The following is a 230686-nucleotide window of genomic DNA, read 5'->3' as shown; positions in this document are numbered from 1 at the left end:
ACCGTTTCCTACAACGAAGAACTCGGCCTGATCGTCGACCAGAAGTTTTCCAAGATTCCGGTTGGTCAGATCTTCAGTGGCTGGGACGCCAGTGACAAGAACCTGCTGGCCATCACCTTCGACGACGGTCCCGACGAGATCAACACGGGACTCATTCTGGACGTGCTGGCCGAAAAAGGCGTACCGGCGACATTCTTCGTCATTGGCCAGAACGCGCTACAACATCCTGAGGTGTTGAAACGCATGTACGAGGCAGGCCACGACATCGGGAACCACACGTTCTCGCATCCGCGCCTGAGCGACATTGCCGAATGGCAGATGCACTATGAGCTGAACGCGAGCCAGCGCGTTCTGGAGATGATCCTCGGCATCGACACACGACTGTTCCGGCCGCCGTACAACGGTTCCGTTCTTTCTGACCAAGCCGACAATGCCGCAGTCATCGCCGAAGTGTCCCGGCTCGGCTACGCCACGGTCTTGAGCGGCGCTCACGGATGGGATTGGCTCAATCCGAAGCCGGAGTTCATTCACGACGAGATCGTGAAGGGTGTGCTTAGCGGGAACGGACAGATCATCCTGCTTCACGACAAAGGCGAGCGTTCCAATACTCTTGCGGCGCTTCCGCGCATCATCGATACGCTCCGGGCGCACGGTTTCCGTTTCGGAACAATCCACGAGTTGCTTCACAAAGACCGGTCGCAGGTCATGCCGCCGTACGATCCGGCGCGCCTTGCGTCGGAAGGCAAGGCCAACGGCGGATATGGGGGCATCATCGCCTACCAGTCCGTGTCCGCCTGCATCGCTGCCCTCGCGATGCTCATCGTCTTTTTGAACGTCACACGCCTCATCTTCACTGTTGGCGGTACTCTTGTGCACCAGTCGCGCGAGAGAGAGAGAGCCAATCGCAAGTTCTGGCCCAGCTCGGTTGCGGTGATCATACCGGCATTCAACGAAGAGCTGGTCATCTGCAAGACGATCCGCTCGATCCTTGGGTCCAGCCGCTCGGATTTCGAGGTGATCGTCGTCGACGATGGATCAACCGACAATACGGCCGCTGTCGCCGCCGCGGCTTTCGCGAATGATCCGCGCGTCAAGGTCTTCAAGAAGCCGAACGGCGGCAAGGCCGACACCGCCAACTTCGCCCTCGCTCACACGGAGGCCGAAGTCGTCATCGCCATCGATGCCGATGGCGTGCTTGGGCACGATGCCATTGAGCTTATGGTCCGCCACTTCGAAGATCCGCGTGTCGGCGCCGTGGCCGGGACGGCCATCGTCGGGAACAAGGGGACCTGGCTCACTCGTTTCCAAGATCTCGAATACATGGTCGGCCAATATCTCGACCGCAGAGCCCTCACCCTCTTCAATGCAAATTCCGTTGTTCCCGGCGCCATCGGCGCATGGAGGCGCGAAGCGTTGTTGCAGATCGGGGGGTATGCGACCGATACGGTGGCGGAAGATTGCGACGCAACGTTCTCAGTCATCCGCAAGGGATGGCTCGTGCTCTATGAACCCGCCGCCGAGACACGCACCGAAGCGCCCGAGACGCTGCACGGCCTCATGAAGCAGCGCCGCCGCTGGATGTTCGGAATGCTCCAAGTCCTGTGCAAGAACATCGATGCGATACGGGTGGGACCGACCAGCCTCGGCTGGCTCACGATGCCCCATGTGCTGTGCTTCGGATACGTCGTGGCGTTGGTCACGCCGTTGCTGGTTGCGGCTTTCATGATCCAGAGCGGCGTACAGATTCTTCAGTGGAGAGCGAGCACGGATCCAGAATTCAACTATCAGGTTTCCGTGTACCTGAAGTGGTGGATCTTCTTATCCATCGCCGATCTCATCGTGATCTCAGCCGCACTCTACGTGGCTGGCATCAAAGACATCTTGCAGAAGATCCCGTTGATCATTCTGCAGCGAATTATCTACCTCCCCATTTTGTATTGGATCGCATTCGAGACGGTCTTTGCCGCGCTTAAGGGCAAGATCGTGCGCTGGAACAAACTCAACCGTACCGGAACAGTGTCGGTGCAGCAGACAGCGATCGTCACGGGGACAACTTAGAGCGGCGGAGCGAGGAACAATGAAAACTTTGCATGGCTTTGCAGCACTTGGCGCGGGCCTGCTTTTGGGAGCAGGCGCTGCTCTCGGCATTCCAATGTGCGATGTCGCATTCGCGGAAAGCCATCCCGCGTCTGCTTCGCCTCAAAGCGCTGAGGGCACGACGATTGGCATCCGCTACTACATCGGCGATCGTCTCAAGCTGCTCATCTATGAGCGCCTTGACGTGCCTGGAGAACCGGGACGCCCCACCGACGGCCGTCCACATCTTGTCGAACGCGCCGAATTCACCGGGACCTATACGGTCCAGGAGAATGGGGCCATCGTGCTTCCAATGCTGGGTGACGTCGATGTGGACGGGCGCACGCCGAATGAAATCTGCAAAGCCCTCGGCGATGTCTTTTACAAGACGTTCGGCAGATCCGCGCAGGCCAGCGTTCTTCTGGATGAACGCGAACCCGTCTATTTCGTCGGGCAGAGCGTCAGCAGCGGCACGTTGAAGTACACACCCGGCATGACCGTTCTTCATGCGGTGGCCAACGCCGGTCTTTCGGACAACGCGAAAGGCGACGTTTACGTGAGGATGGAGCTCTTGCGGGAGCATGAACGCCAGCAAAAGGCGAGGGGAAAACTGCGTAATCTGCTCGCGCGCGATCTGGTGCTGCGTGCGGAGCTCTCAGGCGGTACGGACGTTAAACCTGACGATCGGCTCACTGTTCTCGTCGGCGCCCAGGATGCCAACTCCGCCATCGAGTCGGAGACGAAGCGGCGGCAGATCATTCTCGAAAGCCGTAAGCCCGTTGTCGATTCCTACTCGGCCGAAGTCGCTATCGCGACGCAAAGGAAAGAAATCCTGCTGTCCAAGCTCCAGATCGCCGATGACAGCGTGAAGAACCGGGAGGAGCGCGACAGCGCCTTGCAGAATCTCAAAACCCGAGGGGACGCAAACCTCTTCCTCACAGCACAGGTCAAAGGCGACCTGGCGGATGTCCGTCTGCGGCGCGCAGAAATCCTCAGCGACATCTCCGCCGTCGAACTCGAGCTGACGCGCGCGCAAAAGGATCTCGCGCGTTCCACTGCTGAGGCCAAGCTGTCTCTCAACCAGGACATTACTTCCATCGAAGACGAGATCATGGAGACGGAAGCTGTCCTTGCCGGAACGCAGCACCTGATCGACGATCTAGACACCGAGAGGTTCCGGCGCGGCACCGCTACCAATGCCCCCACTTTCGAACTCGTGCGCCGTACGAAGCAAGGACCGCTCCGCATCAAAGCTGACGAACTGACCGAGCTGCATCCAGGCGACCTCGTGGAAATCATCAAGCCCGCGGACAGACCGATCTACAGCAGTTCCTACGAAAAGTAGCAGCACGGGGTTCGCTCCTCGCCGTGCGGGATCAAGACAAGGGCCGGGCCGCGGCAACGCCCGGCCCTTGCGAATTTGTATGGCCCTGTCGTGGTATCGACACTTTTCCTTGTGATACAAGTTGAAGTCTGTAGCGCCTGCCACTGATGGGCCGTTGCGTGCCGAGATTGCCGCAACCTGCGCACAGCACCCTCAAACCGCCTGTCACATGGAGTTCGTCCATATGCACAGCCTTGCTACGCCTACGGTCGTGTTCGATCTCGACGGCACATTGGTCCATACCGTGCCGGACATCGCGGCCGCCCTTGACTGTGCGCTTGCCGACTACGGTTGCGGCCCCACGAGCCCGGCCGAAGCCGCGACCATGATGGGCGATGGATTGAGTGAATTTTTCTGGCGCGCCCTTGTTGCAAAGAGGCTCGCTCTACCGGCCATAGAGGCCGATGCCACACGCAAGCGGTTTATTGCGGCATACCGAAAGACACCCGCGCATCTCTCTGAAGTCTATCCGGGCATTCGCGAGCTACTACTCGAACTGCGCGAACGGAGCGTCCTGACCGCCGTCTGCACGAACAAGGTTGAGACGATCGCGCTCGACATCCTGCGGGCGCTCGCTCTCACCGACTTGTTCGACGCCGTGGTTGGCTCGGGAGGCGACAAACCGATGAAGCCCCATCCGGCACCGGTCCAACAGGCCGTTGCGCGGGCGGGCGGGCACATGGAGCGGTCTCTCCTCGTTGGCGATACCGGCGCTGACAATGGGGCTGCGATCGCGGCGGGAATTCCGCTGGTGCTTCTCACCTACGGATACAGTCATTTCCCGATCGGCTCGCTCCGCTACGGCACCGCAGTGGACGACGCGGCGCATCTGCGGGAGCACATCCTTGCCTTTGTGAGCGAGGACACAAGCCTGCCGAAAGCAACGCCGCCCTTCGTCGAGATCGCAGCTCGCGACGAGCCTGACATGCTTCGCGACTACGCGGCCCCATACCGGTTGGCCGCCTAGCGCTCGTCCTCAAGGGGCATGAGGAGCCAAAGGAGGAGGTACGTTAGAATGCCCGGGAAGCCGATCGAAGCAACCGTCGCGATCACATAGAGCAGGCGCGTTCAGTTGTTCTCGCTGTTTTCCAGAGCGTCGTTATCTTCGGGATTCTCCGGCACATCCATCCCACTTTCGCCTGCTGACGCGCCTTCGGATGCGCTCGGGTTGTCCTGGCTGTCGCCTGGATCCGGCACGTTCACATTTCCAGCCGGGTCTGAGGTGGCCGGCTTCTTCAGCGCCTGGCTGTGAGGGGCGCTTTGCGGCAGGGTTTCATCGCTGGACGATTGCGCCATTGCCGGCGCTGACAGGACGACAGCAAGCGCGCTCAAGATCACATATCGCATGGACCTCTCTCCTTCTGTTCTTGTGTCCTAGGAATGAGAGTCCCCCGGGATAGTTCCGGCTGTCCATGGACCCGGGGTATTTGCCCGAACCAAATCTGCCGACTGAGCGTTTCGTCTGCGTTCAGCAGCAGGAGGAAAGGCCCATGCTCATAAAAACGGCCGCTTTGGCTCTCGCCGGCACCCTCATGGTCACCAGCGCGTCTGCCGCCGTCGTCTGCAACAATGAAGGAGACTGCTGGCGCGTAAAGGAAAAATACGAGTACAGACCTGAATTCGGGCTTCGGATCTACGACGACAATTGGAAGTGGGCCGAAGCCGACCGGGACAGGTACCGCTGGCGCGAAGGGCGAGGGCGCGGGTACTGGCGCAACGGGATTTGGATCGAATTCTAGAAGTTAACCGGAGTGCCCCAGCGGTTGCCGGAGCACTCCACCTTCCCGCCCGGTCAGGATGCGACAAAAATTCAAGTTCCTCTGCCCAAACTATAGGCACATGAAGCTTCGGTGACGGGCACTCTGCTCGTCGGTGGCATGACAACAGGCGGGCGCGGCTCGCCTGTTTTTTGCGTGCGGAACGGGAAGAGGAAGCCTGATGCTCGACGAAAAGCTGGAGCCGATATACGCCGAAGTGCTGCGGCGCAATCCGGGAGAGGACGAATTTCACCAAGCGGTTCGCGAGGTGCTCGACAGCCTCGGCGCCGTAGTGGCCAAGCATCCCGAGTATGCCGAAGGCGCCCTCATCGAACGTCTCTGCGAACCCGAGCGTCAGATCATTTTCCGCGTTCCGTGGGTGGACGACAAGAATCGCGTCCAGATCAATCGCGGTTTCCGCGTGCAATTCAATTCGGCGCTCGGCCCCTACAAGGGCGGGCTGCGCTTCCATCCGAGCGTGATGCTGGGAACGATCAAGTTCCTCGGCTTTGAGCAGACTTTCAAGAACGCGCTCACCGGCATGCCCATCGGCGGCGGCAAGGGCGGTTCGGATTTCGATCCCAAAGGCCGCTCGGAAGCGGAGATCATGCGCTTCTGCCAGTCGTTCATGACCGAGCTTGGGCGACATATCGGCGAGCACACGGACGTGCCGGCCGGTGACATTGGCGTCGGCCAGCGCGAACTCGGCTATATGTTCGGCCAGTACAAGCGCATGACCAATCGCTATGAGTCGGGCGTTCTCACGGGCAAGGGTCTGACCTGGGGCGGCTCGCGGGTTCGTACCGAAGCGACCGGCTACGGGGCCGTCTACTTCGTCGAGTGCATGCTCCGCACGCGCGGACAGAGCTTCGACGGCAAGCGTGTCGTCGTGTCAGGCGCCGGCAACGTGGCGATCTACACCATGCAGAAAGTGGCTTCGCTCGGCGGGCGCGTCATCGCCTGCTCCGATTCCGAAGGTTACGTGGTCGAGGAGAGCGGAATCGATCTCGACACCCTGAAGGAGGTCAAGGAGCGTCGGCGCGGACGTGTCTCCGACTACGCTAAGCTGCGCGGCGCAAGCGCCACGTTCATCCCGAACGGCCGCGTTTGGGACGTCCCGGCGGACATCGCAATGCCGTCTGCGACGCAGAACGAGCTAACCGGTCAGGACGCGCAGACCCTGATCAAGAACGGCGTCGTCGCCGTCGGCGAAGGCGCAAACATGCCCTGCACGCCGGAAGCCGTACGCGCATTCCTCGATGCAAAAGTTCTTTTCGGACCGGGCAAAGCGGCCAACGCCGGTGGTGTTGCGACCAGCGCCCTCGAAATGCAGCAGAACGCCTCGCGCGATTCGTGGAGCTTCGAGACCACCGAGAAGCGGTTGTCCGAAATCATGCACGGCATCCATGACCGGTGCGCACGGACGGCCGAAGAGTACGGCGCGCCGGGCAACTACGTTCTGGGCGCGAACATTGCAGGCTTCACGCGCGTTGCGGAAGCCGTGCGTGCACTCGGCGTCATCTGATCTCGAACGGAAACAGAGGCAGCCTTTGAGGCTGCCTCTGTTTCAATCCTTGCCGACGCTGGCACTTATTCGCAGGGCACCGTGACGGTCACGCCGACTGTCGGGATGAACTTCTTGCAGCCAACGCTCGCAGCGACCTTCGGCTCCGTGCTGGCCGCTTGGGACTTTTGCTCCGGTGCGGCCGCCGTCTCTACTTCATCGGCCAGCGAGGCCGTCTCAATCGGCTTGCTCTCCGACTTAGCTTCGACCGGAGCGGTCTTGGCCGTTTCGCGCTTCTTGGCTGCGAACTCGACCGGCTTGACGGTGGGCTCAACCTTGGCAATCGACTGCTTCTTGATCGGGCGGGCCGGAAGCTCCTTGGCCGCGACATAGATGCGCTTTTTCTCAACGCGCTTGGCGGCGAACGATTTGCCGCCCACCGGCGTGTTGACGACCTCGGGGACGTATTCGCACGAGATGCAGGCCTGGGCGGCCGAGCCGAAAACCATGCTGGCGGAAAGAGCGGCTACGGCGACGGTGAGAATGGTCCGGTTCATGTTTGCCTCCCGGCGATGTGAGCATTTGGGCTCGGTGTCTAACCCCTGAGCCGATCATGCGTCCGGACGGCGATCGGCGCTGTTCCGGCCGGAACAGGCCAATTTGCTTAGGGTCCAGGCTCTCAGATGGTATGAGCCAGTGCCAAGGGAAGGCGGGCCTGGACGCCCGCGGTGCCTGCTTCCAGGTCCAGCAGGTGCTCCTTCCTGTCGAGGCCGCCGGCAAAGCCGGTGAGGCCCCCGCTCGCGCCGATGACCCGGTGGCAGGGGGCCACAATGGATATCGGGTTCCGGCCGTTCGCAGCGCCCACCGCGCGCACGGCGTTCGGGCTGCCGATCTGGCAGGCAATCTGCCCATAAGTGCGCGTCTCGCCATAGGGAATGGTGAGGAGCGCGGCCCAAACCTTCTTCTGGAACTCGGTGCCGGCGAAGTCGAGCACGAGGTCGAATGACCTGCGGCGACCGCCAAAGTACTCGCGGAGCTGGCGCTCTGCTTCCAGCAGCACTGGGTGATCTCCGTCCTCGGCCACGAGGCTCACCCGGCCGGGCTTGTCGTTTTCCCAGAGCACAGCTGCGAGGCCGTCATCAGAGGCGACCAGCTTCAGCTCCCCAACCGGGGACTGCATACGCTTGGAAACATAGTCCTTGCGGGTGAAGCGCGGCGTCGGATGCATGAGTGATCCTCCTCGATCCGGTCTAAGTACGTTGCTCCCTGTCTGACAGATCAAAGGTGGCGGACGCACTCCGCTGCTTGCTCTCGAATTCCAGCGCTCAGCTTCGACTGTCCCCCATTTGCAGCGATTCGAGAGCGCGTTGCCGGGCCAAGCCGCGGTCGCGGTCCGGGACGTGGATGAGACCCGCGATCTGCCGCAGCAGCGTGTCTTCGTACGGGTCGAGAACGCCATCGGCGTAGGCCACCTTCCAAAGCATCTCGAGAATCTCGACCCGTTCCTCGCGGCTCAGGCGGCTACAGATCTCGCGGGTAAATGGATAGTATTGCGCGGACTGGCGGACGCGCTGCTCGGCTGCTTCGACCAGGGATCTGACGGCTTGGGGCGCGAGATTGAACTTGCCCGCCAGCAGGCGCTCGATGGTTGCGCGCTCGGCGGCATCAAAATTGTTGTCCATGCGACCCGCCTCGATCAGCAAGGCCGCCACCGCGAATTGGGTGTCGTCGGTCCTTTCGGACGGATGAGGTGTCTCAAGACCCGAGAGGAAGGCAAGCAGGCGGTCGATCATGGTCGTCCTTTGGTATGTTAGTCAGATCCGCGCTCAAACGTAGGTGGCCCGGTCCCGCTCCCCCAACAGATTGACTTTCAAGGGCATCTCGATCATAAGGGCCCAAGCGCAGCGGGCTTTTTGGGTCCGCGGCGTTAAGAGCGCTGCCCGAGGCTCAAGTTGCAATTCAATGCAACCCCTTGAAAGTCCGCGATTTTTCGCGGCGCCACAGGGCGCGAAAGAGACCCAGAGCGCTTAAGCGCGGAAAGAGGCAAGCCCCATGTACGCTGTCATTAAGACGGGCGGCAAGCAGTATCGTGTCGCCAAGGACGACGTCATCACCGTCGAGAAGCTCGACGGAGACGCCGGCGCCAAAATCGAATTCACCGAAGTGCTGCTGATGGGCAGCGGCGGGGACATCAAGGTCGGCAAGTCGCTGCCTTCGGGCGCGAAGGTTACCGCCGAACTCGTCGAGCAGACGCGCGGTCCCAAGCTCATCGCCTTCAAGAAGCGCCGCCGCAAGAACTCGCGCCGCAAGCGTGGTCATCGTCAGGATCTGACGACGGTCCGCATCACGGGCATCACGGGCTAAGCATCAAAGCGAGCGCGTTACGACGCCGCTCCGAGAAGAAGGATTTCCCCTCATGGCACAAAAGAAAGCCGGCGGTTCAACGAAGAACGGCCGCGATTCACATTCGAAGCGCCTCGGCATCAAGCGCTACGGCGGCGAGCACGTCATTCCTGGCAACATCCTTTGCCGCCAACGTGGCACGCAGTGGCATCCGGGCACCAACGTCGGCATGGGCACCGATCACACGATCTTTGCCGTCGTCGAAGGCAAGGTCGAGTTCAACACCAAGGGCAACGGCCGGACCTATATCTCGGTGCGTCCCGACAAGCTGGACGCGGCCGAGTAGCACCTCGCGCGTCAACCAAATTTCGAGGGGGGATGGACGCCATCCCCCCTTTTTCATTCTAACGCGCGATGAACGTCGTAATTTCTCCGACGAGCCGGTATCCACTGGACTGACAACGGGCCTCGGTCCCTCATTCATGCTCACGACGGCAACCTCTCGGACTCTCATGTCAAAGCCGATCAAAACCCGGCGGCTCGTGCTACGCGAGCTCGCAGACAGCGACGTGCCGCAATTGGCCCGCCACGCGGGAGAGTGGGACGTGGCCCGCATGACTGCCCGCATTCCGTTTCCCTACTCCGAAGCGCTCGCGCGCGAATGGATGGAAACGATCGGGCCGGGCGAGTTCGTGCGCGCGGTCACCTTCAAGAGCCAGATTGTCGGCGCCGTTGGCTACGTCCAGAATGACGACGGGTCCGCGGAGATCGGGTACTGGATCGGAAAGCCGTGGTGGGGACTGGGCTTTGCGACGGAAGCCGCCCGCGCGCTCGTGCGCCACTGCTTCACGAGCGCCGGCTTCAAGCGGCTGACATGCTGCCACTTCGAAGACAATCCCGCGTCCGAGCGCGTCATCCGAAAACTCGGATTCAAGCCCAACGGCGTGACGTCGGCCTGGTGCGACGCGCGACAGGCAGAGGTTCCCACGCGCTCTTATGAACTCAATCGCCCGATGGTGGCGATGCTGTGGAGGCTCACGGCATGAAGTTTCTCGATCTCGCGAAGATCTACATCAAGGCCGGCGACGGCGGTGACGGCTGCATCGGCTTCCGCCGAGAAAAGTTCATCGAGTTCGGCGGACCGGATGGCGGCGATGGTGGTAACGGCGGCGACGTCGTGATCCTGTGTGTCGAAAATCTCAATACACTCATCGACTATCGCTACCAGCAGCACTTCAAGGCCGAACGCGGCATCAACGGCGCGGGCAAGAACCGCGCGGGTGCCAACGGAAAGGACTGCATCGTGAAGGTGCCGCCCGGAACCGTGGTTCTCGCTGAAGATCAGGAAACTGTCCTCGCCGAGATGACCGAGGTCGGGCAGCGTTTCGTCGTGGCGCACGGCGGTAACGGCGGCTTCGGCAACGCGCACTTCAAGAGCGCGACGAACCAGGCGCCGCGGCATGCCAATCCGGGGCTGCCAGGCGGCGAGCTGACGATTTGGCTGCGCCTCAAGCTCATCGCCGATGCGGGCCTCGTGGGGCTTCCCAACGCCGGTAAATCGACATTCCTCGCTGCAGTCTCCGCGGCCAAGCCGAAAATCGCCGACTACCCGTTCACGACGCTGCATCCGAACCTCGGCGTGGTCCGCGCGGGCGAGAAAGATTTCGTCCTTGCCGACATTCCGGGCTTGATCGAAGGCGCCCACGAAGGTGCGGGCCTCGGCACGCGCTTCCTCGGTCACGTGGAGCGCACGCAGGTGCTGCTCCATCTGGTCGACGCGACGCAGGAAGACGTCGCCGGCGCCTATCGGACCGTGCGCAAGGAACTCAAGGCCTACGACGGCGACCTCGCCAAGAAGAAAGAGATCGTGGCGCTCTCGAAGATCGATGCGCTCGACGAGGAAACCCTTGCAGCTCGCCTCGCTGACCTGCAGAAGGCCGCACGGAAGAAGCCGCTCGCGCTTTCGGCTGTGTCAGGTTCCGGCGTCAAAGAAGCGCTCTACGCTTTGACGCGCGAGATCACCCGCGCCCACTCGCACGAACTTGAGGCGGCTGAGGCTGAACGCAAGCCTTGGCGCCCCTAGAGCGTAATTGTTCGATTGAATCGAAATCACGCTCCAGGTCTTTGATGAGATCAGTGAATTGCGCTTCGGACTTTTTCTGCGCCGCCGATTCACGTCGCGCCTGATAGGCGGCGCGATGATCGGGGCGACCAGGGCCCGAGCGATCATGGTCGCGCTTAATCCGTGCGCGTCTAAGGGCAACCCCATACGTCTCCGTCCGGGTTTGCAACGGCCTCAAGGCTTTCACACTTCATTGCTAGCGAAACATCTCGGCATCTGTCCGTGCCGAGACTGTGCGTGTTGCGGATACGATCCGCGAGTGGCCGCAAATTTCGGTACAAGCGGAGACAATTCGATAACTCATGCTAGGTAACCTATTGAAGTCGAACTCATCATGATCCACAAATTAACCGTTGCAGAGGGCACCTAAAGCCTGACATCGCTCCGGTTTTCTCGCGCATTCAGGGGGTGCACGGTGCTTTATTGGTCTTCCCATCGCTTGGGGGCGAAAGAAATGTTGTTGCGTCTCGGCTGCGCGTCTCTCGCGCTCGCCATCTTCACTCAATTTACGGCTGGTTCGGCAGAAGCTCAGGTCGAACGGCGGTCACCACAGAAGCCGCGCGTGGCGTCCGAACCGGTAAAGCCTATCGCGACTCAGGGGCCGCTGATGTCGCTCGTGTCGCTCAACCAGCAGCGCATGTACGTCTACGATGCCAACGGCCTAGTCGTGCAGACCCGCGTTTCCTCGGGCCGCACCGGCCATGAGACCCCCAAGGGCATCTACAGCATTCTCGAGAAGAAGATCGACCACACGTCGAATATCTATCTCGACGCCAAAATGCCTCACATGCAGCGCCTCACCATGACGGGCATCGCACTCCATGGCGGCGTTATTCCCGGCTATCCGGCTTCGGGCGGGTGCGTCCGTCTGCCGTACGATTTTGCCCGCCGCTTCTTCGGCATGACGGACATCAACCAGCGTGTCGTCATTGCTCCTGACGTCAATGCTCCAGTTGCTTTCGAGCATTCGCTCCTGTTCAGCGCTCTTCCGTCCGTTACCAGCAAGACCGGCGCGCTCCGCGACCATGCGGACGCAGGCTCACGCGCCGTGAAGGTCGGCGTCGACGTCGCCGAAGCGGTGCTCGGGGTAACCTCAGCGCACGCGGCGACCGAACCGGCTGGCCGCACCCTCGAAAGCGCAGCGGACGCCCGCCGCGCCGAGCGGCAGACGCTTGTCGATGGCATTGCCAAGGCCGGCGATCGCCGCACGGCTGCTGCCGAGGGCGAGAGGTCCGCTCTCAAGGCACTCGGCGATGCGCGCACCGCTGCCAAGGAGGCACGGAACGCCGCCGCCAAGGCTGCCCGAGAGGCGAGCAAGGCCAAGGGCGAGCTCCATTCTCAGGAACGCAAGATCAAGTCGATCGTTGCGCGCATTCCGAAGAACGAATCCAAGATCCGCGCCGACAAGCTCGAAGAGCTGCGCACGCAGGAGGCCGAAGAGCGCGCCCGCATTGCGCCGGCGACCGAGGCGGCCGAGCGCGCTGCCGCGGCGGCCAAGACCGCAGCAAACGACGCCAAGGCGGCGGAAGCGGCCATCACTTCCGCTCAGAATGCCCTGAAGGCTGCCAAGGCCGAAATCAAGGAAGCGGCAAACGCCGAGGCTTCCGCGAAGAAGGCCGTGGCGGCCTTCGACCGGCGGGAAGAAAACCGCGCGCTGCCCGTGTCGGTGTTCGTCAGCTCGCAGACCGGAATGGTGCAAGTGCGCCAGGGCTTCGAGCTCGTAGTGGAAGCACAGGCGACGATTGAGAATCCGGAGGTTCCGCTCGACACGTTCATCTTCTCCGCCGTGGATTGGAAGGACGGCACTAAGACCGCGCTCAGGTGGACCGCAACCGAAGTCAACGAGTATTCGACCGGCCTCCCCGCGTACAACGAGGACACCGGTTCGCGCAAAAAGAAAGCTCCGGAGCAGCCGATCGCGATGCCGGCGCCGACCGACGCTGCCAAAGCCACGCGCACGCTGGATCGCATCAAGCTGTCGCCGGACGTTTCGGCAAAGCTCGCCGAGGTCGTCAAGCCGGGTTCCACTCTGATCGTCTCGAGCTATGACGTCTCAAAGAGCGAGACCAAGTATGCTGGCACGGACTTCATCGTGCAGATGCCGGAAGTCGTCGCGAAGATCACGAAGCCCACGCCGCGTCCGGTGGAAGTGGTCAACGAAAGCAGCGGCGGATGCTTCTTCTTCTGCTCGTCATACTCCAACTCGCAGACGAAGAAGAAGCGGGTCGGCGGCGGTAAGTCCACCGTCTGGTAAGTCGGCAGACTCTCACGTGACAACAAAAGACCCCGGCCAAGCAATTGGCCGGGGTCTTTGCGTTTGATGGAAAAGACGGCTCGGTCAGATGTCCTGGTCCTTGGTGGTCACCTGAAGCGAGCCGAGCACCGTTCCGCTCCACCGTTCAACCTTCTCCGGCAGGAACGTGAAGCTCTGAAGCTTGTAGACAAGCCCGTCCTTCATCACGGTCTGTTCCTTGCCCGGAATGGCCATGGCGGGCAGGTATGGCGCGCAGGACATCTTGGCGATCTGCTTATTGACGGCATTCGCCGCCATGATCTCGGTCTCGCCGCGGGCCTTGAAGTTCAAGAAAGCGATCTGGTCCGCCTCGGCGTTGCAGAAATAGCCGCGCACGCGTTCCGCTTGTTCGCCGCCGGCGGACGCGCCGTGGGCCGCGAAGACCGCGCCGAGCGCAGTCAGAACAGCGATCTTTTTCAGGGAAAAAGCTCGGGAGACGCCGCCATCAGGCATTTGGACCTCCAAGGGTTCGAGACGGAACATCACGCCGCGTCAGCACCGCATGCCCAACCCAAACGTGTCCGTCCCATGCAGGCCGTTCGTTCTTATTGTTCCTGAAGGCTAAGTGAAACTTTGCAACATCACAAGGAATACTTCCGCGTGATCCTCGGGCAATCTATGCAGCAGAGCGACAGAACCGAGAATGGTCGCTACGCCACGTCGGTGGGTCGGCGCAGGCCGCCGAAGATGGCCCCCATTACGAGCCCAGCAACGAAGCCGCCAACGTGCGCCATGTAGGCCACGCCGCCCTGATCGGTTTGAGCCGTGTCCGCGATGGATCCGACACCGCTCACGAGCTGAAGCGCAATCCAAAATCCGAGCACGAGAAACGCCGGCATGGCCACGATTTGGCGGCCGAGAAGCACATCAACGCGCGCCTTCGGAAACATCAGCAAATAGGCGCCGAGTACGCCTGCGATCGCGCCGGACGCGCCGACATTCGGAACAGCCGAGCCGGGGTTGACCCAGTATTGCGCGAATGTCGCGGCAAGTCCTGCAGCAAGATAGAACAGCAGATAACGCACGTGGCCAAGCCGGTCTTCGACATTGTCGCCGAAGATCCAGAGGTAGAGCATGTTGCCGCCGAGATGCAGCCAGCCGCCATGCATGAACATGGCCGACAGGATGGTCACCCAATCGGTGCCGCCATGCTCCGAGAAGCGCGCGGGAATGAAGGCCCAGTCTTGAATGAAGCGATCTCCTGCCTGCAGCTCAAGGAGGAAGACCGCCACGTTGATGGCAATCAGCACATAGGTGACGACGGGTGTGCTGCGCCGCGCGGTATCATCGTCGCCGATCGGGAACATCTGTGCGCCCTCGAGCTTCAGGATCGCCCGACCAACACATCCGCCGGGTGCATCCCTCATACTGGAGCACGATTCACGAAGGGTTTTAAGGTGTGGCAGGATTTCCGCACGCTTCTGCGGCGGGCTAGTGTCCTAGATCCGAAGCCAGCCGGAGTTCATCGCCCGGTTCGGAGCGAACTTCGGACTCATAAGGGACACTAGAATCATAGACTTGCTCGTGTGCTTCCATTCGAGACTTTCGCTCGGCCCCTCGTCGCTGAGGATAGCGAATTTCTCGATCCTCACACGCGCCACAGCTCACGCGCGGGCCAGTTGTACATTCGCCGGCTCGCCGAGGCCTGCCCGAATGGTCTCGATCATCGTCCCGAAATGGCCTGCGTCGAGATACGTGATCTCGGCCGCCGGAAGGACGCGATGAACGGCCTGGATCAAACCTTCACGGCGCGGCTGCGGGATCAGCTCATCGCGCAAGCTCACCACAAACCGGCTTCCCGAAGCGAGATTTTCGAGGTTCTGCACCGTGTGCAGGCCTTCGAGGGCCTGAGTGAAGTCGCTAAGCCTGTACCCTTTGGCTTCGGCGAGCTCTCTCACGTGACGGGACGCGGGGCTCTCCCAGAGAGTCAAATCCCCTCTATCGGCCGAAGAAATGGAGCACAAGCGGGCCCCGATGCGATTGGCGAACGCGGTCGCAACCGCGTTTCCGATGCTCAATCCGACAACGAGAAGCTGTGAGGGCTGCAGACGCGAGCGTTTGAAAACACGCGTCATGTCCTCGATCAAGCGCTCGACTGCTCGTACGCAAACCTCGGGTTCAGAGCTCACGATGGCGCGCGGCATCTCATAGCACGCGAGGAAGTTGCGCGGAACAATGCGCCGTCCCACCGCGAGCTTGTAGGGCATGAGCCAAGGGAGGCAGCAGATCACCGTTCCGTGCGGATCACCGTCGATACGCAAGAACTCGGTGGATGTGTCATCCCCGCCCGAAATGCCCCGAAAGAGATTTGGACCCAATGTATAGAGCATGGCCTCAAGAACGCTGCACCGGCTTCTTGGTTCCGGCTGCTTCAGAGGCCCGTTTACGTCAGGTTTCTGTCACTTCGAGGACGCCCGGCAGAGTCGAGATGCGGCCTATTGTCTTCGCCGAGAGATCGTATTTCCCTTTCGGCAAGATCGGGACTGGGCGCTCGTACTCGGCAAGCTGAAGCTCGATCGTGGCTTCTGCTTTTCCGGGACGCAGAAGCGACTTCAGTTGCTCAAGTGCCGCGGTGTTGCGCCCCAGTGTGTCACCATCGAGAACTATGCGGACGGCGCGCGGAATTTGCTCAACCGCATCGTCGAGCGATTTCACATCCTGGACGCGCATTTTCAGCGCATCGCCATCCCGCTCGCCTTCCACGCTCAGAAGCACGGCGGTACCGGATTCCAGAAGGTTTCGAGCAGCGGCGAGCGTGTCTGAGAAAATGACGGCTTCAAATTGACCGCTCGTGTCGGAGAACATCGCGAACGCGAACTTGTTTCCTTTTTGCGAGCGGCGCTCGCGCGCGGAAATGACGATGCCCGCCAAGCGGCCGGCCGTGACGCCGCGCGCGCTCGCGGTTTCAAAATCGACGTAGCGCGAGACGCCGAGCTTCGCGAGGGCGCGCGCGTATTGATCGAGTGGATGGCCGGAGAGGAAGAACCCGACGGCATCGAATTCCTTCTGCAGCTTCTCCATCGGCGTCCAGGCTTCGGCGGGTTTGAGCTTTAGGACTACGGGCGCAGCGCCGGTCTCCATGCCGCCCAACAAACTCCCTTGCCCGGTCTGCTCGTCGTCGGCCTTCTTGCCGGCTTCCGTCATCATCTGCTCGACGTTGGCGTGAACGAGTCCGCGGTTCTTCTCAAAAACGTCGAAGGCACCGGCGGCAGAGAGCGTTTCAAGCGCGCGTTTGTTCAGCGCCTTGGTATCGATGCGGGACGCGAAGTCGGCGAGCGAGGCGTAGGCGCCCTTCCTGTTGCGGCTCTCAACAATGGTCTCCACGGCAGACGCGCCGATATTCTTGAGCGCGGCGAGCGCGTAGCGGATGGCGCCGTGCTCCTCGCCCTTCTTCGGTGGCTCCGCCGAGAACTCGACGCCGGAATTGTTGACGCACGGCGGCAGCACGCGGATGCCGCTCTTCTTCGCCTCGGCGGCGAACATGGCGAGCTTGTCGGTGTTACCGGCGTCGAGCGTCATGGAGGCCGCCAGGAACTCCTCGCGGAAGTTTGCCTTCATGTAGGCCGTGTGATAGCTCACGAGTGCGTAGGCGGCGGCGTGAGACTTGTTGAAGCCGTAGCCCGCGAATTTATCGACCAGCTCGAAGATGTAGACGGCCTCGTCTTTCTTGACGCCGTTCTTCAGTGCGCCCTCGACGAAGCGCGCCTGCTGCTTGGCCATTTCATTCTTGTCTTTTTTGCCCATGGCGCGGCGCAGAAGGTCGGCTTCTCCGAGCGAGTAGCCTGCCATTACCTGAGCAATCTGCATCACCTGCTCCTGGTAGATGATGACGCCATAGGTCTCTTTCAGGATGCCCTCGAGCAAGGGATTCAGACAGTCGACCGGCTCCTCGCCGTGCTTGCGGTTGATGTAGGTCGGAATGTTGTCCATGGGGCCAGGGCGGTAGAGCGCCACCATGGCGATAATGTCCTCGAAGCGGTCGGGCTTCAGCCGCTTCAAGCTTTCGCGCATGCCCGTACTTTCGAGCTGGAACACGCCGGCGGTGTCGGCCTTTGCGAGCAGCTGGTACGACGGCTTGTCGTCGAACGGAAGCGCTAGCAGGTCGATCTCGATGCCTCGGCCGCGCTTCACGAGTTCGACGGCCTTGGTGAGAACCGTCAACGTTTTGAGGCCGAGGAAGTCGAACTTCACGAGGCCTGCCGCCTCGACCATCTTCCAGTTGAACTGCGTGACGGGCATGTTCGACTTCGGATCGCGGTAGAGTGGCACCAGCTCGTCGAGCGGCCGGTCGCCGATCACCATGCCGGCGGCGTGCGTGGAGGCGTGGCGGTAGAGGCCCTCGAGCTTCTGGGCGATCTCGAGCAGGCGCGCGACCAAGGGATCGTTGTCGCGCTCTTCCTGCAGCTTGGGCTCGCCCTCGATGGCCTCCGGCAACGTGACGGGGTTGGCCGGGTTGTTCGGTACCAGTTTGCAGAGGCGATCGACCTGGCCGTAGGGCATTTGCAGCACACGGCCGACGTCGCGCAGCACCGCGCGCGCCTGCAGCTTGCCGTGCGTGATGATCTGCGCGACGCGGTCCGTGCCGTACTTCTCCTGCACGTAGCGGATCGTGCGATCGCGCCGCTCCTGGCAGAAGTCGATATCGAAGTCCGGCATCGATACGCGTTCGGGGTTCAAGAAGCGCTCGAACAGCAGTCCAAACCGAAGCGGATCGAGATCGGTAATCGTCAACGCCCAGGCGACGAGAGAGCCTGCACCCGAGCCACGGCCCGGTCCTACCGGCACCTCATTGGCCTTCGACCACTTGATGAAGTCGGCCACGATGAGAAAGTAGCCTGGGAACTTCATGCGGGCGATGATGCCGAGCTCGTAGTCGAGGCGCTTCTCGTAGTCCTCCCGCGTGAATCCCTCCGCGAGCTCATTGGCGGCGAGGCGAGCACGAAGCCCTTCTTCCGCCTGACGCTTGAGTTCAGCGGCTTCGGCAGCAAGCTGTTCCTCGTCGCTCATTCCAGCGGCGTCGGCCGCGGAGACGAAGCGTGGCAGGATCGGCTTGCGGCCAAGCGGGCGATAGGCGCAGCGTTGCGCGATCTCGATCGTGCTTTCGAGCGCCTCCGGCAGGTCGGCGAACAGCGTCGCCATTTCATCGGCGGTTTTGAAGTAGTGATCGCGCGAGACGCGGCGGCGATCGTCCTCCGTCACCATACGGCCTTCGGCGATGCAGAGCAGTGCGTCGTGGGCCTCGTAGTCGTCGGGTGTGGCGAAGTACACCTCGTTCGTTGCCACGAGCGGGATGTTCAGCTCGTAGGCGAGCGCGATGAGCTGCGGCTCGATTTCCTCCTCGAACCGCAGGCCGTGGCGCTGCAGCTCGATGTAGAGATTGCCTTCGAAGATGCGATTGAGCCGGACAAGACGCTCGCGTGCGAGATCGATCTGTCCATCGCTCAAAGCGCGACCGATGGGGCCGAGCGGGCCGCCCGTCAAAACAATCAGTCCTTCGCGGTGGGCCTCCAACGCATCGATGCGAACGTGCGTCGGCTCCGTAGGATCGGGCAACAGGAAAGCTTGGCTGCCGAGCTTGATGAGATTGGCATACCCCTCGGGGCTGGCAGCGAGCAGCGCAAGCGGGCCTGCAGGCCGAACAGGGGCGGCATTCTGCGCGGGGCGCAGGAGCGCGCCAGGCCCGGTCGGTGGTGCGGCGTCGCCGAAGTCGATGTCGTAGGTCGCGCCAGCAATCGGCTGGATGCCCGCGCCGGAAAGCTTGTCCGAGAATTCGAGCGCACCGAAGAGGTTGTTCGTGTCCGTCAGCGCAATCGCCGGCATCTCCGCCTTCTCGGCGAGCTTGGCGAGCTTTCCGATCGGCAAGGCCCCCTCGAGCAGTGAATAGGCCGAGTGCACCTTGAGGTGAACGAATTTGGGAAGCGTCGGCGCAGCGGTCATTCGTGTCCTTTAGGGTGCCGTACAATGACGAAAATTCGGGTCGCGTGAACCGGTCTAGCCCGATTCGGAGCCCGGTCCGGGGAAGCCTCCCACGACGAGTTGTATGATCCCCGCCATCCACAGGCGATATATAGGAAACCGTTCCGCAGGACGCGGCTTGCACGGCGGCGGCGGTGCAAGTACGGCTTGGCAGGAATGGCGAACGCAATCACCAACATCTGGCGGCTGTCGCGGGCAGGCATCGTGCTTGCCCAGCATGGCGTGCGCTTCGTGCCGAGGGGGCAGCCGGTGCCGCTGGCACTCAAGCTCGCGCGGCTGGCGACGTTGCCCATTGCTCTCGTGGCGGCCCCCTTCAACGCCGGCAAGCCCAAGGAGCGGCGTATTTCGTCCGCCCTCGCCGCTCTCGGCCCGTCCTACATCAAGCTCGGGCAGTTCCTGGCCACGCGCGGCGACGTGATCGGGCCGGAGCTCGCCGGCGATCTCGGACACCTGCAGGACCGCCTCCCGCCCTTCAGCATGGCGGAAGCCCGCCGCGCCGTCGAGGAAGCCCTTGGCGGCAAACTGGAAGACCATTTTGTGGAGTTTGGCCCGCCCGTGGCGGCGGCCTCCATCGCGCAGGTGCACAAGGCCGTCACGCTCGACAAGGACGGCCAGCGGCGCCAGGTGGCGGTCAAGATCCTGCGGCCGGACGTGGAGAAGCGCTTCAAGCGTGACCTCGACAGCTACTTCTTCGCCGCCCACCTCATCGAGCGCGTGCACGAACCGTCGCGCCGCCTCAAGCCGGTGGCGGTCGTCGAGAACCTCGCGCGCACCACGGAACTCGAGATGGACCTGCGCCTCGAAGGTGCTGCGATCTCCGAAATGGCGGACAACATCGCCCCCGAGGAACGTTTCCTCGTGCCGTCCGTCGACTGGAAGCGCACTGCGAAACGCGTGCTCACCACCGACTGGATCGACGGTATCCCGATCTCCGATCATGTGCGCCTCAAGGCCGAGGGCCACGATCTCAAGGGGCTCGGGCTCGTGGTGCTGCGGAGCTTCCTCACGCATGCGATGCGCGACGGCTTTTTTCATGCCGACATGCATCAGGGCAACCTGTTCGTCGACAAGGCGGGGAATGTCATCGCCGTCGATTTCGGCATCATGGGGCGCCTCGGTCACAAGGAGCGCCGTTTCCTAGCCGAGATTCTCTACGGGCTCATCACGCGCGACTATCAGCGCGCGGCGGAGGTGCATTTCTGGGCCGGGTACGTGCCGCCGCACCATCCGGTCGAGGTGTTTGCGCAGGCCTTGCGCGCCATCGGTGAACCGATCCATGGCCGGACCGCGGACGAGATCTCGATGGCCGATCTCCTGGGCCAGCTCTTTGCCTACACGGAAGTCTTCGACATGGAGACGCGGCCGGAGTTGATCCTGCTTCAAAAGAGCATGGTGATCGTCGAAGGCGTGGCGCGCGGCCTCGACCCTTCGCTCAACATGTGGGTCGCGGCGGAACCTGTCGCGAAAGAATGGGTGGAAGCGAACTACGGCGCACGCGGCGCGCTGCGAAAAGCCGGCGAAGGGGCAACGACGCTTGCACGTATTCTTGCGGAATTGCCGTCCGTGCTGGCGGAAGCGGAGCGCGCGTCCGCGGGCCTCGCCGAGATGGCGCGCAACGGTATTCGGCTCGATCCTGCAACCGTCGAGAACCTGGCTCTAGCCACGAGCCGACGCGATCGCTTCCGGCGTATCGCGACGTGGATCGGCGCGCTGAGCCTCGCCGCGCTTGCCGCGAAGTACGTCGGGCTGATCTGATACAGCAAAAGGCGGCGAGCTGTTGAGCCGCCGCCTTTCTCGAACTCATCGCAACCGGGACTACTTCTCGTCCTTGCAGTCGAAGTCGAGCTTCACCCAGGGCGTGTCCACCTTGCACTTGCCGTCCTTCTTGGTGAAAACGTCACCGAACTCGCTGGCGAGACCTTCGAGGTTCCCGCCCTTCTTCTCGTTCTCGGCGACGTTTTTCTCGTCAGCCGGGGGAGCGGCTTTGTCAGCAGGCGCCTGCTCCGCCGCGCTCTTCGAGCCTTCTGCCGTCGCGGGTGGCGGTGCGGTGTTGGTGCCCGGAGCCGGAGTTGCGGTCGCGGTCTGCTCGGGGGTGCAGCGCGCGAGATCGGCCGGAGCCTTCGTCCAGATCATGGTCTTCGAGAGGAACTTGATCCCCGCATAGCCCATAACCTTCAAGGTCCCGTCGGCGAGGGGGGTGATCTCGACGCTATAGTTCTTCTTCTTTTCGGGGCTGTAGATCCAGGCCCCGTTTCCGCCCCAAACACCGCCCGACGATGCCGCGTCACCGATGATCTGGCGACCGCAACCCTTGGCGTCGTTCGTGTCCTTGACCCAGACGACATGCCCACAAAGCTTGCCTCCGCAATCCTTGATCTCGATTGCGCCGCGGCCCGTGTCGTTCATCCAAACGCCGTAGGGCTCATTGGCCGCGAAGGCGGGCGCGGACACCAGGAGCGTAGCCGCGAGCGCGGCGGAACGAAGAACGTGTCTCTCGATCGGCATAGCTGCCTCCTCATCTTGGTTCGGTTTGAACAGCCGCGTCAGGAAATGCGTTCCCATCGCTTCACGGCTTGAAGCGCGCGGCAAGTCCGGGAACCGGACCCAAGCCATACTTGCTACAACGCCACAATGACGCTGTTCCCCGGGAAACACGGGGAGATAATGTGTTTTTTAGACCGCTTGGGGCGAAATTTCGACCAAAAGGCCGTTATCGAGTACCACAACGCGGTCCATTCGCCGCGCCAATTCCAAGTTGTGCGTCGCGATAAGTGCAGCCACGCCTTCGCTGCGAAAAAGGCTAATCAGCTCGTGAAACACGAGTTCCGACGTGCGTGGATCGAGGTTGCCTGTCGGCTCATCTGCGAGGATCAAGCGGGGACGATTGGCCAGAGCGCGGCAGATTGCCGTACGCTGCTGCTCACCGCCTGAAAGCTGCGCGGGACGATGATCCACACGCTCGGCGAGGCCCAGCGACGACAGCAGCCTGCGCGCGCGGTCCTCGCCTTCCCGGCGCGAGCGGCCGTTGATCATCTGCGGGATGGCCACGTTCTCCAGCGCGGAAAACTCCGGCAGAAGCTGGTGGAACTGGTAGATGAAGCCCATCTCCGAACGACGAATGCGCGTGCGATCATGGTCATCGAGCGTTGCGCAATCGCGCCCCGCGACCACGACGTGGCCGGAGTCGGGCGTTTCGAGAAGACCGGCAATATGGAGCAGAGTCGACTTGCCTGCGCCCGAGGGTCCAACGAGCGCAACGCACTGACCTGGCCAGACGTCGACAGATGCGCCGGCCAAGACTTGAATCTCGCGCGTGCCTTGCCGGAACTTGCGCTGAAGTTCGATCAGGCTGAGGACCGGGACGTGGGCGTTCATATCGTGCACGCTCTCGCTCCCTCACTCGTACCTGAGCGCTTCGACCGGATCCAGGCGCGAAGCGCGCCAGGACGGATAGAGCGTCGCCAACACCGATAGCACGAGAGCCATGGCGACGATGGACCCCGTCTCGATCGGATTGATATCGGCCGGCAGACGCGTGAGGTAATAGACGTTGGGATCGAAGACCTTCGTTCCCGCAACCCAGGCGACGAACTGGCGGATCTCCTCGATGTTGGCGCAGAACACGACGCCAATAACGAGCCCGGCCAGCGTACCCACGACACCGATCGACGCGCCGGTGATCAGGAACACGCGCATGACGGCGCCCTTGCTGGCTCCCATCGTGCGAAGAATGGCGATATCCCGGCCCTTGTCCTTCACCAGCATCATGAGACCGGAGATGATGTTGAGGGCGGCCACCAGAACGATCAACGACAGGATGATGAACATCACGTTGCGCTCGACCTCGAGCACCGTGAAGAAGGTCTCGTTTCGTTGTCGCCAATCCGTCACGTTAATGGTCGGTCCAGCCTCGCCGCGGATACTTGCCGCTGCTTCCTCCACCGCTTCCGGATCGGAGATTACGACCTCGAGGATGTCGACCTCGCCTCCCTTCGAGAAGTAGCGCTGCGCTTCCGAAAGCGGCATGAAGATCATCGTCTTGTCATACTCGGACATGCCGAGCTCAAAGATGGCCGTGATGGGATAGGTCTTCGATCGCGGTGCTGTGCCGAACGGTGTCGAAGCCCCTCGGGGCGAAATGATCGTGAGCGTATCGCCGACATTGATGCGCATCATGTTGGCGAGACGCATGCCGATGGCGAGGCCGCCGGATTGATCAAATCCATCCAAGGTGCCGAAGCGAATATTGCTGGCCACGAGCGGCAGGGACTTGAGATCCGCTTCCTGGATGCCCCGGACGGCCGCGCCAGAGGCTTGAACGGCCGACGAAACCATCGCCTGCCCCTCAATCAGAGGGATGGCCCGCTCGACCCCCTTGGCGCGGTAGACGGCCTTGGTGATGTCCGCGTAGTCGTTGAACGGCGCGCCGATCTTGTAGACGACAATGTGCCCGTTGAGGCCGAGGATCTTGGCGAACAAGTCCTTCCGGAACCCGTTCATGACGGCCATGACGATGATCAGCGTCGCCACGCCGAGCATGATGCCAAGGAACGAGACGGCGGCGATGACGGAGACAAAGCCTTCCTTACGGCGCGCGCGCAGGTACCGTGACGCAAGCAGCCACTCGAAGGGCGAGAAGGGCTTCGTGTCCATCGATGCTGCCATACCGCCCCACCCCTATTCTGCTCTTCAGACCAGCACGCGCTGGTCCATGACTTTGGTGATCGTGCGTTCGAGACCGGCTTCGATGGCGAGCGTATCGCGCTCACCAGTTTTGCGGTCCTTGATCTCGATCTCGCCCGCTTTCACGCCTTTCGGACCGACGATGATCTGATACGGGATGCCGATCAGATCCATGGTCGCGAACTTGGCGCCTGCGCGCTCGTCCGTGTCGTCGTAGAGCACGTCGATGCCGGCCGCTTCCAGTCGCGTCTTCACATCGAGCGCGGCCTTATCGGTGGCTTCGTCGCCCGCCTTCAGATTGATGACGGCAACCTCAAACGGCGCGACAGGAACTGGCCAGACAATACCGGCTTCATCGTGGCTCGCCTCGATGATCGCGCCGACGAGGCGCGAGACTCCGATGCCGTACGATCCCATCTCGAGGATCACTTGCTGGCCGTCCGGTCCCTGAACCTTGCACCCCATGGGCTCGGAATATTTGGTGCCGAAGTAGAAAATGTGACCAACCTCGATGCCACGCGCGGAAACTCGCTTGTCGGCCGGGACTTCCTTTTCGAAACGCGCCTGATCGTGCTTTTCCTCCGTCGCGGCATAGCGCGAGGTCCATTCCTCAAAGATCGGCATGAGATCGCCGAAGAAATCGGTATGGGGACCCGGAATATCACCTTCGATCAGATCCTTATGGCAATAAACCTGGCTCTCGCCGGTCTCGGCCAAGATGATGAACTCGTGCGAGAGATCACCGCCGATCGGTCCGGTGTCGGCCTGCATCGGGACGGAGCGCAGGCCGAGGCGCGCAAAGGTCCGCAGGTAGGCGACGAACATACGCCGATAGGCCGCGCGGGCGTCGTCCTTCGTGAGATCGAAGGAGTACGCATCCTTCATCAGGAACTCGCGTCCGCGCATCACGCCGAAGCGGGGGCGGATCTCGTCGCGGAACTTCCACTGGATGTTGTACAGGTTCCGGGGCAGGTCTTTGTAGCTCTTGATGCTGTCGCGGAAGATCGTGGTGATGACCTCCTCTGCCGTCGGGCCATAGAGTATGTCGCGCTCGTGGCGATCGGTGATGCGCAGCATCTCCTTACCGTAGGCCTCGTAGCGCCCGCTCTCGCGCCAAAGGTCGGCGGATTGGATGGTCGGCATCAGAAGCTCGACCGCACCGGCGCGGTTCTGCTCTTCCCGGACGATCGCTTCGATCTTCTTCAGGACCCGGAGGCCAAGGGGAAGCCAGGAATAGATACCGGCCGCGGACTGGCGGACCATGCCGGCCCGCAGCATCAGCTGATGAGAAACGATCTCGGCTTCCTTGGGCGTTTCGCGGAGGACCGGCAGAAAGAAGCGGGAAAGATGCATGGGCCTGTCTTATGTTGCGGCGCAAACGCGTCCGTGGAGGAAAAACGGGCGCCCGGTCCGGCCGCCGGCGGGGCTTGGGAGGCCCCAGGCGTCAATAGCCAGGATTGAGGTTAAGGGCAATCGAGCATCGGGGCCGTCCCGGAAATCCTGTGACCTGCCAACAAAAACTCATGAGAGCCAACACGCGAGCAAGTCTCTGCATCAGCATTAGGCACCTGCGTTTTTTTCGTCTTGGCCCCGTGACATAGCGCCGCCGTTCAGATATGGTGCGCTCGTTCACGTGACAGGGGCGTAGCCAATGATCCAAGTGGCTCGGGGCCCAGGTCTAGGGAGAAAATGGCCACAGACTCGGTTTCCGGATCTGAGCCTTCAATAGCAGACGGTGCACAAAGCACCGCCACTACGAGCCAAGAATTGGAAAGAGCAAGGCGATCGCCTTGCTCTTTGCATTTTTAGGGCACGCTTCTGGATTTTTGATAGTGCCGACGCCGACGACTGTCAGCGCACAGCAGCCGGCGGCAGGTTCTCAGGCGGGATGTAGAGGCCTAGCCAGTCCCGATCGAGCGCCATCCCGACAAAAGCGAACACCAGAGCAGATACGATTGTATTGATGAACACCGTACGCAGCAGACGGGGCGCAACGGGCGCGCTTGCGGGCGTGCCTTCCACGATCTCACCGGCCTCACCCTGCGTTTTCACGCCGAAGGGAAGCACGGCAAAGAGCGTCATCCACCAGATCATGATGTAAAGCGCAATGCCGAGCGAAAGGCTCATAGCTCGCTCACTCCTGTATTGGGTCGAAGACCTTAGACCTGTTCGAGTTCGGTCAGCGTTCCGCAGAAATCTTTCGGATGCAGGAACAGCACGGGCTTGCCATGGGCGCCGATCTTCGGATTGCCGTCGCCCAACACGCGGGCACCCTGTTCTTTCAGTCTATCACGCGCGGCCAGGATATCTTCGACCTCGTAGCAAACGTGATGGATGCCCCCATCGGGGTTTTTCTCGAGGAACTTGGCGATAGGAGAATTGGCGCCAAGCGGCTCGAGAAATTCGATCTTGGTGTTCGGAAGCGTCACGAACACGACTGTCACGCCATGCTCGGGCTGCGGAAGCGGATCTGTCACGACGGCGCCGAGCGCGTTCTTGTAAACCGCGGTTGCAGCGGCCAAGTCCTTGACCGCAATGGCCACGTGGTTCAGGCGTCCAATCATCGTCTCTGCTTCCCTAGTCTCAAAACCGGCAGGTTTTCCGCGCTCTGGAGCGGGCCTGCTTCAACCCTTTCCTTCGATCACGCTGACCAGCACCTTGACAATGGGCTTCTTGCCCCAGGCGCTGGCCACGCCACCGCGGACCGCTCGGCGAACGGCTTCGCCAACCATGTCGATGTCGCGACGGCGGTCGCGCGGGATACTGCGCAGCGTTCCCTCGACCGCGGAGAGCGCGATCTCGAGCATGGGCTCGCCAGCGTCGTCCGCAGGCGGAATTCCGTCCATGGCGATCTGAGGCTCGCTCATCAACTCGCCGCGGCGGGAAAGAGCCAGAGCGACCACGATAATGCCCGCCATCGCCAGCTTGCGGCGCTCGCGGACCGGCCCCTCACCCGACTGCACGATCAGGCGACCGTCGCGAAACAGGCGGCCCACGGGCGCATCGTCGACGATGCGGACAGCGCCGGGCGACAGCCGCACCATCTCGCCGTTGTAGACCACCTGAACTTCAGGCACGCCGCACTCGCGCGCTAATTCGGCATGCGCTTTCAGATGGCGCGCTTCTCCATGCATCGGCACGGCAATCCGCGGCCGCGTCCATGCATAGAGCTGGCGCAGCTCGTCGCGGCGGGGATGGCCGGTCACGTGCACCAGGGCTTCGCCATCGGTGATGACGTCGACTCCCATGCGCACGAGATTGTTCTGAATCCAGCCTACAGCCTTCTCGTTGCCTGGGATGGTGCGCGAGGAGAAGATCGCCAAGTCGCCTTTGGCGAGAGAGACGTCCGGATGCTCGTTCTCGGCGATGCGCGCCATCGCTGCGCGCGGCTCGCCTTGGCTTCCCGTGCAAAGGCAGACGACGTTCGACCGCTTCAGCTCATCGAACTGCTGCTGGTCTACGTAGCGAAATCCCTCAGGCAGATAGCCGGTATCGATGGCGACCTCGATGACCCGGTGGAGCGCTCGGCCTGCCACGACCAATTCGCGGCCTGCGGCGCGGGCGGCATCGGCGACCGCTTTGACGCGCGCAACGTTGGAGGCAAACGTGGTGACGATGACCCGGTGCGGGGCCTCTTTTACGATCGCCGTCAGCGATTTCGATACGTCGCGCTCAGACGGCGAAAGTCCCTCACGCATGGCGTTCGTGGAATCGCCGATCACCGCGAGAACGCCTTCGTCGCCGAGGGCCCTGAGACGGGCTTCGTCGGGCGCACCGCCGATCGTCGGCGTGCGATCGAGCTTCCAGTCGCCCGTGTGCAGAACGGTTCCTGCCGGCGTGCGAATAGCGAGCGCACTGCTTTCCGGGATCGAATGCGACATCTCGATAAGCTCGACGTCGAACGGACCTGCGTTGAAGCGACCGTTGAGCGGGATCTCGCGGATCGGTATGGCGAGCCTGCTGTTGTATTCGACGAGCTTGGCCTTGAGCATGCCCGCGGTAAACGGCGTCGCGTATACCGGTACGCCGAGGCGCGGCCACATCTCGATCACGGCACCAATGTGATCTTCATGGGCGTGTGTGATGACGATGCCCGCCAGCGTGCTCTTCTCTTCCTCAATGAAGCGAAGATCGGGGAAGATGACGTCGACGCCGGGATCGTCCTCGCCTTCGGGAAAGGTGATGCCGAGGTCCACCATGAGCCAGCGGCGCGCATCGGGTGGACCGTACCCGTAAAGGTACGCATTCATGCCGATTTCGCCCAAGCCGCCCAGGGCTACAAAGACCAGCTCATCCGCGCCGCGAGGCTGGCCACGTTTCGTCCGCTCGTCAGGCATTCGCCGCCTTGTGCCCTTTTTAAATATGTACCGCGAACCCTGAGCCGCGGGCCAGGAAGTGAAACTGCTTGTACGTCAGTTCTGCAAAAATGGCGCTCCGAACAAACGCTGGAGCCGGATACTCTTCAATCGATAGAAACATCTCCAAATGTGAACCGGCGGATCTCGCCTTCCGTCTGAAGAATGAGCGCGCCGTCAGCATCCAACCCTGCAAAGGCGCCAGATACGCGCTCGGAGCCCGCATGGATACTCAACCGTTCCCCTAAAGGATGGGCGCGGTTTAGCCAAGCCTCCCTAACCGCGGCAAAGCCCCTCCCTTCGTCCCAAACCGCCAGCCAATACGCTGTCGCATCGGCCAAGGCGGCGAGAATCGCCTCCGGTTCGGGGGCTTCGCAGCGCGCGGATAGATATGTCGTGGGGCGGTCGGGCACATGCGGCGCGAACGAGACATTCACGCCGATGCCGATCACAGCCGCGAGGCCTCCGGGCTCTCCGGCTTTGGGTATCAGCATGCTGCATTCAACCAAGATGCCGCCGGCCTTGGCCCCCTCGATCATGAGGTCGTTTGGCCATTTGAGACGAAGCCCATTGGGCGTTGCGCCCATCGCGGTGGCTATCGCATCGAACGCAGCGACGCCCGCAACGAGGGCGAGTTGATAGGCCTTCGCCGCAGGCTCGGCGAACGTCAGCAGCAGGCTTGCTTGCAGATTTCCGCGCGCCGACGTCCAGGACCGTCCCGAGCGGCCGCGGCCTGCCGTCTGCTCGTCGGCAACGATCCAAAGCGGCCCACGCTCACCTGCCATCGCGCGGCGCATCGCTTCGGCGTTGGTGGAGTCCACCGTGGGAAGCCGCTCGATCGCATGCATATTCATCGGGCTGACGTTTCTTGTCTCAAATGCAAATGCCGCGTGATTGGGTATTCAAGCCACACACCGGATTATGAGGCAATTCGACCGCACCCGCAGTAATTCAACTTTAAGCAACTGAATCATAGTGTTCTATCTTCCGTACCACCACCTACGCGCATTCGAGCGGCGTTTGACTTGCATTACACTCTACGAGGGCGCGATGGCCGCTGAGGCTCGAACTGAAAATCGGCAACTCACGAACAGAGCCGGAACCATAACGGCCGGTGATCGTGAGTTTACGGTCGTCCTGCGCAACGTCTCCGAAGATGGCGCCTGCGTGCGCCCGGTGGGCACCGGAAGCATTCCGGACCGTTTCCGCCTGGTGGCCCCGATGGAAAAAATCGATGCCGACTGTGTCGTCATCTGGCGACGCGGCCGAGACTGTGGCGTGAAGTTCGAATAACTGAACACACGAACTGCCTGGACAAGTGTTTACACGCGAAAGGCTGCATTAACCTTCAGAGGTGTACAACATTATAGTCAGACGTCCGCTTAATTTTCGATGCGTCCCTTTTTATCCGCTCTATCAGGCCCTTATACTAGGTGACCCATGAGGAACGAAACGCGCGTCGCCAAGAGGCGACGAACCAATTGTGCAGGCATCGTTAGAGCCGGCCAAAAAGAATTCACCGTTCTTCTGCGTGACCTTTCCCCAACCGGCGCTCGGGTGAGGGTCGTCAGCGTCGGCGAGTTACCGGAACGCGTTCAGCTCGTTGCACCGATGGTACGGATCGATAGCCATTGCATCGTGGTCTGGCGTCGCGGAAACGACTACGGCCTTCATTTCCAGGCGCCGCAGCCGCACTGACGTCACAAGGCCCTAAAGCTGTAGCGACTTTGCAGCGGCGGCAGCGGCATCGATCAGCGGCGCGGGGTAGATCGCGTAAAACAGCACAAACAAGCCGGCCGCTATCATCACGAACCGGACGTTCGGCACGGCTGGGACAAAGCGCGGCTTCGCTTCGTCGAAGAACATGACCTTGATGATACGCAGGTAATAGAAGGCGCCGACAACGCTTGACAACACGCCGATAACGGCAAGCCCATAGAGTTCCGCTTTCACGGCTGCGGCGAAGACATAGAACTTGGCAAAGAAGCCGGCGAGCGGCGGTACACCTGCGAGAGAGAAGAACAGCATGGCGAGAATGAATGCCATGGGGAGATTCGTCTCCGCCAATCCAGCCAGCTCGTAGATATCCTCGACCGGGCCGTCCTCGCGGCGCATGGCGAGGATGCAGGCAAACGCGCCGAGGGTCGTGACGAGGTAGATCGCGAGATAGATCAGCAGTCCTTCGATGCCGGCCTCGCTTCCCGCGGCCAATCCCACGAGTGCGAACCCGACGTGGCCGATGGAGGAGTAGGCCATCAGGCGCTTGATGTTGGTCTGGCCAATGGCTGCGAAGGCGCCAAGAAGCATGGAGGCGATGGACAGGAAGATCACGATCTTCTGCCACTGAACGAAGAGACCGCCGAAACCGTCGAACAGCACGCGAGCCAGCAGAGCGAGCGCGGCAAGCTTGGGGGCGGCAGCAAAGAACGCCGTGATAGGCGTCGGCGCACCCTCGTAGACGTCGGGCGTCCACATATGGAAGGGAACCGCCGAGACCTTGAAGGCAAGCCCGACCAGAAGGAATACCAGGCCGGCGATCAGGCCTAGGTTCGTCGCAGCGCCCGTCGCCGATGCTGCCGTTGCGAGACCGGCAAAGGATGTGGTTCCGGCAAATCCATAAAGCAGCGAAGCACCATAGAGCAGCATTCCCGACGACAGTGCGCCGAGCACGAAGTACTTCATGCCGGCCTCACTGGAGCGAACGTCGTCACGGCGCACGGCAGCCAACACGTAGAGCGCTAAGCTTTGAAGCTCCAGACCAAGATAGAGGGCCAGGAGATCGTTGGCCGACACCATCATCATCATGCCGACCGTCGAGAGCAGGATGAGGACCGGAACCTCGAAACGATTGACGCCGGCGCGCCGCATGTCATCCATCGAAAGCAGGATGGCGACGGCCGAACCGGCAAGAATCAGAACCTTCACGAAGCGTGCGAAGGGATCGGAAATGAACGCGTCGTTGAAAATGCGTTCGGTCCCGGTTTGGTTGAGAAGCGCTGCACCGGTGACGAACAGGAGCAGAATTGCAAGCCAACCAGCTCGATCCGCGTTCTGAGCGGAGGCGCCGCCGAAGGCCCCAATCATGAGCAGCCCCATGGCGCCTACCGCAAGCACGATCTCAGGCAGGGCAGCTGCGTAGCTCATGGTCTCGGACATGAGACAGATATCCTCTATTGCGCGATTGCTGCGGCTTGGCTCGCAGCCTCAATCGAGGTCACGAGCGCTTTCACGGACACAGCTGTCACGTCAAGAATGGGGGCCGGGTAGAACCCGAAGAAGATCGTAAGCAAGACGAGCGGAGCCAGGATCGCGATCTCGCGCGGGCTCACGTCGGCCAGGGCCTTGAGCGAGGGTTTTTCCAGCGGACCGAAGACGACGCGGCGATAGAGATAGAGCGCGTAGGCCGCCGACAGGATGACGCCTGTTGTGGCAAAGAATGCCACATAGGTGTTGATCTTAAACGAGGACAGCAGCGTCAGGAACTCGCCGACGAAACCGGACGTACCAGGCAGGCCGACGTTGCCCATGGTGAAGACCATGAAGATCGCGGCGTAGATCGGCATCCGCTCGACGATACCGCCATAGGCCTTGATCTCGCGCGTGTGCAGTCGATCGTAAACGACACCGACGCAGAGGAAGAGGGCCGACGAAATAAGGCCATGCGACAGCATCTGGAAGATCGCCCCGTCGATGCCCTGCTGCGTGAAAGTGAAGATGCCCATGGTCACGAAGCCCATGTGAGCGACGGACGAATAGGCGATCAGCTTCTTCATGTCCTCCTGCACCAGTGCGATCAGGGACGTCGCGACGATGGCGATAACGGAGAGCGCGAAGACCAGCGGAGCGAGGTCGGCACTGGCATCCGGGAACATCGGCAGCGAGAAGCGTAGGAAGCCGTAGCCGCCCATCTTCAAGAGAATGCCAGCCAGAATGACGGAGCCGGCCGTGGGCGCCTCAACATGCGCATCCGGTAGCCACGTGTGCACCGGCCACATCGGCATCTTGACCGCGAACGAGGCGAAGAAGGCGAGCCACAGCCAGAACTGCATGTCGGCTGGGAACTTCGTCTGCATCAACGTCGGGATGTCGGTCGTACCTGCGTGCCAATACATCGCCATCATGGCGAGCAGCATCAGCACGGAGCCCAGGAACGTATAGAGGAAGAACTTAAAGCTTGCATAGACGCGGCGCGGGCCGCCCCAAACACCGATGATGAGGAACATCGGAATGAGGCCACCTTCGAAGAACAGGTAGAAGAGCACGAGATCGAGCGCGCAGAAAACGCCGACCATCAGCGCCTCGAGCACCAGGAATGCAATCATGTACTCCTTGACGCGGTCCTCGATGGCATCCCAGCTCGCCAGGATGCAGAGCGGCATAAGGAATGTGGTCAGGATCACGAACAGCATCGAGATGCCATCGACGCCCATCTTGTACTTGATGGGACCCAGCCAATCGCGCTCTTCGACGAATTGGAAGCCCGGTGTCGCGGGATCGAAATTCATCCAGATCAGGAGCGAGATCACGAAAGTGATCAGCGTCGTCCAGAGTGCCGCGTAGCGAATGTTCTGCACGGCCTCGCGCGGAAGCAATGCGATAAACAGCGCGCCGACGAGCGGCAGGAACGTCACGATCGACAGAATGGGAGCCGACGAGATGTTCATTGTGCGCCCCCGCCACCGGCCAGGATGAAGTATGTCAGGATGGCTGCAACGCCGATCAGCATGGCGAAGGCGTAGTGATACACATAGCCGGTTTGTAGTTTGACGATGCGGCCGGTGCTCCAGAGCACGCTTTTCGCGGTGCCATCGATGGTGCCGTCGATCACCGCACCATCGACGCCCTTCCAGAGGAAGCGGCCGATCGCGAAGGCCGGGCGGACAAAGATGAAGTTGTAGAGTTCATCGAAGTACCACTTATTCAGCAGGAACACGTACACGGGGCGGAAGGCATTCGCCGTCGCGGCGGGCAGACCAGGCATCACGACATAGTAGAGCGTGGCGAGACCGAGACCGGAGAGCATGGCTAGCGTAGGCGCCCATGGCACCCAGCCGGGGATCTCATGCATATGGTGACGGATATCCTTGCCAGGCGCTTCGAACAAGGCCGCTCGCCAGAAGTCGGCATAACCCTCACCGATGAAATAGTAGCTGAAGGCGACACCAGCGAACACGGCGCCGATCGCCAGCAGGATGAGCGGGATCAGCATCACCCAGGGGCTTTCGTGTGCATGATCGTAGGTGTGGTGATCCGCGCGTGTTTGCCCATGGAAGGTCAGAAACATCAGACGCCACGAATAGAACGACGTCATGAAGGCGGCGATGACGAGCCCCCAGAAGGCGAAGTTGCCCGCGGTGTGGCCGGCGTAGGCTGCCTCGATGATCGCGTCCTTGGAATGGAAGCCCGCGAAGCCAGCAAGATGCGGAATGCCGACACCGGTCAGTGCCAGCGTGCCGATCAGCATCATGGCCCATGTGATCGGCATCTTCTTCGCGAGGCCGCCCATGCGGCGCATGTCCTGCTCGTGATGCATACCGTGGATCACGGAACCGGCGCCGAGGAACAGCAGCGCCTTGAAGAAGGCGTGCGTAAAGAGGTGGAAAATGCCGACCGAGTACGCGCCGACACCGCAAGCCACGAACATGTAGCCGAGCTGCGAGCACGTCGAATAGGCGATGACGCGCTTGATATCGTTCTGGACGAGGCCAATGGTGGCGGCAAAGAACGCCGTAATCGTGCCGATCAGTACGACGACCTCGAGCGCGGTGGGTGCCAGCTCGAAAATCGGTGACAAGCGGGCGACCATGAAGACGCCCGCGGTCACCATCGTGGCGGCATGAATGAGTGCCGAGACCGGCGTCGGGCCTTCCATGGCGTCCGGCAACCACGTGTGCAGCAGGAACTGCGCGGACTTGCCCATGGCGCCCATGAACAGCAACAAGGCCAGGAGCGTCAGGACGTCGACCTCGTATCCGAGGAATGAGATCTGCTTGCCGACCAGCCCCGGTGCGGCAGCGAACACCGCATCGAGATTGACCGAGTTCGTCACGGCGAACAGGCCGAAGATGCCGAGCGCAAAGCCGAAGTCGCCGACGCGGTTGACGACAAACGCCTTAATGGCCGCCGCATTGGCCTCGGGCTTTTTGTACCAGAAGCCGATGAGGAGGTAGGAGGCGAGGCCGACGCCCTCCCATCCGAAGAACATCTGGACGAGGTTGTCGCTCGTGACGAGCGCCAGCATGGCGAAGGTGAACAGCGACAGGTATGCGAAGAAGCGCGGGCGGCTGTCATCCTCGTGCATGTAGCCAATCGAATAGAGATGCACGAGGGCGGAGACGGTGTTGACGACGACAAGCATCACGCCGGTCAGCGTATCGATGCGCAGCGCCCACGCCGTATCCAGCTCGCCGGAAGTGATCCAGCGCAGGAGCGGCACCTTCGCAGTCTCGCCGTCGAAGCCGACCTGCACGAAGACGACCCACGACAGGACCGCCGAGATCATCAGCAGAGCCGTGGTGATGATTTCCGATGGGCGCGGCCCCAGCCAGCGGCCAAACAGTCCTGCGATCAGCGCGCCGAGAAGCGGCAGGAGGACGATGAGCGTGTAGATCATGCGCCTCTAGCCCTTCATCATGTTGATGTCCTCAACCGCGATGGAACCGCGGTTGCGGAAGTAGACGACGATGATGGCCAGTCCGATGGCAGCCTCGGCGGCCGCAACGGTGAGAATGAACAGCGCAAAGACCTGACCCACCAAATCGGCGTGGAAGTGCGAGAAGGCAATGAAGTTGATGTTGACGGCGAGCAGCATCAGCTCGACCGACATAAGGATGATGATCACGTTCTTCCGATTGAGGAAGATACCGAACATGCCGAGCGTGAACAGGCACGCCGCGACGGTCAGATAGTGTCCGAGCCCGATCTCCATAGCCTCGTCTTGCCCCTTCTCGTCTCGGTGCCCTAGTGTTTCGCCGGTGCGTCTGGGATCGCGCTGCCGCCGGGCGCGACCTTGACCATTTGCACGGCCGTCGCCGGCCCGCGCGCCACCTGATCGGCTATGGACTGACGCTTGACGCCTTGCTTGTGCCGCAGGGTCAGCACGATGGCGCCGACCATGGCGACCAGAAGCACCAGCCCCGCTCCCTGAAAGTAATAAATGTACTTCGTGTAGAGGATCTGCCCGAGCGCCTCGGTGTTCGTCACTCCCTGCGGCACAGGAGCGGCGACGGTGCCGGGTGCAACGGGCGCAACTCCGCGCACGAGAACCAGCAACACAAGTTCGGCGAGCACCACACCGCCGACGAGAAATCCGACCGGCGCATTCTTGATGAAGCCCGCACGAAGCTCAGCGAAGTCCACGTCGAGCATCATCACGACGAAGAGGAACAGCACGGCCACCGCGCCCACGTAGACGATGACCAACAGCATCGCCAGAAACTCGGCGCCGAGCAGGATGAAAAGACCGGCCGCGTTGAAGAACGTGAGAATAAGGAACAGGACGGCGTGCACCGGGTTCTTGGCGACGATCACCATCGCCCCGGACGCGAGCGCCAGGGTCGCAAAGAGATAAAAGAAGATCGCCGTCAGTGCCATTCCGCCCTCACCCCAATCCTCCGGCTCCGCTTACGCGAAGCGAGAGGCAACCCTTTACCGATACGGCGCGTCGAGCGCGAGGTTCTTCGCGATCTCGCGCTCCCACCGGTCGCCGTTCGCAAGCAGCCGCTCCTTCGAGTAGTAGAGCTCCTCGCGCGTTTCGGTCGCGAACTCAAAATTCGGCCCTTCTACGATGGCGTCGACCGGGCAGGCCTCCTGACAGAGTCCGCAGTAGATGCATTTCACCATGTCGATGTCATAGCGCGTCGTGCGGCGGGTGCCGTCGTTGCGTCGCGGACCGGCCTCGATCGTGATAGCTTGAGCCGGGCAGATCGCCTCGCACAGCTTGCAGGCGATGCAGCGCTCTTCGCCGTTCGGATAGCGACGCAACGCGTGCTCGCCACGGAAGCGAGGCGAGAGGGGGCCTTTCTCGAACGGATAGTTCACCGTCTTCTTCGGCGCGAAGAAGTAGCGCATGGCCAGGAAGAACGCCGTGACGAACTCCGCGAGGAACAGCGATTTCAGCCCTTGGGCCGCCCGCATTGGTGGCTCTCCTATGCCGATTTCATAAACTGCAGCACACCGGCGACGACAACGACCATCATCAGCGACAGCGGCAGAAAGACCTTCCAGCCGAGCCGCATCAGCTGGTCGTAGCGATACCGCGGCACCATAGCCTTTGCCATGGCGAACATGAAGAACATGAACACAACCTTGGCCGCGAACCAGAAAATGCCCGGGATCGCGTTCAGCGGCCAAATGTCGAGCGGCGGCAGCCAGCCGCCGAGGAAGAGAATGGTGGCCATCGCGCACATGGTTGTGATCGCGACGTATTCGCCGAGCATGAACAGCAGGTACGGCGTCGACGAATACTCGACCATGAAGCCGGCGACGAGCTCGCTTTCCGCTTCGACGAGGTCAAATGGCGGGCGGTTCGTCTCGGCCAGCGACGAGATAAAGAACATGACGAACATCGGCAGAAGCGGCAGCCAGTGCCAGTCGAGTGCAGACGACGGCAGACCGAGCCAGGCGCCCACGCCGGTCTTCTGTGCGGTGACCACCGTGCCCAAGTTCAGCGAACCGACCAGCAAGAGCACCGTGATGACGACGAAGCCGAGCGACACCTCATAGGAGATCATCTGCGCCGCCGACCGAAGCGCACCCATGAAGGGATACTTCGAGTTCGATGCCCAGCCGCCCATGATGACGCCATAGACACCGAGCGACGAAATAGCGAGCAGGTAGAGGATGCCGACGTTGAGGTCTGAGATGACCCACGTGCCCCAGCCGTCCTGGCTCATCGGAATGACCGCCCACGCCGCGAGCGCGCAGGTCGCGGTGACGAGCGGGGCCAAGAGGAAGATGCCCTTGTCGGCGCCGGACGGAATCACCGGCTCCTTGAATACGAATTTCAGGAGGTCAGCGAACGACTGAAAGAGGCCGAAGGGCCCAACGACGTTTGGCCCGCGGCGCATCTGAACGGCGGCCCAGACCTTGCGATCCATGAGCAGCAGGAACGCAACGCAGAGCAACAGCCCCACAAGCACGAGCAGCGAGAGGCCCACGGCGATGGCAAGCCAGAGCCCGTAGTCCCAGAGCATTGTGATCGTCTCGCTCGACATCTGGGTTGCGTGCTCCCTATTCCGCCGCAGCCACGCCGGATTTATCGGCGGCTTTCTTGAGTGCGCTCATCTCGGCCATCACGGCGGACGCGCGCGCAATCGGGTTCGTGAGGTAGAAGTCTTTCACAGCGCTGTGGAACGGATCGTCCTTCACGGCGCCCTTTCCGCTGGCCAGCACGGCGATCACGTCGCTCGGGGCTGGCGACACGCGATCGAGGGCCGCGAGCACTGGGGCATGCTGGTACATGCCGGCGCGCAGCACGTTGATCGAGTCGTACGGCAACGTGTGCCCAACAAGGGGTGAGAGTGCGCGAATGATCGTCCAATCCTCACGGGCGTCTCCCGGCGGGAACGCGGCGCGCGCCGTCATCTGGGCGCGACCCTCCGTGTTCACATACGTCGCGCTCTTTTCGGCATAAGCCGCCGCGGGGAAAATTACGTCCGCCCGGTGAGCACCCGCATCGCCGTGGCTGCCCTGGTAGATCACGAACGCTGAACCGAGCCGGGACATGTCGATGTCATCGGCGCCAAGGAGATAGAGCACGTCGAGCGCGCCGCTGCCCGCGGCGGTGACAAACGTATCGACACCCGTCGTTGCGGGCTTCTTCGGCACGAACCCGAGATCCAGAGCGGCAACGCGGGATGCCGCGGTATGGAGCACGTTGAATCCGTTCCAGGCCGGATCCTTGCCTTGGGTTGCCGCAATCACGATGCGCGCCGCTGCCGCCAGAACAGCGCGTCCGTCGTGGCGCGCCATGGCGCCAGAGCCGACGATCACCATCGGGGCCTTGGCTTGCTGTAGTTTTTCAGTGAAGGGGTGGTTGCCGTCGGCCACGTCGCGAAGCGTCTTTCCGCCCGCGCCGAGGTAGTCGTATGCGTAGCCGAGATCCACCTGCTCGCCAATGACGCCGACCGTCAGACCGCCCATGCGCCAGCGCTTGCGGATGCGCGTGTTGAGCACAGCGGCTTCGATGCGCGGATTGGTGCCAATCAGCAGGATCGCATCGGCCTGCTCGATACCTTCAATAGTTGTATTAAAGACGTAGGTCGCGCGGCCCAGATCCGGATCGAGCTTGGCGCCGTCTTCGCGACAATCGACATTCGTCGAGCCGAGGCGGTGGAAGAGATCCTTCAGCGCGAACATTTCCTCGGCGCCCGCCAGCGGCCCGGCGATGGCGGCCATGCGGTCACCCGACGTAGCCTTGAGTTTCTGCGCGACAGTGGCCAGCGCATCGGCCCAGGTCGCCGGCACAAGACGGCCGTCTCTGCGAACGTAGGGCTGATCCAGTCGCTGCGTGCGCAGGCCATCGGCCACGTGCCGCGTCTTGTCCGAGATCCACTCCTCGTTCACGGCATCATTGTTGCGCGGCAGGATGCGCATGACCTCGCGGCCGCGCGCATCGATGCGGATGGCGGAGCCGACGGCGTCCATAACGTCGACGCTCTCGGTCTTGCGCAGCTCCCAAGGGCGCGCGTTGTGCGCCCAGGGCCGATGAGTCAGCGCGCCGACCGGGCAAAGGTCGTTCACGTTGGCGCTCATCTCGGACAGGATGCCACGCTCGAGGTAGGTCGTGATCTCCATGTCCTCGCCGCGGCCGATGGCGCCGAGTTCCGAGACGCCCGCGACCTCGGTCATGAAGCGCACGCAGCGGGTGCAGTGAATGCACCGGTTCATGGAGGTCTTGATCAACGGCCCGAGATACTTGTCCTCGACCGCGCGCTTGTTCTCGGCGAATCGCGAACCGCCGGAGCCGTACGCAATGGCCTGATCCTGCAGGTCGCACTCGCCACCCTGATCGCAGATCGGGCAATCGAGGGGGTGGTTGATGAGCAGGAATTCCATCACGCCCTCGCGCGCCTTCTTTACGGTCGCGCTTTGGGTCGAAATGATCTTCGGGGAATTGTCGCGGTTGGGCGGCAGATCGCTGACGCCCATGGCGCACGACGCGATCGGCTTCGGGCTGCCCTGCACCTCGACGAGGCACATGCGGCAGTTGCCGGCGATCGACAAGCGCTCGTGGTAGCAGAAGCGCGGGATCTCGGCGCCCGCCTGCTCGCAGGCCTGGAGCAGCGTGATGCCCTCCTCGACCTCGATTTCCTTGCCGTCGATAACGAGCTTTCTCGACATGCGCTACTCCGCCGCCTGCTTGTGGGCTGCCTGATAGGCGTCGATGCGGGCCTCGATGACCGGCCGGAAATGGCGGATCAAGCCCTGCACCGGCCAAGCCGCCGCGTCACCCAGCGCGCAGATCGTGTGGCCCTCGATCTGCTTCGACACATCGAACAGCTTGTCGATCTCGCTCTTCTCTGCCTCGCCGCGTGCCATGCGCTCAAGCACGCGCCACATCCAGCCGGTGCCTTCGCGGCACGGCGTGCACTGACCGCAGCTCTCGTGCTTGTAGAAGTAGGCGATGCGCGCGATGGCCTTGACGACGTCCGCCGACTTATCGAGGACAATGATCGCTGCCGTGCCGAGACCGGATTTCAGTTTCGACAAGCTGTCGAAATCCATCGTCAGGCCTTCGCAGAGATCCGCGGGGATCAGCGGCATCGACGATCCGCCCGGGATAACGGCCAAGAGGTTGTTCCAGCTGCCACGCACGCCGCCGCAATGCTCATCGATGAGCTGGCGGAGCGAAATACCCATCTCCTCTTCGACAACGCAGGGCCGGTTCACATGGCCTGAGATCTGGAAGAGCTTTGTGCCGGTGTTATTCGGCAGTCCGAGTGCCGCGAACCAATGGCCGCCGCGCCGCAGGATGTCGGGGACGACCGCGATGCTTTCGACGTTGTTGACCGTCGTCGGCGCGCCATAGAGGCCGACGTTGGCGGGAAATGGGGGCTTGAGGCGCGGCTGGCCCTTGCGGCCTTCGAGGCTTTCAAGAAGAGCCGTTTCCTCGCCACAGATGTAGGCGCCGGCACCATGGGCAATGTAGAGATCGAAGTCCCAGCCGTGGACGTTGTTCTTACCGATGAGCTTGGCGTCGTACGCTTCGTCGATGGCGCGCTGCAGACGCTCGCGCTCGCGGATGAACTCGCCGCGTATATAGATGTAGCTCGTGTGCGCGCGCATGGCGAAGCTGGCCAGCAATGCGCCCTCGATCAGGAGATGGGGATCATTGCGCATGATCTCCCGGTCTTTGCACGATCCCGGCTCGCTCTCGTCGGCGTTGATGACAAGATAAGACGGCCGTGGATCGGCCTTGGGCATAAAGCTCCACTTGAGGCCGGTCGGGAAGCCCGCGCCGCCGCGCCCGCGGAGACCCGACGTCTTGACCTCTGAGATGATCCAGTCGTGGCCCTTGTCGATGAAGAACTTGGTGCCGTCCCAGGATCCGCGCGACATGGCTCCCTTGAGTCCCGAGTCGTGGAACCCATAGAGGTTCTGGAAGATGCGATCCTTGTCCTCGAGTAGCATCGGCGATCTACCCCTTGGATTTGTCGTCAGACTGCGTGGAAGTGGCGGCGCCACCTTCCTGCAGCTCCGGGAAACGGGCTCGCCAGGCACCTCGCTGCGAGCCATCGTAAAGCGTCGGGTCGACCAACGTCGTCGGGCCACCCTCCGGGCAAGACGTCTTGCGACCAATCTGCGAGCCGGCTTTCGGCGCCGCGCCGCGTGCGAAGGCGCCGAGAATCTTGTCGAGCGCTTCCGGCGTCAGGTCTTCATAGGTGTCCTTGAAGATCTGGACCACAGGTGCGTTCGCACAGCAGCCCACACACTCGACTTCCTCCCACGAGAAAGCGCCGTCCTCGGAGAGCTCATGCGGATGCTCGGCGATGCGCCGTTTGCAGACTTCGATCAGTCCCTCGGCGCCGCGCAGCATGCACGGCGTCGTTCCGCACACCTGCACGTGGGCTTTCGAGCCTACCGGTGAAAGCTGGAACATCGTGTAGAAGGTCGCGACCTCGTAGGCCCGGATATAGGCGACACCGAGCATGTCCGCCACGTAGCGCAACGCGGGCTCCGGCAACCAACCGTTGCTCTGCTCTTGCGCGCGCCAAAGCAGCGGAATGATTGCGGACGCTTCCTTGCCTTCCGGATACTTGGCGATGGTTCCCTTGGCCCACGCGAGGTTCTCCGGCGTGAAGGCGAAACCATGCGGTTGATCAGGATGAAGTCGGCGGACGGCCATGCTGGCTCCCCAATACGGATCATCCGCGGGGCAAGAGAAGCAGAGCGGATAAGACCCGGGCCGGCTATGCCCCGATCTTCCGCCACCTCTCCATGCAACTCCCCCGCAGCAGTGTTAACGTTCCACTACGTCTATCGCAGCGCGAAAGCAAGCGCGCACGGCAATGCGCCCACCACGCAGCGTCATGACTTTCGTCTCAGGGAATCGGCTGCCGTCGCACGATCAAAAATGCCGATCTCAGGCGTCAGGGATCGTTTCGCGCTTCGGTTGTCGCTCGTCAGGTGAGCGGAGTGCTGAGCCAGCCCGTGATGAGGAGCACGGTCGCGACGGGCGCCAGGAAGAGCGAGACCTGCGAACCGACGCGCAGAAAGCCGGTCCAGAAGATCGCGAGGAGAATGCCGAACAGCACGATGACCCAGCCGCCCGCGTCGACACCTCGGGTCACGGCGAACCAGATGGCGATGAGCACCGAAAACAGCCCGAGCAGGATCGGCACTGCGGGAAAATCGATCTGAAGCGCGCCCATGGGCCAGGAGCGCTGCCGGGCGATGAAGCCATAGGTCGCAAGCGAAATGCCCCAGCCAAGGGCCGCAACGGCCAACAGAAAAAGATTGTCCATCATGCGGAGCGCCTCCCGGATCAGCCAGCGGATTGTGCCAGTATTTCCGTCTATTCACCAGCATCCGTTGAGAAGCGGGTTTACTCTGCAGCCTTGAGACGCAGCGTTATCCCGCTCAATCGCCTCCGGCGAGACTTGCCACCCCTTCCGCAAGGCGCCATATTCCGGCCGGAGGCTGGCGGCGGACGAGTACGTCGCCAACCGGGTCAGGTCCGGAAGGAAGCAGCCCTAACGACAGGTGCACGGGTCGTTCGTCAGCCTCTCTATATTCGCTCACGCCCCGCAAAGCGGGGCTCCGCGGGGGCGCGGCACCAGCCGCGGGTCGCTTTGCTCCCTTGGCCCTTCGGGCCAAATGGTGATTGCCAGTGGCACCCTGCTCTCCCCGGCCTGATGGGCCGATATTTCGAGCGTGAAGGCGGGGCGGATGGCCAAGAAGAAATCTGACGGCGATGTGACGGCTGGTGGCGAGGCGCAGGCGCCTGCGAAGCCTTATGTCGTGCTGGCGCGGAAATACCGGCCACAGACATTCGACGATCTGATCGGCCAAGAGGCCATGGTGCAGACGCTGCGCAACGCGTTTGCCTCGGGGCGGATCGCCCACGGCTTCATGCTGACCGGCGTGCGCGGCGTCGGCAAGACCACAACGGCGCGCATTCTGGCGCGTGCCCTCAATTACGAAACCGACACGATCTCAGTACCGACCATCGACATGCCGGTGCTCGGCCGGCATTGCCGCGAGATCATGGAGAGCCGGCATCCGGACGTCATCGAGATGGACGCCGCCTCCAATACGGGCGTCGACAACATACGCGAGATCATCGAGAGCGCGCGTTATCGCCCGCTCGCCGCGCGCACCAAGGTCTTCATCATCGACGAGGTCCACATGCTCTCCAAGGGAGCGTTCAACGCACTCCTGAAGACGCTGGAAGAGCCGCCGGGACATGTGAAGTTCATTTTCGCGACGACAGAAGTGCGCAAGGTGCCGGTCACGGTGCTCTCGCGCTGCCAGCGCTTCGACCTCCGGCGTGTGGACGTTCCGCGCCTTGCTCAACATTTGAAGAATATCGTCGCCAAGGAAGGCGCGTCCGCCGAAGATGATGCGCTCACGCTGATCGCTCGCGCCGCTGAGGGGTCTGTCCGCGATGCGCTCTCGGTTCTCGATCAGGCGATCTCGACGTCGTTCGGTCCCAATTCCGACGATGACAGCACAGTTACGGCCGCATCCGTGCGCAGGATGCTCGGCCTCGCAGATCGCGGCCGCATCTTCGACCTTCTCGAAATGCTGCTCGCAGGCGACATCGCGCCGGCGCTGAAGGCGTTCGACGCGCTGTTCCAGGACGGTGCGGACGCTACGCAGGTGCTGCAGGATCTCGCCGAAGCCGTGCACATCACCGCGCGCATCAAGGCCGTGGGACCCGATGCTGCCGGCGACGCGCTCGCGCTTGACGAAAAGCGGCGAGCCGGTGCGCTCGGCGAACGCCTGTCGATGGCGCTGCTCGCACGCCTTTGGCAGATGCTGCTCAAAGGCTTGGAGGAGACCAGCAAAGCGCCGAATCCCGCGGTTGCGGCCGAGATGGTGCTGATCCGGATTGCGCATACGTCCGACCTGCCGCCGCCCGACGAGATCATACGTATGCTTGGCGGCGCGCCTGTGTCGAAACGGTCCGCCAACCGGCCTGCACTTTCCACCGGTGCGGCCGCCGGCGCGACGGCCTCGGCACCGCAGGACGAGCTGGCTGACGATGAAGCCGCCTTGCAACCGCGTGCCGATCATGAATCGGAAAACCCGGCTGATTTCGATTTCCCATCCGATGGCGCGATCGATGATGAGATGGGCGATGACGAGGGTGATGCGGTTGCCGCGCGCGCGCCCGGACAAGGCGCTGCGCTTCGTCCGCTCAACACCTTTGCCGATGTTGTTGCGCTGGTGGGCGAGCGGCGTGATGCCAAGCTCAAAGTCTCGCTTGAGGAGCAGGTCAGCCTCGTGAAGTACGACGGAGCCACAGGCGCCATCGACCTCTACCTCCTGCCGGGCGCGAAGCCGGATCTCGCCAACGACTTGCGCGAAAAGCTCAACAAGTGGACGGGTCGGCGCTGGATGGTGGCACTCTCGAAGACGCCGGGCGAAACGCCCATCGGGCAGGTGCGCCGGGAGCGCGAGGCCCGCGAACTGGCCGCCCTCAAAGCGCATCCGGCCGTAGCCGCCGTGCTGGCAGCGTTCCCCGATGCGGACGTTTCTCATGTGCCGCCCGTTACGCGGGCGCGTGACGACGACAAAGCGGCCGGCTGAGTTCCGGCAGTCGGGCTGTTGGATGGCTTGGCTTCGCGTCTGCCAATCGGGAATTGATCCCAATTTTCTTCACTGCGAATGGACCATCTCCCCGCATTGAATTAGTAATGTTATATTGCTTCGTAAGCCGTCTGTTTGCAGACTTGGCGTTCAGGCTCGGAGAGATCAATTCCAGCGACGACTTCTACTCGATCTCCAACGCCGAATGCGCCGACGGCAAGCACACCGTGATGGTCGAGACCAGCTTCAAGATCACCGACAAGAAAAAGAAGGAGCAGTCGCACCTTCTCCCAAATTAGGACGCGACTGCTGCGCGCATTGCACACTTGGGTCGGGGTCAAACCCGGCCCCTTTTTATGGCCCTGGCGTGATAGGATCTTTCGCCTGCTTTCAATCTCGGCGGAAGGAGGCCACCATGGACGATCCTTTCAAGCTGCAGCGTTTCGTCGACGCACAGTCGCTCGTCTACGAGACGGTGCTGCGGGAGCTTCGCGCCGGCCGAAAGACGACACACTGGATCTGGTTCATCTTTCCGCAGGCGAAGGGGCTTGGCCGGAGCGCCATGTCGGAGCGCTACGCGATCTCGTCACTCGACGAAGCGCGTGCGTATCTGGCGCATCCGGTGCTGGGGCCGCGGCTCAAGGACTGCACGCAGCTCGTGCTGTCTCACAAAGGCATGCCATTGGAAGATATCTTCGGCGCGCTCGACGCGATGAAGTTCCGGTCGTCGATGGAGCTGTTCCACGAAGCCGGCGCTTCGTTTACACCCCTATCTAGCCGTCCCTAGGGGGACTGAGATGACGCAATGCGGGGCCGGGCAAAATGATCTAGGCTTCCATCCAAACTTGGCCGCGGGCAGTCTGTTCACCACACCACCGCCTGTTGCTAGCTGCCGTTGCCTAAGAGCGAGGAGATCCGATGAAAGACCTGATGGGCATGATGAAACAGGTCAAGGACATGCAGGAGCGCATGCAGCGCCTGCAGGAGGAGCTTGGCACGATCGAGGTGGCTGGATCGGCTGGCGGCGGCCTCGTCTCCGTCACGCTGACCGGCAAGGGCGACATGAAACGCGTGCAGATCGATCCCTCGCTGATGAAGCCCGAGGAAGCGGAAATCGTCGAAGACCTGATCGTCGCCGCCACCGCGGACGCCAAGTCGAAGGTCGAGGCGCAGGTGCAGGCCAAGATGGCCGAAGTGACCGGCGGGCTGCCGCTGCCACCCGGTATGAAGCTTTTTTGACGGTACGACGCCTCGCGGCTGAAAAAAACTTCTTCCCGGAGGCCCCCACGGGCCTCCGAACTGTTGAAATCCGCAGGGTTCTGCCCTATTTGCGCACGCTTGCTCAAAGTGCTGTGCACGCGAGCTGTTCTTTCGACCGTGATCGCGTCCGGTCCGGTGATATCTGACGCGCCAATCATCGTTAAGGGAGCATCGCTTTGGACAGCGTTCTCATCATTGGTGCCGGCGCGGCCGGCTCGGTCACCGCCCAGAAGTGCGCGATGAACCGCGACGTCTTCAAGAAGGTCCATCTCGCCTCGCGCCGTCTCGAGAGCTGCGAGAAGGTCGCCAAGCTGTGCAAGACGCCGATCGAGATCAGCCAGGTCAACGCCGACAACGTCGATGAGACGGTGGCGCTCATCGAGCGCGTGAAGCCCGACCTCGTGATCAACATGGCGCTTCCCTACCAGGATCTGCCGATCATGGACGCATGCCTCAAGACCGGCGTGCACTACATGGACACGGCGAACTACGAGCCGCGCGACGTGGCGAAGTTCGAGTACTCCTGGCAGTGGGCCTACCAGGACAAGTATGCCTCCAAGGGCATCATGGCGGTGCTCGGCTGCGGCTTCGATCCCGGTCAGTCGAACATCTACTGCGCCTACGCGCAGGAGCATCTGTTCGACACCATCGACACCATCGACATCATCGACTGCAACGACGGCAGCCACGGCAAGTCGTTTGCGACCAACTTCAATCCGGAGATCAACCTCCGCGAGGTGACGCAGCGCGGCAAATACTGGAAGGACGGCAAGTGGATCGACATCGATCCGCTGACCATCTCGTGCATGATCGACTATCCGGAGGTTGGACCGCGCAAGAGCTACCTCATTTATCACGAGGAGGAGGAAAGCCTTGTCCAGAACATCAAGGGTCTGAAGCAGATCCGCTTCTGGATGACGTTCTCCGACAACTACATCAAGCATCTCGACGTGCTGCAGAGCGTGGGTATGACGCGCATCGACCCCGTCATGTACAAGGGCACGCCCGTGATCCCGATGGAGTTCCTGAAGGAGCTACTGCCGCCGCCGTCGTCGCTCGGCGAGGGCTACACGGGGCGCACGTCCATCGGCTGCATCATCGACGGCACGAAGGACGGCAAGCGCAAGACGGTGCTGATCTATAACGTCTGCGACCATGCCCAGTGCTACAAGGAGACAAAGGCGCAGGCCGTGTCCTACACGACGGGCGTGCCGCCGGTCGTCGGCGCCATGATGATGTTCAAGGGCCACTGGACCGGGAAGGGCGTGTTCAACGTCGAACAGCTCCCCTCGAAGCCGTTCATGGACGAGATCGGCAAACAGGGCCTGCCGTGGCACGTGAAGGACATCACGCCCGCCGACCAGGCCGAGCTGTTCGCGGTCAAGACCTGATCGCGTTTACCAGATCGCATTCGGATGGGCGGCTTCGGCCGCCCATTTTTTTGTTCCCTTTGCTGAGCTTTCCCGCTGAGATGCCCTCGCCGCCGATGCTTGGGTGGCAAGGGGGGGGTGCATGCTGGACTCAGCTGAAACCGAGGTCGCCGGCCATAACACCGGTGCCTCCGTGACGCCGGTGATCGTCACGGTGCACGGGACCAACGATGCGCATCCGGACGATGACGGCCAGCGCTGGTGGCAGCGCGGCTCGAAGTTCACAGAGCGGCTGATCTACGACCTCCTGCAGCGCGGCGTTCCCAACGTGGAGATCGTGCCGCTGCACTGGTCGGGCCAGAACTCCGATTTCGATCGCCTCAAGGGCGCTGCAGATCTTGCGCGCACACTCCGTAGCCTCAACCGGGCGGGCCGGCCACACGCGGTGATCGCCCATAGCCACGGTGGCAACGTCACCGTCGAAGGCCTCGCGCTGGCCGGACGCTCCGCGCATCGCGGCGGCATCATCAGTTTCGGTACGCCCTTCTTCGCGCGGCGGCTGAAGACTGTGCCGAAGCTCATTGCGATCTTCCAGACCGTGCTCGGCCTCGTCATTCCGCCGATCATGCTTTGGTATCTGATGACCGCTCTCTCCTCCGACACCAATAAGAAGATCGAAGCTGCCGTTCTGTTCGGTGGCCTGATGGCGATCGGCCTCTGGTGCCTCGCCAAGGGCGTGCGGAAGCTGGCACGCCGTCATTTCGCGACGCGGCTATTCGCGAAGTCGCTCACGCCATCGCAATGGCTCGTCGTGCACAGTCCGCGCGACGAGGCGATGCAGCTTCTCGAAACGGCGGCTCAGATTTCGCCCCAGTACGTCAAGACGAGCGCGGCGATGCGATCTCTGACGGCGTTTGCGTCCCTCGCGGGCGTCGCCGTCACGACCGGACTGTTCGTCTGGTTCGGCGGCTACTTTCTCAACCCGATCGTCGCGAAAATCTCGGCAGGAGAATTCGGCTTCGGCACCGCCGCCGATCTCACGTTCCTGTTGCTCGTTCCCCTTGTCTACGGCGCGGTGTTCTTCGTCGTCTGGCTGCTCGCGCGCGCGGGAGGCGCTTTCCTCTATGCGAAGATGCTGACGAGCGCGATCCACGGCGGTGTGCTCGGGGCGGCGTTCGGCGGCGATGGTCCTTATAAGCTCGTCGGCATCACGCGCTTGCCACCGTATCTCGTGAAAGCTCGCGAGGAGCGCATCGAAGCCATCGACCTCGGCGGCATCGACGATGCGGCGCTCTTCGTGGCCGCGCAGAGCCTTTACAACAGCGTCGTCGCCAATGACGGACCGGAAGGCGGCATCGCCAATCCTGATGTCATGTGGAAGCGGCTCAGCGATGCGCTCTATCACAACGCGTATATGCGCGACGATGGTGTGATCGGCACCGTCGCCGACCATCTGGTCGGAACGTGGCAGCGGCGCATCCGCTAAACGTCGGAGAACTAGTGGATCGATCCATTGTGATAATTGCGCGCTGGTGGGAATAAAATCGTTGGCCGTCTTGGCCACTCAGCCGTGCATTCGGCGTTGTCAGACCTCAATTGAATCACACGAATCATTGAACGATCCCCGCATAGACACCACACAGCGACGGGGGACAGCCAATGGCTAATCTTTCTCAGAAGCTCGCGGAGATGCATCGCCGCCTGACGGAGAACACGCAGGAAGAGCAGGCGCTCGTGCGCGCGCTCAACGCGGCGCTCAACCATGTCGACGAGAAGCTTCTCGCCGAAATCCGCGCCATCACAGCCCAACACGAAGCGCGCCGCCATGTCATCATGAACGAGTTGCAGCTTCTCGCGGGCCGCCTCTGTGCGTTTCCGGTCTCGTCGGCAGAGCCGATGCATACCATCGAGGATGAGCGCCATCATCAATTGCCGCACACCAACGGCCATACGAACGGCAACGGGCATGCAAACGGTCATACCAACGGCGCCACGCACGCGCCGGGCAACTGGCGCATCGCGGCGCAGAATATTCAGGACGATCTCGACTTCTTCAGCGATCCGCCGCCGGCGAGCCATTAGGCTCCAGGGCTGCCCGGACTAGTGCTTGTGGCGGGCGTCATGCGACATGGCTGCAGCCGGACGGTTCCGGCACGGAATGACGCGCCCCGGCCCAGGCTCTAGCAGTCGTCATCTGACGATGCCATATAGCGCGCTCGGCCCTTCTTCTTCGAGCCTGAGAGCGCGCATGATCCCCAAAATCCCTGCTGACATCCGTACCCCGGCTTACGTGCTCGACGTGGCTGCGCTCAAGCGCAACCTCGGGACGGCCGCGCGTATCAAGCAGGAGGCGGGCGTCAAAGTGCTTCTGGCGACGAAGGCCTGGGCCATGCCGGCGGCCTTCCCGATCCTGCGTGAGGTGCTCGACGGGACGACGGCCAGCGGCGAGTACGAGGCCCGCATGGGGCGCGAGGAGTTCGGCAAGGAGGTGCACGTCTACGCACCGGCGTACGGCCCGGGTGAAGTCGAACGGCTGACGGCGATCGCCGACCACATCTATTTCAACTCACCGGAGCAGATTGCGCTCGGATTGCCGCTTGCGAAAGCAGCGGGCCGCGAGGTCGGCGTTCGCATCAACCCTGGCTATTCGAACGCCACGCTCGGCGGCGCGCTGTACGATCCGTGCGCGCCCTGCTCGCGCTTCGGCACGACAGTCGAGGAGATCGACCAGCTTCCGTGGGGCGAGATCGACATCTTCCATGCCCACGCGCTGTGCGAATCTCTCGCTGATGGGTCGGTAGGACTGATCGAGCACGTGGCGAAGAATTTCGCGCCGTACCTGCGCCGCGTGAAGGCGGTGAATTTCGGCGGCGGGCACTTCGTCAACAAGCCCGGCTACGACGTTGCGAAACTGATCGCGGCGCTCAAGGCGTTTCGTGCGGAGTTCGGCATCGAAGTCTATCTCGAGCCCGGCGCGGGCCTTGTGGTGGACACGGGCTATCTCGTCTCCACGGTGATCGGGCTGCATCGCAACGTGAAGGACATCGCCATTCTCGATGCCTCGGCTTCCACCCACATGCCGGACGTGCTCGAGGTGCCCTACACGCCGCCCGTTCTCGGTGCGCAGGAGGCAGGCGCGCTCCCACACTCCTACATCCTGGGCGGCAAGACCTGCATGACCGGCGACATCATCGGCGAGTATTCGTTCGCCGAGCCCCTGGGCGTCGGATCTCGCGTCGTGTTCGGAGACATGATGCAGTACTCGTTCGTGAAGAACACGACCTTCAACGGCACGCCGCTGCCGGATCTCGCCATTCTGCATGAGGATGGCCGCTACGAGGTCGTGCGCTCGTTCGGCTACGAGGAGTTCCGGCGCAGGCTGGGCTGAAAGAGACGCCCAGCCGAACCCGGCTGGGCGCCAACTCTGATATCATTCATGTCGTGAAGTTCAGGCTGCGTCCGGGAGGACGCCAGCCTCAATATTTGTACGCGCCAGCTCCGACCAGTAGGTCACCGACCCGCACGACGTACGACTTCTTTTCGTGGATCTGGTTGTCTGCCGGGCTCTTGAACTTGTAATCCACCCAGCCATCCTTGTTGATCGCAACGATCTCCTTGACGTAGAGCTTGCCGCTGGGATCAGGCGTGTTCAGATCGTTCTTCCCGATCAACTCCGGCCTTGCGCCACTGGCCTTCCACGTTCCGGTCTTGTCGAAAACGAACACGTAGAGATCTCCGCTGCGCCAGTCGCCGCCACCGTTGAAAGCCGCGATCGCTTTGTCAGGGCCTTCCTTTTTAAGGAAGTCCGCAGCTTTGATCGCCATGGCCTGGGCGTCTTCCTTCGAGGCGTGCTTTAGTTCGGCAAATAGAGGGGTGCTGGCCAGGGCCATTGCCGGCACAACCAGCATCAGAATCAGCAACGTTTTTATGTTTTTCATTGCATCCTCCAGTCCTCCCTCTCCGTTCGTCCCCTCGCCACTATACTACCGTGCCGCTCTCGCTCCGCCTGGCGGGCGGGGCTGTTACCTTGGGAACATCAAATTTTTCTCGGGCACGCGATGACCGCGTTTCCCGAACGGGGTTGCGGAGCGCAGGGGCGTATCCGCGCGAAGATCATGGGTGAAATCACGTGAGCAAGTCAGTAGGGACTCCGAAGTCGTTTGCGGCGCGCGGCGTCGCAATCGCGGTCGCGGCTTTGGCCGCAGGCTATTGTTACCAGACCTTTTTCGCCGATAGTGCCCCGGCATTCGCCGGACCGGCCGCGGCCGCAGGCGAGCTCGACACGAGCCAGCTGCCGCGCATTGCGGGCGCCAAGGAGACCTACGCCAGCGCGCTGACTACCATTTTCGTGTCTCCCGATAGCGTGGCGAAAACCACCGACTCTACCGTCGCCGGCCTCACCGAAGCGGAGTGGAAGCGCTATGAGGCCCCGTTCTCGAGCAAGGCCGACAATCCGAACGTCGTGATCCTGACCTTCAAGAAGGGCGCTCAAGGGCTGAACGTCTTGATTACGCTTGCACCGGCCCAGGACAACAAGACAAGCGTCAGTTATACCGCCATCAACTTCGCAAACGATCTGCCGTTGCCCAAGGATGCATCCGACGTCCTGTTCGATCCGGATCGCCCCTATCTCTCGTCGTTGACGACCGAGTCCGTCGACGCCTCGATGGTCTTCTTCAATGCGGAGATGATCCAGAGAGGCTGGTCCCCGTGGTCGGTCAAGGACGCTACCAGAAAGCCCGGCGGCGCCGCACAGAGCACCGATAACGGTCTGTTTTCCTATTTCGTACGTGATGGACACAAGCCGTTGATCGTCCTGGTCCAGCGCCAGAAAGACGGCCGGACGACTGCGAAGATCGAACCCGTTCCAGAGAGCCTGCTGACAGCCAAGCCGGACCAGAAAGAAGAGAAGGTTGAGACTGCGCCGGCACAACCCAGCGCAGCGGCCAAGGAGATGCACGAGGCCTTCGACCAGCTCACAAACGACATCATGAAGCAGGCGCATGACGCGACCGCCGAGACCATTGCCGGGATCACGGCGAAACAAGCCCCGGCGACACCGGCGCAGCCCGAAGCGCCACTCCGCGCGTTGCGCGACACGTCCGCACCCATTCCGCTCCCCGAGGCTGCCGACAGCATCGAGATCGACGCGGCGAGCGGCAACGTCGACTTCACGTCAACATCCAGCGTGAGAGCCTTGGCAAGCTTCTATCGCGCCGAGATGAAGGCAGCCGGCTGGAAAGAGCAGCCGACGGTCATCGACAAGGACACAATGGCGGCGTTGCGCTTTGCGAAGGGCGGCAAGGACGTATCGATTACGCTCATGAAGATGGGTAACAAGGCGAAGGTAAGCGCGACGGGCTCTGGCCTCGTGTCCGCCGACGCCGAGCCAGAATCCGCGCCGCTGCCAGATGCGCCGTCGACTTCGCAGGTAACCGAGAAAGAACTCGCGATTCAGGAAATCGCCGGCCTGCTGGTGCCCACACCGAACACGCTCAACGGCAGCGAAAAGTCTCTGTACCGGGTCCAGGTCAATGCCCGTGTGCCGGCCAGCGTGGCCGCCGTCCTGGCTTTCTATCGCCGGGAGCTTGGCAAGCGCGATGGCTGGAAGGAGGCAGAAGGCGCGATCGTCGAGACGAGACGCGCCGTCGTGACCTACAGCACGAGCGATGGGCCGGCCATTCTCACGCTTTCGTCCGACAAGGGCGACACGGTCGTGGCGCTACTGGTGCGCAAGCAGGCGGAAGCGTCGAAGGCCGGTATGCTGCCGAAGCCGGGGCACGTGAAGCTGCTGTTCGGAAATGTGCTCGACGGCGAGGCTTCCGTTACCATCGACAAGAAGACGGTCAAGATCAGAGGCGGTCTCGGCGCGAAGAAGCCAGACGGCCCGACGATCGAGATCTCGCCGGGTAAGCACACGTTCTCATTCAAACTTCCGGGCCGGGACGTTCAGACCGATGAGGTCGAGGTCGCGGACGGAGACATTTGGGGTCTCATGGTCGGCCCGGGCGGCGTACTCGCGCTGCAAATGTACTGATCGCGAAAACGAAAAGGCGCCTGGCAGCGATGCCGGGCGCCGCTCAAATTTTTGGTCTCAGACGGTGGCTCAACGTTGGGCGCGGCAGGATTGCAAACAGCGGGTGAGCTGGGCGCCGCAGCTCGGACTGTCTTTGGTGGCCCGGCGGCACGAATTCTCCTGAGCGTAGCAGCGCGACGCACAGTCATTGGCCGAAGAGGCGATGGGAAAGATGGCGGCTGAAATCGCGGCAAGGCACAGAGCGGCGGTCGCGTATCGCATAGTTCGTTTCACGAAATCGACGTCCTCTGCTCGGGGTTCTGGCCGGATTATCGCGCAGAGGTCCGTGAAACGTGGTCGCCGCGCGGTGGTATGGTTTACGATGCGCACGATGAACGTCACCTGAACCGGCCGTCAAGGCTCCGTTACGGCCCGGCAGCCGCTTTGAGCGATCGCTCCAGGTCTTTGATGAGACCAATGATTCACGCTTCGGACTTTCCCTGCGCTGCCGATTCACTCCGCGCTAGAACGCGAACTCCTCGAAGATGTGGTCGATACATCCGTTCCAGCGCCCTTCGTAGCGCTCGATCAGTTCGTCGGCCACGGTACGCCCCGACCCGACGAGGCGCTCGAGCGGGGCCAGATAGATCGTTTCGTCCTGGCTTTTGGCGTTGATCTGCCGGCGGTTTCTAAGGCCGAGGCGCGAGATGCGAAGCGCCGAGAGAGCAAGCTCCTGCACGGTGGAATCACGGAACCGGGCCGATAGGGCCTCGCGCGGAACCACTTCGCGCAACTGCTGGCGCTCCTCGGCGGTCCACGTTTTTACAAGATCCCATGCCGCGTCGAGTGCGACCTCGTCGTAGAGCAGTCCGACCCAGAACGCGGAGAGTGCACAGATGCGCGGCCAGCGGCCGCCGTCGGCCCCGCGCATTTCCAGGAAGCGCTTGAGACGCACCTCCGGGAAGAGGGTCGTCAGGTGATCCGACCAATCGTCAAGCGTGGGGAGTTCGCCAGGGAGCGCTGCGAGCTTGCCGTTCATGAAATCGCGGAACGACGCTCCGGCGACGTCGATGTAGCGGCCGGAGCGGTAGACGAAATACATGGGTACATCGAGCGCGTAGTCGACATAACGCTCGTAGCCCATGCCCTCCTCGAAGACGAAGGGCAGCATTCCCGTGCGGCGCGGATCGGTTTCGCGCCAGACTTCGCTGCGCAACGACTTCATCCCGTTGATGTGGCCTTCGGTGAACGGAGAGGACGCAAACATGGCCGTCGCTATGGGCTGCAGCGCAAGGCTCACGCGCAGTTTCTTGACCATGTCCGCTTCGTTGGCGAAGTCGAGGTTCACCTGGATGGTCGCCGTGCGATACATCATGTCGAGGCCGCGTTTGCCGACCGTCGGCATGTAGCGCGTCATGACTTTGTAGCGCTGTTTCGGCATGTGAGGCGTCTCGGCCAGCGTCCACTTGGGCGAGAAGCCCACGCCGAGGAATCCGATGCCGAGATCCTCGCCGACGTCGAGCACCTCGTTCAGATGCTCCTGCGTCTCGTCGGCCGTCTCATGCAGGGTTCGGAGAGGAGCGCCGGACAACTCGAACTGGCCGCCGGGCTCAAGGCTGATTGTTCCCCCCGGCTGACCATCCGGACGCTTGAGAGCGATAATATTGTCGCCCTCCATGATGGGTTCCCAATCATAGCGGGCCATCATGTGCTCCATGATAGCCCGAATGCCGCGATCACCCTCGTAGGGAACCGGCTTCAGGGACTCTGTGTAGAAAACGAACTTTTCGTGCTCTGTGCCGATGCGCCAGTCTGGCTTGGGCTTTTCGCCAGCCGCAATCCAGCCGACGAGATCGTCGCGGGAACGCGCGAGAGGGCTCGGGGTCCCATCCTGACGGGTCGACATATGTGGGGCCTCTGGCGGTGGCGCGGTTCGGTGGGTGTTATGGCGAGCCCCACCCCACTAAACAAGGGGTTGGGGGCGGCCAAAGGAAAGGTTACTGCCCTTCCACCGAAGCTCCGGATGGCATCCCGCCCATGGGGAGGCACGGCATGACGCGGCGCAGGTCGTCTGGAATGGTCTCCGAATTTACGCAGGCCTCGAGGCGGCGGATCATCACCGAGTTATGGTTATCGCGCAGGCAGTCCACGAACGATTGCACGCCAAAGCTCGTGCACCTCTGGAGCTCCGCCATGACGAATTCGGGTGTGTCGGTGTTCGGGCGTGGACGGTTCAGGTCCAGCTCCGGCTCGATATAGATGCTCGGATTGTTGCGCCGGTCCCAGCCGCCCCGATCGGGCCGCTGGCTGGGCCGATCACCCGCCAGCAGGGGATCGGCTCCCCCTGCGGCAATCGCAACTACCAGCATCATCAGCGCCTTGGCTTGCATAGCCATCCGCGACCGCTCCAAATCGACGCCATGACACCCGCCGCGCGACGGCGCGCGGAAACGCAGCCCCCATCCGCAGGGCTCGCGTCAGCCCCCAATGATAGGAAGGAGCCGTAAACGAATCGCTTCCCGGTGCGTAAAAAGTGTGCAGACCGGCGGGACTGGCCCGCCGCCACAGCCGATCCTGAGGACGTCGGGCATGAAAAACGAAGCTCTTCTCGCTGGCGGTATTATCGTCGCGGTCATCGTCGCCGCATCCCTGACGCTCGATGGCGAAACAGTTCCGAACAAGAAGCTCCCTGGCGGCTCGGAAGCGTGCACCTATCATGCCGGCCCCATGGACGGCGACCTGATCGCCGAGGGCGGGGACGCCGGACGCCGTATCCTGCGCGCCATCCTGGCGCTCGATCACAAGTGCGAGTTCGTCACGCTGGCATTACCTGACGGTACTCGCCAAGTCATGAAGCTCGGCAAAGCCGGCCGCAAGCCCGGCGAAAAGGGCCCGTCAAGCATCACGGTATTCTAGCGCGTCAGGACTTTTGAGCCGGCTCGGCAGCGAGAATTTCGGACGCCTTTGCGCAGTCCGCCTCCATCTGCTGCACGAGTTCCTCTGCGCTATGAAATTTGCGGTCGTCGCGCACTTTGTCGATAAAGCTGACCTCGATCTCGCGCCCGTAAATCTTCTCGTCGAAGTCGAACAGGAAAACTTCGAGCACAGGCATGCCATCGTCAAAGGTGGGGCGCGTGCCGAGGTAGGCTGCGCCGTCGAGCGAACGGCCATCGAGTTTCACGCGCACGGCGAAGATCCCGTGACCGAGTGCAGTTCCTTTCGGAAGGGCGACATTTGCGGTCGGAAAACCGAGGCCGGTTCCGCGCTGTGCACCGCCAATAACCGGGCCTTTCACGCGCCACGGACGCCCCAGCGCCTCGGCCGCACCTTTTACGTCGCCCTCCGCCAGCAGCAAGCGAATGGCTGTTGACGAGAATGGCTCTCCACGGTCGGCCACTGGTTCCACAACGGTTACTCCGAAACCCAATGTTTTTCCTGCTGTCCGCAACGTTTCTGCCGACCCGGAGCGGTTGCGGCCGAAGAAGAAATGATAACCGACCACGACATGCGATACCGCAAGCGCACCAACCAGCACGCGAGCAATGAACTCATCCGCAGCAAGAGCTGCGAGCCTGCCGTCGAACGGTAGGACTACCGCCACATCGAGGCCAAGCTGATCAAATACGGCAAGCTTCTCTTCGAGCGACGTTAGCCGAAAGTGCGGCGCCGCCGGATTGAAGAACTCGCGCGGATGGGGCTCGAAAAGCAGTACGCCCCCGGGCCGATCAACGCGCCGTGCTTCTTCGATGGCGCGCTGCACCAGGATTTGGTGGCCGCGATGCACGCCATCGAAATTGCCGAGCGCAAGGACTGCCCCTTTGGCCTCGGGCGGCACCGCTTCAAAGCCGTGAACGACAAGCATGCTCCGATCCTTCGTGCACGGCGGGGCGACAATGGTGCTGGGGTCACGCCGGGCGGCTAGGCACCATCAGCAAGGCTTCGCCTGTCAACACGGGTTTGCCGTTCACAGTGCACACGGTCTCGAATTTCGCGCGCTTCTTTTCCGGAAAGAGCTCGATCAGCTTCACCGTCGTGACAACGGTATCACCGATTTTCACCGGAGCTTTGAAGTTGAGCGTTTGCGAAATGTAGATCGCCCCCGGTCCCGGCAGCTTCATGCCGAAAACGGCCGAGATGTAACCGGCGGACTGTATGCCGTGGGCGATGCGCTCCTTGAACATCGTTGACGCTGCGTACTCCGCGTCAAGATGTACAGGGTTCCGGTCACCAGAGATGTCAGCGAAGGCAATGATGTCCGCCTCGCTCACCTTACTCGTAAGTGATGCTTCCTGGCCGACCGCGAGATCCTCAAAGTAGGTGATCTTGGGAGTTGTCATTGTGCTTTATCCTGCCGGCGACCTTGTTTCAGGCCCCTGGTCTAGCGGCCAGCCCGCCGACACGCAACACGCAGGCGGCTTGGCCGATCTTAGCCCTCCCGACACGCAGGTGTTGCAGCAGGGCGACGGATCGCGCTATAAGGCGGTATCCCAACATTTTCCATTACTATTGGCTTTTGCGGTCCCTGCCCCGCGAAAGCCCGGAGAAGAGCCTATGAGCGACCGCAAACCCCTGATGCCGAAGGCCACAGCCGTGTGGCTGGTCGAGAACACTTCGCTTTCGTTCGAGCAGATCGCGGAGTTCTGCGGGTTGCATGTGCTCGAAGTGAAAGGCATCGCCGACGGCGACGTCGCTCAGGGCATCAAGGGCCTCGACCCGGTGACCTCCAACCAGCTCACGCGCGACGAGATCGAGGCGGCAGAAAAGAATCCGGGCCGCCAACTGCACATTGCCGAGCCTAAAGTCGTGATGCCGGAAGCGGCCGCCAAGCGCGGTCCGCGCTACACCCCGGTGTCTCGCCGCCACGACCGTCCGAATGCGGTCCTTTGGCTGCTGCGCAATCATCCCGAGCTCAAGACCAGCCAGATCATGCGCCTCGTGGGCACGACCAAGCCCACCATCGCGCAGATCAAGGACCGCACGCACTGGAACTCTCCCAATCTCGTACCGCAAGATCCGGTCACGTTGGGCCTCTGCTCGCAGACGGATCTCGACAACGAAGTGAAGAAGGCCGCGCGGCGTATGGAGCGCGAGCGTCGCGAAGCTCAGAAGGAAGCCATCAAAGCCGGCACTTTGCTCCCGACCGAGGAGACGACCGCTCCGGCCTCGGAGGAATCGGAGGAGGAAGGCTTCCGCCCCACTGCGGAGATCGTGCAGCCCAAGGGCGCCCTCGAAGACCGCGAAGAGACGCCCGCCGAAGAAGAGGCGCGTGTGTTCGCCAAGCTCAAGGAGCTCAAGAGCGAGCCATCGGACGACAAAGGGGACGAGGAGGGCTCGTAACGCCCTTCGCTCCTCCCGCGTCGGGCTGACACGTCAGCTCAGTCCGGCCCACCATGACAGAAGCGTATCCGTGACGAGCGCGAGGAAAATCGCCGCGCCCACATCGCGGTTGGCGCGGAAGCGGCGCAGGCAGTTCTTCGGATCGGACGTGTCGAGCGTCGAGACCTGCCAAGCCATCTGAAGGCCGACCAGCGCGCAGCCGAAGAAAAACACGAGATGCGTGCCAGCGAGGAAGCCGGCCGCGATCCACAGTAGCAGCGCGCCGACGTAGAAGCTGCCGACCCAGAACCGCGTGTCCTCCCCGAACGAGAGCGCCGTCGATTTCAATCCGAGCATCAGGTCGTCCTCGGTGTCCTGATGGGCGTAGATCGTGTCGTAGCCAATGGTCCAGAGAACCGAACCGGCGTACAGCAACAGTGCCGGCAGGGCGAGCGAGCCCGTCACGGCCGCCCAACCCATCAACGCACCCCAGTTGAACGCTAGGCCGAGAACAGCCTGCGGCCAATAGGTGTAGCGTTTCATGAAGGGATAGACGGCGACCAGCGCCAGCGACGCGATCCCGAGGACGATCGTGAAAAAATTGAACCAGATCAGCACCAGGAAACCGACCATTGCGAGCGCAACCGCAAAGATGAGCGCGGCTTCCGGCGAGACCTGCCCGGACGGAATGGGGCGGCTCGCGGTCCGCTGCACCCGGGCGTCGTATTCGCGGTCGACGTAATCGTTGTAAGCACAGCCCGCGCCGCGCATGACGATGGCGCCGATTGCAAACAGCGTGAGCATCCAGACGTTTGGATAGGGCCGGCCGACCGATACTTCGGCCAGCGTCAGCGACCACCAGCACGGAAACAGCAACAGCCAGGTGCCAATCGGTCGGTCGATGCGGGCGAGCCGAAGATAGGGGCGCCACGCGGCTGGAGCATAGGTGTCGACCCAGTTGCCCGTCGGAGCGTCCGCCACGGCCTTAGCGCGCTCCCCCTGCGGGGGGTCCGTGTCCGGGCTCGCTGCCGTTGCCGTCATTCTCGATGTGTCCTCGCCTTCCATGATGCAGCGGACGTTAGCGGCGGCGACCCCATCCGGCAACACGAGGCAGTGCCGCGCCCCGGCCCCGAGGTTGGATTGGCCATGATGTTCGGATATGCAAGCGGACATTTAGGGCAAGGGCGCGACCATGGCGGTCCACGATTTCACTTCGCAACGGCTGTTCGTCGATCACCCCCTCGGCCAAGGGACGCGCATTTCCTGTACTCCGGAACAGGCAAGCTATCTCAGGAGTGTGCTGCGCCTCTCCGCCGGCGACGAGATCCTGATTTTCAATGGCCGTGACGGAGAGTGGCGAGCCCGGCTTTCGGAAGTCGGCAAACGGGGCGCCGCGCTGGATGCCGAGAGCCTCGTCCGCGCACAGACGGGGGGACCCGACCTCACCTACATCTTCGCACCGCTGAAGCGCGCGCGGCTTGACTACATGGTGCAGAAGGCGACCGAAATGGGCGTTTCGCGTCTCACGCCGGTCCTCACACGCCATACGATTGCCGAGCGCGTGAATCTCGAGCGGATGCGCGCCAATGCGATAGAGGCCGCTGAACAATGCGGCATTCTCCGCGTTCCCGAAGTTGCCGAGCCGATCAAGCTGGCGTCGCTTCTGCAAAACTGGGATACCTCGCGGGTGCTCATCTTTTGCGACGAGGCCGCCGAAGTTGCGAACCCGCTTTCGGCGCTCGCTAAACTTCGGCCTGGGCCGCTTGCGGTTCTTATCGGTCCGGAGGGCGGATTTTCGCCCGATGAGCGCGAGATGATCCGGGCACTGCCGCACGCGACGGCCCTGTCGCTCGGACCGCGCATCATGCGCGCCGACACGGCGGCCATCGCCGCGCTGGCTCTCGTCAACGCGGCGCTCGGCGACTGGCGCTAGACAAAACAAACGGAGGTTCGCTCGTGCTGACGCTTTATCACAACCCGCATTCGCGTTCGGCCACTGTGCACTACATGCTGCACGAGCTCGGTGAACCGTTCGAGATCGTTCCCATCGACCTCAAGGCGGGCGAGCACAAGACGCCCGAGTTTCTAAAGATCAATCCGATGGGAAAACTGCCGGTGCTCCGCGATGGAGACACCATTGTCGCGGAAACTCCAGCGATCCTTCTCTACTTGGCCGACAAGTACCCGAAGGCCGGACTGGCGCCGGCCATCGACGATCCCGACCGGGGCGCATTTCTGAGGTGGCTGTTCTTCTACGGGAGCTGCTTCGAACCAGCGCTTGCAGACATGTTCATGAAGCGGGAGTCGCCGCCCTCGACGGTGGGATGGGGCAAACCCGAGGACGTGCTCGATACGCTTTCGGCCGGACTTAAGCCAGGACCGTGGCTTCTCGGGGAGCGCTTCTCGGCCGCCGACGTGATGGTCGGCTCCGGCGTCGCATTCATGCTTGGGTTCAAGGTCCTGCCCGAACGCCCGGAGTACGTGGACTACGCGGCAAGGCTCGAAGCCCGTCCGGCCCGGAAAGCCGCCAAGGCGGCGGATGCGGCGCGGATGGCGGGCTGACGCCCGTCGCGCGCTGGCGTGCCGCCTTTGCGTCCGGGCCTTCATGTTGCTAGAACCCCAGCAAATCAGCGGACGAGCAGACGATAGATCGCAAAGGGCAACGGCGTGACGGACACACGTGCGAAGGGCGGAGACGAGGCGAAAGGCCAAGCTGGCGCCGAAGGGCGGGACTGGAGCCAGACGCTCAACCTACCGCAGACGGATTTTCCGATGCGCGCCGGGCTGCCCGATCTCGAGCCCAAGATCCTCAAGCGCTGGCAGGAGCGTAATCTTTATCAGGAGCTGCGCGAGGCCTCGAAGGGGCGCCCCAAGTTTGTGCTGCACGACGGCCCGCCCTACGCCAACGGCCACATCCACATCGGACATGCGCTGAACAAGATCCTCAAGGATCTCGTGGTGAAGTCGCAGCAGATGCTGGGTTTCGACTCCAACTACGTGCCGGGCTGGGACTGCCACGGGTTGCCGATCGAATGGAAGATCGAGGAGGCCTACCGCGCCAAGGGTAAGGAGAAGCCGAACTTCTCCGATCCGGCTGCGATCAACGCGTTCCGGGACGAGTGCCGCAAGTTCGCCGAGAAGTGGGTCGACGTGCAGCGCGAGGAGTTCAAGCGCCTCGGCGTGATCGGCGACTGGGACCACCCCTACCTCACGATGAGCTACGCAGCGGAAGCAACCATCGCGCGCGAGCTGATGAAGTTCGCCGCCAACGGCCTGCTCTATCGCGGCTCGAAGCCGGTGATGTGGAGCGTTGTCGAGAAGACGGCGCTCGCCGAAGCCGAGGTCGAGTATCAGGACTATCAGTCGGACGCGGTGTGGGTGAAGTTTCCGATCAAGGCCTTCCTATCTCCGGTAATGAAGCTTGAGCCGTCTCAGGACACGCCAACGGTCTCCGCAGAGTTGGCGCAGTTGATGAAGGCATCGGTTGTCATATGGACGACGACTCCGTGGACGCTGCCAGGCAACCGCGCGATCAGCTTCTCGTCCAAGATTGACTACGGTCTTTACGAGGTCACGGCTGCTCCTGAGCAGAATTGGGCGAAGGTCGGCGACAAGTACATTCTTGCCGACAAGCTTGCGGCGGATGTCATGAAGTCCGCGAAGGTGGAGGCGTTTGAGCGTCGCTGCTCGGTTACCGCTGACGATCTCAGCCTCAGCTTTGCAAGGCATCCCCTCGCCTCGCTCGGCTACAAATTTGACGTTCCCCTGCTCGACGGCGATCACGTTACCGACGACACGGGCACGGGCTTCGTGCACACGGCGCCGAGCCACGGCGCGGACGACTACAACATCTGGATCGCGAACCAGAAGGCGTTGCGCGATCGCGGCATCGACACGACGATCCCGACCACCGTCGATGCGGACGGCGTTTACACCAAGGAAGCGCCGGGCTTCACGGGCAAGCGCGTGCTCAAGGAGAACGGCGACAAGGGCGACGCCAACGACGCCGTGATCAAGGCACTGGCGGAAGCGGGCAACATCATCGCGCGCGGACGCCTCAAGCATCAGTATCCGCATTCGTGGCGCTCGAAGAAGCCGATCATCTTCCGCAACACGCCGCAGTGGTTCATTGCGATGGACAAGGGCTTTGACGACGACAACCGCACGCTGCGGCAGGTCGCGCTCGCCGAGATCCAAGCGACGGAGTGGGTGCCGGAAGCTGGCGAGAACCGCATCACCGGCATGATCGACAACCGCCCGGACTGGGTGGTGTCGCGTCAGCGCGCGTGGGGCGTTCCGATCACCGTCTTCGTTGCAAAGCGCGACCACGGGAGCTTTATCGAAGGCGACATCCTGCGCGACGAAGAGGTCAACGCCGCCATCGCGGACGCATTCGCCAAGGAAGGTGCGGATGCCTGGTTCGCGGCCGGCGCGGCCGAGCGTTTCCTCGCGCCGAAATACGACCCGGCGGACTGGGAGCAGGTGCGCGACGTTCTCGACGTGTGGTTCGACTCCGGCTCGACGCACGCCTTCGTGCTCGACGATCCGGACCAGTTCCCCGGGCTCGTCGGCATCAACCGCGTGCGAGACGGCGGCCCAGATCGCGTGATGTATCTCGAAGGCTCGGACCAGCATCGCGGCTGGTTCCACTCGTCGCTGCTCGAGAGCTGCGGCACGCGCGGCCGCGCACCCTACGACGTGGTGCTGACGCACGGCTTCATCCTCGACGAGAAGGGCGAGGACAAGATGTCGAAGTCGAAGGGCAACGTCCTCTCTCCCCAAGACGTGATGAAAACGTCGGGCGCGGACATTCTGCGCCTCTGGGTCGCCTCGGCCGACACGACGAACGACATCCGCTTCGGCCCCGCGATCGTGCAGTCCGGCGCGGAAGCCTATCGCAAGCTGCGCAACACACTGCGCTGGATGCTCGGCGCGCTGCATTACTACTCACCCGAGTTGCGGGTGGCGCGTGCGGATCTGCCGGAGCTCGAGCGCCTCATGCTGCATCAGCTCGTGCAGCTCGATGCGGAGGTTCGCGCCGCCTATGCCGCCTACGACTATCGGGGCGTCGTCGCCGCGCTGTCGCCGTTCATGAACACAGAGCTCTCCGCGTTCTACTTCGATATCCGCAAGGACACGCTCTACTGCGAGAGCTATTCCAGCGTGAAGCGGCGCGCTTCGCTCACCGTGATCGACCAGATCTTCGGCTGCGTGACGTCGTGGCTGGCGCCGATCCTGTCGTTCACGGCGGAAGAAGCGTGGATCCATCGCTACGGGGCCGAGCGTAGCGTGCATCTCGAAACGTTCCCGACGGTGCCTGAGGCTTGGCGCGACGATGCGCTGGCCGAAAAGTGGGAGCGCGTACGCGACGTGCGCCGCGTCGTGACCGGCGCTCTCGAAATCGAACGCGCGGCGAAGCGCATCGGCTCGAGTCTCGAAGCGGCGCCCGAGATTTTCGTGACGGATGCGGCCACGCTGGAAGCGATCCAGGGCATCGATCTCGCCGAAATCTCGATCACCAGTGCGGCGACGTTCCATAGCAAGGTCCCGCCCGCCAGTGCGTTCACGCTGCCGGACGTGCCGGGGGTTGGCGTGGTGGTTAATCGCGCCGAAGGCCAAAAGTGCGCACGCTCATGGCGGATCACGACGGATGTCGGCTCGGACCCGGACTATCCGGATCTCTCCGCGCGCGACGCGGCTGCCGTACGTGAACTCGACGCCAGGGCAAGCGCATGACGGTCGAGCAAGCCCAGACGTCGAGCTGGATTTGGGGCCCCTATTCCGCCCTTGCGCTTAAGGTGGCGGCGGCGACCTTTGTGATCGATCAAGTCCACAAGTGGTGGATGCTGCTCGGCTATCGAATCGCCGAGAAAGGGCGGGTCACGATCACCCCCTTCTTCGACCTTGTTTTCGTTAAGAATACCGGCATCAGCTACTCGCTGTTCGACGGGTCAACCTACACGTGGCAGCTTGTTCTAGCTTTGTTTTCCGTGGTCGCGTCCACGGCGCTCTGGGCGTGGCTGGCGGCTGCCGGAACGGGCCGTATCATGGCCTGGGCGCTTGGCCTGATCATCGGCGGGGCTCTGGCCAACGGCCTCGACAGGATCCTGATCGGCGGGGTTGCAGACTTCTTCTCTCTGCACGCGTTCGGGTTTTACTGGTACGTGTTCAACATCGCCGATGTGGCCATTGTTGCCGGGGTAGCGGCCCTCCTGTATGACTCGTTTGCAGGGAGTCGCAAAGACGCCGCAAAGCCGATGTAGCTCCGTACCTTAAGGTGCGAGACTCGATCGGAAAAACAGGGGGCGGGCGATTTTGACAATGTCCAAATGCTTGACCAGCCGTGCGTTCCTCGGGCGTGTGCTCGCTGTTCCGTTTGCGCTCGCTATTGCCGGCTGCTCTGCGGATGATGTCGAGCTCAACGGCAAGATTTTCGATGTCGTCGGCCTCAATGGTCAAAAGTCCAGTGGCGGCGATCCCAAAATAGCGGCGCGTGCGCCGCTCGTCATGCCGCCCAACACGGAGCGTATTCCGGAACCCGGCGCGCCACCCGAGAGCCAGGTCGCCACCTCCGAGATCGCGTCGCTCCAGGATCCCGACAAGATCAAGAAGACCTCGCGCGCGGAGCTCGAACGCCAGCAGGCCGAGTACTGCAAGAAGAACTACGAGCTCGCACAGGCCCACGGCGACCAGAATGCCGATCAAGCCGCCGGTCCTTTGGGTCCGTGCCGCGCGTCCGTCCTGACCGCCATTCAGCAGTGGAACAAGGGCGACGACGCGGACCAGGGCGAAGACCAGTGAGCTGCGGGACTGAGCTCCGCACGCGTTTTTGGATCGGTCGCGTTTATTTAGACATTACAATTTCTTATACGGCTCATCGCAGCCCAAAATCACCGCGACATGAACTCGTTGTCATTTGACAACAGTCCCCCGAATGCCGAGATCTGCTGCATTCGTTTTTTGCGTTGCCGGTCGGCGCCGGACAGCTAGCGTCCCCCGCGCGATCTCTCGCCACCGAGGATCATATGATGAATTCACCGGGCGTTCTGCGCCTTCTCACCTGGATCGGCTCGATCATGCTCGCTATCGCACCGTCACAGCTTCACGCTCAACCCCGCACCTCTGAATTCACCCTCGACAACGGCCTGCAGGTCGTCGTCATTCCCGACCACCGCGCGCCGGTCGTCACGCACATGATCTGGTACAAGGTCGGCGCGGCAGACGAGCCCAAGGGCGTCTCTGGCATCGCGCACTTCCTCGAACACCTGATGTTCAAGTCGACGGACAAGATTCCGCTCGGCGAGTTCTCGAAGATCGTTGCGCGCCTCGGCGGCCAGGACAACGCGTTCACCGGCCACGACGTGACGAGCTATTTCCAGCGCATCTCCAAGGACCGTCTGGAGACGGTCATGGACATGGAAGCGGACCGCATGGTCAACCTGCGCCTGACCGAGAAGGAGGTGCTGACCGAGCGTGACGTCATCCTCGAGGAGCGCCGCTCGCGCATCGAGAACAACCCGGCCGCGATCATGGACGAGCAGATGAACGCGGCCCTCTACTACTCGCATCCCTACGGCATCCCGGTCATCGGCTGGGAACATGAGATGGCGAAGCTTTCTCCGCACGACGCGCTCACCTTCTACAAGCACTTCTATGCGCCGAACAACGCCGTGCTCGTGGTGGCCGGCGACGTGACCGCCGATGAGGTCAAGGCGCTTGCCGAGAAAACCTACGGTAAGATCCCACGCAATCCGACGGTGGGCGCAACGCGCGAGCGTCCGACGGATCCGCCGCAGCGGGCTGCACGCCGCGTTGAGTATTCCGATCCGCGCGCAGGCAAGGCCTCGTTCCACCGCGACTACGTCGTGCCGAGCTACATGACCGCAAAGCCGGGTGAAGCCGAAGCGCTCGATCTTCTCATGAAGATCGCCGCCGATGGCCCGACGAGCCGCGTCTACAAGCGCCTCGTCGTCGAGGACAAGATCGCCTCGTCGGCCGGCGGCAGCTATTCGGGCTCGGGTCTCGACTACGGCACGATCAGCCTCTACGCCATTGCCGCGGGGGGCAGCGACGACCTTCCGAAGGTTGAAGCCGCCATCGACAAGGTGCTGGCTGAGATCCGTGAGAACGGCGTGACCGAGGCTGAGCTCAATCGCGCCCGCTCGAGCTATATCGCCGACTACATCTACGAGAACGACGACCAGGCTTCTCTGGCTCGCCGCTACGGCTGGGGCCTCGCGCTTGGCCGTACCGTGCAGCAGATCGAGGGCTGGCCGGACGCGCTCAAGAAGGTGACGGTTGACGACATCAAGCGGGCAGCGAACGCCTATCTCGATCTCAAGCGGTCGGTGACGGGTTATCTCACGCCGTCCGAAGGGCCCACCCACGCCGAGCAGCCAGCGCCCAAGAGCCGCTCATAACGTTTGTTTGTTGTGCTTCCCGACAGAAGCACCCGTCGCAAGGACCGCTCAATGGATATGTTCCGCCGCTCGATCGCACGTGTCGCCCGTATCGACATGGCGATGTCGCTGACTGTCCTCGTGCTTGCTCTCGTCGTCTCCTTTGCCAGGCCCGCACACGCCATGAAAATCGAAGAAGTTAAAAGCCCCGGCGGCATCAAAGCCTGGCTGGTGGAAGCCCACGAGAATCCGCTGCTCGCACTCAAGTTCTCGTTCGAGGGTGGCAACTCCCAGGATCCGGAGGGCAAGGACGGTGTCGCGAACTTCCTCTCCGCGATGCTCGATGAAGGTGCGGGCGACATCCAATCGAGCGATTTCCAGGAGCAGATGGAAACCCTCGCGATGCGCATGCGCTTCGAGGACAGCCGAGATGCGTTCTACGGCAACTTCGAGACGCTGACCGAGAACCGGGATGAATCGGTCAAGCTGCTCAAGCTCGCGCTGACGAAGCCGCGCTTCGATCAGGACGCGGTGGAGCGCATCCGCGGCCAGCTTCTCGCCAACCTCGTCTACTCCGATCGCGATCCCGAGAAGGTTGCGGCCAGGGAATGGTTCGCAACCGCGTTCCAGGGACATTCCTACGCGCGGCCGTCGCAGGGCACGGAAGCGTCCGTCAGCACGATCACGCGCGACGACCTCGAAGCCTTCCGCAAGCGCAACTTCGCGCGCAGCAATCTCAAGGTGGTCGCCGTCGGCGACATCACGCCGGAGCAGCTCGGGAAGCTTCTCGACGAGGTCTTCGGCGATCTCCCCGAGAAGGCCGATCTTGCTCCGGTGCCGCAGACGAAGCCTATTGCGGGCGGCAAGGAGAAGTGGATCACGATGGAAGTTCCGCAATCCGTGGCGATGTTCGGCCTGCCGGCCATGCAGCGCAAGGATCCGGACTTCATGACCGCATTCGTGCTGAACCAGCTGATCGGCGGCGGCGGCTTCGCCTCGCGGCTGATGGAAGAGGTGCGTGAGAAGCGTGGCCTCGCCTACTCGGTGTACAGCTACATCCAGCCGTTCAAGCACACGTCGATTTTCTCCGGTGGTGTTGCCACGCGGGCCGACGCCATCACGCAGTCGATCGATCTCATCCGCAAGGAGCTGAAGCAGGTTGCCGACGAAGGGCCGACGCCGGAGGAGTGGGAGAACGCGAAGAAGTATCTGATCGGCTCCTACGCGTTGCGCTTCGATACCAACTCCAAGATCGCGAGCCAGCTCCTGGGCCTCCTGGAAGACGATTTCGGCCCGGATTACATCGACAAGCGCAACAAGATGATCGAGGCGCTGACAATCGAGGACGCGAAGCGCGTCGCCAAGCGGCTGCTCGATACTAACGACCTCATCGTCACTATCGTCGGCCAGCCGGCGACGGCCACTGCCGACAAAAAGGGCTGATTCCGCCTTCCGGAAGTCACCTCTCCCCGTCATGAACGGGGAGAGGACATCGGCCTTGGCGGATGCGACGAAAACGGCTACGCCTCCCGCGGAACTCCCTTCCCTTCAGCCGGTTATGCGGGTTGCCATGAACAAGCCCCTCCCTGCCTCCTCTACCGCTCCCTATCGCCAGTCGATCGCCGGATGCCTTTCGGGTGCCATCGGCGCGCACGGTCTCACCGAGGGTGAGCTCGGCCGCTGGCTCGAAAAGCTCGGGCCGGCCCTGCACGATCTCAAGGCGGACTACGCCAGCGGACGGCTGCCGCTGCTGAAAATTTCGGAAGAGACGGCGGACCTCGATGCGGCCGAGGCGGCTTTGAACAAGCTGTCGGACGGAGCCGAGACGATCGTCTTCTTCGGCACGGGTGGTTCTGGTCTCGGCGGCCAGACGCTGGCCCAGCTCGGCGGCTGGGGGCTTCCTGGCGTCGCGTGCTGCTCAGAGCCCAAGCGCGTCAGGCCCCGCACGCGCTTCTACGACAATCTCGATTCGGTGACGCTTTCTGCCGGTCTGAACCGGCTCAATCTCGAAAAGGCGCGCTTTGTCGTCACGTCGAAATCGGGCGGCACGACCGAAACGCTGGCGCAGCTTCTGATCACCCTGACCGCCGTTAAAGAGGCAGGGCTCGAAAAGCGCATTCCCGACATGTTCCTCGGCATCACCGAGCCGGACAAGCCGGGCAAAACCAATGGCCTTCGTGCCCTGCTTGGCAGCCTCGGCATCCCGATGCTGGAGCATCACATAGGGATCGGCGGGCGCTTCTCTTGCTTGACGAACGTGGGCCTGATGCCGGCGATGGCGCGCGGGCTCGATGCGCGCAAGATCCGCGCGGGCGCGCGCGAAGTGATCGACAACCTCGTGTCTTGCTCGTTCCCCGCTGCGTTCGCTCCGGCGATCGGTGCGGCGACGGCCATTGGCCTCTCCAAGGAGCGCGGCATCCGCACGCTCGTGCTGATGCCCTACAACGACCGTCTGGGACGCTTCTCGGACTGGTACGTGCAGCTGTGGGCCGAAAGCCTCGGCAAGGGCGGTGAAGGAACCACGCCCGTGCCCGCCATCGGTCCGGTCGATCAGCACAGTCAGCTTCAGCTCTTCATGGATGGGCCGCGCGAGATCGCTGTCACGGTCGTGCGGGTCGCGAGCGCAGGGCAAGGCCCGAAACTCGACGCCGAAATGGCGAAGCTCGCGGGTCAGAGCTTCCTCGGGGGCAAAACAATCGGAGACGTCGTGGATGCCCAGGCGCACGCGATCGCCGAAGCCCTGACGCAGGCCGGGCGGCCCGTGCGCACCTTCGATCTCGACACGCTCGACGAGCGCTCGATGGGCGCGCTGCTCATGCACTTCATGGTCGAGACGATCCTGGCCGGACGGTTATTGAACCTGGATCCGTTCGATCAGCCAGCCGTCGAGTTGGCCAAGACGCTGACGCGGGAACGTCTCGCGCGTTAGATCCAATCTATTGGATGCGGCGCTCGACGGAGAGGCGGATGAGATCTGCGGTCCGCTCGACGCCGAGTTTTTCCTTCAACCGGCTGCAGGAATTCGCGACGGTCTTGTAGGCGATGCCGAACGTGCTCGCGATTTCCGCCAGGCTCTTGCCCTCGCCCAGAAGGCGCAAGATCTCGATCTCTCGGTTCGACAGCTTCTGCAGCGGGTCTTCCGAGAAAGACGAGCTGAATACCAGATCGCTCGCCATGGTGCGATCGAGGTAACGGTCGCCCGACGCGATCTTCTTGACCGCCGTCACCAGCTCTCCAGCGTCAGCGCTTTTGCTCACATATCCCGCCGCACCAGCCTTGAGCGCGCGCATCGCATAGCTCGGCTCAGAGTGCATCGTGAACATGACGATGCGCGATGCACCGTTCTCGGCCTTGAGGCGGCGCAGCAGCTCGAGCCCGCTCGATCCGTCGAGATTAATATCCAAGACAGTGACGTCAGGGTTAACCGAACGCGACAGGGTCATCGCATCCTGGGCCGTGGCGGCTTCGTGAATCTCAGCGCCGGAGATGGTCGCGAGCAGGCGGCGGACGCCTTCGCGGACAATGGCGTGATCATCGACGACCAGGATTTTCATGTGCACTCGCCTCCTTGCGCCTCATAAAGGTAGCATCCGAAATTCCCGGGAAACAGGCGGGACTATTTCCCGATATTGGTCAGCATGGTTTCCAAGGTCAATTGCGGCGGTTCTCGATGGAGAAGCGAATGAGGTCGGATGTGCGCGGCAGATCGAGCTTTTCTTTGATGCGGCCGCAGGAGTTCGCAACGGTCTTGTAGGCAATGCCGATGGCATCCGCGATGCCTTGCAGGCTTTTGCCTTCCCCGAGCATACGCAGAATCTCGATCTCGCGGTTCGTGAGCTTGCGCAACGGATCCTCGGCGCGAACGCTGCTCATGACCAATTCGCCAGCCATAGTGCTGTCGAGATAGCGCTCTCCTTCGAAAACGCGCAGAACGGCCGTCGTCAGTTCGTCGGCGCCGGCGCTCTTGCAGACATAGCCGTAGGCGCCCGCCTTGAGAGCGCGGTTGGCATAGATCGGCTCGCCATGCATGCTGAACATCAACACGCGCGCGGACGGACTCTCGATGCGGAACCGGCGAAGCAGCTCAAGTCCACTCGCCCCTTCGAGATTGATGTCGAGAACGACCACGTCCGGATTTTCCTTGCGCGCAATCGCAAGCGCCTCGTGGGCCGTCGCAGCCTCGAATAGAACGGCATTCGGCAGCGTCGACAGAAGGCGCTGAACCCCCTGCCGCACAACTGCGTGATCATCGACGACGAGTACCTTCATACGTTGTCCCCTGGATCGGCCGACCCGTCGAAAGCGGCATAACTTTCACGGATCGGGAGCCGGACGTCCACAACAACTCCGGCGCGATCTTTCCTGTTCTGAATATCAAGCGTTCCACCCAATGCGGTGACGCGCTCCCGCATGGCGATGAGACCAAAGCCGCTCGACAGACTCGCAGGCTTCAGCCCGCCGCCATCGTCTCGAACGAGGACGCGAACATTGTCGTCAGCGTCGCGCGTGACCTCGACATCGATTTCGGTCGGCTTGGCGTGCTTGAACGCATTGGCGATGGCCTCGCGCACGATGCCATGAATGACGGTATCGAGCTTCTGGCCGCATCCGCGGTCGGTCACGTCGACGTTGAAGGTAACGTCGGGATTGCGGAACTGCCACGAAACCACAAGCGTCTCGATGGCGTTGGCGAGGCCGAGTTCGAGATGCACGGCAGGGCGAAGGCGGTTAAGGATCGACTTCACATGCTTCTTCATGTGCGCGACGGCTTCACGGATGGCGTCGGCGCGCGCGGCGAGGGCCGCGGGATCGGGGACGTCTCTGTCGGCCATCTGCCGTATGCTCGACGCATCGACATCGGCGGCGAACAGGAACGGACTGACCTCGTCGTGCAGGTCGCGGGCGAGATCCGCTCGCTCTTCCTCCTGGACCGTCACGAGTTGCTCGTTGAGCTGCTGGTTGCGCTTTTCCATCAGACCGAGGCGGTCTGCCATCTCGTTGAAGCCCGTGCAGAGCTTCGCGAGTTCAGTCGGCCCGCTCTCCGCCACGCGAACGGAGTAGTCGCCGCCGCCAAGCTGTTCGAAGGCCTTGGAGAGATTGGGTAGCGGCTCAAGCGCACGGCCGACCGTAATGTAGACAAGCGTCGCGACGAGCGCGCAGAAGACGGTCAGCATGGCCAGCTTCAGCAAGAAATCGTCCCAGACTTCGCCAACCTCGCCCCGCTGCTCGGATTCGAGCTCGAATGTGCCGAAGTTCGCCAACCCATCCGGCAAGGGAATGCGGATGACTTCGGCCGGTCGTGCCATCAAGGCGTAAAACCATTCCGGCAACTCTTCGGCAGGCGCCACGAAACTCGATACGCGCGCGCCGATCGGCTCGGGCTCGACGAACGTCGCCCTCACGTGGCGGTTGCCATCGAAGACGCGCACGAGACGCACGAGCTGGAGACGCGGATCCTCGTCGTGGGCGATCTCCTGGATCACCTTGCGTACCGTCTTCTCTGCAATGGAGAGCGCGGCGCCGACCTCGGTCTCGACTTTGTTTGCCGCCTGCCAATAGGTGAGCACAACGCTGAAAATCAGCGTCAGCGCCAGCACAACCGAAATATTGCGAATAAGGGTGGCGCTCAGGGACTCAGACTTGCTGGGTCCGAAAGGACTGACGAGGCCAATGTATCTGCGCAACGACATTCTCTATTCCGGTCCCCTTCTCGAGGCATGCGGCGGCACGGCAATAAAGACCCGGTTGAGCTGGGAAAGAAGGGGTGGGGCGGACATGGAAACTTTCGATGTTACAAGGTAACATCTCCTATGTTATAAAATGTCGCATCGTGCAAGGGCCAGCCAGCATATTCCGCGGGCTCGGTAAGCAAGTCCGCTGGCCCATGCCCCTTTGCCGCCCCTCGGGTCGTGAACACCCCCGATGTGAAGGGGCGGTACCACCCATTTCCGCATCCGCTATCGCGAGCGCGTGAAGCTGGCCTTGGTGCGTTTGCTCACGAAAAAACCCCAAGGCTTGGCCTGGGGTTTCGCAATGTGCTTCCAGCGCGCCGCGACTGCCACGATCCGTCCGTGGGAACCCGTGCGCCGGGATTAGATCTACCGGCGGGATCGGACGGCTTTGCACTGCCCCGGGGCCATCTGCTGGTTTTCGTCGGTGTTGGGTAGTTGCCGAGTGGGGTCCCTCGCCGGAAGGGAGCGTTTGTCCGCTCCTCCCTATCTTCGAGCCTGGTCTTGATCCTCTGACGGCCGGGATGCGCCCATGGGCGAAATCCGATGCTCAGCGTCCTGCAGCTTCTCCAGGCAAACCACAATTTCTCGCGGCAGGTCGCTCTCATCAAGCTGGTAAGTACGCTTCAAATGCGTACCGAAGGACCTCACGATTTCTGCTCCAAACTCTCTCTCCATTGTTCTCTCCTTTGGGCGCCTACTCCTTTCGCACGCCTCTAATTTCCAACTTGCCGGCTGCAGGACAGTTCCTTGGAAGACATTGCAAATTGGTGCTTCCCTCATTCGCTCAACGCTGCCTCTCCTGTTTCGTAAAGGGCGATGCGCAGCGAACGGTTCCGTGACGGTCGTACTAAAATCGACAATGGCGAACGCGAGGAACTCGCGTCGCCCGGGGGCATTGCCTCGATATGGACCTCCAGAAGAAGAGGATCGCCGCGAGAGCGATCCTCGTTCGCGGGATATGCTGTAGGAGGCCAACGCCAAACGAAAAGGATCGAAAGTTAAACTCTCGATCCTTCACATAAGCGGCTTGCGATTGTGCGTTACCGCGCAGAGCCATCAGATGGCGCTTTCGTCGCAGGGCCGCTCTTGTTGCCTGGCATACCTTCCACGCCGCTCGAGTCCTGGCTCGGGGTGGTGGTGGCGCCGCCTTCACCCGTCGACATACCTTCGGTCGATGCGCCGCCCGGCGCGCGTGTTGCAGGTCCTGTGCGCGTATCGGGAGCGCCCTGAACACCCGGGCCAGAGTTCGGCTTGGCGGGGTCCGCCACGGCGTTTTGGTTGTCAAGCTTACCGGGCGCCTGCGCCATCACCGACACAGAGCCGATGGCACCGACAGATGTCGCGAGGACCATGATCATCATCTGCTTCTTCATTGTCATTTTTTCTTCTCCAGGTGGTCGCGGTAAACATCCTCCCCTGCGGCCATAACCTTTGCACGCGCCTCAAGTTCCCGGGCTTTCGGCCGCAGTGCAGTTTCGCTGCCATGCGCACTTGCAGCTACGCAAAGCTTTCAAGTGAAACAAAAAGCGGCTGGCGGCGGTTTATGAAGCAATCGGCAACAACCGGATCACAATACGGAGGACACCCATGGCTCGAGCCACCGCACACCCCGATCATCGCCTGATTTCCAGCGAGGACGTCCACGGCACGGACGTCATCGGCGCCGACGACGAGGTCATTGGCGAGATCGACCACCTTCTGATCGAAAAGACGACAGGTCGCGTTGCTTATGCCGTGATGAGTTTTGGCGGCATCCTGGGGCTTGCGCATAGCCACTATCCGATCCCATGGACGGCCCTGAAATACGACACGCAGGTCGCTGGATACCGAACCGGCATTACCGAGTCCCAGCTGCGCAATGCTCCCGAATTCAGCGACGACTCGTGGACCGATCGCGCGTGGGAGACACGGACGCACGAGCACTATGGCGCGCCGACCTATTGGGCCCACTAACGCCCGCCGGAACCCTTCCAGCCAATCAGCGTTCAACATCTGTGGAGGCTCGTGTGGATCCCGTTCCGCGCGAGCCTCTCGCACATTCGAGTTTTTCGTGGGGCGCCGCCGCGTGGACTAGAGCAAGCGATCATGATGTCCGAATGGGTTTTCATTCGCCGTGTGCTCACCGTGTTTGCCATTGGCGCGCTCGCTCTCGCGCTGTGGGCTCTTTCCGAACTTCTGTTGCTTATCTTCGCCTCTGTGCTCTTTGCCGTTGCCTTTCGCGCAATGAGCGCGCCCCTCGTCCAGACGACCGGCATGAGCAGGCCGTGGGCGCTGGTCATTGTTGTCTTGGCCATCGTCCTCCTACTTTCGGGACTCGTTCTGCAGTTCGGAACCAGCCTGGCAAACCAGACAGCTTATCTCGTGCAGACTGCACCTGCCGCCTTTGCCCGGCTGGCGCAGCAATTCCAGCTCGACTCGCTCTCGAAGAATTTCGGCGGGTCCATGCTCGGCGCGGTTGCATCGGGGGCTATGTCGATTGGCTCGAGCGTTGTCGCGGCTGTAACCGGATTTGCGCTCTCTGTCGTCGGCGGCCTCTACCTCGCGGCCTCGCCCGACATCTACCGGCGCGGACTGATCACGCTCTTCCCTGAGCGTTGGCACACCATCGTGACATCCACCGTGGACGACAGCGGATTCGCGCTTTCGCGATGGCTCAAGGCCCAACTCATCGCCATGGCCATCGTCGGAACGTTGACCGGCATCGGCATGGGGCTCGTCGGCGTACCTTCGCCGCTCGCCTTGGGACTGATCGCGGGTGTGCTGGAGTTCATTCCGATCGTGGGACCGATCCTCGGCGCCATCCCCGCGTTGCTTCTCGCCTCAGGGCAAGGGCTGGATGTTACGCTCTGGGCGCTGGCGGTCGCTATCATCGTCCAGCAGCTCGAGAACAACGTCATCATGCCGTTTGTCGTCGGTCGCGTCGTGGAGATGCCTGCGGCCGTGGGGCTCTTTGCCACCGTCGCGATGGGACTGCTATTCGGGCCGCTCGGCTTCGTGCTGGGTTATCCGCTCGCCATTGTCGGGGACGTTGCCGTGCGGCGGCTTTACGTCCGCGAGGCGCTTGGCAAGGCCGTCGAGATTCCGGCCGAACGGGAGCGTAAGGCCAACGTCGAATAAACTTGGAACTTCGAACTATCAGCGGGCGTCGTAGGAATCCCGCATCTCAGTGGGAGGCTCTACGTGCAAACGCTGCCAATCGTCCTTGCGATGCTCGCCGGGTTCATGCTCTCGGCCTGCGGAGACGACTCCTCTCTGCCGGAGTCCGCGACCATAGGACCGAACCCCACCTTGCCCGAACCCAAAGCGCAAACCATTCCGACCGTAAAAGTTGCGAAGGCGATTGGCTGGCCTGAAGGCGGCAAGCCGACGGCGGGGCAAGGACTCGCTGTTGGTGCCCTTGCAGGCGGGCTCGATCATCCGCGCTGGATCTATGTTCTTCCCAACGGAGACGTCCTCGTTGCGGAAACCAACAAGCCCGAGGGCAGCGGCGGGAAGTCAGGCGTGGCCGGCTGGGTCATGGGCAAGGTCATGACGTACGCCGGAGCGGGCGTATCGAGCGCAGACCGCATCACGCTGCTTCGCGACGACAACGGCGACGGAGTCGCAGAGACGCGCACCGTATTTCTTTCGGGCCTGCACTCGCCGTTCGGAATGGCGCTCATTGGACAAGACTTCTACGTCGCCAATGCGGACGCGATCGTGCGCTTCCCCTACAAAGAGGGCGAGACCGAGATCAAAGAGGCAGGCGTGAAAGTCGCCGCTCTTCCGGGCCTGCCGTTCAATCACCACTGGACCAAGAACATCATCGCTTCACAGGACGGTACAAAGCTGTTCGCCACCGTCGGCTCGAACAGCAATGTTGCCGAGAACGGCATGGAGGCGGAGAAAAACCGCGCTGCGATCCTTGAGGTCGATCTCAAGAGCGGAAGCACTCGAGTGTTCGCCTCCGGCTTGCGCAATCCCAACGGCATGGGGTGGGAGCCCTCGACGGGCGAACTATGGACTGTCGTCAACGAGCGCGACGAGATCGGCAACGACCTCCTACCGGATTTTCTGACGTCCGTTGCGGACGGCGGCTTCTACGGTTGGCCTTACAGCTACTTCGGCCAGCATGTCGACGAGCGCGTTAAGCCACCGAATCCGGAGCTCGTCGCAAAAGCGATCGTACCCGACTACGCACTCGGCGCACACACGGCCTCGCTCGGTCTGACATTCTCAGGCGGCACGCTGCTGCCGGAACGGCAGAGAAACGGCGTGTTCATCGGACAGCATGGTTCGTGGAACCGCGAGCCTCCGAGCGGCTACAAAGTGATCTTTATCCCTTTCAAAAACGGCAAACCCGCGGGCGAGCCTGAGGACATCCTGACAGGTTTCCTGAACGACAAGGGCGAGGCCCTCGGGCGCCCTGTCGGCGTTGCGATCGACAAGGCGGGTGCGCTGCTCGTCGCGGACGACGTGGGCAACATCGTCTGGCGGGTGATGCCTGCCACGCCTGCAAGCGCGGACAAACCCTAGCCCGATCACGTCCTCTCGTTTGAAACCCACCATCTTCTCCGCCGTACATCCCATGTGCGCGCACGGCAACTCGCTCGTCCTACAGATTGGAGAAGACAATGACGAAGCCCCTCCTCGTGGCAGTATTGCTGGCCGCATCCTCCTCGATCGCGCTGGCTCAGGCCCCCGTGCCTCAAGATGGAAGCCTGACCGGGAAAGCCATGCATGATCTCCCCGGCCATACCAACAACGGCAAGACCGCCAATCCAACGGCCAAGCCCGACGACAGCAGCCTCACCGCGAAGGCGATGAAGGATGCGCCGGGCGTTACCGGCGGTGGCTCGACCTCCATGCCGACGGCGAAAGCCGATGACGGCAGCCTCACCGGCAAGGCGATGAAGGATTTGCCCGGCAACAAGTAGGGCCGAGCATCCCGCCTCACACAGGCAGCAGCCTCGGAGGCAAGCCCTCTGGGGCTTTCGTCATTGTCCGGCCGAAATGATCTGTCAGTCCTCAACGCATCGCTGGGGAATCCGCACATGGACGCAGCAACGCTTTTCATGGTTCTGCAAATCAATGGAAAGGACCGTGAGGAACACCCGCGCCAGTTTCCGGACGTTGCGGCCTGCGAATCCTACGTTTGGGATCTCAAAGAGAAGCTCGCGCGTATGCCCTTCCCGAGCTCGATCAAAAGCTACGAGTGCATGCGCTGGTATGCTGTCAGCAAATAGTGACCGTGGATGGCGGCCGAAGCGGCATTGGCAGGCGTGAGAACAAGAAAGGTTTGTCAGCGGTGACAATGCCGAGACTCGGAAACGAGCCGGGGACTGGAGCGGGCGAAGGGAATCGAACCCTCGACATTCAGCTTGGGAAGCTGACGTTCTACCTCTGAACTACACCCGCATTCCGCATCGTTATCAATGCGTTGACCGACAAATGCCGCCAGTCTCGATGGCGGCTCGGCCTGGCCATCTTGTAGAGGGTTTGCCCGTTCTTGTGAAGCGGGCGATACCGCCCATATAGCGCTGCGGCACCCGCAACCGCTTCAACCTTCACTGAATTATTGCAATGGCACGTTCTAAGGGGCATGACCGCTCCTCGGAAAAAAAACCGCGCGCGAAGGATACGAGCTTCATGACCGACACGACGACCGTCGTCCCTGCCGAGTGGGCGCCCCAGGCCGCGATCTGGACGGCGTGGCCCGCCGATGCTTCCGAGTGGAACGACGACCTCGCCGCGCCACGCCGCGACGTGGCCGCGCTCGTCAAGGTGCTAGCGGAGAGCAACGCGGTGCGGCTGCTCGTCAACGGCGAGGAAGCAGCGTCGACGGCCTTGGCTGCGGTCGGCACCGAGGTGGAGCTGGTCTCGGCCAAGTACGGCGACATCTGGCTGCGCGACACGGGACCGATCTTCGCGCATGCGGGCAACGATCGCGTGGCGCTGCGCTTCCAGACCAACAGCTGGGGCGGCAAGTACGACCTGCCGGACGACCTTACAGTCGGAGATACCGTAGCCGAGATGGCGGGCACGCCGATCCGCCGCTTCGACTTCGTGCTCGAAGGCGGCGCGGTGGACCACGATGGCGAAGGGACCGTGCTCGCCACCAAGCAGACGCTTCTCAATCCGAACCGCAACGGCTGGACCGCCGAGCAGGCGGAAGCCGCGCTGCGCGACGCGTTCGGCACCAAGAAGCTGATCTGGGTCGACGAGGGCCTCATCGGCGACCACACGGACGGGCACATCGACAACATCGCCCGCTTCGTCGCGCCGGGCCGCGTCGTGTGTCAGGCGGCCGCCGGTCCCGACGATCCAAACGCCACCATTCTCGACGCGATCGCCGCCCGGCTTTCCGAGGCGACGGACGCGGCCGGCCGCAAGCTCGACGTCATCCGCATTCCGGGTGTGGGCCTTTACCGCAATGCCCTTGGCGAGGTCTCGCCTGCCTCGCATATGAACTTCATCATCGCCAACGGCGTCGTGGTGGTGCCAGTCTATGGCACGCCGACGCAGGATGCGGCGCTCAAGGCCTTGCAAGCCGTGTTTCCCGATCGCAAAGTCGTCGGTGTTTCCTCGCGCGGCCTGCTCGGCTGCGGCGAAGCCGGCGGCGGCTCCTTCCACTGCATCACCCAGCAGGAACCTCTCTAATGAAGCATCGCAGCATCACGGTCGCGAGCATCCAGACGTCCTACGGCGACGATATGGCGGCGAACATCGCGAAGACGGAACGCTTCGTGCGCGAGGCTGCCCAGCGCGGCGCCGACGTTGTGCTGCCGAGCGAGCTGTTCCAGGGCATCTACTTCTGCACTAAGCAGGATCCGAAGTGGTTCGAGACCGCGTTTCCGGTCGACGAGCATCCGTGCGTTCTCGCGTTGAAGAAGCTCGCCGGTGAACTGGGCGTCGTCATCCCGATCTCGTTCTTCGAGAAGGATGGGCCGCGCTATTACAACAGCGTCGCGATCGCGGATGCGGATGGCGCGATCCTCGGCGTCTACCGCAAGAGCCACATCCCGGATGGGCCCGGCTACCAGGAGAAGTACTACTTTCGGCCCGGCGACACCGGCTTCAAGACGTGGAAGACAAAGCGCGGGCATATCGGCGTCGGTATCTGCTGGGACCAGTGGTATCCGGAGACGGCGCGCGCCATGGCGGTGGAAGGCGCCGAGGTGCTGTTCTATCCGACGGCCATCGGATCGGAACCGTATGACTCGTCGCTCGACACGCATCTGCAGTGGCAGCGCGCCATGCAAGGGCACGCGGTTTCAAACGCCGTGCCGATCGTGGCGGCGAACCGCATCGGTATCGAGGACAATGAGGGCGTGAAGCAGAAGTTCTATGGGCATTCGTTCATCGCCGATCATCGCGGCGAACTGGTCGAGCGCCTCGGCGCAATGGACGAAGGCGTGCTCGTGCACACGTTCGACCTGACGCTGATCGAGAGCTATCGCGCTGACTGGGGCTTCTTCCGCGACCGGCGCACGGACCTCTACGCGCAGAGCATCATCTAGGTCAGGCTGATCTGGCCTTTGGTGTCGAGCGAACTGGCTGAAGGCCTCACAGCCAGCCCGCCCTCCTAATCTTGAACCGTATCTTCCCTCTTGCCGTCCCTGCGCAAAGACGGCTCGACGTGCGCTCGTTTCTTTTTATTCAGCCGGTGCAACGGGAGCCGCGGCTGGCTCTGCTGCTCCATTCAGTGCGGCGATCGCCTCGGGTGCGACCTCAGTTTCCGACTTTTCTTCTTCGGCTGCGGCTTCTGCTTCCACTGTCTCCTCAGCGTTCTCAGCCTCGGGTTCGGCGGCGGGCGCCTCGTCCGGAGCAGCTTCCGCAACCGTTTCCGGCGCGGCCTCTACAGCGGCAGGAGCTTCTTCAGCAGGTGCCTCGGCGGCGGCTTCGGCAGGTGCGGCTTCAGCCGGCGTTTCCGCAGCAGGTTCCACCGTTGCTTCAGCTGCGGCTTCAGCAGCAGGGGCTTCCTCAGCCGCTGCAGCTTCTGCCTCTGCAGGAGCAGCTTCGACAGCTGGTTCCTCCGCGGCAGCTTCAGCGACGGCTTCCTCAGGTGCCGCTTCGACCGGAGCCTCAACGGCAGGGGCTTCCTCAGCCGGTGCGGCTTCCGCGGGAGCGTCGGCAGCGGCAGGCGCCGCCTCAGACGTGGTCTCAGCAGCGACTTCCGCAGCCGGGGCCTCCTCGGAGGCTTCCGCGGCGGCCTCGACGGCAGCAGCGGGTGCTTCCGCTCCTTCGCTTGCCTCAACCGGTGCAGCGGCTGCCTCCTCGGGGGCGGCTTCCGCAGCAGGTTCTTCCGCAACGACAGGCGCTTCCGCCGCCGCTTCGGCGACTTCGGCTTCTGCTTCTGCGGCCGGTTCAGCAGCGACCTCTTCGGCCGCGGCTTCGGCAGGCGCTTCGGGTTCCGGAGCTAGGACCGGCTCGGCGAGTGCCGTGCCGCATGCCGCGATCGCGTCGCGAGGCGCTTCCGCCTCGGGCGCGATCTCGACCACCGGAGCAACCTCGACGGCTGCTGCGGCGGTCGGAGCGGCCGGCGCTCCTTCTATAAACTCACTCATTTGCCTTGCGAGATGAACGATCGTGTCGGCTTTGCAGCCGAGCTCCATCGCCATCCGCAAGCAGGCAAATCTCTGCTCTTGGAGGTTCATGAGAACTCCATTTTTTGTGGTTTGGGATGTCAGTGGCGTTGTTTGGTGCGATGCAAACAACGCTAGCATCATACTGCTTCGTTTATCTTGAGGCTACACTTGAAAGACTTTGGAACAACAATATTTCAAAGTAAAATCATTGAACTAACGGAGTCTCCAATTCAGCAACTTCGCGCTCGCGTTAAGCCGTTTCGATAAACGAACTTCTGAGGTTCGGACTCTTTTCGATCCGCCTAACGTGTGCACACGCGCTGCAATGAGGCGTGAGTTTCCCCGCTTCTTGAGAGAGAGATCGGCAGCGCGTTGGGCAGAGCTTCCTGCATCGCTTGCCTCATCGTCCCGGATCTCACGGCGCCTCACAAAAGTGTCAGCCCCTATGGGGTTTTGCGGCCTTCTCCGGGCTCTCGTCCGCGTGTCAGAACGTCCGCATCCGCCAATGCGAACTGGAGATGCTCATGACCTGTCGGATGCTTGTTCTCGCCGCCGCTCTCATCGGAGCGACCACGCCGCTTGCCGCTAAGACGCTCGCCTACGAGGACAACAAGCTCAACTTCAAAACGTGCACCGGAGAAAACGTGTCAGCACGGTGGGTCGGCGCCAACCTCTCGCTCAGCCAGCCCGGCAAATCGCCGGGCGATCCGTCGGCGACGGTCGCGTTCCTGACGTGGGACGGCGATTGCGCCACGTTCGAGTGGGACGGCAACACCGGCACGCTGGTCATCAAACAAGGCGGCGCGGCCAAGCCGGGCGATATTGTGCATTTCGTGGCCTGGGACGGCGCCCGCTGGTCGGCTGCGCGGACGGGCGCAGGCTTCTATCTGGCGCGCATTGCCGACAAGGACGACGCCGCCCCCAAGGCGCGCATGAAGGCCGCCGGCGACTGGCTCGCCAAGAACAACAAGCTCGGCGTGCCGGCGGCGGATACCTTGGCCAAAAGCCTCTCCGAGGCTGGCGGAGGCTGAAATTCCGAGGGCTAGACCCTCGTAAACCGCGCCAATCGGTATCTCGCCGAAGGCGGCCGGGCTGTGGTAGGGAAGCGCACCTCAATCCCGTCAGCGCGAACCCCATCCCTCTGCCCGCATGTCCCAGCCTATTGCCACTGCCGCCGCACCCTCTCTTGCTCGTCCCGAATGGGCGCGGGCCCGAAGGATCGTGGTCAAGATCGGATCGGCGCTACTGACCGACCGGGACACTGGCCAGCTCAAGCGGGACTGGCTGGCGTCGCTCATGGACGACGTGACGGAGCTTGTCCGGCAGGGCCGCGACGTGGTGCTCGTCTCGTCCGGCTCGATCGCGCTCGGGCGGCATAAGCTTGGCCTGCCGAAAGGCGCGCTCGAACTCGAGCAATCGCAGGCCGCCGCCGCCGTGGGGCAGATCAGCCTGGCGCACGCCTACCAGGAGCTGGCTGCCCAGTCGGGGCTCACGGTCGCGCAGATCCTACTTACGCTCGGCGACACCGAGCAGCGCCGCCGTTACCTCAACGCCTGGCACACCATCGAGACGCTCCTCGCCCTCAAGGCCATTCCCGTCGTCAACGAGAACGACACGGTGGCAACGGCCGAGATCAAGTATGGCGACAACGACCGGCTGTCGGCCCGCGTCGCGGGCATGGTGTCGGCCGACTGCCTCGTGCTGCTTTCGGATATCGACGGGCTTTACACGGCGCCGCCGAACGAGAATCCGAACGCCCAGCACATTCCGCTCGTGACCGAGATCACCTCCGAGATCGAGGCGATGGCCGGCGACGCCGGGACGGAGCTGTCCAAGGGCGGAATGAAGACCAAGATCGAGGCCGGGCGTATCGCGCTCGGCGCCGGGACGAACATGGTCATCACCACCGGCAAGGTGCTGCACCCGCTGCGCGCCATCTCACAAGGATGCAAGGTGACTTGGTTCCTCGCGAAGCAGGACCCGGTTACAGCCAAAAAGCGCTGGATCTCGGGTCAGCTCGAGTCGCGCGGCACGCTGCACGTCGACGAGGGCGCGGAGAAGGCACTCGTTGCGGGCAAGAGTCTGCTCGTTGCCGGTGTGACGCACGTCGAGGGCGAATTCGAGCGCGGCGACGCCGTAATCATCCGCGCGCCGGACGGACGTGAACTGGGACGGGGGCTTTCTGCGTATGCGAAGGGTGACGCGGCCCGTATCCTGGGGCGGAAGTCCTCCGAGATCGCCGAAATCCTGGGATTCGAGGGCGGTCCAGAGCTGATCCACCGCGACGACATGGCGCTTCACCGCAAATAGCGGATTGACCGAAGACATTCAGGCTCCGAAGTACAGAACGATGCAGAAAGCAACCGACAGCGACACTCTTGGCACCCTGATGCGCGGCATCGGCGTGGCGGCCCGCGATGCGGCCCGCCAGCTCGCGCTCGCCCCACGTGTAGCCAAGGACAAGGCGCTGACCGTTGCGGCGGGGGCGCTTCGGCGCGACACGCTGAAGATCCTGGACGCCAACGCGAAGGACGTTGCGGCCGCGAAGGCTGCCGGACGGATCGAGTCCTACGTCGACCGGCTGGTGCTGAACGAGACGCGCGTCGCGGGCATCGCCAAAGGTCTCGAAGACATCGCAGCGCTCGCCGATCCGGTCGGCGCCGTGCTTGCCGACTGGACACGCCCGAACGGGCTCAACATCCAGCGCGTGCGCGTACCGATCGGCGTGATCGGCATCATCTATGAGAGCCGGCCGAACGTGACGGCCGACGCGGGGGCGCTGAGCCTCAAGTCGGGCAATGCGGCGATCCTGCGCGGTGGTTCAGACAGCCATCTTTCGAGCCTCGCCATTCATCGCTGCCTCGTCGAGGGCTTGACCGCCGCCGGGCTGCCTGCAGCTGCGATCCAATACGTGGAGACGACGGACCGCGACGCCGTCGGCCACATGCTGCAGGGTCTCGGGGGCGCAATCGACGTCATTGTTCCGCGCGGCGGCAAGGGCCTCGTGCAGCGTGTGCAGGATGAGGCGCGCGTACCGGTGTTCGCGCACTTGGAAGGCATCTGCCACACCTACGTGGATGCGAAAGCAGATCTCGACATGGCTCGATCGGTTGTGGTCAACGCGAAGATGCGGCGGACCGGCGTCTGCGGCGCGACGGAGTGCCTACTCGTCGACAAGACGGCACCGTCTTCCTACTTGCCGACACTCGTGAAAGCTCTGCTCGATGCGGGTGCGGAAGTGCGCGGCGATGCCGACACCCAAGCGGCGGACGCGCGTGTGAAAGCTGCCGAACCGAGCGACTATGGCCACGAATTTCTCGACGCCGTCATTGCGGTCAAGACCGTGGACGGCGTCAGCGAGGCGATCGCGCACATCGCGAAATACGGCTCGCAGCACACGGACGCGATCATCACGTCGGACGAGGCCACCGCGCAGCGCTTCCTCAACGAAGTCGACAGCGCCATCGTGCTCTGGAACGCATCGACACAGTTTGCAGACGGCGGCGAGTTCGGCTTCGGCGCGGAAATCGGCATTGCCACGGGCAAGCTGCATGCGCGCGGCCCCGTAGGCGTCGAGCAGCTCACGAGCTTCAAGTACGTGGGACGTGGAACCGGCCAGATCCGCCCGGTGTAGTTTTCACGCGCTGGCGAGTGACACGAAGCCGTTCTTGGCGAGCACGCTGTCGAGCGTCTTCTCGAGTACGTCGAGCTTGAAGGGCTTCACCAGATAGCCGGTCGCACCTGCGGCCTTCGCAGCGAGAATGTTCTCAGGCTTGGATTCGGCGGTGACAAGAACGAACGGCGTCTCGTGCGTTTCCGGTTCGGAACGCACGATCTTCAAGAGATCGAATCCGCTCATGCCGTCCATATTCCAATCCGACAGAATGAGATCGTAGCGCTTCTGTCGGATCTTCTCGATTGCTTGCAGGCCGTTCGCGGCTTCGTCGACACGCGCGTACCCGAGCTGAACCATCAGTCGCCGGATGATCTTGAGCATCACCTGCCGATCCTCAACGATCAGCACCTCAAGATCCTGGCGTGCCCTCATGACCCGTCCCGCTCCCGGAACCGGTTGCCGCCGCGAGGCGGGTCCGGCTCAACGCTATTGTCCCCGCACCAACAATTCGCCGAGAGCGGTTACCAAATCGTTGCCTAGCTCGACCGCTCGGACGCTGCAGCCTCTGCCGCGATGTCCGACGCGTGTCGAAGCTCCGCATATTCGAGTGCTGCGTTGTCGACGTACGCGCGCTCGCTCTGAGACGGCGCATATGACGGCCCCAGCGCCTGCAATGCAGACGGGCCGTCACTGGAGTGGAAGAAGCCGTTCAACACAACGCCCTTCTCCCGGTAGACCGGATCCCGCAGCAATAGCCCGTGCAGATCCTTCAAGTTGTAGTGCGGTACGGATGCCATCAGGTGATGCGGTAGATGGTAGTCCATGCCCCATGGAAAGATCGCGTAGCGTACGATCGGGCCCGTGAGGAAAACGCGCGTGTTTGTATAGCGCCCGCGATCTGCGTTGCCATGCTGCACCCACTGGCGCAGCATCATGAAGAGCGGGAACGAGGTGAAAAGCGGAATGACCCAATAGAGCGTGTACCACCGCCACGCGGGTGCCGTGTCCGTGACCGTGAGCGCCGTGAGGGTTCCGTAAAGGATCGCAAAATAGATCACGCGGCTCAGCATGGTCGTGCGATGCGAGATGACGGGCGCAAGGCGCGTTTGGCTGAAGGCTTTCTCCGGTGTCAGTAGCAGACAAGTGATCGCCACAACTGTGGACACGATCAAGATCCACACGCCGATGGTGGGATTTCCGAACCGGATCGTCTCTGCCGTCGCGATCGGGGCAGCGACCGCATAGAGAATGCCGACGCGTAACGGCCATTTCGAGCTTTGGTCGTCGGGATCGATGTAGGCGTGTCCGTCGAAGCCGACAGCCGAGTACTTGGCGCGAAACAACGTGAAGCGCAGCAGCCTGAGGGGCGAGAGGCGCTTGAGAAATCCCCAAACCAGCTCGATCGAAGGCACCGGGAAATCCAGCCAGTGCCCGCTCTCCTTGAGCTGGGCGATGTCGGGGTCGCGCTTCGGATCGTTGACGAACTGGTGGTGCGCCAGGTGGTGGATGCGGAACTGGTAGGTCGATGTGTAGATCGGGAACGCTGCCAGCCAATCCGATGCCAGCTCGTTGAGCTTGCGGTTTTTGAACAGCAGGAAGTGCGTACCCTCATGGATCGCGCCGCCAAACTGGTGTTGGGCGGCGCCCAGGATCAGGACGGCAATGATGTTGACGGAAGCAATCCAGCCAAAACCGAAGCCGTTTGCCGTGAGCCAATCGTTGGCGGCAATCGCCCCGGCGATAACGGCCACGATGAGCGCGTAGATCTGGACGAAATAGACCCAGTTCGTCGCGTTGTCCCGGGCCTTCAGGGCTCGAACGGCCTCCGCATCCAGTACGCCCGGCTGGGTGTCAGCCTCGATGCTTTTTGGAAGCGGCGCTGTGGGCTCGGACACAAAGTTCACCCGTCACCTCCACACGCGACCGAGAAAAATGCCCGGCAATCAGCGAATCCTCGATAAATACTGACGTTTTGTTACCTAGGTAGCAAGAAATTCTCATGCTAGGCGTTAGGTTGCAGTGCCGCACGGGATGCCGCAGGGCCGATTTTGCGCAAGCCGGATAGAGTTTTCGCCAGGAGGCGCCAGGGCCTGCCTGCCAAGGAGCTGATTGTGACGACACTGGACAATGGTGATCCCACCCTCGCGACCGCTCCAGCGGCGGCGCCAAGCGTTGCGTCCAACAGCAACCTGCCGTATCGCCTGCGGCGCTTGTTGCGCTACACGGGCGTGAACCTCGTAACCGTCACTCTCGACTACGCGATTTTCCTTTCACTTACCCATGTTTACGATGTGCCTATCACGGCGAGTATTATCGCCTACGCCATCGCGCTCACGCTTAACTATGATCTCTCGAAGCGGTTCGTGTTCGGCGCGGACGGCAGCCACAAGAGCGAGAAGAGGCTGTTTACGGAATTCCTGGTAACAGGACTCCTTGGCCTCGTGCTCACCGCGGTCGGGACAGGCGTCGGCATTCACGCATTCGGCTTCTCGCCGGCCCTTTCCAAAACGATCGCCGTGCTGATCTGCTTTGTCGTGCTCTATATGATCCGGAGCCGTCTGATCTTCACTCGGATAGAATAGGGCCGCTTGGCGGAGGCGGTCTCGCCGGTGCGGTCAGGCCCGCCACCTGAACGCATTCGATTTGGAATCTATGTCCGTACGTCTCCTCTCCAAAAGCTTCGGATCCTTGGCCGTCCGCGTGCCTGCGGCTGCACCCGGCCAGCGGATCGGCTTGCTCGGTGGATCCTTCAATCCACCGCATCGGGCACACGTGGCGATTTCCGAAGCTGTGATGAAGCGCCTCGGCCTGGACGAGGTGTGGTGGCTGGTGTCTCCCGGCAACCCACTAAAAAATCACGATGATCTCGCTCCACTGTCAGAGCGGCTCGAAGCTTGCCGTCGGCTGGCAAGTCGTCCGCGGATCAAGGTCACCGCGCTCGAGGCCGATCTCAAGAGCGCCTCCACAATCGTGACGCTCTCGTTTCTCAAGCGCCGCTTTCCGCGCGTGCATTTCGTATGGCTGATGGGAGGCGACAATCTCGCTGGCTTCCACCGCTGGGGCGAATGGCGGCGGATTGCGCAGCTAATGCCCTTCGTCGTCGCGGATCGACCGCAATGGCGGCTCAAGGCGCTTGCGTCTCCGGCTGCGCGCGCGCTCGCCAAGTACCGGATTGGTGACCAGTTTGCCCATGGGCTGGCCAACCGTACGCCTCCGGCATGGTTGTATCTCACGCTCCGACTCTCGCCAGAGTCGTCCACCGAAATCCGGGCCAACCGTCGCGGGGCCCGCATCACACGCGAGAAACCTTGAGAAGGTCGCCCCGGTTTGCCGTCTGAGCGATGCCCAACCTCCGTACTGGTGCGACAATCTGGTTACCCCCCTATTGCTGGCGCCCCTGCCTCTCGCTATCTTCCCGTTGCCGACGGCGTAATGAGGCGTCGCGGTGGTGGGACTACCGGCCAAGATGTGACGCGGGTCGGCCGGAGCGTTCAACGCACTCCACCTCAAGCCAAACGGCCAAATGACAGGGATGGCCTTCTGGTGCACGAACGGAAAGGAAATTCACCAAAAGATGCGAACCGCCATTGAGGGTGCCCGCAAGGGTGCGCCTCCCGCCGAGGTCGCGCCACAGCGCGCAAGCTCGGAACCGCTGCTCGCCGAGGTCGTGCGTTGGCTCGATGATGCCAAAGCCGAGAAGGTCGTTACGATCGACCTCAAAGGGAAATCGTCGCTTGGCGATTTCATGGTGATTGCCACCGGGCGGTCTGACCGCCACGTCGGCGCAATCGCCGAACAGCTCCGTAAGCATCTTAAGGAGAATGGAGTCGCCAACGTCCGTGTCGAGGGTCTTGAGACCTGCGACTGGGCATTGATCGACGCCGGAGACATTCTCGTTCACGTCTTCCGTGCCGAGGTTCGGGATTTCTACAATCTCGAGAAAATGTGGTCGGCTGCCCGCCCCGGCGAGCAGACGTCTCACTAGGAGCCTACCGCGGCGGACATCCGGCTCCGTCGCGGGCGTCTTGAGACGCAGCGCCGAGTGTATGCGCTGAAGGGCGCTCCCACGTTGTACGGAGCGGGGATTGATGCGTCTTTCGATTGTCGCTGTGGGCCGTCTGAAGGACGGCCCAGAACGTGAGCTCTATCTCAAATACGCAAAGCGAATTGACGATGCCGGGCGCAGCGTGGCCATTGGCCCCCTTACGCTGTCCGAAATCCCTGAAGCACGGCAGGTAAGCGCCAGCCAGCGGCGTGCCGATGAAGCCGGACGCCTGCTGCAGAACGCAGCGGGTGCCGACAGTTTGATCCTGCTCGAGGTCGGAGGAAAAGCCTTCACCAGCGAAGCATTCGCGCGCTGGCTGGGCACCCGGCGCGATGACGGGCAGCGTCATCTGGCCTTCCTGATCGGTGGCCCCGACGGCCATGGCGATAGCGCGCTCGAACGCGCGACGCTTAAGTTCTCCCTCGGTCCTCTGACATTGCCTCACGGACTTGCGCGCATCGTGCTTGCGGAGCAGCTCTACCGTGCGGCGACCATTCTTTCAGGCCACCCCTATCATCGTGCCTGAGGGGTTTTCCCCGTCAAAATCCTGAACCAGAACTCATCTAGTGTCCCGCGATCCTTCGGCCCCACCTGCCTTTTCCAGAAGGCCGAACAGCGATTAACCAAGGTGCCGGTACTGGACCCCAGGGGGTTCAGGCCCTATCAATCCCAATGGCCATCGAGACCGCCGCGCGCCGTCGGACTTGATTTGGCCGCGACGGGGCAATGGGGATCGGACCGGACGTAGTTTTCACACTCTCCGCCTTTAGCTGGCGGGGCGATGTATTAGAGCGTTTTCGATGGGAGGGATAAGATGGCGGATGTCGCGATGCCCGCGCCAGGATTGTCCTCAGCGACCGCTGCGCCAGCCACGACGCTTGCGGTTACGGCCAACGATCTGGTCCAGCCCGATACGATCCGCCCGCGCGAGCGCTTCATTCCTGTTACCAGTTACGCCCTGATCGACCGGCTCACGTCGACCCAAGCGTGGGCTCCTGGGCAGGCGCGCAAAGCGCGTCGGTTCTTCCGCTATCTCGAATACTGGCGGCGCCAGCAGCACAGCGTCGCACTGAGCACGCTCCTGCAATCGTACGAGAGCTTCAGTCCGGACAGCGACCTGCTCATCACGCGCACGTTCACCGCCGAAGAACGCGCGACGATGCAAAAGCGTGTCGTGCGCGAGATCGAAGCAATCCTCAAGCAGGCGAACTATGTGCGGATCGATCCGACCGACGTCGAGATGATCCTCACGGAAGAGTCCCACTACGGCTTGGACTTGCAGGTCGACTTCACCGCGTTCGAGGAAATCCTCATCTACTATCGCGGCGCATCGAACCGCCGGGATCAACGCCGCAGCCTGCGCAAGTTCATGCGCAGAGAGGAATTCGATGTTCCGATTTTCCAACGGCTGTTTCTGCTCTTCAAGCTGAAGCCGTTCGAGACGCGCGTGCTCGAGATCATGAAGGATCAACGGCTTCCGCGGCGGGAAGCGGAGAAGATCGTCAAGAATCTTCGGTCGATGATCCCGGCCGTGGTCGACGAGAACAACATCTATCTCAAGCTGTTCAAGAACATTCCGCGCAGCGACGTGGAGATGGTGTTCCCGAACACGCGCGTGAAATTCCGCCTTCTCGACAAGCTGCGGCTCGGCATCACGGGCAGCGCCGGACTCGGTATGGGTGCTTTCGGAGCAGCCGGCAAAATCGCCGTTGCCGCGACGAACCCGCTCATGGCCGCCGGCGCCGTACTCGGACTTGGCGGCGTCGCGTTCCGGCAGGCGGTGAACTTCCTCAACCAAAAGCAGCGCTACATGGTCGTGATGGCGCAGAACCTTTACTTTCACGCTATGGCGGACAATCGGGGCGTGCTGATCAAGCTGGCCGATCGCGCAGCCGAGGAAGACGTGAAGGAAGAGATGCTGCTCTACAGCGTGCTGGCGAAGGAAACCGCCAAGCACTCGGACTTGCCCGCCATCGATGCAGCCATCGAGCAGTATCTCCAGGCGAGCTTTGGCATCTCCGTAGATTTCGATCTCGAGGACGCGCTACAGCGCCTGCTCAAGGACGGGATCGTGACGGAGGAGCCGGACGGCACGCTGCGGACGCTCAGCCCGGAAGCGGCGGCTCGCCATCTCGACGCGCAGTGGGACATCTTCCTCGACAATCTGCCCGATCCGGAAGGTGAAGAGGGCCAGGAAGGCCAGGAAATGGAGCGGATCTTGCCGAAATCGGAGGATATGCCGCCGTCTGCTCCGATGTCCGATCTGCTATCCTGACGTCAGAGCCGCGATCGGCTATATGGAGCCGCGCCTTGGCGCAGGCCTCCAACTGTCGGCGGCCTGATCTTTCAAGATTCCAGGACTTCATGACCCCTCACAAGCTGACCGCCCAGGTGGACAACCGTGCGCACGCCATGCGGATCGCAGGCGCCCTGCAGGACCTTCTCGATCCGCCACCGGACGCACTGACCGTGTTCGAGGACAAAACGGACGATCTCAACACGCCGATTATCTGGCGCATCGAAGCCTACTTTTCAGAACCGCGCGAACCGCAGGCGCTCACGAGCGAGATCGAGGCGCTGACCGGCGAACCTGCTCCGGCCTTCCAATCGGCCGACATTCCGGATCTCAATTGGGTCGCACTCTCGCAGGCTGCTCTGCCGCCAGTCCGCGCCAACAAGTTCACGGTGCACGGAAGCCATGACCGGGATCGCGTGCCACAGGGTCCGAATGCAATCCTGATCGAGGCCGGTGAAGCCTTCGGAACGGCGCATCACGCGACGACCTATGGCTGCCTACTCGCTATCGACCGGCTGTCGGAGACGGGCCGCTTCCGGCGTATTCTCGATCTCGGCTGCGGCTCGGGCATTCTCGCCATCGCCGCGGCACGAAGCTGGCCCCGCGCACGCATCCAGGGCGTCGATATCGACGCCCAGTCCGTAATCGTGGCGCGCGAGAACGCGGCCGTGAATCGCGTCGGAACGCAGATCGACTTCATCTGCGGCCCTGGTGTCTCGTCACCTGAGATCCGCAATGCCGCGCCGTTCGACCTCATCATTGCGAACATTCTGGCGGGTCCGCTCATCACGCTGGCGCCGGATCTCCGCCGTTGCTCGGAAACCGGCACCACGGTCATCCTATCGGGGATCCTCAATCGGGAGGCGCCGCGCGTGCTGGCCGCCTATCACGCGCAAGGCTTCGCGCTTCTCTCTCACCGCCGCTACGATGGCTGGTCCACGCTGACTCTCGTCAAGCGCGGCTGAACCTAGGGTCGTTCGGGTTTTGGTTGAATCGCGAACCGACCCTAGTTGTTTGTCGTGCTTCCTTCGCACCTTTCCGGAAGCACTCTGGAGGACCTCATGTTTCAGACATTCTCTGCGCCTTCGGATAGCGACGCGATCCCGCAAAGGATCAAGGAGCTGCGCGCGCTTTTGGCTGACGAGGGTCTTCAAGCTCTGCTGCTGCCGCGCGGCGACGAGCATCAGGGCGAGTATGTCGCGCCGTGTTCCGAACGGCTGCGGTGGCTCACGGGCTTCACGGGAAGCGCGGGCATGGCCGCGATCACACGGCGCCACGCGGGGCTGTTCGTCGATGGCCGCTATACCGTGCAGGCGCGGAACGAATGTGGTGGCGGGACCTTCGAGTTTCCCGGAATCGCCCGCACAGCGCTGGCCACCTGGCTCAAGGACAAACTCAAGCCCGGCGATGTTGTCGGCTTCGATCCGTGGCTGCACACGGTGTCGGAAGTCGAGAGCTTACGCGAGACGCTGAAATCGTCAGGCATCGCGCTCAAGCCGACCCGGCGTAACTTGGTGGACCGCATCTGGGGGCAGGAGCGTCCTGCTCCACCGGATGCTCCTGTCATCGCGCACCCGCTCAAATATTCGGGCCGTTCGGCGGCGGACAAGATATCGGCCCTGCAAAAGGCGCTGAAGGATGCGGGGCAGGATGCCGTCATTCTGACCTCGCCGGATTCGGTTTGCTGGCTCTTCAACATCCGTGGCAGCGACGTCGCGCACAATCCCGTGGTTCTGGCCTTCGCCATTGTACCGGCCAGCGGCAAGCCCGAGCTTTTCGTATCTGCCGAGAAGATCTCACGCGAGGTGCGCGCTCATCTCGACGGAGCGGTAAAAATTTCCCCACCGGCCGTACTTGCGGAGCGGGTTGCCGCGCTCCGCAAGGCGAAGAAGCGAGTGCGTCTCGATTTCGATCGGGCCGCGTGGTGGTTCTGGCGCGGGCTCGGCAAGAGCGCCTTGCGCGGCAACGATCCTTGCATCGGGCCAAAGGCCATCAAGAACGCGACGGAGATTTCCGGTTCGAAGGTCGCCCATATTCGCGACGGAGCCGCTGTCGTGCGCTTTCTCGCGTCCCTCGATCGGGCCATCGAGGGAGGGGAAGCGATCGACGAGATATCCGCCGTGCGAGCCCTCGAGGAACAACGCGCCGGTAGTCAGGCGCTGAAGGAAATCTCGTTCGACACCATCTCAGGCAGCGGACCGAATGGCGCCATCGTGCATTACCGCGTGACGGAAGCGAGCAACCGGCGCCTCAAAAAGGGAGAGCTGTTTCTGCTGGATTCCGGCGCGCAGTATCTGGAAGGCACGACCGATATCACGCGCACGATCGCCATCGGTGACGCGCCCGCCGAGGCCCGAGAGCGGTTCACGCTGGTCCTTAAAGGGCACATCGCGATTGCTACGGCGGTGTTCCCGAAAGGGACTCGCGGTCTCGACCTCGATCCCTTCGCACGGCGCGCGTTGTGGGCCGCGGGTCTCGATTACGATCATGGGACCGGCCACGGCGTCGGCAGCTACCTCTCGGTCCACGAAGGCCCGCAGTCCATTTCCCGGGCCGGCGGCGCGATCATCGAGCCGGGCATGATCATCTCCAATGAGCCCGGCTACTACAAAGAAGGTGCCTACGGGATCCGGATCGAGAACCTCATTCTCGTCAACCCAGCGGAGAAGCCGAAGGGCGGAGAGCGCGAGATGCTCAGCTTCGAGACGCTGACGCTCGTGCCCATCGACCGGCGCCTCATCGTCAAAGAGTTGCTGACGCCAGACGAGATAAGTTGGATCGACAGCTATCACGCGACCGTTCTGAGCGTGATCGGACCCGAGCTGGATGCTTCAACGCGACGGTGGATCGAAGCCGCGACAAAGCCGCTTTGAAAGCTCCGGAAATCGCGGGCGAAACTTATTCCGTTTCCGAATATTTTCTGTGGTCAAAAGCCAGCATTTCCGCCGTTTTCTGACTCTTGCCGCGAGAGATCGCCTCTCCACCTCCCTATTTTCTTCATTTTCTTCAACGCGTCACAGTGATTTTCTATTATGATCTATCAATTGCGTGATTCGGGTGTGCCGCGGCCCAGCGTTGCACGTCCCATCTAGAATAGTTGTCGATCGCGCGCCTTCGCGTAGGGCGCCGATTGAACCTGCAAAAAATAACGAAATTTTTGGAGCGTTTCATGACCGCGAGCAGCACTCTGCCCGCTCCAAACCTCATGCCCTTGATGCGCTATCGCGAACTTGCGGAGGCGATGGGCTGGCTCGAACGGGCATTCGGGTTCGAGAAACAGATCGCCGTCGGCGATAACGACGGCGCGATCATCTATGGACAGATGACGTACCGCGGCAGCCTCATGATGATGGGGGCCGTGCGCGACACCGATCTCGACAAGCTTATGCGGCAGCCTGACGAAGTGGGCGGGGTCGAGACGCAAAGCTGCTACATCGTCGTCGACGACGCCGACGCGCACTATACGAAGGCGCTCGAAGCCGGCGCCGAAATCGTCCTCGAGATCAAGAGCGACGGGCTTGGCCGGCGTGGCTATTCCTGCCGGGACCCCGAAGGCCACATCTGGAACTTCGGAACGTACAATCCCGGTAAGGGCCTCTCTTCGGCCGCTGTGGTGGCCCTTCCCGCTGCCGCACCTGCGCAAGAGTCCAAGCCACGCACTCGTCAGCGCCTGCTGATGAGCGTCGGAGCGTTGCTGTTCGCACTTGGGGCCACGTACTGGTGGTTTGCAAACGAGATCCGCTCGGATTTGTCGGTGGGTACCGCCCAGGTGTCCGGCTACTCGACCGGAGACGCCGAGCGGGCCTATGCGGAACTCGTAAAGGTGCGGAGCGAGAAGCGGAAAGCCGACGAACTCGTCCGCACGCTCAACGCGCAGATCGAAACCGAGAAGGCTCGCCGTCAGCAAACCGAAGCGGAAGCCAAGAAGGCTGCGGAGAGCATCGGGCAGGAGCAAAACGCCCGCCGCGCGGCGGAGAGCGCGATCGTGTCGCTGCGCGAGGAGCTCAAGCGCGAGCAGGAGGCTCTCGAGTCCGCCATCGAAGCCAGACGCATCAGCGAAGAAAAGCTTGCCGTCCGGACTTCGGGCGCCGAGAGCGCGAAGCAGACGTCCAATCGAAAAGTGGCCGTACGCACCGAAGAGGGGCCTCCGGTCCCGCTGGTGCCGCCATCATCGGCTGCTGACCATACGGCCAGCTCACCGCCGGCCAGCGCTAGCGGGATTGAAACGTCGGCCACTGAGCGGGCGAAAGCCGGCGCGCAAGACGATGAAGATGGCCCGGAGCGCGCTGACACCGAGCGGGACAAATCCTCTCGCCGCGTGGCCGTGAAGGGTTGGCGCAAGTCCTACAAGGCCCCGGTAGAGCGACCCGCCCGCATCTTGCCGACCTACGTCATGGGCCTGCACGAGGTGCCGTGGCCCTACACCACCTGGTATAAATAACACTACGCATTCAAAGGGCGGAGCTTCCGGGCTCCGCCCTTTTCCTATGCCCGGCTTGCTGTTCCTCGAGGAACAGCGCCCACTGACATTCTCCGCCACTTTCCGCGTGGGATCGGTCACAGAGGCTACGCTCCAAGGCGTGGCCCCGTAACGTGGCCCTACCTCAAGCGCTGACGCCTTCGCGTTCTGCGGAGCGCTGTCATGCATCAACGCGATTGAAAGAAAGGGGCGCGGCCATGATTTCGAGAGCTTCTCTCGCTTTAGTCCTTCTGCTTGCCGGCGCGGCGAGCTTACCCTCCAGCTTTGCCACTGCTGCCAACAGCAGCGATCTTGCGACGGCGCAGCAGGCCAAGGCCGCACAGGTCAAAGCAGCTCAGGCCAAGAAGGCGCGCCTTGCCAAGCAGCAGCAGCTCAAGAAGGAGCAGTTGCTTGCGAAGCAACAGCAAGAACCCAAGAAGGACGAATGGTACGCGAAGGATCGCGACCGCGGCCTCGACGTTGCCGCGACCTACGCGCCCGATACCATCGCGAAACTGCGCAAGAACAACACCATCGCCAAAGGCGACACGGTGAGCACGGGCGACGGCAAGAAGGGCTGGCGCCATTACCTGGACAAGTATTACGCGCGCTGATCTATCGCCGAGGGCCATCAGAGCGGAGGCATCCAACAGTGCCTTCGCTCTCCTTCTGTCTAGGACTTGATGAGGTCCAGCCACTCGTCTTCGGTCAGCACCTTCACGCCGAGCTTTTGCGCATTGGTGAGTTTCGAGCCCGCGTCTGCGCCTGCGATGACGTAGTCGGTCTTTGCAGAGACGGAGCCCGAGACCTTGGCGCCGAGGCGTTCGGCCTGAGCCTTCGCCTCGCTGCGCCCAACGCGCTCCAGCTTTCCAGTGAAGACGACGATCTTGCCGGAGACCGGCGAGACGACCATGCTCGGGCGTTCGAAGTCGGTGACGTCGACGTGAGCGAGCAGATCGTCGAGCGCTTCGACGTTGTGCGGCTCGGAGAAAAAATCGACCAGTGCGTCGACAACGGTCTCGCCGATGCCTTCGATGGCATCGATGTCAGCGTAGGCTTCGCTTTCCTTTCCGCCTCTGACGGCGGCTTCGGAGGCAGCGCGAAACGCAGCGAACGACAAATAGGCTTTTGCGAGATCCTTTGCCGTCGTCTCGCCAATGTGGCGGATGCCAAGCGCAAAGATGAAGCGATCGAGGCCGATTTTGCGGCGCGCGTCGATGGCCTGAAACAGCTTCTCGACGGACTTCTTGCCGAAGCCCTTGCGCCCGGCGAGTGGGTTCGCGCTTTCCTTGTCGCGCGTCTCGAGCGTGAAGATGTCAGCCGGGCGGCGGATGAGACCGTCCTCGAAGAACATCTCGATCTTCTCCTCGCCCAAGCCCTCGATGTCGAAGGCGAGGCGCGAGACGAAGTGCTTCAGGCGCTCCTTGGCTTGAGCCGCGCAGATGAGGCCGCCCGTGCAGCGGCGGACGACGCCACCAGAACCCGGCGTTTCGTCAGCTTCGCGTACGGCGTGGCTGCCGCACACAGGGCAGGTTTTCGGGAAGACAAACGGCTTGGATCCAGCCGGGCGTTTCTCGACCATTACGCGGACGATCTGCGGGATGACGTCGCCCGCCCGCTGCACGACAACGGTGTCGCCGATGCGAATGTCCTTGCGCGCGATCTCGTCCTCGTTGTGCAGAGTCGCATTGGACACAACGACGCCGCCGACCGTGACGGGCTCGAGCTTGGCGACAGGGGTGAGCGAGCCCGTGCGGCCGACTTGTATCTCGATGTCGCGGAGCTCGGTCACTGCCTGCTCGGCGGGGAACTTGTGTGCAATGGCCCATCGGGGCGAGCGCGACACGAAGCCGAGGCGGTCCTGATAGTCGAGGCGGTTCACCTTGTAGACGACGCCGTCGATGTCATAGCCGAGCGACGCTCGGCGCTCGCCGATCTCGCGATAGAAGGCCAGCATCTCCTCGGCGCCCGCGCACACGCGCATCAACTCGTTCACGGGCAAGCCCCAGCGCGCGAACGCCTCGACCATTCCGTGCTGCGTCTCTGCCGGCATCTCCGACATCTCGCCCCAGGCATAGCCGAAGAAGCGGAGCGGGCGAGCGGCGGTAATCGTCGAATCGAGCTGACGGAGCGATCCAGCCGCGGCGTTGCGCGGGTTAGCAAACACCTTGCCTCCGCTCTTGGCCTGGGCGGCGTTGAGCGCGGCGAAGTCGGCGTGGCTCATGTAGATCTCGCCGCGGATCTCGGCCACCTTCGGCACGTGCGTGCCTTTGAGCTTGTCCGGAATCTCGCGGATCGTGCGCACGTTGGCGGTGACGTTCTCGCCTTCCGCGCCGTCTCCACGCGTGGCGGCTTCGACCAAATGGCCGTCCTCATAGCGCAGCGAGATCGAAAGGCCATCGATCTTGGGCTCAGCCGTGAAGGCCAGCGCATCATCCGGCTTCAACGAAAGGAAGCGACGCACGCGGGCAGAAAACTCGGCAACCTCCTCGTCGTCGAACGCATTGCCGAGCGAAAGCATCGGCACGCGGTGGCGAACCTTGGCGAAGGTTTCCGAAACAGGCGCGCCAATCCGCTGCGAAGGGCTATCGGCGCGAACGAGGTCGGGAAAGCGCGCCTCGATGGCATCGTTACGCTTGCGAAGCGCATCGTACTCGGCGTCGGAAATTTCCGGCGCGTCGGACTGATAGTAGAGATTGTCGTGGCGCGCGATTTCGGCGGCCAGATGCGCAAGCTCTGCCGTAGCTTGTTCGGCGCTCAACGCGTCGACGGGCGGGAGTGCGCCGGGAGTGGTCTTCGGGATTTTCTTCGTCGGCATGCCGGCTACATACCGGAAAACCGCTCCGAGAGCATCCTCAGGATGTCAGCCCGGGCCGCCCAGCGACAGCTTCGGCACGGATTTCCAGGCCTTTGTGATCCAGGAATCGCTGCTGACCTGAGGCGCGAGGCCGTCAGACTTCAGGAGCGCGTAGGCGTCCTTGTACCACTTGGACTGCGGGAAGTTGTGGCCGAGCACGGCAACGGCGGTCTGGGCCTCGTTCGTCACGCCGAGCGCCATGTAGCACTCGGTGACGCGCATCAGCGCTTCCTCGACATGCGCCGTCGTCTGGTATTCCGACACGACCGTCTTGAAGCGGTTGATGGCCGCAACGTAGTTCTTGTCCTTCATGTAGTAGCGGCCGACCTCCATCTCGGAGGCCGCAAGCGTATCCTCGCAGATGCGGATGCGGTTGTCGGCATCGCGCGCATACGTGCTGTCAGGATAGCGCGACTTCAGGATCTTGAGCTGCTCGAGCGCCTTGCGCGTCGCGGTCTGGTCGCGGTTGGACGTCTTGATGTCGTCGAAGTAGGACGACGCGATGATGTGATGCGCGAGCGGTGCGTCCTTGGTGCCGGGATGCATAACCGTGTAGCGCTCAGCCGAGGCGATCGCTTCCGGCGCCTTGCCGGCCTTGTAATAGGCGTAGGCGGCGAGCACGATCGCGCGGCGCGCCTCGGGCGAATAGGGGTGCGAGCGGTCGAGGTCTTCGAACTTGCGGGCCGCGTCTTCGAACTTGCCCTTGTTCATGAGGGTGTCCGCGTCCGCGTACATCTTCTCGGGCGGATCGGAGTTGAGAATGCTGGTGTCGGCAGAAGACGCGCAGCCAGCGAGCGCCAGCAGGCTGCCGCTCATGGCGCACCACAGGACGATGGCGGCCCAATTTGGCGTCTTCGGCATCGAGTACCCTACTCCCCCAGAGATGCGCTGCCGTACCCGCATTGGCCGCGCTTTTGGCGTTGATTAGCACATTTCAATGCCGGTCTGAAGCCGACAACGCCCCGCGTGCGTGCTGGATCCACCGTAGGATCACAATGTGGTTGATGTGAGGCTCCAGCCAGAAAGATGACGAACCGCAACGGCTGGAAGGGTGTGGGATAACAAACCGTTGTGCGCGCAGACTTCACGCAGGGGGCGAGCTCGAATACCGCAACGGGTGCGGATAGTCCGTTAGGTGACTTACTCGCCGGCAGCCGCGACGGCTGCGCGCTCGAAGGCGACAGAACGCGTTTCGCGAACGCGCGGCGCCTGCACGATAGACCAGGCTGAGCTATCCTCGAGAAGCTTCTGCAGGACGAGCGAATTCAAGCGGTGGCCGCCGCGAACCGAGCGATAGGCGCCGAGGATCGGGTGTCCAGAGAGGCTGAGATCGCCAACGGCATCCAGCATCTTGTGACGGACGAACTCTTCCGGATGACGAAGGCCTTCGCGGTTCATCACGCGGTCGTCGCCGATGGCCACGGTGTTGGTCAGGTTCGCGCCGAGGGCCAGACCGGCCTTCCAAAGGCGCTCAACGTCGCTCATGAAGCCGAACGTGCGGGCCTTGGCGAGCTCGTTGCGGAAAACGCCGGGGCTCATTTCGAGCGCGAGGCGCTGCTTGCCGATCACCGGCGACGGGAAATCGATCTCAACATCGAGATGGAAACCGGAGTGCGGCGTCAACTCGCCCCAGCACTCGCCTTCCTCGACACGGATGGGCTTCAGAACCTTGAGGAAACGGCGGGGAGCGGACAGCTCGCGGATGCCGACCTGATCGATGGCTTCGACGAACGGCGCCGAGCTGCCGTCCATGATCGGAACTTCCTTGCTGTCGATCTCGATGATGCAGTTGTCGATCTGGAGACCGCGAAGGGCGGCGAGAAGGTGTTCAACGGTGGAAACGGTGGCGCCGTCTTCGTTTCCGATAACCGTGCAGAGCGTGAGATTCTTGACGTTGCAGACCTTGGCGGGGATATCGGCGGTGACCCGGCCGCGTTTCGTAACGACGAAACGGAGCCCAGTGTCGGCACCTGCCGGATGCAGACTAACCGAAACTGGCGCTCCGCTGTGCACCCCCGTGCCGTGAACTTCGATTTTTTGAGCAATCGTCGTCTGTCGCGCGCCAATGAATCGATTCGACATGCTGCGCCGTCCCTCGATGCTTTGGCATTCCGTCCTAAAACGGTTTGCCACCCCCGTCCGGTCTCGCCCACTGCTCACCCAAATTCCCCAATTTTTCTGTCTGTCCTGGCTACTCTTGCGGGTAGGTCCCAGAGGCAGGCGGGTGAGGCAGATGTCGTGCGAACCGGTCGTTATTAAGAAACGATAGCCCCCGTCCCGCTGTGGCACAAATCACGCTTTCTTACGGCGTGTTACGGTCAACAAGAGCGCGAAAATGAGGCCAAGCCTCCGGTGAATCCGGACGCCGTCTACCGACGTCTTTCTCTGAAAAATACTGGAAGTTCAACATCTTGATTCATATGCCCCTGCGATTCCTGTGGAGGGGCGTACCGATCGTAATGCTCGCTTTCGCCATGGTGGGCGGCGTCGGCGTGACTGTCTTTGCCGTAAGCTTCGTAATGTTCGCGCTGGCGCGTGTCCGAATCACCTGTCCCGCGGACTCGCCCGGCGATTCGCTCGAAAAGACCCAGGCGGCGGCGTGGCTCGGGCTGGGCGGCCTGAGGCTGTGCCGGGTTGCGAGCCGGGGCCATATCCTGGTCTTCGTCGATTGGCCGATAAGCCCGTGGGGCGGGCTGGTGATACTCGCCCTGCTCGGGGTTCCGGCGCGGCTGCCTGCGAACGTCGGCCGGGGGCTGCGGGGCAAACGAGCCGCCCTGCTCGTGAGACGAGGCGTATCCCGGCGGAAGGGGCGGAGGCGTCGCTCCATGAAGCTGGGGCGGTCCATCCTCGATCATGACGTTGTTCGGTCCGCGCCACGGCTCGCCTGCGCGGCCGCGGGGCTGTTCGTATCCGGTATGGGCGGACGTGCGCGTGCCGAACGTCGATGCCGCGGGGGCCGAGTATTGGAGCGCTTCAGTGAGGCGCTGCTGCAGATCGTGCGCACCGCTGCGATAGTCGCGCTGCGGGTCTGAAGCATACTGCTGCGGAGGCGGCGGCGGGGTGTGACGCGCCGTCGGCTCGGCTTGGCGTCCCTGCTGTGCCTGGACCGCCTTGGTTCCACGAACCCAATTCTCTGCGGGAGCCGGCGGCGCACGCTCGGCCTCGCCAGCGCGACTCATGCCGGACGCGACGATCGACACGCGAATGCGGTCGCCGAGCGAAGCGTCGTAAGTGGCGCCGACAATGATGTTCGCCTCGGGATCGACTTCCTGCCGAACGCGGCTCGCGGCTTCATCAACCTCATAAAGCGTGAGGCCGGTACCGCCCGTAATGGACAACAGGAGGCCCTTGGCGCCGCGCAGCGAGACATCGTCGAGCAGCGGATTGGAAATGGCCTCTTCGGCGGCCACCGTCGCACGGCGTTCGCCCGTCGCTTCGCCGGTGCCCATCATCGCCGTGCCCATGCCCGTCATGACGGTGCGCACGTCGGCAAAGTCGAGATTGATCAGGCCTTCCTTGATGATCAGATCGACAATGCAGGCGACGCCCGAATAAAGCACTTGGTCGGCCATCACGAAGGCTTCGGAGAAGGTCGTCTTTTCGCTGGCGATACGGAACAGGTTCTGGTTCGGGATGACGATCAGCGTATCGACGTAGTTGCGCAGCTCGGCGACGCCTGCTTCCGCGATACGCGCGCGCCGCGCGCCTTCGAACAGAAACGGCTTAGTGACCACGCCGACGGTCAGAATGCCCAATTCACGCGCCACTCGCGCAATGACGGACGCCGCACCGGTTCCTGTTCCGCCGCCCATACCGGCGGCGATGAACACCATGTGCGCGCCCTTGATGTGGTTGCGGATGTCCTCGATGGCTTCTTCCGCGGCCGCCTCGCCGATCTCGGGGCGCGAACCGGCACCAAGACCCTCCGTCAACTCCGCACCGAGCTGAATGCGAATATCCGTGCTCGCCGCGGAGAGCGCCTGGGCATCGGTGTTTGCGACGATGAAATCGACGCCCGTCAGCCCTGAAGCGATCATGTTGTTGACGGCGTTGCATCCCGCGCCGCCGACACCGATGACGGTGAGCTTGGGTCTCATATCCGAAAGGTTCGGCAGCTGACCTCTGATGCTCATTTAGCCCCCGTTTCACGCGAGGGAGATGCGTCCGCACCGCGGCTCCCCGGCATTCCGAACTCACTTCGGTGCCCGGTCCGCCCCCGCTGGCGGTCTGCCGAGCTAAAATCCTTCCCGGAGCCAAGACCCGACACGCTTCCAGTAGCTGCCCGTCTCGGCCTCGCGGCTTCGATACACTCGCCGGGCTGCTCTCTCATGCGTTTGGGCAAGGAGCAATCCAACGACCGTCGAGAACGCAGAACTCGAAAGCGCAGGCGGCAAACCTGAAATTGCCTGCGGACTCGCTACGCGTACGGAACACCCGAGTTGCGCAGCCACCAAATCACTCAAGCCGGTCAACTGGCTCGTGCCTCCGGTGAGCACAAGACAGCGGCCGGCATACGCCGTCATCGCACACTCCTCCAGGCGTTGCCGGATCTGATGAACGATGGCCGTCACGCGGGGCCGGATGACTTCCGCGAGCTCAGCCTTCGTCCTGTGATGCATGATGCCTCCCTCGTCCCCGGCAGCCGGGAAGGTGAAGCCATCGTGCTCATCAGACGGAGCGCAGATCACTGTGCCATAAAGCGCTTTGATTCGCTCGGCCTCCGCAAGGGGCGTATGCAACGCGCGCGCGATATCGAAGGTGATCTGCATACCGCCGACAGGCATGGCGCAGGCATGGATGAACCGATCCTCTGCGAACATAGCGAGGCTCGTCATTCCGGCGCCGATGTCGACGGCCGTGACGCCGAGGCGGCGCTCATCCTCGCTCGTCACCGCCAAAGCGCTCGCGTAGGGCGCAGGGACGTGGCTGGCCACCTCCAGGTAGCAGCGCCCAATGAGCATCAGCAGATTGCGTAATGGCGCCTCGTCGGCCGAGACGGCGTGCAAATCGAGCGCAAGCTCGTGCGCGGCCATCCCACGCGGGTCGCGCGAGCCCGGCGCGCCGTCAATTCGTAATGCAACCTCGTTGAGATGCACCAGTGAGCGGCCGCGCTGCTCGACATAGGCCTGTCCGGCGCTCAGGACCCTGTCGAGATCGCTCTCGCGGACGACGCCGCCCTCGACCGGGGCCTTAGCGGAGAAATTGTGGGACTTCAGCCGACCGCAGGAGACCGCGATATGGATCTCCGACAGTTCGACGCCCGCCATGCGCTCGGCCTGGGCTACGGTGGCGCGAACGGCCTGCTCGGCGCTGTCGAGATCGATGATGACGCCGCCCTTTACGCCTTCAGCCCGCTGGTGACCGACACCCAGTATGCGGATTGGCGGGCCGCTTGTATCGGCCCCGCGCGCGGGTTCAATGGCCGCAATCAGGCAGGCAATCTTGCTGGTCCCGATGTCGAGCACGCCAATGACATGCTTCGGTCCCGCTCCTCGCCGATTTGCCCTCTCGCGCGCCATTTGGTCTCCTCGCTCTCATGAGCCCGTATTCGGCGACGGAGCGGTCGGCGCCTCGGGACGAATGGCGACGCGGCCGGGGCCGCGGAAATCAAGAGTGGTTTGCCCTGCCGAAACGATCCGGACAAGAGCCGTGTCACGCGACAATTCCTCGAGCGCGCCGACTTCGCCATCCGCCGGCAGCTCAATGGTTGTCTTGTTCGCTAGCTTCAGCCGCCAGCGACGTTCGGAGATTCGCTCGGCCTCATTGAGGCGGCTCGCAACTTCAGGGTACCGCGCGAGATTGTCGAGAAACGAGGCGGCCAGCGCCGCAGCGCCCTCGCCCGCAAATCGGGGCAGGTTGGGCAAGGCCCCGCCGCTCACCGCGGCAAGCGTGCGGCCGGTCTTGTCGATCACGTAGAAGCGATCGCCACGCGACCACAACGCGAAGGGCTTTCGTTCCGTGACCCGAATTTCGAGGCGGCCCGGAAAAACGCGCGTGATCTCGGCCGTGTCGATCCACGGCAAACGCTCGATGCGGCTTTTAACGGCTGCGGTGTCGAGCGCGGCAAAGGTGCGGACGTTGGCCAGGTCGAGCGCGTCGAAAATCTCGCGATCGAAGGTGAAGTGGTATCCGGAGAGAGTGACCTGGTCGACCCCGAATCCCAGATAGCGGGCGGCGCGTTCGAGCCCCGGTACCGGCGCAGACAATCGCGCGGCCTCCTCGATGGCGCCAATCGCGAGCCCAATCCCCAGCGCCGTCAGAAGGAAGCGGGCGCGTCTTGGCATCCATCCCGACAACCGGCCGCGCCACCGGGGACGCCGTTCATCGGCCGATGCCTCTCGTGGATGCGAGAAATGGCGAAGGTCCTCGTCGTCGAGGTCTGCGGCGGTGTCGTGAGCGGGTGTTTGCAGGATCGCATCATGCGCCTGCACTCGTGAGATCCGGCTGTGGCCTACCTCGAACAACTCGCGTCCTCGACGATCCATCTCGCGAGCTCGCCAAACGACCAGCCCGCATAAGCCGCAAGCTCGGGAACCAGGGACGTTCCCGTCATTCCCGGCTGCGTATTCACCTCGAGGCAGATCAGCTCGCCCGTCCCGCCTGCCGTGTCGTCGTAGCGGAAGTCCGCGCGCGATACGCCACGGCAGCCGAGCGATGCATGGGCCGCCAGTGTGTATTTCCGGATCAACTGGTAAACATCCGGTAAAACGTCGGCCGGAAGCTCGTGTTTTGAGCCGCCGGGCGCGTATTTCGCCTCGAAATCGTAGAAGGCGAGGCCCTGCTGGGGGACGATCTCGATCACGTCGGTCGCGAAATCGCCGATGATGGCGCAGGTCAGCTCGCGGCCAGGAATGAAGCGCTCGGCCATCACGACCTGATCAGCGGGACCGCCTTCGAGAATCGCCTTGGCCCAGCCGTTCGTGCCGGGGCGAACGATGACGACGCCGACGCTCGATCCTTCGTCGACCGGCTTCACCACGTAGGGCGGCTCGAGCGCGTGAGAAGCGGCGGCCTGCTCACGCGTGACGAGCTTGGCTTCGGCGACCGGAACACCCGCGGCGCGCATGACCGTCTTGGCGTTCTCCTTATGCATGGCCAGCGCGGACGCGAGCACGCCCGAATGCGTATATGGAATGCCCATCGTTTCGAGAATGCCCTGGATGCAACCGTCCTCGCCGAAACGGCCGTGCAGCGCATTGAAGCAAACATCGGGTCGCACTTCGGCAAGCCGGGTTCCGACATCACGGCCGACATCGATACGCGTCACGCGGTAGCCTTCGCCTTCGAGCGCGTCGGCGACGGCGGCGCCGGACCTGAGGCTCACGCTGCGCTCGGCCGAAAGACCGCCGAGTAGGACGGCGACGTGCTCGAAGGTGCGCTTCGGCACTACACCCAGTTTATTGATGGTCATGATCCGACGGTCTCCGCCAGCGCTTCGCCCGTGGGGCGGCCTTCGCGCGGCAGCCCGAGGCGGATGATCTCCCATTCGAGCGTGACGCCGGCCTTCGCCTTCACACGCGCGCGCACCGTTTCGCCCAAGCGCTCGATGTCCTCGCCGGTGCCGCCCTGGTCGTTGATCAGGAAGTTGCAGTGCTTCTCCGACACGTGCGCACCGCCGACGCGGAAGCCACGGCACCCGGCCTCATCGACGAGCTTCCAGGCGCTGTTCCCTGGCGGGTTCTTAAAAGTTGAGCCGCCGGTGCGCTCCTTGATGGGCTGGTTCTTCTCACGGTAGTCGGCGACTTCATCCATGGTGCGCAGGATCTCCGCGGGATCGCCCGGTTTGCCCTCGTAGAGCGCCTCGGTGAAGATCCAGTCGTCGGGGATGGCGCTGTGGCGATACGTAAAGCCCATGTCGGCCAGCGACAACACGTGAATGGTGCCTTCGGGATCGACGGCGCGCGCTTCGATGAGCACGTCCTTGGTCTCGCTGCCGTGCGCACCGGCATTCATGCGCAGCGCGCCGCCAATGGAGCCCGGAATGCCGCGATAGAACGCGAGGCCCGCAATTCCAGCTTCGGCTGCGGCGCGCGCTACTTTTACGTCCGGACATGCTGTCCCGGCGCGCACGCGACTACCCGGCTCGACCTTTATCTCCGCGAAACCGCGCCCGAGGCGGATCACGACGCCCGGCACGCCGCCGTCGCGGACAAGTAGGTTTGAGCCGAGGCCGATGACGAAGGCCGGCAGATCCTTCGGCTTCCGCTGCAGAAAATACGCGAGGTCGGCTTCATCGGCCGGCGTGAACAGCACCTGCGCCGGGCCGCCCGCGCGGAACCACGTGATGTCGGCCAAGGATACGTTGGCGGCGAGACGGCCGCGCAACTCCGGCATACGTTGTTTGAGGTCGTCCGTGAGATCCGGAAAGGTCATGACGGCTTACACCGGACTCCCGGCGCGACGCGGCTCCGCCGCGGTCAGCCATTCGGGAAGCGCATGAGCCCAATCGGTCGAGTTGCCCGCGCCAAGGCAGATCACCATGTCGCCAGATCGCGCATGGCGGCGGATGAGGCCAACCAACTCACGCGGATCGTCGATGGTCGCGACAGCCGGGTGACCGGTACCGCGAATGCCTTCCGCTAGCGAACGAGGATCGATGCCGTCGATGGGCTGCTCGCCCGCGCTGTAGAGCGGCGCGACGATGACGCTATCGGCCGAGCGGAAGCAGGCCGAGAACTCACGGAAGAGATCGCGCACGCGCGTATAACGATGGGGCTCGACGACGGCGATGACACGCCCCCGCGCACCAGCGCGTGCAGCGTCGAGCACGGCTGCGATTTCCGCCGGGTGGTGTCCATAGTCGTCAAAAATCTGCACGCCATTCCAAGTGCCGGTGAGCTGGAAGCGGCGCTTCACGCCCGAGAAAGCCGCAAGCCCAGCGCGAATGACGTCATCCGAAAGGCCGGCTTCGGCAGCGACGGCGATGGCGGCGAGCGCGTTCAGCGCATTGTGGTGGCCGGGCATCGGCAGGGTCCAGCCGCGGATGGCGCGGGCACCACCCTTCACGCGCGCGCCAAGGTCGGCGTCGATCAATGTCGAGCGGCCGTCGGTGCGCATACCGCGCAGGATCAGGTCGGCATCTTCGCGCGTGCCATACGTCAGAAGGCGGCGGCCGTCGCGCTTGAGTTCGAGACGATCGACCATCTCGCTCACAACCGGATGATCGGTGCAGGTGACGGCGAGGCCGTAGAAGGGAATGTTGCGGAAGAACGCTTCGTATTCGCGGTGCATCGCCTCGACCGAGCCGAAGTAATCGAGATGCTCGGGATCGATGTTGGTGACGACGCCGATCTCGGTCGGCAGGCGCGTGAACGTGCCGTCGCTCTCGTCGGCCTCGACGATCATCCAGCGGCCTTGACCGAGGCGCGCGTTGGAGCCCCACGCATTGATGATACCGCCGGTGATGACGGTGGGATCGAGGCGGGCCTGTTCGAAGATGGTGCTGATCAGCGATGTGGTGGTCGTCTTGCCGTGCGTGCCCGTGACCGAGACCGTGGAATGCAGGCGCATCAGCTCAGCGAGCATTTCCGCGCGGCGGATGATCGGCAGGCCCTTCTGGCGCGCCGCTTCCAGCTCCGGATTGGTGCGCTTGACGGCCGTCGAGATGACGACCAGCCGAGCACCGACAAGGTTCACGGCGTCGTGGCCGACAAACACGCGTACGCCCTTGCTGCGCAGGCGGCGGACGTTGGCGGACTCTTTCTGGTCGCTTCCCTGGACGCTGTAGCCCTTGGCGAGCAGGATCTCGGCGATGGCACTCATGCCGATGCCGCCAATCCCGATGATATGAAACGGCCCGATATCGCGGGGCATCTGCATGCGCGGTGATCCTATTTCCCGGTCGCCGGATAATCGGCCAAGACTACTTTGCGTCCCGACCGGCCGACGGTGTGACGTATCGTCAGAGCCACAAACACCCCCGCTTACGCACGACGTCTGCCAACCACGTCTTCGACGAGATCGGCAAGCAATTTAACAGCCGACGCCTGTCCCTGCGCTTTCGCGCGGGCCGCTGCGGTGATCAGCGTGTCGGGTGAATCGAACAGCTTTCCGAGCTCTGTCGCCAGTCGCAGCGGCGTCAAATCCTTCTGCTCGATACACCAACTGCCCCCCGATTCGGCAAGATTGGAAGCGTTTTCGAGCTGATCACTGTCGAGAGAATGCGGCAAAGGTACGAGGATCGAGGGGCGTCCGATCACGGCCAGTTCGGCAACAGACGACGCGCCCGCACGGGCGATGACCAGGTGACTGTCGGCCATGACTTGCGGCAAGCCTTTGAAAAAGGGCGCAATCTCGGAGCTGATGCCGGCCGCCGAGAGCTGCGCGGTGACGGCCGTTACGTCCTCCTCGCGAGCCTGCTGGACGAGCTTGATACGTTGACGGACGTCCTGGGGCAGCGTGGCCAAGGCGGGCGGCACGGCTTCGGAAAAGAAGCGCGCGCCCTGGCTACCGCCGAACACGAGGAGCTTCAGTGCCCCCCCCGGCTCCAGCGGCGGATAGGGCGTCTTAGCGGCTTCGATCACGAGATCGCGCACGGGATTTCCGGTGAAACGCGCCTTGGCGGCGAGCGGCCCATCGAGGTAGCGCGTTTTGCGGAAGGACGTCGCAACCGTCGCGGCGCCGCGCGCGAGCACCTTGTTGGCACGACCGAGCACCGCGTTCTGTTCGTGGATGATCGACGGGATGCCCAACATGCGCGCGGCGACGAGCGGCGGGATGGTCGGATAGCCGCCGAAGCCGATGACGGCGGCGGGCTTCAGATTGCGCAGAAGCTTGCGCGCCCGGCGCACGCCGCGCAGCAGCGTGAAACCCGCGCGACCCAGCGCGATCGGAGACCGCTTGCTGCCGGGTGTCGCCGACGGAAGCTGGTAGACCGAGCGCGCAGGAAAGCCCGTGCCGTAGCGGTCGCCGCGCATGTCCGTCACGAGATCGATCGGATAGCCACGGCGCTGCAGTTCCTCAGCCAGTGCAAAGGCCGGAAACAGATGGCCGCCGGTTCCGCCGGCGGCAAGCAGGATGGAGGGCGTCTCGCGCGTCACTTTCGGGGCTCGTTCGATGTTGAGAGGCTCGGAAGGTTCGGCGTCAATCGGGGTTTTTTGAGGCGATCGGCGTCCGGGCGGCGGCGGGTCAGCGCGAGCAGCATACCGAGTGTCAGCGAGATCGCCAGCATAGAGGAACCGCCGGCCGAGAGGAACGGCAGCGTCATGCCCTTGGCCGGCAGCAGGCCGGTGTTGACGCCCATGTTGATCAAAGCCTGGAACCCGAACATCAGCGCGAGGCCGACGATACCGAGGCGGGTTGCCACATCGGGCTCGCTTTCGGCATGGCGCAGGGCGCGCAGCACGACGAATGCGAAAAGGAGAAGAAGCACCAGGCAGGCCAGCGCGCCGTACTCCTCGGCGACCACGGCGAAGATGTAGTCGGTATGCGCGTCCGGCAGCGACGTCTTGATGGTGCCTTCGCCGGGGCCGCGCCCGAGGAACCCGCCTTCAATGAAGGACCGGATGGCGCGATCGCCCTGGCTGAAGTCTCCGGTCTGCGGATTGATGAAGCGATCGATGCGTTGGGCCACATGCGGAAAGTAGATGTAGGCCGCGTAGAGCCCCACGGCGCCCGCGACGGCCACAATGGCCGCACCGGTCAAGGCGACGCCCGACACGAACAGCATCGTCATCCAGACCAGCGTGACGAGCATGGTCTGGCCGACATCGGGCTGCACGACGAGGAGACCGGCAAAGATCACGAAGAGCGCCATGGCGAGTGTCCAGGCCGGCATGTCGGGGCGGCGGCGGGATTCTGCGAGCAGCCAGGCCGAGACAACAACGAACGCGGGCTTGGCAAATTCCGAGGGCTGGATCGAATGCCCTTGGATCGACAGCCAACGGCGGGCGCCGTTGATCTCCTCGCCCATAAAGTAGACGGCGACGAGTCCCGCCATCGCGATGGCAAGCACAACGACGGCGAGGCGGCGAACGGACGCCGGACCCAGCAGCGAGACCGCGAGCATGATCGCAAGGCCAGCCGCGGAGAAGAACACGTGGCGTTCGACGAAGTAGTACTGCGCGAGGCCCTTCTTGAGCGCGACGGCGGGGCTGGCCGCAATGGACAGGACAAGTCCGGCGGCGACGATGACCAGGATGGCGTAGAGCAAAACGTGGTCCACTGTGAACCACCATTCCGCGAGCCGGCTCCTGTCGGCGCGCGAGAACTTCATGTGCCGGATCTTTCGAACACGAGATCGGCAACGAGGCGCTTGAACGCGTCGCCGCGTACCTCGAAGTTCTTGAACTGATCGTAGGAGGCACAGGCCGGAGACAGCAGGACCACGCTGTTGGCGTTGCCAGCGTCCAGCGCTTCGCCAGCGGCGCGGCGCACGGCGACATCGAGGGTGCCGCAGCGCTCGAACGGCACCGACGTGCCGAGCGTGGCGGCAAATTCCTCCGTCGCCTCGCCGATCAGGTACGCCTTGGCGATGCGGGAGAAGTAGGGCGTCAACGTCGTGATGCCGCCCGCCTTCGGCTTGCCGCCGAGGATCCAGTAGATGTTGCCTGGGAAGGACGCGAGCGCCTTCTCAGTGCTGTCGGCGTTGGTGGCCTTGCTGTCGTTGACGAACTCGACGGAGCCGATGCGGTTCACGATCTCGAGCCGGTGGGCGAGACCGGGGAAGCTTCTGAGCGCGCTCGCAAGGCCGACGCGATAAGTCGAGCCATTGGGAAGTGCCGTGACGGCCGCAACGGCAGCGGCCGCGTTCTGCCAATTGTGGCTGCCGCGCAGCGTGGCGATGCCGTCCAGGCCGATCGGCGTTTCCTGTTCGTGGCCATGCGTCCGCTCGTGGAGCGTTCCGTCTAGAGAATAGATGCCATCAGCGACGGGCTCGCGCACGGAGATGCGTCGGACTTTCGGGCGACCACGCGCAGCCAGATCCTCGGCAATGTCCGCGCACCAATGGTCGTCGACGCCGACGACAGCCGTGCCCTGGGCGTTCTCGACAAGACGGCGCTTCACGTCGCGGTAGTGCTCCACCGTGCCGTGACGGTCGATGTGGTCGGGCGTGATATTGAGCAGCACGGCCACGGTCGGCGCGGCGCTCGGGGCCAAGTCGATCTGGAAGGACGACAGCTCCAGCACATGGATGCGGCTTTCAGCCGGCGGTTCGAGCGTCAGCACGGCGCGGCCGATGTTGCCACCCATCTGCACGTCGTTGCCGAGATCGCGCAGGATGTGGGCGATCAACGCCGTCGTGGTCGATTTGCCGTTGGTGCCGGTGATGGCAATGACCGGAGCATTCGGGCAGGTCGCGGCACGCTCGCGGAAGAACAGTTCCACATCACCGATGACCTCAACGCCCGCGGCTTGCGCCTTCAGAACCGTCCAATGCGGCTCGGGATGCGTGAGCGGCACGCCCGGCGCGAGCACGAGCGCTGCGAACTCAGACCAATCCGCGGAGGCGAGATCGACCAGCGTCGCGCCCGCGTCGGCCGCCTGCTTGCGGCCCGCCTCGCTATCATCCCAGGCGGCGACACGGGCTCCGCCCGCTTCGAGCGCGCGCACGGTGGCGAGTCCTGAGGCCCCGAGCCCGAAGACCGCGACGGTCCGATCCTTGAAGGTCGAGACGCGAATCATGTGCGTAATTTAGCGCAGCTTGAGCGTGGCGAGGCCGATCAGCGCCAGGATGACAGCGATGATCCAGAAACGGACGACGACCGTGCTCTCCTTCCAGCCCTTCTGCTCGTAGTGGTGGTGCAGCGGCGCCATGCGGAAGACGCGCTTGCCCGTGAGCTTGTACGACGTCACCTGGATGATGACTGACAGCGTTTCCAGAACAAACAGGCCGCCGACGATGGCAAGGACGACCTCGTGCTTGGTGGCGACGGCAATGGTGCCGAGGGCACCGCCGAGCGCAAGAGAGCCGGTATCGCCCATGAAAATCATAGCGGGAGGGGCGTTGAACCACAGGAAGCCGAGGCCGGCGCCGATCAGAGCGCCGCAGATGACCGCGAGTTCGCCCGTGCCGGCCACGTGGTGGATCTGCAGGTAGCCCGCGAACTTCACGTTACCGATGAGGTAGGCGATGAGGCCAAAGGTGGCGGCCGCGATCATGACCGGCACGATCGCCAGGCCGTCCAGTCCGTCCGTCAAATTGACGGCGTTGCCGGCGCCAACGATGACCAGCATGCCGACGATGATGAACATGGCGCCGAGGTCGATCAGCGCCGTCTTGAAGAACGGCAGGGCCAGCTTGCCCGCCAGCTCCTCGTTCGAGAGATCCATGATGAAGTAGACAGCGACGGCGGCGATGATGATCTCAAGGCCAAGGCGCGCCCAGCCGCCAAAGCCGCTCGACTGCTGTTTCGTGACCTTCAGGTAGTCATCGTAGAAACCGATGCCGCCGTAGGCGAGCGTGACGAGCAGCACAATCCAGACATAGGCGTTGGCGAGATCCGACCAGAGCAGCGTCGCGACCGTGACACTGGCGAGGATCATGAGGCCGCCCATGGTGGGCGTACCCTTCTTCGAGAAATGCGATTGCGGGCCGTCAGCGCGGATCGGCTGGCCCTTGCCCTGCTTCAAGCGCAAGAGATCGATGATCCCGGGGCCGAAGAGCATCACGAAGAGAAGCGCTGTGAAGATCGCGCCGCCAGTGCGGAATGTGATGTAGCGGAAGACGTTTAGAATACCGATCTGATCGCTGAAGCTCACGAGCTCGTACAGCATGGTCTTCCCCTTCCCCTCGTTCCTGCCCGCGACCTACGCAGCGCCCAGCTTCTTGCGCAAGGCCTCGGCCACAGGGCCCATGCGGCTGCCGTTCGACCCCTTGATCATCACCGCGTCCCCCGGCTCGAGAGCGGCGAGCAACCGTTCACCCAGCTCATCGGAGCCCGGCGTCCAGGCGCCCTGCCGCGCGGGCGCCAGCGCGCCAAAAAGATGCGCCATGTTAGGTCCACAGGCAAAGACCAGATCCGTGCCTGCGGCGTCAACAGCTTCCTTGAGGCCCAGGTGGAGGGCCTTTTCTTCGGAACCCAGCTCCAGCATGTCGCCCAAGGCAGCGATCCGACGCGGAAAATCCGTACGCGGCACGGTGCCGAGGACGGAGAGCGCCGCCTTCATGGATGCCGGGTTTGCGTTGTAGCTCTCATCGATCAGGAGGATGCGTCCGCCTTTGAATGGCAGCTCCATGCGCGACCCTCTGCCCGGAGGCGGAGGAAGTGTCGCGAGCACGGCGAGCGCTTCGGCGGTATCCGCCCCGGCTGCGTCGATGGCGGCCGCGACGGCGAGTGCGTTGCGCGCAATGTGAATACCTGGAACCGCGACCCGATACCGGATCTCTCGTCCACCGATGTCGAGTTCGATCGCCGTGCCTTCGGACGAGAGCTCCAACACCTTCGGCCGGACGTCGGCGCGGGCGTCCTGCCCGAAGGCGACGATGCGCGCCCCCGCCGCTTCGGCATGGCGGCGCAGGAGATCGAAGTGGGTGTTGTCGCGGTTGATGATGGCAACACCGCCCGGCTCGAGGCCGGCAAAAATTTCGGCCTTAGCCTCGGCAATGGCCTCGATGCTGGGGAATTGCGCAAGGTGTACCGGCTCGACCGTTGTCACGATGGCTATGTGTGGGCGCACCATTTTGACCAGTGGCGTGATCTCGCCCGCGTGGTTCATGCCGATCTCGAACACGCCGAAGCGCGTATCGGCTGGCATGCGCGCCAACGTCAGCGGCACCCCCCAGTGGTTGTTGAAGGATTTGTCCGCGCCGTGGGTCGGACCGCACGTCGCCAGCGCGGCGCGCAGCATGTCCTTGGTGCCGGTCTTGCCGGCGCTGCCCGTGACCGCAATGACGCGCGCCTCTGGCGCGAGCCGTGCGCGCGCCGCGCGACCGATGGCTTCGAGGCCCTTCAGCGTGTCGCGCACGCGGATCAGTGGTCCGTCGTTCGGCTGCTCTTCGTAGGCTTCCGAAACGAGCGCAGCGGCGGCGCCCACTTCGAATGCCTTGGTGACGAAGGCGTGTCCGTCTCGCTGATCCTTGAGCGCGACGAAGAGATCGCCCGGCGCCAGCGAGCGCGTGTCGATCGACAGGCCCGTGACCCTCGCTCCGGTTGCGCGCTCGCCCCGTCCAGCCGCGGCACGGACAAGGTCGTCAAAGGTCCACGGCGGGGCATTCGACATCAATCGGTTCCATGCGCGTCACGCATGACGCCCTTTTGTTGATTTTGTTCAGGGATTTGACAGCGCTTCGCGCAGCGTATCGTGGTCGGAGAAGGGTCTCACCGTCTGGCCTATGATCTGGCCCGTTTCGTGGCCTTTTCCGGCGACGAGCACGACATCCCCTGGCTGCATGAGATGCACCGCCGCGCGGATGGCTTTCGCGCGGTCGCCGATCTCGATGGCGCCGGGCGCTGCCGCCAGGATCTCGGCGCGGATCGCAGCGGGTTCCTCCGTTCTCGGATTGTCGTCCGTGACAATCGTCACGTTGGCGCGCGCCGCCGAGATGGCGCCCATGATCGGGCGCTTGCCGCGGTCGCGATCGCCACCGCAACCGAATACGCAGATCAGACGTCCCGTCACGAACGGGCGCACGCCATCAAGCGCGGCTTCGAGCGCTTCCGGCTTGTGCGCGTAATCGACGACGGCAAGCGCGCCATTTCTCTCGCCGATGATCTCGAGCCGTCCTTTGACGCCGTGCAGCTTGCCAATGGCCGGAATGACGACCGACGGGTCTTCGCCGACAGCGAGGGCAAGCCCCGCAGCGACGAGCGCGTTGGCGACCTGATAGGTGCCGATGAGCGGCAGCCGGACTTCGTAGGTGCGGTCCGCATGGACGAGGGTCAGCGTCTGGGCAAACCCTTCCCGCGACAGGTTCGCGAGGCGAAGGGTTTCACCTGCCGCTCCGACGGTCATGACCTTCAGCCCGCGGCGTTTGGCGGCGTCGATCACCTCCCCTGCGCGCGGACCATCCACGTTGATAACCGCGGGTTTGCCGGGAACCATCAGCTCCTCGAAGAGGCGGAGCTTGGCGGCGAGATAGGCTTCCGTTGTCGGGTGGTAGTCGAGATGGTCGCGGCCGAGATTGGTGAAAGCGGCGGCGGCGACCTTCACGCCGTCGAGGCGATACTGATCGAGCCCGTGAGAGGACGCTTCGAAAGCCAGATGTGTGATGCCCTCGCCCGCGAGGGAAGCCAGCGTCTGATGCAGGGTGACCGGATCGGGCGTCGTGAGCGAGCCATAGACCGCGCCGTCCGGCTTCACCAGACCGATGGTGCCGAGGGACGCCGCACGATGTCCAGCAGCGGCGAAGAGCTGGCGGGTGAATTCGGCGACCGATGTCTTGCCACTCGTGCCCGTGACGGCCACCGTGGTTTCAGGCTGCGCCCCGTAGAAGCGGGCTGCCATGAGCGCGAGGGTCCGGCGTGGTTCGGCTGAACGCAGAACGGGGATAGCGAGCCCATCGGGAATGGCAGCGGTTTCGGATGCCAGGACCGCGGCGGCCCCCTTGGCGACCGCATCGGCAATGAATTTTGCGCCGTCGGCCTTGGTGCCGGAAAGCGCAACGAAGAGCGCACCCGGCGTCACCGCCCGGCTGTCGGCCGTGATCTGGCTGACGTCGATGTCTCCGCTGCCAAGCGGAGCGTCAACGACGCCAGTGTCCGTTGAAAGATTGGAAAGTCGCATATCGTCCCGGCCGCGGCGGAAGACTTCGACGCTTCTAAAGTCGGTCGAGGGCGCCGTCAAACGCGACGGATGTGATTGTCGAACTCGGCGCCCGCAAAGTTCAAGATTTTCTGGGAGTTAGAGTCGTCGCTCTCAAACCGCAGGGCGCCTTCGCCGGAGCTCATGACGAACTCGGACCCGCCGCTGCCGAGCGTAAGTCCGGAGCTGTCCTTGATCCGAACGTCGTGGACGATCTTGCCGGTCTCGGCGTCGGCGTAGACGACGCGGCCGGCGAGCGGAGCGGATGCGGCCAACAGACGGCCGTCGGCACTGACGGCGACGGCGCCGATGTAGCCCTTCAGCGCCATACCCAGCGCATCGGCCTGCACCATCAAGGCGATGGGGCGATCGAGACCGACGCGGCCGATGAGGGCCGGCGTGTCCTCCAGGCCGCCTTGCCACTGGCTGCCGAACCAGATGTCGCCGCGCGGCGTCTCCGCGAGATGGCGCACGGACAAGAGATTGATGTCGGAGGGAACCTCGTGGCGCACCTTGAGGGCGCCGCTTGTGACATCGACGAAAGCGACGTTCGGCGCCATGTCTGCGACGCCGATGCTCTCGCGCCCCGTCGCGGGATCGTTGCCGAAACCGCCATTCGCGATGGCGAGCGTCTTGCCGTCGGAGAGCAGGATCGCTTCGTGGGGACCGATGCCGTAGGAGGGAAACTCGCCAACACGCCGCCAGCCGCCAGCCGCGTCGTAGACGCCGATGATGCCATCTCCGGTATCCACATTGTGCTCGGTCGCATAGACGAGCCTGCCGTCCTTCGAGAAGACGCCGTGACCATAGAAGTGGCGATCGGGCGGAGGCGCGAATACCTCCGGCTCGCGGCGGCCGTCGGCATCGAAGGCGAGCGCGAAGAAGCCGGGGCGTCGCGCGAAAACCACGCCGAGCCTTGCAACGTGGTCGATCGCGATGTCGTGGCATCGCGCGGATAGCGGAATTTCGCGCAGGAGGCGCCCATCCTCGGCGATGAGCAGGACGGCGTAGCTGCCGTCAGGGCGGCGCGCGCCGGACGCGTAGACCGCAGTGGCCGCGCCGCTCAGTCCTTCGGCCGCGAGCGCATGACGGGCGGCGCCCAAGGCCACCATCGAGCCGATCAGAAACTGGCGGCGGTCAATCGCCATCGAGCTCGTTGATCCCCATTTCGATTTCGGCATTGGGGGCCAGCTCCTTGAAGATGATCTGGCGGATGCCACTGAGGTCGAAGCGCATTTTGCGGAGCGCGTGCAGGTGCGCTTCCGACCCGCGCTCGTTTGCGCGCAGGTCGTCGAGCTTCGCCGCGTCGGCAATGAGGCTCTTCCAAGCGTCGGGGATGAACTTCACCATCCAGGGCTTGTCGGCCGGGATGTAGGCGTCGAGGCCGATGGTTTCGTAAAGATCCTTCAACGCGACGATCGACGACTGCAGATACTCGCTGGTGAGACCCGCCTGCTCGAAAGCGAGGCGCACCCGCCGCGGCGGATCGGCCGTCACCGCCGTCAGCTCCGGCAGGACGATCCTGTCGCGGCCAAGCTCAAGGCCCATCGCCATGGCTTTGGCCACGTCGCGGACGGTCTCGGAGGCGTCCTTATAAAGTGCGTTGTCGGATCCCGGCGTCAGCATCTTCATGCGATAGCCGTCATCGCCTTTCCAGCCAGCGCTGATCTCCTCGGCGATCGCGTGGAGGTTGGCTGCGATGGCGGCGGCCAGTGCGCAGCGATACTTCGCCGTTTCGTCCGTTCCGGTGCCGAGTGGATTTTTTTCGTCATAGAGTAGGATTTCGAGCGCGGTCAGGCCTTGTACAGCGACGCTCTGGCGCGCCAATGCGCCCGACTCAAGCAAATCGGGCTTCTTGGCCGCGATCAAGGCGCTCAACTGGCGCGACGCGAAACCGCGCGGATCCGGCCAGAAGAAGATGCGCTCAAGGCGATGCTCGCGCGCAACGGGGCCGAAGCGAATGAAGTCGAGCCCGCCCCAGGCATGGACGATCTCGGCATAAGCCGCAGTCGCCGCCTTGCGCGAGGCCTCGCTGCCACCGTCCTTGCATACGGCGCCGATTGCAGCGGTGAGGTTGGCGGTCTTGGCCGACAGAGCATCAACACGCGGCACGATGAACTTGTCGATGGTGTCGATCACCATCGTGGCGTGGCTCTTGCGGATCGGGAGGGCTTCAGCGGACGCTGCGACAAGGCTCATGGCGACCGTGACCAGGGAAGCGATCAAGGCCGATTTAAAAAGCCGGACTGGGGTCACAGAGAAACTCCTCGAGGCCGAAACGCCCCGATGTTTAGGCCGAGCCAGCCTTGTGTGAAAGAGGAGAAAGGCAACGGCGGTGCCGTCAGCTCATTCGCAGCTTTCGTACTCGTCTGCGGGCGTGTTCGCCGGCTGTTTGCGGCGCTGCTGCTGGAGACGCAAGAGGCGCTCGCGGGTAGAGAAGCTGCGGTAGGGGCAGATGAGACCCTTCCGCTCCAGGCTCTCGAGCCTTGCGTAAATCACATCGACAGCGAGCGGCGCGCAACCGCAACACTGCATGCGTTTCTGCATGTGGCGGTAGACAACGCCAGGCGTCGGGATCGGCGCCTCGGGCTGATTCAGGATATCGAGGAGAGCAAGCTCGATGTCGAGATCAGAGATTTGCTGGCAGGAACAGACGATCATCTTTCAATGCTTCCTTGCCGCTCTATTGTCTCGGGGCGGCGTGGGAGGCCGACGCATACGCTGCAGCGTTTACGATCAAACCCGGCGAAAGGATCTGATCGAGACCGCGCATGGTAACCGCGAAGCTTTCCGCGTGATGGACGACTTCGTCGATCAGCGAACTTTCGATCAGCGCGAAGGCGCAGGCGCGCATGGCCGGGCACGTGTTGTGCTGGCAGGCGGCGATCATCGAAACTGCGAGGCATTCATCGCGGCAGAAGCCTGCGCAATCGCCCGAGCAGACTTCGATCTCGCGGCGGGCCGCGGCGCTGACGGCGCGGACCCAGGCAGACAGCTCCGACACCGCCGTGCGTGCTGCATTCGGACCAAGCGCCTGCGAATAAATGCGCCAAGCGTCTTCCCAGCGATCGATGTCGCCAGACTTGTAGCCGGCGACCCAGTAGCGAAAGCCGAGACCGATCAATCGCTCCGCGCCACGTTCCCCGGAAAGGACGTGGGCAGCCGGCATCGAAACGGAGAGGGGGACGACATTAGACCGACGCATTACGACCCTCCGCCGGAAGGCCCGCCAAGTCCGCATTTTGCGAGGAGAAAGGCGCGCAGCATGCGCGCAACACCCATTGCGGGCGTAGTTCGAAACACATCGATCAGGCCTTCCTATTGTCGGGGTTCAAGGCCCCGAAAAGGACATGTAAGCGAATTGCGCACGCGCAACCTTGAGCGTAAGCAACCTCTTTCAGGCCGTAGAGTCAAGTGTGGCGATGACACATTAGGCTATTGGAATCATTCAAATCTTTGTTTTGAAGAGTTCCAAAGTACAGAAGTCGTTCCGACCGCTTCAGCCGTGGCTCACCTGATGACGACGTGCGCCGCTGCCGGAAACCGCCAAGGTCTTGGTGCGCTTCGATGTCTTGGCCTTCGCGCGCGGGCTCGCGGGCTCCTTGCGCTGAACCTTGGTCATCTGCTCGAGCGTGTGCTCGTCGAGAACATTGATGAAAGCCCCCAGCGCGCTGTCGAACAGCTCATCGAGTGCCGCGAGTTGCGTCTCGCCTTCCTCGCGCTCGATTTCGAGGTGGAGAGCTTCCATCGCCCGCACCACATCGCCGATTCGGATTTCTGATGCAGGGCGTGCGAGCCGGACACCGCCATGCCGTCCGCGAACCGCCTGGATAAAGCCGGCGCGAGACAGGAGGTGGACGATCTTGAAGGTGTTTTGGAGGGTGATGTCCCGACGCTCGGAAATCTCAGCGACTTTCACCAAGTTTGGATCGGCCAAGGCGCAATCAAGAAGGATGCGGATGGCGTAGTTCGTCGTTTTGCTTAGGCGCATTGGTTTTCCCAGTTCTTTCGCCCGTGCCAAACCCTCACACGGTCTCGCTTTTCGAAGCTCTCGTATTCTAGACTCGATCTAGACTAATTCCAAACTACAACCTCTTCCGCTCAAATGTCAGCTGAGAATCAGGAACTTAACCTTTGAAAAGAGCGGAAAAGTTGGCCGCATCACGGCCGACTTTTCGCATTCTTGACTGAATGCGTCAATAAGCCTAGACGCTTTAGGCAGCTTCACCGACTCAGGAGGCCGCTCTTGTCCAAGGCATTCATCGCGGCGCGATCGTCTCTCGTGGCACTCGCTGCCGCAGCGGCAATCGCGCTGGTTCCCGTCCACGCCCACGCCGATGCGCCTGCGATCAAGGACGTGCTGACGAACTATTCCAACATCGCCGAAGCCGGCTACGGTGACAGCCTCAAGGCGGCACGCGATCTCAAGTCAGCGGTCGATGCACTGATCAAGACCCCCACCGATGCGACCTTGGACGCGGCCAGGAAGGCATGGATCGCGGCGCGTGTTCCCTACATGCAGACCGAAGCCTTCCGTTTCGGCAATCCCGTCGTCGACGACTGGGAAGGCCGTGTGAACGCCTGGCCGCTCGACGAAGGCCTGATCGATTACGTTGCCGAGGCCTACGGCACGGAAAACCCGGAAAACGAGTACTACGCCGCGAACGTCATCGCGAATAAGTCGCTCAAGGTCGCTGGAAAGACCGTCGACACCTCGAAGATCACGCCTGAACTCCTTCGAGGCCTGAATGAAGCCGGCGGCGTCAAGGCCAACGTGGCGACTGGCTATCACGCCATCGAATTTTTGCTTTGGGGACAGGATCTCAACGGAACGGGCCCCGGCGCGGGCAACCGGCCGGCCACCGACTATGATCTCAAGGCTTGCACCCACGACAACTGCGATCGGCGTGCTCAGTATCTCTCGACCGTCACAGACATGCTGGTCGACGACCTCGCCTATATGACCGAGCAGTGGGGCCCCAAAGGCGAAGCTCGCGCCTTCATCATGAAGGACGACAAGTCGGGATTGACGGCTATCTTCACGGGTCTCGGCAGCCTCTCCTACGGCGAGCTGGCGGGCGAGCGCATGAAACTCGGCCTCATCATTCACGACCCCGAGGAGGAGCATGACTGCTTCTCCGACAATACGCACAATTCGCACTACGGCGACGCGCACGGCATCCAGAACGTCTACCTCGGCACTTACAAGCGCCTTGACGGCAGCACGGTCTCCGGCCCCAGCGTCTCCGACCTGGTGAAAGCGAAATCACCCGAGGCCGATGCGCGGGTCCGGGCGGCCATCGACAAGACGGTGGGCAAGATGACCGCTCTCGTGGACCGCGCGAACAAGGTCGAGGCCTACGATCAGATGATCGGATTGGACAACCCCGAGGGGAATGCCGTTGTACAGGCCGCAATCGACGCGCTGATCGCGCAAGCCAAGGAATTCGAGCGTGCAGTCGCCGCACTCGATCTCAAGGATATCAAGTTTGAGGGTTCCGACAGTCTGGATGCGCCCGACAAGGTAGGCGGAAACAAGTAGTACTCTATTCTCCAGCATATAAATCAGGCATCCTGATTCGCGGGCGCGAAGAGGGGGAGAGCAGCATGAAAAACACGTTCGGCGCGTGTGTTCTGCTGGGTGCATGCTTGGGGTTTACCGCGCTTGCCGCGCCGACGGCGGCTGGCGCGGCGGATTTAGGCGGTAGCTGCTGCGCTGACCTCGAAGAGCGGATCGCTGAGCTTGAGGCAACGACCGCGCGCAAAGGCAATCGCAAAGTTTCGCTCACGGTCGCAGGCCAAGTGAACAAAGCGTTTCTGGGCTGGGACGACGGCTTCGAAGACAACGTCTATGTGGTCGGCAACAAAAACGACCAGACCAACATGAGCTTTACCGGGGAGGCGGAAATCACCTCCGAATGGCGCGCGGGCTACGACATCACGATCCGCTACGTCGACAACCTCTCCGACTTGGTCAGCCAGGACAACGTGAACGGCGGCAGCGACCTGTTCATCTGGCAGAACCACTGGTGGGTCGAAAGCAAGACGCTTGGAAAGTTCTCGCTCGGCCGCGCTTCCCGCGCGAGCGACACGGTTCCAGAAACCGATCTGTCGGAGACGGGCGTTGCGGCCTACGTGGGTGTCCAAGACATCGGCGGCGCCTTCAATCTGAGGCTTTCCAACGGCGCGCTCGCGCCCGTCGTGTGGGGCGACCTCTACAATCATTTCAATGGCGATACGGCCGATCTCGTGCGCTATGACTCGCCCGAGTATCATGGGTTTATCGCCTCGGCCACGTGGGGGGACGACGACGTCTGGGACGTGGCGATCCGATACGCGCATGAAGGTGGCGGTTTGAACTTCGGAGCCGCCATCGCCTACACGGAACTGACGGACGGCACGGATCCGCTCATCGGCAATCCGCTCGGACTGGCCCAGTCCACGGTCTTGGGCTCGGCTTCACTCCTGCACACCGGGACAGGATTGAACATCACCTTTGCCGGCGGCCATCGCACCTACGACCAAGCCATTGTCGATGTTGACGGTGTGACGCGCACGCCGAAAGATCCTCACTACGTCTATACCAAGCTCGGTTGGCTCACGAAGCTCAATGCCCTGGGCCCGACCGGCTTTTACGGCGAATACGGCTGGTTCAAAGACTTCATCTGCGCAACGGACAACGTCGATCTTCTCGACGCGCTCAATGCGACGGGCACGGCAACGCGGATCGCAGGCAACGAGGCGGATGTCTGGGGCCTGGGCGTCGTGCAGCAAGTCGAAGCCGCGAATATGCAGATTTACCTCGGCTATCGGCACCACACAGCGAGCTTCGACCTTGTTGACGGCGCCGGGGCTTCCGTTGCTGCGCGCGGCATAGAGGCTTTTGACACCGTCATAGCGGGCTCCAAGATCGCCTTCTAAGGTCTTCACCCTACGGGATTAAGAGGTCGCAGGGTTTTATCTTGAACCCGCCCCCATGGCGTGCTGACTGAACGCAATTGCCTTCTGCTCCGGCGGGGTCGTACCCCGGAGTAAACGAGCGTTCTCAATGCCCCGCACGATAGCGCGACCCGTCCTATTGATCGTTGGTTTGGCGGCCGCCGTGCCTCTTGCCGCCGGTGTGTTGTCTCTGGCCGTCAGCAGGGGCACCGCCAATCCGGCCGTCGACATCGCGCCGGTTGTCCAACCTGGGGAAGAGATGCCTGGAGGCGGCGCCACCTCACGCCGGAGCGTCACCGACCGCGACGCCTTCTCGCACTTTTCATACGGAATCGACCCCGAAGGCGAATCCCGCTTCAACGTCGGAAACGCGATCTTCCGAAAGCTCTGGGTTGCGGCCCCCTCGTCGACTCAAGCGTCCGACGGCCTAGGTCCGCTTTACAATGCGCGCGGGTGTCAGAGCTGCCATCAGAAAGACGGGCGCGGACGTCCACCGTTCGCCAACTGGCCGGATGAAACGGCCGTCTCCATGTTCCTCCGCCTCTCGATTCCGCCAGAGACCGAGGAGCAGAAGGAGCTGCTGGCCGCGAAGCGCGTGCTGTCGATCCCGGATCCCGTCTACGGCAATCAACTGCAGAACATCGCCATCCAAGGGCATGACGGCGAAGGACACATGCACATCGCGTACACCGATGTGCCGGTGACGCTCGCTGGCGGCCAAGTCGTCACGCTGCGCAAGCCGACCTATTCCGTGACGGAACTCGCCTACGGGCCGATGCATCCGAAGGTCATGCTGTCGCCCCGCGTCGCGCCGCCGATGATCGGACTGGGACTCATCGAAGCGATCCCCGAGGCCGACATTCGCGCGAACGCCGACCCGGACGACGCCAACAAGGACGGCATCTCGGGACGCGTCAACGAGGTTTGGTCAATTTCGCAGAACGATGTCCGGCTCGGCCGTTTCGGTTGGAAGGCCGGAGAGGCCACGATCCTCGATCAAAGCGCGACGGCGGCGGCCGGCGATATCGGGCTTTCAAATCCACTCCTGCCCCTTGCAGCAGGCGACTGCACGGCCAAACAACCGACCTGCCTCAACGCGCCGAATGGCAATTCGGAAAAGCACGGCGGCTTCGAGCTCAGCAAGGAGCTGCTCGATCTCGTAGCGTTCTACTCGCAGAACCTCGCCGTTCCCGCGCGTCGCGGCGCGGGCGACGACGACGTGTTGAAAGGCAAGGTGCTGTTCTACAAATCCGGATGCACCGCCTGCCATCACCCCTCCTTCACAACGGGCGCCGTCGAAGGGCAACCGCACCTCAGCAAGCAGGACATCTGGCCCTACAGCGATTTCCTGCTGCACGACATGGGCGAAGGTCTCGCTGACGGTCGTCCGGAAGGGCTGGCCGACGGACGCGACTGGAGAACGCCTCCCCTATGGGGCGTGGGGCTTACCGAGATCGTGAACGGCCACACCTTCCTCTTGCATGACGGGCGGGCACGGAACGTCGAGGAGGCCATTCTCTGGCATGGCGGCGAAGCCCAGCATGCGCGCGACGCCTATGCCGCCCTCAGCCGCGAGGAGCGCGAAGCCCTGGTGAAGTTCGTCAACTCACTCTGAGCGTTGCCGCGGGCCTAGGGATGTTTCCAGCCGTAGAGCCAGTCGTATCGGCGCATGAAGCGCTCCGGCGGGATTTTGGCCAGTGCGAAGTTCCGCGCTGCGGCCATCGCGCCATGCAGGTGGAATATGCGTCCATTCCTGGCCGACGCTCGCGCAACGCGGCGCACGCGGGCTGCGCGCGCCTGCGCGTACCCCGCGAGCGCAGCCGCGGGATCGCTTCGGTTGCCGGCCAAGGCGTCGGCGATGATGACGGCGTCCTCAAGGGCCATCACCCCGCCCTGAGCAAGAAACGGCAAGATGGGATGGGCCGAATCGCCGAGAAGCGCCATGCGTCCCACAATGAAACGCGGCTGTTCACGCAGTGCGAGAAGCGACCAGCGGCGCCAGTTGTCGGGCGCTGCGAGCAACTCGCGCAACAGCGGGTCGAAGCTATTGGTGCGCGCTGTGACCCAGTCCCTGTCGCAGGGTGTGGACCAATCGATGGCGATGCTGCGATCGTCAAATATCGCGACGAGCGCGACGGCGCGACCTGCGTTGACGGGATAGTGCACCACGTGCACGTCCCGTCCCAGCCACAGATGAACCTCGGTGCGATTGAGCGCTTGCGGCACCTCTTCGATCGGCACAACGGTGCGTACGGCGCACTTACCGGTATAGACGGTCGCCGGCCCAGCGAAGGCGCGCGAGCGCAGCGCCGACCAGGCTCCATCCGCGGCAATCAGAACGTCACCGCGCGCTTCATCTTCATTGACGGACATGGCCGTGACCTTGCCGCCCTCCTCACGCACGCCGCTGACGTCGAATCCCATCCGGATCTTGATCAAAGGCTCGCGCTCGGCCGCGCTCAGCAACGCGTTGTGGAGGTCGCGGCGATGGGCCACCCAATAGGGGGCACCATGGCGAAGCGCTATCCATCGCCCCAATGGAAAGCTCCCGAGCTGGCGTCCGTTCACGGCGTCGAGAATGCGCAACGCGTCCGGCACAGCGATCCGGGTCTTCAGGAACTCCGCCGCGCCGAGCTGTTCGAGGATGCGCGTCCCGTTCGGACCGATCTGGATGCCTGCCCCGTCCTCGCCGAACAGCAGCCGCCGTTCGAGGATCGACGAAGCGATACCCCTTTTTGCGAGGGCCAACGCGGTCGCCAATCCGCCGATGCCGCCGCCAGCGATCAGCACATTTTCAAGGACCGCGCTGCGTGAGGGCGGACGTGACATCATGGTCCGCTGCCCGTCGAGGCTTATGCCGCCACGTCACCAGGGAGCGAGACAAGGCAATCGCGGGGATCGCTCTCGTTTTCGGCAAGGCGCGGGTCGTGGACATAAAGCGTCGAGCAATAGGGGCACAGGATCTGGCTGTCGGCGCCCATGTCCAGATAGACATGCGGGTGATCGAAGGGCGGACGCGCCCCCATGCATTGCAGTTCCTTGACGCCGACGAAGATTTTCTCTGCGCCGAGGTCGTTTGCAAAATGGGGCGTCGCGCTCTTGGCCATGGGTTCACTTCGGGTTGCCGCGGTTCGTCGCTTCGGGTGCATGGGTAGCGCGGACGCTCGCGGTCGGCAAGGCATTGCATATCTTGCCGGTTTGCTGACACCCTACCGCCCACGGTCGCAACCGGCCATGATTTGGCGCAACCTCGCATGGAATTCAGAATGCATCCACGCCCGACCCTGAAGACCTTCAATTCCGACGGCGTGACACTGGCCTACATGGACGAGCCCGGCTCGCGGCCGGATGCCGAGCCTGTGCTGCTCATTCACGGGTTCGCCTCCAATACGGGCACCAACTGGGTGGATACGGGTTGGGTGTCGGAGCTTTTGTCCGCGGGCTACCGGGTGATTGCGTTCGACAACCGGGGCCACGGCCAAAGCGAGAAGCTTTACCGCCTCGAGGACTACGGCGCGCCTCTCATGGCCGAGGATGCGCGACGGCTGCTCGACCATCTCGGCATTCAGACGGCCCATGTGATTGGCTATTCGATGGGCGCGCGGATCGCGGCGTTTCTGGCGCTCGCGCATCCGGAGCGGGTGGCAAGCTTGGTGTTCGGCGGGCTTGGGATCAACATGGTGCGCGGCATGGCCGGCACGGGTCCCATTGCGCATGCGCTCGAAGCTCCCAGCGTCGACGACGTAAAGAGCCAGGCCGCGCGCACCTTCCGCGTCTTCGCTGAGCAGACCAAGAGCGACCTCAAGGCGCTGGCCGCGTGCATCCGCTCCGCGCGGGCGCCGATCACCGCGGCGGCGGTGGCAACGCTTTCGGCACCCGTTCTAGTCGCGGTCGGCGAGAACGACGTCGTCGGTGGCCCGGCCGCGGATCTGGCCGCACTCATTCCTGGGGCGGAAGCGTTCATGATCGTGGGACGGGAACATATGAAGGCGGTCGGCGACCGCACGTTCAAGGCAGCCGCACTCTCATTCCTAGACCGTCATCGGCTTTCAGAGGGGTAGGCTGAATCACAAGGCCCCGGGGAGGACAGGCGTTGCTCGTCGAGGGAACATCGTGGGGGATGCCGAGCGAGCAGCTCTGTCGTCTGGCCGGGGCCTCGACGCACGAAAGGGCGTTTGACGCCTTTACGCATACAGTGCCCGTTTTCGGCTCCGACGCATCCTCTGAGAGGGAGGGATGACCTCGCCAAAACCGATGGCGTTTCGAGCATTCAGATTGTAGCAAACACTTAATTCATTGGACCACGGATTCTCCACCGCTTGATGCGTTATCTGTGGATAAAAGCGTCTCCGTTGCCCGGAATCAGCCGCGCAAGAGCCAAACGGCTGCCGCACGCTCGGCCGGAAAGAGCCGAAAAATACTGCGATAGGACGTATGGGGAGGATGGGGCCGTTCACGGTTCGTTAGTCTTAACGAGCGTAGTGTCCCAACGTCATGCGTCTCAGTCTTCGCGTTCTCTTGCTGCCGGCCCTGGCGTCGGCCCTGCTTTCCGGATGCAGCTCCGGGCCGGATTTCGTCGCTAAGGTCGAGCCTTGGCGGGCGAAGGAAGAAGATTCGTGCATCTCTTCGGGCGTTCTCGCCCGGACCACGTTCGCATCGAGCCGGTCGGCCCTCGGTGGCCCCAGCGTTTGCGGAACCGAGCGTCCCTACGAACTCACCGCTGTCGACAATGGCCGTGTGCGCCTCAAACCAGCTGCGCTGTTGCGCTGTCCCATGATCCCTCAGGTCGAGCGATGGATCCGTGAGAGCGTCAGCCCTGCGGCGCGCTACTACTTCGGCTCCGAGCTGGTCGAGGTCTCCGTCGCCGGCTCATACTCCTGCCGTCCGATGAACCATGTCTCCGGCGCACGGCTTTCGGAGCACGGCTATGCCAATGCGCTCGACGTCTCGGGTTTTACGCTCGCTGACGGACGCACGATCTCCATCAAGCGCGACTGGCAAGGCGATGTTCAGGAGCAGGCGTTCCTGCGCGCCGCCCATCGCGGCGCCTGCGACAACTTCATGACGGTCCTCAGCCCGGATTACGACCGGAACCATGCGGATCACTTCCACGTGGACTTGGCGCGTCATGGGCTGGCTGGGCTGAAGCGCATTTGCAAATAAGGCAACAGCCTTCCGAGATGTGCCGTCCGTCTCACACCCCGCCGCGCTTCGCCGGGCCGCCCATCGTCGTAGGTCCCTCGTACGTGCAGCGCGCGGGTGCCCGTACCTTCCAAACGAGACCTTCGGGCGCGTAGCTCACGTCGACCGTTGCATCGAGTGACTTTTCGACCATCGCCACCATGATGGTGTAGCCAAAGCCGCGCCGATCCGGCGGCTTCACAGGCGGCCCGCCGCTTTCGGCCCATTCGAGACAAAACTCGCGCGCGTCAGCCTTCCCTTCGACACCCCAAGAAACACGCACCTTGCCTTCGTTGTCCGACAACGCGCCGTACTTGCTGGCGTTGGTTGCAAGCTCGTGGAGCGCCATGCCGATCGCCTGAGCGGCAGGCGGTTGGAGCCGCACCGGCGGCCCGGTGATTTCAATGCGCGTTCCAATGAGCTCCCGGAACAGGGAGAGCTGTGACCGCACGAGATCCGCCACGCGCACGCCTTGCCAATTGCTTTCGATCAGAAGGTCCTGGCTGGCGGCGAGCCCCACGATGCGATCCGAGAACTGGCGCACGAAGAGCTTTGGATCGGAGGTCGGCATCTGACGCGCAATGGCCTGCACGACGGCCAACATGTTCTTCGACCGGTGGTTCACCTCGCGCATCAGCAGCATGATCTGCTGCTCGGCCTGCTCGCGAAGCTGGGCCGCCTCTACGAGGGCCGTGCCGATGGCATTGGCTTCGGTCACAAGCGTCGGCTCGAACTGCACCGCCCGCCCCTCGCCCAACGCCTTTGCGGCGTCCTCTGCCATGTTGAGAGGCTTTGTAATGATCCGTGCGACGCCGACCGCGCCGGCGATCCCCACGCAGGTAAATGCCGCGACGATCAGGACGTAGCTCAGCAGTGCTTCCCGAGCCGCTGCATCCACCAGCGCTGCAGGGACCGAGACGTAAACCTTCCAATCGGAAACTGCCGAGGGCGCCGTGCCCCATTTGACAGAACGGCCTTCGAGATCGGTTCCTTCCGACTGCCTTTCCGCGCTGTCGCTCCGGCTCACCTCGCTCAAGGGCTTACCGACGAACTCTTCGTGAAGCCGGGTTCTGGCGATCACCACACCTTTGCGATCGGCGATGGTGGCGCGCCAATCGGGCGGCATCTTCTGCCGGTCGAGAAGCTCCTTCATCAGCGCCGGCTCGAGCGACAATGACAGCACGTAGCGGAGCTTGCCGTTGCGCAGAACGGGCACACTCACCGCCATTACAGGGCGCTTCGCCACGTCCCCGATCACGACGTCCGAGACGTACGGCCGGTTCGTTTGCAAGACTTGATCATCGAAGCCCTGACTTCTCGGCAAGGCTGTGCCGTACGGCACGCGCGTATTGAAAATCTGCTGCCCGCCAGGATCGCGGAGAAAGGCATACAGGCCCCGCGAGCTCAACGCGGCCTGGGCTTGGCGGTAGACGGTTGCAAAATCATCCTCGCCCAAGGCTGGCGTGGTGGCCAGCGACTCGAGGACGGCAATGTAGCCGTTCAACGTCTGATCAAGATCGGCGGCGATACGCTCGGCGGATCTGCGCGCCTCGCCGAACAGGCGCGCGCGCTCCGATGATGTCAGACGGGTCGCTTCCATGCCTAGGAGCGCCAGCAGCGGGACGGCGAGCGCAATGATGGATAGAGCGAGGAGGAACGAAACGGGCCACGGGGGGCGTAGAAGGGAGGGAAGCTTCATTCCTGGAAGTGCCACTCGATTAGGCGGGAACTCGGACCGTCGTCTTTACAATAACCATGGTGACCGCCCTGTGTCGCTCAAAAGACGGCAATGGCGGCCATCATGATGAATGGCCGCCTAAGGTACTCAAAATTCCGGCTTTTTTTCTACGAAATGCGCGATGCTAAACGCGACCGGGCTCGACAGCCGATTCGACCCCCGCACGTACGACCTGCTCCGTCAGATCCGATGAGCAGTATTCGATGAAACGATACGCGTAACCCCTCAAATAGGTTCCACGTCGTACGGCAATTCGAGAGACATTCACCTCGAACAAATGATCGGCATCGATCAGACGAAGCTCCGGATCGCGCACGGGGTCGAAGGCCATGGAGGCGACGACGCCCACACCGAGGCCCAGCTCGACGTAGGCCTTGATCACGTCGGCGTCGAGAGCCGACAGCACGATATCGGGTGCGATGCCCGCGTCAGCAAATGACTTGTCGATCTTCGGGCGACCGGTGAAACCCTCACTGTAGGTAATCAGTGGCCATTCTGCGAGCGCATCGAGCGTGAGGTTCTCCTCGCCTTCCAGCGCGTGGCCTGCCTTCACGACGACGCCGTGATGCCAGCTGTAGTACGGGAACGACACAAGTTCCGGAGAGTTTTGCAGAGACTCGGTTGCAATACCGATGTCGGCCGTCCCGTCGGCGAGCATGCGGGCGATCTCGGCGGGGCTGCCCTGGTGCAGGACGAGATGCACGTTGGGAAACTCGTTGCGGAATTTGGCGACCACCGGCGGTAGCGCGTAGCGCGCCTGGGTGTGCGTGGTCGCGACGTCCAGCTGGCCGCGATCCTTGTTCGCAAACTGCTCGCCGAGCTTCTTGATATTCTGCGTGTCGAGCAGGATGCGCTCGACGATGCCGACCAGCTCGCGACCCGGCTCCGTCAGACCCAAGAGACGCTTGCCGCGACGCACGAACAGCTCGACGCCGAGCTCGTCCTCGAGATCCTTGATGTGCTTCGAGACGCCGGACTGCGACGTGTAGAGCGCATTGGCGACTTCGGTCAGATTGAAATTGCGCCGGACCGTCTCGCGGATGATGCGCAGCTGCTGGAAATTCATCGACTCTTCTCGCCTTCCCCAAACAAGCTGAGGCGGTTGGATTTGATGCGGACACGCTCGCCAGTCGACAAGCCAAGCTCCGCTAGGCTGGTCGGTGTCACCTCGACCTCAAAATAATCCTTCCTGCCGTCGCGCGCATCTCCGTTTGCAATCAGCTCGACGCGGGTGATGGCTCCGTTCGACAGGATTCTGTTGACCTTGGCTGCAACGCCCTCTCCCTCGGACCCCTTCAAAATCTCGGTATCGTGCGGGCGTGCGAACGCGATGACCGCAGCGCCGTCATGAAGGTCGGTGCGTCCGTGGCGCAGAAGATCGTTGCCGACGCGCACGTAGTCACCTTCGACGCGGCCGCGGAATTCATTGACGGTGCCGATGAACCCGTACGCGAACGACGTGGCCGGCTCGTTGTAAATCTCCCGCGGCGATCCGATCTGCTCGATGCGGCCCTTGTTCATGAGTACGATACGGTCGGCGACTTCAAGCGCTTCTTCCTGGTCGTGAGTCACGAAGACCGACGAGATGTGAAGCTCGTCGTGGAGGCGCCGAAGCCAGCGACGCAACTCCTTCCGCACCTTGGCATCGAGAGCGCCGAACGGCTCGTCGAGCAGTAGCACCTGTGGCTCGACGGCGAGCGCGCGGGCCAGCGCAATGCGCTGACGCTGACCGCCGGAGAGTTGTGATGGAAAGCGGTCGGACAGCCAGTCGAGTTGCACCAGCTCGAGCAGGCGGCGAACCTTGGCGCGGATGTCTTTTTCGGACGGGCGCTCGTGCTTCTTCTTCACGCGCAGGCCGAAGGCGACGTTCTCGAAAACGGACATGTGCCTGAACAGCGCGTAGTGCTGGAACACGAAGCCGACATGGCGCTCGCGCACGTGCTTGTGCGATGCGTCCTCGCCCGAAAGAATGATCGAGCCCTCGTCGGCCTGCTCCAGGCCGGCGATAATGCGCAGCAACGTCGTCTTTCCGCAGCCGGACGGGCCCAGCAACGCGATGAGTTCGCCGCGCGGAAGTTCGAGGTTGACGTTGTTCAGCGCTTTGAACGTGTCGAACGACTTCGAAATGTTTTTGACCTCGATGCTCATGGTGTCGTCTCCTCGACGATCGTTCGGCCTGCGCGCCATTCGATGTAGGTTTTGATCGCGAGCGTCACGAGCGCAAGCAGCGCAAGCAACGACGCCACGGCGAACGCGGCCGCGAATTGGTATTCATTATAGAGGATCTCGACGTGGAGCGGCATGGTGTTGGTCTCGCCGCGGATGTGGCCCGATACTACCGAGACCGCGCCGAACTCGCCCATTGCGCGTGCATTGCACAAGATGACGCCGTAGAGCAGCGCCCACTTGATGTTGGGGAGCGTCACGCGCCAGAACGTCTGCCATCCCGAAGCGCCGAGGGTAACCGCCGCCTCCTCCTCATCGCGCCCCTGCGCTTGCATCAGCGGGATCAATTCGCGCGCGATGAAGGGGAAGGTGACGAAGATCGTAGCTAGCACGATGCCAGGCACCGCGAAGATGATGCGGATGTCGTGCTCGGAGAGCCACGGACCGAACCATCCCTGCGCGCCGAAGATCAGGACGTAGATCAAGCCAGCCACGACCGGCGACACAGAGAACGGCAGGTCGATGAAGGTGATCAGGAAGTGCTTGCCCGGGAAGTCGTACTTGGCAATCGCCCAGGCTGCCGCGACGCCGAACACGAGATTGAGCGGCACCGAAATCGCTGCTGCGATCAGTGTCAGCTTGATGGCCGAGAGCGCATCCGGCTCGATAAGCGCGGCGAGGTAGGCCTGCCAGCCTTTGCGGAACGCCTCCACAAACACTGCGACAAGCGGCAGGAGGAGGAAGATCAAGAAGAACGACAGTCCGATGCCGAGGACGAGATACTTGACCCACGGTTTATCGCGCGTGGCGACGTTGGCTTCGAAACGCGTGGCCGAACCGGAATTGGGCGCGAGCCGTGCTGCAGTTGCTCCGGCCATCAGGTCTGCCTCCCCATGCGCCGCGATGTCCAGGCCTGAAGGCCGTTGATGATCAGAAGGAGCGTAAAGGAGAAGACCAGCATCACCGACGCGACGGCGGTCGCGCCTGCGTAATCATATTGCTCGAGCTTCGTGATGATCATCAGCGGCGTGATCTCGGACACGAGCGGGATGTTGCCGGCGATAAAGATGACCGAGCCATACTCTCCCACTGCACGGGCAAAGGCGAGTGCGAAGCCCGTCAGCAACGCGGGCAGTAGCGTCGGGAAAACAACGCGGCGGAACGTCTGCCAGCGCGATGCGCCAAGGCTCGCCGCCGCCTCCTCGAACTCGGCGTCGAGGTCCTCGAGGATCGGTTGCACTGTGCGCACGATGAACGGAAGGCCGATGAAGACGAGCGCGACGAGGACGCCGAGCGGCGTGAAGGCAACCTGGATTCCGAGCGGCTCGAGCCACTGACCGATCCAGCCGTTTTTCGCGTAGATGGCCGTAAGTGCGATGCCGGCTACCGCGGTGGGCAGCGCGAACGGCAAATCAATCAACGCGTCGACAAGCTTCTTGCCGGGGAACGTGTAGCGGACGAGGCCCCACGCCAGCAGCAGACCGAACACGACGTTGATGGCGGCAGCGATCAGAGAGGCGCCGAAGCTCAGCTTGTAGGAGGCCACCACGCGCGGAGACGTGACCGCGTGGACGAAGCTTTCCCAACCCATGCCGGCCGACTTGATGAAGACGGCCGAGAGTGGAATGAGCACGATGAGGGACAAGTAGGCCAGCGTGAACCCGAGCGAGAGCCCGAATCCCGGTAGCACTCTGTGAGTGCGCGTGTATGCCATCGACTGCCGTCCCTATTCAGTGCGAAATCGTCAGCACGACGACCACCGAGACAGAACACAGCAGTGCCGTCCAGGAGATAAGCTTTTCCAGATAGGTTTGTTTCGACGGCAAGACACAATTCCCCGAACCCGATGATCCTGATCCTAGGGTTCGGCCCTTAGAAGCAGAACGAAGAAGAAGTTCAATCCTTATTCCAATTCGTGGAATAGACCTCGGCGTCAGGCCGTAGGATTGAGCACGACCAAATAGGCACTCACGTCAATTGCGTCCGTATTTTCAATTACATAGTCGCGAGACGCCTCGAAGGTGATGGCATCACCCTCGGCGAGGCCAATGGGCGCCCCACCGCCGATCACGACGGTCAACGTACCGACGGCGACCACGAGGTTGTGGCGCGTGCCGGCAGGGCTCGGAGCGAATTCTTCGCTGTGCCCCGCTGCGATCTGAAGCTCAAAAAAGCCGACCGTGCGCGCGCTGTTGCCGGGCAACAGACTGCGGCTGGAGTAGCGACCTTCGCTCGTCACGAGCACGCTGGCGCGGGCCCGGCTCGACACAACCGCCACCGGCTCGTGCTCGGTCGCAACGAGCGTCGCAACCGGGACGCCGAGCGCGTCGGCGACGCGCCAAAGGAGGCTGACGGTCGGCACGCTTTTGGCCGTTTCGATCTGCCCCAGCATGGCACGGCTGACGCCGGACAGTTCTGCCAATCGTTCAAGCGAAAAGCCTTGAGCCTTGCGCAAGCGGCGCAAATTCGTACCGACGATGCTCGCGACGTCGCGCAAATTTGCGTCTGCAACGGCGTTGCGTCCGGCGTCGGTATCGTCGGGCTCAAGTTTGGACATTGTGACAGGAGTGGCTGTGATCGTTCCCATGCCTGCCAATGTAGCGGCATCACCTTTGTGAACGAACGAAGAAGAAATGATGTCCTTATGCGCAGGTTGGAAATAGCGTCAGCAAAAAGGGCTGCCCGAGGGGCAGCCCTTTTCGTTTCCTGAACAATCGGGAGAAGGTCAGGATCAGAACTTGATGATGCCGCCAGCGGTGACGAGATCGAGATCCTCGATCGACGCACCGGCGATCGCGCCGTTGGCGACGCCGCCGTTGATCTGGCGCAGCGTCAGATCGCCCTCGACGTGGCGATAGGTGAGGTACAGCACGAGTGCCGCCGAATCGAAGCCCTGAGCAATACCGGCGCCCCAGACATCGAGACCGGTGTTCCAGACGGCCCAACTGCCTGCGCCCGTCGGATTGAGCGCATCGGTTGGCCCGACTGTGCGGTTGCCGTTCGCGCCGCCCTCGTAGCTGTAGTATTCGCCGTAGATCGTGGTCTTGCCGAACGAGTTGAACTTCTTCTCGATGCCGCTCTGCACCGACCAGAAGGTCTGCTCGTCGTCCGCGCCTGTGCCAGCGAAGCGCGGCGCTTCTGCAAGAAGGTCATCCGTCTTGATGCCTGCACCCACGTTGACGAACAGACCCGTGGATTCGTGGATGACGCTCACGGAGCCGCCGAACTGATTGCAGTCCGTGTCGCGGCCTGCGCCCGCGATGGTGATGGCGCAAACCGTGTTGGTCTGTGTGCCGTCAGTGATCTCGCCGTAGCCGATGCCCGCCGCGACCCTGAGCCCTGCGAACTCTCCGGCGTAGTTCAACGCCACATCCCAGTAGTCATCCTGGCCCCAGGTTGCCGACGCGGTGAAGCCCGCCAATTCCGGCGTCGTGTACTTCACGGCATCGAAGCGGCGTTCGCCTTCGCCGGGCTGGTCGCCGCCATCACCAATGAGGCGGCGGAAGGACAATCCACTCGAAGTCAGCTCCCCGTTGACCGACGAGCGCAACAGAAGACCAAGGCCGGTGTCCTCGACGTCGGAGTACTTGGAGAAGTCCTTCGTCTGCGTGAGGTTGATCTCGGTGATCTGATCCGTTGAGGTTCCCTGGCGCCCGACCGCGACCGTGCCGAGGCTCTTGTTCTTCACGTACCAATAGGAGTCGCGAAGATCCAAGCCGATGTCGGTGCCGCTGCCGGTGGGATCGTTCTGCGTGAAACGCTTGGAGTTCGCAGTGCGGATGCCGAGCTCGATGCGATAGCCTGCTTCCCAGTCCGCATTGATCTTGGCCTTGCCACGGAAACCAATGCGCGTGCGCGAGTTGTCGTTCGTGTAAACGCCGGCATTGCTCTCGCCGCCGTCATCCCACCACAGGACTTCCTGGTTCACCTGACCGTAGATTTCGAGCGAGACCTTGCGATTGCCCTTGCGCGCCGTCGTCGCTTCCAGCTCTGCGATGCGCTCCTCCAGATCGGTGCAGCAGGATCCCCCCAGATCAGCTGCGAACGATGGACCTACCCCCGTCGAGACGAGAAGTCCGGCTGCAAGCGCAGCCAACTTCCCGCCTCGTCCTCTAACTCCCCCAACCATTTCACTGTCTCCGCTATGTTGGACATAATTCCGCTATAACACATTGATATTACTTATATTTTCAAGACTCTCCCCCTTATCTCAAGCGGCAAATCGCGGCGCTGTCATAAATCTTCCGCATTGTGACTGCTGCGCCTCACCGGTTCCGTTCGACTGCGTGTGGCGTCCGTAAAAGTGCGCTAAGCGGGCGCGAATGCCGCCGCGTGATCGCGACGCGAAACGCCTGCCAAGCTGCCGGCGGGACGAGATGCGCCGCGATCATCCGCGTGGCGACGATTCGTTCGCGCTGCTTCGATTTCGAGCTGACGCAGCAGCGCAAGACCGCCGGGCCAAGGTCCGAAGCCGGATTCCGCGTTGATGTGGCCGGCATCGCCAAGGTGGACGAGCATCGCGCCCCAACGCGCCGAGAGGCTTTGCGCGCGCTCGATGCTGAGCCAGCGATCGTTGGTCGATGCGACGAGCACCGATGGGAACGAAAGACGCGTGGCGGGCAAGAGATCGGTCACCCCGAATTTGTCGGGATCGGCCGGTGCGACGAGCAGTGCGCCCGCGATGCGATGGCTGTAGTCTTCGGCTGCCTGCACGGCCGCGAGGACACCGAAGCTATGAGCCGCGATCAGGATCGGGCCTGGCCGGCGCGAGATTTCGCGACGGATACGGCTTGACCATTCGGGAAGATCGGGCCGCTTCCAATCGCCCTGGATGACGCGAACCGCGTCGGGAAGCTGAGATTCGAACCAGGTCTGCCAATGAGCTGAGCCGCTCGAATTGAGACCAGGGATGATAAGGGTCGTCGTCATGTGGGATCGTCCTTCAAAGTTCGGATAGAAACGGCGCCGGATGTATTTCTGCGCGGGCCTCAACAGCTGCACGTGCCGATCCGACAAGATTTCCGGTCTTCAAGGACTTTCGCGTTCGTTGCGGCCACCGCCACCGAAACAGCCAGCGTGGCGCTCATCAGCGAGAGTGCGACGACCAAAGCCATGGCGGTTTCTCCTAAGTGTTGTCCGCTCGAGGGGACTGCTTGGTGGGGATCTGCCGCCTCCGAGCATCTCTTCCGAGACTGCGGGGACCGGAGACGGCAGACCTGACCTGTCGTTAGCTCTTCGATGCGTAGATCTGATCGAAGATGCCGCCGTCCTTGAAGTGGATCTCAGTCGCCTTCGTCCATCCGCCGAACACCTCGTCGATGGTGAAGAGCTTCACAGGCGTGAACTGCGCCTTGTACTTCTCAGCGGCCTTCTCATCGCGCGGGCGATAGTAGTGCTTGCCGGCGATATCCTGGCCTTCGGGCGAGTACAGGTAGTTGAGGTAAGCCTCTGCGACTTTGCGCGTACCTTTCTTGTCGACGTTCTTGTCGACGATCGAGACCGACGGCTCGGCGAGGATCGAAACCGACGGCGTCACAATGTCGAATTTGTCGGGGCCGATTTCCTTGACTGAGAGATAGGCCTCGTTCTCCCAAGCGATCAGAACGTCGCCGATGCCGCGTTCGATAAATGTCGTGGTCGAGCCGCGTGCACCCGAGTCGAGAACCTTGGTGTTCTTGTAGATCCTGCTGACGAGATCCTTCGCCTTCTCGTCGTTGCCGCCATCCTGCTTCAGCGCGTAGCCCCAAGCCGCGAGGTAGTTCCAGCGGGCGCCGCCGGAGGTCTTAGGGTTCGGCGTCACGACTTCGATGCCGTCCTTGGCGAGATCGGACCAGTCCTTGATATTTTTCGGGTTGCCCTTGCGCACGAGGAACACGATCGTTGAAGTGTAGGGCGCGGAGTTCTGCGGCAGACGCTTCTGCCAATCGGCCGGGATCAAATTGCCCTTGGAGGCGAGCTGATCGACGTCGCCTGCGAGCGCAAGCGTTACGACGTCGGCATCGAGGCCATCGATAACCGCGCGGGCCTGCTTGCCCGAGCCGCCGTGCGATTGCTTGATGGTGAGATCCTCACCGCCTTCGGCCTTCCAATGCTTGATGAAGGCGGCGTTGAAGTCCTGATAGAGCTCGCGTGTCGGGTCGTAGGACACGTTGAGCAGCTCGGCGGCGTTCGAGGCCGCAGCGAGGCCGGCGAAGCCGATCGACACGCCGATCGCGAGGGCCGTGCGGCGGGAAATCCGGGTGATAGACATGGGAGTCGTTCCTCTTTGGTGCGTTAACTGAAGTAAAGGTAGGCGGGGGGCTGGCGTAGACGAACCAAGAAGAAGTGCTGAGCTTATGAACGAAAGCGCGACGGTCCCGTTCCGCGGAATTCGATACTGCGGCGCAGCGAGGGCTCAGGCGATCTCGGCGCGGCGCACAACCTGCTCGGAGAGCTCGGGCGCGCAGAGCTCAATAAAGCGATAAACATAGGAGCGGAGAAAGCGCCCACGGCGCACGGCCAAGCTCGATGTGCTCGGGTCGAAGAGATGGCTGCAGGTCAATAGAGACAGGGCGTGATCGCGCTTCGCGTCGAAGGCCATTGCGGCGATGATCCCGACGCCCAGGCCCAGCTCGACATAGGCCTTGATAACGTCCGCATCGAGTGCCGACATGGCAATGTCCGGCACGAGCCCTGCCCGCTCAAATGCTTGATCGATGCGTGCCCGCCCCGTCAATCCTTCATCGTACGTGATGATCGGATGGTCGGCGATGGCCTCGAGCGTCAATGGTCCGGCGGCGAGCAACGGGTGGTTCTTCGGCACGACGACAGCGTGCGACCATGTCGTATAGGGAAACGCAACGATGCCGGGATGGTCGTCGAGCGTATCCGTCGCGATGCCGAGATCGGTGCGTCCTTCCTGGAGGATCGCCGCGATTTCCTTCGGACTTGCCTGATGCAGAACAAGGCGCACGTCCGGATACGCGGCTTTGAATTGCGCGATTACGGGCGGCAGCATGTAGCGCGCCTGCGTATGCGTAGTGGCGATATGCAGTGTACCGGTGTCTTTGCGCGAGAACTGCTGCGAAAGAAGCGCGAGGTTCTCGGATTCGAGCAGGATCCGCTCCGCGACAGCCACGACCTCACGGCCCGGCTCTGTGAGACCCAAGAGGCGCTTACCACGGCGCACGAAGACTTCGAGCCCTAGTTCCTCTTCGAGATCCCGGATGTGCTTCGACACCCCGGACTGTGACGTCAGGAGTGCCTGCGCGACGTCGGTGAGATTGAAGTTGCGCCGAACGGTCTCACGGATAATGCGAAGCTGCTGAAAGTTCATGGCCGCTCGCGGGGTTCCTCTCGCCGGCGCCAACTTGTGCGCTTGGCGTAACGGTAGCCGTGGTTCGGAACCGAGCGAATAACCAAATTCTTCTTAGCTTATTCCGAAATCGAAAATGGACCGCGCCACCGACGGCGCATCCAATATATCGCCGGACGTCAATGCTTCTCATTTCTTGTTATTTGACCCCTATGGCCATTCGGGGCTTGATGGAGGTGTGACGCGATCCTGCGTCGCCGCGGTGATTTCGAGGTTCACTTGCGCCGCGTCATCAAACGCTAAGGAGTAGCCATGACGTTCTTCCATCACGCCTCTGGCAGTCCTGCTGCAGGGCATCATTCATCCATTCCCGCGTACTGCTCCGCGTGTTGGTGTTGCTGATCCACATTGGCCACGAGCCCCGACGCAACCCTTTGCACCATTCGCGAGTTTAGCCCGCCGACGCACGGGAAAGGACACTCTATGTCAGACGCATTCATCATTGAGGTCGCCGACGAGACCGCCGGAATCGTGGTCCGCCAGGACCGCGAAAAGACCTATCGCTTCCACGCTTCTCTGCCCCGCTATTTCCCCTTGGACGGCAAAATCTTCTCTGCCCCCCGGGACGCGGAACGTGCCGCGCAGGCATATTCCGCGCGCAATTCGAAGCAGAAAGTGAGGGCGGCCGCCTGACGCCCCAGCTCGCTGGAGCACTCCGATTTTTACGTCTCCCTGGACCACGGCGGTCTTCTCCTGGCTTCTGCCCGCGGTTCTCCTGGGCCGGTTCGCTCCCGCGAGCCGGCCCCTTTTCAAATCCTGCTCAACTTCCCGACGTCTACCTAAGAGGCTCACTCAATGATCACCTTCCGCAGTTTCATTCTCGGGGCGGGGCTCGCCGCGCTCGCTCCTTTCTCCGCGTACGCGGCCGATTCCATTCTCAACGCGTCCTATGACGTCTCGCGCGAACTCTACAAGGAGATCAATCCCGCGTTCGTCGCACACTGGAAGAAGGAAAAGGGCGCGGACGTTTCGGTGAACCAGTCGCATGGCGGTTCCACCAAACAGGCGCAAGCCGTTGCGAATGGCCTCGAAGCGGACGTCGTAACCTTCAACCAAGCGACAGACCTCGACTTTCTCGCCGAGAAGGGTGTCGTCGCCAAGGATTGGAAGACGAAGTTTCCGAACGAAGCCGCTCCCTACACGACGACCAGCGTCTTCATTGTCCGCAAGGGCAATCCCAAGGGCATCAAGGACTGGAACGATCTCGTGAAGCCGGGGGCCTCTGTTGTGGTCCCCAACCCCAAGACGTCCGGCAATGGCCGCTATACCTATCTCGCCGCATGGGGGTATGCGCTCGAAACAGAAAAGAGCGACGAGAAGGCCAAGGATTTCGTCGCAAAGCTGTTCGCCAACGTGCCGGTGTTCGACGGTGGCGGCCGCGGCGCCACGACGACCTTTACGCAACGCGACGTGGGCGATGTGCTCGTGACCTTCGAGAACGAGATCGCGCTTCTCAAAGCGGAGTTCGGCGACAAATTCGACGTGATCTATCCATCGCTCTCCATCGAAGCCGCACCGCCGGTCGCAGTCGTCGAAACCATCACGGCGAAGCGCGGGACGGCAGAGCTCGCCAAGGGCTACCTCGACTTCCTCTACACGCCCGAAGGTCAGAAAATCATCGCCAAGCACGGTTTCCGTCCGCATGACGCCGCCGTGCTCGCAGAGGCCAAGCTGCCGGCCATCAAGACCTTCAAGGTCGAGACCCTGATCGGGAGCTGGGCGGACGCGCAGAAGAAGCACTTCGCCGACGGCGGCATTTACGATCAGATCACGTCGACCAAGAGCAATTGACGCAGCCTTGCGCTCTCGCTCATGGGCCGGCTTTGCCAACTGGCGAAGCCGGCCCATCTCATTTTCGGAATTTACTTAGCTGTTCTTCTTGGTTCATCCGCACGTGAGTGATTTCTAACATCGTGGCTGCTCCTTCCCGGCAATGACAGAGGCGGCCCACCCGTGACATTCAACATCGAAGGCATTGTCGGCGCGCTCAGAAGCTCGCGGGGCACAGTCGCGCGCAAGGTCGGCTCCGATGGCCGCGTTCTGGATCTCCCGTCTCCGCGTGACTTGGCAGACGTGGTCTCCGGTTTGACCTCTGCACTCTTTCCCCGCCGCTTCGGAGGAGCCCGCGGCGCAAGCAACGGCTCGCTCGATTACTTCGTCGGGAACGCGCTGGCGCGAGCGCTTGACGTCTTGCATGGGCAGGTGGTTCGAGAACTGGGATTCACGGCTTCTCTTTCCTCGCAAGGGCTCGTCGATGCGACCCAGACTGCACAGGTCATCGTGCAGGAGTTTGCCGACGGCCTGCCCGGAATTCTCGACGTTCTCTACGACGACATCCGCGCCGCCTATGACGGCGATCCTTCTGCGAAGAGCCAAGACGAGGTGCTGCTCAGCTTTCCGGGTGTGAAAGCCCTCATTCATCATCGGCTCGCACACGCGCTTTACAAACTCGACGTTCCGATCATCGCGCGCATTATTGCCGAGCATTCGCATTCGGCGACCGGCATCGACATTCATCCCGGTGCCGAGATCGGCGGAAGCTTCTTCATCGACCACGGCACCGGAGTCGTCATCGGCGAGACGGCCGTGATCGGCGAGCGTGTGCGGCTCTATCAGGCGGTGACGCTCGGCGCGAAGCGTTTCTCGGTCGATGAAACGGGTGCGCTCGTCAAAGGCCTGCCGCGTCATCCGATCGTCGAAGACGACGTCGTCATCTATGCCGGCGCCACCATACTGGGCCGCGTCACGATCGGGCGCGGCTCCGTGATCGGCGGCAACGTCTGGCTCATGCGCAGCGTCCCACCCAACAGCAACATCGTGCAGGCGCACGCGCGCAGCGACACATTCGACGGCGGCGCGGGAATCTAAAACCTCTATTGACGCAGCGCCTACTTTGCGTAATTCGATATATCCATATTTTTGGGTATAATATTCTCCAATATAGCGGAAACTGAGGAAAATATGGCAGAGGAAGAACAAACAGCACTCGGCGATGTCGCGGCAAGGCAATTAGCCAACGCGACGAAAACCGTGCCGCAGATGTCGAGCATCACTCCGCGGTGGCTCGTGCATTTCCTGAACTGGGTGCCGGTCGAAGCGGGCATCTACCGCGTGAACCGCGTAAAGGATGAGGACAGTGTCGAAGTCGCCTGCTCGCTGCGCGACGAGCGCGCGCTGCCGAACACCTTCGTCGACTACATCGACACCCCGCGCGAATACATGCTGTCGGCGGTCAACACGGTGCTCGATATTCACACGCGTGTGTCCGACCTCTACTCGGTGCCGCACAACCAGATCAAAGAGCAGCTGCGCCTTACGATCGAGATCATCAAGGAGCGGCAGGAGAGCGAGCTCATCAACAACAAGGAGTATGGCCTCCTTGCGAGTGCGGCGTCCGCGCAGAAGATCAAGACGCGTACCGGCGCGCCAACGCCGGATGACCTCGACGAGCTGATCTCACGCGTCTGGAAGGAGCCTGCGTTCTTTCTTGCCCATCCGCTGGCGATCGCCGCGTTCGGCCGTGAGTGCACGCGCCGCGGCGTGCCGCCGCCGACGGTCAACCTGTTCGGTTCGCCGTTCCTCACCTGGCGCGGTATCCCGCTCATTCCTTCGGACAAGCTCGAAGTGAAGGGCGGCAAGTCGAACATTCTTCTGATCCGCACCGGTGAATCCAAACAGGGCGTCGTGGGCCTCTATCAACCGGGTCTCCCCGGCGAGCAGAGCAAGGGCCTCTCGGTTCGCTTCATGGGCATCAACCACAAGGCGATCGCCTCCTACCTGGTCTCGCTCTACTGTTCACTTGCCGTTTTGACGGATGATGCGCTCGGCGTGCTCGAGGGTGTCGAGGTGGGCAAGTACCATGAGTACAAGTGAACACCCCAATCCGGGCCTGATCCCACTGCCGAATCCGGCGAGGGCAAACCCGTCGCTCGGCGGGGCCGGGCTCAGTCCGCAAGGACTGGCTCCGGCCTATGGCGTTCCGGACGAGGCGTCGCTCGCGCGACTCGCGAACGAGCTGTTCTCGGCCACGCCGGGAACGCCGCTCGCCGGGGTGGGCTTCTTGCCGGCAGCATTTCATGCGCCGGCCGCGCACGATCAGGTTCTGGTTCCAGATATCCCGCTCGGCGGCACACCGCCCTCGGCTGGCACAGCATTCGGCGCCTTTGAGATCCCGCTACCGTATGAAGCGGATCTCAAGGCGTTGTTCGACGGCTTCGTGCCCGGCCCGAAACAGGAGCCCGCGCACAGGATGGAGCTTGTGCCGGACATTCCGCTTTCAACACCGCCTTCAGCGGGAACGACTGCTCAGCCATCGCCGGTGCCCTTGCCCTACGACGCCGAACTCAAGGCGTTGCTCGGCGGGATTGCCGGTGAGACGCGTGCTTCCGATCCGCAACCTCCAGGCGGCACACCCTTCTATTTTCTGAAGGACATCGCGTCAGGCCCTTCGGGCATCGGCGTGCCGGGCGCTTCGGCTCCCGGCATCCATTCGGAGTTCGCGTCCGCTCATCCGCCCTTCGACGTAAATGCGATCCGGCGCGATTTTCCGATCCTCTCCGAACACGTCAACGGTCGCCCGCTGGTGTGGCTCGACAATGCTGCCACGACACAAAAGCCGAAGGCCGTGATCGATCGCCTGACGCACTTCTACTCGCACGAGAACTCGAACATCCACCGTGCAGCGCATGAGCTCGCGGCGCGGTCGACAGATGCCTACGAGGGAGCGCGGCAGAAGATCGCCCGCTTCATCAATGCGCCTTCGACCGACGAGATCGTGTTCACGCGCGGGACGACTGAGTCCATCAACCTAGTGGCTGCGACATTCGGCTTGCAGCATGTGGGCGAAGGCGACGAGATTGTCATCACGCATCTCGAGCACCACGCCAACATTGTCCCTTGGCAGCAGCTCGCACTTGCCAAGGGCGCCAAACTGCGGGTGGCGCCAGTTGACGATCGTGGCGTCGTTCTGCTCGAGGAGTACAACAAGCTCCTCAACGGCAGGACGAAGCTGGTCTCCTTCACACAAGTCTCGAACGCCCTCGGCACCGTCACGCCCGCCCAGCACATGGTCGAGATGGCGAAGCGTGTCGGCGCGCGCGTGCTCGTCGATGGCGCTCAGTCGGTCTCGCACATGAAGGTGGACGTGCAGGCACTCGGCGCGGACTTCTTCGTGTTCTCCGGGCACAAGCTGTTCGGACCGACCGGCATCGGCGTTCTGTGGGGCAAGAAGGAGCTGCTCGACAGCCTCCCGCCCTATCAGACCGGCGGCAACATGATCCAGGACGTGACGCTGGAGCGGAGCCTCTTTCACAAGGCGCCAAATCGCTTCGAGGCCGGTACCGGCAACATCGCCGATGCTGTGGGACTCGGCGCGGCCATCGACTATGTCGAGCGGATCGGCCTCGAGAACATCGCGCGCTACGAGCACGGCCTGATCGTCTACGCGACGAACAAGCTGCTCTCGGAAGTGCCAGGCCTCACTATCATCGGCACGTCACCCGAGAAGGCGGGAGTCATCTCCCTCGTTCTCAAGGGCGTGCCGAGCGAGGAAGTGGGCGCGCGTCTCAACAAGTATGGCATCGCAGTGCGCTCGGGACATCACTGCGCGCAGCCCATCCTGCGGCGGTTCGGGCAGGAAACGACAGTGCGTCCTTCGTTCGCGTTCTACAACACCTGCGGTGAGATCGATCTGCTCGTCTCGGCGTTGCGGGACATCCAGCGCCAGAGCGGCCAATCGTATCTCTGACGCTCTATTGCGAGCGCGGAAACAGCGGCGGTCCCATATTTGCGGGCCGCCGCTCGTCTTTCAAACCAGTCAAAATTTCAATGCGGCGACGGATTTCACGTCGAGTGCTTTTGCCCGAATGATCCTTATCTCCTGGATCACTTTCGGCACCAATCGCGAGGCCGACTACGCCCTCGGACCAGAACCCGTCCTCATGTTTGTCCTCCTCTGTCACGCATCGACACAGCCACCGGTTCGCTCGCCGGGCGTGGATCGCGATCATCCCCGTCACACTTGCGCTGACGGCCACACTGTTGGGAACCTGATGGCTGGCAACGATGCCAGCCACCTCGACGTCATAGTCGCCTTTGATCACCAGCAGCGCCGGAAGCAGCGCACGCCGCAACGCCGATCCCACCATGGGCCCCAGCAGCGCCGGTTACAAACACGCCTGCAACGAACCTCGGTCACGACGGACTGACCAGCCCCAGCAATGGACTGACATGCAGCAGAGGATATGGGCGCAGATTGAGCAGGCGACGCCATGCAGACGCCAATCACAACAAGCGCAGCCAATCCACCAATAGTCGTGAAATATCTTCTCATCTCGGCCTCCAAATCAACGCAACGCATTCGAGTGCCGGCTTCGTGGGTGAAAGATCGATGCAAAAAATTAGAGACGATCGTGGGCGCTTCACAGGCCGCAAAACACTAACTGCGGCCGGCTTCCCGATCACCGCATCAAAGTCAGTTCTAACAATCAGAACTGTAGTCCACCGCTCGATGTGCGGCAACGATGGCGTCGTCAGCCTTTAGGCAGATTGACCGTCGTCGACGGATTGATGCGGACGGTGGGAGTCAAATCCACACGACGTCGCCGTCTCAGGATTTTGAGGTGATCCAGGCCATTTCGTGGGGTTACGCAGCATTGCGTAAGTCTTTGTTTTTACCAATATCAGATTGCTCAGCATACATCTTGAATTCGTCATATTTCCTACCAAAGTGGTCGCTAATTGGTCGGACGATCGAAGAGCTGTGAGAACGCTTCGTCGACGAGCATTCGCGTCAGCACAACAAGCCCGCGATGGCATTACATCGAAGCGTACCAAGCGCAGGCGCGAAGGCGGCAGAGGCGGGCTCGATGTTAGAGGTGGGCCGGGCGCCACCAATAGGACGCTTGGCCAGCTTTCGAAGATGTTCAACCTCGCGGAGGTCTGGGGCTGGCGTCTTGAGAACAGCAATCCAGTCCGCAATGTTGCTCTGCGCGCCGACCGCGCACGACGATGATGCTCAGACCTTGTCCAAGCCGCTCTCAAACCCGGTCTCATCGCTAGTCAGCGTGCAATTTCGACGACAACGTCGGACCGGCAAACGGCGGCCATAAATCACGGAGGAAGTAGCCGGATTTGCTCAGTCACTTTTAGCGGACCAGGCCAAAAATCAAATTGACAAAAATATTTGTCCATTCTACGTGCTTCCACCATGCAACCCTCAGAGCTGAAGCTACTTGATAGTATCGACCAGGCACGGGTGGCGCTGACCCCGCTACGGCGGAGCATCCTTGATCTACTCAAGAAGCCAAACTCGGCAGGGCAGCTCGCGCGGGAACTGTCATTGCCACGCCAAAAGATCGGGTATCACCTCAAGTGTCTCCAGAAGGCTGGCCTCATTAGGGAGGCGGGTGAAAAACAAAAGCGCGGATTTAAGGAAAAGCTCTATCTCGTATCCGCGCCGTCTTTCGTCGTTGATCCGCATATTCTCGGCGGTAGTGAACGGACTTCCATCGAAAAGCAGGATCGCTATGCGTCCGCTCATCTGATCGACGCGGCGGCGAATTTGGTTCGTGAAGTATCCAGAATGAAGGCCGCGGCCGCAGATCAAGGCACGCGTCTTCTAACATTCGCGATCGAGACCGATGTCGCCTTCGCGCGCCCGAAGGACATGGAGCTGTTCGTCGCCGAGCTAGCGGAAACCCTGCACGCAATGGTTTTGAAGTACCGACCGTCCCGCGGCGGGCGAAAATATCGTGTTCTGATCGGAGGGCGCCCTACGGTATCAAAATCGGAGAACGACAATGTCAACTAAGAACAATGCGGGCGAGAAGAACGCTCGCGGTTCGGAAGAACGGGTACTTGTAGAAGTCACCATATCTGCTCCGATTGATACCGTTTGGCAGGCGCTCCGCGAACCCCATCTGGTCGCCCAGTGGTTCGGATGGGGTGGTCCGAATGCGGAAGCAGAAATAGATGCAATTTTCATCCAAAGCGCCGCCTCGGATCGCGACAGGAGCACGATCCATTTCATTGGCACCAATGATCGGTTTGAGCTGCATTCCACAGACGGAGGAACAATCGTACGCGTCGTGCGCAGCGACATCAGGGACGATGATTGGTCTGATATCTATGAAGAGATGACTGAGGGCTGGATTTCCTTCACTCACCAACTCAAGCACATGATGGAGAACTACGCTGGTGCTGTTCGCCAGATCCTTCATCTATCGGGGGATCTCAAGTCTCCCGCAAAGGATGGGTTCCTCGGCTTGCTTGCTAGCCGACTGAGCCACCTTGGCGTTATTGACGACACGGCGATCCCTGAAAGGAGCAGCTCTCCAAGCCTGCACTGGTCGACCTATCAAATGGGAATACGGATTCAGACGCCCGTGGACCAGCTCATCGTGGGTGTTGCGCGTCCCGCAGCGTCGGATGCTCCTGCCGGTGGCTCGCTAAGCGTCAGCATCTACGGAACTGAGACAGCAGAGACCGAACGAGAGTTCCAATTATGGAGGGACTGGTGGTCGAAACACTTGACCCTCGAAACTCAAGCCTGTGGCTGAAGGAAGGGGGCGAGCCGATGGCATTCGCACAAGGGCGCTTCCTGGACCATGTCCGGCCGACCGACAAGTCAGACTTTATTGCGCCAACGCGGCTTTGCCAAAGCCGGCAGTCAAAGCGCAAATGGGACAGCGCGGGTTGGTGTCGCTCGCTTCACTTATCTCGGTCACGAACTTGAGACGGAACGCACGGCCGAAGTCTTCGAATCCGTTGGCGCGGATGACAAAGCCGGCAGGGCCGCCAATGAGATGATCCGTATACCAGGCGTCGAGAGTCGTCTGTTGAGTTCCGGGGCCGATGTTCAAGGGTCCGAGTCCGAATCCTGGTGCCCTGTAGGCGCTAGCACCTACCGTATCGTTTTCCCCCGCGACGATGATCGGAAGGCCGTTGATCTGCACGCCGCTGCGCACGAGGGCATCGCGCTCCCGAAGCGTATCGGCAGGATCGCGGCAGTTGTCGATGCCATCGCCTGATACATCAAGCACGACCCGGGTTGCCGAGAGGGGCAGCCCGCTCACGACGCGCTCGCGGACAAAGGACAGCATTCGCGACACGCAGGTGTATTCACCCGCCCTCTGCATGAGCCGGCGTACAATCGCTGCGGTCTCAAGCGCCTCTTCGCTGGTTCGAATGACTCGCCAGGGGATCGTCAGTTCGGAGATATCGGCCCACTCAACCATCGCAAAGCCGATGCCGCCGCGTGGGCCGCTCATGATCGCTCTTATGACCTCAGGATCCTCGAGCGCGCGCGCGATACCCTCCATTTGAAGCTGGTAGCGGTCGTTGTTGACGGAATCGGAAATGTCGACGGCCACGACGAGCGCAGTGTCGACTTCGACCGGTACGTCGGCCTTGCTGGAAAGCGCAAGGAAACTCAGGCAGGCGAACGCAAGTACGAAGGTCTGAAATGGTCTATGCATAGGCCTATGCAAATGCGTGCTGTCAGTTCATCGCCACGAAAAAAGGGCGGTCACATGGACCGCCCAAGTCCGTGGAGGATGCGATGCTGGCTTTTAGTTGCTAGCCAATTTCTTCGGCAACTTGAACGTCCAGAGCATGCCGCCCTGGTTCAGGTTCGCAACCGTCTTGGCAACTTCGCCACCCCAGAGAGGAACAGCGCCGCCCCAGCCCGAAAGAACCGAGACGAACTGCTCGCCGTCCTGCTCCCAGGTGATCGGAGGAGCAACGACGCCTGATCCGGTGTTGAAGCTCCAGAGCTCCTTGCCGTCCGTCGCGTCAAGCGCTTTGAGTTCACCCTCGGGCGTTCCAAAAAACACAAGGTTCGAACCGGTCGTCAGCACGCCGCCCCAGAGCGGCGCCTTGTTTTTGTAGGTCCAGACGATCTTGCCGGTGGCCGGATCGACGGCCTTGAGAGCACCGATGTGGTCGTCGAAGACCGGCTTGATGGTGAAGCCCGCACCGAGATAAGCCGCACCCTTCTTGTACGTCACCGGCTCGTTGTGGATGTCCATGCCCCACTCGTTGGCAGGAACGTAGAAGAGCTTGGTGTCCGGACTGTAGGCCATCGGCTGCTGGTTCTTGCCGCCGAGGAAGCTCGGTATGGCGAAGACGGACTGTCCCTTTTTGCCGTCCTTCGAGTCCTTCGGATCGCCAGGGCGGTTGTCCGGGTTGTACACCGGACGGCCATCCTTGCCGATTTCCTTGGCCCAGGTGATCTTCTCGACGAACGGCGTCGCCGAGATGAACTTGCCGTCCTCGCGGCCGAGAACATAGAAGAAACCGTTGCGGTCAGCAGTTGCGACCGCCTTGGTGCCATTGAGATCGAACGAAACGACCTCGTTCACACCGTCGAAGTCCCAGCCATCATTCGGCGTCGTCTGGTAGCCCCACTTGATGTCGCCGGTCTCCGGATCGATCGCGATGCGCGCGCACGACCACTTGTTGTCGCCCGGACGCATGTGGCTGTTCCAGGGCGCGGGGTTGCCAGCGCCTACGAAAATCAGGTTGGTCTCGGGATCGAACGTGCCGCCCAACCAGGTTGCGCCGCCGCCCGTCTTCCAGAGATCGCCCGGCCAGGTCTCGCCCTTCTTGCCGGTCATGGTCGACGGCTTGCCGTTGAGGCTGCCGACGTGTCCTTCGATGGTCGGACGCGACCAGACCAGATCGCCGTTGTCGACCTTGCGCGCTTCAACGCGACCGACGACGCCGAATTCGCCGCCCGATACGCCGGTGACAATGATCGGGCCGTGGGCCTTCGAAGGAACGATCAGAGGTGCGGCCGTGTAGGAGTAGCCGCCCTTATAGTCGTCGATTTCCTTGCTCCAAACGACCTTGCCCGTCTTCTTGTCGAGCGCAACCAGCTTGGCATCGAGCGTGCCGAAGATGACCTTGTCGTTGATCAGCGCGGCGCCGCGGTTGACAACGTCGCAGCAAGGCAGAATGCCTTCCGGCAGTCGATGATCGTACTGCCACAGCTCACGTCCCGTCTTGACGTCTACGGCCCACATGCGGCTGTAAGAGCCCGTGACGTACATCACGCCGTCCTTGACGAGCGGCTGCGCTTGCTGGCCGCGCATCTTCTCGCCGCCGAGCGACATCGCCCAAACGGGAGCAAGCTGGCTCACGTTGTCTTTGTCGATCGCCTTGAGCGGGCTATAGCGCTGCCCCTGCGTGCCGAGGCCGGACGTCACGACGTCGTTTGTCGTCGTTGCGTCGTTCAGGATGTCTTCGATTGAAACGTCGGCGAGCGAGGGCGTGAGCGTCAGCGTCAGCGCAAGCACCGACGCACTCGCAGATGCGAGCCATTTTGCGGTCATCATGGGAATCCCCTTGGTTCGTTTCCTACCCGCTTCCGGAATTTTCCCCCGTTGAAAATCGGGCAAGGAAGGCAGGCCGGCCGGGAACTTAATCCAGGGTATAGACAGGAATAATTGGCAATTAGTCTATTCGCCTAAAGTCGCGAAAATCGGAGTGGAAACAAATTAGTGGCGGGAAAATTTTCCCCTCAGGTTTTTCCGTCGACGCGCGGCAATCTTGCGGCCTCTAATTTCGGATAGAGATGCATAACTGTGCGCTCGTACTCGTAGCGCGCGAGTGCAATCGATTTTGTCCAGGCAGGCAGGTCGAGAGCGACAGCCTCGGAAATATCGAGCCCCCGTTCGAAAGCGCCGGATATGATCGCGTAGACGGCCTCGAGCCAGTCGCGGGTCTGTCGGATCCCGCGGTCGGTGGTCTCCGACGGACCATGACCCGGAATGACGCGCGAACATGGAATCCCCCCCAGATTTGCGAGGCTGATACGCCAGCGCTCGAGGTCGGCATGCGGCGTCGTCGGTGCGCGATCGACGAAGACGAGATCTCCCGTGATCATCACGCCTGAAAGCTCGTCGAAGAGAACGAGGTCGGATTCAGTGTGGCCGCGCATGGGCAGGCAACGGATGCGGCGGTCTCCGAAATCCTCGACGTCGCTCTCGACAAGCTTTCCGGGCAGTTTGACTTCGGTGCCGCGCATCCAGTCGCCGACGGATCGATACATCGAGTCGGAAAACGCTTCGCCCAAGGCCTCAAGGCCCTTCCGCACAGCGGGCGTGGTGACGATAACGCCGGCGTCGAACGCCTGATTTCCGAATACGTGGTCCGGATGAAAATGAGTCACGTAAACCCGCGCCACGGGCTTGCCGGTCAGCTCCGTCGCAAGTTCGGAAAGTGCGGTACCAAAACGGAGCGATGGGCCTGTGTCGACGATCACCGCGCCAGCTTTGGTGTCGAGGATCGAGATATTGGCGATCGCGCCGCCATTGGATTGCGTGATCGCTTCCTGCGCGCCAGGGATCATCCAGACGCCGTCCGCAAGCTTCTCCGGCTTCAAGGTGTAAGCAGGGGGGGCGGCCGACGCATTGAAAGCCGGTAGCCAACACGACGCCAACGTCGCGGAGAACGCTGTCACGGCTTGCCGCCGGGAAAGATCCCGTAGGCGATTACGGTCAGCCACGAGGAGTAACGACGCTGTTTTGCCAGGGCGCAGAAATTTGCGAGCGATAGCGTCCGCCGTTGCTGTCGCGGCCTTCAAGATCTATCGCGCTTTCCCCGGGCGCCAATGGCACCATTAGGGTCACCGTCGGATCTTCGCTCATCGGCTCGAACATTTCGAGTGTTGCCAGCGGCGCACCCGCGGTGGTCGTGAGCTTCACAGCTTCAATGTAATAGGCGGGCGTGTTGTCCCGCGCGAGACCCGTGTCCATGGGGTGGCGAATGCGAAATCGCGTGCGCGCAAATCCCGATACATCGCGCCAGATGCGCCCCTGGATATGCCCGAGCGTCGTCGACCATGACTCTTCGTTGCGTGCCATTGCGGGCGCCGAGCATCCCCCGCCCGCAGCGTCGAGATACACGCTGCCGACATGCCAGACGCCATCAGCGGTCTGCGCCGCCGCGCGAACGGGTGTTCCCTGTTCCACTTTCATGCGGAAACCGACATAGGGCGCCGATTTGCCCGGCGTCAAAGTCAGCACATGCTGAATAGGGTTGAGGTCGGCGAACACGACGAGCTTCGTGACACCGGGCAACGCGCGGGCGTCCGCCGTCACAGGCACTTGCGCCTGATCTTCAACGATGCTCGGAACGGTGATTTTGACCTTGTCGTCGAAGACGACTTCTCCGCTCTTCAGCACGCGCTCGACCATTTCGCTCCACATCGGCGAGCCAAGCGGATCCTGAGGCGGCGTGGCAATGGCCGGCCCCGTCAAGAAGAGCAGAAGCAGTGCGCTAGCAGCCAGGCGCATGGTTGGCTCCCGAATCAATTCAATGGGGGCGAAGCGTAGCTGACGCCGTACTTTTCGAAACACCGGGCCAGTTGGCCCGACTCCGAAAGCTTAGTGAGCGCCGCCTCGATTGCATACCCGAGATCGCGGCTATTCTCCTTCCAGGCCATGCCGATGACCCAGTTCTTTCGTACAATGCCGGGCATGTCGGGATCTAGGAATTTTGCCCGCCCCTTCGCCTCGTGGAGTAGCGACTCGATCTCCGATCGGATGCCAAGCAGCGCTGAAACATCCTTGTCGAGAAACTCCCTGATCCCCTCCGCAGGCTTCAAGTGGTGGGAAATATTCTCCATCAGGACGCCATCCTTGTAGGTCATGAGGAAATAATCGGCGACGGTCGCGAGCTGAACACCGACCTTGCGTGTCTTGAAATCGTCAAAGGAGGTGATCGCATCGGCAACGCCCGGATCGACGGCGAGTACGACACGTTCTTGGAAATAAGGATTTCCGAACACCGCCTCGGGGTTGCGCAACGCAAACTCACGGTCCATCGGCACATTCATCATGATGTCGCCGACACCGCCGCCGGTCAGCGGGCCGCGCCATACGTTCGCGCGGACATCATCGTCCGCCTTTTCGCCCTGCATGCGCAGCACGACTTCGGCTTTCACGCCCAGCTCCTTCGCTATGGCGTGTGCGATCTCGACATCAATGCCGGCCGGTTCACCGTCCTTTTCGAAGGAAAACGGGGCATTGTCGAGGTAAGCAATGACCCGCAGAGAGCCTGCGGCCACGACTTCGTCCAGCGGACGCGCCGATAACCGTGAACCGCTGGCGCTCCAGAGAATGACTACAATCACGACGGTGAGAAGCGCGCGCACGACCCTTCCCTCGTCACTGCGGCGTATACTTGGATTCGAGATAGGTCCGGATCGCCCACATGGCTTCCTGGCTGATCAGCCCCTCGAAGGCCGGCATCATCGTCGTGCCATCGGGTTTCTTTGCGCCGTGACGAATGCGTTCCATGAACCACTCATCGCCGGCGTCGCCCTTGTCGAGCAGTCGCAGATCCGGGGCGAGACCGCCGGAAATGGCTTCCAGCCCATGGCAGCGCGCGCAGTTCTGGTTGTAACCCGATGTGCCGATCTCAATCGCTTTCGCGTTCTCGCGATAGGGATTTTGCTTGCGCCAATCCTCGCCTACCGGGTCGAGGCCCGTCGTATCGACGGGTTGGGGCGTGACGTCGCCGTGCGCTGATACTTCAACAACGGTGAACACAAAAAGTACCGACGCGACGGCAAACGCCGCCGCAAATAGCCGAATTGGCATTGAGTTTCTCCCGGGTCCGCCTAAGCGTTTTTTGGTTGTTTTGACCACCTATGACGTGGCCGGGAAGAATCGGAAATTGCTCTTTAGTGTAATTCCCCGTGAACGAACAAATTTCCCCTAGGTAACTTGCATCTTTACACTATGGTCGAATTTCCGATCTTTCCCGTGCTCCTATACAAGCCTTTCGGCGGAATGCGCGGCGACACTTCGGTAGTGCCGGGAAAGGCCTTTCATGCTTCGCACGACGGTGAATGCCGCAATCTGCGCGACCTTGCTCGTACTCGCCGCGCCTTGCGCGGCCCATGAGGTCTACGTCACAAACGAGAAGGACAATACGGTCAGCGTGATCGACTCGAAGTCCCTCGAAGTCGTCCGCACAATCAAAGTCGGAAAGCGCCCGCGCGGTATCACCTTCTCGCGCGACTACAAGCGCTTCTACGTCTGTGCGAGCGACGACAACGCCGTCCAAGTCTATGACGCCAAAACCGCAACGCTCTTGCACGATCTTCCGTCCGGCGCGGATCCGGAGCAATTCGTGCTCTCGCACGACGGCAAGCGCCTCTACATTGCCAATGAGGACGACGCGATAACGACCGTGGTCGACGTTGATGCGCGGCAGGTCATCGCGCAGATCCCGGTGGGTGTCGAGCCCGAGGGTATGGCCATCTCTCCGGACGACAGCCTTGTCGTGACCACGTCCGAAACGACGAATATGGCTCACTTGATCGACACCAAAACCAACACGCTGGTCGACAACATTCTGGTCGATGCACGTCCGCGCCACGCCGAGTTCACGCCGGATGGCGCAAAAATCTGGATCTCGTCCGAGATCGGCGGCACGGTCACAGTCGTCGACGTCGCCACGCGCAAGGTCGAGACGACGATCCAGTTCGAGATCCCGGGCATTCCGCGCGACAAGATCCAGCCTGTCGGTTTCCGCATCACGCAGGACGGCGCGACGGCGTATGTAGCGCTTGGCCCTGCCAATCGGGTTGCGGTCGTCGATACGCGAACTTACGAAGTAACGAACTACATTCTCGTCGGACAGCGCGTTTGGCACCTCGCATTCACGCCGCAAGAAAACTTGCTGATCACGACCAATGGCGTTTCGAACGATGTGACGGTCGTTGACACGGCGTCGAAGAAGGCGATTAAGTCCATCAAAGTCGGGCGCTACCCGTGGGGGGCCGCGGTTCGCCCACAGCCAACTCACACGTCAGGTGAAACATCGACCGAAACACGCTGAGCCGCGGTTGGCCGTCGGGCCTGTCTTTCGCAGTGCTGGCCGTGTATGCAGCGTTCGCCACAGCGGCGTTCGCCGGCGATGAGAATCATTTCGATCCCGTGACGGGTTTTCGTATCGAGCGCTACCGGGCGCCGACGCCGGATGCCGTCCCAGGTGCGACAACCATCTCTGTCGACGACGTGCGCCGCTTGATGCGGGACGAAAAGGCCGTGCTTGTCGATGCCATGCCGGCGGAAGGTGCTGGTTTCGACCCGAAATCCGGCGCGTGGCGGCTGAGTAAAAGTCGAGAGCACATTCCTGGTTCGAGCTGGCTACCGGATGTCGGCAAGGGCACTCTGAGCCCGGAGATGGACACCTATTTCAGACTGAATCTCGATCGCCTCACGCAAGGAGATCGCACCCGGGCACTCATCATCTACTGTCTTGCTGATTGCTGGATGGGATGGAACGCGGCGAAGCGGGCAGCCGCCTATGGGTACACGCACGTCTATTGGTTTCCGGGAGGCACGGACGACTGGCGCGACTGGGAAGGTCCGCTCGAAAACGCCACGCCGGTTCCCGTCATCGCACAACGTAGAGAAGGGGGTTGAGCGAGCGCTACTTGATGCCCCCGGGCATCACCGATGGTAGTGCCGCCGTCAGATGTCGATCTTCTCAGCGATCTTGATCGCATCGTGGCGATTTTTCTTCGCAAGAGAAACGCTCGCTGGAAAATGGAGCGCTTGCTATCTCACGTTTAAATCCGATTGATCAGCTATAGCGACCCAGGGAGAGGTCGGCGGTCTCGATCTCTGGCTTTGTGCCCATCACGAGATCGACCAATATCCGACCGGAGCCGCACGCCATGGTCCAACCGAGCGCGCCGTGGCCGGTGTTCAGAAACAGATTCTTGTAACACGTGCCGCCTATCGCATACCTAACGGCGCTGCTCGGCTGTGCTCCCTGGCCTCATAAACGGGCTTAACATCAGCATCAAAACTGCGAAGAATACGAAAAGCCAACTAGGAGCCGTGAAATTGCCTGTCCAATCGCGGAGGACGCCAATGCAGAGGGGCCCGGCTGCCGCAACGCCATAGCCTATCGTCATCGAGAAGGCGGTCCAGGCATTCGCTTCCTCAACGCTGCGAGTATTGTCGAGGGGCAGCGTCATGCAGAGTGTGAAGGCGCCACCCAGGCCAAGAGCGCCAATGGGAATGGCAATTGACGACACGAGAGTGTCCGTAAGAGGTATCGCCGTAAAACCGACGATGCTAAGTCCACCGCACAGACACAACCAAACGCGACGATCAGAGGACCTGCTCAGGAAGCCGAATATCGGGTTCGCAATCGTAAATCCTGCGATGAAACTGGAAAGCACGAGCCCCGCGACGGCACGAGAGTATCCGAACTCCTGGAAGAGCGGTGAAATCCATGCGACTGCACCGAAGAAGAGAAAATTCGTTGCAGAAAAATAGGTCGCTATAAGCCAAGCTTTTCTGTCGCGCAGCGGAAGCTTGGCGATTTGAGGCTGTGGGGGCGGGACTGGTTGCCGGAATTGAGAACTAGTAGCAGAGTTCCAACCGATCATCGCCGCTACTGTCGTCACGCTCCAAATGCCAAGAGCAAGCCTCCAGTCGCCCTGAGCCTTGTCGGAGATTAGTCCTGACGTCGCTGCTGCGATCAAACCTCCCAAGGACAGGCAAGTGGCGTAGAGTCCGACGATTGGTGACGCTCGAGCGCAGAATTGCTCCTTGATGAAACCGGGGATCAGTGTACCAACCACAGCAATTCCGGCACCAACGCCCATCGTTGCAACGAGCAAGAAAACGCTGCCACTCGCAAACGATCGTAGGGCTGTTGCCACGCACAATAGACTTAGCGACGCCATCAGCAACCGATCACGGCCGAAGCGTCTCGCCAGCATTGGGGTAGGCAAGGCCAGCAGCCCCATCAAGAGAGGAGGCAGCGCCGTTAGCAACGAAGCCATCGTAAAAGTTAGATGAAGCTCGTCGATGATCGCTGTGAGGACGCTGCCAACCGACACGATAGCTGGACGAAGGCTCAATGCCACGAGCGCAATCGCCAGGACCGCCCTGGCATCGCTTAGCCGGGCTGCAGCCATATTCGCTCCCGTTCTGCCTTTTCGAAGATCGACATTTCGTGACGCTGAACTCTTCCGCGAATGCGCTGGTGAGCTCGCGCGTTGCCGACCGTTTGTGCAGTATTTATCGAAGGAAGCCGCTCAGCAATAAACGCCGATGAATAGGAGCTATGACTGCATATCGGCTGTAGTCGACCGTGCGATAGCAAGCATTAGCGTCGCCAGTGCCATAGTCGGCCGGCCGCGACGTGTGATCGCGACAACGCGCCTGCGCAACAAGGGCGCCGCTATTTCGACGACCGTCAAACTGTGCTCTACGAGCACCGATTTGGGCACGCCACTTGGAAGAATACACTGCCCCTTTGTGAGGGATACAAGCTTCAACATGGCATCCAGTGTTTCGACTTCGGCGGCAGCGTGAGCGTCGAGAGATTCCGCTTGCAGCATGCGGCGAAGTGAATAGTGCGGCGGGAAGACGACGAGGGGCAGTTTGCGATCGCGAAGATCAATTTCAGACGCTTCCGCGATAGGCGACTCTACGTGTACGACGAGGTTCATCGTCTCTTCGAAGAGGAACGTGCTATCGACTTCATCCGATGCGACCGCCTCGTCGTACACGAAGCCGATATCAGCCTGCGATCTTTCGACCAAACGTACAACCTCGGGAGAGCTGCGTCCGAACAGACTGACGTTCACGGCCGGTCGCTGGGCCATGAAACTGGCCAGGATGACCGGCATGAAGTAGTAGCTCAGAGGGTGTATGGTCGCGACGCGCAGTCGGCCTTCGGTAATGCCCTGGTCAATTCGTAGGCGCTGAACCGTAGTGTCGACGAGTTCGTATGCTTTAGCGGCTGCCTCGAAGAGCACTTCGCCTGCGCTGGTCAATTCGACGCCTCGCCCGTGCCGGTCGAACAGGCGGTGTCCAATGTACGTTTCAAGGTTGTTAAGCTGCTTGCTTAGGCCGGACTGCGTCAGCTCCAGAACGTCCGCGGCACCGGAAAGTGAGCCAGTTCTCGCGATAACAAGAAAGAGGCGAAGCTGGTGGTCGATATTCTTCATCTCTTCCCGACCAGCTTCGCGCTTATCAATGTCTCAAATGGCTTCGTTGAGGACCTGAATCTGAGTGTATTCCAACATTCCCTCTTCGCCGATCTCGACACCGATACCTGACCTTTTGGTGCCTGCCTGAGGGATGTTTGGAGCCAAATCTATATGCTGATTAATCCAAACGGTTCCAGCTTCTAGCCGGAGAGCAATCTCTCTGGCGCGCGAACGATCGGATGACCAGACTGAGGCACCCAGCCCATAGCTAGTGGCGTTCGCCCGTCTCACTGCTTCATCGACAGTCTTGAATTTGAGGACCGGGAGGATGGGGCCAAATTGCTCTTCGTCCACCAGCCTAGCGCCTTCCACGATGTCGGCAACGATGGTCGGCTTAACAAAGTAGCCTGGACCATCGGGGACTTCGCCACCTGCAACGATGCGACCGTTTTCGCGCGCGTCCTCAAGATAGCCTTTGACCTTTTCGTACTGCACCGCATTCTGAAGCGGCCCGATAGCTGTGCCTTGCTCCAAGCCATCCCCTACCAATGCGGCATCCGCCAGCTTCGCAAGCTCAGTACAGATGGCTTCATATTTTGACTCGTGAACGTACAGCCGCTTCAGCGCCAGACACACCTGTCCATTATTGAAGAACGCTCCTTTAAAGATGGCAGGAGCAATGGTGGCGGGATCGACATCATCGAGAACAATTCCAGCGTCGTTCCCTCCGAGCTCAAGGGAGAAACGCTTCATCGTTTTGGCCGCATTCGCCATCACTTTCATGCCGGTAGCAGTAGACCCAGTGAAGGCGACTTTGGCCACATCGGGGTGGCTTGTGAGCACGTCTCCCAGATCGTTGGCATCGGTGACGACATTAACAACGCCGGGCGGGACAACATCTGCGATGAGCTGTGCAAAGAACAATGTCGCGAGCGGTGTCGTCGCGGCAGGCTTTACGACCATGGTATTACCAGTCAGCATAGCCAACGGCATTTTGAAGGCCAGTATCATGAGCGGGAAATTCCACGGAATGATAGCAGCGACAACGCCAAGCGGCCGGCGAAGTAGCTCTACTTTCTGGTTGTCCTTATCGACCAAAACTCTGGTGTCGTAGGACCGATCGGCGGCGTAGCGAAAAAACGCAGCAGTGATGCCCACCTCGAGAGTTGCCTCCGAAAGTGGTTTTCCTTGCTCCAGAGTGAGCAGCCGCGCCATGTTTTCGCGATTGGTCTCGATCTGATCGGCAATTGCTGAAAGGACTTTCTGACGAGTAGGTATCGGCGTTGCGCCCCATCCGGGATATGCTGCCTTCGCGGCCCGAACAGCGAGATCAAACTGCTCCTTGGACGCGCGCGGGCAACGTGAAATCGACTTTTCAGTAGCCGGGTTGATCACGTCCATCGAACCATCGCCGTCCACTAGCTTTCCACCAATGAGCAACTTGAAATCATCGAGCATCAGACTCTCCGTTCGCAGCTGAGTAAGCGCGCAGACGCTAGCAACTGTGCGTGCGTTGAAGATATGAAGTATGCCTCATAGGAGGTATGACTGACTTCTCTCGGGAAGCCGCTTCACGCAGCTGAAACAACAGCGCAATCGCGGGCCTCAAAGCACAATAGCAAGTTCGCACCCACTTAGGTCCCGCGGGTCACGACCTTGACGCTGGCCGCCTTGTCGACGAACTGCGTCATTGCTCCAATACCGCCAGGCGGATCGACTAGCCTTTGTTCAAGGTCTTGCTGATGTCGATGTCGTTTCCAGCATGCTTCTTGTCCTCATCAGGAAGGACGTCGGCGACCGTGTTGAGTTTTTTCCAGTCCGGCACCGGGGGCTCGGCACCTGACTCCGGCACGAAAGCGGATTCCTCGACGAGCCGCATCTTGTGGACGTAGCGGGGGCAATTTGAAAACACTGACTCTATGTTCACACGCACGATGATCTGAGCGCCCGGATAGCGGGCGAGGAGTGGATCCCTTTGCACGGAGGTTGCGGTCCCGAGCACGCGCATACGCGCCTGCCGCTCGAAATCAATGAATAGGAGCCCAACTTTCCCTGTTTCGTTGATGTTGCCGACTGAGAGATGCATACCGTTGCCGTTATAATCAGGAAACGCGACCGTGCGCTCGTCGACGACCGTCACAAAGCCTCGTGCCCCTCCCTTGTAGGAGCAGTTGGGTTGGCCATAGGCATCAGCTGTCGCAATGAAGAACATGTTTTGGCAGGCGATGAATGCGGCATCCGAGGCGCTGAGGTGATCATGGACGAGAACGGCCTCGAGCCGATCCGCAAGAGCGCGCGTCTTGAAGCGATCCTGCATCTCCCGTTGGCTGTCCGAGTAGAAGTCCGTTGCTCGCTGCTCGTCAAAGTGCTTGCGCGAATGAGGGAGGTCAGCTGCGACGTTTTCAAGCTTGCCCATGCATTCGGACCAACTCACGCGATAAATTTCAGCCTCGTCGCGCTCGCTGAGCTTCTCGTGCGTAAGGGTCAGCTCGGTGAGATCGGATCCAAGCGGCCGGATTTCAGCTACGACGATCGACGCACCGCTCTTCAGTGCATGCACAGGACCGTCGTACACCCAGGACATCGCGACACGATGGTCCACAGCGAGATCGAGATAGGTTCCGGAAAACGAATAGAGACTGCCGTCTCCGTGTCGTCCTTCGATCCGATACCGACCTCCCTTGCGAACGTCCATCGTAACCGATGTAACGGCGTCGGCGCCGGGAGCGAGCCATCGCGCCACTAGCGATGGCTCCGTCCAAGCTGCATAAACCGCTCCCGGCGTAGAGTTGAGCTTGCGGACCATGGTAACCGAAACAGCTTTGCTGTTCTTTCTAGCCGCCATGTTGCTATCCTATGACGCTTTTTGAACCACGCACGCAATCGAACCGATGACTCAGGCCGGACACACAAGCCGTCCAGCTAAATGCACCTGAATCGGGAACTACTGCCAAAGGTTCTGCGATGACCTGATAACTCAATTGCTTGTTCTTCCCGTACTAAAAGAGAAGGAGAAGCCCCTGTCAACCAGTCGGTTGAGAAGTCACAGGGTTGCTCTCCCGGAGCCAGACTTCGGTTTCCATGTTTTGCAAGTGTGGAGCTACCTCAAGGGAGTTGCCGCGCGCGGTTGACAGCGCCGCGAGTCTCTGTAAATTAAATAAAATGGTTGAACATCGGAAATCCGATCTCAGCGAGATTTTTCATGCCCTCTCCGATCCTACTCGGCGGGAAATCCTTGGCATGCTTGTACGGCGCCCCCACCACATCGGGGAGCTCGTGACTCCATTTGACATGTCTTTCAACGCAATCTCCAAGCACGTAAAGACACTTGAGCGGGCAGGATTGGTCGAGCGCGAGATCGTCGGCACGTTCTGCAGACTGCATCTCAAGAGCAAGGGTCTGAGTGACGCCTATCATTGGCTGGGCGCTTACGAGCTGTTTTGGAATGAGCGCCTCAATAAGCTCGAAGCAATGCTGAACTCGAAAAAACAAAAACGCGACTAGCGTCCGGCTGAAGCCGCCTGTTGAGTTGCAAGTCTGGACTATCATTCAAGACATCGCCGGTCACGAGCCGGTGCATTTTTGCGGTCGCCCTCATCCATTCTGATCATCTACAAAAAATGGCCGGCACATTGCTGTGCCGGCCAAGGGGCTCTCTATCCGTGGCAACCAAGGAGGAAGCGCTTAGGGCAGAGAGTATACTGTGAGTGCACCGCCGAGGGAGGTGAAGTCCTTCAGGCCAGCGTAGTTACCGACGGCACCGAGACCATCGGTCGGCTTATCAAGGCCTGCTGCGAGGCCGATACCGGCCCAGCCGCCTACACCCGAATAGACGCCAAGGTATTGCTTACCCTTGTGCTCGTAAGTGAACACGTTGCCGATGATTCCAGAGGGCAGGCGGTGCTTGAAGAGCTCCTTACCGTCCTTCTGATCGCGGCACTTGAGATAACCCTCAAGCGTGCCGTGGCAGAAGATGCCGCCGGCCGTCGTAAGTACGCCTGACCAGACCGAGAAGCGCTCGTCGTGGCTGAACACGATATCGCCCTTCACGGCGTCCCACGCAATAACGTGCCCTGTGTTGGTCTTACCCTCGGGCGGGAACATCGAAACGGTCGCACCGACGTACGGCTGGCCCGGCGTATACGAAACCTTGAACGGTTCGTAGTCCATGCAGACGTTGTTGATCGGGACGTAGTAGAGGTCGGTCAGCGGTGAGTAGGCAGCTGGCTGCTGATCCTTGAAGCCCAGCGCCGCTGGGCAGATGTTCTTCGAATTGACGTCGGGACCATTGAGGAACGTCGACTTCGACGCAACGACCGTCGGACGACCGTAGTTCGGCTTCGACTTATCCATTTCAACGCCAGACGACCAGTTGAGGTCCGGATCGTACGGCTTGGCGACAAGCAGCTCACCGTTGGTCCGATCGAGCGTGTAGCCGAAGCCGTTGCGGTCGAAGTGAACCAGCGTCTTATGCTTTTTGCCGTTGATTTCGTGTTCGGCCAGAATGTTCTCGTTGACGCCGTCGTAGTCCCACTCGTCAAACGGAGTCATCTGGTAGGCCCACGCGGCGATACCCGTGTCCACATTGCGAGCAATGATCGACATCGTCCACTTCTGGTCGATCTGCTTGCCGTCCGGTCCAGCGCGCTGTGCCGGGTTCCACGTCGAAGGGTTGGCGGTGCCGTAGTAGACCAGGTTCAGCTCTGGATCATAGGAGAACCAGCCCCAAACCGTGCCGCCGCCGATCTTCCACTGGTCGCCATTCCAGGTCTTGATCGACGAATCCTTGCCGACCGGCTTGCCGAGCGACAGCGTCTTCTGAGGATCGAACAGGATCTGATCGTCGGTGCCGACGTTGTAGCCGCGCCAAACGCGCTTGCCAGTCGCCGTGTCGTAGGCCGTTACGTGACCCTGCACACCGAACTCGGCGCCCGAAATGCCGATGATGACCCTATCCTTGGCAACGATGGGAGCCATCGTGCCAGACTCGCCTTTCTTGGCATCGCCGTTTTGGGCTTTCCAAATCTCTTTGCCGGTCTTGGCGTCGAGGGCGACAAGCGCGTTGTCCGCTTGATGTAGGAAGATCCGCCCGTCGGCATAGGCCAAACCACGATTGACGGTATCACAGCACATGATGCCGATGACCGAGGGATCCTGTTTGGGCGAATACTTCCAGATGATCTTGTTTTCATCATCGAGATTGAGCGCGAAGACGTTGTTCGGGAACGGCGTATGGATATACATCATGTTGCCGATCACGAGCGGAGACCCCTCGTGACCGCGAAGGACGCCGGTCGAAAACTGCCAGGCGACTTTCAGATCGCCGACATTGGACGTGTTGATCTGATCGAGCTTGGAGTAGCGCGTATTCGCATAGTCGCCCTCCTGTTTGGCCCACTGTTTCTGGTCGGCCGTCTGCTTCAGCACATCGTCATTGGCTTGTGCCTGGGACGACAGCACGCCCAGCATCGCCAATGCTGCGCCTTGCATTCGCAATCTCATAGACTTCCTCCTACTTTTTTGCACGGCGCCCCTTTTGAGGGCATTCCGCAGTGGCGAGACATATACTCAACCACAAGGTTGACTTTATACGCTCACGAAAAGTTGTCAACCTTTGGGTTGAATATTTCCTTGTGGGTGCGGGAAAGAAAGGAAGAGTACGCAGCAATTGCTGGCTAAGCTGGGCACATTCTACGCCGATCAAATTTTTATGTGGCCTCCAGAACCCAGTGGTCACATCAAGGCTCAAGTCTCTTCACAAGGTCTTTGCTGAGCTATATGGTTGAATTCGTGAACAAAGAACTTGATGCCCTGTTTCATGCGCTAGCGCACAGGACTCGGCGGGACATTTTGATGCTTCTCGCAACGCGGCCTCACCATCTGAGCGAACTCACGTCCAAGTTCGAGATTTCTCTCACGGCCATCTCGCGGCACGTTCAGGTTCTGCATGTGGCTGGGCTTGTGCACCGACGGTTCGTAGGGCGAAACCACATGTGCAGTCTCAAATTGGAGGCCCTCGATGCACTGATCGGCTGGACAAAAAGCCTTACGGGTGCACAGCGCAATCATGCCATCAAACTAGAGGAACAGGACCGCTCACGACCCATCCCGTCCCGTTCACCAAACTCGCCATCAAGAAGGCGGGCGTTGCGCCAATCGTGAGGACGGCAGCGCCGCATTGAGCTGCCCATGCGCCGCTGACGTCAGATGCAATACAAGTCGCGACCTATGGAATCAGTCTTCAACTCAGTCGCTTTCACTTCGCATCCGCTAATTCTGTAAGGCGGATTCGCGCGCGTGCACGTTCGACGTGTCCTCTTGCAGATCTTTCTCATCTCTGCGCGACAAGACCGAAATCATCTCCTCGATCCGCGTAAATTTCTCGCGCGGCTTTCCCGCCTTGTTCCCCCGCTCAACCTCAGCTCCATCAATGGCGAGCCAGTCAACGAGCGAAACCACTCGTGCTGACCGGCCCTCAAGAATGGGAAGAATGCTATCCAAACCCGGCGCGCGGCTTGGAGCAAACGTGGAGAGATCCTCCAGTAGTGCCTGGACGGTCTCTAGGCTATCTGCCCTATTGGTTCCAATAATGCCGCTCGGACCGCGCTTAAGCCAACCCGTCACGAACAGTCTCGGCAGAACGGCACCATTTGCATGAATGCGTCCAGCCTTGTTTGGCACGACACCGCGGATGTGATCGAAGGGTAGTCCTGGAATTGCGACGCCCTTGTAGCCAATGCTCCGAAAGACTAAACCGCACGAGAGATCCTCGACGCGCTCGGTCGCGATTGCACTCTGGTTGAAGGGATCTCCGCTTAGCCTATTGCGAACAAGGCGAAGGCTCTCAACGCGCTCCTCGCCCAGCACCGCAACAGGACTTGCTAGAAACCGGAAATGAATGTGACGACGGCTTCCGTCGGGGATGTTCGTAGACAGGCTACGAAACACTTCCACATTTTTGTGGGCGACGGTGCTTTTGTTACTGGCCAGTTCCGAGCTGCATGCGTCTGAAAATTCTAGATGCCCGGATTCGATCGTGGACACAGTGCCCGTGAGACTCGCGATTTCTCTCAATTCTTTGGTCGTAAACTTTGCCTGCACTGGTCCGCGCCGGCCGATGATATGAACTTCGCGCACTTTACTTTCTGAGAGTGCCTCGAGCGCGTGCTCTGCTATGTCGCTACTCCTGAGCTCGTCGACGGGCCGCATTAGAATACGGCAAATATCGGCGGCTACATTGCCCTGGCCAACTATGGCTGCGACCTCTTGATTGAGATCGAATGTGTGATCGCGGTAGTCAGGATGTCCATTGTACCATCCCACGAACTCCGTGGCGGTATGGCTTCCCTGAAGATCCTCTCCTGGGATGTCCATCCGTCGATCTTTCTGAGCCCCGCACGCAAAGATGACGGCGTGGTATGCACTTCGCAGCTCCTCGACGGAAATCTCCAGGCCAATGGTGATGTTTCCCACGAGGTTGAAGCGTGGCGAGCGGGCGATCGCTTCAAACACGCGAATGGGCTGCTTGAGTTTTTGGTGGTCCGGGGCAACGCCGCTACGCACCAACCCGAAAGGTGTGGGAAGACGTTCGAACATATCGACCTGAACATCCAAGCCAGATCCGAGCAGCGCTTCCGCAGCATAAAAACCGCTCGGGCCGCTGCCGACGATGGCGATCTTGAGGCGTTCGCTATCCTGCATGTTCCATCTCCAAAGACATCAAAAACCAAGCTCGGCGCGTCTTGCTGCCGCCGTTACCAAAGGCTCCTCACGGGCTCGGATAACCGGAAGCTCCGCTGAGCGAGTCGCGTTGATGGCGATCCAGGGTGCCAACTCTTCCGGCATGTCTAAGACATCATAGATCGCATGGACGGGACAGGCGTCGATGCACGCGCTGCAATCGATGCAGACATCGGGATCGATGTACAGCCGCTCCTCATCAGCATGGAAGCATGCGACCGGACAGTGCGATACACAATCGGTGAAGCGGCATCTGCTGCAATTGTCAGTCACAATATGAGGCATGCATCCTATCCTTGGCTGAGAGCTTGTTTCCTCGTGGCGCGGCCTCGGTTGCGACGTGATGCGCGCGCCTCTCCGCTCTTGTTTCAGTAGTGAGGTGAGCGTTTCGCAGTATGATGTGGCGCGTCCTGACGGACGCAAAGAGCCAGCGCCGTAATTTGCATGGTTCCAATTCATGCTGCGACGTAGCTCGGCTGCGAGAGACGAGTTTGTCGAGCTCAAGCTCTCGCGGGGCGCTCGACTTCCGGCCCTTAACGCCGGAGTCCTCCCTTCAAAGACAGGAGCGCACACTGATAGGTGCGCTCCTGTTCCAGGCTATTCATGCGTATGGAAGATCTTGTTCACGATCACCCATTTGCCATCAATCTTCAGGAGATTGAAAACATCGGTGAAGCGGTGCTTCTGCCAGTTGTCGACCTCGACCCGCGCACTCGCTGCTGTCCCGACCACATCGACCTTAACAACGCGCGGCGTCACGTTCGGAGCAGGTCCGATGGAATCCGCCCAGTCGTAAATGAGCTTGATCGGACCTGACACAAGCGTGTCTCCGAGGTAGCCGTAGACCGTCGCATTAGCGTGAAATGCAGGCTTCATCGCATCGCCTTTGCCGGCTTTCGCGCCATCGAGATATGGTTGAATAGCCTTGGTGATGTCGTCGTAGTCCTGAGCGGCCGTTTTGCCCATCTGTGCACTCCAATTCTCGCTTTGCACGCACTCATGTGCGGCAGGAAAGCAATTAGACCGAGGATCGGCCAGCACATAGATCCAACGCAGCACGCGTCCCTGGTGCCGAGTGCTATTCGCGTTGAGAGGATGCGTTTAAACATCGAGGTCCTGAAGAGTGACCTTCAATATACGGATAGCCTCTTGGATGCTCGTCTCGTCAAGTGAGGAGAAGCCGAACACCAATACGTCGTCTTTGGAATTCTCACGAAAATCAAACGCTGCGCCGCTTCGGAGCGCATACACGCCGACGCCCGCTGCCCGCGCGGCAAATTGGATTTTCTGTGCAGAGGGAAAGTGCGGCGGCAAACGCCAGATGAAATGCAGTCCGCATTCCGCGCCGCTGATATCGGGATCGCGAAAGCTCGATCGAAGCTCGTGCGCGAGGCGGTCACGTCTCGCTTTGTAAAGCTGCCGGAGTTTTCGGAGATGCCGCTCGAAATGACCCTCGGTCAGAAAGTCGGCGAGCACGGCTTGATCGAGCCAGGAGTGCCCATTGCTCATCTGTGCCTTTAGGAGCCGGGCTTCATCCCAATAAAGTCGCGGAATCCCCGCGTATCCAATGCGGAGGCCGGCACCAACTGACTTCGAAAACGTGCCCATGTAGAACACGCGCCTGCAGCGTCCGAGCCCCGACAGAGAAGTAATCGGCGGGCCATCGTAGCGAAAATCGCTGTCGTAGTCGTCCTCGACAATATAGCTGTCAGTCTCCTCGGCCCATCGAAGCAACGCCAGGCGGCGGGAGAGCGGCATCGTGACCCCGGTCGGAAATTGATGCGAAGGCGTAACATACAAAAGGTTGCGGGGACTCGTGGGGAGCTTCTCGAGTTTTATACCTTCCTCGTCGACGGGGACCGGAACGATGGGTTTTCCTGCACTCTTGAACAGCATCGCAGCGCCGAGATAGCACGGGTTCTCTATGCACAGCTGCGCGATGTCCGGCCCGACAAGCTTGCAAATCAGATTGAGTGCATCCTGACCGCCATTGGTGACAATGATTTCGTCATGTGTAACGGCCATGCCGCGCGCTCGGCCAAGATGCGCGGCGATGGCTTCTCTCAGCTCAGGGAGGCCGGCGGGGTCGCAGTAGTCGGTCAGACAGCGCGACGTGTCCTGGGTCAACCGGCGATTTATCAATCGCCGCCAAATCCTGAGCGGGAAACTATCCGGATCGGAACGGCCCACCCAGAAATCAAAGCGAGGCCGATTGTTCCCGCCCCCCGGGGATCCAGCAAAGCACAACAACGGATCGCCATTTTCCGGAAGAGGTCCATTGGACCGCGGGCGAGCGCTGCGTACGGATAGCATGTCATCCGGAAGCGTGGAGCTTATGAAGGTTCCGGCCGTTCCACGAGACTCGACATATCCCTCCGCTGCCAGGCGATCGTAAGCCAAGGTCGCCGTGTTGCGAGAGATGGAATACCGTTCGGATAGAAGCCGGCTGGCAGGCAGCGCCATACCTGGCTTGAGGAGACCGTCCAGGATCATTTGACGGATTTGTTCAAAAATCTGGACTTGGAGCGTTCGATCCAGGTCGGGCTTTAGATGCAGAGGAAGTTCCAAGGGGCCCTCATCTGGAAATTGCACGACACGAACCTTGGCACCAACAGTAACGCATTTCATCGCCCGTCTTTAGCGCCAAATCATCCATTCAGCATGGTGCCAACGCGCGGAAATTTTATGATGGCCTCAGGCGCGCGCTCGACCTTGGATCTACACGCCGCACGGAAATCCGTCAGTGTTGACGCATGTTAACAAGACGGCGGATTTCGCCAAAAAGAGCGGAAGGTTCAGGAGGAGCCCATGAACGAGCAAGTCGCAACCGAGAAGTTCTTTGGTGGGTGCCCCCACGACTGCCCAGATACTTGCTCCATGGTGTTCGAAGTCGACAAACAGGGCGTTCTGCTACGCGTCCGAGGAAATCCGGATCACCCGATCACCCGGGGCGGCTTGTGCGTAAAGCTGAAGGACTACGAGAAACGCCACTATCATCCCGATCGGGTCCTCTATCCTTTGAGGCGCGTTGGCCCGAAGGGTGCCAAGAAGTTCGAGAGGATAACCTGGGACGAAGCGCTGGACGAAATTACAACCCGTTGGAAGGACATCATTGCGAAGTACGGCTCGCAGGCCATCATCCCGTATAGCTATCTCGGCCATCAGGGCCTCGTGCATGGTTTGAACGGTGGAGACGCGTTCTTCAACAGGCTGGGTGCGACTGTCTGCGAGCGCACGTTCTGTGGCGAGGGTTCCTGCACCGCTTGGCTCCTGACGGTCGGACCAACCGCTGGTCTCGATCCGGAAAGCTACGTTCATTCCAAGTACATCGTCATTTGGGCCTGCAACAGCGTCAGCACCAACCTGCATCATTGGGCCATTGTCCAAGAGGCCCAGGCAAAAGGCGCAAAGGTCGTGGTCATCGATGCCTATGCGTCCAGAACGGCAAAAGGTGCGGACTGGCACATCTGCCCCAAGCCCGGCACTGACGGGGCGCTCGCGATGGCGGTAATCCACTCCATCATCGAGCAAGGGCTGGTGGACCAGGACTACGTTGACAACTACACACTGGGTTTTGCGGAGCTCAAAGAGCGGGCCAAGTCGCGTACCCCGGAATGGGCCGAGGCGATAACGGGCGTTCCCGCCGCGGATATCCGGAAACTGGCCTACGAGCTTGCCACCGCGCAACCAGCCGCGATCCGCATGGGGGTCGCGCTCGAACGGCACTACGGAGGAGGTCAGACAATCCGCGCCGTTTCCTGCATCCCCGCCCTGACCGGCGCGTGGCGTCATGTCGGCGGCGGCGTCACTCAATTCCCGGTCTGGGAGCACCCCTACAAGTTCGACGTCATCTGCCGCCCTGACCTCATTCCGGAGGGTACGCGCGTCGTCAACAACCTACAGATTGGACGCGCGCTGATCGGCGAAATGAAGCTCGACCCGCCAATCATGTCGATGATGTGCTGGAACTCGAACCCCGTCACGCAGGCCCCCGAGACCGACAAAATTGTTCAAGGCCTGATGCGAGAGAATCTGTTCCTCGTTTCTGCCGAGCACTTTATTTCTGACACTGCCTCCTACGCCGATATCGTTTTGCCGGCCTCAATGGGAGCGGAGATGGAGGATATGATCCTCTCATGGGGGCACCTCCATCTGACCTACAATAGCAAGTGCGCCGTCTCGCCGGGCGAGGCCATACCAAACAATGAAATCTTCCGCAGGCTTGCAGCGCGCTTCGGTTTCGAGGAGGATAACTTCAAATGGTCCGACACTGAATGCTTGCAGCATTATGTCGATTGGGACTCTCCCGCCTGCGAAGGGATAACTCTCGACTACCTCAAATCGCACGGCTTTGCGCGGCTCAAGGTGGGGACCAAAGACGATCGCGCACGTCATCGAGAGGGCAATTTTCCAACTCCCTCAGGGAAATGCGAATTCCTGGTCGAAGGCGCCAAGAACTTCGTCGCTGGGCCTTTCAGACAAATGTATGAAGGCTTCCAACCGGGCGAGGATCTCGATCCACTTCCCGACTACGTGCCGGGCAGGGAATCACCCGCAACCAATCCTGAGCTCGCAAAGAGGTACCCGCTCAACATTGTTTCTCCGAAGAGCCATGGCTTCCTCAACTCCTGCTATGCCAACATGGACAAGAAAATCAGGGCACAGGGAGAGCAGTTTGTCATGATCAACGCGGCTGATGCCTCAGCTCGCGGCATCATTGACGGTGATCGGGTGCAGGTGTCGAACAGCCGCGGGGCCTTCAAGGGCGTCGCGCGCATAACAAGCGATGTCAATCCTGGTATCGTGGTCGCGACCCTCGGATACTGGCGTCAGCTCAACGATGGAACCGTGAACAGCATCAGCTCGGCGGAATTCACAGACATGGGACATGCCCCATCGTTCTCCGACAACCTCGTCGAAGTAGCCCTGGCAAATTAGGACACTGTGTATCCCCCGCGGGTATGGCTCGCGGGGGGAGTTGCCTCGCCACGACGTCTCGCCATTGTCACCGGCCCATGCTCCGAGTCCTCGCTTGCGCTCGGATAAAGGTGATCGAATATCCAGATGAGCTACTGGCGCGCGTACTGCCAGGGAGACACAAGACGATGCCTCACTCGCACGCCTTCCCGCAGCGCAATCCCTGTTTGAGGAGCGAGAGGAATATTGTCCACTCAAACCAATGGAACAGGAGGGGTAAGCGGGGCGGCGGCCGGGGGGGGCCTTCGGGCCTGGACCTCGTCGAGCAAGGCGGAACCGGAACCCGACGGACCTTGATCCGGCCGATGCCCAGTGCCAGATTAGGTGCTCGACCAGCAAGGAGACGAGACGCTTGAACACGACCTGCCCCGTTCTTACGCCCGCGGAGAAACAGTATACGGAAATACAGGGCCGGGTGGATCAGGCCATGATGGCCACGATCCGCGCGGCGCTCCGGACGGCCAGCGAACAGGCGGCCGAAGAATTGAGGGCCGCCGACCTCGACGAGCCGCCACCGGACTACGAGTATTTTGTCTCCCACGCGCACCAGCAGTTGTTCCTGCTCCTGTGCGGCGCGGACCCTGAGACCTTCGAAGGCGGCGATCCCGAGATCGCCACCTTTGTGATCCGGAATGCCCAGAACATCCGCGACCACTACTGGGCCAAGGATCGGCCAGCGACGCCCGAAGACGCCGAAGGCTGATCGATCGTCGCGCCAGGCTCAGGTGGCCGGAAGTTCGAAGCGATGCATCTCGTCGTCGAGGCCACGATATTCCCATGCAAGTGCCGTGAAGAAAGCGTGTTGCGGCCTCGCTCTCGTGATCAACGAAGGCGACCCAGCGCGGCCGGCGGATGGCCGTCCCAGCGCACGACCGCGGCAAGCGCCCAGGGCCCTAGGCCCGTCCCGCGCGACACGAGCCGAACCGCGATATCCGTTATCCCGTGGAGGCCGCCCGCTTCGGGACTCCAGACACAGCCGATCACGGCGACAGGCGCGTCGTCTTCGACGGCGACGAGCTGAACGCCGTCCTCGGCACGCAGGACATGGTCGAGCCACGCCTCGTCGAGCGGCCCAAGCTCCTTGTTGAGTCGTTCATCCTCGAACCAGCGCTGGATCCATGGCCAATCCTCCCGAGTGATCCTTCTCACATCCATGTACGTCCCTGTGTTCTTTGGTCGATGCTTCGAAGATGAGAACGCCGGGTTCCGCAACATTTGATCGAGTAAACAACTGCGCGATAGATGCTGAAACACGGTGGCTAGGTTTGGCCTGCTCCCGTGAACCGATGCCAGGCCAACTGAGCGAATCCGGCTATTTCCAACCGCCAGCCGCAAGGCGTGGGGCTGGTCTATGTCGGAAGACATCATTCTGGAAATGGACGACCTTCGTGAGGTGGGGCACCGGCGCACGGCCAGGAGAGATCCTGACCCTGCAGTGGACACACGTCGATCTCGAGCGACGCCTACTTCTCTTGCCCGATAGCAAGACCGGCCAGAAACCGATCGTGCTCAACCATCAATCGATAGAGGCTTTGAAGTCGATTCCTCGGATCGCCAATTGTCCGTGGGTCATCACCGGGCATCTAGAGGGAGAGCATCTTAAATCGTTGCAGCCTGCGTGGGACAAGGTCCGCCGAGCCGCTGGCATCCCGGATGTGCGGATCCACGATCTGTGCCATTCGTTCGCAAGCTTCGCCGTCATGAGCGGCGGTATGCTTCCTGTGATCGGCAAGCTGCTCGGCCACAACACGCCGATCACAACGGCTAGGTACGCTCATCTTTCCAACGACCCGGTGAGCCATCTCGCCGAGATCATCACCGGAACGGCTCTCGCGAATGCAATGGCTTCTGGCAAGCTGCCGGGGGAGACCGACGCCGAACAACAGAAGGCAGCGGGCACGCTCGAGACCCTCAAGGGCAGCTCGCGGAGCTGCTGGCGGACACGGCTAAGCTTTCGAAGCCCTAGTAGGGCGCCAACAATCAGCAACCAAGGAATGATCTCAAAAGTCCTCTATCGCCGAGACGCCGTGTGAGATCGGTGAACAGGCCCGCTCTCTGGCACGGGCGAGACCTGGCATACGCTTGCGTCCCCTGTCCCCGCATTTTGCCCCTACTGGCGGTTCTGCTTACTGAAGTTGGATTTGACCTTATCAGCTTGGTCGACAGAGCCATTCTCTATACGCGAAGATTCACTTCTAGCTCCATTCGAGGCATTCATTAGCACTAAGCCACTAACGATCAATGCAGCCGCCATAATGCGGGCTACGCTTGCTGCTTCGCCAAGAAATACAAGCCCGACCACAAAAGCTCCAATAGCACCAATTCCCGTCCAGACAGGGTAAGCGGTACCGAGCGGCAGGGTACGCATTGCCCATGCCAGCAGCACAAAACTAAGGAGCATTGCAACAATAGTTGCAAGCGATGGCCATAGCTTCGTGAAACCCTCCGATTGCTTCATAGAAAATGCCCAGACGACCTCCAGCAAACCCGCCACTATTAGAGTTACCCAAGTCACCACGTGAACCTTTGTGATAGCCTGCCCTCCCATTCTACATACGTCGCAATTCAACCCCGAGCTGGCGAGAGCTCCATCTGCTTTGAAACCAGCCACAGAACTTCAATGGCTAATCATCCAGGGTCGTCTAGTTGGGAATGTTTTCAACTGCGGAGCATTCTTCAATGCTCTGTCCTTTTTATTTCCGTTACAGCATGAGCAGCCCGCTGCATGCTTCGCGCGATAGGCTTCAGATGATATCGGCGCGTGCTTTGCACGCTCATTGCTGTCGTGAGCCTGTCGGACAGAAGCGCCAATGGTCGACATATACGGCGCTGATATCAGCACTCGTGGTGCCATCTCCGAACAATCAGGGCACGGAGACGGTTTGTTGTACTCGCTCATGGGGCGGATGGCGGAGAAAACGCCATGACAAGCGCACTCATAATCATAGACAGGCATCGTCAGAACTCCTTTGGACCGAGAGCAGGTGGGACCTGCTCTCGATCCCGCTGTCAGATATCCGGAGAGATTGGCATCTGGACCGAGCCGTCGATATGTCGCGAGGGCCCTGCCGAGCTAGGATTGATGTCGAAGTCAAAGATTGCTGTAGGCAACCAAAGAGTGGCACAGGCGTTCGGGATATCCACCACGCCCGAGATATGACCCTCCACCGGGGCTGTGCCGAGTATCGAGTATGCCTGCGCTCCCGAGTAGCCAAACTTCTTCAAGTACTCGATTGCGTTCAAACACGCCTGGCGATACGCGACATGAACGTCGAGGTAGTGTTGTTTTCCTTGCTCATCAACCGAGATGCCTTCAAATATGAGGTAATCGTCATACCGTGGCTTGATCGGCGATGGCTTAAAAATGGGGTTCTTGATACCGTATTTCGCTACGCCGTCTTTGAGCACTTCAACTCGAAGATGAAGCCATCCCGCCATCTCGATGGCGCCACAGAACGTGATTTCCCCGTCGCCTTGACTGAAATGCAGATCGCCCATTGATAGGCCGCCACCCGGAACATAGACCGGGAAGTACACTCGCGAGCCGCGTGACAGGTCTTTAATATCGCAATTGCCCCCGTGCTCGCGCGGCGGAACCGTTCTGGCTGCCTCGGCAGCTGCCTTTGCTTTCTTTTCTCCCTTGAGGGCTCCGAGATGCGCTGTCTCTGCGAACGGCTTGTTTCCAAGGGGCGGAATACGATCGGGCTGGCTGTCGATGAAGGGAATTTCCCTATCGTTCCAGGTCTTCAGTAGTTTTGGATCCGGAAGGCAGCCAATAAGCCCCGGGTGAATCAACCCCGGAAACTTAACGCCGGGCACGTGCCGTGACCGAGTGAACATTCCAGAGAAGTCCCAGATGGATTTCTGAGCGTGCGGATAATGCTCCGTTAGAAACCCACCACCGTTATTCTTCGAGAAGAATCCGTTGAATCCCCACTCGCTATCTTTCTTCGCACCGATATCGAGGATATCGACAACCAAAAGATCGCCGGGTTCCGCCCCCTTGACTCCGATTGGACCCGACAGAAAATGCACAATCGTCAAATTTATATCGCGCACATCATCGGCTGAGTCGTTATTCTTGATGAATCCACCTGTCCAGTCGTAAGTCTCCACGATAAACTCGTCACCCGGCTTAACCCAAGCAACCATCGGGATATCCGGATGCCATCGATTGTGGACCATATCGTTTTGATACGGCGACTGACTTAGATCGACTTTAATAATAGTATCGGCCATTTCACTTCCTTATTTGCATTTACGCTTCGGCATAGCGTCGCGTTTTCATTTGGGCACGGCACCAACTGCCTTAGAGAGCCAAGATAGCGTGTGCTCTCCCTGCGAATTGCCTCCGACCCCGTGAAGAGACACCTCACGGGGCCGGCACTGAATCAATTACCGTGAAGGAGGATACCCTCCGCGACCGCTTGGAATCGCGACCGCTTTTGTGAGCACATAGTGCAACAATCCGGCAACAATGCATGCCGGAATTGATGCGCTAATCCAGATAAATGGACCATGAGCATCAAGCGTCTGCGGATTAAACAGCGCCCAATACACTAAAGCGCCACCAATCAGGGACAGGAACGAAATCGGATTTACACCGCCCCAAAACCGATACTCCGAATTCTTATCGTCACAGAACAAGCTGCGCGCATTAATCCGGCCTTTTCGCAGAATCAGATAGTCGACAAATGCAACACCAGAGAGCGGAGCGAAAGCGACAGCTGTCCATGCGACAAAAATAAAAAAGTTGTCGTACACTTGTCCCGGAAAGAACGAAATAACCGCCACCGGAACAAATAGCGCACCTGTTAGAAAACCCCACGGAATAGATTCGAAGTACTTCCCCCCGGCCTGTCGCATGGCAAGACAAATACCGTAGAAAATACTCACCATCGCGGTAATGTTTGCAATTCCTATGAAGAGCAACGCCACAGTCCCGGCGATGACGCCACCTAGCGGGATCATCCACGCAGTAGGATCGTAAGATCCAAGACTGAGGGCAGCGAACAGGCCGACAACTTCACCGATGACTGCAGCAGCAAATACTCCCAGCATATTTGGCCATAATGCTGCTCGAGGAGTTCGGGTGAACCGGGCGATGTTCCCGAGTACCGGCCAATAGCCGAAGCCCGCAGCCAGGTTGAACTCGACCGCGATCATGAAATTCACCCTTGGATCCGCAAAAGGTGCAAGCGGCGGGGCAGTGTTAATTTCTTCCCAGGTTTTTGTACCAAAAATAAGAAAAATAAGCCCAACACAAAGGATGATCTTCCCTGGTCCTACTATGCGGTTAAGCCACTTGACAGCCGTCGGCCCCTTCCAAAGCAAAAGCCAGGAGATGAAAATTGAAAGCACGGCAAACGCTGTGACCGGAAAGTCGTTATCACCGATTTGCGCTCCAGTCATTCCGTTGACTACGGTGCTTAGCGCCCGACCAAACATAATGGACAGCACCGACGACCAACCAATTCCAAAAACAACCAATAGGCACGCAACAAGAAGCACCACACCAAGCGCCCCGAAAATCGATCTCAGAATGGTGTAATGCTCGATTCCATATTTTCCAGGCGCTAGACAAACACTCACCGCCATTATCGAAATACTGATCACGTTACCAATGATGATCGCATACAAACCATCATGCGCGCCCACAACAAGCGCCGTGCTTCCGCCAATCAAGAAGGCCCAGGTTGCAACCGCCAAGCCGACATTGATCCAGGTATGATCCCAAAATCCGAGTTCCCGTTCCTCCTTCAAGACCGGAAGCGTACCGAAAGCAGCGCTGGCCCCTGTGTACTTTGGTGCGTTGGCCATTATTGCCCCCCAATCCAAAGAACTAGAGCGGTAGCAAGTATACCCGCTGCCACCACGTACCAAAGGACAAGCTCGCTAGTCTTGATGTCGGCCATGGCTGGATCATTGTAGTCCGCAGAACCAATTATCTGAAGTCGGCGATTTAGCTCTCTCTTGAACTCGTCCTCTTCAGAATTGGATGGCGTAGTCATGCTTCCTCCTTCAACCGCCCACGCATTAAGCGCTTCGAGCTGTATGTTTTTTTATTTCACACCAAAGGAATTACGCTCGCACCGCCGCATCGCGTGTGAATATCCGCAGTCCGCGCATAACACCGGCCCCATGAAGAGAGACCACTTTGACACGTCTGTCAATCTTTTTGACGGACATGTCGATTTTTTTTCGCCAAATACTCCTTATCTTTGGATATGTCATTTTCGTTCTTTTTCTTAACATATTGTTTTTGCTGATATTTTTTTGACTTCGAGAGCGAATTTTTTGACTTTTTCTTACCCTTCCTTCACCGATGCATCTGTTTGACATCCGTGTCAAATTGGTGTAGATCTGCATCGATACAATGTGGCAGGTATGCCAAGAATAAATGCGCCAAGGGGCATCAGGACATCTTGCGTTGGTGCTGGAGGGGATTGCGGTGGGCAGAAGATGACAAGCGACATTAAACGCCTTGAGGAACGGGTTAGAAAGGCAAAGCAGCGCCTTTGTTTGAATAATGGCGCTCGCGCAGACGAGCTCTTGGAGGGTGCCTTGGCGTGTTTCGCCGAAGAGAGGCTCGATGATGTTACGGTGCCCCTAATCGCTAAGAGGCTGAACGTTGCGCACTCACTAATTTATTATTACTTCAAGAATGCTGAGGTTTTTTTTCAATCCTCCGTCCTTCACGCGCTGGACCGGATGGTTTCCAGATATGGCGATATCATGCGCGACAACGCCAATGGAGCGAATCTGCTCGCAGCTTATCTCGATCTTAGCGTCGACATGGGAGACACGTTGCGAAGCCTTACTCGCATCATGTTTTCAAACGCTTGCGGAGCAAAAAGTTCCGGATCTGCTTTTGTCGATAGCTTCATAGATGAGTATTATCAATTCGAAGAGCAAACGCTTTCGGCGTGTATCCGCGCCGGCGTTTCGGAGGGTTTTTTTGTTTGCGATGACCCGGATGCTATGGGCGCCTTTATATCCAGGCACATCGACGGAATTTTCGTAAGTAGCTTCATGTCCCATGGCGTCCCAATAGCAGACGCAATGCAGTACCTTAAGAAAATGATCTGTGAAATTTTGCATTACAAGGGGGATTTGAACTCCCCTCTGTATTACGAAATTGCGGGCAGAAGGTCTGCTGGCGGCAAGGGATTGAAAAAGGACGCCTAATATAAGCTTACCGCTTTTACGCGTATTTCTCCGCCGCGTAGAGTGGCAACGGAATAAGTTGGAGAACGAAGACGTCGTGAATACAAGGGAGTGAAATAATGATTGGTCCGGACTTTGACTGGGATAGCGCAAAAAGGGAAATGGAGCCCTGGAACTGGTGGGGGATTCAGACATATTTCCGCTGCCCGTTTAACGATAAGCCGGGAGAAAGCGACATCGCGGTCATGGGCGTTCCTCATTCTTCCGGCAACGGTTCTACCGAACGTGATCAGCATCTCACGCCGGCTGCTGTACGCAATGTCTCGGCACTTTTCCGGCGCAGCCACGGACGTTTTGGCATCACCCCCTGGGACTTGGCCAAAATTGTCGACGCAGGCGACGTCCCGTTGCCCGAAGGGATGGTGAACGACGTCAGTGTTCAATACATCGAAGCTTATGCAAGACGCTTCAACGATGCGGGAACGCGTCTTGTATCAATCGGAGGAGATCACAGCGTCACGGGCCCCCTGATCAAGGCAGTGGCAGGTCCTCACTCCAAGTTGACAAACGGACGTCCTGTTGCGCTCGTGCATTTTGATTCGCACACGGACGTTTATCACAACCTTCCACACTGGTTCGGCAACAAGCGGTCGGCAGGGCACTGGGGAAGTTACACGGTAGCTGAAGGCCACGTTGATCCGCATCGCTCTACGCAAATTGGAATTAAGTCGACCTTCTCAACTTGGGGGTCCGATCAACCTGCCAAAGACCTAGGGTACAAGGTCATTGGAATGGATGAGGTTGAAGAAATCGGCTGGAAGGGCGTTGCAGCCGAAATTCGCAAGCGCGTCGGCGACTCTCCGATTTACATTACATTTGACATGGACGTCCTAGATCCGCCGGATGCTCCTGGCGTAGCTAACGTTGAGCCAGGTTATCCGGGTCTGAGAATTGGTGATGGTATCCGGATTCTGCAAAGCCTCCGCGGGTTGGACATTGTCGGCGGCGACATCGTTTGCATGATGCCTATCAAGGACAACCCCAACCAAATTACTTCCATGAACGCGATGGTCGTCGCATTCGAAATGATCTCGCTCATGGCAGATAAGCTGGGGAACAAATCCAAGGCGAAATAGAGACGCGTTATCGCGGACCGGCATTCCACCAAAGCCGGTTCGCGATGATCCCAACCTATTCTTGGACCATCATCACCCAAACCCACAACAGCAGGGATCACTGCTGAGCCGACTTTTGGCTCGCGAGTATCTCATGAAAGCAAGAGTACCTCCAAATGCCCGCAACCCCTAGACGATCCGCCCTCGAGCAGCGCCATCGCGAATTGGGATCCGATCTTTCCAATTCATGGAATGGGATGCCACTGGCTCAACGCTATAAGTCGGACCCATACGAGGAAATTGCCGCCACACGCTATCGCGCCGGTTTGATCGATGTGTCTGCGCTGAATATCGTCAATGTATCCGGATCGCAAGCTACTGAGTTCCTAAACTACATCTTCACGTCCGATATTTCAAAAATGAATGCTGGCGATTCTCAAATTTCCAACCCCGTAAACGAAGAAGGCGGCATTATAGATGACGCGCTACTTTATTGCGATGGGCCGAACCAATTCCGCATCTCGCATGGCGGGGGCAAGCTTTTCGAAGAGATGCAAGCGCTGAAGAAAGGTTACGACGTCACCTTCGAACAGGACATGGATGTTCACGTGCTGGCGCTTCAAGGGCCGGCATCGAAGGCCATCCTTTCGTCCCACACCGATGTCGACCTTGCTAAGCTAGTTTACTTCAAGCACGCCAGCGGAAAACTGTTTGGGAGAGATGTATCCATAGCAAGAGGTGGATATTCAGGCGAACTGGGTTTTGAGGTGTTCTGCAAGGCCGCTGATGCCGTTGCGATTTGGGATTCCATTCTTGCGGCCGGAAGATCGGCCGGAGTTGCGCCGGTTTCTTGGGATTGCCTCGATATCGGGCGAGTTGAAGCAGGCCTACTCTTTTTCCCGTGCGAGATGCCGATGCAGAATACCACTCCGTGGGAAGTACGTGCAGACTGGACTGTCGACCTAGACAAAGCGGATTTTCGCGGCAAGGACGCGTTGTCTAAGCGTCGGGGGAAAGAAAGATCTTTCGTAACCGGGCTTGAGATAAACTCGGAAACCGCTGTTAGTCCGGGATCGCCCCTGTTCTCTGACGGCAAGAAGGTCGGCGTAATCACCACGGCTGCTTTTAGTCGCCATCTAATGAAATCTCTAGCATTGGCGCAGGTCGAGCCGAACTTTACCGCATTAGGAACGCCGCTGGTTGTCCAAGACAATGGGAACGAGATCGAAGCAACTGTCGTGCGGATGCCCTTCTATGATCCTCTCCGGTTGCGAACGCATCCTCGGTCGCAGCGCATCGATTAATGGCGAGTGCTGACTGACGGTTGTCACGAGGGGACCCGGTTGTTTTCCCCCTCGTGATCTTGCCTCGATTGATCATGGAAATCACGCACGCCAATCGAAGCAAATCAGAAAACCCACTTTCGGAGCGCACAAGAAAAAACCCCTGGTGGATCGAGACGATGCTCGTCGATGGAATAAAAAGTAGACCACGCTACAATGGTCTTTCTGTAAACAAATCCTCCCGCAACCATGTCTTTGTTGCGGATGGTGATGGCGTAAATGCTATTGCCGACTTGTTCGCCGTTCATTCGCAGGACATCGGTGGACATGTCACGATTGTTTTTGCCGAGCACAACGAAGGCAAAGCAGAACATGCCGCGCCTTTAGAGTCGATTTCGGCCGACTCCGTACATATCATGCCGTCCATCCCCACTGCGATTAATCGCTTGGCAGGTGTGTTGCACTCTGCGCGGATGGGAACGCAAATTTATGCGTCTGGAACCGAAGCGCTGATCGGTCTTACCATTCAGCTGGCTCAAGCATACGGCATGGATCCACAATCGGTCATTACCGAACACCGTGGCAGCTTTGCTCGTCGCGTGCAATGCGTTCATTGCAAAGGTTTTACCGAAGATGTGCGAACGAACATTGTGGAGTGCGCGCACTGCCGTACCAACCTATTAGTCCGGGATCATTATTCTATCCGGCATGCTGCATTCCAAGGTGTATGCGTGGACGCAGAAGTACCGGGTGATCTCCCACAGGTTATCGAGGCGTTCAAATGACGAGTGCAGAGATTCCGGTTCTCGTAGATCGTATCGAAACGGTCGCTCAGGACATTAAGCGTCTCCGTTTTGTTTCGGCCGATGGAAGTAGGCTTCCAACGTATTCCGCAGGGTCGCACACTATTCTCACAATGCGGGACGGCTCCAAGCTCTACAGAAACGCATATTCCTTGATGGGCCCGCTCGACAGCGAGGCAGGTTACGAGATCAGCGTACTTAAAACGCCGACTTCACGCGGCGGCTCCCGTTTCGTTCATGATTACTTGCACGAAGGATCAGCCGTAACTATCAGCTCCCCCGTGAATCTATTCGAGCTCGACTTGCGTGCGCGAAAACACCTTCTGATCGCCGGCGGAATTGGCATCACACCGATAATGTCAATGGCTGAACAGCTCGAGAAGCTGGGCCGTCTTTTCGAGATTCACTATGCGACCCGCACTTCGCGATCCGGCGCATACGTGGGCGAGTTGAAACGCAAGTTTGGCGCACGTGTACGACATTATCAAACCGATCGATCTGAGTTTCTCGATACCGATGTAGTTCTTTGCGGACAGCCACTTGGGACGCATCTTTACGTATGCGGGCCGGCAGGAATGATCAACGACGTGCTTCAACGCGCAGATCATATGGGCTGGCCGAGCCAGCACTTACACGCTGAACACTTTACTGCTCCGCGTTCGGGCGCTCCCTTCGATGTGGAGCTTGCGAAAACAAATCGAACCATCCGCGTGCAAGCAGACGAAAGTATCCTTCAGGCACTCGAAGCGGCCGGCGTTGAAGCGCCTTGTCTTTGCCGGGGTGGCGCATGCGGACAATGCGAAACGCCAATCCTGAGCTGTAATGGGAGCATTCAACATGAAGACCACTACCTTACCGACGAGGAAAAAAAGGCAGGCGACAAAATTATGATTTGCGTGTCCCGCATCCAGGGATCGCGCCTGACCCTCGATCTCTAAATATCATCTTCTGCGAGGAGTGCTCGATGAACCAGGAATTTAAAAATGAGTCTTTTCGGGATGACTATACTTTTTTCAATAGCCAGGAAGCAATCCAGCGCTTTCCATTCCCGTTCCCTGAAGACAAGTACATGTATTCGGTCAACATTGAGCCGCATACAAAGGGGCCTAATGGCTCAGTTTACGAATTCCCGATCGATATTAACGAGCACTATGTTGCGGAAATGAAAGATCGCGCGATCGTCCTCAGCGAGGATCCGTTGCGGTGTCAGGCCCTTCCGCACATGATGCTCGCGCAATGGGACTTCCTCGAACTTGTCATGACATCAATGGCGCGCGATTACCCCCAATGGTTCTCGCTCACTGCGGATGGGGACCGCTGGCATTGGATCAATCGTCCGCTTGGCATAGACCAACGGTTCACCTTCGGAGACACGGCCACGCTTCCTTGCGAGCCAATGGAGTACGTCGGACGCCAGTGCCAGGGCGACTTTTCAATCCAAGACCAACGTGACGGTCAGCTATGGATGGACGCTGGGATCATTACAAGCCAAGCCGATTGGTCTCTCGATTTTGATGTCGGCATGAACTTCATGCAATGGCACGGTCCCGTGCCGCTGGCTCACGATATGGGCGTTTTCGATAGGGCTCTAAGATTCCTGCTCAATCTAAAAAATGGTCACCCAGTGCGCCGATTGAACTGGACGATGACCGTCAATTCGCGCCTTGACACCAGTCCAGAGAATTACCCGAAATGGGGGAGAGATCGTACGACCGTTTCACTGGCAAATGTCGGCGAAAAGGTTCACTTGCGGGTCGAGCTGCAGGCTCTATGGCGATTACCGCGATCCAACGCAATTCTGTTCTCCATCCGGGGCTACCTCATCAAGATGAGCGAACTCGTCACGGTTCCAAAGTGGGGGCGCCGAATGCATCGCGTGCTGCAATCTCTTCCGACAGATCTAATCGATTACAAGGGCATCACACGGTACCGTGATACCACTATAGAATGGCTGTCGCATTACGACGACGGCAAGCCGACCTCAGCTGGTTGTGGCCCAGACTGAAATTCAACGATCATGGCCTCAATTACAAGCAGCGAGCGCTCCCCGAGGTTCGCGAAGCCCCCTTGCTTCCCGGACCCTAAACTGGCTGGAAGATCACAGATCTTCCAGCCCTTTTTGCCACACAATGTCATCCAGGAAACAAGGACTAAGCTATGAGCATCCTGAGCTTCGGGAAAAAGTTCAATCCGCAGACAACTCCGATTGTAACGGACCTGGTTGGCTGGACTCCCTATGACGGAGCGCCATCCATGAAGACTTGGATTGAACACAAATCCGACGATGGCAAGCTTCTGACAGGCTTCTGGGAAGCTCAGCCAGGCACTTACCGCGTAGTCTATACGGCCGACGAATTTATTCATGTCTTCGAAGGCCGAGGGACATTGTTCCCAGACTACGGGCAGCCAACTACGTTCGAAGCCGGTGATAGCTTTCAGATCCCTAAGGGCTTTACGGGTTTGTGGAAGACAGAGGATCGAATTCGTAAGGTTTTTGTCATCCGCGCGTCCTGACACGCTAAACGGTGGTGATATTGGTCACTGCTGTTCTTTCGTCTCAGCTTCAGTATAAATTCGTGCACATCCTCGCGGTCAGCCTGCAAAGCTCGGTGAGATTGCAGGTCTGGCCGGGGTGTCTCCGACAGGACGTCGTCCGAAGGGTCAACTGCATTGCCTTGTATGTAATCGCAGAATTTCCGCTTCTTGGGACGGAGCTGCCGTCGTGCCGTTGACCGAAAAGTCCCCTAGCAGACATTTGCGATAGCGCCGTAGGCGGCTCCGCCGCTGACACTCGGCCATGTCCGCTTGTCGATGAGGTTCGCTCGTCTTTAAGTCGCCGTATCCGGTAGCAATTGACCCTGAGCGGACCTTCTGAATCGCCATCCACCAGTGTCAGCGGTGCACGACTTAATCCTGAGATGCTCCCGCGGCGGGACGCGAGCCCATCAGCCGCTTGAGGACGGCGATGATATGCGGGTCGCCCGACTGCGCGACGTTGAAGACATTTCCGGGGGCAAGAACCACTTTTTCCTCGACGGCCGAACGAGCGAGTGAGGCGGAATCCTGGCCCTCAGGCCGGCGGCACCAAAGATAAAATCCGCCGCGTGGCGTCAGCCAGGGCCGAATTCCAAGAGGCTCCAGACGGGAAGCCATCTTGCGTCTCGCTTGCGTAAGGCGCTGGCGCAGTTCCTCAATATGCTTGCGGTAGCCGCCACCAGATAAAACACTGGAAATCAGCTCCGTTGCGATGGGGCTCGGCCCACCGAAGCAAGTGGCGACTTGCAGATCGAGCAGGCCTTCAATCCAATCCGCGCGAGCGGCGATGTAGCCGCAGCGGACGGAAGCGGATAACGTCTTCGAGAAGCTGCCAATCCGAATGACGCGGTTGAGGCCGTCGAGAACGGAAAGCCGTGCCGACGCCTCCGGTTCGAAATCAGCAAAGATATCGTCCTCGACGATCGTGAGATCGTGCGCGGAAGCCACGCTCAAGAGCCTGTAGGCGGTCTGCAGCGAGAGCGTAGCGCCCGTCGGATTGTGAAGCGCGGAGTTTGTGATGTAGAGACGGGGCCGCTCCGCCGCGAGGACAGATTCGAAGACAGTCATGTCGGGCCCTGTGATCGTGTAAGGAACACCGACAAGCTTGACTTGGTGTACCCGCAGCAGCGCTCGAAAATTGAAATAGCAAGGGTCATCGACCAATACGGTATCGCCGGGCGACAGCAGGACGCGGCAGACAAGGTCGATCGCCTGAGTGCTCACGCGAACTCGTACGTACTTCAGCGTAAGGCCCCATGATTAAAAGTCACGTGCTCTACTTAGATGCACGTTCAGACACGTGTAAAAACGCAGGTTCTATTATGTTTTATACGCATAATTTCGTTTGCCGGCTTTGCTCGCGCCTAATCGAGACATCCTGCCACTAGTCGGCTTGCGTGCGTTCGAGATACCGACCGCTGTCGCTACACCGATGGTATCGAGTGGTGTGGCGCAGTCCACAGCGAAGCCAAGGGATGAACCAGACACCATCATCGTGCCCGCACAGAAGGAAGGGTTTGAGCGCGGCTTCTTGGGTGAGAACGCGTGGTGGGCAATTCGTATCGGTGGGGGAATGCTTCCGAAGATCAAATATATCGCTGGCTATCAAACGCGGCCGGTGCAAGCAATTACCCATGTTGCTCCGGTGGCGCGGATTGAGCCGTACGGCGAGGAGGGAAAATACAAGGTCGTTTTCTCCGAGGCCGCGAAGGAGATTGCGCCAATCCCGTTTGGTGATGCGCCCAGCGGCTCGATGCAAGGACCACGCTACACGACGTACGCGAAACTTATGAACGCGAAGACGGTGAAGGATTTCGTTTAGAGTACCGGCAAACTCTGCTTTGGCTTGAACCCGGACTATACCGACCACTTCAGCCGCACCCCCCCTTGAGAACAGCTGCTTTGGCGTCGGGGAGAACCTCTTTCACCCGGTGGGTAAGTGTGCCGACTTCGACAGCGCGCTCGAAAGAAAACCCCGACTCGATCACCGACGACTCGGATGCCCAGATTGTCGGGATCAGAAGGGCGTATTGCTTCGAGCCCGTCGACCAATCATGGTTGCCGGGGCGAAACGCCGCCGCTTATTGGCTGCCAACTGGACGGCGGATGAGCGCGCTTCTGCGCCAGCCATCACCACCCAAACGGGTCTGCGTATCGCGGCCGAGAGAAGCGGCTGCGGCCTACGCACATTTGCTTCCCGACCCGCAGAAATCGCCAAAAAAGTGGTCGCTAATTGGTCGCTAATATTGAAAACATCGTTCATTTCAGCACGAACCGCTCTGAACAGCACGAACCGCGTAACTCATTGATTTTATTGGTGCGGACGGTGGGACTCGAACCCACACGACGTTGCCGTCTCAGGATTTTAAGTCCTGTGTGTCTACCGATTCCACCACGTCCGCTGAGCCGTCGAGCTGGAGTGCGCCAGGAAGCGTACCGAACGACGCTGTTTGCCTGACCCCTGCGCCCCCTTATGCGACAGGCGGGGCGACAGCTCAAGGTATGGCTTGCTTGTTGTTCATACGTTCCCCTTGTCGTAGGGGCGGCCATGAAGAATCGAGGCGCGCAGCAGCAAGTAGAGCGTCAGCGCGTTCAAAACGTGCCACAGAAAATGGGTGCCGAACAGATGACCGCCCACACGGCTCAGCTCGCATAGTTCGAGATCAAGGGTGCGGAACGTCATTGAGACAAGGAAGACGACCGAAGCGACGCCCAATAGCCGCCAGGCGGGATGGCGGATCAGCGCCAGTCCAAGGGACGAGGCCGCAAGCGCAATGAAGGCTGGTACATAGGCAATCGTGCCGTTCAGACAGCGCGCCCCGCTACGGGCTGTGATGGGCAGCAAGCCGGCCTGCCGGCATTCGATGGTCGCTGCATAGCGGATCGTGAGAAAAAACAGGGCTAGTCCGATCAGGACAAAGAGCCAGTTCAGTCCCAGATAGCGGCGCAACAAATATCCGAAGTAGGTAAGCATAAACACGGAGATCGGGATCTGATCAGCGAGCGACGCCCATCGCGTTGCATAGGTATGGAAGAGGAAACTGCCGATACCGATAACATACGTGATGGCAACCAACGCCGCGGCCGACGCCGTGCGGCGTTCGGGCGGCGCGGCCAAGTAATCTCGGGTCGCGACCATAGCCGCTATAATAAAAGCCGCATTGGTCAGGGCATTGACCGGCTCAGCCCAAAAGGAGGGATCTTGGCCACGCTCGCAGTAGAGGAAGATCTTTTCGCCGAGATTCATGGTGATCCGCTTGTGCCTTCGCAAACACATCGGTTGCATTTGCGTTTGCTTTGCCGCGCCGGCTCCCTATCATGCCTTATTCGGAGCGTGGGGTATCCCGCGTCCTCACTTTAGCAACGGCCAACGGCTCATGCGACGCTTCTCCTTATCCTGCCTTTTACTCGTTGGCGCGATCGGTGATGCGGACGCCACAGAGTCCTTGAAACCGGTCAAGGCCTGTAGTGCGTGGGGCCACGGCTGCATCGTTGCACCACTGAGGCAGGGCCGTTTCGGGCTTCAGGCCCGCCTTGACCGCGGCACGTGGATCGATTGCCGCGGGAATCAACCAGTCGATTGCCGCGATACGATCCGCGACGACGTTCTCGACTTCTGGGAAACTCAGAACGAGAAGGCTCTCATCCTACGCTAACGGGGAGCGTGCCCGGTCTCAGTTTTCCGCGCGTCTGTCGGGCGCCTGCGGGGCAGACGTCTTGCCCGTTGCCTTTTGCATGAGGGTGCGTAGCTCAGTCGGGTCGTCAAGGTCGATGGTGTGAGGATACTCGGAATCCTTCCCGACCGCGTCCGGAATCACGTCCCCTTCGGCCGTATAGAAGATCGTACGCGGAACATACGTGCCGTCAGGCGAGAAGGCGCCGTTCGCATCGGGATCCTTGTCCACGTCCACCAGGATCATCACGAAGCTTTTCGATGCCGCGACAACGCCCGGATCCTTCCAGACGTGACGGTACCGCTTGCAGGAGGTACACCAAGACGCGTGAAAGAGCATCACGACCGGCTTGCCGGTGCGGCTCGCTTCCTGGATGCCTGGCCCGACCTCTCGCCAATCGATCTGAGATCCGTTCCAGAGCTCCGCCATATTGGGCTGGCGGGCCGCAGCAAATCCGCCGGCGCACACCAGGAGTGCGGCTACAATAGCGAAAACGGAACGGCCAGCCGTGGTGCAAATGCGTTGCATGAATGAGCTCCTTCCAGGGGGATCTTTTCCTGCTTTCCGGCGTCCAAAGCAAGACGGGACCGGGCACGGGAGCCCTGGCTTCTCGGCACGCTCCGGCCCCTCGGGACATGATTTTATCAGCAGTTAACTAACCGATATCGCGCATTCATTAAGTATCAGAGCTTAGTCTCGCCACACTATTGGACGTGGCAGGACACCTCCCTCGTGACCTCGTTTGAACTTTCCGCACCCTCGGGCGAAACAGGTTCCCGAACCGACCGTTCCTTGCGCGTGCTCTCGGTAGGCAGCGTGCTCGCGTTCCTCGCCGCGACATTGCTCGTGCTTGGCGTCGTGCTGTGGTCTGCGACGCGGGCCGATCAGGTCGCGCGAGAACGATTGCTGCAAACCGTTTCTTTTGCCGTCGCGCAGAGCGCACTGAAAATTCCCTACGACCAAGAGAGCGTCGCCATTTGGGACGAGGCTGTCCTGAACACCCGAAACGCGTTCAACCCCAAATGGGTGAACGATAACCTCGGCGTGTGGATGTACGACTATTTCAAGCATGACCACGTTTATGTCGTCGACGCGAAGAACCGCGTCTCCTACGCGATGACTAACGGCAAGCAGACCGATGTCGGCTACGGCATTGCCGACGCCGAGATCGAACTGCTCGCAACGACGCTGCGCAAAAAGATTTCTGCCGGTGCGCTCGATGCCTTCGAGGCTGGAAAGGCGCGCATTCCCCGCGCGGAGGATTTTGCAATCCTGGATGGGCGGCCTGCGCTCATCAGCGTCATGCCGCTCGTCCCCCATTCACCCGCTGTTGCGCAGGAGCGGGGATCGGAGGTCTTGATCGCCAGCGTCCGCTTTCTCGATGGCAGCTTCCTCGCGGATCTCGGAACGGCCCATCTCCTCGAAGGCGTCCGCTTTTCAGCGACCGACGACGTGAAGCTCAGCGAGCAGTCCTATACGCTTAGAACGGAAGACGGCGCGTTTATCGGGCATCTCGCCTGGACGCCGCAGCTTCCCGGATCGACGATCCTCGCGGATGTCCTGCCATTTCTTGCCGCCGGTCTCGTCGGCATCGGCATCGCCATCGCGTTTCTCATTCGCGATCTCAAGCGTACGTACACCAACCTGATTACCAGTGAAGCCCAGGCTACGCATCTGGCGTTTCACGATACGCTGACTGGACTTCCGAACCGCGCCTACTTCCGTCGCCGGCTCGACGAAGAGCTCAGCGCATTCCGAGGCGAGGGACAAGATCTTGCGCTGATGTGTCTCGACCTCGATCGGTTCAAGCAGGTGAATGACACGCTCGGCCATGCTGCGGGTGACATGCTGCTCTGCGAAGTCGCAGCGCGGCTACGCGGAGCCTTGAAGGCTGGCGATCTGCTCGGCCGGATCGGCGGCGACGAGTTCGCCATCCTCCTGAATGACTTGCAGAACAAGGAAGACATCGAAGCGCTTTGCCGCACGATCGTTTCCGCCATGTCGCAGCCGTTCGAGATTGCGAGCAACCAAGCAAGCATCGGAATCAGCATCGGCATCGCAATGACACCGGAGGCCGGCGTTACGCGCGGCGAGCTCGCACGCAAGGCCGATATCGCTCTCTATCAAGCGAAAAAAGACGCGCTCCAGCACTATAAGTTCTTCGATGAGAACATGAACGAGGCCGCCCAGCAGCGCCATGCGCTCGAAGCCGAGCTTCGCCAGTCGCTCGAAACAGACACCGCGCTCGAGGTTGTCTACCAGCCGGTCTACCATGCCGGCACGCTTACTGTTTCAAGCGTCGAGGCGCTCGTGCGGTGGAACCATCCACGTCTTGGCTCCGTCTCGCCGCTCGTATTCGTCGGCCTTGCCGAAGAGTGCGGATTGATCGACCAGCTCGGTGAATGGGTCCTGCGCCAGGCGTGTGCAACGGCGCAATCCTGGAGCGTGGATGTCGTCTCGGTCAACGTATCGCCCCTCCAGTTCCGTCAACCAGACTTCGCGGAACGCGTGCTGGGCGTTCTCGACGAAACTGGCCTGCCGCCGAACCGGCTCGAGATCGAAATTACCGAGAGTACTTTGCTCGACGCATCGGATGCTTCCGGCCGCTCCTTGAAGGCGTTGCGGAGCGCGGGTGTCAAGATTGCCCTCGACGATTTCGGCACGGGCTACTCTTCGCTCAGCTATCTCATGAAGCTCGAGATCGACCGGATAAAAATCGACAGGTCGTTTGTGCGTAACCTCGGCGACTCCTCGCAATCCAACTCGATCGTGCAAGCCATTGTGACGATGGCGCACGCTGTCGGGGTTGCGGTCACGGCCGAAGGCGTAGAGACACGAGCGCAACAGGATTTCCTGTCGCAAATCGGCTGCAACAACCTCCAAGGCTATTTGCTGTCGCCGCCGCTCTCCGCTCTCGGGCTCGTCGAGGTCTTTGCCCGCAACGGAGAGCACCTTGTCGCCGAGCCGAACAACGCGGCGGGCGCGCGAGCGGCCTAGGCTCGCCACCCCCTAGGGTTTTTCTAAGGGCAGTCGACCGCAATCGTTGTTTCTGCGGAAGGGATAAACCGGCGGCACTTCGGCGGCTCTGTCTCACTCGAAGTCTTCTGCGGAGGTGGCGTAGCCGATGGGGCTTGCGCGACCTTGTCTTTGATCTGAACGCCGCCAGGAAGTTCCGCAAGGCGCTTTCGCGCTTCTTGCTGCGCCGCGCGAGCCTCCAACGATTTTGGAACAATCTCCAACGCGCGCATGAAGCTCTTTGCGGCGGCGTCCGTTTCGCCGCGCTCCGCGTGGATCCTCCCCCTCAGCTCATGCGCCGAGATATTGTTATCCTTGCGGGCCAACGCGATTTCGAGATCAGCCATCGCGGCGTCACTGTTCTTCTCGCGATAGCTGATAAGCGCGCGGGCGTAGTAGGCGCTCCCTTCATCTGGCTTCGCTGCAATGGCTTTGTCTGCGGCCATACGCGCAGGCGTTTTCTCTCCCATATCGGACAGGACGAGCGCGCGCATGACCTCCACTTTGGCGTCGCTGGGATCGAGATATCCGGCGCGCTGAGTCGCGGAGAACGCCTCATTCAACTCGCCGCGCGCGCGAAACAGCCGAGCCCGATTCAAGTAGGCTTCTGCGACCTCGCCCTTCTTTTGCACATAGCGGTCCAGATCTGCGAGTGACTGCTCGCGATGACCGAGGTCATGCTGGATAACGGCTCGGCTGTAGTAAGTGTCGGCATAGCCGGGATTGTAGGAGATCGACTTGTCGAAATCCGCCAACGCCTTTTCGGTGTCCCCCGCGTTGAAGTGCGACCAGCCGCGATTGTAATGGCCGATGTAGAACTGCTCCTTCGGCAACCGGCCGCTGTTCATCACACGCGTGCAAGCGGCGGCGCTGGATTTACGGTCCGATGCCGTACAGTCTGAGAGATCCTGAGTCATTCCGGCAAAACCAGGTGTCGCTATGGCAAGCAGGCAGGAGGCAAGGCTCGCTCGCTTGAGAAGCCCCGACTGCATCCTCGTTCGCTGCATGGTCTACTCCCTCCGTTCACCGGGCCGACGCCGGCCGAATTTTCAAGTCGGAGTGGGCAGTCTGGGACTTTCGGTGGTAGCGCACTGTTCCCACCGGAACAGAGGGAAGCAAAAGGACCGTCGGCACGTCGAGATCAGAAGCGATAGCCGTAGCGAAGGCCGATGCGATCAAGCCCTTCGTTGGGATCAACCGTGTAGGCATTCGACATATGCTCGAAGTAGGCGGAGATGCTGTTGTGCGCATCGAGCCGGTAGCCAATTTCCAGTGGAATGTGGAACAGGACGCGCGAGCCCAGCGCTTTGCGATCGAAATCTTTCAGCTCGAGCTGGCCGTCGTGCACAGTCCCACCCAGCCCCAGGCCAAAGAAAATTCCCGACGGTGTCTCATATTGCCACCGTGCATCGACATAGATGTTGCTCGTGCCGCCCTCGGTGTTGACTGACGCACCAACGACGGGCCGGATCGCTCCACCTAGAAACACCACCGAGGGCGACAGCAGCGCCTCGAAGTTTAGTGCGGCCGAGTTCGATTCCGCGCGAAAGCCGCTCCAAAGGTCCGGCACGTCGTGAGCCAGAACTCCGACCTTCAGCTCCTCGATCCAGCCGTCCGCTAGAGCGGTGGTTTCCGGAGCGAGTGTCAGGAGCGCGAACAACGCGAGACAAACAAGGGCGCGCGAGGACACGGCATTGGGCATCTGGACACCGATGACGATTTTCTCCGCCAACGTTCTCTCACTTCGCACGGCCCTGCGTCTTACATCGGCGTAATCTCTTCCTATTTTCAGATCGCTGTGTCCGTCGCGCTTGAGGGTCGAGGCATCAAAATAACGAGCCCCAGGACCCTTGACGAAAACCGGCGCTTCCTCCAAATATGTTAATGTGATAAACATTCACATGAGGGTTTCGTGATGCACGACATGGTTCTGAAGCTCGACGATATGGGCCGGCCGGCGTGGCTCGCGCTCATGGTGGTGAGCTTTATCCTTTTCTGGCCGCTGGGACTTGCCGTCCTGGCCTTTCTTCTCTGGAGCGGACGCATGGGACACGGTTGGGGTTGCAACCGCAGTCGCTGGCAACAGCGCTTTGCGGACAAGTGGGAACGGCGGGCACAGGAGGCGTGGCGCGGTGGCGGCTTTTCGTCCTCAGGCAATCGCGCCTTCGACGAGTATCGTGAAGAGACGCTGAAGCGCCTTGAAGACGAGCAACGCGAGTTCCGCGCCTTTCTCGAACGCCTGCGGTTGGCCAAGGACCGGTCCGAGTTCGATCAGTTCATGGAAGAACGGAAGAACCGGCCTTCGGGGCCTGCCTCGGAAGGCCCCTCTCCCGCCCCGCAGACCTGACGCTTAGCCGTCAGTCAAAAGACAATGGGCCGGCTCGAAAGGGCCGGCCCATTGTTGTTGGGCACAATGGCGCGCGATACAGCCGTTAACGGCTCGGAAATGCTGCCGACGAAGAAAATGCTCGCCGGTTTCCTCGTCGCGTAACGATTTCGTCATCGGGTGCCCCATAGTTTCTGAACACTGATCGTTTTGCCTGCTGGAGACTATTCGATGCTCGCGCGCCGCGGGGTCGTCGCATGCATCCTGGCTGTTCTTGGAACAACTCTGATCGCGATACTCGTGATCGGAAACGACGATCTGCGCCTTCTCTACGCAATCGCGCCGTATGCGCTTCTCTTCTACGCGGCTCTCGCGTTTCTCGCGAGCGAAGCGTCGCTCTCTTTTCGGCCTGAGCACACCGGAGAATTCCATACTCTCGGTGCAAAGGGAGGTCTCCCGGCCCTGACAGGCATCGACGACCTCGTTGGCATGCTCGACGACACGCTCAAAATTGCGCGCGATGTGCCTGTCGTCGCAACTCTCGAGCCACTTGATCTCACGGCACTTCTAAGAACCTTAGCCAACAATATGAGCAGAGCGCGCCTGACGCTGCCCCCGACCGCCGTCCCGCTTCAGACGTTGGCCAGCCCGCCCGCTCTTTCGCGTGCTCTCGACATTGTCCTCGAGAACGCGTTGTCCGGTAGCGCGCGCGTTTCGATTTCCTACGACCATGGCACGACGGCGCTCGTCGTTCACGTCGACACCGATGGGCCAGGAATCGCGCGCGACGATCGCACGCGCGTTTTCGAGTGGCACTACTATATGAGCACCCCTCCTTCCCGGCAGGTGGGCTGCCGCGCGGAGCTCGTCATTGCACGGCAGATCGCACGCGCGCACGGCGGTGATATCACGGTTGCCGCCTCTCCGATGGGGGGAGCGCGCTTTACCGTTCGGCTGCCCCTTCTCCAAGCGCAGGATATGCGGCTGGCGGAAGCGTCCTGATCTCGGCCTATCTATCGGGCACTCTAGCGTACCGCCTTGTCGAGGTTCAGGGCTCGATCGAGCCCCGTTGCGGTATCGAAACCTTTGACACCTGCCAGATTGGCACCGTCGAAGTCCGCACCGGTTACATCGGCGCCCGAGAGATCCGCACCTGAAAAATCGACCTTCGACAGGTCGGCCTCGCTCAAGTTCGCGCCGGTCAGGTCGGCCCCAACGAGACTCGAAAACGTCAGAACAGAGCGTGTGAGGTTCGCGCCGCGCAACGAGGCACCGGAAAAATTGCACGACTTGAGAATGTTGCGCGCCAAGGTGACAAGTGTGCCTTGCCCCGGCCGCCCTTCGAGCGGGCTGAAATCAGCTGCGGCGAGATCGGCGCCGCGAAAATCCGCTCCCGAGAGATCAGCCTGTACCCGAATCCCGGATAGGTTCGCCCCGGCGAAGCGCGGGGCATCCGCGTAGCTGTTCTGCATGTCGGAATAGACGGTCGGCCGAAAGATCGTCGTGCCGCGAAGGTCGGCGCCGGATAGATCGGCCCGGATCAGCACCGCGCGATCCAGACGCGCGTTGGAGATGTCCGCACCTTTCAGATTGGATCCGGTGAAGTCGACGCCATAGAGATCGGTTCGCGCCAGACTCGCCTGCTTGAAATCCAGCCCCGAGAGATCGAGATACGTCAAATCTCGGCCGGCATAGTCCAGACGCTCGCCCGGTTTGGCTTTGAAGAGCTGCTGCGTGATCTCCCGGACCGTGAAATCTGCGTCCGGCGAGACGTTCTCTTCCGCACAAGCAAAGCCCGCGACCAAGCTTACGCCCAGCGCAACCGCGCACATCCAACCGTGCCGTGGAAGAACAGCCGCCATGATCTGCACTCGCTGCGCTGCGGCCCGCCAGCCGCAGTCTGATCAATCTAAATGATTCCTTCGCGGCCTCGAGAGTTCAAGTGCCATGTTTCGCTGTGGGTACATGCGCAGAGCACCTCGACAAAATTCTCGAATATATAAAACTTTAGCTGCTGCATGCGCTTCCCGTTAATTCCTGCGCGGCACAGTCCACAGATGACGGAGGTGTTAGTCCGTCGCGGCAAGGCTGGCATGCGCAAATCGTCGACATGCCCCTTGGAGGACAGATGATCAACTCGGCTTTGAGCGGCGTCTCGGCGCTACAGACCTACGAGAATCGCCCGGCGCGGGCCGAGATCGACCTTTCGCCTCGGAATCCGGAAATTTCCGAGGGCGGCGGCCAAGACGAGCGCGAAACGAGCATCGCCAATCTCGTCCGCCTCAACATCACGGGCGAGACGGCAATCGAGCAGGCCCGGCAGATCAAGACGCAGCTTGCCGAGCAGCCCTTCAGCATCGCCAACGACGAACCGCACTTCGTCTTCGCACTGGTCAGCTGATCGGAGCCACCACTCGGCATTTGACTGTTAGGTCTCGCCTACTCCGCCACCGGTGGGTGTGGAGATGAGGATTGCATCGCCAGCGTCGACTGCTGCACTCGCAGCGCCGGAAAGTTCGACGCGCGTGCCGTCCTTGCGCAGAACGGCATTTCGACCAGCCTCCCCAGGAGCACCACCCAGAAGGCCAAAGGGTCTCACCTTGCGATAGCCCGATAGGATGGCGGCGCGCATGGGCTCCAGGAAGCGGATCACGCGCAGCGTGCCGTCGCCGCTTGCCCAACGCCCCTTACCGCCCGAGCCGCGGCGGATCGCGAAGCGATCGAGCACCACGGGATAGCGGCTTTCCAGGATCTCGGGATCGGTGAGACGTGTGTTCGTCATGTGGACGTGCACCGCCGCGGTGCCGTCGAATCCGTTGCCGTAGCGGTCGAAGCCCGCGGGCGAGCCGGAGCATAGCGTCTCGTAGTACTGCACGCGATCGTTGCCGAAGGTCAGATTGTTCATGGTGCCTTGGGCCGAGCCAAGCACGCCCAGCGCTGCGAACAGGGCGTTGGTGATGACTTGGCTCGTTTCGACATTGCCGGCAACGACGGCTGCAGGATAGCGCGGCTTCAGCATCGAGCCGTCCGGAACGATGATCTTGATTGGCCGCAAGCAGCCGGCGTTGAGCGGGATCGGCTCGTCGAGCAGGACACGTACGACGTAGAGCACTGCGGCGCGCACGACGGGCTCGGGTGCGTTGACGTTTGTCGGCTGCTGCGGCGAAGTTCCTGTAAAGTCGAACGTCGCTTCGCACCGCGCGCGATTGATCGCAACGCGCACCTCGACGGACCAGCCGCCATCGGTCTCGACCCGGAACTGTCCATCGCTCAAGCGGCCGATGAGCCGGCGCACGGCTTCCTCCGCATTGGTCTGAACGTGGCCCATGTAGCTCGAAACCACATCCTCGCCGAATTCGCGAACAAGACGCAGAAGCTCCGTGCGGCCCCGCGCGTTGGCGGCGACCTGCGCTTTCAGGTCTGCAATATTCTGAGCTGGGTTGCGCGCCGGATACTTGGCCCCCGTGAGCAACGCGTACGTTTCCTGCTCGAGGAAACGGCCGTCCTTCACCAATGGCACGCAGTCGATATAAACGCCCTCCTGCTCGATGGTCGTGGCATCCGGGCTCATCGAGCCAGGAGCCGTGCCGCCGATGTCGGCGTGATGGCCACGGCTTGCGACATAGAAGGACGGTGCCGTCGCACCTTCAAGGAAGACGGGACTGACAACGGTGATATCCGGGAGATGCGTGCCACCCGAGTACGGCGCATTGAGCATGTAGGTGTCGCCCGAGCGCATCGCTGCACCACGCTCACGGATCACCGTCTCGACCGCGCTCTCCATGCTGCCGAGATGCACAGGCACGTGCGGTGCGTTGGCAACGAGTTGGCCATTGCCGTCGAAGACCGCGCACGAGAAATCGAGCCGCTCCTTGATGTTCACCGACTGGGCCGTAGCGCGGAGCGCCTCACCCATCTCCTCGGCAAGGCCCATGAACAAATTGCCGAATACCTCGAGCAGCACGGGATCCGCGTCGAGCCCAATCTTCTCCCGCACCTTCGCCGTCGTGCGCGTCAACACGAGATCGCGGCGTGGGGTCAATTCGGCGGACCAGCCGGTCTCGACGATGACGGTCTGGTTGGCTTCGGTGATGACGGCAGGGCCTTCAAGCGTTTGACCGGGCGCGAGGCCGTCGCGGCGCCACACCTCGGCGTCGCGCCAGATGCCCTGCGAATAGAAGCGCGTGCGCGATTGAGGCCCGTCGGCTGAAGCATTTGTCCCGGCGATAATTTCTTCTGGAACATCGCTGCCTCCTTCGGCTTCAACCTCGACCAGCGCGATGAAAATGCGCTTCTCCGGCGAGACGAAGCCGAAGCGTTGCCGATGCGCGGTCTCGAACACATGCTGCATGGTTTCGACATCCGCCAGGGGCACGGGCAATGCGACTTCGGTGGCCTCGTAGCGCAGATGCAGCCGCACCGTGGCGCTGAGCCTGCCAGACTCCGCGCCTTGGTGGACCAGCTCATCGGATGTTTCGGCCCGCATTGCATTGGAGAGCCCCTGCGCCTCGGCAAGCCCCTCCTTATTGAGCGGAGTTTCGAGCGAGCGTTCGCGACTTGCACGTACGGATGAGAGGCCGATGCCGTAGGCCGAAAGCAAACCGGAGAGCGGGTGGATCAACACCTGGCGCATGCCGAGCGTATCGGCCATCAGGCAGGCGTGCTGTCCCGCCGCCGAGCCGAACGCGTTGAGCACGTACTGGGTGACATCGTAGCCGCGCTCGACCGAGATCTTCTTCACAGCCTTGGCCATGTTCTCGACGGCAATGCGAATGCAGCCGTCCGCCACCTGCTCCGGTGTGCGCCCGTCTCCGATCCTGCCTGCAAGCCCCCTGAAGGCGCTGCGGACGCTCTCCACATCGATGGGCGCGTCGCCAGCGGGACCGAACACGTGCGGAAGGAAATCCGGATCGAGTTTGCCAAGCATGACATTGGCGTCGGTGACCGTCAGCGGCCCGCCACGGCGGTAGCACATGGGCCCGGGATTGGAGCCTGCGCTTTCTGGGCCAACCTGGAGCCGCCCGGCGTCGAACTTCAGGATCGAGCCCCCGCCTGCGGCGACCGTGTGGATGCGCAGCATCGGCACACGTAGACGCACTCCGGCCACTTCAGTTTCGAACGTGCGCTCGTAGTCGCCCGCAAAGTGCGCGACGTCGGTGGACGTGCCACCCATGTCGAAACCGATGACACGGGTGAAGCCCGCACGACGCGCGGTCTCCGCCATGCCGACCACACCGCCCGCAGGTCCCGATAAAATCGCGTCACGTCCGTGAAAATGCGCGCGCGTCTTGAGGCCACCGGACGAGGCCATGAATAGGAGGCGCGTTTCGAGGTCACCGGTGAAAGCACCTGCAACGCCGTTCGCATAGGCGCTCAGGATAGGTGAGAGGTAAGCATCGGCGACCGTTGTATCGCCACGGGGTACGATCTTGATCAGCGGCGCGACCTGATGGCTGACGGAGATCTGCGTGAAGCCAGCGGCGCGCGCGAGCGCTTCCGCCTGCCATTCGTGCTCAGGATGAGCGAAGGCGTGCATGAAGACGATGGCGACACTGTTGAAGCCTTCGCGCCGGGCTGACGCGAAGTCGGCTGCGAGCTTGCCCTGATCGAGAGGCTTCTCGATCGTGCCATCGGCGCGGACGCGTTCGGATGCCCCAACCACGCGGCTGTAGAGCATGTCCGGCTTTACGATGCGGCGGGCGAAGATGTCCGGGCGGGCCTGCGTGCCGATCTCGAGCTGGTCTTCGAGGCCTTCCGTGATGACCAGGACGGTTGGCTCGCCCTTGCGCTCCAACAGAGCATTGGTAGCCACCGTGGTACCGATTTTGACGGACGCGATGCGCGCTGCGGGAATCGGCTCATCCGGAGCCAACCCGAGAAAGCGGCGAATGCCGGCGATGGCCGCGTCCTGGTAAAGACCCGGCGCCTCCGACAACAGCTTCAGCGCGGATACCCGGCCTTCCGGCGTCACGGCCACGATGTCGGTAAACGTACCGCCGCGATCGATCCAGAATTGCCACGCTGTGCTTTCGTGCCCCATCCGCCTCACCGGTAAAGTCTGCAGAATGGGTGGCTATCGGCGGGTTTAGCCAGCGTCAACCGCCGATTATGAAATTTAGTCCATGCCCTTCATCATTGGCGCGGAAGCGGGTAAGCATTCGTCCATGCCCCTGGACTGCCTTTCCGACATCGTCGAACCCGAGCGCGATCCGCGTTTGCGGGCGCGACTTGCCGACCGCCTCGACCCCTGGTGGCCGGCCCTGGCCCGCTTGGTGCGTCCCAAACCCGCCCATCAGACCGCGGCGTTTTCCGCGGCCGTCATTGCGCTCGCGGCGAAGATGGCGAAGGCGGACGGCGTGGCCGTTAAAGTCGAGTGCCAGACGTTCGAACGCTTCTTCGAGCCGTCGCCCGACGAAGTGCCGATGATCCGCCGCCTCTACGAGCAGGCGAGCCAGGATACGGCAGGTTTCGAAAGCTACGCCGAGAGCATCGCGCGGATGCTCAAGTACGAGCCGGATCTCAAGGTCAACGTACTTGAGTGCCTATTGATGATCGCCTGCGCGGACGGCATCCTGCATCCGGCCGAAGAGGTATTCCTGCGCACGGTGGGACGTACGTTCGGAATTACATGCGACGAGTTCAAGCGTATTCGTGCGCCTTTCGTGCGCGACATGGACAATCCGTACGATGTGCTCGGGATCGCGCCCTCGGCTTCGCAGCAGGAAGTGAGATCGCGCTATCTGGAGCTGGTCCAACGCTTCCATCCGGATCGCCTCATGGCGCGGGGCGCCCAAGCTGCGCTGATCAAGGCCGCGACCGTGAAGCTTGCAGCGATCAATACAGCCTACGAAGCCATCGTCGACGGCCGACGGTTCGAGGGAGGCCGCGCGTGACGGTCAGCCTCATCCCAATTGCGCGGCCAGACAGCCTGCTCGTCGCCGACCTGCACCCTTCTCCCAACATCGAGCCGCGCAAACCCGGCTATGCGCCGTCGATCCTCGTGATGCACTACACCGGACTGCCGACGGTCGAACGGGCCATCGACGTGCTGTCACGGCCTGATTGCAAGGTCTCCTGTCACTACGTCATCGACGAGGACGGGCGGATCATTCAGATGGTGGCCGAGGAGGCCCGCGCATGGCACGCGGGTGTTTCGTACTGGGGCGGCGAAACGGACATCAACTCCGCCTCCATCGGCATCGAGATCCAAAACCCCGGTCACATGCTGGGCTATCCCGATTTCCCGGCGGTACAGATGCGGGCCGTCTCCGCCCTCGCGCGCGATATCACGCGCCGGCACGACATCCCACCCCATCGCGTTCTCGCTCATTCGGATATCGCCCCCGGGCGCAAGATCGACCCCGGCGAGAAATTCGACTGGCCGTGGCTCGCCGGGCAAGGCGTGGGGCTCTGGGTTGCACCGTCTCCCGTCGACGAAACCGAGACGCCCTGCACGCTATCGAGCGTCGATGTTGCGCAAGCGCGGGATTTCCTGACCGCCTACGGCTACAAAATTGATCTCAAAGGATCTTTTGACTCCGACATGCAGACTGTCGTGCGGGCGTTCCAGCTTCACTTCCGCCCGGCCAAGACGGATGGCAAGTTGGACCGCTCCACGTTGGATACCCTGTCGCGACTTTGCGCAGCGGCGGGCCTCAAAGATGGCCGGATCGTTTGATTAATGCTGACAATTGAATGCACGCGCTAAACGGCTTGGACTGTGGATCTCCTCTATACTTCGACCTTCTGTCGCGGACGCGGCCTCTGGCCTCGATGCCGTAGAGTGTTGCATTGTGGGGCCACCCTGCCCGGGGGAAAACAAGAAGACGGGCAGACGTGGGTAGGGAACAAGGAATTCGCGCAATGAAGATCGTCATCGCCCCAGACTCCTTCAAGGAGAACCTGACCTCTCTCGAGGTGGCGAGCGAGCTGGAGACGGGCCTGCGCCGCGTGTGGCCCGATGCCGAGTACATCAAGATTCCGATGGCCGATGGCGGCGAAGGCACTGTGCAGTCGCTCGTCGACGCAACCGGCGGGCGCATCGTGAAGTGCGCGGTCACCGGTCCGCTCGGCCAGAAGGTTCTGGCCTCTTACGGCCTGCTCGGCGACGGCCGCACAGCCGTGATCGAAATGGCGGAGGCCTCGGGCCTGCCTCTGGTGCCAAAGCCCGAACGCGATCCTTTGCGCGCAACCACCTACGGCACGGGCGAACTCGTTGCCGACGCCATCAACCGCGGCGTCGAGGAAATCATCGTGGGCCTCGGCGGCTCAGCCACCAACGACGGCGGCGTGGGATTCGCGCAGGCGCTCGGTGTGCGCTTCATCGATCAGAATGGCGCTGCGATTACGGAGCCCCTCGGCGGTGGCCGGCTGGAGGACATCCATGCGATCGATACCCGCGAGATGATTCCGGGCCTAGCCAACGTGGCCATCAGCGTGGCGTGCGACGTTACCAATCCCTACACCGGCGAGAAGGGAGCCTCTGCGGTCTATGGCCCACAGAAGGGCGCGACGCCGGACATGGTGCAGACGCTCGACCGCAATCTCGCGTACTTCGCCGCGCTCATCAAACGAGATCTCAACAGGGATATCGTCGAGCAGCCCGGCGCGGGCGCGGGCGGCGGCCTCGGCGGCGGATTGCTCGCCTTTACGAACGCAACTATGAAACGCGGCGTTGAACTCGTGGTCGCCGCGACGAAGCTCGACGCGCACATGAAGGGCGCTTCGCTTGCGATTACCGGCGAAGGCCGCGTCGATTTCCAGACCGCATTCGGTAAGACGCCCGCCGGTGTCGCCGCGTGCGCGCGCCGCCATGGCGTGCCGGTCGTCGCCATCGGCGGCGGGCTCTCGGACGACGCGCACGGCGTCTTCCAGCATGGCATCGACGCCATCGAGACCGTAACGCCGAGCCCGTTGCCGCTCGAAGTCGCAATGGCGAAGTCGCGCGAGTATCTGCAGAACGCGGGCGAGCGGCTCGCACGCCTCATCGTCATCGGCCAGCGTATGGCGGCAGACGCGTCGATACTCGTCGCGGAGGCGCCCGCTCCTGCCGCAACAACGCCTACCAGTCTCGACAGTGCCGGACCTCAATCCGTCGTGACCCAGCCGATGGCGAAACGCAACAAGCCGGTGAAGCGCTTCCTGCGCGCGAAACGCGTTCAGGGGCTGACGCGCGCTGCCGTGGAGCTGAGCCAGCGCCGCCAGCGCCTGCAGCCGCAGACGTAGGACCCAAGTCGCACGTTCATCGGTTTGCGACACCACTCTTGACGTGGGGATCGGGACGGCCCTTATGTGCCCGTTGTCAGCCGGCTGGACGGCCGCTGCCGCCTCAGGTTACGGCCTCGGGCGGTGGAGGAAAGTCCGGGCTCCATGGAGACAGGGTGGCGGCTAACAGCCGCCGGGGGCGACCCCAGGGACAGTGCCACAGAAAACAAACCGCCCGCCGGGCTTCGGCCCGGTGCGGTAAGGGTGAAACGGTGCGGTAAGAGCGCACCGCGCGTCCTGGTAACAGGCGCGGCACGGCAAACCCCACCCGGAGCAAGACCAAATAGGGGTGGCCGCGTGCGGGGAAACCCGGCACGGAGGCGCGTCTTCACGCCAGTCACCCGGGTTGGTTGCTTGAGGCGCTCAGCAATGGGCGTCCCAGATGAATGGCCGTTCGCGACAGAACCCGGCTTACAGGCCGGCTGGCAATTTCTCTCCTGTCACGGCTTGCGATGTACTGTCGCCATAGTCTTGTTTTACTTCGTCATTCCATTAATTCGTCGCATCGCGTCAACCAAAGGACGCTATGGGCGTTAACCCCCCGTCGGCTCAAATACTAGAAGGACATTCCCCTATGAAAGCGATCCTCCCTCTGGCCGCAGTGCTCGTGCTCGGCGCGACCCCGCTTCTGGCCCGTGACGATAGCTTCTCGTCGGACCCTGTTCCGGCCCCGCACCACGCTGGACCTCCGCCCGGTGGCCTCTATGCGCGCATTGCTGCGCATTACGGCCCCATGGGCCGCAACGTGAAGGAAGAGTTCCGCGACGGCCCCTGCAAGATCACGCGGGAGTGGGAAAGGGACGGCGACTATTACGAGCGCATCAGCTGCCGCGGTCCGCGCGACTAACGGCCATTTCAACGGTCCTTTTCTTTAGACCCATACGACGCGCTTCGGGCCTTTCCGGTCCGGAGCGCGTCCACCATAGGACGGAGGTCTATTTGACAGAGCGGTCCGTCCGGTTTTCTCATCTCCCCAGTCCGCGGTTTCACTGAGGAGTTCGCGTATGAACCGCATCGTGACTGGCCTTATCCTGCTCGTCGCGTCTAACGCACCCGCCCTCGCCGGCCATGACCGGTACGACGACGACTATTACGAGCAGCGAAGCTGGCGCGACTATCGCGCCTACTACGGAGCGCCTGCCTATCGCGCGCCCGCCTACGAGGTCTACATCCCCTACGGCTACTATTTCGCGGACGAGCCGGATATCTACGGCCCGAACTGCCGCATCGAGCGCAAATGGCGGCGCGGCTACTACAAAGAACGGATCGAGTGCGACGACGACGATTGAGCGTCGCGCACGCTCATCGAATTCAGATTGAAACGCCGCTCCCTGAACGAGCGGCGTTTTGCAAGTGAGCCTAGAGCGGGCGGCCCTTGCCGGTCAGCAGCCACTTGGGGTCGAACCAGCGGTCGGCCGGGCCGTCGTACGGCAGGCGCGTGATGTCCCAATGCATGATGAAGGGAGCGTAGACGTCCCACAGGGCCGGTCCGCCGCCGATGAAGACGACGCGATCGGCGAATTCCGCGAGCACGTCTTCAGGTTTTTCGTGCGAACGAGCAACGCGAAGCGTCATCTCCTTGGCGGCGAAATCCGGGACAGCGCCGATGGTCTTCGGGCCGGCGATCAGCACGTGCCCGCGCGTAATATTGAAGAACCGCTCGACGTCGGCCCTGAACTCGGGGCGCGGATCGCCCTCCCAGGGAAGCTCGCCGTGCAAGCCAAGCTGGCCGCTCAAACCGATGGCGCAAATGCAGCGCACGTCGCTCATGCCGTCTCCGCGGTCTGCCGCGTCCTCTTTTCGTCAGTGTTTGCGGAGACCTAGTTCATCTCGCGAAGATGCTCAAGCCGTCTTTGGCGAAGCGATCATGGTCTAGCGCGCGATGAAGGCGTTGAGGGTCTTCAAAAGCTGCTTCGGCCGCTCATGCTGGGGCAGATGGTGGCAGCCTTCGATGATAGACAGGCGCGCGCGAGGGAGCGCGGCGGCGAGCTTCCGGCCGGCGCTCAGGGGCACGATCGGGTCCTTGCGGCACCAGACAACCAGGACCGGTTGCTCCAGCGCCTTGTAGCGCTTCGCGATCGCATCGGCATCCGTCTCCATGACGATCGTACGCGCGGTCGCGAAGAACGCCTGCATAGCGGCCGGATCGCGATAGGGTGCCGCGTACCCCTCGATATTCTCGTCCGACGTCACGCTGCCGCCGCTCGCCTCACGCAGCAGAAGGCGGGCCAGAGCCTCCGGCGAGAGCGCGGACGCCAGCGTATCTGGAATGACCGGTGTCTTGACGAGATCGAGATAGCGGGCCGTGGAGCGCGGAAGCGCCGGAGATCCGATAACCGCGATGCGCCGGATCCGGCCGGTTCCCCGAATGCCCTCGGCAAGCGCAGTGCGCAAGGCGACCGTTCCTCCGAAAGAATGGCCGACGAGAGCGATGTCATCGAGGTTCTTGTCGAGGATGAAGCGGGCCACAAGAGCGGCCTGCGCATCGGCGGAGTAGGCCGCGTCCTGGGGCTTGTCAGAGCGCCCGAAGCCCATCAGGTCCAGCGCGATGACGCGATAGCGGGCGGCGAGCGCAGGCATCACGTCGTGCCACGTAAAGCTCGACTCGCCGAGACCGTGCAGCAGCAGAACCGTTTGTCCGGAGCCGCGCTCCTCGAAGTAGAGGCTCACCGGGTTCTGCCCGGGCGCTGACACCACGATGCGGGCGCCCTCGCCCTCGGGAATGACCGGCTCCGGAGCAGGCGCGGCGGCCTGGCTCAGGCCGACCAGCAAGGCGCAGGCCAGCACGGAGCCGGCGATCAAAGTCCTTCCCCGGCCCCACAATCCGTTCACGCGTTGCTCCTTCGCGATGTCCCTCGACCGAGAATATCGGGTGTGACTGCGGCGGACGGAAGGTCACCGCGGCCTGGCCGCCCCGACTTATCCGTCCCGTGATTTGCCCACAAATACGGGCCTTCAGCCCTGCAAAATCCTTAACGATCCATTGACGCCCATACCGAACCATGGCATCCCATATATGCCCGACCGCACCGGGCAAGGGCCCGTGGTCGTGGCGCCTGCTTCGAGAGAGGGCCGAAGCACGAGCGACCGCCACGGCCCAGCCCCGGGCGCGGGCACCCACGGGTCTTGTTGGATCCGCAATCGATTTTGGAAGTCCTGCAAAGCGTTCCTGAAGTGGCGTTGAAGAAGCGAGGCTCGATAAGGGGATGGACCGCTTTGTCTCAACGTTCACAAACAAGATCGACGCCAAAGGACGCGTCTCAATTCCTGCGCCTTTCCGCGCCGTCCTCGAGCGCGACGGATACAGCCAAGGCAGCGTCGGCGGAATCTATTGCTACCCCTCGATCGATGCTCCGGCCCTTGATGCAGGCGGCGAGAGACTTGCGAAAAAGATCGACGGGCTTCTCGCGGGCTTGCCGGACTATTCGGACGAGCGAGACGAGCTCTCTGTCGCACTCTATGGCGACGTCCAGGTTCTCGGCATCGACGGCGACGGGCGTATCGTCCTTCCTGAAAGCCTTCGCCGCCACGCCTCTCTTCAGGATCACGTCACATTTGTCGGCCTTGGCGACAAGTTTCAAATGTGGGCTCCAGACGCGTTCGAAGACCGGCGCGCGCGAGCCCGCGAAAAAGCTCAAGAGCACAGAAAACTTTTCGGAGCGGGGAGCGGCCACCGCAACGGCGGTGGCGACGAGGGGGCACGGGAATGACGCCTCGGAGCACCGGCGGGGAACCGGAGCACCGGGACGTGCGGGCACATATTCCCGTGCTCATCTCGGAAGTGCTGGAGACGCTGCAGCCAACGGCCGGCGAAACCTACATTGACGGAACATTCGGCGCGGGCGGATACACCCGCGCCATTCTGGAAGCGGCACCCTGCCGCGTGATCGCGATCGAGCGTGATCCCACTGCATTCACCAACGGCCAGCAGCTCGTCCAAGATTTCGGCGGACGCCTGACGCTCGTTCCCACGACATTCAGCGATATGGAAACTGCGGCGCGTGAAAACGGCGCCGATGCGGTGGACGGCGTCGTGCTCGACATCGGCGTTTCCTCCATGCAGCTCGACGATCCGGCGCGCGGCTTTTCCTTCATGCGCGACGGGCCGCTCGACATGCGCATGTCGCAGGATGGTCCCTCAGCAGCCGATGTCGTCAATTCCATGGCTGAGGAAGATCTCGCCAATATTATTTACGAATTCGGCGAGGAGCGGCGCTCTCGCGCCATCGCGCGAACGATTGCCAAGGCGCGTGCCGACGCGCCATTCTCCACGACAAAACAATTGGCGGAACTTGTAGAGCGCGTGCTTGGGCGTGCGCGCGGCGACGAGAAGCACCCCGCGACCCGGACGTTTCAGGCGCTGCGCATCTACGTCAACGACGAGCTTGGCGAACTCGAGCGCGGGCTGGCGGCGGCAGAGCGTCTGCTCAAACCCGGCGGGCGCCTTCTAGTCGTGACCTTCCATTCGCTCGAAGACCGGATCGTCAAGCGGTTCCTCCAGGAGCGTTCCGGCAAGACGGCAGGTGGCTCGCGCCACATGCCCGGGCCGGTTGGCCCATCTGTGGCCCCAAGTTTCCGAATTGTTAATACTCGCGGATTTACACCTAACAAACAGGAAACGGACGCGAACCCAAGAGCCCGCTCGGCGCGGCTGCGTGTGGGGATCCGAACGGACGCCCCCGCGTGGTAGCTCGAACGTGGCTGGGAACGATGCCCGTCTTGCGTCATCTTCTCGTTCCTTGCCGTTGAGGTCGATGTCATGCATCCGCTTACCGTTTCGGCCGCGTTCATGGCCATTTCGAGCGCCTTTCTTCTCTACGGCCTCAGTTACGATACCAAGCAGCTCGAAGCGCGTGTGGCCGCCCAGGAACGCAAGGCCGATATCGCACGCTCGGACATCGCGGTGCTGAAGGCGGAGCGGGCCCATCTTGGCCGCCCTGACCGGATCGAGCCGCTCGCCCGCGCCCAGGGGCTCGTACCCCTCACCGATAAGCAGCTCGTCAATCAGGGTCCCGCAGGCGAGATCCGCACCGGGGCAATCTCTCGATAAGGGGATGCGGGGCGAAGATGACCGGCGCGGCCAAGCGCAAACCACAGACGCACCCTTCCGACACCGATCTGTCGCAGGGGGAGGCTAAGCGTTCGCCCGCTGCCCTGCGAACGCGGCTCGTCATGCTCGGCATGACGGTGCTGTTTTCGTGCGTCGCCGGACAGCTCGCCAGACTGGCCGCAAGTCCTAGTCCGGAGATGGTGGCGGCCATCACCGAACCGATGGCGCGCAGCTATGTGCGCCCCGACATCCTCGATCGCGGCGGGCGCCTTCTCGCTACCGACATCGAGATGCCGTCGCTGTTCGCAGATCCCTCGCAGGTTCAGGGCATCGATGACGTGACCGAGCGCCTGGGCCCCGTATTGCCGGACCTCCAACAGGGTGAGTTGCGCCGTCTGCTTGCAAGCCGCGACCGCCGCTTCGTTTGGATCCGGCGCGGCATCGCTCCCAAGGTTGCGCAGCAGATCCACGATCTCGGGTTGCCCGGTTTCGATTTCCGCATGGAGTTGAGGCGCGCCTATCCCTTGGAACGCCTCGCGGGTCATGTGCTCGGATCGGTCAACGTCGACAATCGCGGCTCGAGCGGTATCGAAAGGACGATCGACGAGACGATTGGCGTCGAGCCTACGCTTGGCGCGCCTTCAAACGCCGGAGTGCCTGTTCGCCTGTCAATCGATCTCGGCGCGCAGCATTCGCTCGAGGACGAATTGGCGTCGGCGATGGTCCGCTACGAGTCGAAAGGTGCTGCTGGCTTGGTCATGGATGTGAGGACCGGCGAGATCCTCGCTTCGTCGTCGTTGCCGGGCCAGGATCCTGCGCGCGCCTCAGAAGTGCTCGATCCCGGCCGCCTCGACAAGATCCAAGGCGGGACCTACGAGCTCGGTTCGATCTTCAAGACACTGACCGTGGCCATGGCACTGGACAGCGGTAAGGCCAAGCTCGACACCGTGCTCGACGTGACCAAGCCGCTCACGGCCGGCAAGTACACGATCAAGGACTTTCATCCCGTCGGCCGTCCGCTCACGGTCTCGGAAGTGTTCCTCCATTCGTCCAACGTCGGTTCCGGCATGCTGGCGCTCGCTGAAGGCGTGGAGGCGCAAAAGGCGTTTCTCGCGAAGCTGGGCCTGATGCGCGAGATGCGCACCGAGGTGGGCCCTGTGGCTGCCCCCCAGCTCCCCAAGCAGTTCGGGCGTGCCGAGCAAATCACGGTGGCCTACGGACACGGGCTCGCGGTCGCTCCCATTCAGTTCGCGGCGGCAGCGGCGGCTATGGTCAACGGCGGTAGGGCCGTCACACCCACTTATTTCCGCAGGCGGAGCGACGCTCCGCCCGGCAATCGGATCATCAGCGCAGAAACCAGCCGAAGCCTGTGCGGTCTCTTACGGCGGAACGTGAGCGAGCGCGGCGGCACAGGCTTGCGCGCCGACGTTCCAGGGTTCCGAGTTGGCGGCAAAACCGGCACGGCTGAGATGCCAGGCCGTGGCGGCTATCAGGAGAAGTCGGTCGTTTCGTCGTTCCTCGCCGCCTTCCCGATGGACGACCCTCAGTATCTCGTGCTGATCCTCATCTTCGAGCCCAAGGGCAACAGCGAGTCCGGCGGCGAGGTGCTCGCGGGCCGCAACGCGGCGCCGACCGCTGGGCGGGTCATCACGCGTATTGCCCCCCTCCTCGGGGTGAAACCTGACGGGGACGTCGCAACAGTGTTGCCTTAACGCAATTCACACTGCTCATGACCCATAGTGGGTGCCTTGGCCCGTCGAGTTGAAGGCACATCTCCGTCATCATGGACGCAATCGAGATCGCATCAGGCATCGATGCCGTCGCGCGTCTCCACCTGCTTTGGAAAGAAGCGGGTGCGAGAGCCGGTGGGCTTGGCGCCTTCGACCAGTTTGATCTCGTCGTGGCGGCGGCACATATCGCGACGCAATCCGGCGCGGAACCACTCGTCGCAATTTTTCGTCGGGAAGGCCGTGTCAAAACGGTGTTGCCGCTACGCCGTGAACGCCGCCTCGGCGCGCGGATCGCGGTTCCGCTCGTCTATCCTCTGGCGCAATACACCAACGTCGTCGGTGAGCCGCTTGCACCCCACGAGCTGCCTCCACTCTGCAAGACGCTGTCCGAGAAGGGGCTCGACATCTTGCTGCTGCGCAAGGTGCGCGCCGACAGCGGGCTGTTCGAAGCTCTGTCGCAAAATGCTCAGTCGCAGAACGCCGTAGAGACAGCCCTCTACATCGATTTGAGCGCCTATCCGAATTTCGCCTCTTACGAGGCCACGTTCTCGAACAGAACACAACGCAACCGCCGCCAGCGCCGCCAGCGCTTGGAAGCCGCAGCAGGCCCGCTGACCTTCGATGTGCTTCGCGGCAACGACGCAATGGCCGCCTTCGACACGGCGCTCGCGTGGAAGCGACTTTGGCTCGCTGAGCGGGGCGTTTCGAGCCCCGTGTTCGATTCCGGCGCTTGGGAGGATCTCTTGCGCAGCACGGTGACGTCTGGATCGGCCATCGTCACAGCGCTCCGTGCCGGCGAGTCATTCGCTGCGGTCGAAGTGGGATTTGCCGATCGCAAGACCTATGTCTCCTACCTCGGCGCTTTCGATCCGACGCTCAGCGCCCATAGCCCCGGCCAGGAGCAGATGCGGCGCACGATCGCCTGGTGCTTCGAGCAGGGCTTCGCCCGTTACGATCTCCTGGCCCCGGCCGACGACTACAAGCGTCAATGGGCGCGAACGGATACCGGCGTCGCCGTCGACGACTACGCGATCGCGCTTACTCCTGTCGGTCGTGGAATGGCGGAGATCCGGCGGCACATTCGCCCCCTGGCGCGCGACATCTACCATTCCCTGTCGCCGGAAATGCGCGTTGCCGGTGGTCGCTACGGCAAGCCCGCGGCGGCCGCTGCCGCTGCCATGTGCGCCGGCGCCGTGATCGCGGCACTCGAGTAGCGCGCCGTCAAATCAAGATCGGCGCCCATAGACGGGCACTTCGAACGTGCATGAGAATGGCGTGTCGCCACTCTGTGTGTGCACATTCAGGACCCAGCGGACACCGTTGCCTCTTTCATCGATCGCGTACTCGTGGCCCGCGACCGGCACTTCGATCTCAACCGGAATGCGCACGCCGCCGCGTGACGCGATCATCTGCGATGGCGATATTTTCGCTTCTGCGCGGGCCAGCTTCTCGGTCTCGAGCCGCGATTCCGTTTTCCCGCCTGTCCGTCGCTCGACCCATTGCAGGCGCTCGCAGACGAGCTCGACCACGAATGGCGCGGACGGCCGTTCCGCGAGACGCGCCTCGACGGTGCCGCGGAAGCGGCCCCCCATGAAGGCGGGCAACGTATCGAGCGTCAGAACCGTTTTGCCGAAGCGCCAAACGTTCCACGTCACGCCCAGCGCAAAGCGCAAGCCGATCAAGCCCGCGCCTACAAAAATCGCCAGCAACGCGTAGTTCCATGACGACTCTGCGAGAGCAGCCAGAATCTTTTCGCGATTGACGGTGCCGATCAGGGCGAGCCCGCCCCACCAGCCGAAATTCCAGACCCACAACAAGAGCATCGTGCCGAGGTTCGAGTGCACAACGCGCCGGGCGGCCCAGTCCTTGCGGAGCATCCACGGCTGGCCGGGGTATCGGGCCTCCTGTTTCGCCTTTTGCGCATCCCAAATTGGCTTCTTGAGGAAGCGGATGTAGAGGAAACCGAAGCCGATCGCGGTGAAAACGAGGCCCAACGTCAGCACAACCAGCGCGATGAGGAGCGAGGTCTCGCCGGACACGACCTGGCGAATCCCAGCGTTGAGCGTGAGCAAGCCGATGACGCCCAGCCCCCCGAAGATCGCGACAACGAGCGTGAGGCCGCGCCATTCGCGCAGCGACCGCGACTTGACGGAGCTCTCCGTCACCGGCGCCCTCTCCGTGTGCGCGCCGTGTTCGCCTTGATGACGCCGCTCCATGTCCGGGTGCTCATCCGACCGAGCAGGACACGTTGCCTTCGGCCTTGAGCGTTCGTCCTTCCGTCGTGGAAGACTTGCCAACGTCAAATACCGTCAGCTTGTAGGCTCCAGAGTAGCTGGTCTCATCGTCCTTGCTCTGGCGCGTCTCGACGATCAACTCGACATAGCCGTGCGGTGCGTCCGCGATCCGCTCCTTGTAGATGTGGAGCTTCAGGTCAGGCCCTGCGAACCAATGATGTGACAGTTGCTCTGCACCGATTTCAATGCTTGTGAAATCTTCTGGGGCGTCCTTCAAGGCAACCGATAAATGCCCCCGGAAGTCAGTGAAGACCTCACCGAGACCGTGGCTGAACGTGCTTTCCACGGAAAATTTCAGCGCCTGATCGTCAATCTCGCAGAGGAAATTGCCCGATGCCCGTGCTGGAGAGAAGCCGACCAGAAGGGCTGCGAGCCCCAAGCCTGCGGCGCGCGTTACACCCTGCATAGTTGTCTTCGTCCCCCCAAGAAACCTTATGCGCGGCTTGCGACCGCACCACGCCCGAGCGCGGCGAGTGCCGTGCTCACAATATCAGGCCCCGTCAGGCCCGCCTGTTCGTACATGCGGGCCGGGGTATCGTGATTGATGAAGACGTCGGGCAGTACCATCGTGCGCACCTTGAGGCCGCGATCCAGAAGTCCGGCCTCGGAGAGATACTGCAGCACATGGCTTCCGAAGCCGCCGATCGAACCTTCCTCGACGGTGAGCAGCACCTCGTGCTCCTTGGCGAGACGGGCAATGAGATCACGGTCGAGCGGCTTCATGAAACGGGCGTCTGCCACAGTCGCGGAGAGGCCCATGGCGCCGAGCTGATCGGCGGCCTTCAAGGCCTCACCCAGGCGGGAGCCGAGCGAGAGGATCGCGACAGCGTTGCCTTCGCGCACGATGCGACCCTTGCCGATTTCCAGCGGCACGCCCTCGTCCGGCCGGTCGACGCCCATCCCCTCACCGCGCGGATAGCGGAATGCAGACGGGCGGTCGTCGATGGCGGCCGCCGTCGCGACCATGTGGGTCAACTCCGCCTCGTCGGCGGCGGCCATGATGACGAGATCGGGTAGGCAGCCGAGATAGGCGAGATCGAACGACCCCGCATGCGTCGGACCGTCCGCACCCACGAGGCCGGCACGGTCGATCGCGAAGCGCACGGGAAGGCGCTGGATCGCGACGTCATGCACGACCTGATCGTAGGCGCGCTGGAGGAACGTCGAATAGAGCGCGCAGAACGGCTTCAGTCCTTCGGTCGCGAGTCCGGCGGCGAACGTCACCGCGTGCTGCTCGGCAATGCCGACGTCGAAGGTGCGGTCCGGAAACTCCTTACCGAAGAGATCGAGACCCGTGCCGTCCGGCATGGCGGCCGTGATGGCAACGATGCGCTTGTCCTTGCGCGCTTCGGCAATCAGGCTATCTGCGAACACGCGGGTAAACGTCGGCGCATTCTGCTTCGGCTTCACCTGCGCGCCGGTGACGACGTTGAAACGCGCGACGCCGTGATACTTGTCGTCGGAGGCCTCGGCGGGCGCATAGCCCTTGCCCTTCTGCGTGACGACGTGGACCAGGATCGGCCCCTGCTTGGTGTCACGCACGTTCTTCAGAACCGGCAGCAGATGGTTGAGGTCGTGCCCGTCGATGGGGCCGACATAGTAGAAGCCAAGCTCCTCGAACCACATTCCGCCCTGCCAGAGGTGGCGGGTGTATTCTTCCATACGCGCCGCGCGGCGCTCCCAGCTCTTGGGCAGGCGCTTGGCGAGCTGCTTGGCGAAATCGCGCAGATGCAGGTACGTGCCGCTCGACGTGACGCGCGCGAGGTAAGAGGAGAAGGCGCCGGTCGGCGGCGCGATCGACATGTCGTTGTCGTTCAGGATGACGATCAGGCGCTCGTCGCGGGCACCGGCGTTGTTGATGGCCTCGTAGGCCATGCCAGCGCTCATGGCGCCGTCGCCGATCACGGCGATGACGTTGTTGCTTTCACCCTTCAGATCCCGCGCGACTGCCATGCCGAGGCCGGCGGAGATGGACGTGGACGAGTGCGCCGCACCGAACGGATCGTATTCGCTTTCGTCGCGCTTCGTGAAACCTGAGAGCCCACCACCCTGGCGCAGCGTGCGGATGCGATCGCGGCGGCCGGTCAAGATCTTGTGCGGATAGGACTGGTGGCCGACGTCCCAGATCAAGCGGTCACGCGGCGTGTCGAAGACCCAATGAAGTGCAACTGACAGCTCGACCACGCCGAGCCCCGCGCCGAGGTGGCCACCAGTGACGGAAACGGCCTCGATCGTCTCATAGCGCAGCTCGTCCGCGATCTGGCGAAGCTCAGATTCCGGGTGCGTGCGCAGATCCTCGGGGGTCGCAATGGTATCGAGGAGCGGGGTCTTGCTCACGGTGCAGCGTTGTCCTTCGGTGATCGGAGCCCTCAGCTCCCCGCGAATCCGGCCTAGGTATCCCGATCCGCATTTTCGCCATCACCTTAGCGCCGAACGTGCGGCGGATGAAGGGCCGAAGCCGGGCATTCCTCCCGGGGGCCTGCGGCAGAACGCTCTGTGGCGGGACCAAATTCTTGGGAGAAGCCCCTTATTCCGGATCCAAGGGCTCAGTGCCGCGGGGGACGCCATCGCCACCGACCGTCAGCTTCTCCACGCGAGCCTCGGCCTGCTTCAGCAGGCGGTCGCAGTGCTCGCGCAGAGCCTCGCCGCGCTCGTAGATCGTGATGCTTTCTTCAAGCTCGACGTCGCCGCGCTCCAGCCGGCTCACGATGGTCTCTAGCTCCTTGAGCGCTCGCTCGAAGCTCAGCTCCTTGATGTCGGCATGGTTCTTGTTCGCCACTTGCTCTTTCCGTCTCAGCTTCGTGATTCTGCGCCCGAATTTAGTGCCTGGGCGCGCGCGGCGCACGAACTCATTCGCCGCACGCAATCAAGGCCTTAGGGTCGTTCCGGTTTTGGTTGAATCGCGGACCGACCCTTCGTTCTTTGTTTTGTCGTGCTTCTTATCGGAAAACCGGTTCCAACCTTTCCGGAAGCACTCTAACTGCCGAGGTCCATGAGCGTGCGCACATGGACGGCGACGGATTTCGCAAGGGCTTCTAGGTCGTAGCCGCCCTCCAGCATCGAAACGATGCGGCCCTTGCAGTGCGTCTCGGCGGCTTTTCCGAGGGCTTCCGTTGCCCACATAAAATCCGCTTCGACCAGCCGCAAGCCGCCCAGCGGATCACGCTTGTGAGCGTCGAAGCCCGCGGAAATGATGATCAGGTCTGGGCTAAAGTTGTGCAGCGGCCCGAGAATGCGCGAGGTGAAGGCTTCGCGGAACGTCTCGCCGGCGTCACCCTCGCGGAGCGGAGCGTTCCAGATGTTGCCGACTCCGGTTTCCGACAAGGCTCCCGTGCCGGGAAAGAGCGGCATCTGGTGCGTCGACCCGTAAAACATGTCCTTGTCGGACCAGAAGATGTCCTGCGTGCCGTTGCCGTGATGCACGTCGAAATCGACGACGGCGACGCGCTCGGCGCCGTGGCGCGCACGCGCGTAGTGGGCGGCGATTGCCGCATTCGAGAACAGACAGAACCCCATCGGACGATCTGCCTCGGCGTGATGACCGGGCGGACGAACCTGGCAGAACGCGTTCGCGACCCGGCCGGTGATGACTTCGTCGACTGCGTCGAGCCCGGCGCCCACGGCGCGTAGCGCAGCTTCGTAGCTGCCGGGAGACATGACCGTGTCGCCGTCGAGATGCATGCCTCCGTCGCGCTTCTTCACGACCTCGGCCGCGGCCCTGATGCGATTCACATGATCCTGCGGATGCACGCGGAGGATTTCCTCCTCCACATCGATGCGCATCGGTGCTTCGGCCCGCTTCAAAGCGTTGTAGCTCTCATGCGCCAGCACCTTGTCGATGGCGCGCATGCGGTCGGCGCGCTCGGGATGACCGTGTCCCGTATCGTGCTCGACAAAGGCAGGATGGGTGATCAGAAGTGTTGCCATTGGCCGGTTAACCTCGTGCGCTCCCAGAGTTTTTTTATTCACCCATGATAGCGGAGCGATCCTCTGAGGCCAGCCCTATCGGCGTCCGAATGACCCGGGTCAGGCTCGGCGCGGGGCGAGGCGGCCGCGAAGCCATATCACGAACCGCACGGGCAGCATCAGCACGCCCCAGATTTGCAGGATGCAGAGCCAAAGGAAGGCCGGAAAACCGACAAGCGGAAGGAACAGCAGGACGTAGGCCAGGACGCGAACCGTCCTGGCGGCCCAGTAGCCCATGCGGCCCGCGTAACCCTGGCGCTGCTCGGGCGGCCAGATGCGCCGCCACCAGTCGCTTGTCACTGTCCATGCCAGCACGCCGAGCGCCAGCGCGATCAGGTAGGTGTACTGGAAGACCGACGGGATGCCCGTCACGATACGTGCATCCAGCTCCCGCTCACGCGCCTCGTCGCGCGCATAGATCTGCGCCGCTTGCACGGCGACATTGCCTGTAATTTCGCCGAGCCAGTGTTCCCAGCCGAGCCATCCGCCGACGACATCGGTCAGCGGCGCGGAGGCCGATTTGACCGGTACCGCGGAAAATAGAAGGCGGCCTTGAGACGAGGCCGCAGCTTTGATCGTGAGTTCGCTACTCGCGCCGCCGAGACCGCTCAGGAAATCGGCGAACGTTGCGCGTTTCAAGGCTTCGTCGAGGCCAGAGACGGCAACTTTCTGCCACAGCCAGTTGCGACCGCCCGGCTGGTGGGCGACGCCGGTATGAAGCAGGACGAGATTCACGTCGGCGTGCTCAGCCGCCTGCACGAGCTTTGTAATGTCGACCGTCTGCTCAGGACCGCTCGCGCCCCGGAACGTCAACACGTTGCCCTCGATGCGACCGGAGATGAGCGCGGTTTGTCCCTTGAGTCCCGAGAATGCGGCCGGAAGCGCGCTCGGATCGACTTGATCGACGAGCGCGGCTTTAGTGGCGGGATCGAAACGCGGCACGCTGGAGAGGTGCGTGGGGCCGCCGGTTTCGAGGTAGAGCGCGCGAATGTTCGATCGGTTCAGCGGGCGCCCGAGCCGGTACACCGTCTCCTCGAACAAGGCTCGCTCACTCAATGCCACGACGACGTTCGGGCGGAATTCCGCGGTGAGGTTGCCGTCTGCGCCTTGTCGCAGGCGGTATGCGTCTTTGCCGACGACAACATGCAGGTCCGCGTCTTTCGGCAGATCCTTCATGGCCGTGCGGCCCGCGAAGACCGTGTCCTCGCTCAGGTAGAGGGCGAGCTTGCCGCCGGGTACCGCTTCCGGCGCCAACGCCGTGCCGACGCGGGCCAGCTCCTCGGGCGTTGCGGCGGTGAAGACGTTGCCTTCCCGGCTCACGAACTTCCAATGGCCTTCAGGAGTGATGTGAGCGGCAAGCGCGGTGCCGGTCGCGAGCTTCGGCAAGGACGCGACGTGAGCCGCTGCGTTGTCTAGGGCGCCGAGGCCGAGCTTGCCGGCCCCTTTGGTGGCTGCACCTCCGCCGGCCTCTCCCGCCCCGCGCAGGATGCGCGAGAGCCAGCCCGCGTCCGACGGAGCTGCCGCGGCGAGCATTCCCACCGCGATAATCGCAGCGGCTAGAACGCCGCGAACTGCACGCATGACCGCCTCTCCGACCTCAAAAGACCGCGCCGACGCTAAGCCCTCAGGCCGGTGTCGTCTCTGGCATCGATCCGATCACAGCATGGCCACCCGACATCACGATGGCGGACAAGCCCTGGCTCGCAACTGAGATGTTTTCGGCGAAGAAGCGCGCAAGGGCAACCTGCTCCATGGCGTGCGGGCCGCCTTGCTCCAGGCCCAGCAACGCACCCTTGGCGAGGTAGTGGCCGCCAGCCGCAAGCCCGAACAGGCGCAAGTAGGGCGTCGCGCCGGCGAGCGCGAGGTTCGGGCTGTTCTCGATGGCGTCTGCCATCCAGGTGGTCGCTTCGGCGAGGGCAACGACCGTGGACGCGAGGCGCTGACCCATGCGGCCGATTTCGAGCCGGTTCACGCTCTTGACGCGCCGCGCTGTGGCTTCGAACTCGGCAATGATGTCCTTGACGATGCGGCCGCCCGCGAGCGGCAATTTGCGCGTCACGAGGTCGATGGCCTGGATGCCGTTGGTGCCTTCGTAGATCGGCAGGATGCGAGCGTCGCGGTAGAACTGCGCGGCGCCCGTCTCTTCAATGAAGCCCATGCCGCCATGGACTTGGATCCCCATGGACGACACCTCGCAGCCGATGTCGGTGGAGAAGGCCTTGGCGATCGGCGTCAACAGGGCCGCGCGATCGGCGGCGGTGCGGCGCTCGGCGTCCGTGGCAGCGTGATGAGCTTTATCGGTTTCGGCTGCAGTTGCGTAGCAGATCGCGCGGGCTGCGTGTGTCATCGAACGCATGGTGAGCAGCGTACGCTGCACGTCCGGATGCTCGGCAATCGGCACCATGTTCGCGGATTTGGAAGTGAGCGATTTGCCCTGGCGACGCTCATTTGCGTAAGCCACCGCATGCTGCGTCGCGCGCTCGGCGACGGCGACGCCTTGAATGCCAACCGCAAGGCGGGCCGCATTCATCATAATGAACATCGTGTTGAGACCGCGGTTCTCCTCGCCGACGAGGTAGCCGATCGCGCCGTCCTTCTCGCCGAACTTCATGACGGCGGTCGGGCTGCCGTGAATGCCAAGCTTGTGCTCGAGCCCCGCGCAGACGACGTCGTTCTCCGCACCGAGCGTTCCGTCCTGCGCGACGAGGCGCTTCGGCACGAGGAAGAGCGAGATGCCACGCGTGCCCGCTGGCGCGTCGGGTAGCCGGGCCAGCACGAGGTGCACGATGTTCTCGGTCAGGTCATGATCGCCGTAGGTGATGAAGATCTTCGTTCCGAAAATTCGGTAGGTGCCGTCGCCCTTGCGCTCGGCGCGCGTCTTGATGACGGAGAGGTCCGAGCCGGCGTGTGGCTCAGTCAGGTTCATGGTGCCGGTCCACTCGCCGCTGATCATGCGCGGCAAATAGAGTTGCTTGAGCTCATCGGAGCCGCCCGCATGGAGCGCGTCGATGGCACCCTGGGTCAGCAACGGGCAAAGGCCGAACGAAAGGTTGGCCGCGTTCCACATCTCGCAGACGGCCATGGCGACCGTCTCGGGGAGCGCCTGACCGCCGAACTCCTCCGGGCAGGGCAGCGCGCTCCACCCGGCCGTGCGGAAGGCCGTGTAGGCTTCCTTCCAGCCAGGCGGCGTGACGACCTTGCCGTCAACCCAGCGCGAGGGTGTGCGGTCCCCCGCCTTGTTGAGTGGCGCCAGCTCTTCGGAAGCGAATTTTCCGGCTTCCTCGATGATGGCCTGAAGCGTTTCCTCGTCCAAACCGGCGACGTCACAGCCCTTATCCATGTCGCCCGAAACATCGCCCACCGTCTTGAGCGCGAAGAGGATGTCGTCTACTGGAGCCACGTAGCTCATGATTGTTCCTTTCCGGACGCGGGGCGAATCGGCCTTCGGGGCGCGCTGCAATCATCGGGCGGAAGGCATTCGAGCGCAACGGACACCCAGCGGATCCCCCCAGAATGGCAGCAACTCCAGCGGATCAAACGGCAATCGAGGCGGCGGGACGCCTTCTGCGCCAGGGCGCGCTGGTCGCGTTTCCGACCGAGACCGTCTATGGCCTCGGCGCCGACGCCACCAATGGACGTGCCGTTGCCGCCATTTTCGAGACCAAAGGACGGCCGCGTTTCAATCCGCTGATCGTGCATGTACCCGATCTCGAGCACGCGGAGAAGATCGCAGTTCTTTCCCCTAGCGCGCGGAAGCTTGCAGCGCTGTTCTGGCCCGGCCCACTGACTTTGGTGCTGAAGCGGCGAGCCGACGCGGCCGTGTCGGATCTCGTGTCGGCCGGGCTCGATACGATTGCCATTCGTGTGCCAGGACATCCTGTTGCGCAAGCTTTGCTCGCCGCAGCGGAACGGCCGCTCGCTGCTCCATCGGCGAACCGGAGCGGGCGCGTCAGCCCGACGACGGCCCAGCATGTGCTCGAAGACTTCGAAGGCCGGTTGGGCATGGTGCTGGACGGCGGATCGACGCCGCATGGGCTCGAGAGCACGGTGCTCGATGCGTCCGGCGATGAGACTGTCGTGCTGCTGCGTCCGGGAGCTGTTCCGCGCGAGGAGATCGAAGCCGTACTCGGGCGTCCGCTCGGCGAAGGTCCTGCGAGCGACGACGTTCACCCGACTTCGCCTGGACAGCTTGCCAGTCACTATGCTCCCGAAGCGGCAATGCGGCTCGATGCGACCGAGGTCCGACCCGGCGAAGCGCTGCTTGCGTTTGGTGCAGAGGTGCCGACAACGGACGGGCCGAGCCTCAATCTCAGCCCGCGCGGCGATCTCGTGGAAGCAGCCGCCGGACTGTTCGCGTCCTTGCGGGCGCTGGACCGGACCGGCGCCAAGACGATTGCGGTGATGCCGATCCCGGAGCACGGCCTGGGAGAAGCGATCAACGACCGCCTGCGCCGCGCGGCTGCGCCACGCACCTAACCCATCAGCAGCGCGTGCGGCACGCGACGCGGCATTGTTGGCGGGCGGATGCGCATTGCGAGGTGTTGAGGCCCGAGCACGAGATCATCTGGCAGCGCGAACCGCAGCTCGCCGTGCATCCGGGGCCAAGAGCGTTCGGACGCAAAAGTCCTGGATTCGGTCCAAACCGGGGCCCGGGCGCGACTTTGGGGACAATCGCAGGCGGAGTGCGCGGCGTAATCCTCGGCGCCGGAATGGGCCTGAAGTCCGGGCGGATGCCTGGAACACCGGGAGGGTCAGCACAGGCGCTTGGCGCACCTACGGCTCCTGCCAGGACCATCAGACTGATGGCCATGAGCGTGACGGATGCAAACCGCATGACACTTGCCGTTAACCGCGATTTTTGCCTCATGACCTCAAAGCCTGATAAGGGAACCTAATGACATGCGTCCGGGCGGCACGCGAACGCCCATTGCACCATCAAGAGCCCATCCATGACGTCGTCCTCTGATCGCTCTGCCCAGATGCCGAGCGCCGATTTGATTGCCCGCTTCGCGGCGATCGTCGGGGCTAAGCATGCGATCCGCGATCCCAGTGAGCAAGTCCCCTACCTCCGCGAATGGCGTGACCTCTATGTGGGGCGTACGCCGCTCGTCTTGAAGCCGGCGAATACGGAAGAAGTTTCAAAAATCCTTGCTCTCGCCAATACGGAAGGTATCGGCGTGGTTGCCCAGGGCGGCAATACCGGGCTCGTCGGGGGCCAGATCCCGCACGAAAGCGGCGGCGAGATCGTTTTGTCGCTCACACGGATGAAGCGGATCCGAACCCTCGATCCGGCAGGAAACAGCATGACTGTGGAGGCGGGCGCGACGCTGGCCGAAGTCCAGCAGGCGGCGCGGGAAGCCGGACGACTGTTTCCCCTCAGCCTGGCGTCGGAAGGGAGCGCCACCATCGGCGGCAACCTGGCGACCAATGCGGGCGGGGTCGCTGTGCTGTCCTATGGCACGGCCCGCTCACTGGTGTCCGGCCTTGAGGTGGTGCTGGCGGACGGTTCCGTGTGGGATGGCTTGCGCGCGCTCAAAAAGGACAACACCGGGTACGATCTGCGCGACCTGTTTGTCGGCTCCGAGGGGACGCTCGGCGTCATCACGGCGGCAACGCTGAAGCTCTTTCCCGAGCCGCGCGAATTGGCGACAGCGTTCTGCGCGGTGCCGAGCCTGGAAGCTCTGCTCCCTCTGTTCCAGCTTGCGGAACGGGAAGCCGGGCACGCTCTGACCGCATTCGAGTTCATGTCTGGCGAATTGCTCGGCTTCGTGACCCGGCATATCCCGGGCACGCGTGCGCCGTTCGCGAGCCCATCGCCATGGTATGTCCTGATGGAGATTTCCGGCTCAGCCGAAGGGCGCGCGTCGTCGCTTCTCGAACGCATCCTTTCCGACGCTGCGGCTGCGGGTCTTGCGAGCGATGCGGTTCTGGCGGCGTCGCTGCAGCAGGGACAGGAGCTCTGGCGTTTGCGGGAGGCCGCCTCCGAAGCGCAGAAGGGCGAAGGCGGCTCGATCAAGCACGACGTCTCGGTGCCCGTGAGCCGCGTGGTCGCATTCATCAAGCAGGCCGCGCCGGTGGTGGAGCGCATCTGTCCTGGGGCCCGTCCCGTTCCGTTCGGGCACTTCGGCGACGGCAACGTGCACTACAACATCTCGCAGCCGCCGGGCATGGCGAAGGCCGACTTCCTGGCCTTGTGGGAGACCATGGCGCGCGCCGTGCACGAGGTCGTCCTATCGCTCGGCGGATCGATTTCAGCCGAACACGGCATTGGGCGGCTCAAAGCGGACGAGCTTCGTCGCGTCAAAAGTCCCGTTGAAATCGAGCTCATGCGGCGCATCAAGGCTGCGCTCGATCCCAAGGGCATTCTCAATCCCGGCAAGCTTCTCGACTAGCGCTCCTTGAAGGCGCGGGAGAACTGGTCGCTGAGCGGCTTGGTGAAGTAGGTCAGCGCGGTGCGCTCGCCCGTCGTGATGTGGACTTCGGCGGGCATGCCGGGGACGAGCCGCAGATTTCCGAGCTTCTTCGAAGCCTCCTCGGTGAGGGTCAGGCGGACGCTGTAATAAGGCGCTGCGCCCTGCTGAACCTGCCCCGGATGGGGCTGCTGGTCCATCATCAGATCGGCCGAGACGCGCGTGACGGTCGCCGTCATGTCAGGCGTGGTGCGCTGATTGAAAGCCGGGAAACGCACGTGAGCGAGCTGGCCGGTGCGGATCTGGTCGATGTCCTGGGGCGCGACCTTGGCGTCGATGACGAGACGGTCGGCGTTCGGCACGATCAGCATGACGGGTTCGGACGGCGTGATGACGCCGCCAACCGTATGCACGGTCAACTGGTGCACAGTGCCACTCTGCGGCGCGCGGATCTCGATACGCTTCAACTGGTCTTCGGCGGCGACGCGACGTTCGGATAGCTCGGCCTCGCGGCCCTGCTGATCACGAAGCTCTTTGCCGACCTCCGTCTTCATCTCCTGGTCGAGTTGCAGGATCTGCAGCTCGATTTCCGAGATCTTGCCTTTGGCCTGAGCCGTGGCCGCGCCGACCTGTGCGATATCGCCCTCGAGCTGGGCGACGGTGCGGCGTGCGGCGGTGATGCGCGGCGTGCTGACAAGGCTCTTACCTTCGAGCTTTTCGAGGCCTTCGAGTTCGGCATTGGCGAACTCGAGCTCCCGCCCGCGCGATGCCTTCTGGGCGACGAGACCCTCAATCTCCTCGTGGAGCTGCGCAATGCGCTCGCGAAGCTGTGCCTTGAGTCCCTCTCGCGCCGTGCGGCGGTTTTCAAACAGGGCAGTCTCGCTGGCCATGATTTCGGCGAGCACCGGCTCCGCGCGGCGGGCCTGAGTGGCTTCTGGAAACACGATTTCGGCGAGGCCGTTCTGCTCGGCCTTGAGCCGCGCCTGGCGGACGGTGACTTCGTCGAGCTGCTTCGACACCATCTGCAGGTTCGCGCGCGTCACCGTCTCGTCGAGGCGGACAACAACTTCGCCTGCTTCGACATGCTGGCCCTCGGTTACGTAGATCGCGCCGACAACGCCGCCCGTCGGGTGCTGGACCTTCTTCACGCTGCTGTCGACCACGACGTTGCCGGTCGCCAGGACGGCGCCCGCGAGATCTATCGAGGCAGCCCAGACCCCCAATCCGCCGACGAGGGTCGCGATGACGGCGATCCCGAAGACGATGTATCCGCGCACCTCGCGAAACGGCGAAGGGGCTTTTGCTGGCGTGGAACCCTGGGGGGCCATGAGGCTCTTCTGCATGATGATCTCCTCAACCCGCCGCGGCTACGCCTTCGCCCACGACCTTCAGGCCGGGCGGAAGCGCTCGCATCAGCGAAGCTGCAATGGATGGGGCCACCGGGACCGGGGCGGGTAGCGGCTGGGCGGCCGGCTGCAAAACCGACTTCAGAACCTCGTCGCGCGGGCCGAAGGCTTGGATCTGGCCTTTGGCGAGGGCAAGAACCTTGTCGAGACCTGCGAGCGCCGACGGGCGATGGGCGACGACGACGACGATGCCGCCGCGCTCCCGCACTGAACGGATGGCCGACGTCAAGGCCATGTCGCCTTGCGTGTCGAGGTTGGAGTTCGGCTCATCGAGGACGACGAGGAAAGGATCTCCGTAGAGCGCACGTGCAAGTCCCAGACGCTGACGCTGTCCGGCCGACAGCTTCATGCCGCTATCCCCGATGCGGGTTTCGTAGCCGTCGGGCAGGTGCACAATCATGTCGTGGATGCCGGCAAGCTTGGCGGCGGCGATGACGATTTCGCTCGAGGCCTGCGGGTCCATGCGCGCGATGTTCTCGGCGACCGTACCGTCGAACAGGGCGATGTCCTGCGGGAGATATCCGATGTCGCGGCCGATCGCTTCGGGCGCCCATTGATCAAGGGTGGCGCCGTCAAGCCGCACGCTGCCGCCGCGCGGAAGCGGATTCCAGGCACCGACGAGGGCGCGAATGAGGGTGGATTTTCCGGCGGCGCTCGGTCCGATGACGCCGAGCCCATCGCCGGCTTCCAGCGCGAAAGAGATGTTCGTGATGGCGGGCAGCGTTTCGCCCGGCGGAGCCACAGACAAGTCCTTGACCTCGAGCTTCTCCTTCGGGCGCGGCAGGGCGGTCGCGACCTCGCGTGCCGGCAGTGCCGAGAGCAGCGTGTCGAGCCGCTTGATGCTCTGGCGCATGCCGACGAAGCCCTTCCAGTTGGCAATCGCGACCTCGATCGGCGCAAGCGCGCGCGAGAGCACGATGGAGCCCGCAATCAGAGAGCCTGGCGACAGCTCGCCCTGGATGGCGAGATAGGCACCAAGGCCGAGAATGCCGGACTGTAGAAGCAGGCGCAGCACCTTCGAGACCGACCCGATGCCACTCGCGGCGTCGGACATAGACATCTGGTCGACCAGGTAACGCTCATTCACCTTCTCCCAGTTGCCGACCATGCGACGGCCCAGCCCCATGGCCTGGATAACCTCCGCGTTGCGACGGGCGGCATCGCTGAAGGCGTGGCGCTCGGAGCTGCTCTTAGTCGCATCCTTGGCTGGCTTCCTGGTCTTCATCTCGGTGATGGCGGTCAGCGCCACCAGCAGAATAGCGGCGGCGAGGGCGAAGAGGCCGAGCATGGGGTGCAGGAAATAGATGAGGCCGATGTAAACGGGCAGCCATGGCATGTCGAACAACGCCGTCGGCCCAAGGCCGGACAGGAACGAGCGGATCTGATCGAGGTCACGCACCGGCTGAAGCGCATCCGTGCCCTGGCGGGCGCGTAGCGGCAGAGCGAGCAGCGCCTCCATCACGCGCGAACGGAGCTGACGATCGATGCCGAGACCGATGCGGCTCAACGCACGGACACGCGCGAAATCGAGCGCGCCGTAGGCCGCGTATAAGATGACGAGGAGAAGCGTGATGCCGATCAGCGTCGGGACACTGCGCGAGGGCAGTACGCGATCGTACACCTGCAGCATGTACAGCGAGCCGGTGAGCACCAGGACGTTAATGATGCCGGAGAACAAACCGACACCGAGAAACGCCAGACGCGATTTTCCAATCGCCGCTTTAACGCTTGATGCTGACACGGAAGCCCTCGTGACCTATGCGAAACGTCGATCGTGAGCCCAAAAAGCTCGCGATGAGGGGACGGATGCATAGGCCGGGCCAACAGATCTGTCCTAAAATCAGCCAGTCCGGGTACGGAATTCCGTGAAAGAGGCCCGTTAATATTAACGGTTGTCCCAACTCCGAAAAGTTATCTGCAGGGGCGTGCTTCAACCTGACAATCGACGCCAGACGTCGACTTAGAGCAGCTGATCCGCTTGCCGACCGCCTTGCTGAAACGGGCCCAATCGCTTCCGTACTCGAAATCCGTGAAGCTCTGCCAGGAGGCAACGGCGTCCCTCTGTGCCGCAGCCTTGGTGGAGCCAGAGCCACTGCCGTAATGGTAGTGGTCCGTCATGCACATCTTGCCGCCGACGCGTGCTTGATTGTGCATGGATGCAAAGCCGGTCTGGTCGGCCATCGCCGGAGCAACGCCGGCAGCGAGAATGACCGCCGCCGCACCCAAGCGGAATGAAGCAAAGCTTGCCATTTTTACGACCCCTCATGGCTTCCGATCTTCGCATTTTGGCAGATTCAGATTGCGGGCTCGACAGCGCGCCGTCGAAATGCCCACAGCCGAGGTAATCACATCACAGCGCACGGCGTTCGCGGTCGGGAGAATTCCTTAAGGGCGCAAGATCCGTCACTCGATGCCGAGTGCCATCCCCATTCGTACGAGGTCCGCAATGGAGCGCGCGGACATCTTCGTCATTACCCAAGTGCGATGGATCTCGACAGTGCGAGGACTAATCCCGAGCTGCTGTCCGATCTCCTTGTTGGAGAGGCCGCGAATGAGGAGCTGCATGGTGTCGCGCTGTCGCTCGGACAACGAGGCCAGTTTCGCTTTCAAGTCCTCGAGCTCAAGTCGCACCTTGAGACTGCTCTCGGAGGCGACAAGGGCCTGCTCCACGCTGCCAACGAGGCGGTCGTTGCTGAACGGCTTCTCGACGAAATCGAACGCGCCCAGCTTGATCGCTTGAACCGCCAGCTCGACATCGCCATGGCCCGTCATCAGGATCAGTGGACGCGAATCGTCGGAACTCTGCAAAGTGCGCAAGAGATCGAGACCGGAAATCTCTGGCATACGCACGTCACTGACGATACAGCCGGCCGCAAACGGTGCTGCGAGAAACGCGACCGCGCTCTCGTAGGCGTTCACGGTCATCCCATGCGTCTCGAGAAGCATCGCGACAGCTTCCCGTACTGACGCTTCGTCGTCGATGACGCTAACGGTCTTGCTCATCGGCCTCCCTTTCGATCGGCAGTTTCATGGCCACGCGCGATCCCCGCGACGACGTGACGATCGTAAGATTTCCTCCATGCGCCTCGGCAATGGATCTCGCCACTGCAAGACCGAGGCCCGATCCTTCCGGTTTTGTGGTCGTAAACGGAGCGGGTTCGTTGACGTCAAATCCCGGCGGAAATCCCGGGCCATCGTCCTGCACCTCGATGCGAGCGTCATCGTCACCGGTTGCCGCGACATTCACAACGATCGTGCCGCCTCTACCCACCTCTAATATTGCTTCGGCACTGTTGACGATCAGATTATGGACGGCCTGCTGAAGCTGGACGCCATCCGCCTTCAACAGTGGAAAATCGGGCTCCACGAGCATCACGAGACGGATTCCCTTCTTCTCCAGATCCTCTCCAAGCAGCATCTCAAGCTCTTCCAGCTTCGATCTGAGATCGATTGTGCGTTTGGTCAGCGTGCCTTGCCGCAAAAGCTCGCGGATACCTTGGAGCACCTCATTCGCTCGAACGCTCTCCGCCTTGATCTTGGCGACCGCCCGCGTGACGAGATCAAAGCGGCCGTCCTCCATCGCCTTCGCCGCGATCCCGGCATACGTGCTGAGCGCCGTCAGCGGCTGGTTTATCTCATGCGCAATCGTGGCCGCGACCTCTCCTGCCGACCGGATTCGCAACGCCCTGTTGATCGACGCCTGCTGGTCGCGCAATCGTGCGGCTGTATCTTCCCGTTCCGCTACGATCGTACTGACAATAAGACCCGTTATTGCCAGGGCGATCATCAAAACCTGCAGCGCGCCAAGCCCGGGATCGGGACCGAAGCGGATTTCAGCGCCGATGATCAAGCCGATCTGAATCAGGAGAAGCGCTACGGCTGCCCCCGGCGGACCATAGCGCAGCGCGATCCAGAGAAGCGGCAAAAACAGCAAATAGAAGAGCTGGAAGGCCGTCGCGTCCTGATAGCCAAACACGATGGCTAGCGTGCCGAAGATCGCCAAGAGTTGCACAAACGCAAGCGCATCCGGCTTCGGCCAAGGCCGATATGTGACAGCCATAAATACGAGCGGTGCCACGACGAGGATGCCGATGATGTCGCCAACTGCGGCCCGCCAAGCGACGGCCACCACTTCCGTCTGAAAAATGGTGCCCGAATAGAGCAGGATGACGACGTAGAGCGCCGACGCCACGAGCGCGGTCGACACGGCGACGCCAATCATGGTGATTGCGTCGCGTACGAAGCGGAACCGCGGATCGAAGGTTGCGATGCGCTGAAGCGCGAGCCCGCCCGCGAGATAGGTGCTTCCGATCGCCAGCGACAAGATCAGCTCCAGCTTGGCGCCAAGCGCCGCCCCCCTGATAAGCAGATCCGCCACAGCGGGCGCGATCAGCACGAACGGTGCATAAAACCATCCACCGAGGAAAACAGCTGCAATGCTCAGGCCCGGCGGCGGGTTCCACGGCGTGATGCCGAGACCGCGATAAGGCTTCACATAACTCACGTAGTCGAGCGCCACGTAGGCCGCGAGGAAGGCGCAGCCCAGCAGAATTCGGCGGTAAACACGGGCGTCGATCATCGGAGGGAACGTCGGCCAGCTTTCTGAGTTACTTCCGCGCGCGGCGCAGGCGCTGCCATATTCCACTGCTGCAGGCCTCGGGCGATACGTAATACTCCCTATGGACTGCCTCTACGTACTGATGCCAATTGCTCGGAAACGGCAATCGCCTCAAGCTTCCCTTGCCGTTAACCACCCTGCCCCCCTGCCCTGACATTCTTATAACGCGAACGGAGGAACCGATGATCGACGCCACCTCTGAGGCCGAGTCTGACCTTCGCCTCCCAGCAGCCTATTCCCAGGGCTTCGCCCATGTCCGCGTGGTTACGCTTGTCAATGCCGACGATCCCGGTCCGTTGACTGTTCCCGGAGAGAAGCGGAACGCAATCGATGCTCCGTTGGAGAATGCGATCGGTCCGGCTCTCGAAAATCGCCGCGGTCGTTGACTAGGAGCTGAGTATGCACATGCAGAAGCCGAACATGCCGACCGGAACAAAGCTGTTCGACCTCTTTCTTGTCGCGTCCGCGGTCGCGTTGATCGCGCTCAATTTCATGGTTTAGCCAAACCAACTGAGGCCGGTTGGCCTCGCCGGATTTGCAATGAAACGAATGCTCGTGGTTGTCGATGGCTCGGTGCAAGCTGGTCTTGCTCTTGATCGAGCCCTCGAAATTGCGAGCGCTCTATCTGGCTCGGAACTCATCCTGCTCAACATCATGGCCCCGCTGACGCCCTGGCAGATTCACCGGGACGCCAGCGCCATGAGCGCGGCTACGTCGGCACGTGTCACGGCACTGGCGATGGCGCGCGCGAAAGTTGCTGGTGTTTCGGCTCGCGCGCGCGTCGAAGCAGGTGAAAAGGCCACGATCGCCGTCAGGATCGCACGCGAGGAGCAATGCGATCACATCTTCCTGCCGGAACGGGAAACCACGCCGGTTGCCCGCGCGCTCATGAACCTCACCGGTCTCTGTGCGAATACCGCTGCAAACCGCGTTCTCTCGCTATCGAGCGTGCCGGTCACGGTTGTTGCGCACGAGGCTCGCGCGGATGCTTGAGGTGCATCCGCCAAACGCCGACTAAAATCACTTAGTGCATCGCGCCGTTTTCTGTATCGGCCTGAAGAATACCGGCGACGATGGCGCGTGCCGCATATTCAGCCATGCAGCGATAGCCAAGGTCGTTCAAGTGAAAGCGATCGTTGGCCAAGTACGTCGAGCCGGGGTGCTGGCGCGCGAGGTCGGCCATCGCGTCGTACCGGTTGACGAGAAGAACGCGCATCTCGCTTGCGACGGTCGCGATCTCGTTGACGATCCCCGTGTACAGCGGGTCCTGGGACAGGCGCTCGATGTACTGAGGATCGATCAGCACCACGTCAATCTTGTGCGATGCGAGCCATGTCAGGGTTTCGCGCAGCTGGTTACCGAAATCTTCGGCGTCGATGCGCGCCAAGGCATCGTTTGTGCCGACCTGCCACACGACCAGGTCCGGCTTGATTTCGGCAACCTGTGCCTTGATGCGCTCGGCTGCCCCCTCGGCAACCTCACCCGACTGGCCGCGCGTGAACATCTCGACCTTTAATCCATCGATGACGCCTTCGAGGTCGTTTTCGAGGCGAACGGGATAGCTTGCCAATGGAGAGGATGCGCCGACGCCAACTGTCGATGACGAACCGAGAGCGACGACGCGCACCGGACGCTTTTCGAGGATTGCGCGGCGTACGGCCCGCAGCGCGGCGCGTCCCTCATACGCCGGGCTCTTGACCTTGCACTCACTCGAGGCGCGCGGATTGTCCGTACGGACCATTGGCCGGCGAGCTTGAGCCTGGATCGCTCCCGGTTGAACGGGCGCCGCAAGCGGCGCGGCCGCAGGAGCCGTCGTAGCAACGGGATCGGCGGCCATGACGGCAGCAGCTGACGCCACGGCGAAGGCCGCTGTCAGGATTCCGAGGCTTGATACTCTGCGACCCATGCGGTGAACCTCAACAGAAGCAGACCTGACGCCACGATCGCCGTGTCGAGCACGAACGAAGGTCCGTAGATGTACCTGACGATCTGGCCAGCCAGTGCGAGCAGCGAGGCCACGCAAAACACGGCAAGAGAATTTCGCCCAAGGCTACTGCAGTAGCGCACGACGGGTCCTAGTTGGCGTGAAAGTAACGGAAAGGCCGGATAGAAAGCAATCGCGATCGCGAGCATGCTCAAAATTCTCGCGGGAGACAGATAAGCTTTATCAAAAAGAAAGAAATACCTCGGCTCAGGCACAAGCAAGGGGTCCGGCCTGTAGTCCACCCATACGATCGCTGTTCCAATACACACGATCGCAACGGCCAGGGGCCACCCTCTCATCACCCATCTTTCCCAATCGGGGAACTTGCGCTTGGCGGCAATTGCGAGGAAGCCCAGGACTATCAAGAGTTGCCACGACAAAGGATTGAAGAACCACGCACCGCTTGCGGGCCAGCTCGGGAATTGAATTTCGTAAGTGAGGGTCGCTACGTAGAGCGCGAGCGAGGCTGCAAGCGTCAACGTCAACGAGTAGCGGGCGATGACGACGAACACCACGGATAGTAACAGCAGCGCGACGTAGAGCGGCAGGATGTTGAAGTAGCCGATCTGGTACGTCAGCAGCACCATACCGATCGAGGCGCGTACGGTGTCAG

At 61.6% G+C, this 230686-nt stretch carries 212 protein-coding genes, 2 tRNA genes, 2 other RNA genes and 4 pseudogenes (2 of these 220 cut by a window edge); 98 read left to right on the top strand and 122 right to left on the bottom strand.

The genetic code is table 11. The features are described 5' to 3' along the window. From VHO05_RS02880 to VHO05_RS02870, 3 genes are all read left to right on the top strand, one after another. On the top strand, positions 1–2058 hold the 3' portion of the coding sequence (locus VHO05_RS02880; RefSeq protein WP_329645106.1) for a polysaccharide deacetylase family protein. 1281 nt of this gene lie to the left of the window's left edge; only the last 2058 of its 3339 coding nucleotides appear in the window; the start codon falls outside the window, past its left edge; it ends in the stop codon at positions 2056–2058. A gap of 19 nt (positions 2059–2077) precedes the next feature. Beyond that, the gene (locus VHO05_RS02875; RefSeq protein WP_329645105.1) at positions 2078–3421 is read left to right on the top strand and encodes a polysaccharide biosynthesis/export family protein; all 1344 of its coding nucleotides are present in this window, start codon (positions 2078–2080) and stop codon (positions 3419–3421) included. Between the two features lie 223 nt (positions 3422–3644). Continuing rightward, on the top strand, positions 3645–4427 hold the full coding sequence (locus VHO05_RS02870) for an HAD hydrolase-like protein (protein WP_329645104.1): 783 nt from the start codon (positions 3645–3647) through the stop codon (positions 4425–4427). Here VHO05_RS02870 and VHO05_RS20205 read toward each other — a convergent pair. Both VHO05_RS20205 and VHO05_RS02865 read right to left on the bottom strand, forming a co-directional pair. Continuing rightward, positions 4424–4513, bottom strand: coding sequence for a hypothetical protein (locus VHO05_RS20205; protein ID WP_414653666.1), 90 nt, complete (start codon positions 4511–4513; stop codon positions 4424–4426). The two genes, VHO05_RS02870 and VHO05_RS20205, sit on opposite strands and share 4 nt — an antisense overlap. Before the next feature lie 15 nt (positions 4514–4528). Next, complete coding sequence (locus VHO05_RS02865; protein ID WP_329645103.1) at positions 4529–4807, bottom strand: hypothetical protein; 279 nt, start codon at positions 4805–4807, stop codon at positions 4529–4531. A 143-nt stretch (positions 4808–4950) separates the two neighbouring features. Between VHO05_RS02865 and VHO05_RS02860 the strand changes: the two genes are divergently transcribed. Further along, positions 4951–5199, top strand: coding sequence for a hypothetical protein (locus VHO05_RS02860; RefSeq protein WP_329645102.1), 249 nt, complete (start codon positions 4951–4953; stop codon positions 5197–5199). 199 nt (positions 5200–5398) lie between these two features. After that, positions 5399–6742, top strand: coding sequence for an NADP-specific glutamate dehydrogenase (gdhA, locus tag VHO05_RS02855; RefSeq protein WP_329645101.1), 1344 nt, complete (start codon positions 5399–5401; stop codon positions 6740–6742). Positions 6743–6807: 65 nt separating this feature from the next. Here the strand turns inward: gdhA and VHO05_RS02850 are convergent, their stop codons facing one another. The 3 genes from VHO05_RS02850 to VHO05_RS02840 form a co-directional block, all read right to left on the bottom strand. Next, the gene (locus VHO05_RS02850; protein WP_329645100.1) at positions 6808–7278 is read right to left on the bottom strand and encodes a hypothetical protein; all 471 of its coding nucleotides are present in this window, start codon (positions 7276–7278) and stop codon (positions 6808–6810) included. A 122-nt stretch (positions 7279–7400) separates the two neighbouring features. Beyond that, entirely contained in the window at positions 7401–7949 is a 549-nt protein-coding gene (locus VHO05_RS02845) for a methylated-DNA--[protein]-cysteine S-methyltransferase (protein ID WP_329645099.1), read from the bottom strand. Between the two features lie 97 nt (positions 7950–8046). Next, the gene (locus VHO05_RS02840) at positions 8047–8514 is read right to left on the bottom strand and encodes a TerB family tellurite resistance protein (RefSeq protein ID WP_329645098.1); all 468 of its coding nucleotides are present in this window, start codon (positions 8512–8514) and stop codon (positions 8047–8049) included. Positions 8515–8773: 259 nt separating this feature from the next. Between VHO05_RS02840 and rplU the strand changes: the two genes are divergently transcribed. From rplU to VHO05_RS02815, 5 genes are all read left to right on the top strand, one after another. Further along, positions 8774–9085 carry a 50S ribosomal protein L21 gene (gene rplU, locus VHO05_RS02835; protein WP_329645097.1) on the top strand — a complete coding sequence of 104 codons (312 nt, stop codon included), beginning with the start codon at positions 8774–8776 and terminating at the stop codon, positions 9083–9085. 52 nt (positions 9086–9137) lie between these two features. Continuing rightward, positions 9138–9410 (top strand): 50S ribosomal protein L27, encoded by a 273-nt coding sequence (gene rpmA, locus VHO05_RS02830; protein WP_329645096.1) that lies wholly within the window; start codon positions 9138–9140, stop codon positions 9408–9410. A 166-nt stretch (positions 9411–9576) separates the two neighbouring features. Next, a complete protein-coding gene (locus VHO05_RS02825) occupies positions 9577–10110 on the top strand; it encodes a GNAT family N-acetyltransferase (RefSeq protein WP_329645095.1) in 534 nt (177 codons plus the stop codon). Further along, positions 10107–11147, top strand: a complete 1041-nt coding sequence (obgE, locus tag VHO05_RS02820) for a GTPase ObgE (RefSeq protein ID WP_329645094.1) — start codon at positions 10107–10109, stop codon at positions 11145–11147. The genes VHO05_RS02825 and obgE overlap by 4 nt, the downstream gene beginning before the upstream one ends. A 493-nt stretch (positions 11148–11640) precedes the next feature. After that, positions 11641–13440 (top strand): L,D-transpeptidase family protein, encoded by a 1800-nt coding sequence (locus VHO05_RS02815; RefSeq protein WP_329645093.1) that lies wholly within the window; start codon positions 11641–11643, stop codon positions 13438–13440. 84 nt (positions 13441–13524) lie between these two features. Here VHO05_RS02815 and VHO05_RS02810 read toward each other — a convergent pair whose 3' ends face one another. From VHO05_RS02810 to dnaE, 4 genes are all read right to left on the bottom strand, one after another. Then, complete coding sequence (locus tag VHO05_RS02810) at positions 13525–13932, bottom strand: hypothetical protein (RefSeq protein WP_329645092.1); 408 nt, start codon at positions 13930–13932, stop codon at positions 13525–13527. Positions 13933–14129: 197 nt separating this feature from the next. Continuing rightward, the gene (locus VHO05_RS02805) at positions 14130–14846 is read right to left on the bottom strand and encodes a rhomboid family intramembrane serine protease (RefSeq protein ID WP_329645091.1); all 717 of its coding nucleotides are present in this window, start codon (positions 14844–14846) and stop codon (positions 14130–14132) included. A 237-nt stretch (positions 14847–15083) separates the two neighbouring features. After that, a complete protein-coding gene (locus VHO05_RS02800) occupies positions 15084–15809 on the bottom strand; it encodes a hypothetical protein (RefSeq protein ID WP_329645090.1) in 726 nt (241 codons plus the stop codon). A gap of 58 nt (positions 15810–15867) precedes the next feature. After that, positions 15868–19416: a DNA polymerase III subunit alpha gene (dnaE, locus tag VHO05_RS02795; RefSeq protein WP_329645089.1), complete on the bottom strand. Its 3549-nt coding sequence runs from the start codon at positions 19414–19416 to the stop codon at positions 15868–15870. 195 nt (positions 19417–19611) lie between these two features. On the opposite strand from dnaE, the gene ubiB reads away from it, so the two are divergent. Next, positions 19612–21210 carry a 2-polyprenylphenol 6-hydroxylase gene (gene ubiB / locus VHO05_RS02790; RefSeq protein ID WP_329645088.1) on the top strand — a complete coding sequence of 533 codons (1599 nt, stop codon included), beginning with the start codon at positions 19612–19614 and terminating at the stop codon, positions 21208–21210. A gap of 60 nt (positions 21211–21270) precedes the next feature. Here ubiB and VHO05_RS02785 read toward each other — a convergent pair whose 3' ends face one another. The 8 genes from VHO05_RS02785 to VHO05_RS02750 all read right to left on the bottom strand — a co-directional run bounded on the left by VHO05_RS02785 (position 21271) and on the right by VHO05_RS02750 (position 29347). Continuing rightward, complete coding sequence (locus VHO05_RS02785; protein ID WP_329645087.1) at positions 21271–21960, bottom strand: DUF2147 domain-containing protein; 690 nt, start codon at positions 21958–21960, stop codon at positions 21271–21273. A 168-nt stretch (positions 21961–22128) separates the two neighbouring features. Then, positions 22129–22830 carry an ABC transporter ATP-binding protein gene (locus VHO05_RS02780; protein ID WP_329645086.1) on the bottom strand — a complete coding sequence of 234 codons (702 nt, stop codon included), beginning with the start codon at positions 22828–22830 and terminating at the stop codon, positions 22129–22131. Positions 22831–22851: 21 nt separating this feature from the next. Next, positions 22852–24120, bottom strand: a complete 1269-nt coding sequence (locus VHO05_RS02775) for a lipoprotein-releasing ABC transporter permease subunit (protein WP_329645085.1) — start codon at positions 24118–24120, stop codon at positions 22852–22854. 24 nt (positions 24121–24144) lie between these two features. Next, the gene (gene proS / locus VHO05_RS02770; protein WP_329645084.1) at positions 24145–25491 is read right to left on the bottom strand and encodes a proline--tRNA ligase; all 1347 of its coding nucleotides are present in this window, start codon (positions 25489–25491) and stop codon (positions 24145–24147) included. A gap of 498 nt (positions 25492–25989) precedes the next feature. Next, on the bottom strand, positions 25990–26265 hold the full coding sequence (locus tag VHO05_RS02765) for a DUF1467 family protein (protein WP_329645083.1): 276 nt from the start codon (positions 26263–26265) through the stop codon (positions 25990–25992). A 32-nt stretch (positions 26266–26297) separates the two neighbouring features. Next, entirely contained in the window at positions 26298–26702 is a 405-nt protein-coding gene (gene mce / locus VHO05_RS02760) for a methylmalonyl-CoA epimerase (RefSeq protein WP_329645082.1), read from the bottom strand. A 60-nt stretch (positions 26703–26762) separates the two neighbouring features. After that, complete coding sequence (locus VHO05_RS02755; RefSeq protein ID WP_329645081.1) at positions 26763–28475, bottom strand: ribonuclease J; 1713 nt, start codon at positions 28473–28475, stop codon at positions 26763–26765. A 125-nt stretch (positions 28476–28600) separates the two neighbouring features. Next, positions 28601–29347, bottom strand: a complete 747-nt coding sequence (locus VHO05_RS02750; protein WP_329645080.1) for a biotin--[acetyl-CoA-carboxylase] ligase — start codon at positions 29345–29347, stop codon at positions 28601–28603. A 196-nt stretch (positions 29348–29543) separates the two neighbouring features. Here VHO05_RS02750 and VHO05_RS02745 point away from each other — a divergent pair, with 196 nt between their 5' ends. Continuing rightward, positions 29544–29786, top strand: a complete 243-nt coding sequence (locus tag VHO05_RS02745; protein WP_329645079.1) for a PilZ domain-containing protein — start codon at positions 29544–29546, stop codon at positions 29784–29786. Between the two features lie 147 nt (positions 29787–29933). After that, positions 29934–30191: a PilZ domain-containing protein gene (locus VHO05_RS20200; RefSeq protein WP_414653661.1), complete on the top strand. Its 258-nt coding sequence runs from the start codon at positions 29934–29936 to the stop codon at positions 30189–30191. Positions 30192–30203: 12 nt separating this feature from the next. On the opposite strand, the gene nuoN is transcribed toward VHO05_RS20200, so the two are convergent. The 11 genes from nuoN to VHO05_RS02690 form a co-directional block, all read right to left on the bottom strand. Further along, positions 30204–31649, bottom strand: a complete 1446-nt coding sequence (gene nuoN / locus VHO05_RS02740; protein WP_329645078.1) for an NADH-quinone oxidoreductase subunit NuoN — start codon at positions 31647–31649, stop codon at positions 30204–30206. Positions 31650–31663: 14 nt separating this feature from the next. After that, positions 31664–33157, bottom strand: coding sequence for an NADH-quinone oxidoreductase subunit M (locus VHO05_RS02735; RefSeq protein WP_329645077.1), 1494 nt, complete (start codon positions 33155–33157; stop codon positions 31664–31666). Beyond that, the gene (gene nuoL, locus VHO05_RS02730; RefSeq protein WP_329645076.1) at positions 33154–35106 is read right to left on the bottom strand and encodes an NADH-quinone oxidoreductase subunit L; all 1953 of its coding nucleotides are present in this window, start codon (positions 35104–35106) and stop codon (positions 33154–33156) included. The genes VHO05_RS02735 and nuoL overlap by 4 nt, the downstream gene beginning before the upstream one ends. 6 nt (positions 35107–35112) lie before the next feature. Continuing rightward, positions 35113–35421 (bottom strand): NADH-quinone oxidoreductase subunit NuoK, encoded by a 309-nt coding sequence (nuoK, locus tag VHO05_RS02725; RefSeq protein ID WP_329645075.1) that lies wholly within the window; start codon positions 35419–35421, stop codon positions 35113–35115. A gap of 32 nt (positions 35422–35453) precedes the next feature. Further along, positions 35454–36086 carry an NADH-quinone oxidoreductase subunit J gene (locus VHO05_RS02720; RefSeq protein ID WP_329645074.1) on the bottom strand — a complete coding sequence of 211 codons (633 nt, stop codon included), beginning with the start codon at positions 36084–36086 and terminating at the stop codon, positions 35454–35456. A 54-nt stretch (positions 36087–36140) separates the two neighbouring features. Continuing rightward, on the bottom strand, positions 36141–36629 hold the full coding sequence (gene nuoI, locus VHO05_RS02715; protein ID WP_329645073.1) for an NADH-quinone oxidoreductase subunit NuoI: 489 nt from the start codon (positions 36627–36629) through the stop codon (positions 36141–36143). 11 nt (positions 36630–36640) lie between these two features. Then, entirely contained in the window at positions 36641–37708 is a 1068-nt protein-coding gene (gene nuoH, locus VHO05_RS02710; protein ID WP_414653660.1) for an NADH-quinone oxidoreductase subunit NuoH, read from the bottom strand. 16 nt (positions 37709–37724) lie between these two features. After that, positions 37725–39836: an NADH-quinone oxidoreductase subunit NuoG gene (gene nuoG / locus VHO05_RS02705; RefSeq protein WP_329645072.1), complete on the bottom strand. Its 2112-nt coding sequence runs from the start codon at positions 39834–39836 to the stop codon at positions 37725–37727. Between the two features lie 3 nt (positions 39837–39839). Beyond that, positions 39840–41126 carry an NADH-quinone oxidoreductase subunit NuoF gene (gene nuoF / locus VHO05_RS02700; RefSeq protein ID WP_329645071.1) on the bottom strand — a complete coding sequence of 429 codons (1287 nt, stop codon included), beginning with the start codon at positions 41124–41126 and terminating at the stop codon, positions 39840–39842. Between the two features lie 7 nt (positions 41127–41133). Beyond that, positions 41134–41841, bottom strand: a complete 708-nt coding sequence (nuoE, locus tag VHO05_RS02695; protein ID WP_329645070.1) for an NADH-quinone oxidoreductase subunit NuoE — start codon at positions 41839–41841, stop codon at positions 41134–41136. 277 nt (positions 41842–42118) lie between these two features. Continuing rightward, positions 42119–42463: a hypothetical protein gene (locus VHO05_RS02690; RefSeq protein WP_329645069.1), complete on the bottom strand. Its 345-nt coding sequence runs from the start codon at positions 42461–42463 to the stop codon at positions 42119–42121. Positions 42464–42630: 167 nt separating this feature from the next. Here VHO05_RS02690 and ffs point away from each other — a divergent pair. From ffs to VHO05_RS02645, 9 genes are all read left to right on the top strand, one after another. Beyond that, an RNA gene (ffs, locus tag VHO05_RS02685) (signal recognition particle sRNA small type) lies at positions 42631–42726 on the top strand. Between the two features lie 158 nt (positions 42727–42884). Beyond that, entirely contained in the window at positions 42885–44750 is a 1866-nt protein-coding gene (locus tag VHO05_RS02680; RefSeq protein WP_329645068.1) for a DNA polymerase III subunit gamma/tau, read from the top strand. 107 nt (positions 44751–44857) lie between these two features. After that, a complete protein-coding gene (locus tag VHO05_RS02675; RefSeq protein WP_329645067.1) occupies positions 44858–45049 on the top strand; it encodes a hypothetical protein in 192 nt (63 codons plus the stop codon). Positions 45050–45165: 116 nt separating this feature from the next. After that, positions 45166–45537 carry a DUF1810 domain-containing protein gene (locus VHO05_RS02670; protein ID WP_329645066.1) on the top strand — a complete coding sequence of 124 codons (372 nt, stop codon included), beginning with the start codon at positions 45166–45168 and terminating at the stop codon, positions 45535–45537. Between the two features lie 131 nt (positions 45538–45668). Beyond that, positions 45669–45989, top strand: coding sequence for a YbaB/EbfC family nucleoid-associated protein (locus VHO05_RS02665; RefSeq protein WP_329645065.1), 321 nt, complete (start codon positions 45669–45671; stop codon positions 45987–45989). 197 nt (positions 45990–46186) lie between these two features. Then, positions 46187–47401 (top strand): saccharopine dehydrogenase family protein, encoded by a 1215-nt coding sequence (locus VHO05_RS02660; protein WP_329645064.1) that lies wholly within the window; start codon positions 46187–46189, stop codon positions 47399–47401. A 121-nt stretch (positions 47402–47522) separates the two neighbouring features. Further along, on the top strand, positions 47523–48866 hold the full coding sequence (locus tag VHO05_RS02655; protein ID WP_329645063.1) for a hypothetical protein: 1344 nt from the start codon (positions 47523–47525) through the stop codon (positions 48864–48866). A gap of 173 nt (positions 48867–49039) precedes the next feature. Continuing rightward, positions 49040–49462, top strand: a complete 423-nt coding sequence (locus VHO05_RS02650; RefSeq protein ID WP_329645062.1) for a hypothetical protein — start codon at positions 49040–49042, stop codon at positions 49460–49462. A gap of 166 nt (positions 49463–49628) precedes the next feature. Then, positions 49629–50768 (top strand): carboxynorspermidine decarboxylase, encoded by a 1140-nt coding sequence (locus VHO05_RS02645; protein ID WP_329645061.1) that lies wholly within the window; start codon positions 49629–49631, stop codon positions 50766–50768. An 88-nt stretch (positions 50769–50856) separates the two neighbouring features. On the opposite strand, the gene VHO05_RS02640 is transcribed toward VHO05_RS02645, so the two are convergent. Continuing rightward, positions 50857–51318, bottom strand: a complete 462-nt coding sequence (locus VHO05_RS02640; protein WP_329645060.1) for a cache domain-containing protein — start codon at positions 51316–51318, stop codon at positions 50857–50859. 191 nt (positions 51319–51509) lie between these two features. On the opposite strand from VHO05_RS02640, the gene VHO05_RS02635 reads away from it, so the two are divergent. After that, a complete protein-coding gene (locus VHO05_RS02635; protein WP_329645059.1) occupies positions 51510–53417 on the top strand; it encodes a hypothetical protein in 1908 nt (635 codons plus the stop codon). A gap of 502 nt (positions 53418–53919) precedes the next feature. On the opposite strand, the gene VHO05_RS02630 is transcribed toward VHO05_RS02635, so the two are convergent. Both VHO05_RS02630 and VHO05_RS02625 read right to left on the bottom strand, forming a co-directional pair. Next, complete coding sequence (locus tag VHO05_RS02630; protein ID WP_329645058.1) at positions 53920–55302, bottom strand: glutamate--cysteine ligase; 1383 nt, start codon at positions 55300–55302, stop codon at positions 53920–53922. A 91-nt stretch (positions 55303–55393) separates the two neighbouring features. Beyond that, positions 55394–55792: a hypothetical protein gene (locus VHO05_RS02625; protein ID WP_329645057.1), complete on the bottom strand. Its 399-nt coding sequence runs from the start codon at positions 55790–55792 to the stop codon at positions 55394–55396. A 193-nt stretch (positions 55793–55985) separates the two neighbouring features. Here VHO05_RS02625 and VHO05_RS02620 point away from each other — a divergent pair, with 193 nt between their 5' ends. Next, positions 55986–56312, top strand: coding sequence for a hypothetical protein (locus tag VHO05_RS02620; RefSeq protein WP_329645056.1), 327 nt, complete (start codon positions 55986–55988; stop codon positions 56310–56312). Positions 56313–56316: 4 nt separating this feature from the next. On the opposite strand, the gene VHO05_RS02615 is transcribed toward VHO05_RS02620, so the two are convergent. Beyond that, a complete protein-coding gene (locus VHO05_RS02615) occupies positions 56317–57258 on the bottom strand; it encodes a bifunctional riboflavin kinase/FAD synthetase (RefSeq protein ID WP_329645055.1) in 942 nt (313 codons plus the stop codon). A gap of 43 nt (positions 57259–57301) precedes the next feature. After that, positions 57302–57733 (bottom strand): MaoC family dehydratase, encoded by a 432-nt coding sequence (locus VHO05_RS02610; protein ID WP_329645054.1) that lies wholly within the window; start codon positions 57731–57733, stop codon positions 57302–57304. A gap of 214 nt (positions 57734–57947) precedes the next feature. On the opposite strand from VHO05_RS02610, the gene VHO05_RS02605 reads away from it, so the two are divergent. Continuing rightward, complete coding sequence (locus VHO05_RS02605) at positions 57948–58733, top strand: DUF1013 domain-containing protein (protein ID WP_329645053.1); 786 nt, start codon at positions 57948–57950, stop codon at positions 58731–58733. A 33-nt stretch (positions 58734–58766) separates the two neighbouring features. Here the strand turns inward: VHO05_RS02605 and ubiA are convergent, their stop codons facing one another. Then, the gene (ubiA, locus tag VHO05_RS02600; protein WP_329645052.1) at positions 58767–59753 is read right to left on the bottom strand and encodes a 4-hydroxybenzoate octaprenyltransferase; all 987 of its coding nucleotides are present in this window, start codon (positions 59751–59753) and stop codon (positions 58767–58769) included. Positions 59754–59904: 151 nt separating this feature from the next. Here ubiA and VHO05_RS02595 point away from each other — a divergent pair, with 151 nt between their 5' ends. The 8 genes from VHO05_RS02595 (at position 59905) to VHO05_RS02560 (ending at position 70040) form a co-directional block, all read left to right on the top strand. Then, entirely contained in the window at positions 59905–60645 is a 741-nt protein-coding gene (locus tag VHO05_RS02595) for a 16S rRNA (uracil(1498)-N(3))-methyltransferase (protein ID WP_329645051.1), read from the top strand. Positions 60646–60668: 23 nt separating this feature from the next. Continuing rightward, a complete protein-coding gene (locus VHO05_RS02590; RefSeq protein WP_329645050.1) occupies positions 60669–61274 on the top strand; it encodes a glutathione S-transferase family protein in 606 nt (201 codons plus the stop codon). A gap of 105 nt (positions 61275–61379) precedes the next feature. Continuing rightward, positions 61380–64448 (top strand): isoleucine--tRNA ligase, encoded by a 3069-nt coding sequence (gene ileS, locus VHO05_RS02585; RefSeq protein WP_329645049.1) that lies wholly within the window; start codon positions 61380–61382, stop codon positions 64446–64448. Beyond that, entirely contained in the window at positions 64445–64975 is a 531-nt protein-coding gene (gene lspA, locus VHO05_RS02580) for a signal peptidase II (protein ID WP_329645048.1), read from the top strand. The genes ileS and lspA overlap by 4 nt, the downstream gene beginning before the upstream one ends. A gap of 58 nt (positions 64976–65033) precedes the next feature. After that, the gene (locus tag VHO05_RS02575; protein ID WP_329645047.1) at positions 65034–65513 is read left to right on the top strand and encodes a hypothetical protein; all 480 of its coding nucleotides are present in this window, start codon (positions 65034–65036) and stop codon (positions 65511–65513) included. A gap of 224 nt (positions 65514–65737) precedes the next feature. Next, a complete protein-coding gene (locus VHO05_RS02570; RefSeq protein WP_329645046.1) occupies positions 65738–67132 on the top strand; it encodes a pitrilysin family protein in 1395 nt (464 codons plus the stop codon). Between the two features lie 51 nt (positions 67133–67183). Next, complete coding sequence (locus VHO05_RS02565; protein WP_329645045.1) at positions 67184–68554, top strand: pitrilysin family protein; 1371 nt, start codon at positions 67184–67186, stop codon at positions 68552–68554. A 127-nt stretch (positions 68555–68681) separates the two neighbouring features. Beyond that, on the top strand, positions 68682–70040 hold the full coding sequence (locus tag VHO05_RS02560) for a glucose-6-phosphate isomerase (protein WP_329645044.1): 1359 nt from the start codon (positions 68682–68684) through the stop codon (positions 70038–70040). Positions 70041–70047: 7 nt separating this feature from the next. Here VHO05_RS02560 and VHO05_RS02555 read toward each other — a convergent pair whose 3' ends face one another. The 4 genes from VHO05_RS02555 to VHO05_RS02540 form a co-directional block, all read right to left on the bottom strand. Then, positions 70048–70665: a response regulator transcription factor gene (locus tag VHO05_RS02555; RefSeq protein WP_329645043.1), complete on the bottom strand. Its 618-nt coding sequence runs from the start codon at positions 70663–70665 to the stop codon at positions 70048–70050. 97 nt (positions 70666–70762) lie between these two features. Next, positions 70763–71380, bottom strand: coding sequence for a response regulator transcription factor (locus VHO05_RS02550; RefSeq protein WP_329645042.1), 618 nt, complete (start codon positions 71378–71380; stop codon positions 70763–70765). Beyond that, positions 71377–72801, bottom strand: a complete 1425-nt coding sequence (locus VHO05_RS02545; protein WP_329645041.1) for an ATP-binding protein — start codon at positions 72799–72801, stop codon at positions 71377–71379. The genes VHO05_RS02550 and VHO05_RS02545 overlap by 4 nt, the downstream gene beginning before the upstream one ends. Before the next feature lie 1082 nt (positions 72802–73883). Then, complete coding sequence (locus VHO05_RS02540; RefSeq protein ID WP_329645040.1) at positions 73884–74222, bottom strand: hypothetical protein; 339 nt, start codon at positions 74220–74222, stop codon at positions 73884–73886. Positions 74223–74430: 208 nt separating this feature from the next. Between VHO05_RS02540 and VHO05_RS02535 the strand changes: the two genes are divergently transcribed. The 5 genes from VHO05_RS02535 to VHO05_RS02515 all read left to right on the top strand — a co-directional run bounded on the left by VHO05_RS02535 (position 74431) and on the right by VHO05_RS02515 (position 78068). Beyond that, on the top strand, positions 74431–74796 hold the full coding sequence (locus VHO05_RS02535) for a PRC-barrel domain-containing protein (protein ID WP_329645039.1): 366 nt from the start codon (positions 74431–74433) through the stop codon (positions 74794–74796). A 132-nt stretch (positions 74797–74928) separates the two neighbouring features. Further along, positions 74929–75960, top strand: coding sequence for an AI-2E family transporter (locus tag VHO05_RS02530; protein ID WP_329645038.1), 1032 nt, complete (start codon positions 74929–74931; stop codon positions 75958–75960). A 90-nt stretch (positions 75961–76050) separates the two neighbouring features. Next, positions 76051–77358, top strand: a complete 1308-nt coding sequence (locus tag VHO05_RS02525) for a sorbosone dehydrogenase family protein (RefSeq protein ID WP_329645419.1) — start codon at positions 76051–76053, stop codon at positions 77356–77358. 98 nt (positions 77359–77456) lie between these two features. Then, the gene (locus VHO05_RS02520; RefSeq protein WP_329645037.1) at positions 77457–77759 is read left to right on the top strand and encodes a hypothetical protein; all 303 of its coding nucleotides are present in this window, start codon (positions 77457–77459) and stop codon (positions 77757–77759) included. Between the two features lie 117 nt (positions 77760–77876). Then, positions 77877–78068 (top strand): hypothetical protein, encoded by a 192-nt coding sequence (locus VHO05_RS02515; RefSeq protein WP_329645036.1) that lies wholly within the window; start codon positions 77877–77879, stop codon positions 78066–78068. A gap of 97 nt (positions 78069–78165) precedes the next feature. On the opposite strand, the gene VHO05_RS02510 is transcribed toward VHO05_RS02515, so the two are convergent. Further along, positions 78166–78240, bottom strand: a tRNA-Gly gene (locus VHO05_RS02510). 231 nt (positions 78241–78471) lie between these two features. Here VHO05_RS02510 and VHO05_RS02505 point away from each other — a divergent pair. Beyond that, a complete protein-coding gene (locus VHO05_RS02505; protein WP_329645035.1) occupies positions 78472–79482 on the top strand; it encodes an agmatine deiminase family protein in 1011 nt (336 codons plus the stop codon). Then, positions 79482–80342, top strand: coding sequence for an N-carbamoylputrescine amidase (aguB, locus tag VHO05_RS02500; protein ID WP_329645034.1), 861 nt, complete (start codon positions 79482–79484; stop codon positions 80340–80342). Before VHO05_RS02505 ends, aguB begins: the two co-directional genes overlap by 1 nt. Positions 80343–80477: 135 nt before the next feature. On the opposite strand, the gene VHO05_RS02495 is transcribed toward aguB, so the two are convergent. Beyond that, entirely contained in the window at positions 80478–81479 is a 1002-nt protein-coding gene (locus VHO05_RS02495; RefSeq protein ID WP_329645033.1) for a hypothetical protein, read from the bottom strand. Between the two features lie 455 nt (positions 81480–81934). Here VHO05_RS02495 and VHO05_RS02490 point away from each other — a divergent pair, with 455 nt between their 5' ends. From VHO05_RS02490 to VHO05_RS02480, 3 genes are all read left to right on the top strand, one after another. Then, positions 81935–82441: a hypothetical protein gene (locus tag VHO05_RS02490; protein ID WP_329645032.1), complete on the top strand. Its 507-nt coding sequence runs from the start codon at positions 81935–81937 to the stop codon at positions 82439–82441. 118 nt (positions 82442–82559) lie between these two features. Continuing rightward, the gene (proB, locus tag VHO05_RS02485) at positions 82560–83720 is read left to right on the top strand and encodes a glutamate 5-kinase (protein WP_414653659.1); all 1161 of its coding nucleotides are present in this window, start codon (positions 82560–82562) and stop codon (positions 83718–83720) included. A gap of 40 nt (positions 83721–83760) precedes the next feature. Then, the gene (locus VHO05_RS02480; protein ID WP_329645030.1) at positions 83761–85044 is read left to right on the top strand and encodes a glutamate-5-semialdehyde dehydrogenase; all 1284 of its coding nucleotides are present in this window, start codon (positions 83761–83763) and stop codon (positions 85042–85044) included. 3 nt (positions 85045–85047) lie between these two features. On the opposite strand, the gene VHO05_RS02475 is transcribed toward VHO05_RS02480, so the two are convergent. Continuing rightward, positions 85048–85458 (bottom strand): response regulator, encoded by a 411-nt coding sequence (locus VHO05_RS02475; RefSeq protein ID WP_329645029.1) that lies wholly within the window; start codon positions 85456–85458, stop codon positions 85048–85050. Between the two features lie 104 nt (positions 85459–85562). Then, a complete protein-coding gene (locus VHO05_RS02470; protein WP_329645028.1) occupies positions 85563–86930 on the bottom strand; it encodes a fatty acid desaturase family protein in 1368 nt (455 codons plus the stop codon). 207 nt (positions 86931–87137) lie between these two features. Here VHO05_RS02470 and VHO05_RS02465 point away from each other — a divergent pair, with 207 nt between their 5' ends. From VHO05_RS02465 to VHO05_RS02425, 9 genes are all read left to right on the top strand, one after another. Continuing rightward, complete coding sequence (locus tag VHO05_RS02465) at positions 87138–87608, top strand: GtrA family protein (RefSeq protein ID WP_329645027.1); 471 nt, start codon at positions 87138–87140, stop codon at positions 87606–87608. A 70-nt stretch (positions 87609–87678) separates the two neighbouring features. Further along, complete coding sequence (locus tag VHO05_RS02460) at positions 87679–88338, top strand: nicotinate-nucleotide adenylyltransferase (protein ID WP_329645026.1); 660 nt, start codon at positions 87679–87681, stop codon at positions 88336–88338. A 262-nt stretch (positions 88339–88600) separates the two neighbouring features. After that, positions 88601–89011 carry a ribosome silencing factor gene (gene rsfS, locus VHO05_RS02455; protein ID WP_329645025.1) on the top strand — a complete coding sequence of 137 codons (411 nt, stop codon included), beginning with the start codon at positions 88601–88603 and terminating at the stop codon, positions 89009–89011. A 103-nt stretch (positions 89012–89114) separates the two neighbouring features. Next, the gene (rlmH, locus tag VHO05_RS02450; RefSeq protein ID WP_329645024.1) at positions 89115–89597 is read left to right on the top strand and encodes a 23S rRNA (pseudouridine(1915)-N(3))-methyltransferase RlmH; all 483 of its coding nucleotides are present in this window, start codon (positions 89115–89117) and stop codon (positions 89595–89597) included. Between the two features lie 288 nt (positions 89598–89885). Then, positions 89886–91346: a TMEM143 family protein gene (locus tag VHO05_RS02445; RefSeq protein ID WP_329645023.1), complete on the top strand. Its 1461-nt coding sequence runs from the start codon at positions 89886–89888 to the stop codon at positions 91344–91346. Positions 91347–91435: 89 nt separating this feature from the next. Beyond that, positions 91436–92332: a 50S ribosomal protein L11 methyltransferase gene (locus VHO05_RS02440; RefSeq protein ID WP_329645022.1), complete on the top strand. Its 897-nt coding sequence runs from the start codon at positions 91436–91438 to the stop codon at positions 92330–92332. 96 nt (positions 92333–92428) lie between these two features. After that, positions 92429–94240 (top strand): aminopeptidase P family protein, encoded by a 1812-nt coding sequence (locus VHO05_RS02435; protein ID WP_329645021.1) that lies wholly within the window; start codon positions 92429–92431, stop codon positions 94238–94240. 296 nt (positions 94241–94536) lie between these two features. Next, on the top strand, positions 94537–95808 hold the full coding sequence (locus tag VHO05_RS02430) for a VOC family protein (protein ID WP_329645020.1): 1272 nt from the start codon (positions 94537–94539) through the stop codon (positions 95806–95808). Positions 95809–96044: 236 nt separating this feature from the next. Continuing rightward, entirely contained in the window at positions 96045–96440 is a 396-nt protein-coding gene (locus tag VHO05_RS02425; protein ID WP_329645019.1) for a hypothetical protein, read from the top strand. A 59-nt stretch (positions 96441–96499) separates the two neighbouring features. Here VHO05_RS02425 and ligA read toward each other — a convergent pair whose 3' ends face one another. From ligA to VHO05_RS02325, 20 genes are all read right to left on the bottom strand, one after another. Beyond that, positions 96500–98644 (bottom strand): NAD-dependent DNA ligase LigA, encoded by a 2145-nt coding sequence (gene ligA / locus VHO05_RS02420; RefSeq protein WP_329645018.1) that lies wholly within the window; start codon positions 98642–98644, stop codon positions 96500–96502. A gap of 45 nt (positions 98645–98689) precedes the next feature. Then, a complete protein-coding gene (locus tag VHO05_RS02415) occupies positions 98690–99544 on the bottom strand; it encodes an outer membrane protein assembly factor BamD (protein ID WP_329645017.1) in 855 nt (284 codons plus the stop codon). A 279-nt stretch (positions 99545–99823) separates the two neighbouring features. After that, on the bottom strand, positions 99824–100765 hold the full coding sequence (lpxC, locus tag VHO05_RS02410) for a UDP-3-O-acyl-N-acetylglucosamine deacetylase (RefSeq protein WP_329645016.1): 942 nt from the start codon (positions 100763–100765) through the stop codon (positions 99824–99826). Between the two features lie 287 nt (positions 100766–101052). After that, positions 101053–102816, bottom strand: a complete 1764-nt coding sequence (gene ftsZ / locus VHO05_RS02405; RefSeq protein ID WP_329645015.1) for a cell division protein FtsZ — start codon at positions 102814–102816, stop codon at positions 101053–101055. Positions 102817–102918: 102 nt separating this feature from the next. Then, the gene (ftsA, locus tag VHO05_RS02400) at positions 102919–104202 is read right to left on the bottom strand and encodes a cell division protein FtsA (protein WP_329645014.1); all 1284 of its coding nucleotides are present in this window, start codon (positions 104200–104202) and stop codon (positions 102919–102921) included. Between the two features lie 15 nt (positions 104203–104217). Continuing rightward, complete coding sequence (locus VHO05_RS02395; RefSeq protein ID WP_329645013.1) at positions 104218–105114, bottom strand: cell division protein FtsQ/DivIB; 897 nt, start codon at positions 105112–105114, stop codon at positions 104218–104220. 20 nt (positions 105115–105134) lie between these two features. Continuing rightward, positions 105135–106094, bottom strand: a complete 960-nt coding sequence (locus tag VHO05_RS02390) for a D-alanine--D-alanine ligase (RefSeq protein ID WP_329645012.1) — start codon at positions 106092–106094, stop codon at positions 105135–105137. Further along, a complete protein-coding gene (murB, locus tag VHO05_RS02385) occupies positions 106091–107056 on the bottom strand; it encodes a UDP-N-acetylmuramate dehydrogenase (protein WP_329645011.1) in 966 nt (321 codons plus the stop codon). Before murB ends, VHO05_RS02390 begins: the two co-directional genes overlap by 4 nt. A 6-nt stretch (positions 107057–107062) precedes the next feature. Continuing rightward, positions 107063–108502, bottom strand: a complete 1440-nt coding sequence (murC, locus tag VHO05_RS02380) for a UDP-N-acetylmuramate--L-alanine ligase (protein WP_329645010.1) — start codon at positions 108500–108502, stop codon at positions 107063–107065. Between the two features lie 104 nt (positions 108503–108606). Continuing rightward, on the bottom strand, positions 108607–109722 hold the full coding sequence (murG, locus tag VHO05_RS02375) for an undecaprenyldiphospho-muramoylpentapeptide beta-N-acetylglucosaminyltransferase (protein ID WP_329645009.1): 1116 nt from the start codon (positions 109720–109722) through the stop codon (positions 108607–108609). Then, complete coding sequence (locus VHO05_RS02370) at positions 109719–110897, bottom strand: putative peptidoglycan glycosyltransferase FtsW (RefSeq protein WP_329645008.1); 1179 nt, start codon at positions 110895–110897, stop codon at positions 109719–109721. The genes murG and VHO05_RS02370 overlap by 4 nt, the downstream gene beginning before the upstream one ends. Continuing rightward, positions 110894–112306, bottom strand: a complete 1413-nt coding sequence (gene murD, locus VHO05_RS02365; RefSeq protein WP_329645007.1) for a UDP-N-acetylmuramoyl-L-alanine--D-glutamate ligase — start codon at positions 112304–112306, stop codon at positions 110894–110896. Before murD ends, VHO05_RS02370 begins: the two co-directional genes overlap by 4 nt. A gap of 9 nt (positions 112307–112315) precedes the next feature. Beyond that, complete coding sequence (gene mraY / locus VHO05_RS02360; RefSeq protein ID WP_329645006.1) at positions 112316–113398, bottom strand: phospho-N-acetylmuramoyl-pentapeptide-transferase; 1083 nt, start codon at positions 113396–113398, stop codon at positions 112316–112318. A gap of 33 nt (positions 113399–113431) precedes the next feature. After that, positions 113432–114844 carry a UDP-N-acetylmuramoylalanyl-D-glutamyl-2,6-diaminopimelate--D-alanyl-D-alanine ligase gene (locus VHO05_RS02355; protein ID WP_329645005.1) on the bottom strand — a complete coding sequence of 471 codons (1413 nt, stop codon included), beginning with the start codon at positions 114842–114844 and terminating at the stop codon, positions 113432–113434. A 48-nt stretch (positions 114845–114892) separates the two neighbouring features. After that, the gene (locus VHO05_RS02350; protein ID WP_329645004.1) at positions 114893–116347 is read right to left on the bottom strand and encodes a UDP-N-acetylmuramoyl-L-alanyl-D-glutamate--2,6-diaminopimelate ligase; all 1455 of its coding nucleotides are present in this window, start codon (positions 116345–116347) and stop codon (positions 114893–114895) included. 56 nt (positions 116348–116403) lie between these two features. After that, on the bottom strand, positions 116404–117546 hold the full coding sequence (locus VHO05_RS02345; RefSeq protein WP_329645003.1) for a DUF1513 domain-containing protein: 1143 nt from the start codon (positions 117544–117546) through the stop codon (positions 116404–116406). Continuing rightward, positions 117503–118621, bottom strand: coding sequence for an imelysin family protein (locus VHO05_RS02340; RefSeq protein ID WP_329645002.1), 1119 nt, complete (start codon positions 118619–118621; stop codon positions 117503–117505). The genes VHO05_RS02345 and VHO05_RS02340 overlap by 44 nt, the downstream gene beginning before the upstream one ends. Positions 118622–118711: 90 nt before the next feature. After that, positions 118712–119026, bottom strand: coding sequence for a hypothetical protein (locus VHO05_RS02335; RefSeq protein ID WP_329645001.1), 315 nt, complete (start codon positions 119024–119026; stop codon positions 118712–118714). A 22-nt stretch (positions 119027–119048) separates the two neighbouring features. After that, on the bottom strand, positions 119049–119570 hold the full coding sequence (locus VHO05_RS02330; protein ID WP_329645000.1) for a hypothetical protein: 522 nt from the start codon (positions 119568–119570) through the stop codon (positions 119049–119051). A gap of 294 nt (positions 119571–119864) precedes the next feature. Then, positions 119865–120356 (bottom strand): Rrf2 family transcriptional regulator, encoded by a 492-nt coding sequence (locus VHO05_RS02325; RefSeq protein ID WP_329644999.1) that lies wholly within the window; start codon positions 120354–120356, stop codon positions 119865–119867. 255 nt (positions 120357–120611) lie between these two features. Here VHO05_RS02325 and VHO05_RS02320 point away from each other — a divergent pair, with 255 nt between their 5' ends. The 3 genes from VHO05_RS02320 (at position 120612) to VHO05_RS02310 (ending at position 124919) form a co-directional block, all read left to right on the top strand. Continuing rightward, positions 120612–121907, top strand: coding sequence for an imelysin family protein (locus tag VHO05_RS02320; protein WP_329644998.1), 1296 nt, complete (start codon positions 120612–120614; stop codon positions 121905–121907). A 65-nt stretch (positions 121908–121972) separates the two neighbouring features. Further along, on the top strand, positions 121973–123286 hold the full coding sequence (locus VHO05_RS02315; RefSeq protein WP_329644997.1) for a porin: 1314 nt from the start codon (positions 121973–121975) through the stop codon (positions 123284–123286). Between the two features lie 127 nt (positions 123287–123413). Further along, entirely contained in the window at positions 123414–124919 is a 1506-nt protein-coding gene (locus tag VHO05_RS02310; protein ID WP_329644996.1) for a di-heme oxidoredictase family protein, read from the top strand. Between the two features lie 14 nt (positions 124920–124933). Here the strand turns inward: VHO05_RS02310 and VHO05_RS02305 are convergent, their stop codons facing one another. After that, positions 124934–126136, bottom strand: a complete 1203-nt coding sequence (locus tag VHO05_RS02305) for an FAD-dependent monooxygenase (protein WP_329644995.1) — start codon at positions 126134–126136, stop codon at positions 124934–124936. Positions 126137–126156: 20 nt separating this feature from the next. Next, entirely contained in the window at positions 126157–126411 is a 255-nt protein-coding gene (locus VHO05_RS02300; RefSeq protein WP_329644994.1) for a zinc-finger domain-containing protein, read from the bottom strand. Positions 126412–126570: 159 nt separating this feature from the next. Between VHO05_RS02300 and VHO05_RS02295 the strand changes: the two genes are divergently transcribed. Both VHO05_RS02295 and VHO05_RS02290 read left to right on the top strand, forming a co-directional pair. Next, positions 126571–127365, top strand: coding sequence for an alpha/beta fold hydrolase (locus VHO05_RS02295; protein WP_329644993.1), 795 nt, complete (start codon positions 126571–126573; stop codon positions 127363–127365). Positions 127366–127798: 433 nt separating this feature from the next. Further along, positions 127799–128467, top strand: coding sequence for an extensin family protein (locus tag VHO05_RS02290; protein WP_329644992.1), 669 nt, complete (start codon positions 127799–127801; stop codon positions 128465–128467). Positions 128468–128498: 31 nt separating this feature from the next. On the opposite strand, the gene VHO05_RS02285 is transcribed toward VHO05_RS02290, so the two are convergent. From VHO05_RS02285 to VHO05_RS02235, 11 genes are all read right to left on the bottom strand, one after another. Continuing rightward, positions 128499–130184, bottom strand: coding sequence for a sensor histidine kinase (locus VHO05_RS02285; protein WP_329644991.1), 1686 nt, complete (start codon positions 130182–130184; stop codon positions 128499–128501). A 163-nt stretch (positions 130185–130347) separates the two neighbouring features. Then, positions 130348–131289, bottom strand: coding sequence for a CysB family HTH-type transcriptional regulator (locus tag VHO05_RS02280; RefSeq protein WP_329644990.1), 942 nt, complete (start codon positions 131287–131289; stop codon positions 130348–130350). Beyond that, positions 131286–132371, bottom strand: coding sequence for a sulfate ABC transporter ATP-binding protein (locus VHO05_RS02275; RefSeq protein ID WP_329644989.1), 1086 nt, complete (start codon positions 132369–132371; stop codon positions 131286–131288). Before VHO05_RS02275 ends, VHO05_RS02280 begins: the two co-directional genes overlap by 4 nt. Further along, on the bottom strand, positions 132368–133267 hold the full coding sequence (gene cysW / locus VHO05_RS02270; RefSeq protein WP_329644988.1) for a sulfate ABC transporter permease subunit CysW: 900 nt from the start codon (positions 133265–133267) through the stop codon (positions 132368–132370). The genes VHO05_RS02275 and cysW overlap by 4 nt, the downstream gene beginning before the upstream one ends. Beyond that, complete coding sequence (cysT, locus tag VHO05_RS02265) at positions 133267–134103, bottom strand: sulfate ABC transporter permease subunit CysT (RefSeq protein WP_329644987.1); 837 nt, start codon at positions 134101–134103, stop codon at positions 133267–133269. Before cysT ends, cysW begins: the two co-directional genes overlap by 1 nt. Before the next feature lie 219 nt (positions 134104–134322). Next, a complete protein-coding gene (locus VHO05_RS02260) occupies positions 134323–134946 on the bottom strand; it encodes an XRE family transcriptional regulator (RefSeq protein WP_329644986.1) in 624 nt (207 codons plus the stop codon). Between the two features lie 174 nt (positions 134947–135120). Further along, positions 135121–136485 carry a hypothetical protein gene (locus VHO05_RS02255; RefSeq protein ID WP_329644985.1) on the bottom strand — a complete coding sequence of 455 codons (1365 nt, stop codon included), beginning with the start codon at positions 136483–136485 and terminating at the stop codon, positions 135121–135123. Between the two features lie 212 nt (positions 136486–136697). Next, positions 136698–137318 carry an RBBP9/YdeN family alpha/beta hydrolase gene (locus tag VHO05_RS02250; protein WP_329644984.1) on the bottom strand — a complete coding sequence of 207 codons (621 nt, stop codon included), beginning with the start codon at positions 137316–137318 and terminating at the stop codon, positions 136698–136700. Between the two features lie 59 nt (positions 137319–137377). Next, entirely contained in the window at positions 137378–137503 is a 126-nt protein-coding gene (locus VHO05_RS02245) for a hypothetical protein (RefSeq protein WP_329644983.1), read from the bottom strand. 113 nt (positions 137504–137616) lie between these two features. Continuing rightward, on the bottom strand, positions 137617–138639 hold the full coding sequence (locus VHO05_RS02240; protein WP_329644982.1) for a sulfate ABC transporter substrate-binding protein: 1023 nt from the start codon (positions 138637–138639) through the stop codon (positions 137617–137619). Between the two features lie 144 nt (positions 138640–138783). Next, positions 138784–139704 (bottom strand): CysB family HTH-type transcriptional regulator, encoded by a 921-nt coding sequence (locus VHO05_RS02235; RefSeq protein ID WP_329644981.1) that lies wholly within the window; start codon positions 139702–139704, stop codon positions 138784–138786. Between the two features lie 462 nt (positions 139705–140166). Here VHO05_RS02235 and VHO05_RS02230 point away from each other — a divergent pair, with 462 nt between their 5' ends. The 5 genes from VHO05_RS02230 to VHO05_RS02210 all read left to right on the top strand — a co-directional run bounded on the left by VHO05_RS02230 (position 140167) and on the right by VHO05_RS02210 (position 145489). Continuing rightward, positions 140167–140376: a hypothetical protein gene (locus tag VHO05_RS02230; RefSeq protein ID WP_329644980.1), complete on the top strand. Its 210-nt coding sequence runs from the start codon at positions 140167–140169 to the stop codon at positions 140374–140376. A 162-nt stretch (positions 140377–140538) separates the two neighbouring features. Further along, positions 140539–141534, top strand: coding sequence for a sulfate ABC transporter substrate-binding protein (locus tag VHO05_RS02225; protein ID WP_329644979.1), 996 nt, complete (start codon positions 140539–140541; stop codon positions 141532–141534). 162 nt (positions 141535–141696) lie between these two features. Beyond that, entirely contained in the window at positions 141697–142611 is a 915-nt protein-coding gene (epsC, locus tag VHO05_RS02220; protein ID WP_329644978.1) for a serine O-acetyltransferase EpsC, read from the top strand. Positions 142612–142704: 93 nt separating this feature from the next. Next, positions 142705–143616: a family 2A encapsulin nanocompartment shell protein gene (locus tag VHO05_RS02215; protein WP_329644977.1), complete on the top strand. Its 912-nt coding sequence runs from the start codon at positions 142705–142707 to the stop codon at positions 143614–143616. Beyond that, positions 143603–145489 (top strand): family 2A encapsulin nanocompartment cargo protein cysteine desulfurase, encoded by a 1887-nt coding sequence (locus VHO05_RS02210; RefSeq protein ID WP_329644976.1) that lies wholly within the window; start codon positions 143603–143605, stop codon positions 145487–145489. The genes VHO05_RS02215 and VHO05_RS02210 overlap by 14 nt, the downstream gene beginning before the upstream one ends. A gap of 4 nt (positions 145490–145493) precedes the next feature. Here VHO05_RS02210 and VHO05_RS02205 read toward each other — a convergent pair whose 3' ends face one another. After that, positions 145494–145889, bottom strand: a complete 396-nt coding sequence (locus tag VHO05_RS02205; protein ID WP_329644975.1) for a hypothetical protein — start codon at positions 145887–145889, stop codon at positions 145494–145496. A gap of 1061 nt (positions 145890–146950) precedes the next feature. Between VHO05_RS02205 and VHO05_RS02200 the strand changes: the two genes are divergently transcribed. Next, positions 146951–147553 (top strand): helix-turn-helix domain-containing protein, encoded by a 603-nt coding sequence (locus VHO05_RS02200; protein WP_329644974.1) that lies wholly within the window; start codon positions 146951–146953, stop codon positions 147551–147553. After that, complete coding sequence (locus tag VHO05_RS02195; protein ID WP_329644973.1) at positions 147543–148301, top strand: SRPBCC domain-containing protein; 759 nt, start codon at positions 147543–147545, stop codon at positions 148299–148301. Before VHO05_RS02200 ends, VHO05_RS02195 begins: the two co-directional genes overlap by 11 nt. A 75-nt stretch (positions 148302–148376) precedes the next feature. On the opposite strand, the gene VHO05_RS02190 is transcribed toward VHO05_RS02195, so the two are convergent. The 6 genes from VHO05_RS02190 to pedF all read right to left on the bottom strand — a co-directional run bounded on the left by VHO05_RS02190 (position 148377) and on the right by pedF (position 154349). After that, positions 148377–149219 (bottom strand): DUF1194 domain-containing protein, encoded by an 843-nt coding sequence (locus VHO05_RS02190; RefSeq protein ID WP_329644972.1) that lies wholly within the window; start codon positions 149217–149219, stop codon positions 148377–148379. A gap of 93 nt (positions 149220–149312) precedes the next feature. Further along, positions 149313–151079: a PQQ-dependent methanol/ethanol family dehydrogenase gene (locus VHO05_RS02185; RefSeq protein WP_329644971.1), complete on the bottom strand. Its 1767-nt coding sequence runs from the start codon at positions 151077–151079 to the stop codon at positions 149313–149315. 185 nt (positions 151080–151264) lie between these two features. Then, on the bottom strand, positions 151265–152206 hold the full coding sequence (locus VHO05_RS02180; RefSeq protein ID WP_329644970.1) for a quinoprotein relay system zinc metallohydrolase 1: 942 nt from the start codon (positions 152204–152206) through the stop codon (positions 151265–151267). Between the two features lie 37 nt (positions 152207–152243). After that, positions 152244–153041 (bottom strand): quinoprotein dehydrogenase-associated SoxYZ-like carrier, encoded by a 798-nt coding sequence (locus tag VHO05_RS02175; protein ID WP_329644969.1) that lies wholly within the window; start codon positions 153039–153041, stop codon positions 152244–152246. 14 nt (positions 153042–153055) lie between these two features. Beyond that, entirely contained in the window at positions 153056–153901 is an 846-nt protein-coding gene (locus VHO05_RS02170) for a substrate-binding periplasmic protein (RefSeq protein WP_329644968.1), read from the bottom strand. A 13-nt stretch (positions 153902–153914) separates the two neighbouring features. After that, complete coding sequence (gene pedF, locus VHO05_RS02165; RefSeq protein WP_329644967.1) at positions 153915–154349, bottom strand: cytochrome c-550 PedF; 435 nt, start codon at positions 154347–154349, stop codon at positions 153915–153917. Between the two features lie 232 nt (positions 154350–154581). Between pedF and VHO05_RS02160 the strand changes: the two genes are divergently transcribed. Both VHO05_RS02160 and VHO05_RS02155 read left to right on the top strand, forming a co-directional pair. Continuing rightward, positions 154582–155595, top strand: a complete 1014-nt coding sequence (locus tag VHO05_RS02160) for a YVTN family beta-propeller repeat protein (RefSeq protein WP_329644966.1) — start codon at positions 154582–154584, stop codon at positions 155593–155595. Between the two features lie 41 nt (positions 155596–155636). After that, positions 155637–156185 carry a rhodanese-like domain-containing protein gene (locus VHO05_RS02155; protein WP_329644965.1) on the top strand — a complete coding sequence of 183 codons (549 nt, stop codon included), beginning with the start codon at positions 155637–155639 and terminating at the stop codon, positions 156183–156185. A 160-nt stretch (positions 156186–156345) separates the two neighbouring features. Here the strand turns inward: VHO05_RS02155 and VHO05_RS02150 are convergent. From VHO05_RS02150 to VHO05_RS02130, 5 genes and pseudogenes are all read right to left on the bottom strand, one after another. Then, positions 156346–156504 (bottom strand): annotated as a pseudogene (locus VHO05_RS02150) (D-amino acid dehydrogenase); the annotation flags it as partial. A 7-nt stretch (positions 156505–156511) separates the two neighbouring features. After that, on the bottom strand, positions 156512–157696 hold the full coding sequence (locus VHO05_RS02145; RefSeq protein ID WP_329644964.1) for a CynX/NimT family MFS transporter: 1185 nt from the start codon (positions 157694–157696) through the stop codon (positions 156512–156514). Positions 157697–157843: 147 nt separating this feature from the next. Further along, a complete protein-coding gene (locus tag VHO05_RS02140; RefSeq protein WP_329644963.1) occupies positions 157844–158734 on the bottom strand; it encodes a LysR family transcriptional regulator in 891 nt (296 codons plus the stop codon). 33 nt (positions 158735–158767) lie between these two features. Then, positions 158768–160174 carry an aldehyde dehydrogenase family protein gene (locus VHO05_RS02135; protein ID WP_329644962.1) on the bottom strand — a complete coding sequence of 469 codons (1407 nt, stop codon included), beginning with the start codon at positions 160172–160174 and terminating at the stop codon, positions 158768–158770. A gap of 259 nt (positions 160175–160433) precedes the next feature. After that, positions 160434–161561, bottom strand: a complete 1128-nt coding sequence (locus VHO05_RS02130; protein ID WP_329644961.1) for an SRPBCC domain-containing protein — start codon at positions 161559–161561, stop codon at positions 160434–160436. Positions 161562–161797: 236 nt separating this feature from the next. Here VHO05_RS02130 and VHO05_RS02125 point away from each other — a divergent pair, with 236 nt between their 5' ends. After that, positions 161798–162220, top strand: a complete 423-nt coding sequence (locus VHO05_RS02125; RefSeq protein ID WP_329644960.1) for a metalloregulator ArsR/SmtB family transcription factor — start codon at positions 161798–161800, stop codon at positions 162218–162220. A 180-nt stretch (positions 162221–162400) separates the two neighbouring features. Here VHO05_RS02125 and VHO05_RS02120 read toward each other — a convergent pair whose 3' ends face one another. Further along, positions 162401–164218 (bottom strand): methanol/ethanol family PQQ-dependent dehydrogenase, encoded by a 1818-nt coding sequence (locus VHO05_RS02120; RefSeq protein WP_329644959.1) that lies wholly within the window; start codon positions 164216–164218, stop codon positions 162401–162403. A gap of 276 nt (positions 164219–164494) precedes the next feature. Here VHO05_RS02120 and VHO05_RS20195 point away from each other — a divergent pair, with 276 nt between their 5' ends. Beyond that, the gene (locus VHO05_RS20195; RefSeq protein ID WP_414653682.1) at positions 164495–164878 is read left to right on the top strand and encodes an ArsR/SmtB family transcription factor; all 384 of its coding nucleotides are present in this window, start codon (positions 164495–164497) and stop codon (positions 164876–164878) included. A gap of 108 nt (positions 164879–164986) precedes the next feature. Here VHO05_RS20195 and VHO05_RS02115 read toward each other — a convergent pair whose 3' ends face one another. The 5 genes and pseudogenes from VHO05_RS02115 to VHO05_RS20190 form a co-directional block, all read right to left on the bottom strand. Beyond that, a complete protein-coding gene (locus tag VHO05_RS02115; protein WP_329644958.1) occupies positions 164987–166417 on the bottom strand; it encodes an NAD(P)-binding protein in 1431 nt (476 codons plus the stop codon). Positions 166418–166435: 18 nt separating this feature from the next. Next, positions 166436–166741 (bottom strand): ferredoxin family protein, encoded by a 306-nt coding sequence (locus VHO05_RS02110; RefSeq protein ID WP_329644957.1) that lies wholly within the window; start codon positions 166739–166741, stop codon positions 166436–166438. A 312-nt stretch (positions 166742–167053) separates the two neighbouring features. Continuing rightward, positions 167054–167422, bottom strand: a complete 369-nt coding sequence (locus VHO05_RS02105; RefSeq protein WP_329644956.1) for a nuclear transport factor 2 family protein — start codon at positions 167420–167422, stop codon at positions 167054–167056. Between the two features lie 135 nt (positions 167423–167557). After that, positions 167558–168583, bottom strand: a complete 1026-nt coding sequence (locus VHO05_RS02100) for a PLP-dependent aminotransferase family protein (RefSeq protein WP_329644955.1) — start codon at positions 168581–168583, stop codon at positions 167558–167560. A 219-nt stretch (positions 168584–168802) separates the two neighbouring features. Beyond that, positions 168803–169084 (bottom strand): annotated as a pseudogene (locus VHO05_RS20190) (GntR family transcriptional regulator); the annotation flags it as partial. Between the two features lie 180 nt (positions 169085–169264). On the opposite strand from VHO05_RS20190, the gene VHO05_RS02095 reads away from it, so the two are divergent. After that, on the top strand, positions 169265–171394 hold the full coding sequence (locus VHO05_RS02095) for a molybdopterin oxidoreductase family protein (protein WP_329644954.1): 2130 nt from the start codon (positions 169265–169267) through the stop codon (positions 171392–171394). Between the two features lie 391 nt (positions 171395–171785). After that, on the top strand, positions 171786–172136 hold the full coding sequence (locus VHO05_RS02090) for a hypothetical protein (protein WP_329644953.1): 351 nt from the start codon (positions 171786–171788) through the stop codon (positions 172134–172136). Between the two features lie 119 nt (positions 172137–172255). Here the strand turns inward: VHO05_RS02090 and VHO05_RS02085 are convergent, their stop codons facing one another. After that, positions 172256–172588 carry a GNAT family N-acetyltransferase gene (locus VHO05_RS02085; RefSeq protein WP_329644952.1) on the bottom strand — a complete coding sequence of 111 codons (333 nt, stop codon included), beginning with the start codon at positions 172586–172588 and terminating at the stop codon, positions 172256–172258. A gap of 233 nt (positions 172589–172821) precedes the next feature. Here VHO05_RS02085 and VHO05_RS02080 point away from each other — a divergent pair, with 233 nt between their 5' ends. After that, a complete protein-coding gene (locus VHO05_RS02080; RefSeq protein ID WP_329644951.1) occupies positions 172822–173466 on the top strand; it encodes a site-specific integrase in 645 nt (214 codons plus the stop codon). A 170-nt stretch (positions 173467–173636) separates the two neighbouring features. On the opposite strand, the pseudogene VHO05_RS02075 reads toward VHO05_RS02080, so the two are convergent. From VHO05_RS02075 to VHO05_RS02060, 4 genes and pseudogenes are all read right to left on the bottom strand, one after another. Then, positions 173637–173981 (bottom strand): annotated as a pseudogene (locus tag VHO05_RS02075) (DMT family transporter); the annotation flags it as partial. A gap of 69 nt (positions 173982–174050) precedes the next feature. Beyond that, positions 174051–174389, bottom strand: a complete 339-nt coding sequence (locus tag VHO05_RS02070) for a zinc ribbon domain-containing protein (RefSeq protein WP_329644950.1) — start codon at positions 174387–174389, stop codon at positions 174051–174053. Positions 174390–174442: 53 nt separating this feature from the next. Further along, positions 174443–175672 (bottom strand): formamidase, encoded by a 1230-nt coding sequence (fmdA, locus tag VHO05_RS02065; RefSeq protein WP_329644949.1) that lies wholly within the window; start codon positions 175670–175672, stop codon positions 174443–174445. 156 nt (positions 175673–175828) lie between these two features. After that, positions 175829–177253, bottom strand: coding sequence for a cytosine permease (locus tag VHO05_RS02060; RefSeq protein WP_329644948.1), 1425 nt, complete (start codon positions 177251–177253; stop codon positions 175829–175831). Between the two features lie 642 nt (positions 177254–177895). Between VHO05_RS02060 and VHO05_RS02055 the strand changes: the two genes are divergently transcribed. The 7 genes from VHO05_RS02055 to VHO05_RS02025 all read left to right on the top strand — a co-directional run bounded on the left by VHO05_RS02055 (position 177896) and on the right by VHO05_RS02025 (position 184315). Beyond that, positions 177896–178621 (top strand): TetR/AcrR family transcriptional regulator, encoded by a 726-nt coding sequence (locus VHO05_RS02055; RefSeq protein WP_329644947.1) that lies wholly within the window; start codon positions 177896–177898, stop codon positions 178619–178621. Positions 178622–178719: 98 nt separating this feature from the next. Beyond that, positions 178720–179736: an arginase family protein gene (locus VHO05_RS02050; protein WP_329644946.1), complete on the top strand. Its 1017-nt coding sequence runs from the start codon at positions 178720–178722 to the stop codon at positions 179734–179736. Between the two features lie 155 nt (positions 179737–179891). Next, on the top strand, positions 179892–181019 hold the full coding sequence (locus tag VHO05_RS02045; protein ID WP_329644945.1) for an aminomethyltransferase family protein: 1128 nt from the start codon (positions 179892–179894) through the stop codon (positions 181017–181019). A 74-nt stretch (positions 181020–181093) separates the two neighbouring features. Next, positions 181094–181783: a dimethylamine monooxygenase subunit DmmA family protein gene (locus VHO05_RS02040; protein WP_329644944.1), complete on the top strand. Its 690-nt coding sequence runs from the start codon at positions 181094–181096 to the stop codon at positions 181781–181783. After that, a complete protein-coding gene (locus VHO05_RS02035) occupies positions 181780–182739 on the top strand; it encodes a PDR/VanB family oxidoreductase (protein ID WP_329644943.1) in 960 nt (319 codons plus the stop codon). The genes VHO05_RS02040 and VHO05_RS02035 overlap by 4 nt, the downstream gene beginning before the upstream one ends. Positions 182740–182765: 26 nt before the next feature. Continuing rightward, positions 182766–183806, top strand: a complete 1041-nt coding sequence (locus VHO05_RS02030; RefSeq protein WP_329644942.1) for a DUF3445 domain-containing protein — start codon at positions 182766–182768, stop codon at positions 183804–183806. Positions 183807–183958: 152 nt separating this feature from the next. Further along, positions 183959–184315, top strand: a complete 357-nt coding sequence (locus VHO05_RS02025) for a cupin domain-containing protein (RefSeq protein ID WP_329644941.1) — start codon at positions 183959–183961, stop codon at positions 184313–184315. A 393-nt stretch (positions 184316–184708) separates the two neighbouring features. Here the strand turns inward: VHO05_RS02025 and VHO05_RS02020 are convergent. Next, a pseudogene (locus VHO05_RS02020) lies at positions 184709–185554 on the bottom strand (PLP-dependent aminotransferase family protein); the annotation flags it as partial. Between the two features lie 127 nt (positions 185555–185681). Here VHO05_RS02020 and VHO05_RS02015 point away from each other — a divergent pair. Beyond that, the gene (locus VHO05_RS02015; protein ID WP_329644940.1) at positions 185682–186158 is read left to right on the top strand and encodes a hypothetical protein; all 477 of its coding nucleotides are present in this window, start codon (positions 185682–185684) and stop codon (positions 186156–186158) included. Positions 186159–186651: 493 nt separating this feature from the next. Here the strand turns inward: VHO05_RS02015 and VHO05_RS02010 are convergent. From VHO05_RS02010 to VHO05_RS02000, 3 genes are all read right to left on the bottom strand, one after another. Further along, positions 186652–186738 (bottom strand) — tRNA-Leu (locus tag VHO05_RS02010). A gap of 116 nt (positions 186739–186854) precedes the next feature. After that, the gene (locus tag VHO05_RS02005; RefSeq protein WP_329644939.1) at positions 186855–187583 is read right to left on the bottom strand and encodes a ceramidase domain-containing protein; all 729 of its coding nucleotides are present in this window, start codon (positions 187581–187583) and stop codon (positions 186855–186857) included. A 427-nt stretch (positions 187584–188010) separates the two neighbouring features. Continuing rightward, positions 188011–188538, bottom strand: a complete 528-nt coding sequence (locus VHO05_RS02000) for a thioredoxin family protein (RefSeq protein WP_329644938.1) — start codon at positions 188536–188538, stop codon at positions 188011–188013. 204 nt (positions 188539–188742) lie between these two features. On the opposite strand from VHO05_RS02000, the gene VHO05_RS01995 reads away from it, so the two are divergent. Beyond that, positions 188743–191007, top strand: a complete 2265-nt coding sequence (locus tag VHO05_RS01995; RefSeq protein WP_329644937.1) for a bifunctional diguanylate cyclase/phosphodiesterase — start codon at positions 188743–188745, stop codon at positions 191005–191007. Between the two features lie 23 nt (positions 191008–191030). Here the strand turns inward: VHO05_RS01995 and VHO05_RS01990 are convergent, their stop codons facing one another. Together VHO05_RS01990 and VHO05_RS01985 are read right to left on the bottom strand one after the other, a co-directional pair. Then, positions 191031–192032: a tetratricopeptide repeat protein gene (locus VHO05_RS01990; RefSeq protein ID WP_329644936.1), complete on the bottom strand. Its 1002-nt coding sequence runs from the start codon at positions 192030–192032 to the stop codon at positions 191031–191033. A gap of 134 nt (positions 192033–192166) precedes the next feature. Then, positions 192167–192757: an acyloxyacyl hydrolase gene (locus VHO05_RS01985; RefSeq protein ID WP_329644935.1), complete on the bottom strand. Its 591-nt coding sequence runs from the start codon at positions 192755–192757 to the stop codon at positions 192167–192169. Between the two features lie 183 nt (positions 192758–192940). Between VHO05_RS01985 and VHO05_RS01980 the strand changes: the two genes are divergently transcribed. Then, positions 192941–193372 carry a DUF2852 domain-containing protein gene (locus VHO05_RS01980; RefSeq protein ID WP_329645418.1) on the top strand — a complete coding sequence of 144 codons (432 nt, stop codon included), beginning with the start codon at positions 192941–192943 and terminating at the stop codon, positions 193370–193372. 210 nt (positions 193373–193582) lie between these two features. After that, positions 193583–194353 (top strand): sensor histidine kinase, encoded by a 771-nt coding sequence (locus VHO05_RS01975; RefSeq protein ID WP_329644934.1) that lies wholly within the window; start codon positions 193583–193585, stop codon positions 194351–194353. A 23-nt stretch (positions 194354–194376) separates the two neighbouring features. Here VHO05_RS01975 and VHO05_RS01970 read toward each other — a convergent pair whose 3' ends face one another. Beyond that, a complete protein-coding gene (locus tag VHO05_RS01970; RefSeq protein ID WP_329644933.1) occupies positions 194377–195213 on the bottom strand; it encodes a pentapeptide repeat-containing protein in 837 nt (278 codons plus the stop codon). A 266-nt stretch (positions 195214–195479) separates the two neighbouring features. Between VHO05_RS01970 and VHO05_RS01965 the strand changes: the two genes are divergently transcribed. Next, the gene (locus VHO05_RS01965; RefSeq protein WP_329644932.1) at positions 195480–195752 is read left to right on the top strand and encodes a hypothetical protein; all 273 of its coding nucleotides are present in this window, start codon (positions 195480–195482) and stop codon (positions 195750–195752) included. A 27-nt stretch (positions 195753–195779) separates the two neighbouring features. Here VHO05_RS01965 and VHO05_RS01960 read toward each other — a convergent pair whose 3' ends face one another. Continuing rightward, a complete protein-coding gene (locus VHO05_RS01960; RefSeq protein WP_329644931.1) occupies positions 195780–199391 on the bottom strand; it encodes a hydantoinase B/oxoprolinase family protein in 3612 nt (1203 codons plus the stop codon). 82 nt (positions 199392–199473) lie between these two features. On the opposite strand from VHO05_RS01960, the gene VHO05_RS01955 reads away from it, so the two are divergent. From VHO05_RS01955 to VHO05_RS01930, 6 genes are all read left to right on the top strand, one after another. Further along, positions 199474–200244, top strand: coding sequence for a TerB family tellurite resistance protein (locus VHO05_RS01955; RefSeq protein ID WP_329644930.1), 771 nt, complete (start codon positions 199474–199476; stop codon positions 200242–200244). Continuing rightward, positions 200241–201029, top strand: a complete 789-nt coding sequence (locus VHO05_RS01950; protein ID WP_329644929.1) for an N-acetylmuramoyl-L-alanine amidase — start codon at positions 200241–200243, stop codon at positions 201027–201029. Before VHO05_RS01955 ends, VHO05_RS01950 begins: the two co-directional genes overlap by 4 nt. Before the next feature lie 185 nt (positions 201030–201214). Continuing rightward, the gene (locus VHO05_RS01945; RefSeq protein ID WP_329644928.1) at positions 201215–202576 is read left to right on the top strand and encodes a glycerate kinase; all 1362 of its coding nucleotides are present in this window, start codon (positions 201215–201217) and stop codon (positions 202574–202576) included. A 76-nt stretch (positions 202577–202652) separates the two neighbouring features. Continuing rightward, an RNA gene (gene rnpB / locus VHO05_RS01940) (RNase P RNA component class A) lies at positions 202653–203045 on the top strand. 144 nt (positions 203046–203189) lie between these two features. Further along, the gene (locus VHO05_RS01935; RefSeq protein ID WP_329644927.1) at positions 203190–203462 is read left to right on the top strand and encodes a hypothetical protein; all 273 of its coding nucleotides are present in this window, start codon (positions 203190–203192) and stop codon (positions 203460–203462) included. Positions 203463–203619: 157 nt separating this feature from the next. Next, on the top strand, positions 203620–203904 hold the full coding sequence (locus VHO05_RS01930) for a hypothetical protein (protein ID WP_329644926.1): 285 nt from the start codon (positions 203620–203622) through the stop codon (positions 203902–203904). Positions 203905–203974: 70 nt separating this feature from the next. Here the strand turns inward: VHO05_RS01930 and VHO05_RS01925 are convergent, their stop codons facing one another. Together VHO05_RS01925 and VHO05_RS01920 are read right to left on the bottom strand one after the other, a co-directional pair. Beyond that, complete coding sequence (locus VHO05_RS01925; protein WP_329644925.1) at positions 203975–204385, bottom strand: diacylglycerol kinase; 411 nt, start codon at positions 204383–204385, stop codon at positions 203975–203977. A 102-nt stretch (positions 204386–204487) separates the two neighbouring features. Beyond that, entirely contained in the window at positions 204488–205447 is a 960-nt protein-coding gene (locus tag VHO05_RS01920; RefSeq protein WP_329644924.1) for an alpha/beta fold hydrolase, read from the bottom strand. Between the two features lie 374 nt (positions 205448–205821). On the opposite strand from VHO05_RS01920, the gene VHO05_RS01915 reads away from it, so the two are divergent. From VHO05_RS01915 to VHO05_RS01895, 5 genes are all read left to right on the top strand, one after another. Then, positions 205822–206325 carry a division/cell wall cluster transcriptional repressor MraZ gene (locus VHO05_RS01915; RefSeq protein WP_329644923.1) on the top strand — a complete coding sequence of 168 codons (504 nt, stop codon included), beginning with the start codon at positions 205822–205824 and terminating at the stop codon, positions 206323–206325. Further along, positions 206322–207305, top strand: a complete 984-nt coding sequence (rsmH, locus tag VHO05_RS01910; RefSeq protein ID WP_329644922.1) for a 16S rRNA (cytosine(1402)-N(4))-methyltransferase RsmH — start codon at positions 206322–206324, stop codon at positions 207303–207305. The genes VHO05_RS01915 and rsmH overlap by 4 nt, the downstream gene beginning before the upstream one ends. 69 nt (positions 207306–207374) lie before the next feature. Further along, a complete protein-coding gene (gene ftsL / locus VHO05_RS01905) occupies positions 207375–207665 on the top strand; it encodes a cell division protein FtsL (RefSeq protein ID WP_329644921.1) in 291 nt (96 codons plus the stop codon). A 17-nt stretch (positions 207666–207682) separates the two neighbouring features. Beyond that, complete coding sequence (locus VHO05_RS01900; protein ID WP_329644920.1) at positions 207683–209377, top strand: penicillin-binding protein 2; 1695 nt, start codon at positions 207683–207685, stop codon at positions 209375–209377. A 71-nt stretch (positions 209378–209448) separates the two neighbouring features. Continuing rightward, positions 209449–210609, top strand: a complete 1161-nt coding sequence (locus tag VHO05_RS01895; protein WP_329644919.1) for a GNAT family N-acetyltransferase — start codon at positions 209449–209451, stop codon at positions 210607–210609. A gap of 12 nt (positions 210610–210621) precedes the next feature. Here the strand turns inward: VHO05_RS01895 and VHO05_RS01890 are convergent, their stop codons facing one another. The 7 genes from VHO05_RS01890 to VHO05_RS01860 form a co-directional block, all read right to left on the bottom strand. Continuing rightward, entirely contained in the window at positions 210622–211560 is a 939-nt protein-coding gene (locus VHO05_RS01890; protein WP_329644918.1) for a hypothetical protein, read from the bottom strand. A 61-nt stretch (positions 211561–211621) separates the two neighbouring features. Then, positions 211622–212095 carry a hypothetical protein gene (locus VHO05_RS01885; RefSeq protein WP_329644917.1) on the bottom strand — a complete coding sequence of 158 codons (474 nt, stop codon included), beginning with the start codon at positions 212093–212095 and terminating at the stop codon, positions 211622–211624. Between the two features lie 26 nt (positions 212096–212121). Continuing rightward, positions 212122–214026, bottom strand: coding sequence for a 1-deoxy-D-xylulose-5-phosphate synthase (gene dxs / locus VHO05_RS01880; protein ID WP_329644916.1), 1905 nt, complete (start codon positions 214024–214026; stop codon positions 212122–212124). A 190-nt stretch (positions 214027–214216) separates the two neighbouring features. After that, positions 214217–214468 (bottom strand): exodeoxyribonuclease VII small subunit, encoded by a 252-nt coding sequence (locus VHO05_RS01875; protein ID WP_329644915.1) that lies wholly within the window; start codon positions 214466–214468, stop codon positions 214217–214219. A gap of 197 nt (positions 214469–214665) precedes the next feature. Continuing rightward, complete coding sequence (locus VHO05_RS01870; RefSeq protein WP_329644914.1) at positions 214666–215616, bottom strand: histone deacetylase family protein; 951 nt, start codon at positions 215614–215616, stop codon at positions 214666–214668. 99 nt (positions 215617–215715) lie between these two features. Further along, the gene (locus VHO05_RS01865; RefSeq protein WP_329644913.1) at positions 215716–217236 is read right to left on the bottom strand and encodes a hypothetical protein; all 1521 of its coding nucleotides are present in this window, start codon (positions 217234–217236) and stop codon (positions 215716–215718) included. A 43-nt stretch (positions 217237–217279) separates the two neighbouring features. Continuing rightward, positions 217280–219064: an acyl-CoA dehydrogenase gene (locus tag VHO05_RS01860; protein WP_329644912.1), complete on the bottom strand. Its 1785-nt coding sequence runs from the start codon at positions 219062–219064 to the stop codon at positions 217280–217282. A 104-nt stretch (positions 219065–219168) separates the two neighbouring features. Here VHO05_RS01860 and VHO05_RS01855 point away from each other — a divergent pair, with 104 nt between their 5' ends. Further along, on the top strand, positions 219169–220131 hold the full coding sequence (locus tag VHO05_RS01855; RefSeq protein ID WP_329644911.1) for an L-threonylcarbamoyladenylate synthase: 963 nt from the start codon (positions 219169–219171) through the stop codon (positions 220129–220131). Positions 220132–220604: 473 nt separating this feature from the next. Beyond that, positions 220605–222047, top strand: a complete 1443-nt coding sequence (locus VHO05_RS01850; protein WP_329644910.1) for an FAD-binding oxidoreductase — start codon at positions 220605–220607, stop codon at positions 222045–222047. Here VHO05_RS01850 and VHO05_RS01845 read toward each other — a convergent pair. The 5 genes from VHO05_RS01845 to VHO05_RS01825 form a co-directional block, all read right to left on the bottom strand. Beyond that, on the bottom strand, positions 222044–223408 hold the full coding sequence (locus tag VHO05_RS01845) for an HlyD family type I secretion periplasmic adaptor subunit (RefSeq protein WP_329644909.1): 1365 nt from the start codon (positions 223406–223408) through the stop codon (positions 222044–222046). The two genes, VHO05_RS01850 and VHO05_RS01845, sit on opposite strands and share 4 nt — an antisense overlap. Positions 223409–223418: 10 nt before the next feature. Further along, positions 223419–225212 carry a type I secretion system permease/ATPase gene (locus VHO05_RS01840; RefSeq protein ID WP_329644908.1) on the bottom strand — a complete coding sequence of 598 codons (1794 nt, stop codon included), beginning with the start codon at positions 225210–225212 and terminating at the stop codon, positions 223419–223421. Between the two features lie 170 nt (positions 225213–225382). Beyond that, positions 225383–225721 carry a hypothetical protein gene (locus VHO05_RS01835; protein WP_329644907.1) on the bottom strand — a complete coding sequence of 113 codons (339 nt, stop codon included), beginning with the start codon at positions 225719–225721 and terminating at the stop codon, positions 225383–225385. Positions 225722–225874: 153 nt separating this feature from the next. Continuing rightward, positions 225875–226474, bottom strand: a complete 600-nt coding sequence (locus VHO05_RS01830; protein ID WP_329644906.1) for a response regulator transcription factor — start codon at positions 226472–226474, stop codon at positions 225875–225877. Beyond that, a complete protein-coding gene (locus tag VHO05_RS01825) occupies positions 226458–228050 on the bottom strand; it encodes an ATP-binding protein (RefSeq protein ID WP_329644905.1) in 1593 nt (530 codons plus the stop codon). Before VHO05_RS01825 ends, VHO05_RS01830 begins: the two co-directional genes overlap by 17 nt. Before the next feature lie 221 nt (positions 228051–228271). On the opposite strand from VHO05_RS01825, the gene VHO05_RS01820 reads away from it, so the two are divergent. Together VHO05_RS01820 and VHO05_RS01815 are read left to right on the top strand one after the other, a co-directional pair. Then, positions 228272–228475 (top strand): hypothetical protein, encoded by a 204-nt coding sequence (locus VHO05_RS01820; protein ID WP_329644904.1) that lies wholly within the window; start codon positions 228272–228274, stop codon positions 228473–228475. Between the two features lie 154 nt (positions 228476–228629). After that, positions 228630–229082, top strand: a complete 453-nt coding sequence (locus tag VHO05_RS01815) for a universal stress protein (protein ID WP_329644903.1) — start codon at positions 228630–228632, stop codon at positions 229080–229082. Between the two features lie 31 nt (positions 229083–229113). On the opposite strand, the gene VHO05_RS01810 is transcribed toward VHO05_RS01815, so the two are convergent. Next, entirely contained in the window at positions 229114–229995 is an 882-nt protein-coding gene (locus tag VHO05_RS01810; RefSeq protein WP_329644902.1) for an SGNH/GDSL hydrolase family protein, read from the bottom strand. Then, positions 229962–230686, bottom strand: partial view of an OpgC family protein gene (locus tag VHO05_RS01805; protein ID WP_329644901.1) — the 3' portion only. 349 nt of this gene lie beyond the right edge of the window; only the last 725 of its 1074 coding nucleotides appear in the window; the start codon falls outside the window, past its right edge; the stop codon is at positions 229962–229964. Before VHO05_RS01805 ends, VHO05_RS01810 begins: the two co-directional genes overlap by 34 nt.

Source organism: Hyphomicrobium sp. (assembly GCF_036262015.1).
GTDB lineage: Bacteria > Pseudomonadota > Alphaproteobacteria > Rhizobiales > Hyphomicrobiaceae > Hyphomicrobium_C.
Note: the sequence above shows the minus strand (reverse complement) of the source record. Positions and strands in the feature narration are given on the sequence as shown.

Coding starts and splice junctions, on each gene's coding strand:
- VHO05_RS02875 (WP_329645105.1), top strand. CDS start 2,078: ATGAAAACTTTGCATGGCTTTGCAGCACTTGGCGCGGGCCTGCTTTTG.
- VHO05_RS02870 (WP_329645104.1), top strand. CDS start 3,645: ATGCACAGCCTTGCTACGCCTACGGTCGTGTTCGATCTCGACGGCACA.
- VHO05_RS02865 (WP_329645103.1), bottom strand. CDS start 4,807: ATGCGATATGTGATCTTGAGCGCGCTTGCTGTCGTCCTGTCAGCGCCG.
- VHO05_RS02860 (WP_329645102.1), top strand. CDS start 4,951: ATGCTCATAAAAACGGCCGCTTTGGCTCTCGCCGGCACCCTCATGGTC.
- gdhA (WP_329645101.1), top strand. CDS start 5,399: ATGCTCGACGAAAAGCTGGAGCCGATATACGCCGAAGTGCTGCGGCGC.
- VHO05_RS02850 (WP_329645100.1), bottom strand. CDS start 7,278: ATGAACCGGACCATTCTCACCGTCGCCGTAGCCGCTCTTTCCGCCAGC.
- VHO05_RS02845 (WP_329645099.1), bottom strand. CDS start 7,949: ATGCATCCGACGCCGCGCTTCACCCGCAAGGACTATGTTTCCAAGCGT.
- VHO05_RS02840 (WP_329645098.1), bottom strand. CDS start 8,514: ATGATCGACCGCCTGCTTGCCTTCCTCTCGGGTCTTGAGACACCTCAT.
- rplU (WP_329645097.1), top strand. CDS start 8,774: ATGTACGCTGTCATTAAGACGGGCGGCAAGCAGTATCGTGTCGCCAAG.
- rpmA (WP_329645096.1), top strand. CDS start 9,138: ATGGCACAAAAGAAAGCCGGCGGTTCAACGAAGAACGGCCGCGATTCA.
- VHO05_RS02825 (WP_329645095.1), top strand. CDS start 9,577: ATGTCAAAGCCGATCAAAACCCGGCGGCTCGTGCTACGCGAGCTCGCA.
- obgE (WP_329645094.1), top strand. CDS start 10,107: ATGAAGTTTCTCGATCTCGCGAAGATCTACATCAAGGCCGGCGACGGC.
- VHO05_RS02815 (WP_329645093.1), top strand. CDS start 11,641: ATGTTGTTGCGTCTCGGCTGCGCGTCTCTCGCGCTCGCCATCTTCACT.
- VHO05_RS02810 (WP_329645092.1), bottom strand. CDS start 13,932: ATGCCTGATGGCGGCGTCTCCCGAGCTTTTTCCCTGAAAAAGATCGCT.
- VHO05_RS02805 (WP_329645091.1), bottom strand. CDS start 14,846: ATGAGGGATGCACCCGGCGGATGTGTTGGTCGGGCGATCCTGAAGCTC.
- VHO05_RS02800 (WP_329645090.1), bottom strand. CDS start 15,809: ATGCTCTATACATTGGGTCCAAATCTCTTTCGGGGCATTTCGGGCGGG.
- dnaE (WP_329645089.1), bottom strand. CDS start 19,416: ATGACCGCTGCGCCGACGCTTCCCAAATTCGTTCACCTCAAGGTGCAC.
- ubiB (WP_329645088.1), top strand. CDS start 19,612: ATGGCGAACGCAATCACCAACATCTGGCGGCTGTCGCGGGCAGGCATC.
- VHO05_RS02785 (WP_329645087.1), bottom strand. CDS start 21,960: ATGCCGATCGAGAGACACGTTCTTCGTTCCGCCGCGCTCGCGGCTACG.
- VHO05_RS02780 (WP_329645086.1), bottom strand. CDS start 22,830: ATGAACGCCCACGTCCCGGTCCTCAGCCTGATCGAACTTCAGCGCAAG.
- VHO05_RS02775 (WP_329645085.1), bottom strand. CDS start 24,120: ATGGCAGCATCGATGGACACGAAGCCCTTCTCGCCCTTCGAGTGGCTG.
- proS (WP_329645084.1), bottom strand. CDS start 25,491: ATGCATCTTTCCCGCTTCTTTCTGCCGGTCCTCCGCGAAACGCCCAAG.
- VHO05_RS02765 (WP_329645083.1), bottom strand. CDS start 26,265: ATGAGCCTTTCGCTCGGCATTGCGCTTTACATCATGATCTGGTGGATG.
- mce (WP_329645082.1), bottom strand. CDS start 26,702: ATGATTGGACGCCTGAACCACGTGGCCATTGCGGTCAAGGACTTGGCC.
- VHO05_RS02755 (WP_329645081.1), bottom strand. CDS start 28,475: ATGCCTGACGAGCGGACGAAACGTGGCCAGCCTCGCGGCGCGGATGAG.
- VHO05_RS02750 (WP_329645080.1), bottom strand. CDS start 29,347: ATGAATATGCATGCGATCGAGCGGCTTCCCACGGTGGACTCCACCAAC.
- VHO05_RS02745 (WP_329645079.1), top strand. CDS start 29,544: ATGGCCGCTGAGGCTCGAACTGAAAATCGGCAACTCACGAACAGAGCC.
- VHO05_RS20200 (WP_414653661.1), top strand. CDS start 29,934: ATGAGGAACGAAACGCGCGTCGCCAAGAGGCGACGAACCAATTGTGCA.
- nuoN (WP_329645078.1), bottom strand. CDS start 31,649: ATGTCCGAGACCATGAGCTACGCAGCTGCCCTGCCTGAGATCGTGCTT.
- VHO05_RS02735 (WP_329645077.1), bottom strand. CDS start 33,157: ATGAACATCTCGTCGGCTCCCATTCTGTCGATCGTGACGTTCCTGCCG.
- nuoL (WP_329645076.1), bottom strand. CDS start 35,106: ATGATCTACACGCTCATCGTCCTCCTGCCGCTTCTCGGCGCGCTGATC.
- nuoK (WP_329645075.1), bottom strand. CDS start 35,421: ATGGAGATCGGGCTCGGACACTATCTGACCGTCGCGGCGTGCCTGTTC.
- VHO05_RS02720 (WP_329645074.1), bottom strand. CDS start 36,086: ATGGCACTGACGGCGATCTTCTTTTATCTCTTTGCGACCCTGGCGCTC.
- nuoI (WP_329645073.1), bottom strand. CDS start 36,629: ATGCGGGCGGCCCAAGGGCTGAAATCGCTGTTCCTCGCGGAGTTCGTC.
- nuoH (WP_414653660.1), bottom strand. CDS start 37,708: ATGTCGAGCGAGACGATCACAATGCTCTGGGACTACGGGCTCTGGCTT.
- nuoG (WP_329645072.1), bottom strand. CDS start 39,836: ATGTCGAGAAAGCTCGTTATCGACGGCAAGGAAATCGAGGTCGAGGAG.
- nuoF (WP_329645071.1), bottom strand. CDS start 41,126: ATGCTACTCGAGGACAAGGATCGCATCTTCCAGAACCTCTATGGGTTC.
- nuoE (WP_329645070.1), bottom strand. CDS start 41,841: ATGGCCGTCCGCCGACTTCATCCTGATCAACCGCATGGTTTCGCCTTC.
- VHO05_RS02690 (WP_329645069.1), bottom strand. CDS start 42,463: ATGATGGACAATCTTTTTCTGTTGGCCGTTGCGGCCCTTGGCTGGGGC.
- VHO05_RS02680 (WP_329645068.1), top strand. CDS start 42,885: ATGGCCAAGAAGAAATCTGACGGCGATGTGACGGCTGGTGGCGAGGCG.
- VHO05_RS02675 (WP_329645067.1), top strand. CDS start 44,858: ATGTTATATTGCTTCGTAAGCCGTCTGTTTGCAGACTTGGCGTTCAGG.
- VHO05_RS02670 (WP_329645066.1), top strand. CDS start 45,166: ATGGACGATCCTTTCAAGCTGCAGCGTTTCGTCGACGCACAGTCGCTC.
- VHO05_RS02665 (WP_329645065.1), top strand. CDS start 45,669: ATGAAAGACCTGATGGGCATGATGAAACAGGTCAAGGACATGCAGGAG.
- VHO05_RS02655 (WP_329645063.1), top strand. CDS start 47,523: ATGCTGGACTCAGCTGAAACCGAGGTCGCCGGCCATAACACCGGTGCC.
- VHO05_RS02650 (WP_329645062.1), top strand. CDS start 49,040: ATGGCTAATCTTTCTCAGAAGCTCGCGGAGATGCATCGCCGCCTGACG.
- VHO05_RS02645 (WP_329645061.1), top strand. CDS start 49,629: ATGATCCCCAAAATCCCTGCTGACATCCGTACCCCGGCTTACGTGCTC.
- VHO05_RS02640 (WP_329645060.1), bottom strand. CDS start 51,318: ATGAAAAACATAAAAACGTTGCTGATTCTGATGCTGGTTGTGCCGGCA.
- VHO05_RS02630 (WP_329645058.1), bottom strand. CDS start 55,302: ATGTCGACCCGTCAGGATGGGACCCCGAGCCCTCTCGCGCGTTCCCGC.
- VHO05_RS02625 (WP_329645057.1), bottom strand. CDS start 55,792: ATGGCTATGCAAGCCAAGGCGCTGATGATGCTGGTAGTTGCGATTGCC.
- VHO05_RS02620 (WP_329645056.1), top strand. CDS start 55,986: ATGAAAAACGAAGCTCTTCTCGCTGGCGGTATTATCGTCGCGGTCATC.
- VHO05_RS02615 (WP_329645055.1), bottom strand. CDS start 57,258: ATGCTTGTCGTTCACGGCTTTGAAGCGGTGCCGCCCGAGGCCAAAGGG.
- VHO05_RS02610 (WP_329645054.1), bottom strand. CDS start 57,733: ATGACAACTCCCAAGATCACCTACTTTGAGGATCTCGCGGTCGGCCAG.
- VHO05_RS02605 (WP_329645053.1), top strand. CDS start 57,948: ATGAGCGACCGCAAACCCCTGATGCCGAAGGCCACAGCCGTGTGGCTG.
- ubiA (WP_329645052.1), bottom strand. CDS start 59,753: ATGACGGCAACGGCAGCGAGCCCGGACACGGACCCCCCGCAGGGGGAG.
- VHO05_RS02595 (WP_329645051.1), top strand. CDS start 59,905: ATGGCGGTCCACGATTTCACTTCGCAACGGCTGTTCGTCGATCACCCC.
- lspA (WP_329645048.1), top strand. CDS start 64,445: ATGACGGTCGAGCAAGCCCAGACGTCGAGCTGGATTTGGGGCCCCTAT.
- VHO05_RS02575 (WP_329645047.1), top strand. CDS start 65,034: ATGTCCAAATGCTTGACCAGCCGTGCGTTCCTCGGGCGTGTGCTCGCT.
- VHO05_RS02570 (WP_329645046.1), top strand. CDS start 65,738: ATGATGAATTCACCGGGCGTTCTGCGCCTTCTCACCTGGATCGGCTCG.
- VHO05_RS02565 (WP_329645045.1), top strand. CDS start 67,184: ATGGATATGTTCCGCCGCTCGATCGCACGTGTCGCCCGTATCGACATG.
- VHO05_RS02560 (WP_329645044.1), top strand. CDS start 68,682: ATGAACAAGCCCCTCCCTGCCTCCTCTACCGCTCCCTATCGCCAGTCG.
- VHO05_RS02555 (WP_329645043.1), bottom strand. CDS start 70,665: ATGAAAATCCTGGTCGTCGATGATCACGCCATTGTCCGCGAAGGCGTC.
- VHO05_RS02550 (WP_329645042.1), bottom strand. CDS start 71,380: ATGAAGGTACTCGTCGTCGATGATCACGCAGTTGTGCGGCAGGGGGTT.
- VHO05_RS02545 (WP_329645041.1), bottom strand. CDS start 72,801: ATGTCGTTGCGCAGATACATTGGCCTCGTCAGTCCTTTCGGACCCAGC.
- VHO05_RS02540 (WP_329645040.1), bottom strand. CDS start 74,222: ATGACAATGAAGAAGCAGATGATGATCATGGTCCTCGCGACATCTGTC.
- VHO05_RS02535 (WP_329645039.1), top strand. CDS start 74,431: ATGGCTCGAGCCACCGCACACCCCGATCATCGCCTGATTTCCAGCGAG.
- VHO05_RS02530 (WP_329645038.1), top strand. CDS start 74,929: ATGATGTCCGAATGGGTTTTCATTCGCCGTGTGCTCACCGTGTTTGCC.
- VHO05_RS02525 (WP_329645419.1), top strand. CDS start 76,051: ATGCTCGCCGGGTTCATGCTCTCGGCCTGCGGAGACGACTCCTCTCTG.
- VHO05_RS02520 (WP_329645037.1), top strand. CDS start 77,457: ATGACGAAGCCCCTCCTCGTGGCAGTATTGCTGGCCGCATCCTCCTCG.
- VHO05_RS02515 (WP_329645036.1), top strand. CDS start 77,877: ATGGACGCAGCAACGCTTTTCATGGTTCTGCAAATCAATGGAAAGGAC.
- VHO05_RS02505 (WP_329645035.1), top strand. CDS start 78,472: ATGACCGACACGACGACCGTCGTCCCTGCCGAGTGGGCGCCCCAGGCC.
- aguB (WP_329645034.1), top strand. CDS start 79,482: ATGAAGCATCGCAGCATCACGGTCGCGAGCATCCAGACGTCCTACGGC.
- VHO05_RS02495 (WP_329645033.1), bottom strand. CDS start 81,479: ATGAACCTCCAAGAGCAGAGATTTGCCTGCTTGCGGATGGCGATGGAG.
- VHO05_RS02490 (WP_329645032.1), top strand. CDS start 81,935: ATGACCTGTCGGATGCTTGTTCTCGCCGCCGCTCTCATCGGAGCGACC.
- proB (WP_414653659.1), top strand. CDS start 82,560: ATGTCCCAGCCTATTGCCACTGCCGCCGCACCCTCTCTTGCTCGTCCC.
- VHO05_RS02480 (WP_329645030.1), top strand. CDS start 83,761: ATGCAGAAAGCAACCGACAGCGACACTCTTGGCACCCTGATGCGCGGC.
- VHO05_RS02475 (WP_329645029.1), bottom strand. CDS start 85,458: ATGAGGGCACGCCAGGATCTTGAGGTGCTGATCGTTGAGGATCGGCAG.
- VHO05_RS02460 (WP_329645026.1), top strand. CDS start 87,679: ATGTCCGTACGTCTCCTCTCCAAAAGCTTCGGATCCTTGGCCGTCCGC.
- rsfS (WP_329645025.1), top strand. CDS start 88,601: ATGCGAACCGCCATTGAGGGTGCCCGCAAGGGTGCGCCTCCCGCCGAG.
- rlmH (WP_329645024.1), top strand. CDS start 89,115: ATGCGTCTTTCGATTGTCGCTGTGGGCCGTCTGAAGGACGGCCCAGAA.
- VHO05_RS02445 (WP_329645023.1), top strand. CDS start 89,886: ATGGCGGATGTCGCGATGCCCGCGCCAGGATTGTCCTCAGCGACCGCT.
- VHO05_RS02440 (WP_329645022.1), top strand. CDS start 91,436: ATGACCCCTCACAAGCTGACCGCCCAGGTGGACAACCGTGCGCACGCC.
- VHO05_RS02435 (WP_329645021.1), top strand. CDS start 92,429: ATGTTTCAGACATTCTCTGCGCCTTCGGATAGCGACGCGATCCCGCAA.
- VHO05_RS02430 (WP_329645020.1), top strand. CDS start 94,537: ATGACCGCGAGCAGCACTCTGCCCGCTCCAAACCTCATGCCCTTGATG.
- VHO05_RS02425 (WP_329645019.1), top strand. CDS start 96,045: ATGATTTCGAGAGCTTCTCTCGCTTTAGTCCTTCTGCTTGCCGGCGCG.
- ligA (WP_329645018.1), bottom strand. CDS start 98,644: ATGCCGACGAAGAAAATCCCGAAGACCACTCCCGGCGCACTCCCGCCC.
- VHO05_RS02415 (WP_329645017.1), bottom strand. CDS start 99,544: ATGCCGAAGACGCCAAATTGGGCCGCCATCGTCCTGTGGTGCGCCATG.
- lpxC (WP_329645016.1), bottom strand. CDS start 100,765: ATGTCGAATCGATTCATTGGCGCGCGACAGACGACGATTGCTCAAAAA.
- ftsZ (WP_329645015.1), bottom strand. CDS start 102,816: ATGAGCATCAGAGGTCAGCTGCCGAACCTTTCGGATATGAGACCCAAG.
- ftsA (WP_329645014.1), bottom strand. CDS start 104,202: ATGGCGCGCGAGAGGGCAAATCGGCGAGGAGCGGGACCGAAGCATGTC.
- VHO05_RS02390 (WP_329645012.1), bottom strand. CDS start 106,094: ATGACCATCAATAAACTGGGTGTAGTGCCGAAGCGCACCTTCGAGCAC.
- murB (WP_329645011.1), bottom strand. CDS start 107,056: ATGACCTTTCCGGATCTCACGGACGACCTCAAACAACGTATGCCGGAG.
- murC (WP_329645010.1), bottom strand. CDS start 108,502: ATGCAGATGCCCCGCGATATCGGGCCGTTTCATATCATCGGGATTGGC.
- VHO05_RS02370 (WP_329645008.1), bottom strand. CDS start 110,897: ATGAAGTTCTCGCGCGCCGACAGGAGCCGGCTCGCGGAATGGTGGTTC.
- murD (WP_329645007.1), bottom strand. CDS start 112,306: ATGATTCGCGTCTCGACCTTCAAGGATCGGACCGTCGCGGTCTTCGGG.
- mraY (WP_329645006.1), bottom strand. CDS start 113,398: ATGCTGTACGAGCTCGTGAGCTTCAGCGATCAGATCGGTATTCTAAAC.
- VHO05_RS02355 (WP_329645005.1), bottom strand. CDS start 114,844: ATGTCGAATGCCCCGCCGTGGACCTTTGACGACCTTGTCCGTGCCGCG.
- VHO05_RS02350 (WP_329645004.1), bottom strand. CDS start 116,347: ATGCGACTTTCCAATCTTTCAACGGACACTGGCGTCGTTGACGCTCCG.
- VHO05_RS02345 (WP_329645003.1), bottom strand. CDS start 117,546: ATGCCGAAATCGAAATGGGGATCAACGAGCTCGATGGCGATTGACCGC.
- VHO05_RS02335 (WP_329645001.1), bottom strand. CDS start 119,026: ATGATCGTCTGTTCCTGCCAGCAAATCTCTGATCTCGACATCGAGCTT.
- VHO05_RS02330 (WP_329645000.1), bottom strand. CDS start 119,570: ATGCGTCGGTCTAATGTCGTCCCCCTCTCCGTTTCGATGCCGGCTGCC.
- VHO05_RS02325 (WP_329644999.1), bottom strand. CDS start 120,356: ATGCGCCTAAGCAAAACGACGAACTACGCCATCCGCATCCTTCTTGAT.
- VHO05_RS02315 (WP_329644997.1), top strand. CDS start 121,973: ATGAAAAACACGTTCGGCGCGTGTGTTCTGCTGGGTGCATGCTTGGGG.
- VHO05_RS02310 (WP_329644996.1), top strand. CDS start 123,414: ATGCCCCGCACGATAGCGCGACCCGTCCTATTGATCGTTGGTTTGGCG.
- VHO05_RS02305 (WP_329644995.1), bottom strand. CDS start 126,136: ATGATGTCACGTCCGCCCTCACGCAGCGCGGTCCTTGAAAATGTGCTG.
- VHO05_RS02300 (WP_329644994.1), bottom strand. CDS start 126,411: ATGGCCAAGAGCGCGACGCCCCATTTTGCAAACGACCTCGGCGCAGAG.
- VHO05_RS02295 (WP_329644993.1), top strand. CDS start 126,571: ATGCATCCACGCCCGACCCTGAAGACCTTCAATTCCGACGGCGTGACA.
- VHO05_RS02290 (WP_329644992.1), top strand. CDS start 127,799: ATGCGTCTCAGTCTTCGCGTTCTCTTGCTGCCGGCCCTGGCGTCGGCC.
- VHO05_RS02285 (WP_329644991.1), bottom strand. CDS start 130,184: ATGAAGCTTCCCTCCCTTCTACGCCCCCCGTGGCCCGTTTCGTTCCTC.
- VHO05_RS02280 (WP_329644990.1), bottom strand. CDS start 131,289: ATGAATTTCCAGCAGCTGCGCATCATCCGCGAGACGGTCCGGCGCAAT.
- VHO05_RS02275 (WP_329644989.1), bottom strand. CDS start 132,371: ATGAGCATCGAGGTCAAAAACATTTCGAAGTCGTTCGACACGTTCAAA.
- cysW (WP_329644988.1), bottom strand. CDS start 133,267: ATGGCCGGAGCAACTGCAGCACGGCTCGCGCCCAATTCCGGTTCGGCC.
- cysT (WP_329644987.1), bottom strand. CDS start 134,103: ATGGCATACACGCGCACTCACAGAGTGCTACCGGGATTCGGGCTCTCG.
- VHO05_RS02260 (WP_329644986.1), bottom strand. CDS start 134,946: ATGTCCAAACTTGAGCCCGACGATACCGACGCCGGACGCAACGCCGTT.
- VHO05_RS02250 (WP_329644984.1), bottom strand. CDS start 137,318: ATGACGACGACCCTTATCATCCCTGGTCTCAATTCGAGCGGCTCAGCT.
- VHO05_RS02245 (WP_329644983.1), bottom strand. CDS start 137,503: ATGGCTTTGGTCGTCGCACTCTCGCTGATGAGCGCCACGCTGGCTGTT.
- VHO05_RS02240 (WP_329644982.1), bottom strand. CDS start 138,639: ATGTCTATCACCCGGATTTCCCGCCGCACGGCCCTCGCGATCGGCGTG.
- VHO05_RS02235 (WP_329644981.1), bottom strand. CDS start 139,704: ATGAACTTTCAGCAGCTTCGCATTATCCGTGAGACCGTTCGGCGCAAC.
- VHO05_RS02230 (WP_329644980.1), top strand. CDS start 140,167: ATGTCAGACGCATTCATCATTGAGGTCGCCGACGAGACCGCCGGAATC.
- VHO05_RS02225 (WP_329644979.1), top strand. CDS start 140,539: ATGATCACCTTCCGCAGTTTCATTCTCGGGGCGGGGCTCGCCGCGCTC.
- VHO05_RS02215 (WP_329644977.1), top strand. CDS start 142,705: ATGGCAGAGGAAGAACAAACAGCACTCGGCGATGTCGCGGCAAGGCAA.
- VHO05_RS02210 (WP_329644976.1), top strand. CDS start 143,603: ATGAGTACAAGTGAACACCCCAATCCGGGCCTGATCCCACTGCCGAAT.
- VHO05_RS02205 (WP_329644975.1), bottom strand. CDS start 145,889: ATGGTGGGATCGGCGTTGCGGCGTGCGCTGCTTCCGGCGCTGCTGGTG.
- VHO05_RS02200 (WP_329644974.1), top strand. CDS start 146,951: ATGCAACCCTCAGAGCTGAAGCTACTTGATAGTATCGACCAGGCACGG.
- VHO05_RS02195 (WP_329644973.1), top strand. CDS start 147,543: ATGTCAACTAAGAACAATGCGGGCGAGAAGAACGCTCGCGGTTCGGAA.
- VHO05_RS02190 (WP_329644972.1), bottom strand. CDS start 149,219: ATGCATAGACCATTTCAGACCTTCGTACTTGCGTTCGCCTGCCTGAGT.
- VHO05_RS02185 (WP_329644971.1), bottom strand. CDS start 151,079: ATGATGACCGCAAAATGGCTCGCATCTGCGAGTGCGTCGGTGCTTGCG.
- VHO05_RS02175 (WP_329644969.1), bottom strand. CDS start 153,041: ATGCGCCTGGCTGCTAGCGCACTGCTTCTGCTCTTCTTGACGGGGCCG.
- pedF (WP_329644967.1), bottom strand. CDS start 154,349: ATGCCAATTCGGCTATTTGCGGCGGCGTTTGCCGTCGCGTCGGTACTT.
- VHO05_RS02160 (WP_329644966.1), top strand. CDS start 154,582: ATGCTTCGCACGACGGTGAATGCCGCAATCTGCGCGACCTTGCTCGTA.
- VHO05_RS02145 (WP_329644964.1), bottom strand. CDS start 157,696: ATGGCTGCAGCCCGGCTAAGCGATGCCAGGGCGGTCCTGGCGATTGCG.
- VHO05_RS02140 (WP_329644963.1), bottom strand. CDS start 158,734: ATGAAGAATATCGACCACCAGCTTCGCCTCTTTCTTGTTATCGCGAGA.
- VHO05_RS02135 (WP_329644962.1), bottom strand. CDS start 160,174: ATGCTCGATGATTTCAAGTTGCTCATTGGTGGAAAGCTAGTGGACGGC.
- VHO05_RS02130 (WP_329644961.1), bottom strand. CDS start 161,561: ATGGCGGCTAGAAAGAACAGCAAAGCTGTTTCGGTTACCATGGTCCGC.
- VHO05_RS02125 (WP_329644960.1), top strand. CDS start 161,798: ATGTTTTGCAAGTGTGGAGCTACCTCAAGGGAGTTGCCGCGCGCGGTT.
- VHO05_RS02120 (WP_329644959.1), bottom strand. CDS start 164,218: ATGAGATTGCGAATGCAAGGCGCAGCATTGGCGATGCTGGGCGTGCTG.
- VHO05_RS20195 (WP_414653682.1), top strand. CDS start 164,495: ATGGTTGAATTCGTGAACAAAGAACTTGATGCCCTGTTTCATGCGCTA.
- VHO05_RS02115 (WP_329644958.1), bottom strand. CDS start 166,417: ATGCAGGATAGCGAACGCCTCAAGATCGCCATCGTCGGCAGCGGCCCG.
- VHO05_RS02110 (WP_329644957.1), bottom strand. CDS start 166,741: ATGCCTCATATTGTGACTGACAATTGCAGCAGATGCCGCTTCACCGAT.
- VHO05_RS02105 (WP_329644956.1), bottom strand. CDS start 167,422: ATGGGCAAAACGGCCGCTCAGGACTACGACGACATCACCAAGGCTATT.
- VHO05_RS02095 (WP_329644954.1), top strand. CDS start 169,265: ATGAACGAGCAAGTCGCAACCGAGAAGTTCTTTGGTGGGTGCCCCCAC.
- VHO05_RS02085 (WP_329644952.1), bottom strand. CDS start 172,588: ATGGATGTGAGAAGGATCACTCGGGAGGATTGGCCATGGATCCAGCGC.
- VHO05_RS02070 (WP_329644950.1), bottom strand. CDS start 174,389: ATGCCTGTCTATGATTATGAGTGCGCTTGTCATGGCGTTTTCTCCGCC.
- fmdA (WP_329644949.1), bottom strand. CDS start 175,672: ATGGCCGATACTATTATTAAAGTCGATCTAAGTCAGTCGCCGTATCAA.
- VHO05_RS02060 (WP_329644948.1), bottom strand. CDS start 177,253: ATGGCCAACGCACCAAAGTACACAGGGGCCAGCGCTGCTTTCGGTACG.
- VHO05_RS02055 (WP_329644947.1), top strand. CDS start 177,896: ATGACAAGCGACATTAAACGCCTTGAGGAACGGGTTAGAAAGGCAAAG.
- VHO05_RS02050 (WP_329644946.1), top strand. CDS start 178,720: ATGATTGGTCCGGACTTTGACTGGGATAGCGCAAAAAGGGAAATGGAG.
- VHO05_RS02045 (WP_329644945.1), top strand. CDS start 179,892: ATGCCCGCAACCCCTAGACGATCCGCCCTCGAGCAGCGCCATCGCGAA.
- VHO05_RS02040 (WP_329644944.1), top strand. CDS start 181,094: ATGGAAATCACGCACGCCAATCGAAGCAAATCAGAAAACCCACTTTCG.
- VHO05_RS02035 (WP_329644943.1), top strand. CDS start 181,780: ATGACGAGTGCAGAGATTCCGGTTCTCGTAGATCGTATCGAAACGGTC.
- VHO05_RS02030 (WP_329644942.1), top strand. CDS start 182,766: ATGAACCAGGAATTTAAAAATGAGTCTTTTCGGGATGACTATACTTTT.
- VHO05_RS02025 (WP_329644941.1), top strand. CDS start 183,959: ATGAGCATCCTGAGCTTCGGGAAAAAGTTCAATCCGCAGACAACTCCG.
- VHO05_RS02005 (WP_329644939.1), bottom strand. CDS start 187,583: ATGAATCTCGGCGAAAAGATCTTCCTCTACTGCGAGCGTGGCCAAGAT.
- VHO05_RS02000 (WP_329644938.1), bottom strand. CDS start 188,538: ATGCAACGCATTTGCACCACGGCTGGCCGTTCCGTTTTCGCTATTGTA.
- VHO05_RS01990 (WP_329644936.1), bottom strand. CDS start 192,032: ATGCAGCGAACGAGGATGCAGTCGGGGCTTCTCAAGCGAGCGAGCCTT.
- VHO05_RS01980 (WP_329645418.1), top strand. CDS start 192,941: ATGCACGACATGGTTCTGAAGCTCGACGATATGGGCCGGCCGGCGTGG.
- VHO05_RS01975 (WP_329644934.1), top strand. CDS start 193,583: ATGCTCGCGCGCCGCGGGGTCGTCGCATGCATCCTGGCTGTTCTTGGA.
- VHO05_RS01970 (WP_329644933.1), bottom strand. CDS start 195,213: ATGGCGGCTGTTCTTCCACGGCACGGTTGGATGTGCGCGGTTGCGCTG.
- VHO05_RS01965 (WP_329644932.1), top strand. CDS start 195,480: ATGATCAACTCGGCTTTGAGCGGCGTCTCGGCGCTACAGACCTACGAG.
- VHO05_RS01960 (WP_329644931.1), bottom strand. CDS start 199,391: ATGGGGCACGAAAGCACAGCGTGGCAATTCTGGATCGATCGCGGCGGT.
- VHO05_RS01955 (WP_329644930.1), top strand. CDS start 199,474: ATGCCCTTCATCATTGGCGCGGAAGCGGGTAAGCATTCGTCCATGCCC.
- VHO05_RS01945 (WP_329644928.1), top strand. CDS start 201,215: ATGAAGATCGTCATCGCCCCAGACTCCTTCAAGGAGAACCTGACCTCT.
- VHO05_RS01935 (WP_329644927.1), top strand. CDS start 203,190: ATGAAAGCGATCCTCCCTCTGGCCGCAGTGCTCGTGCTCGGCGCGACC.
- VHO05_RS01930 (WP_329644926.1), top strand. CDS start 203,620: ATGAACCGCATCGTGACTGGCCTTATCCTGCTCGTCGCGTCTAACGCA.
- VHO05_RS01925 (WP_329644925.1), bottom strand. CDS start 204,385: ATGAGCGACGTGCGCTGCATTTGCGCCATCGGTTTGAGCGGCCAGCTT.
- VHO05_RS01915 (WP_329644923.1), top strand. CDS start 205,822: ATGGACCGCTTTGTCTCAACGTTCACAAACAAGATCGACGCCAAAGGA.
- rsmH (WP_329644922.1), top strand. CDS start 206,322: ATGACGCCTCGGAGCACCGGCGGGGAACCGGAGCACCGGGACGTGCGG.
- ftsL (WP_329644921.1), top strand. CDS start 207,375: ATGCATCCGCTTACCGTTTCGGCCGCGTTCATGGCCATTTCGAGCGCC.
- VHO05_RS01900 (WP_329644920.1), top strand. CDS start 207,683: ATGACCGGCGCGGCCAAGCGCAAACCACAGACGCACCCTTCCGACACC.
- VHO05_RS01895 (WP_329644919.1), top strand. CDS start 209,449: ATGGACGCAATCGAGATCGCATCAGGCATCGATGCCGTCGCGCGTCTC.
- VHO05_RS01885 (WP_329644917.1), bottom strand. CDS start 212,095: ATGCAGGGTGTAACGCGCGCCGCAGGCTTGGGGCTCGCAGCCCTTCTG.
- VHO05_RS01870 (WP_329644914.1), bottom strand. CDS start 215,616: ATGGCAACACTTCTGATCACCCATCCTGCCTTTGTCGAGCACGATACG.
- VHO05_RS01865 (WP_329644913.1), bottom strand. CDS start 217,236: ATGCGTGCAGTTCGCGGCGTTCTAGCCGCTGCGATTATCGCGGTGGGA.
- VHO05_RS01860 (WP_329644912.1), bottom strand. CDS start 219,064: ATGAGCTACGTGGCTCCAGTAGACGACATCCTCTTCGCGCTCAAGACG.
- VHO05_RS01855 (WP_329644911.1), top strand. CDS start 219,169: ATGGCAGCAACTCCAGCGGATCAAACGGCAATCGAGGCGGCGGGACGC.
- VHO05_RS01850 (WP_329644910.1), top strand. CDS start 220,605: ATGACGTCGTCCTCTGATCGCTCTGCCCAGATGCCGAGCGCCGATTTG.
- VHO05_RS01845 (WP_329644909.1), bottom strand. CDS start 223,408: ATGCAGAAGAGCCTCATGGCCCCCCAGGGTTCCACGCCAGCAAAAGCC.
- VHO05_RS01835 (WP_329644907.1), bottom strand. CDS start 225,721: ATGGCAAGCTTTGCTTCATTCCGCTTGGGTGCGGCGGCGGTCATTCTC.
- VHO05_RS01830 (WP_329644906.1), bottom strand. CDS start 226,474: ATGAGCAAGACCGTTAGCGTCATCGACGACGAAGCGTCAGTACGGGAA.
- VHO05_RS01825 (WP_329644905.1), bottom strand. CDS start 228,050: ATGATCGACGCCCGTGTTTACCGCCGAATTCTGCTGGGCTGCGCCTTC.
- VHO05_RS01820 (WP_329644904.1), top strand. CDS start 228,272: ATGATCGACGCCACCTCTGAGGCCGAGTCTGACCTTCGCCTCCCAGCA.
- VHO05_RS01815 (WP_329644903.1), top strand. CDS start 228,630: ATGAAACGAATGCTCGTGGTTGTCGATGGCTCGGTGCAAGCTGGTCTT.
- VHO05_RS01810 (WP_329644902.1), bottom strand. CDS start 229,995: ATGGGTCGCAGAGTATCAAGCCTCGGAATCCTGACAGCGGCCTTCGCC.